Annotated in this window: 161 protein-coding genes and 1 tRNA gene (1 of these 162 cut by a window edge); 83 read left to right on the forward strand and 79 right to left on the reverse strand. The window is 44.5% G+C overall.

All coding sequences use genetic code 11. The annotated features are described in order from the left end of the window. Window positions 1-238, reverse strand: the beginning of a protein-coding gene (locus HQM11_04890; protein MBF0350342.1) for a tetratricopeptide repeat protein. The gene continues 1,487 nt to the left of window position 1, outside the view; only the first 238 of its 1,725 coding nucleotides appear in the window; it begins with the start codon at window positions 236-238; its stop codon lies off the left edge, out of view. Window positions 239-704: 466 nt separating this feature from the next. On the opposite strand from HQM11_04890, the gene HQM11_04895 reads away from it, so the two are divergent. The 5 genes from HQM11_04895 to HQM11_04915 all read left to right on the forward strand — a co-directional run bounded on the left by HQM11_04895 (window position 705) and on the right by HQM11_04915 (window position 9,179). Next, window positions 705-1,919: a DUF445 domain-containing protein gene (locus tag HQM11_04895; protein ID MBF0350343.1), complete on the forward strand. Its 1,215-nt coding sequence runs from the start codon at window positions 705-707 to the stop codon at window positions 1,917-1,919. Between the two features lie 67 nt (window positions 1,920-1,986). Beyond that, the gene (pta, locus tag HQM11_04900) at window positions 1,987-4,092 is read left to right on the forward strand and encodes a phosphate acetyltransferase (protein ID MBF0350344.1); all 2,106 of its coding nucleotides are present in this window, start codon (window positions 1,987-1,989) and stop codon (window positions 4,090-4,092) included. Next, window positions 4,089-5,300 carry an acetate kinase gene (locus tag HQM11_04905; GenBank protein ID MBF0350345.1) on the forward strand — a complete coding sequence of 404 codons (1,212 nt, stop codon included), beginning with the start codon at window positions 4,089-4,091 and terminating at the stop codon, window positions 5,298-5,300. The genes pta and HQM11_04905 overlap by 4 nt, the downstream gene beginning before the upstream one ends. Before the next feature lie 196 nt (window positions 5,301-5,496). Then, the gene (locus HQM11_04910) at window positions 5,497-6,729 is read left to right on the forward strand and encodes a hypothetical protein (protein ID MBF0350346.1); all 1,233 of its coding nucleotides are present in this window, start codon (window positions 5,497-5,499) and stop codon (window positions 6,727-6,729) included. Between the two features lie 89 nt (window positions 6,730-6,818). Further along, the gene (locus HQM11_04915) at window positions 6,819-9,179 is read left to right on the forward strand and encodes a hypothetical protein (GenBank protein MBF0350347.1); all 2,361 of its coding nucleotides are present in this window, start codon (window positions 6,819-6,821) and stop codon (window positions 9,177-9,179) included. 24 nt (window positions 9,180-9,203) lie between these two features. Here HQM11_04915 and HQM11_04920 read toward each other — a convergent pair whose 3' ends face one another. Then, on the reverse strand, window positions 9,204-11,222 hold the full coding sequence (locus tag HQM11_04920; protein ID MBF0350348.1) for a DUF1566 domain-containing protein: 2,019 nt from the start codon (window positions 11,220-11,222) through the stop codon (window positions 9,204-9,206). Window positions 11,223-11,487: 265 nt separating this feature from the next. Here HQM11_04920 and HQM11_04925 point away from each other — a divergent pair, with 265 nt between their 5' ends. The 4 genes from HQM11_04925 to HQM11_04940 all read left to right on the forward strand — a co-directional run bounded on the left by HQM11_04925 (window position 11,488) and on the right by HQM11_04940 (window position 15,088). Beyond that, window positions 11,488-11,925, forward strand: a complete 438-nt coding sequence (locus HQM11_04925; protein ID MBF0350349.1) for a hypothetical protein — start codon at window positions 11,488-11,490, stop codon at window positions 11,923-11,925. A 181-nt stretch (window positions 11,926-12,106) separates the two neighbouring features. After that, on the forward strand, window positions 12,107-13,027 hold the full coding sequence (locus HQM11_04930; protein MBF0350350.1) for a hypothetical protein: 921 nt from the start codon (window positions 12,107-12,109) through the stop codon (window positions 13,025-13,027). A gap of 37 nt (window positions 13,028-13,064) precedes the next feature. Continuing rightward, window positions 13,065-14,390, forward strand: a complete 1,326-nt coding sequence (locus HQM11_04935; protein ID MBF0350351.1) for a peptidylprolyl isomerase — start codon at window positions 13,065-13,067, stop codon at window positions 14,388-14,390. Further along, window positions 14,387-15,088 (forward strand): hypothetical protein, encoded by a 702-nt coding sequence (locus tag HQM11_04940; GenBank protein ID MBF0350352.1) that lies wholly within the window; start codon window positions 14,387-14,389, stop codon window positions 15,086-15,088. The genes HQM11_04935 and HQM11_04940 overlap by 4 nt, the downstream gene beginning before the upstream one ends. 18 nt (window positions 15,089-15,106) lie before the next feature. Here HQM11_04940 and HQM11_04945 read toward each other — a convergent pair whose 3' ends face one another. The 8 genes from HQM11_04945 to HQM11_04980 all read right to left on the reverse strand — a co-directional run bounded on the left by HQM11_04945 (window position 15,107) and on the right by HQM11_04980 (window position 22,062). Further along, window positions 15,107-15,652 carry a hypothetical protein gene (locus HQM11_04945; GenBank protein MBF0350353.1) on the reverse strand — a complete coding sequence of 182 codons (546 nt, stop codon included), beginning with the start codon at window positions 15,650-15,652 and terminating at the stop codon, window positions 15,107-15,109. Beyond that, window positions 15,619-16,020 (reverse strand): hypothetical protein, encoded by a 402-nt coding sequence (locus tag HQM11_04950; GenBank protein ID MBF0350354.1) that lies wholly within the window; start codon window positions 16,018-16,020, stop codon window positions 15,619-15,621. The genes HQM11_04945 and HQM11_04950 overlap by 34 nt, the downstream gene beginning before the upstream one ends. Continuing rightward, window positions 15,968-16,363: a hypothetical protein gene (locus HQM11_04955; protein ID MBF0350355.1), complete on the reverse strand. Its 396-nt coding sequence runs from the start codon at window positions 16,361-16,363 to the stop codon at window positions 15,968-15,970. Before HQM11_04955 ends, HQM11_04950 begins: the two co-directional genes overlap by 53 nt. 38 nt (window positions 16,364-16,401) lie before the next feature. After that, window positions 16,402-17,661 carry a DUF790 family protein gene (locus HQM11_04960; GenBank protein MBF0350356.1) on the reverse strand — a complete coding sequence of 420 codons (1,260 nt, stop codon included), beginning with the start codon at window positions 17,659-17,661 and terminating at the stop codon, window positions 16,402-16,404. Next, a complete protein-coding gene (locus tag HQM11_04965) occupies window positions 17,597-18,985 on the reverse strand; it encodes a DEAD/DEAH box helicase family protein (protein ID MBF0350357.1) in 1,389 nt (462 codons plus the stop codon). The genes HQM11_04960 and HQM11_04965 overlap by 65 nt, the downstream gene beginning before the upstream one ends. Window positions 18,986-19,008: 23 nt before the next feature. Continuing rightward, complete coding sequence (locus HQM11_04970) at window positions 19,009-20,220, reverse strand: alanine--glyoxylate aminotransferase family protein (GenBank protein ID MBF0350358.1); 1,212 nt, start codon at window positions 20,218-20,220, stop codon at window positions 19,009-19,011. A gap of 103 nt (window positions 20,221-20,323) precedes the next feature. Next, a complete protein-coding gene (locus HQM11_04975; GenBank protein MBF0350359.1) occupies window positions 20,324-21,271 on the reverse strand; it encodes a 2-dehydropantoate 2-reductase in 948 nt (315 codons plus the stop codon). An 11-nt stretch (window positions 21,272-21,282) separates the two neighbouring features. Next, window positions 21,283-22,062 (reverse strand): endo alpha-1,4 polygalactosaminidase, encoded by a 780-nt coding sequence (locus tag HQM11_04980; protein ID MBF0350360.1) that lies wholly within the window; start codon window positions 22,060-22,062, stop codon window positions 21,283-21,285. 189 nt (window positions 22,063-22,251) lie between these two features. Here HQM11_04980 and HQM11_04985 point away from each other — a divergent pair, with 189 nt between their 5' ends. Together HQM11_04985 and HQM11_04990 are read left to right on the forward strand one after the other, a co-directional pair. Next, window positions 22,252-22,488 (forward strand): zinc ribbon domain-containing protein, encoded by a 237-nt coding sequence (locus HQM11_04985; protein ID MBF0350361.1) that lies wholly within the window; start codon window positions 22,252-22,254, stop codon window positions 22,486-22,488. 7 nt (window positions 22,489-22,495) lie between these two features. Then, the gene (locus HQM11_04990) at window positions 22,496-23,485 is read left to right on the forward strand and encodes a ParB N-terminal domain-containing protein (protein MBF0350362.1); all 990 of its coding nucleotides are present in this window, start codon (window positions 22,496-22,498) and stop codon (window positions 23,483-23,485) included. An 11-nt stretch (window positions 23,486-23,496) separates the two neighbouring features. On the opposite strand, the gene HQM11_04995 is transcribed toward HQM11_04990, so the two are convergent. Together HQM11_04995 and HQM11_05000 are read right to left on the reverse strand one after the other, a co-directional pair. Further along, complete coding sequence (locus tag HQM11_04995) at window positions 23,497-24,558, reverse strand: aminopeptidase (GenBank protein MBF0350363.1); 1,062 nt, start codon at window positions 24,556-24,558, stop codon at window positions 23,497-23,499. A 12-nt stretch (window positions 24,559-24,570) separates the two neighbouring features. Continuing rightward, window positions 24,571-25,317 (reverse strand): hypothetical protein, encoded by a 747-nt coding sequence (locus tag HQM11_05000; GenBank protein ID MBF0350364.1) that lies wholly within the window; start codon window positions 25,315-25,317, stop codon window positions 24,571-24,573. Window positions 25,318-25,783: 466 nt separating this feature from the next. Between HQM11_05000 and HQM11_05005 the strand changes: the two genes are divergently transcribed. From HQM11_05005 to dapF, 5 genes are all read left to right on the forward strand, one after another. Beyond that, window positions 25,784-26,032, forward strand: coding sequence for a hypothetical protein (locus HQM11_05005; GenBank protein MBF0350365.1), 249 nt, complete (start codon window positions 25,784-25,786; stop codon window positions 26,030-26,032). Between the two features lie 339 nt (window positions 26,033-26,371). After that, a complete protein-coding gene (locus HQM11_05010) occupies window positions 26,372-28,114 on the forward strand; it encodes a DEAD/DEAH box helicase (GenBank protein MBF0350366.1) in 1,743 nt (580 codons plus the stop codon). Window positions 28,115-28,475: 361 nt separating this feature from the next. Beyond that, window positions 28,476-30,803 (forward strand): PAS domain S-box protein, encoded by a 2,328-nt coding sequence (locus HQM11_05015; protein ID MBF0350367.1) that lies wholly within the window; start codon window positions 28,476-28,478, stop codon window positions 30,801-30,803. A 205-nt stretch (window positions 30,804-31,008) separates the two neighbouring features. Next, complete coding sequence (locus HQM11_05020; protein ID MBF0350368.1) at window positions 31,009-31,203, forward strand: cold-shock protein; 195 nt, start codon at window positions 31,009-31,011, stop codon at window positions 31,201-31,203. Between the two features lie 314 nt (window positions 31,204-31,517). Beyond that, window positions 31,518-32,480, forward strand: coding sequence for a diaminopimelate epimerase (dapF, locus tag HQM11_05025; protein MBF0350369.1), 963 nt, complete (start codon window positions 31,518-31,520; stop codon window positions 32,478-32,480). Here dapF and HQM11_05030 read toward each other — a convergent pair. From HQM11_05030 to HQM11_05040, 3 genes are all read right to left on the reverse strand, one after another. Next, window positions 32,475-33,086 (reverse strand): hypothetical protein, encoded by a 612-nt coding sequence (locus HQM11_05030; protein MBF0350370.1) that lies wholly within the window; start codon window positions 33,084-33,086, stop codon window positions 32,475-32,477. The genes dapF and HQM11_05030 overlap by 6 nt on opposite strands. A 44-nt stretch (window positions 33,087-33,130) precedes the next feature. Further along, window positions 33,131-33,562: a hypothetical protein gene (locus HQM11_05035; GenBank protein ID MBF0350371.1), complete on the reverse strand. Its 432-nt coding sequence runs from the start codon at window positions 33,560-33,562 to the stop codon at window positions 33,131-33,133. Between the two features lie 147 nt (window positions 33,563-33,709). Continuing rightward, window positions 33,710-34,543, reverse strand: a complete 834-nt coding sequence (locus HQM11_05040) for a metallophosphoesterase (GenBank protein ID MBF0350372.1) — start codon at window positions 34,541-34,543, stop codon at window positions 33,710-33,712. A gap of 99 nt (window positions 34,544-34,642) precedes the next feature. Here HQM11_05040 and HQM11_05045 point away from each other — a divergent pair, with 99 nt between their 5' ends. The 5 genes from HQM11_05045 to HQM11_05065 all read left to right on the forward strand — a co-directional run bounded on the left by HQM11_05045 (window position 34,643) and on the right by HQM11_05065 (window position 40,452). Then, window positions 34,643-36,160 carry a putative Na+/H+ antiporter gene (locus tag HQM11_05045; protein MBF0350373.1) on the forward strand — a complete coding sequence of 506 codons (1,518 nt, stop codon included), beginning with the start codon at window positions 34,643-34,645 and terminating at the stop codon, window positions 36,158-36,160. Between the two features lie 13 nt (window positions 36,161-36,173). Beyond that, on the forward strand, window positions 36,174-36,470 hold the full coding sequence (locus HQM11_05050) for a hypothetical protein (protein MBF0350374.1): 297 nt from the start codon (window positions 36,174-36,176) through the stop codon (window positions 36,468-36,470). Between the two features lie 106 nt (window positions 36,471-36,576). Beyond that, window positions 36,577-36,768 carry a hypothetical protein gene (locus tag HQM11_05055; protein ID MBF0350375.1) on the forward strand — a complete coding sequence of 64 codons (192 nt, stop codon included), beginning with the start codon at window positions 36,577-36,579 and terminating at the stop codon, window positions 36,766-36,768. Then, complete coding sequence (locus tag HQM11_05060) at window positions 36,746-38,800, forward strand: protein phosphatase CheZ (protein ID MBF0350376.1); 2,055 nt, start codon at window positions 36,746-36,748, stop codon at window positions 38,798-38,800. Before HQM11_05055 ends, HQM11_05060 begins: the two co-directional genes overlap by 23 nt. A 5-nt stretch (window positions 38,801-38,805) precedes the next feature. After that, complete coding sequence (locus HQM11_05065; GenBank protein ID MBF0350377.1) at window positions 38,806-40,452, forward strand: B12-binding domain-containing radical SAM protein; 1,647 nt, start codon at window positions 38,806-38,808, stop codon at window positions 40,450-40,452. A 20-nt stretch (window positions 40,453-40,472) separates the two neighbouring features. On the opposite strand, the gene HQM11_05070 is transcribed toward HQM11_05065, so the two are convergent. After that, complete coding sequence (locus tag HQM11_05070; GenBank protein MBF0350378.1) at window positions 40,473-42,497, reverse strand: hypothetical protein; 2,025 nt, start codon at window positions 42,495-42,497, stop codon at window positions 40,473-40,475. Window positions 42,498-43,373: 876 nt separating this feature from the next. On the opposite strand from HQM11_05070, the gene HQM11_05075 reads away from it, so the two are divergent. After that, window positions 43,374-44,525: a hypothetical protein gene (locus HQM11_05075; protein ID MBF0350379.1), complete on the forward strand. Its 1,152-nt coding sequence runs from the start codon at window positions 43,374-43,376 to the stop codon at window positions 44,523-44,525. Between the two features lie 72 nt (window positions 44,526-44,597). On the opposite strand, the gene HQM11_05080 is transcribed toward HQM11_05075, so the two are convergent. Beyond that, window positions 44,598-45,458 carry a dienelactone hydrolase family protein gene (locus HQM11_05080; GenBank protein ID MBF0350380.1) on the reverse strand — a complete coding sequence of 287 codons (861 nt, stop codon included), beginning with the start codon at window positions 45,456-45,458 and terminating at the stop codon, window positions 44,598-44,600. Window positions 45,459-45,710: 252 nt separating this feature from the next. Further along, window positions 45,711-46,610 (reverse strand): DMT family transporter, encoded by a 900-nt coding sequence (locus HQM11_05085; protein MBF0350381.1) that lies wholly within the window; start codon window positions 46,608-46,610, stop codon window positions 45,711-45,713. Window positions 46,611-46,801: 191 nt separating this feature from the next. Here HQM11_05085 and HQM11_05090 point away from each other — a divergent pair, with 191 nt between their 5' ends. From HQM11_05090 to HQM11_05100, 3 genes are read left to right on the forward strand one after another with little or no spacing between them, the layout of a single operon-like run. Further along, window positions 46,802-47,587, forward strand: a complete 786-nt coding sequence (locus tag HQM11_05090; protein ID MBF0350382.1) for an outer membrane lipoprotein-sorting protein — start codon at window positions 46,802-46,804, stop codon at window positions 47,585-47,587. Window positions 47,588-47,593: 6 nt separating this feature from the next. Continuing rightward, on the forward strand, window positions 47,594-48,031 hold the full coding sequence (locus HQM11_05095) for a D-tyrosyl-tRNA(Tyr) deacylase (protein MBF0350383.1): 438 nt from the start codon (window positions 47,594-47,596) through the stop codon (window positions 48,029-48,031). A gap of 50 nt (window positions 48,032-48,081) precedes the next feature. After that, a complete protein-coding gene (locus HQM11_05100; GenBank protein ID MBF0350384.1) occupies window positions 48,082-48,579 on the forward strand; it encodes a low molecular weight phosphotyrosine protein phosphatase in 498 nt (165 codons plus the stop codon). A gap of 71 nt (window positions 48,580-48,650) precedes the next feature. Here HQM11_05100 and HQM11_05105 read toward each other — a convergent pair whose 3' ends face one another. After that, window positions 48,651-48,773, reverse strand: coding sequence for a transposase (locus tag HQM11_05105; protein ID MBF0350385.1), 123 nt, complete (start codon window positions 48,771-48,773; stop codon window positions 48,651-48,653). Window positions 48,774-49,008: 235 nt separating this feature from the next. On the opposite strand from HQM11_05105, the gene HQM11_05110 reads away from it, so the two are divergent. Both HQM11_05110 and HQM11_05115 read left to right on the forward strand, forming a co-directional pair. After that, entirely contained in the window at window positions 49,009-49,272 is a 264-nt protein-coding gene (locus HQM11_05110) for a hypothetical protein (GenBank protein ID MBF0350386.1), read from the forward strand. 62 nt (window positions 49,273-49,334) lie between these two features. Further along, complete coding sequence (locus HQM11_05115) at window positions 49,335-50,540, forward strand: anhydro-N-acetylmuramic acid kinase (GenBank protein MBF0350387.1); 1,206 nt, start codon at window positions 49,335-49,337, stop codon at window positions 50,538-50,540. Window positions 50,541-50,556: 16 nt separating this feature from the next. Here HQM11_05115 and HQM11_05120 read toward each other — a convergent pair whose 3' ends face one another. After that, complete coding sequence (locus tag HQM11_05120; GenBank protein ID MBF0350388.1) at window positions 50,557-51,468, reverse strand: acyltransferase; 912 nt, start codon at window positions 51,466-51,468, stop codon at window positions 50,557-50,559. Between the two features lie 261 nt (window positions 51,469-51,729). Here HQM11_05120 and HQM11_05125 point away from each other — a divergent pair, with 261 nt between their 5' ends. Beyond that, on the forward strand, window positions 51,730-53,277 hold the full coding sequence (locus tag HQM11_05125; GenBank protein ID MBF0350389.1) for an AarF/ABC1/UbiB kinase family protein: 1,548 nt from the start codon (window positions 51,730-51,732) through the stop codon (window positions 53,275-53,277). A 59-nt stretch (window positions 53,278-53,336) separates the two neighbouring features. Here the strand turns inward: HQM11_05125 and HQM11_05130 are convergent, their stop codons facing one another. From HQM11_05130 to HQM11_05140, 3 genes are all read right to left on the reverse strand, one after another. Beyond that, a complete protein-coding gene (locus HQM11_05130; GenBank protein ID MBF0350390.1) occupies window positions 53,337-54,272 on the reverse strand; it encodes a chemotaxis protein CheV in 936 nt (311 codons plus the stop codon). A gap of 63 nt (window positions 54,273-54,335) precedes the next feature. Further along, window positions 54,336-57,032: a PAS domain-containing protein gene (locus tag HQM11_05135; GenBank protein ID MBF0350391.1), complete on the reverse strand. Its 2,697-nt coding sequence runs from the start codon at window positions 57,030-57,032 to the stop codon at window positions 54,336-54,338. A gap of 29 nt (window positions 57,033-57,061) precedes the next feature. Then, complete coding sequence (locus HQM11_05140; protein ID MBF0350392.1) at window positions 57,062-57,541, reverse strand: purine-binding chemotaxis protein CheW; 480 nt, start codon at window positions 57,539-57,541, stop codon at window positions 57,062-57,064. A gap of 232 nt (window positions 57,542-57,773) precedes the next feature. Between HQM11_05140 and HQM11_05145 the strand changes: the two genes are divergently transcribed. The 7 genes from HQM11_05145 to HQM11_05175 all read left to right on the forward strand — a co-directional run bounded on the left by HQM11_05145 (window position 57,774) and on the right by HQM11_05175 (window position 63,446). Further along, the gene (locus tag HQM11_05145; protein ID MBF0350393.1) at window positions 57,774-58,637 is read left to right on the forward strand and encodes a protein-glutamate O-methyltransferase CheR; all 864 of its coding nucleotides are present in this window, start codon (window positions 57,774-57,776) and stop codon (window positions 58,635-58,637) included. A gap of 65 nt (window positions 58,638-58,702) precedes the next feature. Beyond that, window positions 58,703-59,206, forward strand: a complete 504-nt coding sequence (locus HQM11_05150) for a chemotaxis protein CheD (GenBank protein MBF0350394.1) — start codon at window positions 58,703-58,705, stop codon at window positions 59,204-59,206. Window positions 59,207-59,221: 15 nt separating this feature from the next. Then, window positions 59,222-59,707 (forward strand): hypothetical protein, encoded by a 486-nt coding sequence (locus HQM11_05155; GenBank protein MBF0350395.1) that lies wholly within the window; start codon window positions 59,222-59,224, stop codon window positions 59,705-59,707. Between the two features lie 15 nt (window positions 59,708-59,722). Then, complete coding sequence (locus tag HQM11_05160; protein ID MBF0350396.1) at window positions 59,723-60,715, forward strand: P-loop NTPase; 993 nt, start codon at window positions 59,723-59,725, stop codon at window positions 60,713-60,715. Window positions 60,716-60,727: 12 nt separating this feature from the next. Continuing rightward, the gene (locus tag HQM11_05165; GenBank protein MBF0350397.1) at window positions 60,728-61,783 is read left to right on the forward strand and encodes a chemotaxis response regulator protein-glutamate methylesterase; all 1,056 of its coding nucleotides are present in this window, start codon (window positions 60,728-60,730) and stop codon (window positions 61,781-61,783) included. Next, entirely contained in the window at window positions 61,780-62,673 is an 894-nt protein-coding gene (locus HQM11_05170; protein ID MBF0350398.1) for a response regulator, read from the forward strand. The genes HQM11_05165 and HQM11_05170 overlap by 4 nt, the downstream gene beginning before the upstream one ends. A gap of 125 nt (window positions 62,674-62,798) precedes the next feature. Next, window positions 62,799-63,446, forward strand: coding sequence for a hypothetical protein (locus tag HQM11_05175; GenBank protein MBF0350399.1), 648 nt, complete (start codon window positions 62,799-62,801; stop codon window positions 63,444-63,446). Between the two features lies 1 nt (window position 63,447). On the opposite strand, the gene HQM11_05180 is transcribed toward HQM11_05175, so the two are convergent. From HQM11_05180 to HQM11_05195, 4 genes are all read right to left on the reverse strand, one after another. Continuing rightward, a complete protein-coding gene (locus tag HQM11_05180) occupies window positions 63,448-64,200 on the reverse strand; it encodes a response regulator (GenBank protein ID MBF0350400.1) in 753 nt (250 codons plus the stop codon). A 71-nt stretch (window positions 64,201-64,271) separates the two neighbouring features. Beyond that, on the reverse strand, window positions 64,272-67,097 hold the full coding sequence (locus tag HQM11_05185; protein ID MBF0350401.1) for a HAMP domain-containing protein: 2,826 nt from the start codon (window positions 67,095-67,097) through the stop codon (window positions 64,272-64,274). Between the two features lie 258 nt (window positions 67,098-67,355). After that, window positions 67,356-67,856 carry a chemotaxis protein CheW gene (locus HQM11_05190; GenBank protein ID MBF0350402.1) on the reverse strand — a complete coding sequence of 167 codons (501 nt, stop codon included), beginning with the start codon at window positions 67,854-67,856 and terminating at the stop codon, window positions 67,356-67,358. Beyond that, window positions 67,857-71,381 carry a hybrid sensor histidine kinase/response regulator gene (locus HQM11_05195; GenBank protein MBF0350403.1) on the reverse strand — a complete coding sequence of 1,175 codons (3,525 nt, stop codon included), beginning with the start codon at window positions 71,379-71,381 and terminating at the stop codon, window positions 67,857-67,859. A 150-nt stretch (window positions 71,382-71,531) separates the two neighbouring features. Here HQM11_05195 and HQM11_05200 point away from each other — a divergent pair, with 150 nt between their 5' ends. After that, complete coding sequence (locus tag HQM11_05200; GenBank protein MBF0350404.1) at window positions 71,532-71,831, forward strand: hypothetical protein; 300 nt, start codon at window positions 71,532-71,534, stop codon at window positions 71,829-71,831. Between the two features lie 168 nt (window positions 71,832-71,999). Here HQM11_05200 and HQM11_05205 read toward each other — a convergent pair whose 3' ends face one another. Further along, window positions 72,000-72,317 carry a hypothetical protein gene (locus tag HQM11_05205; GenBank protein MBF0350405.1) on the reverse strand — a complete coding sequence of 106 codons (318 nt, stop codon included), beginning with the start codon at window positions 72,315-72,317 and terminating at the stop codon, window positions 72,000-72,002. A 279-nt stretch (window positions 72,318-72,596) separates the two neighbouring features. On the opposite strand from HQM11_05205, the gene HQM11_05210 reads away from it, so the two are divergent. After that, the gene (locus HQM11_05210; GenBank protein MBF0350406.1) at window positions 72,597-73,472 is read left to right on the forward strand and encodes a YicC family protein; all 876 of its coding nucleotides are present in this window, start codon (window positions 72,597-72,599) and stop codon (window positions 73,470-73,472) included. 32 nt (window positions 73,473-73,504) lie between these two features. Continuing rightward, window positions 73,505-74,050 (forward strand): AAA family ATPase, encoded by a 546-nt coding sequence (locus tag HQM11_05215; GenBank protein ID MBF0350407.1) that lies wholly within the window; start codon window positions 73,505-73,507, stop codon window positions 74,048-74,050. A gap of 278 nt (window positions 74,051-74,328) precedes the next feature. On the opposite strand, the gene HQM11_05220 is transcribed toward HQM11_05215, so the two are convergent. Both HQM11_05220 and HQM11_05225 read right to left on the reverse strand, forming a co-directional pair. Continuing rightward, a complete protein-coding gene (locus tag HQM11_05220; protein ID MBF0350408.1) occupies window positions 74,329-74,628 on the reverse strand; it encodes a hypothetical protein in 300 nt (99 codons plus the stop codon). A 620-nt stretch (window positions 74,629-75,248) separates the two neighbouring features. Further along, window positions 75,249-77,687 (reverse strand): PAS domain S-box protein, encoded by a 2,439-nt coding sequence (locus HQM11_05225; GenBank protein ID MBF0350409.1) that lies wholly within the window; start codon window positions 77,685-77,687, stop codon window positions 75,249-75,251. Between the two features lie 382 nt (window positions 77,688-78,069). Here HQM11_05225 and malQ point away from each other — a divergent pair, with 382 nt between their 5' ends. Continuing rightward, the gene (gene malQ / locus HQM11_05230; GenBank protein MBF0350410.1) at window positions 78,070-79,563 is read left to right on the forward strand and encodes a 4-alpha-glucanotransferase; all 1,494 of its coding nucleotides are present in this window, start codon (window positions 78,070-78,072) and stop codon (window positions 79,561-79,563) included. Between the two features lie 173 nt (window positions 79,564-79,736). Further along, entirely contained in the window at window positions 79,737-80,174 is a 438-nt protein-coding gene (locus tag HQM11_05235; protein MBF0350411.1) for a CBS domain-containing protein, read from the forward strand. A gap of 15 nt (window positions 80,175-80,189) precedes the next feature. Here HQM11_05235 and HQM11_05240 read toward each other — a convergent pair whose 3' ends face one another. The 4 genes from HQM11_05240 to HQM11_05255 all read right to left on the reverse strand — a co-directional run bounded on the left by HQM11_05240 (window position 80,190) and on the right by HQM11_05255 (window position 84,849). Further along, a complete protein-coding gene (locus HQM11_05240) occupies window positions 80,190-81,488 on the reverse strand; it encodes an ATP-dependent 6-phosphofructokinase (GenBank protein MBF0350412.1) in 1,299 nt (432 codons plus the stop codon). 365 nt (window positions 81,489-81,853) lie between these two features. Continuing rightward, complete coding sequence (locus HQM11_05245) at window positions 81,854-82,522, reverse strand: lysophospholipid acyltransferase family protein (protein MBF0350413.1); 669 nt, start codon at window positions 82,520-82,522, stop codon at window positions 81,854-81,856. Between the two features lie 7 nt (window positions 82,523-82,529). Continuing rightward, window positions 82,530-83,603, reverse strand: a complete 1,074-nt coding sequence (locus HQM11_05250) for an Mrp/NBP35 family ATP-binding protein (protein ID MBF0350414.1) — start codon at window positions 83,601-83,603, stop codon at window positions 82,530-82,532. A 76-nt stretch (window positions 83,604-83,679) separates the two neighbouring features. Beyond that, entirely contained in the window at window positions 83,680-84,849 is a 1,170-nt protein-coding gene (locus HQM11_05255; protein MBF0350415.1) for a hypothetical protein, read from the reverse strand. 110 nt (window positions 84,850-84,959) lie between these two features. Between HQM11_05255 and HQM11_05260 the strand changes: the two genes are divergently transcribed. From HQM11_05260 to HQM11_05270, 3 genes are all read left to right on the forward strand, one after another. Continuing rightward, complete coding sequence (locus tag HQM11_05260; GenBank protein MBF0350416.1) at window positions 84,960-85,160, forward strand: hypothetical protein; 201 nt, start codon at window positions 84,960-84,962, stop codon at window positions 85,158-85,160. 105 nt (window positions 85,161-85,265) lie between these two features. Then, window positions 85,266-85,553 carry an HPF/RaiA family ribosome-associated protein gene (locus tag HQM11_05265; protein ID MBF0350417.1) on the forward strand — a complete coding sequence of 96 codons (288 nt, stop codon included), beginning with the start codon at window positions 85,266-85,268 and terminating at the stop codon, window positions 85,551-85,553. Window positions 85,554-85,675: 122 nt separating this feature from the next. Further along, window positions 85,676-90,073, forward strand: coding sequence for a hypothetical protein (locus HQM11_05270; protein MBF0350418.1), 4,398 nt, complete (start codon window positions 85,676-85,678; stop codon window positions 90,071-90,073). A 1-nt stretch (window position 90,074) separates the two neighbouring features. Here the strand turns inward: HQM11_05270 and thiI are convergent, their stop codons facing one another. The 5 genes from thiI to HQM11_05295 all read right to left on the reverse strand — a co-directional run bounded on the left by thiI (window position 90,075) and on the right by HQM11_05295 (window position 96,253). Then, window positions 90,075-91,271: a tRNA 4-thiouridine(8) synthase ThiI gene (thiI, locus tag HQM11_05275; protein ID MBF0350419.1), complete on the reverse strand. Its 1,197-nt coding sequence runs from the start codon at window positions 91,269-91,271 to the stop codon at window positions 90,075-90,077. 61 nt (window positions 91,272-91,332) lie between these two features. Beyond that, window positions 91,333-91,485: a hypothetical protein gene (locus HQM11_05280; GenBank protein MBF0350420.1), complete on the reverse strand. Its 153-nt coding sequence runs from the start codon at window positions 91,483-91,485 to the stop codon at window positions 91,333-91,335. A gap of 350 nt (window positions 91,486-91,835) precedes the next feature. Next, window positions 91,836-93,578 (reverse strand): PQQ-dependent sugar dehydrogenase, encoded by a 1,743-nt coding sequence (locus HQM11_05285; protein MBF0350421.1) that lies wholly within the window; start codon window positions 93,576-93,578, stop codon window positions 91,836-91,838. Between the two features lie 150 nt (window positions 93,579-93,728). Then, the gene (locus tag HQM11_05290) at window positions 93,729-95,204 is read right to left on the reverse strand and encodes an SDR family oxidoreductase (GenBank protein MBF0350422.1); all 1,476 of its coding nucleotides are present in this window, start codon (window positions 95,202-95,204) and stop codon (window positions 93,729-93,731) included. Window positions 95,205-95,281: 77 nt separating this feature from the next. Beyond that, on the reverse strand, window positions 95,282-96,253 hold the full coding sequence (locus HQM11_05295) for an SDR family NAD(P)-dependent oxidoreductase (protein MBF0350423.1): 972 nt from the start codon (window positions 96,251-96,253) through the stop codon (window positions 95,282-95,284). 391 nt (window positions 96,254-96,644) lie between these two features. Between HQM11_05295 and HQM11_05300 the strand changes: the two genes are divergently transcribed. From HQM11_05300 to HQM11_05310, 3 genes are read left to right on the forward strand one after another with little or no spacing between them, the layout of a single operon-like run. Beyond that, complete coding sequence (locus HQM11_05300) at window positions 96,645-98,099, forward strand: circularly permuted type 2 ATP-grasp protein (protein ID MBF0350424.1); 1,455 nt, start codon at window positions 96,645-96,647, stop codon at window positions 98,097-98,099. Between the two features lie 7 nt (window positions 98,100-98,106). Beyond that, window positions 98,107-99,048: an alpha-E domain-containing protein gene (locus HQM11_05305; protein MBF0350425.1), complete on the forward strand. Its 942-nt coding sequence runs from the start codon at window positions 98,107-98,109 to the stop codon at window positions 99,046-99,048. A gap of 21 nt (window positions 99,049-99,069) precedes the next feature. Beyond that, window positions 99,070-102,354, forward strand: coding sequence for a transglutaminase family protein (locus HQM11_05310; GenBank protein ID MBF0350426.1), 3,285 nt, complete (start codon window positions 99,070-99,072; stop codon window positions 102,352-102,354). Window positions 102,355-102,361: 7 nt separating this feature from the next. Here HQM11_05310 and HQM11_05315 read toward each other — a convergent pair whose 3' ends face one another. After that, entirely contained in the window at window positions 102,362-102,622 is a 261-nt protein-coding gene (locus tag HQM11_05315) for a hypothetical protein (GenBank protein ID MBF0350427.1), read from the reverse strand. Window positions 102,623-102,846: 224 nt separating this feature from the next. Between HQM11_05315 and HQM11_05320 the strand changes: the two genes are divergently transcribed. Together HQM11_05320 and HQM11_05325 are read left to right on the forward strand one after the other, a co-directional pair. After that, window positions 102,847-105,378: a circularly permuted type 2 ATP-grasp protein gene (locus HQM11_05320; protein ID MBF0350428.1), complete on the forward strand. Its 2,532-nt coding sequence runs from the start codon at window positions 102,847-102,849 to the stop codon at window positions 105,376-105,378. Window positions 105,379-105,382: 4 nt separating this feature from the next. Then, a complete protein-coding gene (locus HQM11_05325; GenBank protein ID MBF0350429.1) occupies window positions 105,383-106,294 on the forward strand; it encodes a transglutaminase family protein in 912 nt (303 codons plus the stop codon). 20 nt (window positions 106,295-106,314) lie between these two features. Here the strand turns inward: HQM11_05325 and HQM11_05330 are convergent, their stop codons facing one another. Together HQM11_05330 and HQM11_05335 are read right to left on the reverse strand one after the other, a co-directional pair. Further along, window positions 106,315-107,193, reverse strand: a complete 879-nt coding sequence (locus HQM11_05330; GenBank protein ID MBF0350430.1) for a phosphate ABC transporter substrate-binding protein — start codon at window positions 107,191-107,193, stop codon at window positions 106,315-106,317. A 29-nt stretch (window positions 107,194-107,222) separates the two neighbouring features. Next, window positions 107,223-109,202 (reverse strand): methyl-accepting chemotaxis protein, encoded by a 1,980-nt coding sequence (locus tag HQM11_05335; protein ID MBF0350431.1) that lies wholly within the window; start codon window positions 109,200-109,202, stop codon window positions 107,223-107,225. Window positions 109,203-109,576: 374 nt separating this feature from the next. Between HQM11_05335 and HQM11_05340 the strand changes: the two genes are divergently transcribed. The 15 genes from HQM11_05340 to HQM11_05410 all read left to right on the forward strand — a co-directional run bounded on the left by HQM11_05340 (window position 109,577) and on the right by HQM11_05410 (window position 123,441). After that, on the forward strand, window positions 109,577-109,978 hold the full coding sequence (locus HQM11_05340; protein MBF0350432.1) for an Rrf2 family transcriptional regulator: 402 nt from the start codon (window positions 109,577-109,579) through the stop codon (window positions 109,976-109,978). A 20-nt stretch (window positions 109,979-109,998) separates the two neighbouring features. Beyond that, window positions 109,999-111,213: an IscS subfamily cysteine desulfurase gene (locus tag HQM11_05345; protein ID MBF0350433.1), complete on the forward strand. Its 1,215-nt coding sequence runs from the start codon at window positions 109,999-110,001 to the stop codon at window positions 111,211-111,213. A 171-nt stretch (window positions 111,214-111,384) separates the two neighbouring features. After that, complete coding sequence (gene iscU, locus HQM11_05350) at window positions 111,385-111,765, forward strand: Fe-S cluster assembly scaffold IscU (protein MBF0350434.1); 381 nt, start codon at window positions 111,385-111,387, stop codon at window positions 111,763-111,765. A gap of 116 nt (window positions 111,766-111,881) precedes the next feature. Next, on the forward strand, window positions 111,882-112,415 hold the full coding sequence (locus HQM11_05355) for a DnaJ domain-containing protein (protein MBF0350435.1): 534 nt from the start codon (window positions 111,882-111,884) through the stop codon (window positions 112,413-112,415). A gap of 31 nt (window positions 112,416-112,446) precedes the next feature. Further along, complete coding sequence (gene hscA, locus HQM11_05360) at window positions 112,447-114,285, forward strand: Fe-S protein assembly chaperone HscA (protein ID MBF0350436.1); 1,839 nt, start codon at window positions 112,447-112,449, stop codon at window positions 114,283-114,285. Window positions 114,286-114,750: 465 nt separating this feature from the next. Beyond that, the gene (locus tag HQM11_05365; protein MBF0350437.1) at window positions 114,751-115,173 is read left to right on the forward strand and encodes a response regulator; all 423 of its coding nucleotides are present in this window, start codon (window positions 114,751-114,753) and stop codon (window positions 115,171-115,173) included. A 202-nt stretch (window positions 115,174-115,375) separates the two neighbouring features. After that, window positions 115,376-116,059, forward strand: coding sequence for a hypothetical protein (locus HQM11_05370; GenBank protein ID MBF0350438.1), 684 nt, complete (start codon window positions 115,376-115,378; stop codon window positions 116,057-116,059). 140 nt (window positions 116,060-116,199) lie between these two features. Beyond that, window positions 116,200-116,838 carry an urease accessory protein UreG gene (gene ureG, locus HQM11_05375; GenBank protein MBF0350439.1) on the forward strand — a complete coding sequence of 213 codons (639 nt, stop codon included), beginning with the start codon at window positions 116,200-116,202 and terminating at the stop codon, window positions 116,836-116,838. Beyond that, window positions 116,835-117,674: an urease accessory protein UreD gene (locus HQM11_05380; GenBank protein MBF0350440.1), complete on the forward strand. Its 840-nt coding sequence runs from the start codon at window positions 116,835-116,837 to the stop codon at window positions 117,672-117,674. The genes ureG and HQM11_05380 overlap by 4 nt, the downstream gene beginning before the upstream one ends. Window positions 117,675-118,323: 649 nt before the next feature. Then, window positions 118,324-119,643 carry a DEAD/DEAH box helicase gene (locus HQM11_05385; protein ID MBF0350441.1) on the forward strand — a complete coding sequence of 440 codons (1,320 nt, stop codon included), beginning with the start codon at window positions 118,324-118,326 and terminating at the stop codon, window positions 119,641-119,643. A 294-nt stretch (window positions 119,644-119,937) separates the two neighbouring features. Then, window positions 119,938-121,005, forward strand: a complete 1,068-nt coding sequence (locus tag HQM11_05390) for a YceI family protein (protein MBF0350442.1) — start codon at window positions 119,938-119,940, stop codon at window positions 121,003-121,005. 126 nt (window positions 121,006-121,131) lie between these two features. Then, window positions 121,132-121,506 carry a DUF1801 domain-containing protein gene (locus tag HQM11_05395; GenBank protein ID MBF0350443.1) on the forward strand — a complete coding sequence of 125 codons (375 nt, stop codon included), beginning with the start codon at window positions 121,132-121,134 and terminating at the stop codon, window positions 121,504-121,506. Between the two features lie 79 nt (window positions 121,507-121,585). Beyond that, a complete protein-coding gene (locus tag HQM11_05400) occupies window positions 121,586-122,206 on the forward strand; it encodes a YdeI/OmpD-associated family protein (protein MBF0350444.1) in 621 nt (206 codons plus the stop codon). Between the two features lie 222 nt (window positions 122,207-122,428). After that, window positions 122,429-122,749: a hypothetical protein gene (locus HQM11_05405; GenBank protein MBF0350445.1), complete on the forward strand. Its 321-nt coding sequence runs from the start codon at window positions 122,429-122,431 to the stop codon at window positions 122,747-122,749. Between the two features lie 116 nt (window positions 122,750-122,865). Further along, complete coding sequence (locus HQM11_05410) at window positions 122,866-123,441, forward strand: DUF3365 domain-containing protein (GenBank protein MBF0350446.1); 576 nt, start codon at window positions 122,866-122,868, stop codon at window positions 123,439-123,441. A 155-nt stretch (window positions 123,442-123,596) separates the two neighbouring features. Here HQM11_05410 and HQM11_05415 read toward each other — a convergent pair whose 3' ends face one another. From HQM11_05415 to ahpC, 3 genes are all read right to left on the reverse strand, one after another. Further along, window positions 123,597-124,544 carry a hydrogen peroxide-inducible genes activator gene (locus HQM11_05415; GenBank protein MBF0350447.1) on the reverse strand — a complete coding sequence of 316 codons (948 nt, stop codon included), beginning with the start codon at window positions 124,542-124,544 and terminating at the stop codon, window positions 123,597-123,599. Between the two features lie 114 nt (window positions 124,545-124,658). Then, the gene (gene ahpF, locus HQM11_05420; GenBank protein ID MBF0350448.1) at window positions 124,659-126,209 is read right to left on the reverse strand and encodes an alkyl hydroperoxide reductase subunit F; all 1,551 of its coding nucleotides are present in this window, start codon (window positions 126,207-126,209) and stop codon (window positions 124,659-124,661) included. Between the two features lie 281 nt (window positions 126,210-126,490). Continuing rightward, entirely contained in the window at window positions 126,491-127,057 is a 567-nt protein-coding gene (ahpC, locus tag HQM11_05425; protein ID MBF0350449.1) for a peroxiredoxin, read from the reverse strand. A 1,118-nt stretch (window positions 127,058-128,175) separates the two neighbouring features. Between ahpC and HQM11_05430 the strand changes: the two genes are divergently transcribed. After that, on the forward strand, window positions 128,176-128,772 hold the full coding sequence (locus HQM11_05430) for a hypothetical protein (GenBank protein ID MBF0350450.1): 597 nt from the start codon (window positions 128,176-128,178) through the stop codon (window positions 128,770-128,772). A gap of 334 nt (window positions 128,773-129,106) precedes the next feature. Here the strand turns inward: HQM11_05430 and HQM11_05435 are convergent, their stop codons facing one another. From HQM11_05435 to HQM11_05465, 7 genes are all read right to left on the reverse strand, one after another. Next, complete coding sequence (locus tag HQM11_05435; protein ID MBF0350451.1) at window positions 129,107-131,338, reverse strand: hypothetical protein; 2,232 nt, start codon at window positions 131,336-131,338, stop codon at window positions 129,107-129,109. Between the two features lie 13 nt (window positions 131,339-131,351). Further along, window positions 131,352-132,365 carry a c-type cytochrome gene (locus HQM11_05440; protein MBF0350452.1) on the reverse strand — a complete coding sequence of 338 codons (1,014 nt, stop codon included), beginning with the start codon at window positions 132,363-132,365 and terminating at the stop codon, window positions 131,352-131,354. A 347-nt stretch (window positions 132,366-132,712) separates the two neighbouring features. After that, the gene (locus HQM11_05445; GenBank protein ID MBF0350453.1) at window positions 132,713-134,107 is read right to left on the reverse strand and encodes a sigma-54-dependent Fis family transcriptional regulator; all 1,395 of its coding nucleotides are present in this window, start codon (window positions 134,105-134,107) and stop codon (window positions 132,713-132,715) included. Next, window positions 134,100-136,865, reverse strand: coding sequence for a nitrate- and nitrite sensing domain-containing protein (locus HQM11_05450; protein MBF0350454.1), 2,766 nt, complete (start codon window positions 136,863-136,865; stop codon window positions 134,100-134,102). The genes HQM11_05445 and HQM11_05450 overlap by 8 nt, the downstream gene beginning before the upstream one ends. 214 nt (window positions 136,866-137,079) lie before the next feature. Next, window positions 137,080-139,251: a PilZ domain-containing protein gene (locus tag HQM11_05455; protein MBF0350455.1), complete on the reverse strand. Its 2,172-nt coding sequence runs from the start codon at window positions 139,249-139,251 to the stop codon at window positions 137,080-137,082. 250 nt (window positions 139,252-139,501) lie between these two features. Beyond that, window positions 139,502-140,758: a hypothetical protein gene (locus HQM11_05460; protein MBF0350456.1), complete on the reverse strand. Its 1,257-nt coding sequence runs from the start codon at window positions 140,756-140,758 to the stop codon at window positions 139,502-139,504. Between the two features lie 390 nt (window positions 140,759-141,148). Further along, complete coding sequence (locus HQM11_05465) at window positions 141,149-141,928, reverse strand: response regulator (GenBank protein MBF0350457.1); 780 nt, start codon at window positions 141,926-141,928, stop codon at window positions 141,149-141,151. 389 nt (window positions 141,929-142,317) lie between these two features. On the opposite strand from HQM11_05465, the gene HQM11_05470 reads away from it, so the two are divergent. The 6 genes from HQM11_05470 to HQM11_05495 all read left to right on the forward strand — a co-directional run bounded on the left by HQM11_05470 (window position 142,318) and on the right by HQM11_05495 (window position 152,222). After that, window positions 142,318-144,942, forward strand: coding sequence for a cyclic nucleotide-binding domain-containing protein (locus HQM11_05470; GenBank protein ID MBF0350458.1), 2,625 nt, complete (start codon window positions 142,318-142,320; stop codon window positions 144,940-144,942). A 103-nt stretch (window positions 144,943-145,045) separates the two neighbouring features. Continuing rightward, window positions 145,046-145,213 carry a hypothetical protein gene (locus HQM11_05475; GenBank protein ID MBF0350459.1) on the forward strand — a complete coding sequence of 56 codons (168 nt, stop codon included), beginning with the start codon at window positions 145,046-145,048 and terminating at the stop codon, window positions 145,211-145,213. Window positions 145,214-145,670: 457 nt separating this feature from the next. Continuing rightward, window positions 145,671-146,597: a cyclic nucleotide-binding domain-containing protein gene (locus tag HQM11_05480; protein ID MBF0350460.1), complete on the forward strand. Its 927-nt coding sequence runs from the start codon at window positions 145,671-145,673 to the stop codon at window positions 146,595-146,597. A 161-nt stretch (window positions 146,598-146,758) separates the two neighbouring features. Continuing rightward, on the forward strand, window positions 146,759-148,672 hold the full coding sequence (locus HQM11_05485) for a sensor domain-containing diguanylate cyclase (GenBank protein MBF0350461.1): 1,914 nt from the start codon (window positions 146,759-146,761) through the stop codon (window positions 148,670-148,672). A 37-nt stretch (window positions 148,673-148,709) separates the two neighbouring features. Beyond that, entirely contained in the window at window positions 148,710-150,956 is a 2,247-nt protein-coding gene (locus tag HQM11_05490; protein MBF0350462.1) for a diguanylate cyclase, read from the forward strand. A gap of 93 nt (window positions 150,957-151,049) precedes the next feature. Continuing rightward, on the forward strand, window positions 151,050-152,222 hold the full coding sequence (locus HQM11_05495) for a hypothetical protein (GenBank protein ID MBF0350463.1): 1,173 nt from the start codon (window positions 151,050-151,052) through the stop codon (window positions 152,220-152,222). Between the two features lie 78 nt (window positions 152,223-152,300). On the opposite strand, the gene HQM11_05500 is transcribed toward HQM11_05495, so the two are convergent. The 19 genes from HQM11_05500 to HQM11_05590 all read right to left on the reverse strand — a co-directional run bounded on the left by HQM11_05500 (window position 152,301) and on the right by HQM11_05590 (window position 178,080). Then, complete coding sequence (locus HQM11_05500; protein ID MBF0350464.1) at window positions 152,301-153,692, reverse strand: hypothetical protein; 1,392 nt, start codon at window positions 153,690-153,692, stop codon at window positions 152,301-152,303. Between the two features lie 587 nt (window positions 153,693-154,279). Next, on the reverse strand, window positions 154,280-154,639 hold the full coding sequence (locus tag HQM11_05505) for a hypothetical protein (GenBank protein MBF0350465.1): 360 nt from the start codon (window positions 154,637-154,639) through the stop codon (window positions 154,280-154,282). Between the two features lie 438 nt (window positions 154,640-155,077). Further along, the gene (locus HQM11_05510; GenBank protein MBF0350466.1) at window positions 155,078-158,449 is read right to left on the reverse strand and encodes a response regulator; all 3,372 of its coding nucleotides are present in this window, start codon (window positions 158,447-158,449) and stop codon (window positions 155,078-155,080) included. Between the two features lie 178 nt (window positions 158,450-158,627). After that, window positions 158,628-159,509, reverse strand: a complete 882-nt coding sequence (locus HQM11_05515) for a cache domain-containing protein (GenBank protein ID MBF0350467.1) — start codon at window positions 159,507-159,509, stop codon at window positions 158,628-158,630. A 64-nt stretch (window positions 159,510-159,573) separates the two neighbouring features. After that, window positions 159,574-161,850 carry a chemotaxis protein CheW gene (locus tag HQM11_05520; protein ID MBF0350468.1) on the reverse strand — a complete coding sequence of 759 codons (2,277 nt, stop codon included), beginning with the start codon at window positions 161,848-161,850 and terminating at the stop codon, window positions 159,574-159,576. A gap of 12 nt (window positions 161,851-161,862) precedes the next feature. Further along, the gene (locus HQM11_05525) at window positions 161,863-162,891 is read right to left on the reverse strand and encodes a chemotaxis response regulator protein-glutamate methylesterase (protein MBF0350469.1); all 1,029 of its coding nucleotides are present in this window, start codon (window positions 162,889-162,891) and stop codon (window positions 161,863-161,865) included. 37 nt (window positions 162,892-162,928) lie between these two features. After that, entirely contained in the window at window positions 162,929-163,753 is an 825-nt protein-coding gene (locus HQM11_05530; GenBank protein MBF0350470.1) for a chemotaxis protein CheR, read from the reverse strand. Between the two features lie 150 nt (window positions 163,754-163,903). Beyond that, window positions 163,904-165,751 (reverse strand): HAMP domain-containing protein, encoded by a 1,848-nt coding sequence (locus HQM11_05535; protein MBF0350471.1) that lies wholly within the window; start codon window positions 165,749-165,751, stop codon window positions 163,904-163,906. 70 nt (window positions 165,752-165,821) lie between these two features. Then, a complete protein-coding gene (locus HQM11_05540; protein MBF0350472.1) occupies window positions 165,822-166,349 on the reverse strand; it encodes a purine-binding chemotaxis protein CheW in 528 nt (175 codons plus the stop codon). Window positions 166,350-166,413: 64 nt separating this feature from the next. Further along, the gene (locus HQM11_05545) at window positions 166,414-168,972 is read right to left on the reverse strand and encodes a chemotaxis protein CheA (GenBank protein MBF0350473.1); all 2,559 of its coding nucleotides are present in this window, start codon (window positions 168,970-168,972) and stop codon (window positions 166,414-166,416) included. Beyond that, the gene (locus tag HQM11_05550; GenBank protein MBF0350474.1) at window positions 168,959-169,516 is read right to left on the reverse strand and encodes a hypothetical protein; all 558 of its coding nucleotides are present in this window, start codon (window positions 169,514-169,516) and stop codon (window positions 168,959-168,961) included. The genes HQM11_05545 and HQM11_05550 overlap by 14 nt, the downstream gene beginning before the upstream one ends. A gap of 3 nt (window positions 169,517-169,519) precedes the next feature. Beyond that, complete coding sequence (locus tag HQM11_05555) at window positions 169,520-171,643, reverse strand: HAMP domain-containing protein (protein MBF0350475.1); 2,124 nt, start codon at window positions 171,641-171,643, stop codon at window positions 169,520-169,522. A 317-nt stretch (window positions 171,644-171,960) separates the two neighbouring features. Next, a complete protein-coding gene (locus tag HQM11_05560; GenBank protein MBF0350476.1) occupies window positions 171,961-172,611 on the reverse strand; it encodes a hypothetical protein in 651 nt (216 codons plus the stop codon). A gap of 7 nt (window positions 172,612-172,618) precedes the next feature. Next, complete coding sequence (locus HQM11_05565; protein MBF0350477.1) at window positions 172,619-173,083, reverse strand: hypothetical protein; 465 nt, start codon at window positions 173,081-173,083, stop codon at window positions 172,619-172,621. 163 nt (window positions 173,084-173,246) lie between these two features. Then, a complete protein-coding gene (locus tag HQM11_05570; GenBank protein ID MBF0350478.1) occupies window positions 173,247-173,765 on the reverse strand; it encodes a biphenyl 2,3-dioxygenase in 519 nt (172 codons plus the stop codon). Window positions 173,766-173,889: 124 nt separating this feature from the next. Further along, window positions 173,890-174,126, reverse strand: coding sequence for a hypothetical protein (locus HQM11_05575; protein ID MBF0350479.1), 237 nt, complete (start codon window positions 174,124-174,126; stop codon window positions 173,890-173,892). 987 nt (window positions 174,127-175,113) lie between these two features. Next, window positions 175,114-175,743 carry a c-type cytochrome gene (locus HQM11_05580; protein ID MBF0350480.1) on the reverse strand — a complete coding sequence of 210 codons (630 nt, stop codon included), beginning with the start codon at window positions 175,741-175,743 and terminating at the stop codon, window positions 175,114-175,116. A gap of 190 nt (window positions 175,744-175,933) precedes the next feature. Continuing rightward, on the reverse strand, window positions 175,934-177,088 hold the full coding sequence (locus HQM11_05585; protein ID MBF0350481.1) for a hypothetical protein: 1,155 nt from the start codon (window positions 177,086-177,088) through the stop codon (window positions 175,934-175,936). Window positions 177,089-177,108: 20 nt separating this feature from the next. After that, entirely contained in the window at window positions 177,109-178,080 is a 972-nt protein-coding gene (locus HQM11_05590; protein MBF0350482.1) for a hypothetical protein, read from the reverse strand. Window positions 178,081-178,188: 108 nt separating this feature from the next. Between HQM11_05590 and HQM11_05595 the strand changes: the two genes are divergently transcribed. From HQM11_05595 to HQM11_05630, 8 genes are all read left to right on the forward strand, one after another. After that, complete coding sequence (locus HQM11_05595; protein MBF0350483.1) at window positions 178,189-178,380, forward strand: hypothetical protein; 192 nt, start codon at window positions 178,189-178,191, stop codon at window positions 178,378-178,380. Window positions 178,381-178,754: 374 nt separating this feature from the next. Then, window positions 178,755-179,513 carry an FKBP-type peptidyl-prolyl cis-trans isomerase gene (locus HQM11_05600; GenBank protein ID MBF0350484.1) on the forward strand — a complete coding sequence of 253 codons (759 nt, stop codon included), beginning with the start codon at window positions 178,755-178,757 and terminating at the stop codon, window positions 179,511-179,513. A 46-nt stretch (window positions 179,514-179,559) separates the two neighbouring features. After that, window positions 179,560-181,797: a PAS domain S-box protein gene (locus tag HQM11_05605; protein MBF0350485.1), complete on the forward strand. Its 2,238-nt coding sequence runs from the start codon at window positions 179,560-179,562 to the stop codon at window positions 181,795-181,797. Between the two features lie 176 nt (window positions 181,798-181,973). Beyond that, window positions 181,974-183,098 carry an anthranilate phosphoribosyltransferase gene (gene trpD / locus HQM11_05610; GenBank protein MBF0350486.1) on the forward strand — a complete coding sequence of 375 codons (1,125 nt, stop codon included), beginning with the start codon at window positions 181,974-181,976 and terminating at the stop codon, window positions 183,096-183,098. A 284-nt stretch (window positions 183,099-183,382) separates the two neighbouring features. Then, window positions 183,383-184,957 (forward strand): hypothetical protein, encoded by a 1,575-nt coding sequence (locus HQM11_05615; protein ID MBF0350487.1) that lies wholly within the window; start codon window positions 183,383-183,385, stop codon window positions 184,955-184,957. 597 nt (window positions 184,958-185,554) lie between these two features. Continuing rightward, window positions 185,555-187,417, forward strand: coding sequence for a PAS domain S-box protein (locus HQM11_05620; protein ID MBF0350488.1), 1,863 nt, complete (start codon window positions 185,555-185,557; stop codon window positions 187,415-187,417). A 511-nt stretch (window positions 187,418-187,928) separates the two neighbouring features. Then, window positions 187,929-189,719, forward strand: a complete 1,791-nt coding sequence (locus HQM11_05625; protein MBF0350489.1) for a hypothetical protein — start codon at window positions 187,929-187,931, stop codon at window positions 189,717-189,719. Between the two features lie 96 nt (window positions 189,720-189,815). Then, window positions 189,816-191,243 (forward strand): hypothetical protein, encoded by a 1,428-nt coding sequence (locus tag HQM11_05630; protein MBF0350490.1) that lies wholly within the window; start codon window positions 189,816-189,818, stop codon window positions 191,241-191,243. 6 nt (window positions 191,244-191,249) lie between these two features. On the opposite strand, the gene HQM11_05635 is transcribed toward HQM11_05630, so the two are convergent. The 5 genes from HQM11_05635 to HQM11_05655 form a co-directional block, all read right to left on the reverse strand. Next, the gene (locus tag HQM11_05635; protein MBF0350491.1) at window positions 191,250-193,190 is read right to left on the reverse strand and encodes a PAS domain S-box protein; all 1,941 of its coding nucleotides are present in this window, start codon (window positions 193,188-193,190) and stop codon (window positions 191,250-191,252) included. 257 nt (window positions 193,191-193,447) lie between these two features. Next, window positions 193,448-193,521: transfer RNA gene (locus HQM11_05640), tRNA-Cys, on the reverse strand. Between the two features lie 92 nt (window positions 193,522-193,613). After that, window positions 193,614-196,100, reverse strand: coding sequence for an MFS transporter (locus HQM11_05645; protein MBF0350492.1), 2,487 nt, complete (start codon window positions 196,098-196,100; stop codon window positions 193,614-193,616). Window positions 196,101-196,329: 229 nt separating this feature from the next. After that, on the reverse strand, window positions 196,330-197,535 hold the full coding sequence (locus HQM11_05650; GenBank protein ID MBF0350493.1) for a hypothetical protein: 1,206 nt from the start codon (window positions 197,533-197,535) through the stop codon (window positions 196,330-196,332). 349 nt (window positions 197,536-197,884) lie between these two features. Then, entirely contained in the window at window positions 197,885-198,901 is a 1,017-nt protein-coding gene (locus HQM11_05655) for a hypothetical protein (protein MBF0350494.1), read from the reverse strand. Window positions 198,902-199,221: 320 nt separating this feature from the next. Here HQM11_05655 and HQM11_05660 point away from each other — a divergent pair, with 320 nt between their 5' ends. The 4 genes from HQM11_05660 to HQM11_05675 all read left to right on the forward strand — a co-directional run bounded on the left by HQM11_05660 (window position 199,222) and on the right by HQM11_05675 (window position 204,318). Next, window positions 199,222-199,917, forward strand: a complete 696-nt coding sequence (locus HQM11_05660) for a hypothetical protein (GenBank protein MBF0350495.1) — start codon at window positions 199,222-199,224, stop codon at window positions 199,915-199,917. A 67-nt stretch (window positions 199,918-199,984) separates the two neighbouring features. Next, window positions 199,985-203,704: a DNA polymerase III subunit alpha gene (gene dnaE / locus HQM11_05665; GenBank protein MBF0350496.1), complete on the forward strand. Its 3,720-nt coding sequence runs from the start codon at window positions 199,985-199,987 to the stop codon at window positions 203,702-203,704. 139 nt (window positions 203,705-203,843) lie between these two features. Then, on the forward strand, window positions 203,844-204,056 hold the full coding sequence (locus HQM11_05670) for a hypothetical protein (GenBank protein ID MBF0350497.1): 213 nt from the start codon (window positions 203,844-203,846) through the stop codon (window positions 204,054-204,056). Then, a complete protein-coding gene (locus tag HQM11_05675; protein ID MBF0350498.1) occupies window positions 204,049-204,318 on the forward strand; it encodes a type II toxin-antitoxin system mRNA interferase toxin, RelE/StbE family in 270 nt (89 codons plus the stop codon). Before HQM11_05670 ends, HQM11_05675 begins: the two co-directional genes overlap by 8 nt. A gap of 47 nt (window positions 204,319-204,365) precedes the next feature. Here the strand turns inward: HQM11_05675 and HQM11_05680 are convergent, their stop codons facing one another. The 3 genes from HQM11_05680 to HQM11_05690 form a co-directional block, all read right to left on the reverse strand. Then, the gene (locus tag HQM11_05680) at window positions 204,366-204,845 is read right to left on the reverse strand and encodes a DUF1330 domain-containing protein (GenBank protein ID MBF0350499.1); all 480 of its coding nucleotides are present in this window, start codon (window positions 204,843-204,845) and stop codon (window positions 204,366-204,368) included. A gap of 104 nt (window positions 204,846-204,949) precedes the next feature. Beyond that, window positions 204,950-205,138, reverse strand: a complete 189-nt coding sequence (locus HQM11_05685; GenBank protein MBF0350500.1) for a hypothetical protein — start codon at window positions 205,136-205,138, stop codon at window positions 204,950-204,952. Between the two features lie 190 nt (window positions 205,139-205,328). After that, entirely contained in the window at window positions 205,329-206,573 is a 1,245-nt protein-coding gene (locus tag HQM11_05690) for a hypothetical protein (protein MBF0350501.1), read from the reverse strand. Window positions 206,574-207,121: 548 nt separating this feature from the next. Between HQM11_05690 and HQM11_05695 the strand changes: the two genes are divergently transcribed. Further along, complete coding sequence (locus tag HQM11_05695; protein MBF0350502.1) at window positions 207,122-208,156, forward strand: putative 2-aminoethylphosphonate ABC transporter substrate-binding protein; 1,035 nt, start codon at window positions 207,122-207,124, stop codon at window positions 208,154-208,156. The last annotated feature ends 145 nt before the right edge of the window (window positions 208,157-208,301 follow it).

Raw genomic sequence — 208,301 nt, forward strand, 5'->3', positions numbered from 1 at the left:
TCGGCGCTTTCATCATCAGATTGGATCCAATCGCGATCACCCCGTCATAATTGCCCGATGATTTGTATTGATCAAACAATTCCTTGAGTTTCGCCATGGTTTTCTCAGGGTTCAATTCCAACGCCTTGGAGAATTCCACCATGGCACGATCAAACAGTTTCCCCTGAATAAGGCCTTCGCCCCTCTTGATCAACTCATCTATCTGTGAATCATCGGCTTTTGTGGACTTATTGAACATTCCACCCCCTGAATACCTGGTTACTTATGATTAAGGCTGATCGCACAAATCACCCTCTGGTCTCGTTTCTACGGTTTACTCACTGGATTCATGGTCTTCGCCCTGAATGACCAACGTAGAGACAGGTTTCAAACCCGTCTCTACCGATTATTTCTTTGGCCCGTTCGCATCTGAAAACAGTAACACGATGCAAACGGAATTCTCCGTGTTCGGGTTTTCGCCTGAAATCGAATATTTTCAGCGTTGGATTGGTTTATAACATAAAAACCAACTTGATGTCATCTTTTGGACACATTTATCTGCCTATTTTAGATTCACCAAGTATGCCAGCCTAAAAAAACCTGAATTTACAGTTGCGTCTCTTATCCTGAATTTGTTAAGAACCCTCTATGTTGTCCGAACCGATTTCCGGAACAGGAAAACTACTGGGAAGAAACTTTTTTAACCTTTGAAAAAAGAGGGAACTATGTGGCAAACGTTTATTGAACATCCCCTGTTATATTTGAGTATGCCCTTTGTCAGTGCGTTCGTGGGATGGGGAACGAATGTGCTGGCGATAAAAATGGCCTTTGAACCCAAGGAATTCATTGGAAAACCGCCTATTCTCGGGTGGCAGGGAGTGATTCCCCGTATGGCTGAAAAATTCGCGACGATGACCGTCGATACCATGAGTGCCAAGTTGCTGGACATGCATGAACTGTTTTCGAAGTTCGACGCGGGCCGTGTGACGGAAATCATGGAACCATACATGCTTGATATCATTGAGGACATGTTGAATGATGTCATGATGGCTGAAATTCCAAACGTTTGGGAAGCCCTGCCTATCGCTATCAAAAAACAAATTTATAACGCCATCAAGGCCGAGGCACCGGACAGTATTCATGAAACCATGGAAGACATCAAAAACAACATTGAAGAAGTGTTTGATCTCCGCACCATGCTCATCACCAACCTGGTCAAGGATATTGATGTTCTGTGTAACATTTTTGAACGTTCAGCCAGTCAGGAAATGAAGTTCATCGCCAAATCTGGAGTTTATTTCGGGTTTCCATTGGGTATTTTGCAGATGTTTGTGTGGATGCACTGGCAGGATTGGTATCTGGTTCCACTGTTTGGCGCCTTGTGTGGCTATGTCACCAATGTTCTGGCGTTGCATATGATTTTTGAACCCAAAAAACCAGTGAAGATTGGTCCGTTCACCATGCATGGACTGTTCTTCCGCAGGCAGGATGAGATTGCCGCGGAGCAGGGCATGTTGATCGCCAAAGAAATCCTCAATCCTGAACGCGTCATTGAAGGCATTCTGAAAGGTCCCTCTTCGGATCGTCTGTTCAAGTTGATCCATAAAAATGTAAAAAAAGCGATTGATGAATATGCGGGTCTGGCAAAACCGCTGATGTTGGCGACGGTTGGAACAGAACGCTTTATCAAAATCAAAAATGGTGTGATTGAAAAAATATTTGAACGGGCACAGGACATTATGAAACCACTACATGCCTATACCTATGAGGCACTGGACGTGGAAAATCTGGTACGGGAGAAAGTAAAATTATTATCCCCTGAAGATTTTGAGAGCATGATACGCCCCATTTTCCAGGAAGATGAATGGATCATGACCGGTGGCGGAGCTGTTCTGGGAATCATCGTGGGATTTTTACAGTTGGGCATGTTTTTCTTTTAAATTTTCAAATTCCGGGATGTGGTTCTCATACCCCGGGAAAAAACAATTCGTAACATACAGAGGAGTTATGGCAAAAAATTTATATATCACTCCAACCGTCAATTTGAGTGGAAAATCTGTGATTGCGCTGGGAATCATGGAAATGTTGCGCAGGGATGTGCGCAAAGTTGGATTTTTCAGACCCATTGTAGATTTGCATGGCAATAACACGCTGGATCCTGATACCGAACTTCTGTTGAATTACTACAAATTGCCGTTTGAACATGAGGAAACCCATGCGTTCACATTTGATGAAGCACAAAAACTGGTTCAGGCAGGAAAACAGTCAGATCTGATGGAAGGCATCATGAACAAATATCAGGCCATGGCTGACAAATGTGATTTTGTGTTATGCGAGGGAACTGATTTTGAAGCAGGAACCTCCGCTTTTGAATTTGATATCAACGCGGAAATCGCTTCGAATCTGGGCGCGCCGGTGTTGGTGATCACCAGCGGCAATAGTAAAAATCTGGAAAAAATATTCTCCGAAGCTCAAATGGCGATTCAGTCGTTTCAGGCCAAAGGCATCAATCCGCTGGGCGCGCTCATCAACAGAGTTTCTGAGGTAGACATCAAAACCGTGCAGGCCGGACTGAACAATTTCTGCAAAGCCAATAATTGTCTGACCTATGCAGTCCCCGAAGATCCCACGCTGGCAAAGCCCACAATGGCTGAAATTGTCAAATGGTTCAATGCCGACATTTTATTTGGCGAGGAACATCTGGATCAGCCTGTGGACAACTTCATCATGGGGGCCATGCACATCCATAATTTTATCAACCGAATCAAGGATGGAAGTGTTGTGATCACTCCCGGAGACCGATCCGATCTGATTCTGACAGCGCTGTTGTCCAATGTTTCCAGCACCATTCCAAACATTGCGGGCATCATTCTCACTGGTGGATTACTGCCGGAACCCAGTGTGAAACGGCTGATTGAAGGCTGGACCAAATCACCGATTCCGATCATTTCCGTGAAGGAAAGCACCTTTACCACCACCCAGTTGTTGCCATCGATCCATTCCAAGATTCACTCCAGCAACAAACGCAAAATTGCCAGTGCCCTGAATCATTTTGAATCCAACGTCAATGTGGAAGAGTTGCGGGAAAAACTGAAAATGTCCAAATCAGAACGCATCACTCCTATCATGTTTGAACACGGACTCATTCAACGAGCCAAAGCCAACAAACAGCACATCGTCCTCCCGGAAGGCCTGGAAGACAGGATTCTGAAAGCCGCGGAAGTTCTGTTGCTCAGAAATGTGGTGGACATCACCTTGTTGGGCTATGAAGACAAAATTCAGGAACGTATCCGGAATCTGGGACTTAAACTGAATGGCGCGCAAATCATTCAACCTGATCAATCAAAATGGTATGAGGAATTCTGTCAGACCTATTATGATTTGCGCAAACACAAGGGCATTACCATGGAGAACGCAAAGGATGTGATGGATGATTTCAGTTATTTCGGCACCATGATGGTTCACAAAGGTTATGCGGATGGCATGGTTTCAGGTTCTGTGCACACCACCCAGCATACGATTCGTCCCGCCCTGGAATTTGTAAAAACCAAGCCGGGCTTTTCTATTGTGTCCAGTGTCTTTTTCATGTGTCTGCGTGATCGAACACTGGTGTATGGGGACTGTGCGGTGAATCCCAATCCAACCGCTGAACAACTGGCAGAAATCGCCGTCAGTTCAGCCCAGACCGCCAGCGCGTTCGGGATTGAACCACGAATCGCGATGCTGTCCTATTCTACAGGTGTTTCCGGGCAAGGAGCCGATGTAGAAAAAGTGAGACTGGCTACCGAAATCGCCAAGAAAAACGCGCCTCATCTGAAAATCGAAGGCCCCATCCAGTATGATGCCGCTATCGATCCTGAAGTGGCCAGAACCAAAATGCCCAACAGCGAAGTCGCTGGAAAAGCCACAGTGTTTATTTTCCCTGATCTCAATACTGGAAACAATACCTACAAAGCTGTTCAGCGGTCCGCTCAGGCGGTAGCGATTGGACCCGTCCTGCAGGGGCTCAACAAACCCGTCAATGACCTGAGCCGGGGCTGTACCATTCCGGATATTGTCAATACCATAGCCATTACGGCCATTCAGGCTCAGGCTGAGAAGGAGGCAAAATGAAAATTCTGGTTATCAACGCGGGCAGTTCCTCCGTCAAGTATCAACTGTTCAATATGGAAAATCATCAGGTCATGGCCACTGGCCTGGTGGAACGTATCGGAGAACCTCACAGTTCCCTGAAACATCAGAAATATCCAAAACAGCCGGGAGCGTCCGAGATCACCGTGGAACAAGCCATCAGTGACCACAAGGAAGCCATGGAACTCATTGGCAAACTCCTGACCGATCCGCATTCCGGTGTCATCAAGGATGCCTTGGAAATCGCGGGCATCGGGCATCGGGTGGTGCATGGCGGCGAAGCGTTTCATGACGCAATGGTCATGACCGATGAAGCACTTCAGGCCGTCAGGGATCACGTTCCACTGGCACCTTTGCATAATCCGGCAAATCTGACAGGCATTGAAGTCTCCATCTCTATTTTCCCCGGAGTGCCTCAGGTTGGAGTGTTTGATACCGCCTTCCATCAAAGCATTCCCGCCCATGCCTATCATTATGCTCTGCCGTATGAGTATTATACGAAACATCGAATCAGACGGTATGGTTTCCATGGCACGTCGCATTATTATGTGGCCAAGGAAGCCGCAAAATATCTCAATAAACCGCTGAATGACTGTAATTTTATTACGATCCACCTGGGGAATGGCGCAAGTATGGCGGCGGTGGAACGTGGTAAAAGCGTGGATACCACGATGGGAATGACTCCGCTGGAAGGTTTGATCATGGGAACACGTTGTGGCGATGTGGACCCGGCTCTGCATGTGTATATTGCGGAAAATGTAGGATTAACGATTCAGGCGATTGACAAACTCATGAACAAGGAAAGCGGACTCAAGGGAATTTGTGGCAGCAATGACATGCGTGATATTCTGGAGAAAGTCAGGAAAGGTGACAAATACGCCAAACTCGCGTTTGATATGTACACCTATCGCATCAAAAAATATGTGGGATCCTATTGCGCGGTTCTGGGCGATGTGGATGCCATCATTTTCACCGCCGGTATCGGGCAGAATTCTCCAGATGTCCGGGAAGCTGTTTGTTCCCGTTTGAACAACATCGGCATTATTATGGATACCGCCAAAAACAAACAGAGCTGTTCTTCAATTCTCGAACTGAACACGTCTGAAAGTCCGGTCAAGATTTTGGCTATTGCCACCAATGAAGAACTGGAAATCGCCCTGCAAACGCATCGGGTGATTGCGGAAGGTTAATTGCCAGATAATGTGACTCAGGCGTTGAAATCGTTCTCGTGAAGTCAACAGACTCCAGCCTAAATCGGGACACTTTGAGGGTAGGCCGGAACTACGTGTCCGGCAAACTCGACGCTCAGAAAAGCGGGGCTTGTGATCCCCGCCTACCAGGTGTCTCGCCTTAAGTGTGTAGCAAAAACAAACAAGGACTTTAACAATGCAAAAAGCTATTTGGACTGATGAACTCTGTTGTGGAGTGGAATCGATTGATTCGCAAAACAAGTTATTGATCGGTTTTTTTTCAGATTATTATACAGCGTTGGCGATAGACGACAATTTTGCCACCATCAAAGATATTCTGTCCTTTATCCGAAGTCATATTGTCAAGCAGTTTGCCCATGAAGAAGCACTGATGGAATTGAATAAAGATCCGTTTTATTTGATGCATCAGAGCGCTCATCAGGAGTTTATTGACGCCTACAAAAAAACTTTGGAGGATTACCGGATCAATCGTGATTTCGAAAAATTGAAGGCTGATCTGGATTATATGTTTGAGTGGTTTCTCCTCCATATTGAAATATGGGATAAACAACTGGGTGATTATCTGAAGGAATGCGACAATGATTCACGCAATTCAAAGTATCAATGGACGACATCGTTGAGTTGTTTTCTGACCAAAGGAGATGAACAACATCAGGAGTTATTCAATAAATTCGGTGACTATGCCGCAAACAGTCAGGCACAGGCTGATTCCACATCGACGTTTAAGATGCTTGAATTTCTTCATGGTTATCTGACCAATCATTTCAGTGATGAAGAAGTCGGCATGAAAAAATTTGGTTATCCGCATTACGAACAACATAGAAAGGAACACATCAACTATATTGATAAATACAAGGCCATGCTCCTGGAGTTTCAACAACAACAAGATCATACCAAACTGCATGAAAACGCGTTTGATATGTATGATACTCTGGTCAAACATATCAAACGTTCAGATTTGAACATGGGTTTTTATATCAAAATCAGAGTGATGCAACGTCATACCAAAAAACGTATTGTTATTGTTTGTCAGGAAGAAAACCTGTCGTCCAGCCTTGAAAATGAATTTTCCACCTTTGGTTTTTCTGAACTCATTGTGACTAAAGATGAAATCGATGCCTGGGAATGGGTGAAAACGGATACGGTTTCATTGTTGGTGATTGCCAGTGATCATGATGTTTTTCAAGGGGCAGATCTCTTGTTCAGAGTCAGAGGTGGTAAAGAGGATACCCCGGTCCTGCTTCTGCCAAATCAAAAAAACTGCAAGAATCTTGAATCAACACTGAAAGGTCAGAAATTGCGAACCGCTGATAATTTGATTGAGATACGACCTTACGACTTAGGGAAACTGTTACATAAAATCGACGAAAAAATATTTAAACATCGTAAAGGACCCATAACCATTTAACTTCAGCCCCATGAACTGAAGTGTTCAAAAAAATCACGTCCGCAACCTGATCACCTGATTTTCAAACCCCTCATCCCTTCAATGGAATTATGCCCAACACCCAGTCAAATCCTGTGTCGGATATTTTTGCTGTTTACAAGCATCCCAAAGAAAATTACATGACCACCCTGAATCTACTGTTGTCAACTTTGGATGAAACACAGATTCTTGCTTACATGGAAGAGGAAACCAAACTACAATCGCTCGTCTATCAGCAACAACAAACTGGCGATCCTGAAATAAAATCATTGCTTCAGCATGAGTTGGATCATCTCCGTGAAAAAAGTCTGTTTCTTCAGTTAAGGCAGGAAATCGAACTGCTGGATAAAAAGTTATATGAGAATCTTGCCGCGGCAGAAACAACAGCAACACAAACTGAACCTTCGCCGTTCTGGAAGGAATATGCGGTGGAATACACAGCCGTCAGTTACCTGATCAACCACATGGTATCCGCCTGGAACCATACACGGAAAGGTGGCTTGAAGGCCATGCAACTGGCAAAATATCCCACAATAGGACTGGTTTTCCTGTCGAAACTGGATCATCTCAAACAACTCCAGATCAATCGTCGTTCCGAGAAAGGGCTCACTCCCGCAGAAACACTTGGGGTTGAAAAATTCATGCGCTCGTTCTGGACGAGACAGGTTTCCAGACCAACCTTGTGGAAATATGAAAAACCCTCTGTCAAGCAGGGGAATCTTTCCGATTACACTTTGACAAACACCCCTCCAAAACTGGAAGAAGGCAAAAACTATTTCAGGGTAATGGATCCAGAGCAGGAAAAGACGCTTGGAGTCCGCATCATTGATCACAAATTAACCTCCGAATACGCTTCTTTTGTTCTGTCCTCAGGCATCCGTGCCAGTCAAGGCAACCTGACCTCAACGGAGGCTACTGAAGCACAACGCCAAATGCTGGCTAAAATGGCTTCGCTGAATGCCACCATGCTGTATTATGGCACCAGAAATCACAAAATTCTGTATCACGTGAAAACGCATTACACTTTCCTGTGGATTGAGCCGCATCTGGTTCCTGTCATCTGCACCGCATCATGGGCGGATTTAATGGATACGCATTCAGAAAAAATTTCTGACCAAAAACTATTGAAGATGGTTTGCGGACAGTCCACAGGCTTTGAATATTCGATCCGACAATTGAATCCCCAAATTTTCCAGCAACTTCAGGTGATGGGAAAGCAGGGCGGCTATGAGACAGGTCAGCCGTTGACAAGCAAGGACTTTCCAAAAGAGATTCGATCCCAGATCAATGAATTGCTGTTGAAAACCCTGAATGATCTGGATGATATCTATTCCATCACCGTCGTGGATAACAATCATCTGTCCTTGCCCAAACAGGATCCTGCCTTCTGTACATTCGGCAACATCACCCGCACGCATACCCGTTGTGAATTTGTTTATGAACAACCCTCCCATGACATTCTGCATCTGAACCTCCACCAGCGTTTTGCTCACTCCTGGATTGATGGCGCTGGCGCACTGGAGATTCAAACTCGATTGCTGAAACAATTCCTGGCTGATCAAAATTCGGTTGAGGCATCAGCTTCCATGTCCCCAAGCCCGTATCAGCGAGACCATGTTCTGCTTCAGAAAACGCTGAATCCTGCCAGTCATTCATTTTGTGTCAGGGTGACGCAGGGTACTCAATTGACAGCATGGGAAAAGCAGGTTGGAAAAATCTGGAATATCATGCAAACCAAAGGCATTGCCAAACAGGATATCAAGGGCGTCAATCTGGATATTGTCATCATGACGGCCCTGATGCGCGGACTAGGCCTGAATCATGGCCATTATCTGGAAGCGTATGACCTTGATCCTGTGAATCCTGCAGAAAAAGGGATTTGCCCGGTCATTGTTCCCAGACCTGAATATTATCCGGACCGACTGGATCAGAAACTGGAAATGAAAGAATATCGCCGAGCCGTGATCAATGCCTGCGCGTTTATTTCAGAAGGACGTTCCATTGCGAAGATGGGAATGGGGCCTGTCAGCGGTTTTTCACTGTTCACCCGGAGATATAACAAAATTCTGGAAAGCATTGCCATGTTCATTGGGAAAAATGAAACCTCCATGATCAGTAAACCCAAGCTGATGTATTCCCGACTGTCTCCTGATCACCCCAATCAATCCGCGTTCTATACTGCCATGTCCGATGTGTATGAAGAGGCTGTGATCATCGGTGCCATCTATGAAAACCAGAGAACTCACGCCACTGAGGACACACTGTTTATTTCGTTCGACATTGCGCCTGACGCTCCTGTTTCTTTGAGGGAAAAATTGATTCAACTGATGTCACACCCGGCGGGAAGCACCCATCCCGGTGAAAAAATCACACAGTTGATCACGGAAGAACTTCAGCAACTGGAGCAAGTAGGGATAGAGTCTGAAAATTAAAATTCTAAAAACTAAATCATCGAGTTACAGGGTGCGGACACAGCGTACATATTCAACAGTTCCATAGGTACCACCTGGAATTGCACTGAGAGAAGAAGTATTAATAACTAAAGGTTTACTACCAGCCCATGACATAGTGGATGATAAAAGGTTACTCGCACTTGAAAAGAACGTTGTATCAATAGCTGGAATTGCGTGAGTTCCTGAATTGGTGATGGTGAGAGAATATAGTTCAATAATATTAGGCATTCGCCAGTCTGAGAACCCCCCTAATGTCAAACCTTCACAATAATTAAGAGCGTTGTCAAAGTGTAAATTAGAAGTTCCGGACTCCCACATCAATCCCCGTGAAGAGTCTGTTACTGTTCCAGTTTCTGTGCCAGTTCCTGCTGTATAGACCCCATTACCGATGGGACCACCTGTAACACAGTGTACCCCATAGGAATTAGTTTTGGCTTGAAACTGAATTTCTGGATCGTTGCCTGCGCCAAGTTTAATATAATATGCAATGGTTGTAGGATTAGCTGAATCAGAAATAGAAGTCCAATAATATGTCCTACCTCCGGATATTCCCCCATTGTTTGAGTTAAAACTTGCTATAGTCCAAATTTCAATACTAGACGGTAGCCTCCATGTATATCCAGCCAAGGACAAGCTTGTGCAATAAGGACCTGCCGCAGACCATTGGTAATTGTTTCCATCATCTGTTTTTTGCCATATCAGCCCTGTTACGTTATCTGTAATCGTTCCATCTGAGTTATCAGTATATGAACGGGGATTGATGGAATAATCATGATCTTCTCCAAAAATAAGGGTCGCGGAAGCTGGGTGTCCTGTATCAGGCAATCCACCATAGTCTATGAATGCGACACTGGCAGCAGTTGTACTTTCTCCAGTCGCATTTTTGGTGAATACCAGCAGATAATTTGCGCTATTTGGTATGACTGTATTGGATGGAAATGTGTATGTATAAGTAGCACTCCCATTTGCGGTAATTGTGGTGATAGCTGTTGTACTTTGTTTGATGACGTTACTGCTCCCCCAATAAAGCACATATTGGTTGATCGTGCTTTCACTGCTGGCTTTGGTAATCGTGACCGGACCTCCTAGCTTTCCCAATAAAGAGTTTGTATCTTTAAACTCCACTTTGGTCGCTGTAACTGAAGGAGCGGCAATATCATTATCAGTGTTGGTTACACTCACATCACTGGGATTGAGTCCACTATAGTTAAGGTCACTGGAAGTGGCTGCTGCTAATATAATGGTGTAGGCAATATCACCATCCACCACAGCGTCATCAACACCTGTGACTGTGACAGTTTGGGCAATGCTGTAATTACTGGAAGTAAACGTCAATGTACTGATTGAGACAGTCCCTTCTGCTGTGTTGCTACTGCTGACTGGAATGGTCACATTCGCTTCAGGTTTGCTGTTGAGTTTTACGGTAAAGGTTGATGTCCCCCCTGCTTCAGTCGTGTTCCCACTAATGGAACTCACTGTAATGCCTGCAGTTCCAGTTGTAGTAGAAACTGTTGTGGTTGTTACAGTTCCAGTTGTAGTAGAATCAGTTGTAGTAGAATCAGTTGTAGTAGAATCAGTTGTAGTAGAATCAGTTGTAGTAGATGTTGTGTCAACAGGATTAATCACAATTTCCTGTGTCAATTCATCTTTTGTTTCTGATGGACTTGTTAAATCACCAAGTAACGGGATTGAACTTGGTTGATTAAATTTTACTTTGATTTTTATATTAGATGTTCCTTTGGTTTTTTGAAGTTGAAGATCCTCTCCCAGAACGAAACTAACAGCACATGCATCACTATCATCACATTCAGAAATTTTTGATCCATCCTTATACCATTCTATAAATTCATAGACAGAATCTGATGCATCAAAAACAACAGTTTCTCCTGAAATCACTTCACTTTTCTCTGATTTTAAAAGTGCTTTTGCTTTCTGATCCTCAGAACAACCTGCAACAGTCACCAGAATAAATATGATTCCACCTAAAAATAAATATTGATCGACTAATTTTATGAAGTTCATAGATTCTCCATTTGTTACAAGTTGTGATTTACTGGACTCTTGAAATTAACCGATCATGAAAATACTCGATTTTTCGAAAAATAAGATAGGTTCTGTTGACATTTCAAACGTCTGTTTGATGTATTACAAATATTTTGAATATTAGCAATTATATTGTGGAAAAGGGCTACCAACTTAACCCGATACAGATGTTCATAAAATTGTAGACAAAATTGTACGTCTCGCCTGACCTTGCGTGGGTTCTCTAATTCATTGAATTTACAAAGTGTATCGGCTTACGTTGATAGCCCAGCCTGTGGACAATCTTGGATACTACTGGTTCAAGGCCTTTGTAAAAAACCCGACTCTGCAATCTATCGGTTTTGTTGCTCATGCCGCCGCGGAGGTTGGTGCGGCTCAACATACCTGGAACACCATGGGCAACTATCATGTGGAATATGAAGAATGGGCGGAAGACCACCATTTCAGTGATAACCTTGGAGATTTTGACAGAGTCCATGAGATGTTAAAAAACTATAGCACCAGCAAAGGTTTTCGGGTGACACTGACTCAAACCGCCCAGGAATCCTATGCTCATGCAGAACCATTGTTCAACGCCTCCAATGCGGCGCGACTGAATGCCGCCCGTGATATGGCCCCCATGAGCATTGCCACCATCGTGACAGTATGGACCAAAGCCGTCAATAAACTGTACGGTGAGTGATTTTCAGGCAAACCGGAGAAGTCCCTTTCACTCCTCCTCAAACTATTCCGGTTTTCATCGGTTTCCTCTCTTTACAATTCCTGTTTTATTCTGCTATATCTCTCTTTAGATCACTGCAATAAGATTGTTTTTGTTGCATATAGCCGATCATTTTGAGATACCGACAACAATGGAGAGTTTTATGACAGAATACTCACCGGATCAGTATGAACAACTGGAAGGACGAATTAAGCAAATAGAACAGGAAAGCCGTAAAAAAAGATGGTTTCATCTTCCCTCCACAATTTTGGGAATTGTGATCTGCACCGTATTTTTGTCCATTCTGGGATACGCAAATACTCCGTCCAGTGTCAGTCGTACTGATTTTACAGCGGGGTCTGTCATCAGTTCTTCCAATATCAATTCCCAGTTCAACACCATTTACAGTGCGGTGAATGAACTACTGACAAAAATTCAAATCGTAGGCAGCAGCATTAATGTTACCGGAAATCCCGCAATTACGGGAAACACAGCCATCATGGGGAATCTTTCCGCAACAGGAGTCGTCACGCTGAGCGACACCACCCAATCTACGTCCAAAGACACAGGCAGTGTTATCATGGAGGGCGGACTGGGGGTTGAAAAAGATATCTTTGCGGGAGGCGTGATCTCAGGAAAACCAAGATATCTGGTTAAAGCCGTACTGACTAATAACTTTTCAGTTACCAGTTCCCTGACAAAAATCCCGTTCAACAAAGTGGATGGCTATGGTTTTGAAAGTGGCGGTTCTTATTGGGATATCGCGAACAGCCGGTTTGTAGCGCCTTTTGACGGATACTATCAGGTTTCAGCATTGATTACCCAAGGATTGCCAACAGGAACATCTGGTAATTCATGGTTTTTGCAGGTTAGGCAGAATGTCAGTGCCGACCTTGTCATTTATGCAGCGACACCAGCCAATGTTACCGGTAATTATCTGACGTTATCAGCGAACTCCATATTAAAGTTAGTCAAAGATGATTATCTGGAGTTTCATACATATCTAGCCAGCGGAACGCTTTCAACATTAAGTGCGAACAATTCCTTTCAAAGTGTGACAGTGGAATACCTGGGCGCCTATTGAACCACATCTTCCAACTCACAACACAAAAAAGAAACCTATGACAAACTGGAAATTGCTATGGATCGTATGTCTGCTGTGGATGATTCCCTGCTCAATGCTCATGGGACAGACTCTTCCGTCAACGTCGGAAAAAGTCGCGACGGTTAATGGGTTTGTGATCAGTTCCAAAGCGTTTCTGGTTTTGGAATCTTATCTTCAGAAAACACGTGAATTCACCAACCGGAAAGATCTGCTGGACAGTCTGATCATCAATCACCTGCTCGCTGAAAAAGCCGCTAAAGCCTTGCCCGCAGAACAGTTGTGGGATGACACGTCCAGACAGCGTTTTGAGCAGGATTATCAATCCGTGATGATTCATGCGCGTGACACACTTAAAATTCCATTCTCCAAACAGGAGGCCCTGGTGTTTCTGGCGGCACCACCCAAAATTCCGGAAACCCGGTTGATCGCGTTGATGGACAAACTAAAAAATCCGGAGGCACTAATCCAGCAAGACCTTAGGGATCAATTGCTCCATCAGCCGGAAACCCGTAAAATCAACTTATTGACTTATGCTTTTACTGCTCAACCCACACAACATATCACCCTGTATGATGTGATTCAGCATGAAAATCCGCATGGCATGGCTGAAATCCGGAATGGCAACATGGCCTATCTCCAGTCCCAGACACTGGATCTGTATTTTCAGCGACATCTGCGCTATTGGGCACAGTCAGCCAAAAATCCGGAACATGCGTTGTTTGCGGAACTGGAACCGTTGGTGAGTGACCGTTACATTGCGGAGCATTATCTCAACCATCTGGGCTTGAATCCCGGATTCAAGGAGGACAGGACGGTGATCAAAAAACGTGCTAAAGCCATTCCCGGGTCAGAAATAGAAACGCATTTCCGTAACAATGCTGAACGCTACACGCATGTGCAGGAAGTTCACGCCCGGCATATCCTCCTGGCTCAACAGGATACCGCCGATGACGTGTATCAGAAACTCATGGACGGTGCTGATTTTTCTGAGATGGTCCGACAGTATTCCCTTGCGCCAGACAAGAATAAACCTGTTCCCGGACAACTTGAACCCCTGTTCAATAAAGCTGATGGAAGTCTGCCGTTTTTGCACAAGATTTGTTTGATTCAGCCTGAAGGCGTCATTTCACGTTCCATCCGTTCACCCGAAGGCTATGAAATTGTGCTGGTGGATAAACGCATCGAAGGCCTCCGTCCGTTGGATGAAGCCCTGATTGGTGAAATTTCCAAAGAATTGGCCCTGGTGGCCTTGCGTCGTGACACTGAAAACCTCCGCAAAGACCTGTCCAGTCACTCTAAAATTGAGATCAATCAGTCTTTTCTGAAAGAATCCACCAAATGAACAAAAACCATCTCATGAAATATTTATTGTTTGCCGCCTTAACCGGATTGTTGTGTTTTCTGGGTTGGGAGTTCTGGCAAAGTGGCCAAGCTCCGGAATCCATGCAGGAAACTGCCAGACCGGTTGAAACAACAGCCAAACCGCAGTCTGACTTGTCCAGGCCCTCAGCGTTCCCCCGCTCGGAATCATCAACCGTATCTGCCGGAAAGGTTATTGATGATGAGACTGATTCCCCGCCGACAGCAACTTCATCTGCTGAGACAGAAACAGCACAGGAGGACTTGCTCTATGGCTGGGGTGGTGAAGAGGAGGACGAAGAGAACAATACCGACTCAGGTGAGGGGAAACAGAGCCGTGAAGAACAACTGGTACGGCAGATTCAGGCGAATCTGGAAGTGGGTGAAACCCGAATGCCCTCACTCTCGACACCTCCAGAACGCATCTTTGTTCCAGACGAAAAAGCAATGAAGGATAAAGATGAATATCTGCGGCAACAAACTTCAGCACACCAGAATGCCCTGAAAAAAATGCAGGCCGCGTTTGAAGAACGTATCAAAACCACCAAAGACAATATTGAACAGGCTGAAAAAGATGGATCCCGGACCTTCAATGAAATCGAAGAAGCCAAAGAATCGCTAACCATCATGGAAGCCGCACAGAAAAAAATCCAGCAGGCCAACCAACGATATCCTGATTGATCTTTCTGAACGGCTCTGTCAGAGCCACAATCCACACCATTCAAATTTTTCAGGTGATTCTTCGGGATAGATTCGGATCTGAATCAGGAGGCATCCGGGAACATTGCCTTCTACCTGAATTTTTTCAAAAGTAATCTCAGCGACATTTTCCAGAATGGTCTGAAAATTACCGGAACCTGCCCGTCGAAGTAGTTTTTGCTGTTCGGTATCAAAGCGATATTCCAGATGTTCCCGGGTATCCTGAAAATCTCCATCTTCGTTAAAATCAGCCTCGAAGACAAGTACGCCCGAAACTACGCTAAAACCTGAAGCAGGATGTTCCATGCCATAACCAGCTTGCAGAAGTTCTGCTTTCAAGACCATCATCATTCGGTCAATTTCCATGTTCCGGGAGCTTTGCTGTGTTTGATCAACCATGATTTCATGCAGGATGCCGGCAGGTTGCTGAAACATCCACAGCAGAAAAATACCAATCGTCATCGCAAACATCACTTCCAGCAGGCTCATGCCCGCAATCAGTCGATTCTGTTTCATGGAAGAGCATCGGGAAGAGTGAGTTGCCATTGATCCACCAGTTCTGGTCCAGATTGCAACGACATGGTCAGTCGTCTGGAATTCTGGCCGGAGTCCTCCGAAAGATTCCAACTCAATTCCGCGGGTTGTCCCTGCGGTGTCTCAAGCTTCATCTGACCGCTGAGCACCTCATTTCCCAGTTGTTCCATGATCTCCCTGTTCCAGTTTTCCCGCTGGCTCAGTACCCAATGCGCCTGATTCTCGATTTTTCGCTGATCTGCGGTATTGGCGACCAACGTTACAATTCCCAACAATCCCGTGACCAGAATCACCGACATGAACATCACTTCAATCAGCGTCATGCCTTTATTGTGGTAATATTTCAGTTTGGCGGATTTTTCCAATGGGGCTGACCACAATCTGAACCTCATAATTTGCGGATTGAAGCGTTAATGTGCCACCAGCGGCAAACCCAGATGGACTGAATGACGGCCAGCGAGTTGCCTGAATCCGGATGTCTTCAGGCAGGGATTCCCAAACCTGTCGGGTGTTGTCTGATGTTCCGAGTGCCTGAATGATGATTTGCTGATTATCCTCACGAACCTGGTGGGAACTCAACCGGGTCAAGGCCAAAAGCTGAGCATGGGCCAGGGCATCCCGAACCATGCGAATCTGCTGACTCAGATGCTGACGCTCCAACCAGGGATCCCAAACGCCGGTGGTCATACTCATCAGAACGCCGGAGATTGCCAGAACCAGCATGAGTTCCACCAAAGTGAAGCCTGAGAATTTCTGTGACATCATTTTTGCCCGAAAACATTGGACTGCCAGGTTTCCAGCACTGGCCGGAGTTTGTCAGGAGTCGGCATTTCCCGAAACAAAAATCCATATTTTTTGAAATAGTCCGAACGTTCCACTATTTCCGCAATTGCAGGTTCTTTCAGTAGTTTTTTTGCCACACCCAGAATGAGTGGCGCCGAAGCAGATAATTCCAGTTGTCTCAATCGCTGTGTCAATGGCGAGGCATGCCAGGCGTGGAATAACTCCAGGGCAACCTGTTGTTTTGTTGAATGCGTCAGCGTGTAGTCCGGAAAACAATAATGACTGCCACTGAGCGGAACAAAATTAACAGCAGGCTCGATTTTCCATTGAGGCAGAGATTTTTCCAGCGTTTGCTCCAGCAAGGCAATGTCTTCAGGGACATAAGACAGAAACTGGTGATAATGCGATTTGATTCCGCAGTTCTGGTCTAACGTGAGTTGAGCCGGTTTGCCTTTTTTGATGCTGATTTCCGCAGAGAGACTCCAGGCTTGTTGATGCAATACCGCAGGGAAAAACCAGGCCAGATTCTGTCCATATTTTTGGGTTTGCATGAACAGACTGAGCGGTCCATCAATTTCAATCACCCAGGTGTTTTCTTCCCGGGAAATGGTTGCCAGCAGTTGATGAAATCTCAGATATTTGAATAATTGGCGCATATCCGCGGTTCCGGAATCAGGCAGGGACAGTTTCAGTTTGTCGCAATAAAACAAGAGTCCCTGAACCTGCGCGCAATTGTAGCGATGCAGTAATCCTTCAGGTGAGATTTTTTTAAATTCGAGCATTTTTTGACAGGGGGGCAGATCCTGATACAGGGATTCAGCCAATTGTTCAGGGGTTTGATCGAAGGCCCGGGCGACTTGCTGTTGATATTCTTCCAGCGAAAATTCATCTTTCCGGGACAGCAACTGGCTGGTATGGCTAAACACTTTTTTACGCCATTCCAGGAGTTCAGTGTTGGTGCCTGTTTCAAATTCGGTGCGATCCATCAACAGTTTTTGCAGTCCGCGGGCCACCATGCCATGTCCCCTGAATTCACCGGCGATCATCTCCATGTCTGATTCCAGAGCTTCACGGGTTTCGCCGATATTTTGCGCAAACAATTCAAGGAGGCGTTCAGCCCAATCCAGCAGTTGTACATCACGGGGGTCCACAAATCGTGAAGTGATACGGTTTTTATAGATTCGGTAATTCAGGAGATCTTTGGTAAGCACTGTGTTGTCTTCGACGCTGGTTGACAAAATATTCCCCGGTTCCTTTGGAAACCAGTTCATACAAGGTGGCGACCTTTCCGGTTTGAGGTCTTAAAATACGGCCCAATCGCTGGACATGCTCCCGCACACTGCCACTGCCCGCAACCACAATAGCAACGTTGGCTTCAGGGACATCCACGCCTTCATTCAGCACCTTGGAAGTCACCAGCACGGGATAGTCACCCTTGCGGAACGCCTCCAGAAATTGAGCGCGTTCCTTGACTTTGGTGTGATGGGTCAGCACCGGCAGAAAGAATTTCTTGCCAATACGGTAGGCCGCGTCATTTTCCTGAGTGAACACCAGAATCCGTTCACCGGCATGTCGTCTGAGCAATTCCCAGATCCAGTCTTCTTTGGCCTGTGAGGCCTGGCTCAGACGACGTTGTTCCAGAAATGCCTTGAACGCCTGACGGCCCTTTGCGGATTGGGCCGTTTTACTGATAAAATTGCTCCACCCATGAGCGGAACTGAAGCTGATTTTTTCATCCTTGAGAAATTGAAGGTAGCAGGCGCGGGCCTGTTCATAGCGTTCCTGCTCTTCTGGTAGCATATCGACTTCAATGGTTTCAATTTCATAGGGCGCAAGTTCCCGGCCTTCGAGTTCGTGAATGTGAACCTGAAAACAGAGCGGGCCGCACAACTGATACAGCACTTGTTCCCGGCCATCACGTCGTTCGGGGGTGGCTGTCAGACCGAGCCTGAAGGGGGCGATGCTCGCAATGGCCAGATTCTGATATTGTTCTCCGGGAAGGTGGTGGCATTCATCAAAAATGATGAAGCCGAAACGATGCCCTTGATGAAACACATGAATCAATGCCGAATCATAAGTCGCGACCGTGATTTTTTGCAGATCATTTTCGCCTCCCCCGAGCATGCCAATGGGTTCGTCAAAAAAACCGGAAAGCACAGAGTGCCATTGATGCATGAGATCAATGGTTGGCACATGGATCAATGCCGGGCGGCGGGTTTCCGCGATCATGAGCACTGCCAGGATGGTTTTCCCCGCACCAGTCGGCAATACCACCACGCCTGATGACCCCTGATTTTTCCATGCGTGCAGGGCATCCAACTGATAATGTCGGGGCGTGACCTGACGTTTCAGGGACCATTCCTGGGGTTCAAATTTTCGGGCATTATCCTGATAGGGAATCTGAAGCTTGCGCAGGGTCAGGACAATCTCACGGTAACACCATGCCGGAGCACGATGCAGGCGGGTTCTGGAATCCCAGAGAATTCCGGGCAATGACTCCGCCTGTGATTCTGTGAGAGGATGCAGGGTGAGGGTACCTTTTTCAAATTCAAGAGACAGCACTTGTTACCACGATAGTCAGAAAATCAATCGACAAGGTGTTCCAGATCGCGCACCAGATTTTTTTCGAGGGCGGCCATACCCGCACCGACTTCCATTTTAACCCCTTCCGCCATAAAACTGACCCCCATCGCATACAGGGTTTTGAACAGATTATGGGATCGGCATTGTTCACCCATCTGACCAATACGGACAATGTTGAGTCCGAAAGATCCTGAAATTTCCACCAGAAACCGTTTTGCCATGTATTTTCTGACTTTGTTGCCATCCACACCGTCAGGAATTTTAATGGCAATGACCGAATTCAACCGGTATTCAGAGGGAACAAACAATTCCAGTCCCATGCCTTCAATGCCGGCCTGCAACGCCCGGGAACTCATGAAATGTCGTTCAAACCGTTTTTCCAGAGTTTCTTCACAAATCAACCGCAAGGCTTCATGCGTCGCCAGAATTCCGGGAACAGGTGCCGTGTAATGATATTGCTGGTGTCCCCAGAATTTCTGGGCACGCAAGGCGTCCAGGCACCAGTGTGGACGGACCGCTGTTCTTTTTTCCAGGACTTCCCAGGCTTCACTGGAAAACGCAATGAGCGAAACACCGGGAATGGAAGACAAACCTTTTTGTCCGCCGGTGATGGTCGCGTCAATGCCCCATTCATCCATGAACATGGGCATGGTGGTGAGGGTACACACCGCATCCACAATCACCAGCGCGCCATGTTTTTTAGCGAGTTTTGCGATCTCCGGGACATTGTTCAGCACACCGCAGGAAGTTTCTCCCTGAACCATGGTGACCACGTCATAATGCTGTCGCTTGAGTTCATCTTCTACCTTTTGTACATCCACAGGGGTTGCCGTCGGCATTTCAAGCACCGTCACATCCGCGCCAATTCCTGTTGCCATTTCCCCGAACCGGCCGCTGAAAATCCCGATTTTGAGTACCAGGACTTTCCGTCCCGGCCACAGCAGATTGCCAATTGCCATTTCCATGGCGGCTGAAGACGGGCCTGAAACGCCCAGAATTTTATCGCTTTGGGTCTGAAACGCATAACGAGCCATGGATTTAACCCGACGGATCACTTCGTCCATGGTTTCACCGAGATGATTGATCACCACGCCATTGGCCCGTGAGACTGCCGCTGGCAGTGGAACAGGGCCAGCCCCCATCAGTAGCAAAGGTTCAGAAGGTAGAATGTTGGCTAACGATTGCGTTTCGGGTGGTAACATAGGAATTGTCATAATACGTTCCAGTTTAAGAATTAAGGGCATCGTAGGGGCGACCCGCCGGTCGCCCTTACACAAATTTTATCAAAGCTGAAATTGATGGTTTTGTACAGGCATGTCAAGAAGGAATTTTCTGTTGCCGATTGTGAACATCTTTCAGTTGCAACAACGCATAGAGCGCCTGAATGTGAGGAATGGCCAGTTGATGCCTCCGTCCGATTTTGACCACATTGCCCAGAATCGCTTCTACTTCCATCGGCCGTCCGGCTTCATAATCCAGCAACATGCTGGTCCGGTAGGGAACCATGTTTCGGGTGTCAACCAGATTTTGCTCAATGACTGATTCCACCTGCGGGTGTCCTTCATGGCTTGCCAGCAAACACACTTCTTCCATGACATGTTTCACCAATAGAACCGCTTCCGTGGATTCCATAATCTGACTTGTGTCAAGACAACCGCCCAACACGGAAACAGGGTTATACGGAGCATTCCAGACCAGTTTCTTCCAGCGCGCGCTGATGATATTTTCCGAGGCCACACAGTTGATTCCTGCCTGTTTGAACCATTCGCTCAATTCCAGAACGGCCTGATGCGAACCTCCAGGATACGCGCCAATGATCAGACGTCCATAATCCTGATGATGAATATGGCCGGGGCCGATACGGTTGGAACAGACAAAGGCCAGACCGCTAATCAACAGATTTTCGGGAAAAGCCTGTGCCACTGGCGGTTCAATATCAATCCCGTTCTGCAGAAGGACAATCACGGTATCGGGGCCCACTACCGGTCGCAGAAGCGAAGAAACATCCGCGTCTGGCAGCACTTTAGTCGCGACAATCACATAGTCCGGAACACCGGAATAGTCTTCCGGTTTTCTGACCACCTGTGTTGGCTGGAAGTTGAAGTTTCCCAGACAACTGTCTATCTGAAAACCCTGTTGTTTGACATGTTCGTAATCAGAACGGCAGGTCACCGAGACATCAACCCCGGCTTTGTGTAAAAATCCGCCATACAGTGCTCCGACCGCTCCGGCGCCCAATACAAGAACTTTTTTTGAAGAAGACATGAACGCTCCCTTCAAGGGTAAACAATCTGATCCAGTTCAACAGTGGCCACATAGGGAATAAATCCATGTTTTTTCTGGATTTCATAAATCAATCGTATGTTTTTTTTATCATCGGGATACCAGTAATCCAGACCGAACAAGGCCACACCATGATCCTTCTTAACATTTGTGAGAATACCAACATATTCTTTGGCATCCTCGATGGGTCTTAATTCATAGGTTTTATCGGTAAAATTATAATCCGCGAAAAAAGACTCCGCGAGAATCGCATCGACATAGGGTCCGTATTGAGGCGCGGCCTCAACGCCACGGTTGACCATGATATAAATTTCCGGAAATTGCTGTTTGATACGTTGTACCAGACGGATACTGGCTTCCACCATCCCTTTGCGTTCAGGGTTGGTTTGTTCCATATAAATCACGCTGTCCATGGTATCGAGAAACAGACCATTGAAGCCACGTCTGAGAATGTGGGGAATCCGCACATTGAGGAGCCACTCCTGCCATTTTTCGGACCGGATGTCAACGATGCGGCTTTTGTCCCAATTGGGGTTATATTCCAGCAGAAAGGAGGTGTCAGGCAGTTCAGAAAAATATTCTCGTTCGGTATCCACTTCACCAATACTGAGATAGCCCAGCACATGTTCCACTGAACGCCTGATTTTTGGAACATCGACTTTTGTCTGGTCATCCAGCACCACCAGATTCACATTGCCCAAAGCTGTTGTTGTCAGTGCGTCATTTCCATAATAACAAATCCATTCCGGAGAGACTGTTTTGCATGAAATCATAAAACCACTCATTATTCCCAACAGGCTAATTGCCTTCCATGAATGTACTTTTTTGAAACGCATGCGTCCTTCATCAATCAATAGGGGTTCGTTGTTTGAATTTGACTTGTGATCAAGCTATTTTATGATCTGGTCACTTGCAACAGGTTATATTGAAATTGTGGTTCAATTTTTTTTCAGGAGCTGTCTATGCCTATTTATGAATATGAATGTAATCATTGTCAGGATCACTTTTCTGAGTTGCGATCTTCCAGCGAGATGGATGATCCGATTGCATGTCCTCAATGCGGAACATCAGAAGCAAGGCGACTTCTGAGTGGTTTTGCGGTTGGTGGAAAAAGCAAAGAAACCATGATGATGCCTTGTGGGGCCCCTAACGCGGCAGGATGCGGCGGCCATTGTGCGGCCATGCAGCATTCACACTGAGTTTGCAATGACTGAAATCTATTCCACCATTCAGTACACAGACATTGACAGTTTTGACACCTCCATGGATTGGGCTGATTCTAATCCTTCAGAGATGCTGCGCCAAGCCATCAGTCATTCCGGAATTCTGATGCCGCTGACGGTTCAGTCGCAATCCGGCAAACAGACATTCCGGATTATTGATGGCTTCCGCCGATACAAGGCCTTGAAACAGGTTTGCGGTGAAGAAAATCCACAAATTCCTGTCAAAATACTACCGGAATCATTATCCTTCAAAACGCTGGCAATGATGCGTCTGCATGGGTTTTCGGGAGAACGGGCTTTTTCAGGGATCCGGTTATGCAGAGTGATCCGTCAACTCTCTGAAAATGGCTTTTCAGGGGATGAGTTTACCTCACAGGTGTTGCCGTTATTAGGACTCTCACCTTCCAGAAAAACAGTCCAGATCCTGAAACAACTGGTCGAATTTCTTCCAGAAATGGAGGCTTATCCTTTTCTTCAGGAGTTGGGACATGAAGATCTGGCGGTGTTGCTTCGTTTTTCAGCAACGGAAATCCCTGTCATCCTCCAGGCGTTTCATTCGATGAATCCGGGAGGGAACAAGTGGAAGGCTTTGCTGGGATTGTTGCATGATATCTGCCGGATTCAGCAGAAAACTGTGAGTGAACTGCTGAGGGTTCCTCCCTTGCCGGAGATTCTTGAGGCCGCTCATCTGCAGGGACCTGTCAGATACCGGATGCTGAAGGAACAACTCGAGCAATGGCGTTTCCCGACACTTCAACGTCTGCGGCATGACCTCAACGAACTGCGCCATCAATTGAAGATCCCCACCAATACTCAACTTGAAACAGATCCATTTCTGGAACAGGAATCCATCACTCTGCGCCTCCAGGTGTCATCGGCCCCTGAACTACAGGACTCGTTACATTCATTGAATTCAGAACAGAATGAACCACTCTGGACGAAAATGTTTGAGCTTCTGAAGGGAAGGCAATGAGCCTCGCATGATTATTCAGGAAACCATTGCTGGAGCAATTCGTCAGAATCAGCGATGATTTTTACCCTTTCAAAAAATTTCTCCCAGTTTTTCTGCTCTTCCTCAAAAACTTTGGCAAAAACCTCAATATTCTTGTGATAACGCCGCACTCCCATGAGATGCGCGTTATTCAACTTTTGAGAGAACCAGCGGTCATAGGAAAGTCGTTTGAAGTCAGATTTTCTGTCAACCCATGTTTGCTTGAGGTCCGCGAATAGTTCCTGTTTTCGTGTGAGTTTTTCTCCCTCCGGTAAGGCTGTCTGATACAAGGTTTCAAGCGCCACATACGCCTGACTCACTATTTCCACGAACATGGCTTCTTCCTGACTTTCCTGCTCAAAATTCAGATATTCCGGTGAATTCGCACCCTTGTGATGTTCCAGATAGGACTTGAGGCCTTCCTGTTCTACAAACACCGCAAAAGATTCATTGAACGAGGTGTTGCCGGAAACATAAACAACCTGATGCGCCATTTCATGGATCAATGTGCTGATAATATCCCAGTCTGAGCGATCGGTGAATGTATTCAACACAGGATCCGAAAAATAATCCGGGATCCAGCGGTTGTTGAGCCATCCCAGCGTGGAATAGGCACCGGCGTGTCCCACCGATACATCCAGGCCTTCAAGAGCAAGTTGAGCGGCATATTTTATGGCCTCTTCTTCCGCAAAATAGCCACGATACTCCACACATCCCGCAAACAGAAAACACCAGCGTCTGGATTGAAAAGCCAGTGGTTGGGAGGCTGTTACAATTGCGGTCACATAGGACCGTTTCAGGTCAACATAGCTGGTGTAACCATAGGTTGCTGGAAGGGCGAGTTGCGTGGACGCATAGTCTCTGACACTGAGAATAAGACGTAATTTGGCTGTTAGCAAGGGTGGGGTTGCCGGGGCCTCCAGCAATTCGGAAATGCTCTGTTTTTGATTTAGAAGTTCCAGATGCCCTGAAACAGCCTGATAATAATATCCGATTTCAGAACAGCCACTCAAGAGCCCGCAGAACCCCAGAAACAAACATCTGGATAATTTCATTGGTTCCGCGTGTCAATTTGTGGCAACTTCTTTTTCTGTTTCCGGTTCAAAAAGATAATACAAAACACGGGCACAGTGGGGACAAATTTGATGTTTATCCGGATGAACTCTCATTTCATTGATAAGTTGAGGCTGAATTTTCATATTGCATCCCCCACAGGCATTTTCTTTTTCCAACACTCTGCAAACAGGATTGGTGATCCCATTTGCGATGCATCGCTCATAATAATTCCGTATTTTCGGTGTAAGCGCGGCCATGGATTCTTTCTTTTGGGCGATGAGGTTTTTGATGGAAGCTTCCAGCGATTTTTTCTCTTTAATTTCATCTTTCGTTTGTTTTTTAAAATCATTTTCCGCAACTTGCAGTTGTGATTGAGCTTCTTCCCGTTTTGCTGTCAATTCTTCAATTTGGATCTGATATTCCAACACTGAATTTTCCAAAACACCCCGGCGTTTTCGACCTTCTTCCATCTGACGTTTACTGGCAGCAAACTCTTTCTGATTCCTAATCATTGGAATCTGCGCTTCCATTTTTGCAATGCTGTCAGTCAAATGAAGCAGTTCCAGTTCGGCCTTTTTAGCATTTTCAACACAATCCTGATGTGCTTTTTCAATCTGTTGTGTTTTTTCTTCCTGAGTTTGTATGATTTGACGCGCCTGTGTTATGACTCGTTCCAGTTCCCGAACTCTGTTTCGGGATACGAGCAGTTCCACGTCAACAGATCCAAGTTGAGCTAGAGTCTCTATCGATTCGGACATATTTCCTTGTAGTGATGGTTTTCGATATGGAGAACCCTCATTTGTGAAATAGACAGGCCTTGAAAACAAAGACTCTGTTTGTTATACAAGCTGAAGGGGAGAAACTGAGAAGCCATCTTTGCAAAACGGAATTTAAATATCAATACAAAGTTCCCGATCAATTTTATCTTCAATTTATTGATTGTTGCATTTTGGGGCGTGAATTGCCTGTGTCGAATGAAACGGCATCATTACGAAGCAATTGAATACGACTTGCATCATCAATTGAGACGATCCGTCTCACAAATCAAGTAAATCCCACAAAACAGCCCTTCATCACAAACAGTAATCATTTGATAATAAAGGATAAAAATAAAATATGACATTGGCATAGTCATAGCAGTATAGTGTTCTACAAGTTTATATTTGCTTAATAATATTTTTCATGGTCAGCTAGTAACATAAACAAACCGTACATGGAGGGGATATGAGACGTGTTAAATTTTGGACGATTGATTGTAATAAGCTCCAGGATGATGAATTTGATGTATTCGTAGGGGATGTAGAGCGATTTATTGAATCAAGACCTGATCGTGGCAAACTCCCACAAAATGATAGTGAAGAATGGTTGGAACAATTTGCTATGGAATACACCAATTGGCCTGAACGTCGTTTTCAGACACAAGATCCGATTGATACATACCTGAAAATAGATTCCTTCAGTGCCATATCATAAGCTGTGATGTTCAATCGGTTAATTAAGAAGTCCTCGAATTTGGATGCTGTCGAAAGCTTCGATGGTACTCTGTATTTGTTAATCCATGCGAAACGTAAACACTGTCATTACCTCTATCGCATCTCAAACCGTTAGTACTGCTCCTTACTGATTTTCATGTGATCAAGCTGTATTCCATTAAAAATATATTGCGTACTTTTTGAAATTCCATCATAAAGAGTGCCGTTATTTACCCAGTATTCTGCTAACGGATATCCCTTCGCAATCTTGTCTTTCTCCTCCAGTCATCCTCCTTTTGGTCTGGAATTGCCTCAAGTTCTTCTTTTACAGGAACACCTCATGACTTCCACTTCGTCGTCCCTGCCGTCTTTTCGGGAAATGTTTGTGATTGAACCGGTTCTCAAAGCACTCAATGATGTGGGATATGAAACCCCATCGCCCATTCAGGCTCAAACCATACCGCTGGTTTTTGAATGCCGTGATGTGATCGGTCAGGCTCAAACCGGTACAGGAAAAACCGCGGCATTTGCCGTGCCACTGCTTTCCCGGATCAATCTTCAACTCAAGGAACCACAGGTTCTGGTTCTGGTTCCAACAAGGGAACTGGCAATTCAGGTTTCAGAAGCTTTTCAGCGCTATGCCCAGCATCTCAAGGGATTCCATGTCATGCCGATTTATGGTGGACAGGATTACGAGATCCAGCTCCGACAACTTAAACGCGGAGTGCATGTAGTGGTTGGAACTGCCGGTCGTCTCGTGGATCATCTGGAGCGCAAAACACTGAAACTTGACTCGATTCAATGTGTGGTTCTGGATGAAGCGGATGAAATGCTGAGAATGGGCTTCATTGAACAAGTGGAATGGATCATGGAGCAAATGCCTGAGAAACGTCAGGTGGTTCTGTTTTCCGCAACGATGCCCGTGCCTATCCGACGGATTGCCAAAAAATACATGAAGGATCCGGCTGAAATCACCATCAAGGTCCAGACCAGTACTGCGGATAACATCCGTCAACGCTACTGGATTGTCAGCGAATTTCATAAGCTCGATACCCTGACACGTATTTTGGAAGCAGAATCGTTTGACGGTATGATTATTTTTGTGCGCACCAAAACCGCTACTCTGGAATTGGCTGAAAAACTGGATGCCCGGGGGTATTCTGTTGTTGCGCTGAATGGAGATATTGTGCAGAAACAACGCGAACGTACCATTGATCAACTGAAAAAAGGCAAATTTGACATTCTGGTTGCCACTGATGTCGCGGCAAGAGGTCTGGATGTGGAACGAATTAGCCATGTGATCAATTATGATGTTCCCTATGACTCCGAGGCGTACATTCATCGTGTGGGCCGAACCGGACGTGCCGGACGTTCCGGTGAGGCGATTATGTTTGTCGCACCTCGGGAAAAACACCTCCTGCGAGACATTGAAAAAGCCGTCGGTCAGCCCATTGAACTGTTGAGTCTGCCTTCCACCGAAATGATCAACGACAAACGAATTTCCGCTTTCAAACAACGTATCACCGATACTATTGCCGAAGGTGATCTGGATTTATACACTGAAGTCATGGAACAGTATCAACGCGAACACAATGTTTCCGGTCTTGAAATCGCGGCGGCTCTGGCAAAAATCGCACAGGGAGACAAACCACTTTTACTGGAAGCAACGCCGGCACTCAAACAGGAATTTCGTGAAAACCGAAAAGGTGGTCAGGAATTCAGAGAAAACAGGAGAGGCGGCAGGGATAATACCGAATCCTCTGGAGGAAAATCAGGAAAAAAACGTCCGACTTCCGATGTACCAATGGTGACGTATCGCATGTCTATTGGCAGAAAAAACGGAATAAAACCCGGTAACATTGTCGGAGCTATTGCCAATGAAGCCAATCTTGAAAGCCGGTTTATCGGAGACATCAAAATCAATGAAACCTGGAGCACTGTGGAATTACCAGCAGATTTATCTTCTGATGTACTGCAAACACTAAAAAAAGTTCGGGTATCAGGATTACCCTTGAAACTCTCCAAAGAAGTCGCTGTACCACGCCGGATTAAAAAAAATCTTCCCGAATCTGATAAGGATTGAATCTTAAGGAACAACAAAAGACTAAGTTGTAAAAGTTTGCTCGTGCCCTACGTCCTGTAGGGCACGCTATCCATCAGGCGAAGATCTGCTTTGCACCCACCGGAGGTGGGTCATGAAACGGTTATGAACAGGAAATACGTAAACAGAGAGTTTTCCCTGTTATTTTTGGAACGTTCCTAAATCACGCCAATAATGGATTTTTACAAAATATCCACCTCCTCCTGCCACACATAAAAAATTCTCATATTTCTTCATCGGCTATTTCATGATGATTGAGCCTTTTTTTTTCACTCAATATGGTCTATCCACAATGGAATGCTTTTAAAAATGTTGCCGTTCAAAAACAATTCAAGAGAACACTATGACTGAATCCATCCAGGAGTTATTCTCACAAACCAGTTTTATGCCGCATGGGCATTGTTATCTATGGAACCCAATAGTACTGGGCTTGCACGTTATTTCCGATATGTTGATTTCCCTGTCCTATTTTGCGATCCCTATAGGATTGTTTTATTTTTTCAGAAAACGAAAGGATCTGCCCTATCGCACATTTATCCTGATGTTTGCGTTATTCATTGTGGCGTGTGGTATTACCCATGTGATCAACATCTGGACAATCTGGAATCCGGATTACTGGTTTGAAGGTATGGCGAAAGTCATCACAGCGATTATTTCTGTCTCCACTGCGGCGATGATGATTTATCTCATGCCTAAAATGGTGGAACAGCCCAACAGAGAACAATGGGAAAAAACTAAACTGGATATTATGTCGCTGTCAGCACTGAACCAGCAGATACTTCAGTCTTTGCCCGGAGTTTTCTATCTGTTTGACGAAACTGGAAAATTTATTCGTTGGAATAACAATCTGGAAAAACTAACGGGGCTCTCCAGAACAGAAATCCAGAATGCTCACCCACTGGAACTGATCGCACCGGAAGACCAACCCCAAATACAAAATGCGATTCAAGAGGTCTTCTCCAAGGGGGGAGCTGAAGTTGAAGCAAATTTGCAATCAAAAACCGGGCACAAAACACCTTTCCTGTTCAATGGCTTGCTCATCGAATTGGATGGCAAACCTGTGTTGATGGGGCATGGAATCGATATCAGCACAAACAAGGACTATGAAAAACAATTGAAAGAAATGAATAATGATTTTGTGGCCTTTCTGGAAAATACCAGTGATTTTGTGTATTTCAAGGATCGAGACAGTCGCTTCCGCTTTTGCAGTCAAACACTGGCAAACATCACCGGACACAAACACTGGCAAGACATGATTGGCAAACATGATCTGGAAGTATTTCCCCCGGATACCGCACGTATCTATTATGAAGAAGAATTGCCTGTCTTTGCTGAAGGCCGACCCTTAATGAACAAGGTGGATCCCTACTATGACGATCAGGGACAACAACGCTGGGTACTCACCAACAAATGGCCGGTATTTGATGACGATGGCAAAACTGTCGTTGGACTCTTTGGTATCAGCCGCGATATTACTGACCGTAAACAGGCGGAAGAGTTGCTACGTGAAGCAAAGTTACAGGCCGATGCGGCCAATCGTGCCAAATCAGAGTTTCTGGCCAACATGAGTCATGAAATCCGAACCCCACTCAATGCGATTCTGGGATTCAGTCAGCTTCTTTCCAGAAAAGCCAGTGCCCTTTCGCTTCCTGACAAGATGTATGCGTATTTACGAACGATTGAACAAAGTGGCGAAGCCTTGGCCGAGTTGATCAATAACATCCTGGATTTATCCAAGATTGAAGCCGGCAAGCTGAGTGTTTCGAACGAACCTGTGACGATCAAACTGCTTATTCAGACAATCTTTCACATCAACAGCGCGGCCGCGAAAAACAAGAAACTGGATTTCCAATATTTCATTTCCCCTCAGTTGCCTGAAAGAATTATTTCAGATCGCTCCAAATTGAATCAAATTCTGATCAATCTGGTCGCAAATGCCATTAAATTTACGCCTGATGGCAAGCAGATCATGCTCAGTGGATTCAGAAAGGGTTCCTGGCTTGTACTGGAAGTCAGGGATCAGGGGATTGGCATTCCAAGGGACCGGCATCAAGCTATTTTCGAGGCTTTTGAACAGGTTGATAAAAGCATCACCCGAAATTATGGAGGAACGGGCCTGGGATTGGCAATCACAAAAAAACTGGTGGAATTACTCCATGGCACCATTGAGGTTCAAAGCGAACCTGCTCAAGGCTCAGTCTTTACTGTGAAGATCCCGCTGGAAGAAGCCCAACAGGAAGAACCCGAAGCAGAAATAAAGAACCGGACGGAGTATCATTTTCTCCACGACAACAAAATTCTGGTTGTGGAAGATGAACCCACCAACCAGTACATGATCACGGAGTTGTTCAATGGACTTGGTTTGGAAATCACAATCGCAAATAATGGCAGAGAAGGGATTGAGCAAACACTGAAACTGAAACCTGATCTCGTTTTAATGGATATTCACATGCCGGAAATGAATGGGCTGGAAGCCATTGAAAACATCGTCAGTCATCCTGAAGGCAAACAAATTCCTATCGTGATTCTGTCGGCGGATGCCTTCAATGAACAAATCAACGATGCTATGAACAAGGGTGCCTCTGGATATCTGACCAAACCGATCCGGTTGAAACAATTGTTTGCCGTTCTGGATCGGTATTTACGAAAGGAACCCCCAATCATCGAGTAATGAACTCACTTGAGTGACGATTGATCCCTGATTTTATAAGGCATTGATCAACTTTGTGCAATAATTTTAACTATTCGCTTTACTAGGTTGTTATTTTCTGAGAATAATAAATTGTTCACATACCTGTTGTCAGGGGTTTTAATCTCCGACAACCACTTGCGACAGGGTGTTTTATGATAAAGTTGGAGATATTATTTAAAGGTTGATTATGCAAGGCACAGTAAAATGGTTTAATTCACAAAAAGGTTATGGCTTTATTCAACAAGATGCTGGCGGTGAGGATTTGTTTGTCCACCATACAGCGCTCAATGGCGGGCAGATTAAAGATGGTGATAAAGTCAGCTATGACGTAGGACAAGGAAAGAAAGGACCCTGTGCCGAAAATGTAAAGAGAAGTTGATTTTTTTCAGGTCGTACCCCGACGAGATGATCTCGACGGCTGTGCGACCGCCCAAAACTGAAGGGGGAATCCAAACACCCCTTCATATTTCCCCCTTGCTCTCCAGCACAGCCTTCTCCAGATATCCTAACCGGCAACCAGAACCCAATCGGTTTTACACTATCATGTGAATCCGGATTCACCTACTATAAGTAGGACAAGTGGCTGAAATAACAATTCATCTCATGATAAACCCTGGAAAAATATCAGGGCGTATTCAACTCCATAAACAGATCTCCAGATCATATTCATTCAGAAATTTTATAAGGATCCTTATGTCTTTTCAATTCATCAAATGTCATGGTTCAGGCAACGATTTCATCATGTTGGAAGAATCTCAACTGCCAGAAGCCTGGGGCCCTCAGGAAATCGCTCAATTCGCTCGTCTTGTTTCTGATCGTCAGGGACACCTCGGGAGCGATGGTGTGTTGATCGTTGCGCCTTCAACCCGGTTTGATGGAAAAATGGTCATGTATAATTCGGATGGTTCCCGATCAGAAATGTGCGGAAACGGTATGCGTTGTGTGGCTCGCTTTCTCTTTGAAAAAACTGGCAGAGATCAACTGATGGTGGAAAGCGGCCTGGGGGTTGTGCCATGCCGCAGGCAAGCTGACATTTTTCAGGGCGTTTATACGGTTTCAGTCATTATCAACCCTGTCAATCTACAAGCGGAGACTGTCCCTGTCCATTATCCAGTACCACAAATTTTGAACCACCCCATGCCCGAAATGGATCAGAACGCCACCTTCACAGCACTCAGCATTCCTAATCCACACCTGATCTCCATTCAGTCTGAAATTGATCGGGAACGTTTGCTTCAATGGGGTGAGACGGTCAAGGAACGGCAGGATATTTTCCCCAGGGGAATCAATGTGAGCATGGTAAAAGTCCTTGGGAAAAACCGGATTTTTGTCATGACCAATGAACGGGGATGTGGCATCACCCAGGCATGCGGAACGGCCATGTCTTCAAGTGCTTATGTAAGTTGTCTGCAAGGACTGTGTGACTATGCCAGTCCGGTTGAAGTTCAAAGTGAGGGGGGAATTACATTTTGTCAGGTGGAAAATCCTGAATCAGATCAGGTTTTATTGACAGGAAATGCGACCTATGTGTATCAAGGCCTGATTGAAATGGAATCTCTGGAAAAAGGACTCTGGCATGTGGCACAAAAAACCATGATCCCCCGGGAACAACAGCAGTATGAGGCGATGGTCAGACAATTCCGAAAGGCCTCATGAGGCAACCGTATCCCGGATTCGTCGTGTTTCAGCTCTTAATTTCTGCAGGAGAGGCGCATAGTTGGTCGACCCTTCGGTGCGATCTCTCAATAAATTACGGATAATTGCCAGAAACGCGTCAGCGGATTGCTGAATCAATTCAACCGGCACATCTGTCAATTCATGACGATGCATCTGAATCTGTTCAATCAGGCTTTCGGTTGATTCAGAAACCAGTCGCAATTTCTTGGAAGATATGATGTTGCAATGATATTTGATTTTGTGAAAGATGGAATAGAGCATATCAATCTGTTTGCTGTCTTCAGGATGATTGCGCAGTTTTTCCAGTTCCAGATCAATGGTGATCAGCGATCCGACCACTTCCTCCATAAACTGTTCAAGCACCAGCGTTTCCTGATCTGCCAAAGTTCCCCCCGTAGTTAGCGGAGCCTGTTGATCTTTGGGTTGGGGTTTGTCAGGTGCTTCAACGGTATCCTCTATAGCAATCAGTTTCAGCACAGGCTTGCTTTCCTTGGAAATCAGAATCTCGTTTCCCTTGAGAGCCAGAATCATGAGGTGTTGAAATTGTTCCTCAACTTTGTCGATCTCAACCATTTTAGTAGGCATAGCCAATAATATTCCTCTCAAAAACCGACGTATGTCGGCATGTGTTAATAGTTTTGAATAATATCGAGTTTTTCCTGAAGTTCGCGTTTTCGTTTAGCGACAAATTCTTCCAGATTTTCCAGTGTCAATCTTAATAACTCAAAAATATCATGAATCTGGGTTTCAGTCAGTGCCATAACCGCAGATTCCACAGGAAGGTTCTTTCCCTCTTCCAGTCCGAGTTCTGTGGGTGAAACCGCCACAAAATGCTGACGATCGGACAACTTGAGACCAAAGCCATCATTGTTGGGATGAAACGTCAGGTGAATCATGGTTCCGGGAATCACATAATCGGAAACAACGCCATCACTTTCAATCACTAATTCCACATTCAGCAGATGTAAAATTGCTTCCGTGTATTTCTGTATTTTTTCCTGCATCATGCTCAGCAGTTCATTTTCCATCCGTTTGACGGTCGTGGTGATATCATGGGTCATAGAAAATTGCCTTCAGAAAACAAGTGCCTTCAGAAAAGGGGGTGACGTTCATAATTTCCAGGCTACAAAATTATAGAGCGTAAATTGAATCAACTTGTCAACTCGTTTTTTCCCCTGCCGGATTTTTGATTCAAAACATGGTTCCCCTCACCCACAGGAAAATGTGACAGGATGGATCTGAACCTGGTTATCTTCGATCATAATTTCATGAAAAGAGGAATGAAACGGTTCCGGTATCGCAGTGGATGAAGCGGAATTGACCACTATCAGCGGTTCTGTTTCACGCGCCACACGATGAAACCAGTTTCTGTGAACATGACCATGAAGATAGAGTCGAACCTGTGGTTGCTTCAACAGCCACTGGCGTACAGGTTCCAGATTGTATAGCTCATGACGGTCATGAACATGATGGTCGTCTGGAAACCACACAGGATAATGATTCATGATAATATATCTGGAAGCAGCAGAATGCCGGTTTATGTATTGTTCTGTTGCTAGAATTGTTGACCTGCGAACCGTTCCCGCTGCTGTCAGGATGTCATTGGGGTGTGTGCTGTCCCAACCGACAAGATGCCACTGGTCATTCAGCGGGATGGCGCGGATGGTATTGACTGTGAAAAACTCTCCGAAATATTTCTGAAACAGATCCGTGTCCGTATTCTTTCCGATATAGCGATCATGATTTCCAGGAATGATCGTGACTTTTTCAGGAACATTGAGTAAGGACTCCAGAAGAGTGCGTGCCTGTTCAAATTCTCTTTCAAGTCCAAGCGAAGTCAAATCACCGGTAATCAACAGATGATCAAAATCCATGGTGCGGACCAGTGAGACGAGTTTCTGAAATCGGGCTACAGGAAATTTGCGAGCTCTCTGCAAAACAAGATTTCCGGAAGCCAGAAACCGTTTCATGGTCCATTCATGCCATTGAAGGGGATAATCATGGCAATGCAGATCGGACAAATGGATGAGTTTTAATTTCATGATTCTGCTATTGACTAGGAATGCTTTGATTTTGTAAGTGTATAGGGTATGCTCCGCACGCTTTGTAGTTTCCCTAACATTTCACCTCAGAAGGTCAAGATGAAAAAATACTTCAAATTCATACTGTTGCTGGCTGGAATCATTGTTTTAGGCAGTGTGCTCTATGCTTCAGGGACGGCTCAAGACGCCGCAGGCTCCGTATTTCCCAAACCGCTGGAAAGCTATCATGATCCGGATACCGGGGTGATGGACATCCTGGCGTCCCGAATATCCGCGGAACCCTTCAATCTGGTCGGCAGTCTGATTTTTTTATGTGCTATTCTGCATACCTTTGTTGCCAGCAAAATCACAGCTTATGCGCATCATCTTGCCCATGAACACAAACACCGCCTGAAAAAACAGGGAATGAGCAATGACGACGCACAGAAACATGTTCATTTTGGCGCTGAAATTCTTCATTTTTTTGGCGAAGTTGAGGCCATTTTCGGAATATGGGTGATTATGCTGGGATTTGCGATCACTGCGTTTCATGACTGGAATACCGTAGTGCATTACGTTGGCCGCACCGTGAATTATACGGAACCGATGTTTGTGGTGGTGATCATGACACTCGCCTCCACCCGTCCCATTATGAAATTTGCGGAAAGTAGCTTGCTCAAACTGGCACAGATCGGTGGCAGTAAAGTCTCAGCATGGTGGATCACCATTCTGATTGTCGCGCCAATTCTGGGTTCATTCATCACCGAACCGGGTGCCATGACGATTGGTTCATTGCTTCTCGCAAAACAGTTCTATTCCCATAAACCCTCACCCAAACTGGCCTATGCGACAATCGGACTATTATTTGTCAATGTCTCCGTCGGCGGAACCCTGACCCATTTTGCCGCGCCTCCGGTGTTGATGGTGGCAGGTCCCTGGGGTTGGGATATGGCATTCATGTTCGAACATTTCGGTTGGAAAGCCGCTGTGGGCATTATTATTTCCACAATTGTTTATTATTATTTATTCATCAAGGAATTCAAGAATCTTGAAGCGGCGGCCGTCAAAGCCCGACAAAACGAAAAGAAAGCTCATGATGATGCCGATGTTCCCGCCTGGGTTATCGCAGTGCATATCCTGTTCATGGTATGGACTGTAGTGAACAATCACTATCCCGCGCTGTTTATTGGTGGCTTTTTGTTTTTCCTCGGATTTGCCAAAGCCACGATGCCGCATCAAAATCAGGTGGATCTAAAACCCGCGTTGCTGGTGGGCTTTTTCCTGGCAGGACTCGTCACTCATGGCGGCGTTCAGGCATGGTGGATCGCTCCAGTGCTGGGAAGTCTGTCTGAAGTACCGTTGATGCTGGGGGCGACATTCCTGACTGCGTTCAATGACAATGCGGCCATCACCTACCTCAGCACTCTGGTTCCAAATTTCAGCGATGCCATGAAATACGCGGTTGTGGCAGGAGCGGTAACGGGAGGTGGTTTGACGGTAATCGCGAATGCGCCAAATCCCGCGGGACAAGCCATTCTTGGCAAATTTTTTGAAAACGGAGTTTCTCCGGCAAAACTCGCCATAGCCGCTATGTTCCCCACCATTGTGGTTGGTTTGTGTTTTATGTTGATCAGATAATAAGGGAGTTTTTATGCGATTCAAACAATTTATAGTTATGCTGTTGCTGGCCGGAAGCCTGGTTGGATGTACCGAGGAATCCAGGAATAAATTTTTCCGCTCAGCCGATACGATGTTGGGTAAGGATTTAAAGGTTTCCTATGTTTCAGAAGGAAAAATCGTCAAATCATGGACTGTCAGAGACAGCAAGGTCACTTCAGGTAAAGATGAGAACGGTGCGAATCTGGGCTATTATTATTTCTGGAGTGAAGAAACGGGCTATGTGCAAGTACCAATCATCGGGACTATTATCGAGGAATTGAGGGAATAGCTTTCAGGCTCAAGAGAGAGCCTCTCAATCTCGTTCCTTCAGTTCAATGGTCATCACAGGCAGTTCAAACAATTTCCTGCTGTAAATAATTGGGTGATGAAATCCTGTGGTTCGCCACAATGTCATCCCCGTGAAAACGGGGATCCAGGAGTGCACCGATGGATTCCGTGTCAAGCACGGAATGACACCGTTTGACAGCCTGAACCGGTTGCTGTCACCAGAAAATTTACAGCGGGAACAATTTGTCAACAGACAAAAATTTTCAGGTAAGCGTTATGGCGGGGATAATTCAGAATGACACTTTGGAACAACTGATTCCATTGCTGAAAAATGTGGATCAAGGTCTTGTTTCCTTGGAACGGGACCGGAGAAACACCCCTCTTCTGGAAGCGTTGATACTGAATTTTCACACTATGTCAGAACTGTCCCAACCCCTTTCCATGACCTCCGAACTCTCCCTGTCGATCTCGGAAATGCTGAAAAAAGTTCTTGAAAATCAGGATACCATTTCTTCAGCAGGCTTTGAAATTCTGTTCAACGTCATGCCTCTCCTGCAGGAACAACTGGAATGGTGTCAAGCCCATGATTCCGAGGTTAGAAACTCACAATGGGAACCACTAAGTCAGGCTCTTCAGCGTATCACTTCGCCTCAACCTGAAGCAATTCCCGCGGCCGTACACCACGTCACTGCGGAAACACCTGCGACCGCTTCTCCTGAAATGATGAGTGTCCTGCTGGCGCATAACAATAAAATATTGGAAATGATCCGGGAAGTGGAAGAGGTCACCTATGCGGGCGATCTGGACGCGATTCGCGAGCATGTCAATGAATGTATTCATTTTTGTGAATCGCTGGCGTTGGCTGAAATCTCAACGATTGAAAGCAGTCATGGCGAAAGCATCACATCGATCCTTGAAGAACTGAAAGTCATGGTTCGTCAGTGGGGCATTGTTCAGGGAAAAGATATTGAATTGGTTGTAGGAGAGCATTATCATGTTACTAATAAAAAACAGCTTTCTGTCCTGAGAAAAGCCTTGTTTCAATGTTCTGAATACCTGATCGAGAGCAGCCTGGAAACACCAAGCAATCGCCGCAAAAAAGAACCCAAAGGGCACATCTACATCGACATTACGGAAGAAAATGACAATTTACTGATCGGGATCACTGATGATGGCCGTGGCTTGCGAACAGATTTCCTGAAAAACAGGGCTCTGGAACGGGGTGTCACCAGCAACACCGAACTCAAGCAGATGGAAGAATATGAAATCTGGTATTTTCTGTTTCGTGAAGCCATGTTTTCACGTGAAGATGCCGAGGTTGGCGCCAATCTGCCCAAACTCAAAATACAGATTGAAGAACTTGGCGGCACCATTGGCTTGGAGTCTGTACCTGGAGAAATGTCCTCATTTCTGTTGGTTCTGCCTCAAAAAACAAACCTGATGGGAGAAATGTCAGGCTTCAACACCAAGGGCTTGCCGGAAGATGTTTCAAGAAATCTGGAAAACCTTCAGGATTCGGTGGATGATTTACAGTTCATTATCCATGGCGGGGCGATGAACTCCGATGGTGTGACGTCTTTGGAAAAACACCTGAGTTCGGTGTTTTCAACCATCAAACACCTCGTGGAAAAAATAAATCAGGGAGGCAGTTCCAAAGGTCTGGACCTCAAGGAAATTGCGATGGTGGATCTGTTTGGTGAGGTTGGAAACATTACCCGGGAGATGCATGACAAACTGAAAGATTTTGGAACCATGATGGATTCCCAGTTTCAAAATCTGACCATGGAGCGTATTCCTGATGCGGCTCACCGATTGGAGCACATCATTGAAATGACAGAAACCTCGGCCAATACCACACTCGATCTGGCAGAGAAGCTCACACTCGATTCGAATGAAACCTCCGAAGACATGGATGCCCTCAAAAAACTTCTGGGACAGAAAACCGTGGATGTCGAGGCTTGTCTCAAAATTGTTGAATCGGTCAAAGCCCGGGAAGTGAAAGTCAATGACAGTTTGCTGGATGTTATGACAGCACAGGATTATCAGGACCGGACCGGACAGGTCATTCGAAAGATCATTGAACTGGTCAATGACATGGAACAGAGACTGGTTTCCTTGATCACAAAATTTGGCACAATTCTGGGCGTAAATCCTGACGAATCGGCTTCCTCCAGGCATGAAACAGCCACGAATAAACAGGTGAACATTTCAAACATGATCGAGGAAATTACTCCGGAAAATGTGGAAATGTATGGTCCTCAACATTCGAAAGGAAAAGGGATGACGGATCAGGATGATGTTGATTCCCTGCTGGCACAGTTTGGTTTCTGACTTTCATGGCGTTCAAACTTCTGCTGTTTCAGCCTCCGGTTGAGGATTTCTATGACACGGATATTCGTCTTCAACCCATTGGTCTGGGATACCTCAAAGCCTCGGTCAAAAGATACCTCCCTGAAATTGAGGTCACGATCCGGGATTTCCATCATGGCCATGGACGCACCACCATTCCCATTCCCAAAACACTTTCTTACCTGAAACCCTATTATTCCTTTGCCGATAAAACCCCGTTTTCCACATTTTATCATTACTACCATTTTGGCCTGTCCTTTGAAAAAATCGCTGAAACCATTCTGGCTGAAAAACCGGATATGGTCGGCATTTCATCCCTGTTCTCACCCTATTACCGTGAAGTATTGAAATGCGTTGAAGCTCTCAAACAGGTCATGGATGTCCCAATCCTGCTTGGTGGTTCCCATGTGTCGGCCAGGCCTGACCTGATGCTGAAACATCCCGGTGTGGATTTTGTGATTCAGGGAGAAGGTGAATTGGCACTCGTTGAATTTCTCAAAGCCTGGTTGACTGGTTCCAGTTATCAGAACATCCCGGGTCTCGGATTTAAAAAAGACGGTGAAATGGTTCTCAATCCGCCTGTCATTCCTGATCTGCCTGAGGATTTCCCCTTTCCTGATTTTTCCGATTTTCAACCCCGGAACTATCTGTATGAAGGACAACCGCTGAGTTTTATTCTCACCTCCAGAGGGTGTCCCCACCAATGCACCTTCTGCTCGGTTCATACCACTTTTGGTTATCGCTATCGTAAACGCTCTGTGGCTTCGATCATGCGTGAACTACGGTGGCGGTATGCTGAAGGATATCGGGTCTTTGATTTTGAAGATGACAATCTGACCCTGAATCAGCGTGAAATGAAGCTATTGTGTGAACAGATCCTTACAGAATTTCCAGCGGGCAGCATCCGGCTTCTGGCCATGAACGGCATCTCTTTTCTCAGTCTGAATCCGGAATTGTTGTCCTTGATGCACCGGGCCGGATTCACCAATCTCAACCTGTCGCTGGTCAGTGCGGATGCGTTGACCCGGCAACAGACACGCCGTCCGCACTCCCTGGAAAAATATCTGGAAATCGCAAATCATTCAGCGTCGTTGGGATTTCAGATGGTGTCCTATCAGATTCTGGGATTACCTGGAGAATCGTTGGATTCAATGATCAACACCGTGCTGGTGAATGTCGGTCTGCCGGTATTGTTGGGAGCCTCCATGTTTTATCTCACCCCGGATTCACCGATTGCCGAAGGTTGGCCTGACCTGTCCGAAGATGATATTTTCAAAGCCAGACTCACGGCCATGGCAATTGAAACCGACCTGTTCAATCGGGATGAAATCTACACCCTGTTCATCACCATCCGGATGATCAATTTTCTGAAAGGACTGCGCTTTGGTTCCGGAACAATGACAATGGCCGCCTTACTGGATTGGGCGGAGAGGCAGGATGAACGTACAAAAAACGGAGCAAAAATGCTGAAAATATTTTTTGAATCCGGTCAACTGAATGGTGTCTCAGGCAATGGAATCGTCCCCGTTCAACGCTTTCAGCCCACCCTGTTTTATCGAATATGGAATCAGATCACCACCATTGTGACGCAAACGAATGAAATCATTCAACGGAGTGTGGACCAGATAACATGATTTTTCCAGAGTTGGCACCTTCAGTTCAGTTGCAGAAGCAGGGAATGATTCCGCCGGATCAATACTGTTTTTTCCTGAACCAGTTTATCCAACTCATGGATACATCCCCCCTGACGATCTGTTCCGATAAACAGATATTTGATATTGTGTTCCTTCAACCAGGCGTCATTCCATTGTTCACAGATGTTATTCTTATAATTTTCAAAGGTGTACAGTTCCCGGTTTCCCTGAAAATAATAAAATGCCAGCGGAAAGGTGTCATACAGGGGGAGCACCCGGGCGCCGCCAAGCGGGAACAACCATTTTTCATGTTCACGGGATTGTGCCATCGCGTTTTCCACAAGAATCAGGGGTTGTGGCATCTCAGGAAAATTCACGGTAAATTCTTTTTTCATAGTGACCATATACTTGATCACACGTTCATCCTCATTTCTCAGACACCCCATGGACCCGCAATAATTCTTGCGCAGTTCCTGATTGACTCTCAAACCCGGTTGTGTCATCGCCGAAAAACTCCCCACCAGGATCAATATCCCCAACACCCTGACTGGCCTCAACGAGTAATCCCACACAACCCGCATGAGTTCCCACAGCATGATCATGAGCCAGAACCATAAAATCTGCTTCTGACTATACGGCACATAATCCGCTAATAAGGAATAATCCCGAATATGTTGCAATTGCCTCAACACACTTTGCAAGGGCATGAAATATCCCACGAACAGTAACCCCGAAACCATAATCACCCGCAAACGCCACCTATCCTGTTTTTTGATCAACAGGAGCATGGAACCCGCAAACAGGGACAGTGATACCATCCAGCTCATGTCCTGATTCCATAGATGGGAACTGAAAATATTCCTGTAATTCTCAAGGTTTCTGAATTGATTCAATCCGGTCTCCAGCAATATGGATAAACCGGGAAAAATAACGGGGTCACCGGCCTCAAAATAATCATTGCTGAGCTGATTCCGTAGTAGCCTGTCCTGATAATAAGGATCCATGAAAATGACAGCTACCAGCACAGACATGCTCACTGCGGTTATGAGTGGAACCATGTTTCCGGTCCTGATGAGGCTCATTACAAGGATCATCCCGGTCAAACCCGCACAGGCAAACAGATTGGCGGGATTCAGCAGAAACAGGAATGCTCCGGTTAAAATCATACAGGCCGAATCAGAAATTTTGTTGCCCATGGATTTGCGCTCAAGGGGTGAGATTTGTGTGATGAGCATGCTGAACAACACGGCAAACAAGCTCATGGAACTGTTTCTGCTGGTACCCTCAAGATGATAATACTCCACATGATATGCCAGCGGCATGACGCTCCAGAAACACCATAACAAGCCTGACATCAATAACGGAAATCGCCAACTGGATGTGATTTTCTGAGGATTGTCTAGTGCTTCGATGAGGATCAACACACCGATCCATGACTGCAAAAGAGGCTGGATCGTTACCACATTCCGTATATCCAGTCCGGACAATGTTTGCCAGATCCAGTTCATTACCGCAAAGCCAGCCGGATAACCAAATCCGTTTGTCCCCCAATCCCAGTTTGAGCCTGGAAACACGATTCCTCCGGTCCGGGAGATTTGATGCGCCCAGAACACGTGCAGGTCAGGGTCTGAAGATAGCATGATCACACGTGGAAGTTCCCGATAGACCACGACCAGCGAAAATGTTCCGAAAACACAGAATTGGATAAACAGGGCCGTTTTGTTTTCAGAAAAATATTGATAGAGCAAGACCAGTCCGGTTCGTTTCCATAGAAGGGTTCCTGCTACCGAGAGTAACACGATATAATCCATGAAACTGAGCGGAATGAATAAAAGTTGATTTCCCCAGGAACGAAGATAGACCCAAAACATGAAGCACATGAGACCGATGATAGAATCATGGGCAAACCAGGAATGGTTTCCATTGTTATACCAGACCATTGAAAAATTCATGCGAAGCAACAGGCCCAGAACACTGAGCAGGCTAAACGCAATGAGTATTTGGAGCGTGTATTGAATTATCATATCGGAAGAGATGGTAGCCATAGTCATCGTTTCAGGCTCATCAACGACATCAGATCGAATCGAGTTCGTTGTCCTGTTGTTACTGATCGCCCGGATAGGGCTATAGTCATCGTTTCGCCATCCGGTGGTCTCTGCAAACTGGTGGAGGTAGAAAAAAGTCTCCCTTTTGATAGAAAATGGTGAGAACCCCCTCATCCATTTTCACCAAGAAGGAAGCCATGAGTTCATTAAATACCGAAGTGAAGCTGTTTTGTCCATCTCCGAGATGTTGGTCGTCCCTGCAAAATGGTGGAGATGAATGACCTCAGTGACTTAGAAAGACCAGTTTTGAATTCAAGTTCCAGCAAAATCAAGGACTGGCGAGGGGCAAAAGTACTTAATTTGAGCTACCTCCACCAGTTTTCAGAGACCACCGTCATAGCCAAATTATTTTACTTTGAGGCACCTTCCACGGAAGAGCTATACGAACTATTCATGAAATATGCTGGACCATCTTGGATGTCCTGTGTCATTCAAGATGAGGAGAGTCCAATATTGCAGCCAAACCACTATTTGACATATTTTAAATAGTATGTGAAAAAATAGTAACTTAGCGACATCTGAACACACACCAAAGGCTGTGTTGTAGTGCTGTACAGGTAATGCTTTTTGTAAAAAAATGATCTCTAAAGCATCACCTGTGCAGTACTGCCCATTCTTTGATCTGTACTTCCTCGTTCGTTTCCGTTAAATATCCCACTGAAGGACCCTTGAATTTCTTTGGGAAATTGCTGCCATTAAAACGGTTTGGTTCAACAGGAAATTTAATGCAGTCTGCGTTGTAATAAACTTCTTATACGTTATGATTATTCTGGCCTGAAACCATCAGTTTATAACTATTATCTTAGAGGAAACGTCATGGCCCTCAAATCTGCTATTGAAACCCATTATGAAAAAGAAGACTCCGGGAAAGTTGTGTTTGAAGAGCGCAAAGACGCTTTGGCAGAAATTTCCAAATATCTGGAATTGCTGGTGGAATTGAAAAAATCCAAAGATCTGGATAAAGCATTGATTCCGGCTCTGGATGAAATTCATTTCAAACTGGAAAGCCTAAAGTTCACAGACATCCCCGAAAAAGAGCTTCATGCCAAAATAAAAAAATACACAAGGGTACCTTTGGGAGAAGGCAAATTCATGCATCTGAGTGCTTTCCTCAGCGGCACTGGGGAGGCCAAGGTGGTCAAATCCCAACAGGAATATCTCGATCAGGTTCAGAAAATGATCAAAAACACGATGGGCAATCTGACCAATCTACTCATTTTCAAAAAGGAGGATGAACACCTTCAGGCTTTTTTTGATGATCTGCAATCCATGAACAACAATACCAACTATGAAGATGTTAAAACCCGCATGGACCACCTGACCATGAGCGGAATCATTAAGCATTACAATCAGATCAAACTGGATTTCCTGAAAAACTGGCTGGCGCCATTTCAAGCTCAATTGAACAAGCCCATTGAGCAAATGACGGCAGAAGACATGCAGGGTGCGTTGCACAAAGTGGACGGTTTAAAAAAGAAAGAACTGGAGGAACTTGGCGTCAGAGTCACCAATGAAGCCTATAAAGAGTTCAGACCCTACAACCGGGTCATGCATGAACTCATGAATGGAAAATCCGCTGATTTCTGGGGGTCGATTGAATGCCGTGATGAATTTGTGGATTTGATGCAGAAAATCATCAATCGTTTTTCCTTCAAACTGGAAAATCATTTTCTGGTGTTTGAAATGGCGGATAAAAGCATTGCCTATATGATCGGGTTTCCTGACGATGCGTTCAAAACCGCAAAAAAACTCAAGGATGGACGCACCGGCATGACGCCACACATGAAAGTGTTTTTTCAGACACCGGATAAAAAATACAAGGAAATGTGCAAGGAAAACGCGGAAAACACCACCCAGTTTTATAAAACACTGAGAACCGCGGTTGTTCCATTCCTCAGTTCAATGGCCATGATTCTCGGTGTTGAACTGAGTCAGGAACTCAAGGATGTGTTTGAAATCTGGATCTGAAAAATCCCAATGGAATGGCAAAAGAATAAGTTGAAAATGAGACAGGTGCCCCTATCAACGCTACCGCACCGGTCATGACAGGTTGGCTTTAAGAAACGTGATAGTCCGGGACCATGCGAGTTTTGCCGCCTGCGCATTGTACCGTGCTTCATTGGTGTCATTGTTGAACGCATGCTGAACCCCTTCATACTGGTGAAGTTCATACCGGATTTTTGCGGCATCAAGAGCTTTGACATATTCTGGTATTCCCTGATTGATACGGTCATCAATTCCAGCGTAATGCAACATTATCGGAACTTTTATGGATGGAACATCCGCACTGGCAGGTTGTTTGCCATAAAAAGCGACAGACGCGTTCAAATCGCTGGAATGTATTGCCAGTTGATTGGCCAGACCGCCACCCCAGCAAAAACCGACACAACCTGTTTTCCCTGAAGATCGCGGCAATTTTTTCAGGAAAGATACGGCACGAACATAATTGTTGAGCGTTTCATTCATGTCCAGTTCCTGGATCATATTTCTGGCCTGATCCATGTCTGGAGGTGTTCCGCCTTTAGGGGCCAGGGCATCAGGGGCCAGGGCAATGAAGCCTTCCAGGGCCAGTCGTCGGGTGATATCCGCGATGTGAGGATGCAAACCCCGGTTTTCATGAATCACCACCACACCAGGCAGTGATCCGGTAATTTTTGAAGGTTGGGCCAGATACCCTTTGAGGGGGCCGTTCTCTCCTGCATATTCCACCATTTTGGTTTCCAATCGTTCATCGTTGGCTGAAATGGTTTCAGCTTTAGCATAATTGCTTTCAAGAATGGGCAACAGCGACAGGGCCATCATGCTTCCACCGGCAAGCCTGGCTAAACGGTCCAGAAAATCCCGGCGGTTCATGGTGGAATGAATGTATTCATCGTAAAGATTGATGTATTTTTGTTCCATAATTATCCTCTTGAAAAGTTATTTAACGGAAGTCCTCATTCCTGGTAAGCGTTCAGCTTTCAGTATTCAGCTTTCAGTGTTTATGCGCCTCAGAAGCATTATGATTCAATAGCAGAAAATATCGTTAGGCTTCCAGTCTTTGATAATTTCTGAAAACTGATAGCTGACGGCTGAACGTGTACCATTTCTGAGTTAGGCTTTAGCCGAAAAGTATTTTTCCATGCCGGAAACTTGCCCAAGGGAAGTTCACTTTTAAGCTTTAACCTTTATAGCTGATGGAAACAACGCAAACAGGATTCCGGACAGAATCAGAACACCTCCCAAGCCCTCATACCATGAAAGCCAGTGTCCGAGTACCAGAAACTCTGTGATCAGGGTCGAAACAGGAGTGAAGGTGCTGATGAGCACTGTTTTGGAAACAGACAGATAACGCAAGGAATAAATGTAGGCCAGTCGGGCACCAAACGGACCAAGCAATCCCAGCAGAATCAACAGACGCCACTCGAATGCGCCAATCTGTTGAACTTCGGAAATAAGTTGTGCATCCATAGACATGAAAAAAACTGAAAACCCCAGTCTCCAGAAATTGATCACTTGCGGATCAACCCGATGAATGATCTTTTTTGAAACCACCTGCGTGGCGGCAAAGGCCGCCGCTGAACAAACAGCCCATAAGACAGGAGTCCAGCCAGCCAGATCAAAGGTGAGTGAATCGATTTTGGTGACAACCACGCCTCCAAGGGAAACAAGCATTCCGCCCCATAGCCGGAGTCCGGTTTGTTCTTTCAGAAACAGCCAGCTCATCAGCATGGCAAGCATCACTTCTCCCCGTTGAATGATCATACCCAAGGTAGGAGCCATGCCCATGAAGGCCTTGCCAATGGCATAATTTCCCAGAGTTGCCAGTCCTGCCACACCGAGCAGCACCAGAAACAGGGGAATTGGTACTATCACTTTGGGCCGTTTCCACAGGATTCCCGGTACAGACATCAGGAACGCACAGCCAAACATGCCATAAACCACACCCATGGGGGAAACGGTTTTCAGAGCGATAGCATAGGGAATCGCTGTCAGGCCTGCACCCGTCATGCCGGCGACGGCCAGCAGATATCCGGTATAGGTCTGTTTCCAGGAAAGATCATGTGGAGTCATTGGTGCCATACCGAAGAATTTGGTGCATGAATTTCAGGTAACGCAAAGAAAGGTCTTCCCCTTTTCAAAATGATTATGCTAAGAAGATAAGCAGTCGGGCAAACCTTTTTCACTATTGATTTTTCAGACCTGAGCCTTAACAGACTGTTCGGGAATAAAAATTCATGCGCATTGGATGACAGGAGGAGAAAATGTACAAATGGTTTATAATAATTGTTGCTGGATTTATAACAACGCAGGCGTATGGGCAAACCGCTCACGAAATTATCAGCAAGGTCCGGGACAGGGAAATTGGCAATGCCACCAAGACTCGCATGACCATGGTTTTGATTGAAAAAGATAAAACGCAACGTGTCCGGGAGTTGATTTCCTTCAGCAAAAGTGATGAATCGCAAAGTAAGGATCTGCTTTATTTTGAATCGCCTCCTGATATGAAAGGGACAGGCTTTCTCAACATTCGTGTTCGTGAAAAAAATGGTGAAAAAGATCAATGGCTGTATCTGCCCGCCTTAAAAAAAGTAAAACGGATCGCGTCCAGCGAAAGCGGTGGTGATTTTCTGGGTTCAGACTTCAGCTACAGTGATATGGGTGGAACAGACATTGACAACTACAATTACGCTCTGAAAGGAGAAGAAACGGTCAATGGTTACGAGACCTACCAGATTATTTCCCAACCTAAAACGGATGCGATCGCCAAGCAGTTTGGCTATCGTAAAAGTATCCTCTGGGTTGCCAAAGATATCTGGCTGGTGGTCAAAGCCATCAATTACACCACCAAACCCGGTGAAATAAAATTGATGGAAGCGTCCGACATCAAGGAAGTGAATGGAATCTGGACCGCCTACAAAATCCAGATGAGCCGTCTTCAGGAAAAAGCATTTCAGCATGCCACGATCATGGTTCTCAATGAGGTGGAATACAATGCGGATATTGATGATGGCATTTTCACCGAACGCCAGCTCATGAAAGGATTCTGAACCTTCATGCGTGTGGTGTTACAAAGAGTCCGTGAAGCCAGGGTTACCGTTGATGAACAGACGCTTGGTCAAATTGGACCCGGATTATTGCTGTTCACAGGCATTACCCATGATGACAGGCAGAGCAATGCGGAATTCCTGGCTGAAAAATGTATCAATCTCCGTGTCTTTGAAGATGAACATGGAAAAATGAACCGTTCCTGTCTGGAATGTCAGGGTGAGATTCTGGTTGTGTCTCAATTCACCTTGTATGGTAACTGTCAGAAAGGTCGTCGACCGGGCTTTGATCAGGCCGCCCCGCCATCCCTGGCTCAGGAACTGTATGACTATTTTGTCCAGATTTTGCAAAAATCCTCCTTAAATATCCAGACAGGCCGATTTCAGGCCACAATGCAGGTTCATCTGATCAATGATGGACCCGTCACTTTGATTCTGGAAAAATAACCTGATGCGTCCGCATCACCTGCTTACATCCTCTTATTCCTGAAAGACTTATGAACTCACCTCAAAGCGTAAAAATCCTGTTTGTCTGCATGGGCAATATCTGTCGTTCACCCGCCGCTGAGGGAATCATGCAAACCCTGGTGCGTCAAGCTGGACTCAACGACCGGATTGTCTGTGATTCTGCCGGAACCATTGGCTATCATACCGGGGAAAAAGCAGACGCCAGAATGCGAAGTCATTCCCAAAAGCGAGGCTATGAGTTATTGAGTTTATCCCGCCAGTTTGATCCCGGACGTGATTTTGAAAAATTTGATCTGATCATCACCATGGATAATCACAACTATAAGGATGTTATCGCCATGTCTCTGGACAATGTCTCGAGGAAAAAAGTGTTTCGCATGACCGATTTCTGCCAGAGGATAAAAGACATCCATGAAGTGCCAGATCCTTATTATGATGGGGATCAAGGATTTGAAATGGTGCTGGACCTTCTTGAAGATGCTTGCACCGGCCTGTTGGAATATGTCAGAAAAACATGGAATCTGTAATCATGCAATGTGATGTAACTGTGATCATCCATGGCTGTTCACTTCTCTGGTAGGACGGGACTACGTGCCCGTCAAAAATCGGTGCCTCCTCTCTGCGAGATTTTCAAAATATCTCGAATCAGGTGCGCCCAGCACAACTGACGTTTCATGGCATCGACCCAATTGTCAGTCGAATAACGATCTGAAACGAGAATTCCTTAGGTGAAACCCTATTGCCTCTGCACAAAAAATGACTTTCCATTAAAAATCAGCTTTTAAATTACAAAAAAACATTCATACTCTCCGCAATTCATTGATGGACATGAGGATTAATGCCTCCTGATTCTGTATTGCCATTCCTTTTGGGTGCTCAGTTCATTCAGGCGTAGTTTGTGCATAACTCCTGTATCTTTTCCCCCTGATTGTTCAAATCATACCTGTGAGGTGTTCATGGAGAACGACGTTTTAAGTTTTACCAGTGAGGTCATCAATGTTTTGTCAAAAGCTGAGTCCATCAAAGAACCTGGTCAAAGCGGATGGGATCGATTGAATCGGTTGCGTTCCATGAAAAAAGAATCCCACGATATGGCATTGCATCGACTGAACAGTTTGACAGCAAGATCGACCCACAGGGAAACAACACATGATGAACTGATCGACTCTCTGGTAGATGCCATTGATGGCATGGCCGGATACATTGCGTCGCATGGTTGAACCAAACCTCTCATATATATTGCCGGGGCGAAAATTGCTCCGGAGTGCCTGTTTAAATTCCCATGAAATCAGATTCCAGCTTGCCCAAATTGCTGAACATTGCCCAAAAACATGAACACCGCATTATTGGCGTAATGTCTGGAACTTCCCTGGATGGTGTGGATCTGGCGTTGGTTAAATTTGCAACCCACGGCAAAAAATTCAGTTTTGACGTGGAATTTTTTACCACTGTTCCTTATCCCTCTCCCCTTAAAAAACTGTTGCACGAACAAATGCTGGAACACACGGCCAACGTAAGGTCTATCTGTTCGGTCCATCAGGATCTCGGGCTGTTTCTGGGGGAAGTGATTGCCGCGCAACTCCAGCAGTGGGATGTTTCACCTCATGAGGTGGACTGTATTGCCAGTCACGGACAAACGATTTATCATTTGCCACACGGTACAAGATGGGATGGTGCACCCCTGAAAGCAACCCTGCAAATTGGCGATGGCGATCAGATTGCGGTCAAAACCGGCATCATCACCATTTCTGATTTCAGAGTGAAAGATATTGCCTATGGTGGGGATGGTGCGCCCTTGATTCCCTATGCGGATTATTTATTATTTGGACAGCGGGAAGAATCGTTGGTTCTGCACAATCTGGGCGGTATCAGCAATCTGACTTTTCTGCCGGGGCAAGGTAAAACTGAGGGAATTCTGGCCTTTGATACTGGTCCGGCCAATGTTCTGATCAATCTGGCGGTAGAACATTGTGTGGATCCAACCCTGGCGTTTGACCCGGAAGGAAAATTAGCCGCAGAAGGTAAGACATCAACTCCGTTGTTGAAGCGAATGCTGGAGCATCCTTTTTTTCAGCAACATCCGCCCAAATCCACAGGTCGGGAAGCCTTTGGGTATGCCTATCTTCAGGAAGTCCTGCAATGGTCTGAAGCCAGAAACCTGGACACTCGTGACTTGCTGGCCACGCTCACCATGCTGACCGCCCGATCCATTCAAATCGCCTATGATACTTTTTTGCCGTCCAGGAACTTAACGGCCTATTTTAGCGGAGGTGGGGCACACAATCTCACCTTGATGCAAAATATTCAGCAATGTCTGCCAACCTGTAAAATTTTGCCCTTTGAAAACCTCGGGCTTTCCACAGATTCGAGAGAAGCTGTGAGTTTTGCGTTGTTTGCTCATGAATTACTCACAGGCCGAACGGTCACATTTCCCGGAATCACCGGCAACTCAAGCTTCACCACCCTCGGAAAAATTTCAATTCCATAAGCGCGGATCCATGAATTCAGTCGTTTGATCCGGTTTGCTGAACGCCTTTCATTCGTGTGATATTCTGATCCTTGCTGATCCATAATTGATTGACCCATTCCTGAAAATTCTGCCGAAATGCGTCATCTTCTTCATAATTGCCATGAATCAGTTCCGGGGGAACACGCATTTCTTCAATATGGACTTTTACAGCAGGAATGTTTCCTGAAAGCAGATCCCAGAATTTGGGGGGATTGTGATTTCCCGGATAAACGATGGTGATGTTGAGAATATTGTTGATGTAGTCGCCCATGGATGACATGACCAGCGCAATTCCACCAGCCTTGGGATTTAGAAGATATTGAAATCTTGAATTACGGTTCTTGTGTTTTTCATGAGTAAAGCGTGTTCCTTCCAGAAAATTAATCACTGAAACATGGAGTTCCTTGAATTTCTCACAGGCTTTACGGGTGGTTTCATAATCTTTGCCTTTCATTTCAGGATGTTTTTTCAGATATTCCTTGGAATACCGTTTCATGAAGGGAAAATCCAAAGCCCACCAGGCGAATCCCAGAAGTGGCACCCAGATCAGCTCTCGCTTGAGGAAAAACCGTAAAAATGGAATTTTCCGATTGAATAAATACTGAAGAATCACAATATCTGCCCAGGACTGATGATTGGAAATCACCAGATATGATTTTTCCAGAGACAGATTTTCCACGTCACCGGAAATTTCAATTTGAGTTTTCTGTCGGGTCAGCACCTTGCTGTTGTTATCAATCCATTGGTTTGAAATTATCACCATGGCTTTGTTACAGAAAAGTCGAATCCCTTTGACGGGAAACATAATTTTAAGCAGGGTGAAGGGAATGAGCAGTAACACCAGCAGTGTGTTGGCGGTGACTAACAGAGAGTTGAAACAGCCAAGAATGAATGAGCCCTTTGTCATGACGACCTTATACTGGAAAGTTTTCAATATGAATTGGTTGATCAATGTTTGGCCTACGATGCAACAGGTTTCTCCAAAAACTCAAGTTTACCGCTCAATACTTTGATCCTGAAATTCTCCGGTATCAGCGATTGATACTCCTGTACCAAACAAAAGAGCGTTTAGCATTGAAGCTTGCCTGTAATTTGCTTTCTAATGGTTTGACCGCATAATGGTCAAGCATTATCCATGGATTTGTTCCTGCTCGAGAAGGTTGAACGAATGAAAAAAAAATTGCTCACAAGAGGAATGGCAATTGCCCGTCTGGGAATGAAAGCGCACTCCTTCAAAAAAAATGAAGATGAAACTGTTCGTGACGCCGCAAGAAGTTATCTGGTTCAACAGATGGGACAGTTGAAAGGTTTGCCTCAAAAAGTGGGACAAATTATTTCCATGTCGGCCTCAGAAAAGGAAAACCCGCAGTTCATGAAGCTGGTAAATCAGGGGGAAGCCCTGCCCTTGTCGGTGATTCTGGAGTTGCTGGAAACATCGTGGCGCTGTTCCCCGTTTGATGTGCTGGAATCAATTGAGGAAACCGGGATGGCCGCATCGCTTGGTCAGGTGCACCGCGCGTTTTTGAAAGATGGCCGGGAGGTCGCGGTTAAAATACGTTATCCGGGGATCAGGGATGCGGTACACAACGATTTGAAAATGCTGGGATGGTTATCCGCGCCTTTTGGCGGTATGAAAAAATTTGATATGGAAGAATACCAACGGGTTTTTTCTGAAACCCTGAATCAGGAGATGGACTATCTCCGGGAATGCCAACAACAGAAACAGTTTTATCAGTTGTCGAAAAACAGTCGAATTTACTCCTGGATCGTTCCTGAAGTGATTGACGCCTGGTGTACCGATCAGGTGTTGATGACTTCATGGGAGCAAGGCGAGGATATTCATGCGGTCTGTCAAAACTGGTCAAGGGAGGAAAAAAAACAACTTCAAACCATCATTGCGGATATTTTTTTCAAATGCGTGTTTGACGCAGGTGTCTTTCATGCGGATCCTCATCCCGGAAACTACGCTTTTCGCAAACGCGATGGCCGGATTGAAGTGGTGATGTATGATTTTGGCTGTGTCGCGAATCTTTCAACAGAAGCCAGGATGGCCATTCTTAAACTTTATGAAGGGGTTTGCGGTCAGGGAAAATATTCGCCCTATCCCTGGTATGTTTATCTCGGGTTCAATGAAACTTATCTGGAACCGATCGCTCCTAAAATTCCCTGGTTCACGGAAGTTCTGATGGAACCGTTTGCCTGTGAAATCAAATTTGATCTGAGTCGCTGGAACCGCACTGCCAGAATTGCCGAAATGATGGCCGATGATCGCTGGAATATCCGCATTGCCGCACCTCCCTCCATTTTGTTGTTGATGCGGGGATTTGCGGGATTGTTTTATTATCTGGAACGATTGGGGCCTGAAATGTGGCTTTATCTCTACATGCAGGATCTTCTGAAACAATTTGAAAAAGAACTGCTGGATACAATTCCGCCAGTGGTCAGACTACAACCTGTGTATGACGACATGGCACGATGGCTTAAAATCAAGGTCACAGAATATGGTGCCACCAAAGTTCAGATCACCATGAAACGCTCGGCTGTGGAAGATCTGGAAGAACTGTTACCTCAGGATATTGCACAGAAAGTCAGGGATCAAAATATTGATTTGTCTCATCTTGTCGCTGAGGCGCGTGCCAATATTTTCCGTCCCGGAGATATTTTTATTATGGAAATACCAGAGCGGCACAAATTGATACGAGTTTGGCTGGAGTAAAAAAGAACGTGGTAGAGACGTGACATGTACGTCTCTACAGCATCCGATGCGGCAAGGCGTTAGTTTTTGAGGCAGAAACGATCTACGGCTTCAAGGAGTCCCGCAAAGTTGTTTTTCGCGATATGCGCGTCCGCGTAAACACTTTGGGATTTCTGGATCATTTGTTCATCAAACATCGAGGACAGAATGATGACCGGAATTTCAGGGATGTCTTCCTTGATTTTACGACACAGGGTAATGCCATCCATCTTGGGCATTTCAATGTCTGTGATGATCACACTGACATAATCCGTAATATGATTATGTTCATGAACAGCCTTGATTTTCAGGGCATGGACTGTATTGAACAGGTCAAGTCCGTTGCTGAACAGGGTGATATCTTTATATTCCGCGATTCTAAGATTTTCCCTGACACCCTCCTTGAACGTGACTGAATCATCGGCCAGCATGATTTTTGATGCGTTCCTTCTGCTTTTTTTATCTTCAATTGAAAGTTTCTGGCTTTCATTCTGGACAAATTTCCGGCTTTCAGGGTTGATATCAAAAATAATCCCTTCAAAATCAAGAACCAGAAGTTCCCGTTCATCAATGGTGGTGGTGCCGACGATGCGTGAAGTGTACTGAGACAGGGTATGGGGCACTGGATGCAGATTTTCCCACGAAATCCGATGAATACGGTTCACCCCGTTTGTCAGAAATCCGTTGAGCGCACCGTTGAATTCACAGACCAGCGCAATGGGAATGTGTGGTTCGGTGAAGGGTTTTCGTTTCAGATGCAGATTCAGATCAATCAGTGGAATCGCCTGTCCATGATACAGAACGGTTCCAAGGACAGAGGGATAGGTGTTGGGCAATTTGGTGACGCTGGCAAAATCGAATTTTACAATCTGTCGGATTTTGGCCACATTGATGCCGAAGCTCTGATGTCCCAGATAAAATTCCAGGAATTCCACTTCATTGGTTCCTGATTCCAGGAGAATGTTGTGCTCTGTCATAAGGCCTTGTGGAAATGGGAACGGATGGTTTCCGTTCCCAGGTGTTGAGGAACCCTAAAGGGGTCAATATTTTCCAAATTCATCATCATCCAATTGGATTACCTGACTGGGATGAATCTTTTTGCCTTTGGAAGCTGGCGGCAGATTGGCCGGTTTTGGTGTCGGGTTGGGCCTTGGTGCCGCTGGAGCCGGTATGACTGGTTTGGGTGCTGCCGCAGGGGGCCGACCACCTCCCGTCTGTGCCAGATATTGCTGGAAAGCCTGCATCATTTCAGGTGGAATATTCATGGGCAGATCGTAGTTCACTTTCTTTTCTTTCAAACGGAACCGTGACAGTTGTTCTTTCAACTGAATGGATTGTCCGGAAAGTTCTTCAGCGGCCGCCGCACTTTGTTCGGAACTGGCTGAATTCTGCTGGGTCACCTGTTCAATCTGATTGAGTCCCTGGTTGATTTGTGAAATGCCTGAAGCCTGTTCCCGGCTGGCGGCAGTGATTTCGCTGACCAGATCTCGCACCTTGGTGATACTGTTTACAATTTCTGTCAAAGCGTCTGCTGTTTTATCCGCAATTTCAATTCCTCTGCGAACTTTTTTGATGGAATCACCGATCATTTCAGTGGTTTCCTTGGCGGCTTGAGCACTGCGTGCCGCAAGATTGCGTACTTCATTGGCGACAACCGCAAAGCCTTTGCCATGGGTTCCCGCACGGGCGGCTTCCACAGCGGCATTGAGTGCCAACAGGTTTGTTTGAAAGGCGATTTCGTCAATCACCTTGATGATTTTTGAAATGTTTTGACTGGAATCATCAATGGCCGCCATGGCCACTGTCATTTCTTTCATCTGCTGGTCACCAACTTCGGCGCTTTCACGTGCGACCTTGGCGAGTTTGTTTGCCTGATCGGCATTTTGAGCGTTTTGTTCAGTTTGAGAGGACATTTCCGCAATGGACGCGCTGATTTGTTCCACCGATGCGGCCTGCTCCGTAGCACCCTGGGCCAAAGCCTGGCTGGAATCCGCGATTTGCCGGCTACCTTCCGCAATTTCAATGGATGCCTGCTGGATTTGACCCAGCATATCGTTCAAGCCATCCACAATTTTCAAAATGGCATTCCCCATTGCGTCAACATCTGATTTGGGGATAATATTTACTGTCAGATCCCCTTCGGATATCGTTTCAGCCGAAGTTGATAATTCGCGGAGTGAGTCCAGTGTTGTGTTCAATGCGTTTTTAAGCATGGCGTGATCACCCTTGTATTCACCTGTGACATAGGCATTCACATCACCCCGGGCAATATGCGCCAGTTTCTCACGAATTTCCCCGATGGGTTCGACAATGGCTTCAATGATTTGGTTGATATTGGTGATCATGGGTTTGTAAGCTTCTGGCATTTCTGCGACATTGCCCCGGTCATGGAGTTGTCCTTGTGTAACGGCATTGAGCAACCGGTTAATTTCTTTTTTATAAATAGCCCGTTCATTGTAATCCACCCATTCGACACCATTACCGATATGGTTGCCATCTTTATCCCGGAGTGCCATGGCGTTCAATCCGAAAGCCAGGCCGCCAACAGAAATTTCTGTTTTATAGGGCAGGTTTCGAGGATTTCCAAGAATGCTCCGCTGATGTGCCGGGTTTTTATGAAACTCATCCAGATTGCGGCCAATGAGTTTGTCCACGTCAAATCCGGGAAACAGGCTTTTGAAAATGTGGGTATATTGCCGCATCATTTTCAGAACGGAAGGATTGCAATAGGTGATCTTGAAGTCAGTATCGCATACCATGAAATTGGTGGTTGATTCTTCTATCATGCAGGATAGTCGGGCCGCTTCCTGTTCTTTGGAACGCTCCTTGGAGATATCTTTCCATTCCAGTGTGGCTCCGATGTAATTTCCCTGACCATCAATAATGGCATTCACACTGAGTCTGAATATCAGGTGCATGACATCAATTTCTGTGCTGTAGGGTAAATTGGACGGATTGCCCAGAAGTGAACGTTGACGTGAGGGATCCTGATGGAAATCATCAATGCTTCGGCCAATCAGTTTGTCTGGATGGAAATCCCTGAATCGTGTCTGAAACGCTTTCAAATGGGTTTTGAACATACTCCTGGCGGTTTTGCTCACATAGGTAATCCGAAGGTCTCGATCACACATCATGATGTTGACGCTTGAATTGTCAACAGCCGCGCGGAGGGCATTCAGATCATTTGCCATGTCAATTGTTTCAGTCATAGAGGACTCCTTTGGGTTCAATAAATTAGAAACCGGATGATGTTCATGACGGGCATCCGGCGTTTCAACAATCTTAAATTTATTTGAATGTTCTTTCGGCGATGGTTCCAGTTGATAGGTTTTCAACAGGGTGTGAAAAATCACATTGAGAAATTCAAGCCATGAATTCCGGATTTCCAGGCTCCATTCCGTGCCATAGTCTTCACGGAGCAAGGCCAGTAAGCGCGTTCTGATTCTCCCGACAAATTCAGGTAAAAATCCGTATTTCTGAGCAGATTGCCCAAGTTGGATCCATTGTGGGATCCATAATTCAGGGTTTTCTGTGTTTGCCAATAGTTCCCGGCACCAATACCTGACAACGGATTCCAGTTCAGCAGGAGCGATATTCTGAAAATACTGCCATTCGGTCAAAAACGGTTTAAGTGACAAGACCCATGAGATCACTTGAGCTGGATTGTTTAATCCCTGGATAAACTTTTCGAGAATTTCAACCTTAAATCCAAGCGGGTTCTGTATCAGGGCATGCATTCTTTCCGTATTCTGATGGATTGAAGTTGTCAGTGTGTTGAAGGCTGACGTTCCACCACGCGTTCAATATTCATGAGCACAATCACTTTTTCCTGAATTTTCCCCAAACCTTCCATGAATTTCTGGGTGGAAGGGTGGTTGGTTGATGGCGGTGGTTGAATGAGAGAGTCAGGAATGTTCATCACTTCGGAAACCCGATCCACAATCAAACCGACAAAGGCATCTTTCAACTGAACAACAATAATGCAGGTCCGGTCATCATACTCCCGTTCCAGCATGTTAAAACGCAGACGCACATCCATCACAGGAATCACCTGTCCTCTTAAATTAATGACACCTTTGATATAAGGTTCTACATCAGGAACATCGGTGACTTTCTGAATTCCGATAATTTCGAGAACATAGCGAATGGCGATGCCATAGGTCTGTTCAGCCAGGGTAAAAGTGAGGTACATGCCTGACATTGCATCTTCATCCTCTGTTGCCCCGTTGACTTGGTTATTGTTCATAATCATCTCCGATTTCACATAATACTGGAATAAATCACATTTAGTATCTACTTATCAAAGTATTTCCAACTAGTTCAAGCCCAATTTAAAACTTTATCCCCGGAATTTAACTTAATTTATTCCATGCCTGAGAAACTCTGAATTTTTTACTATCACTTTGCGAGTGTAATTGCTATAGAGGGGAAAAAACTTACAATAAGTTGGCTTTCCATCATTTTTCAGCACAGCGGACATGACTCAAACCAGCACCAGCGCACCTTTTGAATCTATTGGTATCTCAGCGGAAGAATTCAAGTTGTTTCAACAATTCATCTATGAGCGTGTCGGAATCAATCTTTCTGAACAAAAACAGGGATTACTGGTCACACGACTGAACAAACATATTAAAAAACTGGGATTACGAAGTTTCAGGGACTACTATGACTATCTGACAAGAGATACCACAGGGCATGAACTGAGTGAACTGATCAATCAGGTATCCACCAATCATACCTTTTTCTTCAGGGAAAAAGCCCATTTTGATTTTATGACAGAAGCAGTATTGCCGCAAATCACGCAGACCCTGAGCAGTCGTGGCGAACTTGATTTGAGGGTCTGGTGTGCGGCCTCTTCAACGGGTGAAGAACCCTATGGACTGGGGATGACTCTGATGGAGTTTCTGGGCGACAGATATTCTTCATGGAGTGCTGGTTTGCTCGCCACGGATGTTTCCAGCCAGGCTCTTGAAACAGCGCAGAACGGCTTTTATTCCGATGACCGGGTGGCTTCAGTGCCAGCGCATTTGAAAGCCAAATACTTTATCAGAGTTGATGAAACCACATGGCAGGTCAAACCACATCTACGGAAAGAGATCACCTACCGCCGGTTCAATCTGATGAATAAAACCTTCCCGTTCAGAAAACCGTTCCATATCATTTTTTGTCGCAATGTGTTGATTTATTTTGATCAGCAGACGGTGGAGGAACTGATCCACAGAATGTATACCTGGACTGCTCCGGGTGGTTATTTGTTTGTGGGGCATTCCGAATCACTGGGACGAATCAATAATCCATACCGTTACATCAAACCTTCTGTTTATCGAAAGGATGGTTTATGAGTGGAGCGACATGTCTGCTGAAAAATTGAGTTTTTTGTTTCATTCAACATGCGGGGGAAAAACTGATGTTTGCCACTGATTTGAAAAACATGAATGAGGTGGTGATAGGTCTGGGAGATATGGCCGTTGTGTCCGGGCCTGGAAAATCGATCAAAACGTTCGCGCTGGGGTCGTGTGTCGCCGTGATCCTGACAGCTCCACAGCAACAGATTGCGGGAATGGTTCATATTGTGCTTCCTGATTCAAGGATTGATGCCGCCAAAGCAAAAATCAAACCCGGATATTATGCGGATACAGCGATTCCGCTGTTGATTCAGAAGATGCGACAGGCAGGTGCCCGTGACGCTATGGTATGTAAAATCGCCGGTGGCGGGAAAATGGTTCAGTCGGTAGAAACGTTCAATATCGGAGAAAAAAACTACCTGGCCGCAGAAGAACTGTTGCGTAATTCAGGACTTTCCCTGGCCGCCAGGGACGTGGGAGGTGTATTGAGCAGAACGGTTTCTGTGTCATCCACAAGCGGGCAAATACTGCTTTCTTGTCCGGGTTATCAGGAGTGGCATTTATAATTACGGAGTTGCTTTGTGAAGTCATTGATTGATAAGGCTTTTTCATTAAAAATCGCATATTTTTTCCAGAATATTGCCAACGAGGAATTGCGAAATTATTTCTATCAGGAACTGCACCGTCAACTGACGGATCTGGAAAAAATCTGGTCTTCCATTGAATATTTTGATGATCAGCAATTAAATTCTCAGGAACTGGAGGATTATCAGTATAAAATTGAACGACTGCTGTTCAGACTCGAAGAAATTCAATATTTTATCGAGACCACTACGGGTCCTGCGATTGTCAAATTTATCTGTTCTGAAATTGGTAATCTTGTTTCGGAAAAACGTTTTCTTGGAACAAAATGGACTGCTGAAGAAAAAGAAAGCATCGGGGTCGTGTTTACGGTGATGAATACGTTTTACCTGCCTGAAGTCATGGACCTGACTGTACACACAGTGGATGATGTTTCCAAAGCCCTGCGCACGGCGATGCAGCCCTTGTTGACAGACATCCTGTAATTTTTGAGGAACCCATTGGAAAACGCTTCTGGAATCATTATTCCCGTCGCAAGTGGAAAAGGCGGTGTGGGAAAAAGTGTTCTGACCGCTAATCTTGCCATCAGTCTGGCTGAAGCCGGATACTCCACCATTGCCATCGATCTGGATCTGGGCGGTTCCAATCTGCATTCCTATCTTGGACTGTCCAACGATTTTGCGGGAATTGGCGATTATGTACGTGCCAGAACCGCCTCCCTAGAGGATTTGCTGATTCCAACAGGAACAACCAACCTCCGGATCATTCCAGGGGATGTCCGTACACCGATGATGGCAAATTTTCATCATGCCCAGAAAATAAAATTGATCAACGACATCAAAAAACTGGAGGCTCATTACATTTTACTCGATCTCGGTGCCGGCAGTTCGTTCAATACCCTGGATATGTTTGGAATGTCCTCAAGGAGTCTACTGATCACGACTCCGGAATATCCGGCAATCATGAATATGCAGATGTTTCTGAAAAATTTTATTTTCAGAAGAATTGAGGGCCTGGTCAAATCCAGGAGTATTCTGTTGAATCTGGTCCATCACCTGTTTGCGTTACCTCACACGGAGGTAGTTTCGGTGGAACGAATTTGCCGCGAAATTGAAACTCGGGACAGGGACATCGCACAAAAAATCAGAACGCTGTGTGCGACCTATCGCCCACGAATTATCTACAACATGGGGCAACATTATGAGGACGTGAACGTCGCTCAAAAAATTGACAAAAGCCTGTACCAGATGTTATCCATGGAAATTGATCATTTTGGTTTTGTTTTTTCTGACTCGGAGGTCACGTCCTCAACACGTGGAAAAACGCCATTGTTGCGCTATCACCGAGACAGTGTGGTGGCTCAAAATATTATTGAAATCGCGGATAGAATTATTCGGTTGTGGCCCAAAAAACTTTCAGCATCCTCGGAACGGCTATACCAGAATGCTCAAAAAAATTATGAACAGTGGTTTCACGGTGACTCATTCCAGTAATAAAAGGACCTCATGGCAAAAAAAATTCGAGTTCTGGTCGTTGATGATTCAGCCTTGGTGCGTCAGATTCTGACGCAGGGGCTGAACAATGATCCTGATATAGAAGTGGTGGGAAGCGCTCCTGATCCTTATGTCGCCCGGGATAAAATTGTAGAATTGACCCCGGATGTGCTCACGCTGGACGTGGAAATGCCACGGATGGATGGTGTGGAGTTCTTACGAAAACTGATGCCGCAATTTCCTATGCCTGTTGTCATTGTGAGTTCGCTCGCGGAGCGTGGTTGCAAAATCACACTGGATGCCCTCGATGCCGGTGCCGTGGATTTTGTGACCAAGCCCAGTTCGAACGTGATGGGCGGACTGAGCGCTATGATGGGTGAATTGTGTGCTAAAGTGAAGGTTGCGGCTAAAGTGGATGTCAGCCACTGGAAAGGTCGGACCGTTGTCGCCCCGAAAGCCAGAATCGCAAGTCATGCGCTGTCAGTTTCTACCGACAAAGTCATTGCTATTGGCGCGTCTACCGGAGGCACAGAGGCTTTGCGTAAAGTGCTGGAACGTCTTCCTGCAGATATCCCCGGGATTGTGATAGTACAGCACATGCCTCCCAAATTCACCAAAATGTTTGCTGACCGGTTGAATGATGTTTGCGCGATTGATGTCAAAGAAGCACAGAATGGGGACCGGATCATCAAAGGTCTGGCTCTGGTGGCCCCGGGGGATGCCCACATGACGGTTATTCGTTCTGGCGGAACCTATGTCGTTGATTGTACTCCCGGAGAAAAAGTTTGTGGCCACTGCCCCTCTGTTGAAGTAATGTTCAATTCTGTTGCCAAATATGTGGGCGCTAACGCTGTTGGCGTGATGCTTACAGGAATGGGCCGTGACGGAGCTGACGCGATGCTCAACATGAGAAAAGCCGGTGCCAGAACAATGGCACAGGATGAAAAAAGTAGTGTTGTATTCGGGATGCCCAAAGAAGCGTATGAACGCGGTGGTGCTGAAAAACTGGTTTCTCTGGATAATATTCCCGAAGCCCTCATTCAACTGCTTAACCAAAAAACGCCATGAATATTTTATTGCAGGATGATGAAGCTCTGTTGCTCGAACAACTGGGACAGTACCTTAAAATGTTGGGGCATCATGTCACTTTGGCCTCAAATGGACAGGAGGGCTGGAATGTTTATTCGGCTCAACCAAATGCGTTTGATGTTATTATCAGTGATATCAAGATGCCTCGTCTTTCAGGTCTCGATTTTCTGCAAAAACTCCGTCGTGAAAATTTCAAAACTCCCATTATTTTCATGACAGGTCATGCGGATCTCAACGCGGCGGTTACTGCCATAAAACTGGGTGCGTTTGATTTTATTCTCAAACCTTTCAAACTGAACTTCCTCAGAGAAAGTCTGGATAAACTTCAAATCTATAAAATTCCAGTGAATGATTTGAAGGAAATCATGAAAAAGCCTGAAATTGATATTCAGTTAACAATCGACAGCAACACCAGGCTTATTTCGGCAGTGTCACAATATTTCCAGAACATGATTGAACCGTTATGCAGAGTTTATGATATCAGCATTTACCAGATCAATCTTTGTCTGGTCGAATCGTTATCCAATGCGATTATTCATGGGAATTTAATGGTGCCTTCGACGTATCGGGAGAATTCCTATGAAATCTACATGGAGGAAATCAAAAAACGTGAACAGGCTCCGGAATATTTATCCAGGCAGGTGATTCTGGGGTGTCGGGTGCGAGATCATGTCCTCACTCTGAAAATTCAGGATCATGGCACTGGCTTTAATTGGAGCAAACTGCCTCTGTATGATCCCTTGAGTCTGGCTGTGCATGGCAGAGGAATCCTGATCATGAAAACGACTATGGATGCCATCGAATGGAATGAAACCGGCAATTGTGTGACGATGACCAAAAATCTGAAACCTGCTGAGCAATCCTCTTAATTCTCAAGTAAACCACTGTATCATTGAAAAACCATCAAATTCATAATTTTTGATTCTGGAAAGGCCATTTTTTGCATGGCTTGTTTCAGACTGTTTTGCTTGTCAATTTTTTCCTGATGATGTCAATGAAATATTTTTTCCTCATTTCGGGAATGTTGTGTTTTGGTATGTCTCTGGTTTCGGGAGCTGAACCCCCCCGGAAAATGGCAAGCGCCGAGTATTATGTTGTCGGGGTATCTCCACTGATTAGACGTTATGAAGGTTTGTCCGCGACACCATTGCGGTTTGGAATGTTCGTCAATCAGCATGATATGATGGGCCTGGAAACTGGCAGCGGATCTTTCAGAGCAAAATCAGAGGGGGAGACCAAGAATCTTGATTACAGCACTCTTGGTGTTTATTACCGTTTTTTCCTGGGGGATGCCCTCAATGCGATGGCTGGCTTTTTTCAGAGAGTGGTCTCCGGGAATATGACGTTCAAAGGGGATGATGTCACGTCTTCCGCACAGACCGCCTTGAGCGTTGAGACCAATCTGATTGGCTGGAGTGTCGGTCATCAGTGGTTGTTTGAAGGGGGCGCTGTACTCGGTGTGGACTGGGTTTATGGCTCAGCACTGATTTACCATAACAGTTCTGTTTCCATTCAGACGTCTTCTCTTACCGTAGAACGCAAGGCCACTATCCATAAAAGACTCCAATCAATTGCTGACAATGCCATTGATGAAACAATTCCTGCCGGTGTCTTGATGATGACCTTCGGACTTTCCTTTTGATTCAAACATTCGGCATATATTGCTGAATAAGCGCCGCAATGCCCTGTGAACGAAGAATTTTAGTGGTATATTCTATTTTGGCCACAGTTCCATCAGCATGTCTTCCGGCGGATGAAACCATTCCCTTGACTGGATCAAACCATCCCGCATTCTGGTCATTCGCGAGTTGAAACTGTACCCGACTTCCAATTCCCAACTCCAATTCAGAAACAATCTGACATTCCTTGAGCGATAATTCCAGACAGAGTCCATTGGTCGTTTTATGTCCAGAGGTGATCTGAACAGCAATCTCCACTTTGACCTTGGCGTTTTCCATTTCAAGTTTGCGTCGTTTGATTTTTGAGGCCTCTTCAATCGCGGGTTTGAGAGAGTCCCAGGCAAAGGGTTTGCACAGGTTGAGATCAGCCCCCAATTGAAGGGAATTTTGCTGATATTCCTCATTTTGATCGGGCAACAGCATGATAATGACAGTTTCATGAAATTTCTTTTCCTGGGTAATTTGATGCAGTAATTTCAGGCCATGCACGTCAGGCAATTCAAAATTACAGAAAATCACCCCCATCTCTCTGTTTGCTTTCAGGATCATCAGGGCGTCTTTGGCACTTTCGGCCTCAACGATCTGGGTAATTCCTGCATTTTTGAGTGTACGAATCATGGCTCGACGCAAGGCACCATTCTGCTCAATGATTAAATAACTTTTTTTACGAAGTTCCGGTTCAAGCAATGATTCATTATTTGAGTTTTCAACAGGCATAACTCCTTTCAAATTGGCTAACAGCTCTTTTCAGTAGAGACGCACGATCGTTCGTCTCTACAATTTCTATTTTATAATCGAACTTCTTCTTCCAGCGAATTGACCAAGGTGCTGAGTTGTTCCACAACGACCTTCAACACATTGGCGGCTTCCTCACCACTGAGAATGTTGGTGCGGGTATCTTCGATGGTTTTGGCAACCACCTGAATGTTATTCACGACTTCTTCCACGGAATGCGCGGCATCCGACATGGCACGAGCAATGTCGTTGGTGGTTGAAGACTGCTCTTCTGTGGCACTGCTGACACTTTCCGAAATTTCGTTCATTTCTGAAATCACTTCACTGACGCTGGCAATGGATGAAATCGCATGGGTTACATCACGCTGAATGGTAAGAATACTGGAGGTGATGTCCTCTGTCGCCTGGGCCGTTTGTTGTGCCAGAAGTTTCACTTCTCTGGCAACCACCGCAAACCCTTTTCCGGCGTCGCCCGCAGAAGCGGCTTCAATGGTCGCGTTGAGCGCGAGCAGGTTTGTCTGTTGGGCAATCCGATGGATAACGCCTGTGACGTTGCCAATCTGTTCCGAGTTTTTGCCAAGATCTGTCACAATGTCTCGAGCCTCACGACTGGCCTGAACGGCCTTCTTGGAAATTTCAGCGCTATCCGCAACACTGTTGGCAATTTCTTTGGTCGTGACAGACATTTCTTCAACAGCGGTGGCGATACCACTTACATTGGAATTGATTTCCTGAATGGCGGTTAGAACACTATTGGTCTGATTGTTGGTGACACCAGAGAAATGTACCATTTTTTCCACGGTATCCGTCATATCCCGGGAAGATTTTTCTACAAGTTGGGCAATTTCCTTGAGTTCAACACTGATGTCCTTGAGTCGATGAATTTGTCGGGATTCTTCGTCGCGGGCATGTTGCAGACTGTTGATCATGTTTTTGAGTCCATGAGACAATTCTTCGAGCGAACTGTCTTCAAAATCAGGTATTTTGACCGAATAATTCCCCTGTCCAACCGCCTGAACAAACTTTTTAAGATTTTCCACCCGTTCAGCCTGTTTGGAGGCCTGTTTTTGTTGCTGTATCTGGATTTCTTTCTGATTCCGTTCGTTGTGCCGCAAATCTGTCACTACATTCCATGAAAACATGGGTCCCTGATATTCCACATTTTTATCGTAAACTGGTGACGTGGTGATGGCAAAAATGTCTTTGTCAATCTGGACTTCTGTGGTCAATGATTTGCCACGGGATTTCTGGAGTTCTGAAATAATATGCGTGTCCTGAACAATATCCTGCCAGAGATGACCAATGACTTCTGACGGTGGAAAGGGCAGAGTATGAGCAAGGCGTTCCATCAACTGCATTCCCGTCCGGTTGATAAAGCGGATGATGTCTTTTCTGTCAGCGATCATCATGGCCAGGGGGACATTTTCCACCATGGAATTGATTTGAACCATATGTCGCTGGAGTTCTTCCTGTTCTTCCTGATCGGATTTCCATTGCAACAGCATTTCATTCAATCCATCTGACAGTTTTGCCAGAATAGGATCATCAAAATATGGAATCTGCGCTTCAAAATCTTTTTTCTTGATCCGTTCAATCTGCAATAACATGGCATCCATTTCATCATACAGATCACGCGATTTCTGATGTTCAAAAACGTAGGCGTTTTCCAGTTTGGCAACCATTTCACTCAGGGACAGGGCCAAGGCGCCGAGTTCATCTTTCTGATTGAAATAGATTCTGAGATTTTTTTCGCCATCGCCCACTCGTTGAGTGAAATCATAAAGTTGGGTGATCGGTTTGATGATTATGAGGTAAATGGTAATCAGGGAAATGATGAGTGCGCCCAAAACGGAAAGGGCATAAATCAGATGCAGGAAATTCAACTGCCCGAGTCCGGATTTCAAAATCCGTTGATGTTTGGCCATTGAGGCCATCTGGAACTGGATAACATTCTCAAATTCTTTAAGCCAGTTGGATGTTTTTTCTTCGATGGTCGCAAGATTGTGTTCCTGGTAATTGCCATCAAAAAACGCAAACAGGGGTTCCAGATTCGTCAGGTTCTGTTTGATGGAGTTGAACTGATTATAACGCTTTCGGCCTTCCAGCGGTTGATAGCGTTGATCCAGTTCATTGACCAGCATGTTGAGTTGCTTGCCTGATTCTTTCAGTTTCTGATATTCGTTACTGGAAAAGCTCCATTTTTGCAGCATGGTGATCTGGAAATGGAGGATATTCTGCATTTCCAGAAGTTGTGCCATGATATTTTCAGGAACAGCAACCGAGGCTTCTGTCTGTATCAGTTCCTGAATGCCAACAAACAGGTTCTCCATTTTTTTAACGATGCCTGTCCCCGGAAAATCCTGCTGGATTTTGAAATACAAACCGTTGATGGCTTCCAGTTGTGCCAGCAATTGAACAATTCGCACATTGAAATCGGTGTCATCCGCTGTTTTCGCCTGCTCTTTCAAATGGCCTGAAAGCCGTTCGATGTTGTTCCAGGTCAGTGACTGCTGTGCCTGAAAAGTGGAATCACCGGTCTGAATCCATTGCCGCAGGGTGGTCATGGCATACAGCAGTTCACGTTGCAGGGCCTGCGCTTCAATGATCGCGGGAACCAGTTTTTCATGCAGAGTTACATTGTTCTCAGAGACTTGTGACAACTGAACATTGGTATAAAAAATCAGTACACCAAGAATCAGTGAAAAAGTGCCACCAAGTCCAATGAGTTTCCACCAGAGACTGGTGCGGGCCTGGTATTTTTTAATAACAGGCGATTGACTGAACTCATTCTGCCGTGCATGTGTGTCGAGTGAATGCAGAGACGGTTTTTCCTGCACTGCCTTCGATGAGTTGGTAGAAGGCAAGTTTTCAGTGACCATGATTTCCTCCATCAAGGTGCGGATTTCTGCTGATAATGCGAATTAGGCGTTGAAATAGCATGTTATTCCGGGTTTGTTACGGAATCCAGTGGCCTGCTGAGATTTTCGGGATGCCGGATCAAGTCCGGCATGACACATTTATCAATAAATCCTTGCAAAATCACAGGGTGCTATACATTTTATCAATTAAGCCATAAGGCTTTGTTTATTCTGAATTTTGCCCCATGCATGAAAACATGAAGTGCGTGCGGAGCTGTGTCATTCAAATTGCAACAAGGTCATCGGATTCAGGATAATCATGATTTCTTTTTGAAACTGGAATACGCCCTGAACCAGATTTTGTCCGATTTCCGCGTCTTTTACCCGCAACATTTCCAATCCTTCCATCTGAACTTCAGGATTATAGGTCTCAATCAGATTGCTCTGAACTCTAATGACATCCTGAAGAGAATCGACAAGAATGCCGGAAAATTCCATTTCATCGCTTTTGAATAAAATAATCCGATGGTGTTCATCAATCATAATGGGTGGAAAGCCGAAACAGTTTCTTAAATCAAAAATGAGATAAACCTCGCCCCTGATGTTCACAAGTCCTTTCACATTGGCCGGTGAATGTGGCACAGGACTGATATGCAATTCCTGATTGATTTCCTTGACATACCGAATGTTCACTCCATAGAGATATCCGGCAATCCTGAAGGTACAGATTTGCTGAATATCTTCGCCTTTTGTATCTGATTCCTGTTCAGAAATTAACATTTAAACCGTTTCTATTTGATGTTCCAAAATTTTATTCATGCAATCTTTTAGCCCCGTCCGGTTGAGTTTGGTCAAAACCTCATTGAAGCCCGCCTGTAGAATCTGCTCAGGTGGCGCTTTTTCTGAAATTGCAATCAGGAAACTGTTTTGGGATGCCAGACTGTCATGCAGGAGTTGAGTGATTTCTCTGGTAGTCTGATGTTCCATCTGGTTGTCCAGTTGAACAATGATCGCATGAAAGCGGGCGCCCGCATCCAGAATTCTCAAGCCCTCCTTCAAGGTGTTCACGCCGACAACTTTATGCCGATCATTCCTCAAATAGCTTTTGATGACCGTGTGATACATGGGGGATGGTTCGATCAGCAAAATTTCCAGATGTTTCTGATAAACCGGTCGCGACTGAAACCATTCAGCATCCATCAGTTCCATGAGTGCATAAAAATCAAGAAAAATGCTGAGACGTTCCTCAAAAATAAAACTGCCCAATGTGCCGGGTTCCAGACAGGCTTCAAGATTGAGATCAGCCGAGACTGCGGCAATATCAATCAAGGATTGTGCCAGTATGCCGCAAGGGCGCGGAGCATTTTTGGCAACAATCAGAAAGGCTTCGTTATTGATGGGGGTGACAGGAGATACATTCATGAGATGGTCCAGTCGCAAAACGCGATAAACCACCTCATTGATGGTCAGAAGTTCACGATTACCGATGTATTCAATCCGTTCTATCTGGACTTGCTCAACCCGTGAAATCAAGGGCAGAGCCACTGCGAATTGTTCTGTTTCTCCGGTGCGGAAGAACAGCAGATTCTGAATTTCTTCCTCTTCACCCAGTACCTTCTGTTCCCTGACCAGATTGTGGAACTGCAAACCTGAGTGTTTGATAATGCCCGCAATGTCCAGAATCAGTGCCACCTGTCCGTCTCCCATGATGGTCGCGCCAGAAAAGCAACGGCAATTTTTCAGACGGGAATGCAGGGGTTTGACCACGATTTCCTCAGTATCGAGAACGCTGTCCACGATCAACCCGAACTGATGGATTCCGTTTCTCAGGACAATGATCATTTTTTCATCCTGCATGGACATGTCATAGGTTTGAGATAATTGCTGGTTGGTGCGATAGAGTGTCTGCTGGTTGCGAAAGTCATCCACAATTTTACGGTGTTCGAAGCGTTTGAGCGGTTCTTGATGGTTTAAAATATGCGTCAGATGGATCAGGGGTAACAGTTCATCCCTTAAACGGTAAAATTGAGTGTCCTGAATGACTTCAATCTTTTCAAAGACTTCCTCATTGTGCAGACAGACCACTTCCACCAGTTCTGTTTGTGGAATGGCAAAACGTTGATTATTGTTCATGGTGATCAGTGTCGGCATGATGGCCATGGTCAGAGGCAACGAGATTTCAATACGTGTTCCGATATTTTCCCGTGAGCGCAGATGGATGAAGCCGCCAAGTTGTTCAATGTTTCTCCGCACCACATCCATTCCGACGCCACGTCCTGAAACATTGGTGACTCGTTCTGCCGTAGAAAATCCCGGATGAAATACAAGATTCAGCAAATCCCGTTCGGACATGACATCGAGTTGTGCGGTCGTGAACAATCCTTTTTCAACAGCCTTTGCCTTGATTTTATGGAGCGACATCCCTTTGCCGTCATCACTGATCTCAAGCAAAACCATTCCTTCTTCATGGGATGCTTTTAACAGAATTTTTCCAACATCAGGTTTTTTCGCCCTTCGGCGCTCTTCGGGCAACTCAATCCCGTGATCTGCCGCATTGCGAATCAGATGGGTCAACGGATCAGACAAAGATTCCAATATAGTCCGGTCCAGTTCGACATCCTGTCCCTCCAGTTGAAGTTCAATCTTTTTATTGAGATTTCGGGAAAGATCCCTGACGATTCTGGGAAATTTACTGAATACATTGTTAATGGACTGCATACGGGTGCGGGTGATATTTTCCTGGAGTTCACTGGTCACCAGATTCAACCGCTGGGTAATGACCTTCATTTTTTCCAGGCTCATGTTTTCTATCACCTGCAACTGTTGATTGCGAATCAGAACAAGTTCTCCTGCCAACCCCATCAGACGATTTAACAGCGTGGTTGAAACACGAATGCTGTTTCCGGCGGTTGATGCTGCTGGAACGTTTGTTTCATCACGCACAGGGGCGCGTGATGCTGTGGGCTTGACTTCCTGCGGATGGGGTGTTGAGGGTTCACCGGATTCAACAACTGCTGTCGGAAGAGCCGGCATGTTCTGGCCTTCCAGGTAGGGGGTCACATCAATGGCTTCATCATGTTCCACATGTTCCAGCAAAACCCGGAGCAGATCCACACCACTCAGAAGTTTGGAGGTGATGTCAGGCGTGCATGGTTGGGAACCCGTTCTCAAGCGATCGAGAATATTTTCCATGATATCAGAAACCCTGGTCACTTTTACCATTCCAAAAAAACCTGCTCCACCTTTGATGGAATGCACCGATCGGAACAATTCATCAATGATGGCCTGGGGGGGTTCTCCTCCCATATTTTCTACATAAAGCAGACGTTCTTCCAGAATGGAAATGTGTTCGAAGGCCTCTGTGATGAACTCTTTGACAATTTCAGCGACTTCAATTTTTTTAGTGGGGGCTGAAGTGGTTTTGGACGGTTTCGATTTTTCAGGCTGAATTTCTACATGTTTTTCCGGGATTCTGACGCTCTTTGACGGTTGTGGTGCTTTGGGAACCAGCGCATCCATTTTTCCGGTGAGTTCCTTGATATCCTGAAGATATTTTGCGGGGTCTGAAGTCTGAAGCAGTGTCATGACACGATATTTGCTGTCGATCAGCAAATGACGAATGCTGGGATGGAACTCAATGGTTTTATGCTCAATGCCGTGAATGAGGTTTTGCAGAGCATCCCCCATGATTCTCAGATCTGGCATATTCCATAGATCTGATTTGATATTTAGAATCCTGATCAACTGTGCGAAGGCTTCATGTGCCGTGGGTTCCAGGCCTTGCTCAGGAGGATTCAGCACATTGGCATCCTTGATCTGATTGAGCAGTTTCAGTGCCTTGTCGATCAATTCTTCCACATTCTGGTTTGCGGAGGCACTGATTTGCTGGCCCATGCTCGCATGTGAGAGGTCCGGATTAAAATCCTGCCGTGCAAAATTGGCGAGGACCTCATTGATTTCCTGAGTCAGTTCTTTTTCACCTTTGTTGAAAATCTTTTCCAGCATGTTTCTGCTTTGTTCCAGCAGTCCGGTATGCATTTCAGTAGGGGGGTCTTTGGAAATCTGGATTGTTTGCAAAATCTGCTGAAATCCGCCGCACAGTCTGATCACCGCAGGCATTTTGAAGAACCCTGCCCCACCCTGAATGGCATAAATAATATCCCGAATACTTTCAAGAATGTCTCCACGTTTGGACGATGGCACTGAACCAAGTTGTTGGATCAGCGTTTTGAGACGATCCTGGTATCCAAGGCATTCCTGAATATACTGTTGTGCCAGATGTTCATTATTTCCAGATGAACTCATGCTTGACCTTCCTGATAATCAACAAACTAAAGCGCTAAACTCATGCCGCAAGTTTTTGAACTTGCAAATCCGATTGCCGGGGTACTATTTATACAGTTCAAATCGCACTGATAAAAGCAATACGAAAGAACAATTTAAGCAGGAAGCGCTATGTCAAAAAATAAATTTCCGGGAAGTTTTATAACTTTGAGCGCGGAACGTGTCGCTGAATATTTTTCAAAAGAGTGGCACAAATTCCAAAATGGACTCTCCCGAATCTATCGTGAAGACTTAGATCCGCTTCATCCTCAGGGAAATGAGGCGTTGCCCTTCTACCTGTCACATCCCAAAGTACAGGGTACTGTTAAGATGTTTAACAAAACATTGAAGAAGGCACAACAAAGATTATCAAAAGGAAATCCTCATATCCGCGATCATACGTCAACAACATCCAAAAAACATCAGGATTGATTTCTATTGTCACAGAATTATGCGCAGAAAATCATTTAGGAACGACAAAAGAATATTCAACCAACCTCTATTCTCAAGTCTGTAGAGACGTGCGAATCGCGCGTCTCTACGTGTGCCCGGCAGAAGAAATTGTTTAAAAAGGATTCTGTTTTATTTTTCGAATGTTCCTTAGTTGCAAAGGGATCTGGCGGCGAGGGATTCTTCCATTTCGATGAGACGGTCTTCAAATTCTTTCAAAGCGGTCTCAATCTGTTCTGAATATTTTCTCAACTCCTGGAGCTGTGTCATCAGAATTTTCATGGTTTGTTCTTGCTGGGGAATGCTTTCGGACTGTCCTTTTCCGCGAGAAAGCAAGGACTCACACTCCTCGGTGATATGATGCAGTTCGTCGCGGATCGCGAAAAATGAAAAACTGTTCAGTTGTTCAATTTCTTCAGGGCTTTGCTTTTGCCCGAAGGTGTTGATGATATGACGGTTGTTCCGCATATACTCAGATATTTCCTGCAAAAGATTTTCATACTTCTGGATCAATCCTTCGCAATCATTTTTGTATTTGGAAATTTCTGAGTCAGAAATTGATCCGAAATAATTTTTTACATTTTTTATCCAGTTTTTCATAACAGCATAGGGCAACTTGTGATTGGCAAAGGTCTGATATTCTGTGCCTCAGGCAGATGGTGACCGTTTCTTTAAATAAAATGCTTTAGACTGTTTGTCAATTCCTGGTTTATTAATCGATCATTGTTCACATTATAAAAAGGTATTATGGCTTATTCAATGACAGGTTTTGGAAGCGCTCAACTCAGCCGGGATGGCTGGCAATGTCAGATCGAAATCAGGTCTGTCAATTCCCGGTTTCTTGATTCCAGAATCAAACTTCCCACAGGCTTCCAGAATCTTGAACAATCGCTGAATCAAACCATCAAGGAGCATTGTTCCAGAGGAAAAGTGGACTGCACCATCAATCTGCAAAACACTGAAAATGCTGAAAACGCCTTGTGCCTCAACAAAACATTGGCCCGCCATTATGGCCAACTGGTTCGTGATTTTGAACAGACGACGGGACTTCCTGTTCAGCTTTCTCTCAGAGATCTGTTGGCGATCAAGGATCTGATTCAACTTCCCACGGTGGATGCGGAATCGCCGTTTTTTAATCAGTTGATCCAGGAATGTCTGACAGATGCAGTGCTTCAACTCAAACAGATGCGGCAAGTTGAAGGGGGAAAACTCACCGGGGATATTCAGACACGACTTAAATCCTGTGGTGGCTATCTGGATCAGATCGAACAATATGCCAAAGAATTGCCCAACTTATATTTTCAGAAAATCGCGGCACTCATTCAAACACTGGAAACCAAAGTCAATGTTGATCAGGGAAGACTGGAACAGGAAATTGCCATCCTGACCGACCGGAGCGACATCACCGAGGAAATTGTCAGATTTCGGAGTCATCTGGCCCATGTGGATGAGGTCTTTCTACAGAATGAATGTGGCAAAAAACTGGATTTTCTGCTGCAGGAATTGAATCGTGAAACCAATACCATTGGTTCCAAGGCCGGACATCAGGGAATCAGTCAATTGGTGATTCTAATCAAAAGTGAACTTGAAAAAATCAGGGAGCAAATACAAAATCTGGAATAGTAAAACCTTAACCCTTTAGATGGAGTACCCCCATGAAAATTACACTTTCAGGTGTTCCCGGTTCCGGAAAATCCACTGTCAGGGCCGCACTTGCCGCAAGATATCATCTAAGCATCCGTGGAACGGGAGATTTTGTGCGGACAATCTGTGTCCGATATGGTTATCAGGATATCACAAAATTCATTGTGGAATACGTGTCTCATCATCCGGAAGTCGATCTGGAAATTGATCAGGAACAAAAAAAATTCGGTGAGGAAAATGACGCGTTTGTGCTGGATGCGCATGTCGGTTTTTTATTCATACCCGACGCCATCAAAATTTTTCTGCAATGTGATCCCGAAGTGGCCGCACAGCGTATTCTTGACGCAAAACGAGCCACTGAAGACGCAAAAAGTATTCAGGATGCGGTTCAGGCTAACCAGAACCGAGCCCAGGCCATGCGCCAGAATTTTCAGAAGTTGTATAAGGTGGATATGTATGATGAGAAAAATTTTGATCTGGTGGTGGACACCTCATCGTTGACACCGGATCAGGTCGTTCAGCGGATTTGTGATTACATTGACGGTCGGGGGGAATGATAAAAAGGCCTAGTCGTTGTTTCGTCAGATTCAGACGGTGGCCAGTAAAAAATGCGGGAATCATCGAGGGTAAATACCCTTTCGAAGAGGGTTGCATTGTGTTACGTCCCGATGAAATTCCACGGTTTGTCACCTTCCCCGAGACGTAACCCGGGACTACTGTTCCCGGTATCGTCCTGCCCGGTTTGAGCCACTCACTGGCGAAACGATGACTAAAGCCTTTACGATTTATAGTGTGATAGCAGTTTTGGCAGTTCAGCATATTTTCAATGATTGCTTCACTTATCCAGTTTCTCTTCGATTTTCTTAATTCTATTTTCCAGATTATCAATACGATCTGCTGACACCAGCGATCTCACGCTTTTTGCTTTTTCGACCACGTCATTTTTTATTTGTTCAAATACGTTTTTTATCTCTTCAAGGTCAATTTGCTGAATTGTGCTGACAATCTCGGTTTTAATTTGTTCAAAGGCGACTTTCACATCATCAGGATTCATGTTTTTTACTTTCTCAACCGAGTCTGTTACCAGTTGCTGTAAAATGGTTTGCAGATCGTCCACTTTAATTTCTTTTCCCATTGTTTCTCCTTTGTATATGGTTTCATTGATGTTCTTGATAATCCCATGACAGGCACTTATTGGGGTCCATATCATTTTCATGATGGGTCTGTCTATCTATATTTTGAAAGATTCAATAATTGATTTTACAATATTCACGATCTCTCCCGTTGGTCGAAGTGACACCACTTCCAAATACCCGACCATAAATCCATCGGTTTGAATTTTGTCCCTTAGTAGCAACAAAAAAATAAGTTGAAAAAAAGTTTGCTCGTGCCCTACGTCCCGTTCGTAACCAGAAAGTTTTCCATGTTATTTTTTGAACGTTCCTTTGAGCCAGACCTGTGTGTCTGCCCGGGATCAGTGCGAACACAAAGGTTTACCCCGACAATTTGTGGCCGAAAACAGGAGCAATCGCCAGATGGCGAAGCTATTATAGTGTTCACCATATGACTTGATATTTTTCAAAAATTCATGTGACAAAATCATGTCTGATACCGTCTTAAATTTCCTCTAACAGAGCATCTTCTTCCCAAAATTTATCTTCAATAGACTGAATTTTCTTTACTACCCCATCACAAGGTTTAGGTGTCACCGCTTCGTTTGAAACCCGTCTCTACCGGTTATTTCTTTATGTTCCCTTACTGAACCTGTTGTGGGAGCGAAAAATAAAAAGTCGCCCCCTGTCCCACCTGGCTTTCGGCCCAAACCTGACCGCCATGTTTCAGTATAATGCGTTGAACCGTGGCGAGACCAATGCCTGTTCCCGGAAAGTCTTCATTGGTGTGTAACCGTTGAAAGGCGCCAAACAGTTTACCGGCATAAAGCATGTCAAATCCCGCCCCATTGTCTTTCACATAAAAAACGGACGCACCGGAATCCTGAGTGCCCTGAAAATTGTTGGATTGTCCACACTCAATCCGGGTTTGAGGCTGTTTGCCGGTGAACTTCCATGCATTATGAATCAAATTGGTGAGCATGATTCGCAGTAACTCGGGATCAGCCTGGATTTCCATGTCTGGAGCAATAAGGATTTGAGCATCACGTTCAGGCTCACTTTCTTTCAATTCCATGCTGATTTCCTGAATCATGCCTGTCACATTGACTTTTTGTTTATCCAGGGTTCGTTGTGTCAGACGTGACAACATGAGTAAACTCTCTATCAGGCGTCCCATCCGCTGACTGCTTTTTTGGATGCGTTGCAGATAATCCTGCCCTGTTTCATCCAACTGTTGCAGATAATCTTCCAGCAGGGCCTGACTGAAGCCATTGAGACTCCTGAGTGGCGCGCGCAAGTCATGCGAGACGGAATAACAGAAGGCTTCCAGTTCTTTATTGGCGGCTTCCAGCAGGATGGTACGCTCCACCACCCGACGTTCGAGTTCCGTGTTCAGTTGCCGGATTTCTTCTTCCATCTGCTTGCGTGCGGTGATATCAAAACTCAACACAACTACGGCCTCAGCAATGCCCTGTTCATTGATATCCGGAACATAATTGACTTCAACCCACCTTTCAGTTCCGGCAGTGACAAAACGGTTTACATAGGATGTCGCCTGGCCTGTACGGACAATATCGAGATATTTTAAGGAAAATTCGTAGTTGGCTTGTCCAATGATGTCCTTGATGTGGGAACCAACGATCTGCTCACGGGGGATCTTGAAGGCATCTTCAAATTTTTTATTCACAAACCGATATCGCAGATCGTCTAGCCCGACATAGCTCACAAAAGCTGGTAAATTATCGGTAATGAGCGCCATTTGACGTTCGCTTTTAACAAGTGCGGCTTCTGCGCGTTTTCGCTCTGTAATATTGCTGATGAACGCGATGATCAGATTTTGAGGCGCAAGATAAATGGTGCTTATCAGCACATCAAGAATGGTTCCATCGGCATGACGGTGCTGGCTTTCATAACGGTCCCACCCCTGAAGTTCAAGGAGCGTTACGCGTTCACGCAAAGTTGTCGCGGAAGCGCTGACGTCCAGATCAGAGATGCTCATGGTGAGCAGTGCTTCCCGTGAATAGCCTATCATGTCGCAATAGGTTTTGTTGACCTCAAGGATTTTTCCCTCCAGATCGACCGTCCAGAAACCATCTGGAGAGGTCTGTACAATGGCCTGATACCGATCATCACTCTTTTCAAGTCGTTCTTCGACACGTTTACGTTCCTCAATTTCCAGTTCAAGGGTTTTTGTGCGGGAAGCAACCAGCTTCCTGAGTGAGAACGAGAACAGGATCAGTCCAAACCCCATCAGCACTCCGATCAGGATGATTCCTCCCAGAACCGTCACCGTTGTCCGGAACCATCTTAGTTTGCCGGCGTCAGACTGGGCTAACCCCATCCAGTGTCGGTAGCGTTGATGATAATAGGATTCAGGATCAGCCTTGAGGCTGGAAAAATAGTGATCGAGCGTTTGACGAAGTTCCTGGTGCTGGTCTTTTTTTACAGCAAAACCAATTTTTACTGGAGAAAACAGGATTTGGGTACGCGTGATATTATAATGACTTTCCATGCGGAAACCTGAGACATTGGCATTGATTCCGGCCTCCACCTCATGGTTTTCAAGAGCGTCAAACACTTGTGAGTATTCATCTTTTTCCACAGGTTTCCACTGGATGCCAAATTGATCCAGCAGTTGTTTGAAGTGGGTGGTGTAGATACTGCTTTTGAGCACGCCAATGGTTTTATTTTCCAGATCAAAAATGGTTTTAATGGTTGAGTGCTCTGGCACATAAACCAAGCCCCAATCCAGAAAAAGAAACACCTTGATGAAATCGAATTTACGGGTTCTTTCCTCGGAATAGCCAATGCTTGCCAGCAGATCAATTTCACCATTCTCGAGACGTTGCAGACACTCACTCCAGGAGCCTGAAATGTATTCCAGTTTCCAATTTTCATTCGTGGCCACATGATTCAGCACATCCACAAACAACCCTTCGGCCTGCCCCCGCGGATCTATGAACACCAGCGGTTCAAAATTATAAACCCCCACACGGATGGTTGTTTGAGCATTGGCAACAGGAATCGCCAAACACCAACAGAGGCATAAGAATCCCAATATTTTCCAAACAATTTGCTTCATAGATTGTCTCCTCAACAAAACACTGGGGTTTCAGAAATGGTAAGCGTTCAGCTTTCAGTATTCAGCTTTCAGTATTTATGCGTTTCAGAAGCATAATGACTCAATAGCAGAAAATATCGTTTGGCTTCCTGGCCTTGAGAATTCTTGAAAACTGATAGCTGACGACTGAACGCTTACCAGAAATGAGTACCCGGTCCTAGGGGGTGATCCTGTTTTCGGCCACCAATTGTGCGAATCTGTGTGTTCGCACTGTGAACAAAACTGCTTGCATGATCCAGCCTTTTTGATATGGTCCGGCATGATTCGGACAATATGGCTTCAAACGTAGTGCTTAAGCCATCAGGAATGTTATTTTCAGGGGAATTTTAGTCAAAAGGAAACTATGACACAGCGCGCATCAGGGATATTGGTTCATCCAACGTCTTTTCCGGGAAAATTCGGAATTGGCGATCTGGGATCCGGAGCATACCGGTTTATGGATTTTCTGGCACGGGCAAAACAGTCCCTGTGGCAGATTCTTCCAATTGTTCCCACTTCCTATGGAGATTCACCCTATTCCGGATTGTCAGCCTTTGCTGGAAATCCCCTGCTGATCAGTGTCGAAATTCTGGAAAAAGAAGGCTATATCGCCGCAAAAAGTCTGGAAGATACAAGGGATTTTCCCGAAGATTATGTGGACTATCCCAGAGCCCGTGCCTGGAAGATGGAGTTGCTGGAAGAAGCTTTCGCTAATTTTTCAAAACATGCCAAACCACAGGAAAAACAGGATTTTGAATCATTTTGCAAACTACACCAGGAGTGGTTGGAGGACTTTGCCTGTTATGTACCCTTGAAAGCGGAGCATCATGATCAGCCCTGGAACGCCTGGACTACCGCGTTGTCTTTACGCGAACCGGCCGCACTGAATAAATGGAAAACAAAAAACGAAGCAAAAATTGAATTTCAAAAATTCTTGCAGTATCAATTTTTCAGACAATGGAAAAACCTGAAAACCTATGCCAATGAACGTGGAATCCGGATTATCGGCGATATCCCGATCTTTGTGGCTTATGACAGTGCCGATGTGTGGGCAAAATCGAATCTGTTCACTCTCGATTCCAAAGGGAATTCCACCGTCGTGGCCGGAGTTCCACCTGATTATTTCAGCAGTACCGGGCAACGTTGGGGGAACCCGCTGTATCGCTGGGATGTCATGGAAAAAAACGGCTATCAATGGTGGAAAGACCGCATCAAATGTTTGCTGGATCTGGTGGATATCATCCGGATTGATCATTTCCGTGGCTTTGAAGCCTTCTGGGAAATTCCGGCGACCGAGCCCACCGCCATGAATGGTAAATGGGTTAAAGGACCGGGGATCCGTTTGTTTGATGCTCTGAAAAACAGTATGGGAAAATTGCCCATCATCGCTGAAGATCTGGGCGTGATCACTCCGGAAGTCGAAGCACTGCGTGATGAAAGCGGATTTCCCGGAATGAAAATTCTTCATTTCGCGTTTTTCAATGGCAAAAATAATCCCTATCTTCCCTTCCAATATGACAAGAACACCGTCGTTTATACAGGAACCCATGACAACAACACGACCCGGGGATGGTTCAGGGAAATTGGTGATGAAGACCGACAACGCCTCAACCAGTATGCCGGTTATGAGATCAATGAATATAATGTGTGTGAAGCACTGATCCGCATGGCCAGCGCGTCCACCTCACTTACCGCTATCATTCCACTTCAGGATGTCATGAATCTGGGAGAACAAGCCCGCATGAATTACCCGGGCAAAGCAGAAGGCAACTGGAAATGGCGATACTGTGATGACATGCTGACCGATTCTCTGGCTGACTGGCTGGCACACATTACCGATATTTATCAAAGAGGCTGAACCCGGAGGCGATCCGCCGGTCGCCCCTACAACACCAAATATTCGGAAAAACCAATTGTAGGGGCGACCCGCCGGTCGCCCTATCACACACGGAAAAACCAATTGTAGGGGTGACCAGCCGGTCGCCCTATGACACGAAGAATTTAATAAAAACAGATGAGGAGTTTAGTCTTATGTTATATGTGAAAGACCTGATGAGCAGAAATGTTGTGACCATTGATCCGGAAGATTATTCTGGAAAGGCACTGGAACTGCTGAAGAAATATAAAATTCATCATCTGGTGGTGAAAAATACTGAGGGAAAAGTTGTGGGAATGCTTTCGGACAAGGACTTGAGAACTGTTATCAATGTGCTGGCGTCTTCCGGCGAAAGAAAAACAGATGCCGAGGGCACCGATTTGTCCAGTTTGAGGGTGTATAACGTGCGGGTGCGCACCATTATGAACCCCAATCCGGTGATGATTGAAGCCGCCGCATCGTTGCAGGATGCGGCAAAAATCATGATTGAGAATCAATTTCATTGCCTCCCGGCACATGAAGGTGGGGTACTCCGGGGAATTGTCACCCACCAGGATATTCTGAAAGCTGTTGCCGAGGGCCAATTGACATAACAGTCATCTTCCTGATCATTTCATCACAGACGGCTGTCCAGTCGAGAGGAGAACCTGACGCCAGAGTTCTCCTGCCGGTTCGATTTTTTTCCGGCCTTTGATCACTTCTTCAAGCGGCACATGCGTGAAGCGACCATTCCAGTAGCCAATCATCATGTCCGTTTTTCCCGACATTCCCGCATGCACCGCGTTTTCTGCCAGGTGATGGCAAAAAATGGAATCATGGGCGTTTGCCGGAACAGACCGGATCATGTAGCTCGGTTCAATATACTTGATGTTGATGGGCAAACGATCCTGAAAATATTTCTGGATTTTTGTTTTTAACAAGATCCCGATATCTCCATAACGAATGTTTCCTGAAGCATCTGTGGTATCCAGGTTAAAAAATTTCTGCCCAGCCCCTTCTGCCACGACAATCACCGAATGAGGATGTTTCCCTTCACTGACTTTCTGGAGCAAGGCCTTTTCCAGCGTTGCCAGCATTCCATGATCACCATCAAATTCAAAATCCACTTCCGGCACCAGAACAAAATTCACATCCGGTGATGCCAGCACTGTATTGGCCGCGATGAATCCTGAGTCCCGCCCCATCAATTTTACGATCACCACGCCATAGGGAATTCCCTGAGCTTCCACATGCGCCGCCTGGATCGCTTGGGCCGCAATGGAAAACGCTGTCTCAAACCCGAAAGTCTTCACACAATACAGAATGTCATTATCAATTGTTTTGGGAATACCGACCACACCGATTTTCAAGCCGCGTTTCTTGATTTCCTGGGCAATGGCATGAGCCCCTTTCAGTGTTCCATCGCCACCAATACAGAACAGGATGTTGACATTGTTGACCACGAGACAATCCACAATTTCACCGGTATCCTGTTTTCCACGGGATGAAGAAAGAGCACTGCCGCCCATATGATGATAATCCTTGACCACTTCCGGTGTCAGTTTGACAATGTCATGTTTGTACTTGGCAATGAACCCTTCATAACCATAACGGAAGCCGATGATGTGTTTGACGGAATAATGATACCACAACTGCATGACCAGCGTTCGGATCACATTGTTGATACCGGGACACAAGCCACCGCAGGTGACTACGCCCACCCGTGTTTTGGCAGGATCAAAATAGATTTTTTCACGTGGCCCCGCGGCCTCAAAGGATCTGGATTTACTTGGAACATGCTTGATCCCGACATCCTCCAGCACATAGGCATTGTCGTCCATATAGAACGAGGATTCCTGCATGTCAGAAAATGGCAGGGGCGATTGTAGTTTGCGGGGACCTAACGAATCAATTTTAAAATTGGACATACAGACTCTCCTTAATTACATTTTTCAAAACACGTCTATTTTGAGTGATGATAATGGCAACAACAGCGCCTACATTTTAGTCATTTTCAAATTCATATAAAAAAATCAACAACTAAAATAGGGTATTTGGAGGGTGATCCTATTTTCGTCCACAAATAGTAGAATCGAACCTGTTTATTGGGCCTGATCCCGGGCAGACACACGGGTCTGCCCCTACGGGACAAAACCTAACCCGGTATAGTCGGAACCGATTTTTGCCACAGAGACACAAAGACACAGAGAATTTTTTAAAACATACTCTGTGACACTGTGACTCTGTGGCTAAATTCTTTTGCCATTTTGCGCAGAATTTAACTTCTAAGAAACTAAGGCTTCACTGCGAGTTGTTGCCGAATCATTTGCCTGTGATCATTCATATGCTGTTCCAGTGCTTCGGCGTATTCAGGGATCTGTTCTGAGGTGAGTTTGGAAGGAACATAAAACGGTTGCCCATAGCCTGCGACAATCCGACTGAAGGGCTTGGGAAATTTATGACGGTCCCAACTGCGGGCTTCCCATTGACGGGAAGCTTCGGCATGCCAGGGGATGATCGGAAGACCTGTCATTTTGGCAATCATGAGGATTCCAGGCTGGACCTTGTAAATGGGACCACGGGGACCATCCGGTGTGACGGCCGCCGGTGTTCCCTGTTTCAAAGACCTGCTCATTTCCAACAGGGCCTTGGCACCACCCCGTGAAGAAGAACCCCGGATGGCGGTAAACCCAAAACGATTCACCACCGAATAAATCCCTTCTCCATCCTTGCTTTGACTGATCAGTGCGGCATACCCCTGAAACCGCAACAGCCAGGCACTGATAAAAATATTGTTGTGCCAGGTGGCTAGGATGTAGTTGCCATGGGATTCACGCATTTGTTGAGGAATGTCGCTCCTGATGATTTCAGCTCTGGCGAGCTTGCCCAGACCACGAACAAGCAGGACAATCAACTGAATGCTCAACCAGCGTTTCAAGGCTTTCCATTTTTCGGATTGCATAACAGAATTACAGCGCTTCCAGTGATTTGATCACATTCAACGCAATATTCTTAAAACTTTCCGTTGCGACATGACTGACATCCGTGGCCATGACCGGTTTGCCTTCATCCCCACCCTGACGGATCGCAAGATCAATCGGAATGCCGCCCAGGAAGGGAACATTCATTTTTTTACTGGTGGCCTCAGCTCCATGGGTGCTGAAAATCGGCGTTTCTTTTTGGCAATGCGGACACACAAACATGCTCATGTTTTCCACAATTCCCAAAATACTGATATCCACTTTGGTAAACATGTGGACTGCCTTGACAGCGTCCAGCAAAGCGACATCCTGCGGAGTGGAAACGATAACGGCACCTGAGACTTCACACAGTTGGGAAATGGTCAGTTGGGCATCACCTGTTCCCGGAGGAAGATCCAGAATCATGAAATCTCCGCCGGGCCATTCGGTATCCCGCAACAATTGTTCAATGGCCTGATGCACCATGGGCCCTCGCCAGATCATGGAGGCGTCTTCTTCCACCAGATTGCCGATAGACATGGTATGCAGACCATACGCTTCAATGGGTATAAGGCGATTGTTCTCAATCAGGGGTCGTTCGCCTCGGAGTCCCGTCATGATTGGCAGACTTGGACCATAGATATCCGCATCGAACAATGAAACCTTGTAGCCCATTTTGGAAAGGGCAATGGCAAGATTCACAGAAACCGTGGATTTTCCCACACCCCCCTTGCCACTGGCAACCGCGATCACGGCATCGTAATTCTGAAGATACGCGGTACGTTTGGGCTGTTGAACGGGACGACTGGTTTGGCTGGGTGGTCCCTGTTCCTCTGCCGGTGGTTCACTGAGAATCTCCACAGCGACACGGTTGATTTCGTCCAGTGCCTTGAGGCCTGATTCAATTTGACCGGGCAGGGTCTTTCGCAAGGAGGATGATTCAGGCAGAATCAGGGTTATTTTGGTGAAATCCTCATTCACCAGACAACTGTAAATCAGATCCGAAGCAAGCAGGGTTTTTCCGGCATCATCCAGTTTGATTGAGTTAAACACCTGCTCAAATTTTTGTTGTAAAGAATCCATAGAAACATTCCAATTAAAGGGTTCAGGGTTGACTAAAGCGGGTTACCTTCGGATGAACGTTCTGAAAAATCAAGCCTCAGTTTTCTTCCAGTAATTCAACCCTCATAAAATAAAAAGTGCTGTCGGAAAGGTTGGTTTTAGCAAAGGTTTTCCCTGATTCATCAAGCCATTTGATGGAATGCTCCGCAAGCTGTCCCATTCCCCAGTGGATCACCAACGGCATCCAGGCGTGCCATGCCAGGGATAGGGTGGATTTGATCTGGGTATCACGGAGTACCGCGCTGTTCCAGGGTTCCTCTTCAGACAAACGGTAGTAGGTGGTGGGTTTCCAGGACATGAGCATCAAAGAAAAATAATCTGAAACCGGAATGCCCATCGTGAAAAAATAAGGAATTCTGGTTTCAATCAGCACATCCCCCCATGTTCCCATGTAACCAGCAGACCAGGATTCACCTTCGGCTTCAACAAACCAGAAATTTTCGCCGAGATACAACTCATAGCGCAGCAGTCCTTCAAGTGTGGATTCACTGCCAAGCACCGACCTTTGGATCGCGCCCGCATACCAGACGCTGTCCGACGATTCCCAACCGAAGGTGATTCCATACTGCTGGTTATAATCCTCTTCTGAAATATCTTTCTGGTCTGTCGTGATGGAATGCCCCCCCAGCAAAGAGATGGAACCATGCTCAAAGGCAATGGGGAGTGTGGCATAAATCCCGCTGGCATAGAGTTTAACCGGTAGATCCGCTGACTCAACCTGGTGAGACTCCTGGTAAAGATTTTCCGCAAAAAGAGTTTCATTGGTAATGTCGAGGGTGGTTTGCCCCTGAAACAGGTAGATGTTCCATAATCTGAAAAATCCGTATTGATTACTGATTGAAATGGATGCTGGTTCCTCTGAAATTACAGCAGATGACTCTATGGTGTTATCCTCAATATTTTCCTGTTGCAACAAAACCCATGGATCCTTGTAAAACAGTGGAACTGGTGCCATATCCATGGAAACCTGAGCCTGAGTTGTCTGATTAAAACAGAACCACAGAAATCCAGCCAACACCAACCGGCTAATAAAACAGAAGGAGGCCCACCCGTGAATATCCCCCCGGATAATAGGTATCTGCTTTGAATGATGCACAATTCTCTGTTTCATGAAGTCAGGGTCCATGATGAATTTGGATATCAATGCCTGTTTAAGGTCTAGAATAACCACAGCATCAGTGAAATACAAGCCTGCGTTCAAATGCATGATGTTCCATTGATGAATCCGCTTGACCCAACTGATTCAGATGGTTAATATCCATACAGTAACAGTTGACTCGTGTTGGAGTCATCAGGATGTTCATTGGGGAGATTGGTATGGTTCGTATTATAATTTTGGCTGTGATTGGAATTGTCTCCTTTTTGGCAGTATTTATTCCGGGATATTTTCTGGTAGTGCCCCGACCGCCTGAAGTTTCTCAGCAGCAAGGGATGGTACCGGATATGGATGTGGTCAATCCCGAAATTCCTGAGGCTCCCGGTGCTGAGCCTGTCAGTGCTTCCGCGGGGAACAAATAAACTTTTTGTCACGAAGACCACGAACATCGGTTCTTCTAAACAGTCTTAAATCTTAGTGTCCGTCAATGGACAAATTAATTCACTTCTTTGTCAATGAGGCTTGATATGTCAATACATCTTACCTTTACACACATTAAACAATCTGAAGCTGTTGAAGAGCATATAACTGATATTATGGCGGAGTTACTGAAAATTACCGACAATAAATTTCCCTTTCATATCAATCTTACCAAAGAAAATGAAGAACACAGTGTCACTATCAACTGTAATTATAAAAACAAGCCACTGGTCAGTAAAGCCAATCATGAGAATCTGTATAAAGCAATTGCCAAAAGTGTGGATACCATGAAAACCCAGGTGATCAAAAAAACCGACAAACTTAAGCATGTCTAAATCATCAGATTCAGTTGACGGAATATTATTTCGTCAACTGTTTCCTCTTCAAATCAAGTAATCCTGTCCTTCCCTATGCGCTCATGTCTTTTGCTCCCTTGATCAGGATATTGAAGTGGTTAATGCTGTTTACAGGGTTGATCTTACTTTTTATCATGGGTGCAGGAACATGGATCTATCTCAACTCACATCGTATTCCATCCTGGATTCATCAATATACCGGACTGCAACTTGAAACTCGCTCTATAGAACTCACATCACCGGACAGGTTTCAGTTCACCCTGACCGCCAACCATATCAATCTTTTTGAAAATTCTCCTGAGGAACCTGTTCTGACGCTGGAAAACTTTAAACTCAGTATTGATGCAAGCCATCTGCTGAAACGCAAATTGATCATTCAGGAACTCCTGATTGCCAAACTTCAGGCAGAACTCTATATTTCAGCAGAAAACGATCTACGGTTGGGAACATTTGCTCTCAAAAAAAGCTCTTCGGAATCCTCTTCTTCAGGATTTTCATGGATCGAAATCCTGTTTAAAAAACTGAATATCCATGATTCGCATCTCACCATCCAATATCCGGAGTCCTATCAAATCCCACCCTTGAGAATCACAGGAATCGAAAGTCAGATTGACTGGGAAAACGCTCTCAAACAGGCGGCGTTTCAAACAGAAGTGTTTCTGGGCAACTACCACGGACAAGTTCAACTGAAAGTCGAGGGAACTGGTGAATCATGGGACGGAACCTGTAACATTATCGATGTTCCTCTTGATTTCCTCCAGATTCCTGCGGTTGATGGTGTATTTTCAGCAATCCCTGTCTCTGGAATTCTAAACGTAACAGGAAAAATCCATTCCCAAAATCTGGCTGAGTGGAATGCCCAAATCAACTGGGATGTGAAAGACTTGCGGCTAACAAATCCGGCTTTTCCAGATGAGGTCCTCAATCTATCGACCATCAGTGGTCAAGGCAGTGTTAACTCAAATCATGACAGCCTGGTAGCACGAATGGATATTCCCTCGGTGCAGTTGCCCTTTGGCCACATCCGTTTCAATGGCTCATGGATCAAAACCAATGAGATCGCTGGACGACTGAATGTGCAGGGAATCACGGATTCATGGAAAATTGAGGAAGTCAAACCCTGGCTGACCGTGTTTCTCCCGCAAGGTGCCGGACAATGGATCCAAACATCTCTGCACCGGGGAATGCTTGATCAACTTCAGCTTTCAATCGCTTATGATCAACAAAATGAAACTTCTCCACTGGATCTGAAACTGACCGGTCAATTTTCTGAAGTTAAAATGTCTCCCTTTGAAAACATTCCAGATATTGAGCAAGGCAAAGGAACCCTGCAACTTGATCTGAAAAAACTGCTGCTTTCATTTGATTCCGGCGTTTTACCCGGGATCCGGATTTCCGGGGGGAGCCTGCAACTGGAATATGGCATGCCTGACCGGGTACCGCTCCATATTGATGCGGTTGCGAGTGCTGATAGCAATCAGGCATGGCAAGCCTTTCGTCCTTTGTGGAGTCCCGGACTGCCCTTGCTGAATCATGTGGAACTCGCAGGTGGCGTTGAGGGGAAATTTAATCTGGATATTCCTGATCTTTCTCATGACTTGACTGTCGCTATGACCATTGCCTTGAGTCCCCAGGGGATAGAAGCGTCCTTGAAAGAAGCGGGCAATATTTATCAGATAAAACATCTCACCGGCTTAATGTCTGTCACGCTGGAGGCCCTCAAATTTGAAAATATCAGATTTGAGCATGAGCAACAGCAAGGCGAACTGAATGGGCAATTTGCTCTGGCAGCCGCACAGGATACCACCTTGACCCTGGCTCTCAGCAATCTTGGGCCATACCTGCCTGTTTATGCTGAACCTGACCATTTTATGGCACAATGGTTACCCAAAAATATGGATGCGACTCTAAAGATCAAAAAATCCTCTGAAAAATCCCAACCAACACCATGGTTGTTTGAAATTGAAACAGTGGATGATCAGAAACAGAGCCTTGAAATTGAATCAAAACTTGAGCAGGAACAGTTTTCCATCACCAACATGACCGGCAAACTGGGACAAATTTTCATGTCAGGCAATCTGGATTTTTCGAAGAGCAACAGCTCTCTGAAAACAAGAATTGGCCGGGAGAATCCTTTCCTGAACATGGATTGGCAATGGAATAATCATGCGGGAATCATTAAACTTGAAATCAACCGATTGGACATTGAGGAATGGAAAAAATGGGAACTTTCCCCCGCTTTAAAACAACTCCTGCCCCGGGAAAATAATACGGATGAAACTAAAGTTGAATCGGTGCCATCCAGGCGACCGGATCTGATGATCAATCAATGGACTGTTGACGCAAAACTCAAGGAACTGATTCTGCCCGATGGCACCATCATTCCTGTTGAGGTGTCAGGAAATCTGAAAATTGATGAGCAATATCATTTGAATCTGTCAAAACTGGCATCAGGGGATGAACATGGACATTTGAATTATAACGGAACCTTGAATGAAGGAAAACTGGTTTTATTCTGGAATAAACTCGATGTACCTTATTGGATGAAAACGTTTGCTCATTCCTCAAGTCCGCAACACACAACAACCGCTCCGCAAATACCACTACAGCAGAAAACCGGGGACTCCAATACCGAGCAACCTGAGCAGAATGACAACAATCTCCAGTTCTTCCGGAATTATGAGATGTCACTGGAAATTCCAGAATTGATTCTTCCGGGTAATGCTCCGGCCCCTCTGAAAGGAAATATTGCATTTCATCAGGGAAACAACACTCTGAAAATCGATTTTCCAGAGATCCAATATGGCCCGCAATCAGCAACAGGTTCTGTCACCTACCAGAACAAAAAAGTGGAAGTTTTTCTGGAAGACGCGAAAATTGAGGCTCTTCCTTGGGTCAATCTGGCACGGACAATGCCAAGGAGTGAATCAACTTCAGACAATACAATTCTGGAAGAAGAAGCACCCCTGGATTATATCAGGCTCAAAGCCATTGTGAGCTCCTTTCGAATCAGTCCCGATTTTGAATTCCCGGTACATTTTGAAGTCCAGATCGTACCAGGTCTGGGCCTGACCAGAGTTTTTGTGGATGAATGCAGAACGCCCTATTTTCTGGCAAAATCCTCAATCACCTTGTGGCCGAACGCACAGGATTTGATTTTGAATTTCAAAACACTGGAAGTTGCCGAACTGATGAAAGTTATCCAAAGAGAAGACTGGCCTCAATGGATGAATTCCACATTGGTCGGTCAACCGATAGAAACACCCCCATCCTCCGGGCAAGTGACTTTTAATTTTAAGTCTGAAGAAAGTTTTATTGACGCTCTTGATCCTGTGCCATTGTCCTTGAAAGGAAAATTTCAATGGGACGCCGTTGGAAACTGGAATGGCGACTTGTATGAAATCGCCTGGGCACGCCAGGCAGGCAACCTGACAATGAGCAACAATAACCGGCAGTTTAAAATCGGAGGAGATTTCGAATATCTGGATTTCGCGTTGTGGCGACAACTGGCAGACGCATGGTCTGAGGGCACCCCCCATGAAGAAAAAAAAGAAACACCACAACCATCCGTGGAAAATACTAATAAGGAAACTCCACCATGGTACGAATTGACCATTCCTGCCATCAATGCAGAGTTCAACATCAAAGCCCAGAGAATGAAATTTCTGGAATCTGTTTTCAGTAATTTTCAAATCAAGGGCCAGTTCACTCCTGATAAGCTCAAGATCTCACGACTTTTCTGGGAAAAACGCGCTGATCCGGCATTCAGTCTGATGGGCTATCTAAAGAGAAATCCTCAGGATAATTACTGGCGAGGCAACATTGTGACTGAAGTTTATGATCTGGGGGATTTGCTCACTCTGCTTCAAACAGATTCCAGCGAAGAACCGCTTGAGATCCGTCAGGGCAATACCCAGGTTCAAGCGGATATTGTGCTTTCGCCTTTAGCGGATCGACGTTGGACGTTCAATGCGGATCTTCGGGGAGAATCGTTTGAAGGAATCATTCCACGGGGAAATTCAATTGTTTTTATTGTTGCCGCCTTGTCAATCCAGAGTTATGTCAAGGCGGCTGAAGGCAAATTGAGTGGCCTTGAAGGCAAAGGTCTTGTCTACAACCATCTGTCCGCGGACATGCAGATTCGTGGAGGACAATTGCAGATCAGGGATTTCACGATCAATAGTCCTACGATAAAAATTGTTTCACTGGGGAAAATGGATCTGGCTCAGGATTCTCAATTGTTGCTGGTCTGCCTCCAGCCATTTGAGTCTGTGGATAAGGTTTTCAGCAACATTCCACTGGCCAGTTGGATTCTGACCAATAAACGAGGTGCCTTCATTGAATTTTGTTATGAGGTTTCAGGAAATACAGAAGACCCGACTATCATCGCGTTGCCACAATCTGTCTTACCGGGCCGTATCAGCGATTTTTTCATGTATGATGTGAACAAGGGAAAGGGGCAAACCGATACCCCGATTTTTAAATTGATCAAACCCTGAGTCAACTGACAGGCTTGATGCTGTCAGGGTAAAAATCATACATTTCAGCCCCGTCCAAAGCTTCCTTGACCAGTTTATCAGGATCGGCAATCATGGCTTCAGCCCTGTGGATTGAACGGAGCGAAGCGCGTGTCGCTGGTTTTTGCGGTTGAAATACGGTGCAGCAATCAGGAAAATCCAGAATACTGAGAGGATACGTTCCTATTTTACGGGCTACAGCAATAATTTCATGTTTATCCATGCCGATCAGAGGGCGCAAAACGGGATAAGCCGCATTTTCAGTCGTACAAACCAGATTGTCCAGCGTCTGGCTGGCGACCTGAGAGAGCGAATCACCAGTGATGATGGCCAAGCCTTTTTCCCGGAGTGCCAGATCATTGGCAATTCTGTTCATAAACCGTCGGTAAAGCAGGGTTCTGAGTGAGTCAGGGCAGTCATTTTTTATGGTTTTCTGAATTTCAGCAAAGGGTACCACATACAGTCGTGTATGCGGTTGGGTCGCGGCAAGATGCCGAACAAGATCAATTACTTTTTCCTTACTTTGTTCGCCTATGTAGGGAAAACTGTGAAAATGTAGAAACACCACCCGGCAACCACGTTTCATCAACATCCAGCTTGAGACAGGACTGTCAATACCGCCACTGATCAAGCCAATCACAACTTGCCTCGGATCCACGGGCATTCCACTGATCCCTTGTTTTTTACTCACAAAAATCACACTGTTTTCGGCCCAGATTTCAATGCCGACTTCCATTTCAAAGTGGTTGAGATCCACCTTGAGTTGCGGAAATTTCTGTACCAGACAACCCCCGATATCACGTTCAATAGCGGTGGAATATAAATGGAAATTTTTATTGGCACGTCTGGCAGAAACTCGAAATGTGATTGTTTTTCCCGGGTTGGCGTCAATCATGGCCTGCACAGAGGTTTCGCATTGCTGCTGGATGTCTGTCATTTCATGGGTTGAGAAATGAACCGGACTCACACTGGAAATTCCCGGAATTTTGCATAACTGATCCAAAAATGTTTCTTCATCATAATCAAACCAGACGACCAGACGTCCTCTTCTCAATTCGACCTTGTGGATCCCATAAGTCTTGAGATGAGTACGGATGTTGCGCTTGAGCAATTCTTCAAACGTACGACGATTCTTTCCCTTGACGCCTATTTCAGCGTAACGGATGATGGCACAATTCATGGGGTTTCAATGCCGGAGGAGAATAGAAAGTAGAGGGGAAAAGGGGCAACTGCCCCCTGACTCATGATTTTGTTTTATCTTTTTCAGATGGGAGATAATTGAGAATCTGGGCACCGAGTCCGGCAAACAGCATCGTCATCACAATTCCCGGAACATTGGCAATCAGGATAATCCAGGGAATCACAAACAAATAAAACACATATTCTGATATCATAAGGAGGCTCCGTCAATCAGTGGGCAAATAAAAAAACGTGCTATATTTCCTGTAAATACGTTGATCCTGCAAGCTTATTTTTAAAAGAAATTGCTGTCGACAGATTTCAAATAGTAAATTATCATAACGTCGCTCTCCGTCCTTTAACAGGGACAAATCTCCAGTTTTAATAACCAGAAAAAAATACGTAAGCGTTCAGCTTTCAGTATTCAGCTTTCAGTGTTTATGCGCCTCAGAAGCCTTATGACTCAATAGCAGAAAATATCGTTTGGCTTCCAGGCCTTGAGAATTCCTGAAAACTGATAGCTGACGGCTGAACGCTTACAAAAATACGTTACATCCGCTTGCGATCAGACGGCTTTTTTCCGGAATAACCTCAGTATTCGTCTAAACAGAGAACGAACCCCAAAAGTGAGGCCTACCCCAATCACAAAGGCAATGGCTGGACGAGCCGTTACACTGGTATCCCACCAGACTTTGAATCGGCGATGCAGGTCTTCAGAAGGACTGAACATCGAGGTTTGTGTATTCTGAAGTGCCATCAGGTAATTGCTCAGGGTTTCAATATCCGCATCCGATAAATTCAATTGCGGCATCTGTGATTGTTCCACATCAAATCTTGGCTCTTTCAAACGATGCTGAATCCAGAACCGCACTCCTTCTTCCCCATGGAGTTGACGCAATTTATCACGAGCTTCCTGATACAGCGTATGAGGCTCTGTCGTGATTTTATCAATTTGATTGAGTTGTGTCAGATACTCCGGTGACTCTATCCGTTGTCGAATGCGGTCAACAAGGCCATCGAGGGCAGGTCCCATGCTGCCGCCCACCCCATTGATCTTGTGGCATCCCTCACAGCCTTTATCCTGAAACAGACTCATGCCTGAGATCTGAAAACTTCGGGAAAGATCACTTTTTCCCGGAACAATTTTCAGCACCTGGTTTTCACCATGCCTGTCTGGAAAAAATACCGTGAAATAAATACCGTCGCGGCCTTGTGCGATGGACGTGAGCAACTGTGGCATTTCCCCTTGATACCACAGCAGTCTTTCTGGTGCGGTTTGTAAACCTCGTCCCTGTTTCAACAGAAAACTTTTAATGGTTCTGGCTCCACGCTGATTGGATTCATCAATTCCAAGAATTCCCGAATAGGCAATCAACAGCCTGTTTGCCAGGGGAAGAATCGCGGGATCTTTGTTGGTGTAGGTCAGTGATGACACTCCAAGATAGCCGGGATCGACCCAAATGCCATTGATTTTAAGGGTTTCCGCATCGCCATCCCAATAATAGTTTTGACCGGGTATGATTTCGATAAGACGGCTATGAGCTCCAAGGTCTACCACATACACCGTTCCCTGAGGATCTATCGCAAAATCAACCGGATTCATAAAACCATAGGCAAACACATAACTGGCAGGACTCTGAGGATTGCTTTCCTCATACAGCGGATTATCCTGTGGCGCGGTAAAATCGAGGTTCATCCGCAAAATTTTCCCATGCCAGGACGCCATGTTTTGCGCGTTTGCAGAATTTCCACCATCACCGATTCCAACATACAATTTCTGGTCGGGTCCGATTTCACAATGAGTGATCGATCTTGAAAGGACTGTAGATTCCTGTTGAAAAGTTCCGTCAAATTCAGTCCATTTCACCGGTTTCATTGCAAAACCTGTCACGCCATGCTCAAACCTGACGATCCGGTTCACCCAGCGTCCACCGTTGAAGCCGATAGCGACAGCATAGAGCCAGCCCTGTTCCGGAGCCACGCACAATCCTGATAATTGAAGCGGTGTGGACGCGTCAGGCATAGCCAGTGGTCTTGCCAGCAAATCGGAATAGAGGGTACGTTGTTTCTGCCGGTTGACCGCATAGATATTTCCATCATATTCCAGCACAAAATATTCAGGGGCTTCCACGTTTTCAGACGAGGGCACAAACACCAGATCAACAGGATTTTTCCAACCGCTGGAATCCTGTTTGACCATGAAATTCGTGATGGTCGTCCACTCCTGAACTTCTTCCCCATGGATGTTGGCGCCGAGGAACATCACACAGGTCATGAACCCGATAATAGAAATAAAAATACGTGTCATAAACTTCTCATAAAAAGGTACGAATAATCAGGCTGGAACTTAGATTCATGACATTTCAGATGCAAGGCAATTACAAGAAAGGCATTGGACAAACAGGATCAGAACCACCTGAATTCTCTAAACTTTAAATCCTGTGGGGATTCAGTCTCTTCAATCAGCCTTATTCAGAACAATCGAATTCGCAATACCTCTAAGCATACCGGGAAAAATGAATATGTGAAAGGGGGCTGTTGCATACCAGTACAACAGTCCGAACGTTCCCTTTGGAAAAAAACGTGCCCGTTGGTGAAGTACCGTTTTTCCATCCTCCTGTGCTTGAAGACGGAATTCCAGAACGGCCTTTCCCGGTAGCTTCATTTCAGCAATCAATGCCAGGTGTTCCCGGGGCTTCACCACACTCACCCGCCAAAAATCGACAACATCCCCCAACATTAGTTTTTCAGAATCCCGACGGCCTCTTCGCAAGCCAACGCCCCCAACAAGTTTATCGATCATGCCGCGGAGTTTCCATAGCCAATTCCCATAATACCAACCTGTCTGCCCCCCAATTCTCACGACAGGAAGCCACACCTGCTGTACGGGAGCATCAATCGTGATCTGACGATAATCTTCGAAAACAGTGCCTCCGGCCCAGTCCGGATCACCTGGAACAGGCCATTCCACTGGAAGCAATCCCGAATCCGTCCAATGTGTCTCTACGTGTTGTTCGTAAGTTCGTTCCAGTGCTTTCGTAATAGCCTCAGCACAGCTCAACAATTTCTGTGGAATGAGTTTTTGGATGGAATCATCTTTACAGACAACCGGATTCTTCAATCCTTCTGCCAAAGGACGGGCAATGTAGGCGGGTAATGGCGTTACCAAATGGATCCAATAGGAACTGAGACGGGGTGTCAGTACTGGTACAGGGATTACTTTTCTTTCAGGAATCCCGGTTGCCCGTGCATAGATATGCATCAACTCCAGATAAGTAACTACATCGGTCCCTCCAATATCAAACGTTTGTCCTGCTGTCGTTTCAACTTTCAGGCAAGAAATCAGATATTGCAGAACATTCGACACCGCAATCGGCTGGACTGGAGTGTTGACCCACTTTGGAGTAATCATCACGGGCAGACGATCCACCAAATAGCGCAATATTTCGAAGGAGGCACTGCCGGAACCAATGATCATAGCGGCATTCAAAATGGTGACAGGCACTGTTCCCTGCCGCAAAATGTCTGCTACTTCATGCCTAGACCGCAGGTGTTTGCTCAGAGACGCATCATTCAGCCCCAACCCCCCTAAATAAATAATTCTCTGCACTCCATGCTGTGCACAGGCACTGACCAAATTTTGGGCCGATGTACGGTCTGCTTCTTCAAAATTGCTTTGTCCCGCCACCATGGAATGCACGAGATAATACACCACATCACACCCTTCGACAGCCTTTTGAAGATCCTCCGAGTGAAGCACATCACCCGCCGCCAGTTCGAGATTGGGATAATGGTGCCAGGGACGAGCCTGCAGTTTTTTCAGGGAACGGCTCATCGCCCGGACTTGATATCCGGCCTCCAGCAGACGTGGAACCAGTCGTCCTCCAATGTATCCTGTCGCGCCTGTAACTAGTATTTTAGGTTTCATCTTCATGGTTTATCTATAATGAAAAATGTGGATGGTCAACGGTGACACATGTCATTGGTGCAAGCACTCATAGGTCCTCTCTGTTATGATTCTTTCCATTTTCCAAGCTGAGCACAAAGTTCCCACAAACGCTTCGTGTCTGCGGGAGTATGGTGGGTTTTGTCCGAACGATGAATGGAACGGGCTTTGCGGTCAAACCAGAATTTCCCACTTTCCTGAGCCGTCAGATGCGGCGCAACTGCCAGCCAGATGATGGTATCCGCACCCTGTTCTGAAGTCCGTAAAACCCATTTGGTTATTTTCCTGAAGGTGGGCAAGGAATTTTGCACACCTTTCGTATCGGCCCACCCAGGATGCATCGCACTGACAATCACATTCCTATCCTTCAGTCGCTCTGCCCACAGTTCGGTTAAAATCACTTCAGCTCTTTTACTTTCTGCATAGGCCATGACCCCATTATAAGGGCGATTCTGGTATTGTGGATCGTCCAACTGTAGAGGAGTCGCATACATTCCACCTGAAGATACATTAATGATCCTGGCTTCTTTGGCCTGCAAGAGCTGAGGCAACAGCAAATTTGTCATTAAAAAATATCCCAGTGTATTGGTAGCAAAGGTTTTCTCCAGCCCTTCCGAATTTTCTTCGCGTTGATTCAACAAAACCCCTGCGTTATTGATCAATATATCGAGGTGCGGTTCTTTGAAACGAAATTGTTCTGCAAATTCCCGAATCTGCGAGGGTTCGCTCATATCTACGATTTCCAAAAATATGTTGGAATGGTCACTGGCGTTCATGATTTCATGTTGGGCCTTTTTTCCTGACTCCGCATTGCGACAAATGAGGTAAAGCCTGGCTCCCAGTTTGGCAAGATGCAAACTTGTGGCTTTGCCCAAACCCGAATTAGCACCAGTGACCAGCACCGTTTTTCCTTTCATGGATACCTGGGTGTCGGCATCGTTCCAAAGTTTTTTTCGAACAGAGTACCCCACTCGGTCATACCCGAAGATTACTGTCTTATTCAGCACATCATCCATCGTTTTACGTAAACCTGCCATGTTCAAACTCCTATTCAGTCAGAGAAACACTGTCATTTGCCATCTTCAGCAATACCAGCGACACAATACTATACAAAACCCCACCGCAATCAACCAGCCACAAACTCATCATAAACCAATTGCGGGAACCGTCAATGAGGATTCCAACTCCCCGGCGTGTGGCCAGTCCTTAGTTTTTACCGGATATTCGAGCTGTATTTCTGAAAACGACAATCTGCTCATTTTTCAGACGGATTATCCGGAAATGATGAATCTTTATGCAAAGTTTCCCTGGATAAGGCTGATACGTTCCAATAAGTCATTGTTTTTATTTTTAAAATTAAAATGGCATATTCCATGAAGTATCTGCTATGACTGATCAGTTCATCCCGCAGATTTGAAAGGAGGCCTTATGTTTCTAAATTATCAGACAAATTCCATGTATGATGAAATGTTTACTGAACCACCCCATGCCAGAGATGGAGCCGATCTTCTGGTTCAAAAAATCAGCTCACTTTCTGATGGCGAATTGCTCATTCGCCAGTCGGCCGCTGAAAAAAGCATGCTCAGAATGGGGATCACGTTCAATGTGTATGGCGATCAATCTGGCAAAGAACGTATTTTCCCCTTTGATATCATTCCCAGAATCTTTTCCGCTAAAGAATGGAAGTTGATTGAAAAAGCGCTCAAACAACGTATTTCCGCACTCAATCTGTTTATCCATGACATTTACCATGAACAGAAAATTCTCAAGGACAAGGTCATTCCCGAGTATGTCATCTATTCTGCCAGCACCTTCAGAAAACAATGCGTGGGCCTCAATCCGCCACGGGGTGTCTGGGCACATATATCCGGCATTGATATGGTGCGGGAAAAAAACGGGCAGATGTATGTGCTGGAAGATAACCTGCGCTGTCCTTCCGGAGTGTCCTATGTGCTGAAGAACAGACAGGTGATGAAGCAGGTTTTTCCACAAGTGTTTGAGGCGTCTCATGTCGCCCCGGTCGATCTTTATCCAAATCTGCTTTACAAAACCCTCCGCTCCATTGCTCCTGAAGGGGTGGATGATCCGACCATCGTGGTGCTCAGTCCGGGAATGTATAATTCAGCGTACTTTGAACACTCCTTCCTGGCCCAGCAGATGGGCGTTCCGTTGGTGGAAGGGAGTGATCTGGTGGTCAAGAATGGCTTTGTGCAAATGTCCACAACCCGTGGACTGCAACGGGTGGATGTGATCTATCGCAGAATTGATGATGATTTTATTGATCCGTTGGTGTTTAACAAGGATTCCATGCTCGGAGTTCCGGGACTCATGGATGTTTATATGAAAGGCCGTCTGGGGATGGCCAACGCGCCGGGAACCGGAATTGCGGACGATAAGGTCGTGTATGCCTATGTGCCTCAGATGATCAAATATTATTTGGGAGAGGAAATTCTGATTCCAAACGTGCCAACCTATCTGTGCTGGGAAGAAAAAGACATGACTTATGTGCTGGAACATATTGACCAACTGGTGGTGAAAGCCGCTAACGAAGCCGGTGGTTACGGCATGCTTGTCGGACCGCATTCCACAAAGGAACAGCAGGATGAATTCCGGTTGAAAGTCAAAGCGAATCCCCGAAACTATATCGCACAACCAACACTGACCCTGTCAAGAGTCCCGACCATTATCGGTGATCATCTGGAAGGACGACATGTCGATTTTCGTCCGTTTGTGCTGTATGGCGAAAAGATTGAGGTATTGTCAGGCGGGTTGACCCGGGTTGCGTTGAAAAAAGGCTCGCTGGTGGTCAATTCCTCTCAGGGCGGAGGCAGCAAGGATACCTGGGTGATACAACGCGAGGAAGGAGAAATCTATGCCGATTAAAGACATTATGCTGAGTCGGACAGCCAACCAGATTTACTGGCTGAGTCGCTATCTGGAACGTGCCGAAAATGTCGCACGTTTCATTGATGTGAATTTACAGTTGATGATTGATCTGCCCCAGGTCACATACCGGCATTGGGAAGCTGTGGTGATGACCTCCGGAGATATTCAGCTTTTCAGTGAGCTCTTCACAGACGTTACCCAGAAAAACGTCATTAAGTTTCTGACCTTTGAAACCGAAAATCCCAATTCCATTTTGTCCACGGTCCGGTTTGCCAGGGAAAATGCCCGCAGTGTGAGAGAGATCATTTCTTCGGAAATGTGGGAACAGATCAACAGTCTGTATCTGTTACTCCAGGATGCGAAAAACGACAGCAAGGTTCTGGAATCTCCGCATGATTTTTTTGATGCGGTAAAACGTGAATGTCATTTGTTTGAAGGGATCACTCAAAACACCTTGTCCCGGAGTGAAGCCTGGTATTTTCTGCGTCTGGGGCATTTTATCGAACGGGCCGATAAAACCGCCAGAATTCTGGACATGCACCATTACATGCCCGGACAACAGGAAGGCAACCCGACCTATGAACTGCTCCGCTGGCATGCTGTGCTTAAATCCATCAGCGCACTGGAAATGTACCGTCAGAATTATCGGGAAGTGAATCAGATGGATGTTTATAATTTTCTGTTGCTGGATAAAAATTTTCCCCGTTCGATTTACTGGTGCCTGATCCGGGCTGAAGAATCATTGCGAATGATTTCCGGCTCCCGGGAAGGGCGTTACGCCAACAAGGCTGAACGCTTTCTGGGCAAGTTGAAATCGGAGGTGGATTACTGCGATCTGCAGGAATTGATTGAAGAGGGCATCACCCGGTTTCTGGATAACATTCAATTCAAAATCAATGAGATCGACGATATGATTTATGAAACTTTTTTCAAAAGTTCTGTTTGATCTCTTTCCGGAGAATTCCTTATGAGCATTCGTGTAGCGCTTCGACATGAAACCAGTTATTCCTATGATCGTCTGGTGAAACTTTCGCCACAGGTCATCCGGTTGCGTCCGGCTCCACACTGCCGAACACCTGTGACCGCGTATTCGCTGAAAATTGATCCCAAACCCGAATTTATCAACTGGCAACAGGATCCCTTCGGCAATTTTCTGGCGCGTATCACCTTTGAAGAAAAGCAGACCGCGTGGAGGGTGGTCGTTGATCTTGTGACAGAAATGACAGTGATCAATCCTTTTGATTTTTTTCTGGAAGATTCTGTTGAACAATATCCTTTTCACTATGCGCCGAATGTTGCCAAGGAGCTTTCACCATACCTCGAAATTCAGGAGGATGGACCGTTGATCAAGGAGTTCCTCTCAACCATCAAAGTTGAAAAAGGACGAACCATTGATTTTCTGGTGGCTGTGAATATGAAACTCCATCAGGCAATCCGCTATGTCATTCGTCTGGAACCGGGAATCCAGTCCTGTGAGGAAACACTCGGTCTCCGTTCCGGATCGTGCCGAGACAGCGCGTGGTTGATGGTTCAGGTACTGCGACATTTTGGTCTGGCGGCACGTTTTACGTCAGGCTACCTCATTCAACTCACCCCGGATGTCAAATCCCTGGATGGGCCCTCAGGCACCGATCATGATTTCACAGATCTGCACGCCTGGACTGAGGTTTATCTTCCGGGGGCCGGTTGGGTTGGTCTTGACCCCACTTCCGGATTGTTTGCGGGTGAAGGTCATCTTCCCCTGGCCAGCACCCCGCATCCGGTAGATGCGGCCCCCATCACCGGACTGGTGGATGAATGTGAATCAGACATTCATTTTGAAATGCATGTGGATCGAATCCATGAAGATCCCCGTGTCACCAAACCTTACACTGACGAACAGTGGACTGATATTCTTAATCTTGGCTGGTCCGTTGATCAAAAACTGGAAGCTGATGATGTCCGCCTCACCATGGGTGGCGAACCCACCTTTGTTTCCATTGATGATCAGGATGGTCCTGAATGGAATTATACCGCTCTGAGTGAAAAAAAATTTCAGTTGGCCAACAATCTGCTCCAACGCCTGAAACAGCGTTTTGCGCCTAAAAGTCTGCTGTTTTACGGGCAGGGGAAATGGTATCCCGGAGAAATCCTGCCCCGCTGGTCGCTGGGATGTTACTGGAGAAAAGATGGTGTTCCGGTCTGGCAGAACGAAAAGTTGATTGCGCAGACTCCTGTTTCTGACAAAACCGCAATGGAAATCAAGGCCAGGGAATTCATGGAAAAACTGGCCGAAAATCTGGGCGTTTCGACCGAATTCATTCTTCCCGGCTATGAGGACGCGTTTTATTATCTGTGGAAAGAAGGAACTCTGCCGGTTAATTTTGATCCCCTGCAAAAACAACTGGAAGACAAAGTGGAACGGAGCCGTCTGGTAAAGCTTCTGGAAAAAGGATTGGGAAGTTTGACAGGCTATGTTTTGCCGCTGGCTGAGGATCATTCAGGCGAGCGTTTTTCATGGAAAAGTCGCAGTTGGGTGTTTCGTCGTGATCGCATGTATCTCATTCCCGGTGATTCTGTGATGGGTTTCCGCTTACCCTTGAATTCACTGGTCTGGGAAGCCGCTGATCAGCGACATCAGATTTATGAACAGGACACCATGCACCCCAGAAAACCGCTGCCGGATCTGGAAAAATTTCGACAACAGATTGAAGAACGTCATGAGTCCCCACAACCACAGCAGGATATGTCACTCAATCCTTCTGTCTTGAGAACAGCGATTTGTATTGAGCCCAGAAATGGAATTCTCTATGTGTTTCTCCCGCCGGTCTATGCGCTGGAATCCTGGCTGGATCTGATTTCCACGCTTGAAAAAACGGCCGGTGAACTGAATACTCCGATCAGGCTTGAAGGCTATCCACCTCCTAAAGACTGGCGTTTGGGTTCCTTTCAGATCACTCCTGATCCAGGTGTGATTGAAGTGAATATTCATCCTTCCTCTCATTGGGAAGAACTGGTTTGGAACACCGAAATTCTCTATGAAGAAGCGCGCTTGTCACGTCTGGCCACAGAAAAATTCATGCTCGATGGCAGGCATACAGGAACTGGTGGCGGAAACCATGTCACCATCGGCGGATCAACGCCTGCGGACAGTCCGTTTTTACGCAGACCAAACCTGCTGAAAAGTCTGGTGAATTTCTGGCAGAATCATCCCGGTTTGTCCTATCTGTTTTCAGGTCTGTTCATTGGACCAACAAGTCAGGCGCCAAGGGTGGATGAAGCCCGTGATGGTGCATTGTATGAACTGGAAATCGCGTTTCAGCAATTAGCCGGTTTTACAAATCCATCTCCATGGATTGTCGATCGTGTTCTACGGAACATGCTGGTTGATCTTACCGGAAATGGACATCGTGCTGAATTCAGCATCGACAAACTGTATTCTCCCGACAGTTTGAGCGGAAGACAAGGACTGGTTGAACTGCGTGCTTTTGAAATGCCGCCGCACTCAAGGATGAGTGTGGTTCAACTGTTGTTGATCAGGGCCCTTGTCTCCGCCTTTTGGAAACAACCTTATTCCCAGGCACTGGTCCCCTGGAATACAGAGTTGCACGATCGGTTCATGCTGCCTCATTTTGTAAGACAAGACCTGCTGGATGTTCTGAAATATCTGGAATTATCGGGTTTTTCTTTTGATCCGGAGTGGTTTGCTCCATTTATGGAATTCAGATTTCCACATTACGGCACCATCAACGCGGATGACATCAAACTCGAACTTCGCATGGCACTCGAACCATGGAATGTGCTGGGCGAAGAAATGGTGACCGGTCTCACGTCAAGGTTTGTGGATGCTTCTGTCGAACGGCTTCAGGTGGAAATCACCGGTTTGACACCAACCCGACATCTGGTTTTGTGCAATGGCCGGAGAATTCCCTTGACCAATACGGGCACACAGGGGCATTACGTCGCAGGTGTTCGGTATCAGGCCTGGAAAGCGCCATCTTCTCTGCATCCGACCATTCCTGTGCATAATCCACTGGTGTTTGATATTTATGACAAGTGGAATCAACGGTCTATTGCCGGTTGTACTTATCATGTCTCCCATCCTGGAGGCTTGTCTTACGAAACACGCCCGGTGAATGCCTATGAAGCCGAAACCCGCAGAATCTCCCGGTTTATACCGTTCGGTCACACACCGGGAAATATACCCTGCCCTCCAGAAGAAACCAATCCCTGGTATCCCTACACGCTTGATCTACGCAAACAACCTGTGTAAATAGTGCCTACATATTTTCAGGATTTGATTGGGCGATGGCATTCAAACAGGGCGACCGCCGGTCGCCCCTACACATGGTGATGGCATTCAAACAGGGCGACCCGCCGGTCGCCCCTACACATGGTGGGATGGCATTCAAACAGGGCGACCCGCCGGTCACCCCCACACATGGTGTGATGGCATTCAAACAGGGCGACCCGCCGGTCACCCCCACACATGGTGTGATGGCATTCAAACAGGGCGACCCACTGGTCGTCCAATAGGGCATTAATAATTGTTTTTCATGATTTGATGTAGGGGCGACCCGCCGGTCGCCCATTAATGCGCCGGGATAAAATAGAACAATGGCATTAATAATTGTTTTTCATGATTTGATGTAGGGGCGACCCGCTGGTCGTCCAATAGGGCATTAATAATTGTTTTTCATGATTTGATGTAGGGGCGACCCGCCGGTCGCCCATTAATGCGCCGGGATAAAATAGAACAGGGGATATGCAACAATTTCAGCAGAATAGTTCAGTTTCGTTCCAGAGCATGGAAAGCCAACAGGGTCTGTTCAGTGAATGGGGAAGTTACGCGCCTTTGCTGGAGATGGATGAAATCCTTTCACCCGAAGGCGACGTGCGCGCTCACTGGAAATTTCTGGTGGATTCCATGCAGAAACTGGGACCCGAGGAAGTTTGGCGCCGACAGCAGGTGATTGAAGACTGGCTCAGGCAGGATGGTGCCAGCTATAACATTTATGATGGTCAGAAAACAGAAAATCACCCGTGGAAACTGGATCCCTTGCCGGTGTTGTTCAGCAGTCAGGAGTGGACAGTCATTGAACAGGGACTTTCTCAACGGGCTGAACTGCTCAACCGTGTGTTTGTGGATCTTTACAGCGAACGGAGAATCATCAGGCACGGACTGGTTCCACCTGATATTATTTTCAGGCATCCCGCCTTTTTACGACCATGCCAACACACCTTGCCCCAAAATCATAAGGCACTGATGTTTTACAGTGCCGATTTGATTCGGGGAATGGATGGTGCTTTGAGGGTGATGGGTGACCGGACCCAGAATCCTTCCGGTCTGGGATATGCCCTCGAAAACCGCCAGACCCTCATGAAAGTCATGCCCAGCCTGTTCAGGGATTCCCATGTCCATCGTCTGGTGCATTTTTTCCGCAGCATGACCCAATCTCTCAGGCGACTGGTTCCGGGAGAAGAACTGCCGTTGATCATTGTCCTGACTCCAGGCAAGGAAAGTGAAACCTACTATGAACACGAATTCCTCGCCAACTATTTGGGTTACACGCTGGTGCAGGCGGAAGATCTGGTGGTACAGCGCCAAGTGGTTTATTTCAGATCCATGGAAGGACTCCGCAAGGTCGATGTGATTCTTCGAAGAGTCGATGAGGATTATTGTGATCCCCTTGAACTCAGAGGCGATTCTCTGCTGGGAATTCCCGGACTGCTTCAGGTGGTCAGAGCTGGCAACGTTAAAGTTGTCAATCCCCTGGGCAGTGGAATTCTGGAAAGCCCCATCCTGATGGCATTTCTCCCTGCCCTGTCAGAATATTTTCTGGGTGAAAAACTGTTGTTGCCCTCGGTGAAAACGTTGTGGTGCGGCAATTCATCTCATCTGGAAGCCGTGATGGACCAGATGGAAAATTATGTCATCAAACCCATCCATCCATCAGTTTCTACAGAGATTGTCTTCGGGAAAACACTGATTCCAGAAGAGTTGGAAAAATTAAGAAAGAAAATTCTCGGCAATCCGGAGTTGTTTGTCGCGGAGGAATACATCGGGTTGTCTACCGTTCCTGTTGTGCATGAACATCATATTGAACCATGCCGTGTCGGATTCCGGGGGTTTGTGTTCGCGCATCAGGATGAATATCAGGTGCTTTCCGGTGGTCTTGCCCGTGTTGCGCCGAACCCTGACGCACTGGTCATTTCCAATCAGTATGGTGGACGCAACAAAGATATCTGGGTGCTTGCGTCTGAACCTGAAGAAACCGTGGAGACCTTCAAGATCCCCCGATCAACACTACAGTTTAGAGTGGAAAAAAGTGTTTCCGGAAGAATCGCGGAAAATTATTTCTGGATGGGACGATATGTGCAACGCACGGAAAATCTTCTGAGAATCCTGCGACAGATTATGCAGATGGCTCAGCCTGAAGCCGAAGAACAGGGTTATCTCCGATTGTTGATGCGGATGCTGACCCATTTCACAGCCAATTATCCCGGATATGCTGGAATTTCTTCAGATTGGATAGAAAATCCTGTGCCAATGCTTGAAAAAAACATGCTGGATCCCCGGCATTTCAGCAGTCTGGCTTTTAATATTGAGCAGATCAACCGCAACTCACAAAATCTTCATGATCAGATGTCAGAAGAATTGCGAGGTTACGTCAACCAACTTTCTGAGGTGATTCAGGAGGATGCGCCCCGGGATTTTCAGAAAATGGTACAAACCCTGTCCATGAATCTGTGCGCCATCCGTGGTGCACTGCATGATTCCATCGACGACAGCATGGCCTGGATGTTCTGGAATTCGGGACGCCGTTTGGAATGGTCCATTAATGTCGTGATCATGATGTGGAGTGTTGCGATCAATCCTGAAGCCCTGCCACGGGATGTATGGAAATCCATGCTGTCTCTGACAGATAGCTGGACCATGTTCCGTAACCGTTTTTCGATCATTCCCGATTTTCAAAGTTTGCAGGAAATTCTTTTGACCGATGTGAGCAGTCCGCATTCGGTAACGACCCAGGTGATGATCCTCAAGGAGCATCTTGAAAAAATAAAACGTGACTCTCAACGATATACGACAGAGGATGAGGAAGAACTCCTGCATGAATTGCTGGCTCGTCTGAAAGTCGCTAATTTCAATTTTGTCAGTCCTGAACAGGATCAGATTTCACCACGTAGTTCCTTCGGGCGATTCATGCTTGAAGTGAATACGCTGTTAAGAAATTTGTCCGACACCATTCAGACAGATTTTATTCTGCCCAAAGAATTACCCCGACAGATTTAAACCTATGCCTGTTTACAATATCACGCATAAAACACATTATCGCTATGAAGAACCGGTCAGCTTATGCCACAATGAAATACGCATGCTTTCCCGGGAATTTCCTCATCAGCGCAGCCTCAAAACAGAAGTACACATCAACCCCCAGGCCAGCATTTATTCAGAACGTGAGGATTTTTTCGGAAACCGGGTCGCCTATTTTTCTGTGGAACGTCCCCATGCGTTACTGGAAATTGTTGTCAATAACATCGTTGAAACGGTATCGCAACCCCCGGTAAATTTTAAGGATAGCCCTGCCTGGGATGACATGTGTCATTGGCTTGAAACAGGCGGAAACGCCGAATGTTTTGAACTGCGCGAATTCTGTCATCCCTCCCCCAAAGTCCCCCTTCTACCGGGGATGAAAGATTATGCGCTGATTTCATTTTTACCGGGAAGGCCCGTTCTTGAAGCCGCCATGGATCTCACCTCAAGAATTTTTAAGGACTTTATATTTGATCCCAAAGCCACCGATGTTTCCACACCTTTGTCAAAAGTATGGCAACAAAAACGGGGAGTGTGTCAGGATTTCGCGCATGTCGGGATTGCTTGTCTGAGGTCTTTGGGATTGCCGGCCCGCTACATGAGTGGTTATCTGGAAACGTTGCCGCCTCCCGGGAAACCCAAGCTGATCGGGGTGGATATGTCTCATGCCTGGTTTTCAGTCGGCGTCCCGCAACTGGGATGGTTCGATTTTGACCCCACCAATAACCAGATGCCCTCTTCCCGGCATATCAGCATCGCCTGGGGGCGTGACTACAGTGATGTCACTCCGCTGAAAGGCATCATTTTCGGGGGCGGCGACAAACAGGAACTCAAAGTATCTGTTGATGTTTCCCGCCGACCTGACCGCACATCGGGCTTACTGCTTAGGCCGTAGAGACGTGCGCATCTCTACGATTATTCAAACACACCTTTACTCTGGCCTGTCACATTTTTCATATTCTCACGGTATGGCCCCCACAAGGCACTTCCTTCTTTCAGGGTAACGGTTCCCTGTGACTGAATGACAGCCTGACCTTCCGGCGATTTGATATAGTCGATAAATTTAGCGACATCCGGAGTCATTTTTACGGCCGTTACGATATACAGCGGGCGAAAGAGTTTATAGGTTCCATTGGAAATATTCTGAACAGAAGGATCGACACCATTGAGGTTCAAAATCTTGACCTTGCTTTTTTTAGCGGAAGACACCCCGTCGAGTCCAATCGAGTATTTGGATTTTTCGACAGCTTTTTCCAGCGGACCTGTACTTTCAAATTCCTGGGTCACCTTGAAATCAGCGTCGGCATTACCAAAAATCAGTTCCCTGGCCATCATGCCAACTCCTGAAATTTTACCTTCCCGGGCAAACACATCAATTTTATGATCGTCGCCGCCCAGTTGTTTCCAGTTGGTGATTTCGCCGGAAAACACTTTTCGCAAATCACCATGGCTGATATCACTCACCGGGTTGTCCGGATTGACGATAGCGACAAGCGCGTCCCAGGCGATAGCATGCAGTTTCACACCTTTTTCTGAATCTTCGAGCATCAAATGCCGACAGGATCCTCCCAGATCAGCCACACCTGCTGCTGTTTCCCGGATCCCTTTGGTCGCGCCGCCGCCATCAATGGTAATGTGAATCCCTTCTTTTTTTTCAAAGGCTTTGGCGATTTCACTCATGTAGGCTTTTTTGGAAATTCCACACCCCACCCATGCCAGCTCAGCCTGGACAGCGGGAACATGGATCAGACTGGCGAACATCAGTCCGGTAATCATCGCTTTGATATGTTTCATAAAACTCCTCAGATTCAAGGTTGAAAAAATCACGTGATTTGCTCACGTGGATCCATCAAAACGCCAACAGGCGCATGAAGGTTGGTAAATTGGGAAGAATCCTCAATTTCAAATGAAGCGATGGATTGTTTCAGGTTGTTTGCCAGCACCAGCAACTCATCAGCTTTCTGCCGGGTGAGGGTGACTCTTTGGGTAAAATCGCTGGAAACTTGCTGGATGTGTTTTATTTTTTCATCCACCTGTCGCACTTCAACAGACACCATGGACGCGTTTTTAGCGACCTGGTTCAAACCCGTTGTTTCTTCATTGATGCTCCGCACCGCTTCACGGGCCGATACAGAAATTTGCTGGGTATGACTGGAAATTTCCCTCAGTCCGGTAGTGGCTTCCTGAACGTTCATCAGCGATTCCCTGCTGAACTGGGCCATCTGGCTCACCGTCTTGACCATTTGAGTGGAATGACTGGTTTGTGATTCTACGGCCTCATCAATTTTCTGATTGATCTCCATCACTTTTTCGATGATCTCGCTCACATGCTGTGCATGAGAATAAACAGATTCCGTCCTTTTCTGAATTTCCTGTACATGATTGCCGATTTCATTGTTCACATCCGCGGTCTGGTTGGCCAGGGCTTTGACTTCCGCGGCGACTACCGCAAAGCCTTTGCCTGCTTCTCCCGCGCTGGCGGCCTCAATCGTGGCGTTCAGGGCCAGCATGTTGGTTTGTGAGGCAATCGAATCAATTTGACGGACGGCCCTGACGATATTGTTGGTCAGTTCATTCAATTGTCCAACCACCACCAGTGTTTCACCGGAGCTTTTGTTGGCGGATGTTGAAATTTCAGAGGCGTTTTCTGTCAATTTTTCAATGCCGGATAAGGCGGAGGCCATACTGTTTACAACCTGAAGAATAGAATTTATGTCTGACGAAACTTGATTGATATTGCTTTGAATGCCGCTCATGTTGGCTGATGATTCTTCCGTTGCGGCCGCCACCATCGTCAGGTTTTCCTGCAAGTTCCCGACAGAAGAACTGGTGGCCGTGGCACTGGAGGATACCTGTTCGGTGGAAGACGCGACAGTCTGGATGTTGGCGGCAATATGCCCTGAGGAAGACGCGATGATATTGGCTTCTTTTTGAAGATCTTTGGAATGTTGAGCCATCAGTGCTTCATTTTCCATGATTTCGTGGGCTGCATGGTCGAGAACAGTGGCATTTTGAGCGATATGCTGGATCATGCCCGAAAGATTTTGGGCCATGTCATTGACATGACTCGCCATTGTCCCGATTTCATCTTTCTGGGTCAAGATGACACGATGTCCCAGATTGCCATTACCCAGGCTATGAATGACCTCTGCGATGGAGGATAAGGGCTTGATGATCAGTTTCCGGAGAATCAGCGAAATACTCACCAGCAGTAGCATGCCTGAAACCAGAGCCATGACGAATAACTCCTTGCGTAAGGTTGCGGCACTGCTTTTTTTATAATCCCCGAGTTCCTGCAACACGGTTTCCATGTTGTGTTCGGAACGCTTGATTTTTTTGTTATTGAATTCACTGGTCACCAGCATGACCACTTCGCCCAGATTTTCTGTGCCCTGTTTTATGGGTTTGCGCAGTTCCCTGACGTTGGGGGTGTTGTCCAACGCTGTTTTGGTCGTCATGGCGTTTCCGCCGGAATCCACAAAATAGATTCCAAGAAATTCCCGGTCTTTGCTGACTTCGTCCACCAGGGATTCCAGCATGGAAAAATCATAAGTGGAATAAGCCTCAGGCGCAATGGACGCTAAAAACGTGAGCATCATCTCAGCTTTGTTGTTCAAGGCAATATCCAGTTCCTCTTTAATCTGGGCATTGGCATCTTTCAACGCTGATGCGCTCTTGTCCATGTACCGATCAAACATCTGGTTCTGATCATTGTCTATCAACCAAAACAAAATAATAAAAATCAGAGACAGAATTCCCAACAAAAATATATTTAATTTTTTGGATAACGAAATGTATGGCATGATTTCCTGATGACTCAAAGGTTTTATTCGTTTCAATTGTAATAGCTCGCGCAAATTTCATGCACCCGGTTTCATGGTAGCAAAATTTGTATTTTCGATACTTGGATAATTTTGATAAATCCAGTTATTTTCCCATAACAAATTTAAGTCTCTTTGGTCAATACTCAAAGAACTTTGTCATGGCTGTGTGCCTGCCCCGGATCAGAGATAACCCACAGGCCCCTACAATTTGTGGCCAAAAACAGGATCAACCCCGAACTTTGAAATGGGCCCGATTATACAACAGAAATCATTGTTGCAAAAAAGTCTTTCTTTTCATTATTTATTAAAGTAGTACTGTAACGGTACTATTAAATCATGACAAAGGAGGGGATGTGCTGAAACTATCAAAAAAAGTGGATTATGCCATTATTTTACTCATTCACCTGGGGAAATCAGGCAATCCGGTGAGTGCTCAGGAAATTGCGGGGATGTATCAACTTCCCGGGCCCATGATTGCCAACATTCTGAAACAACTGGCATCCAATCAGATGATCCAGTCCAGAAGGGGACAACAGGGAGGATACCTTCTGAATAAACTACCTGAGGAAATCACACTGGTTGATGTCATTCAATCCATTGATGGCAATTTCAATCTGGTGGAATGCGCGGATGATGGCGGATGCAGAATTTCCGGAAATTGTCCGACCAAAGGTCCTCTGGCGGCGTTGCATAACCAGTTGAAGCAGTTTATGGAAACCATTACACTGGCTTCAATGATTCAACAACAATATTAGAACCCAATGGAGAATTACTCATGAAATTTCCGATTTATCTTGATTACCAGGCCACCACTCCCGTTGATCCCCGGGTGCTTGAGGCCATGCTCCCGTATTTCACTGAAGTTTATGGCAATGCGGCCAGTAGAAATCATGCTTATGGCTGGAAGGCTGAAAAGATAGTTGAGGATGCGCGGGACAGCATTGGAACCGCGATTGGAGCAACCGGGAAAGAAATGGTATTCACCAGCGGAGCCACAGAGTCGAACAATCTGGCAATTCTCGGCGTGGCCGATTTTTACAAAGACAAGGGCAGGCACATCATCACGGCTCCCACTGAACACAAGGCAGTGATTGATCCCTGCCAGTATCTGGAACAACAGGGTTATGAAATCACGTTTCTGAAAGTAGACAAACAAGGTTGTATTGACCTCGATGAATTGCGTCAATCCATTCGTCCAGATACAATTCTGGTGTCCTTGATGGCGGCGAATAATGAAATTGGAACCATTCACCCGCTTGAAGAGATCGGTGCCATTACCCGTGAAAAAGGCACGCTGTTCCATTGTGACGCGACTCAGGGTGTGGGGAAAATCCCGATGGATGTGAACCGTATGAATATTGATCTTCTGTCCATGTCCGGCCACAAGATTTATGGCCCCAAAGGTATTGGTGCCTTGTATGTCCGCCGAAAAAAACCGCGCGTAAGAATTTCACCCCTCATGTTTGGTGGTGGACATGAACGTGGAATGCGTTCAGGAACCTTGAATGTACCGGGAATCGTTGGACTGGCAAAGGCACTGGAATTATGTGTTCAGGAAATGGATTCTGAAACGGAACGACTCATCAGCTTGCGACAACGATTATATGACAAACTGGCCGCTGAACTGGATTATCTGTTCATCAATGGACATCCAGTGGATCGTTTGCCGGGCAATCTCAACATCAGTTTTGCCTTTGTGGAAGGCGAAAGTCTGATCATGGGTATGAGTGACATTTGTGTTTCCTCTGGTTCAGCCTGCACCTCTGCCAGCCTGGAACCATCTTATGTCCTGAGGGCACTGGGGGTTGGCGATGATCTGGCGCATTCTTCCATTCGGTTTGGTATGGGACGGTTCACTACCATGGAAGAAATTGATTACACCGCGACCAGGGTGATTGACGCGGTCAAACGTTTGCGGGAAATGTCCCCGTTGTACGAAATGGTTCTGGAAGGTGTTGATTTATCCACCGTTCAATGGAGTTCACATTAACGTAGGGGCGACCCGCCGGTCGCCCTAAAACAGGCACAACAAAATGACCACATCAACGTAGGGGCGACCCGCCGGTCGCCCTGAAATTGGCACAACAAAATGACCGCATTAACGTAGGGGCGACCCGCCGGTCGCCCTGAAATTGGCACAACAACATTTAAAGAGGTACCTATGGCATACAGTGAAAAAGTAATTGATCATTATAACACACCCCAGAATGTTGGCTCCTTCGCCAAAACGGAAGAAGGGATCGGCACCGGACTTGTCGGGGCACCTGAATGTGGGGATGTCATGAAACTTCAGATCAAGGTGGAAAACAATGTGATCGTGGACGCAAAATTCAAAACATTTGGCTGCGGGTCCGCAATCGCCAGTTCCAGTCTTGCAACTGAATGGGTAAAAGGTAAAACACTGGACGAGGCCGCGGCTATTAAAAACACAGAAATTGTTGAGGAATTGTCGTTGCCACCTGTAAAAATCCACTGTTCGGTGCTGGCGGAAGATGCTATTAAGGCCGCAATTTCCGATTTTCGCAAACGAAGTGAATCCTGATAACCATCTGTCTTGGCCGTGCGATGATTCATTCCGCTGAACCTGTCGTTTGTACAGGGTGCAAAAATACTTTGCTGTCGCCCCTGTACTGTTTTTCATGTTCGGTATTCCAGCATTTGAGCTCGCGTCCCAACTATTACGCAATTTTTGGAATTCCTTACACCTATAATATCCGGCCCAAACAGTTGGAACTCATGTTCCATAAACTGGCGACAGAATTGCATCCGGATTTTTATCTCACCGCGACTCCAGATGTTAAAAAACAGAGCGAAGAAGCCTCCGCCCTGCTGAATCGTGCCTATGAAACCCTGCGATCTCCCGGAACAAGAGCCGCCTATCTGATGGGCTTGCTGGCACAGGATCAACATCTTGATGAAAAACAACTTCCAGAGGGCTTCCTAGAACACATGTTTGAACTTCAGGAAAATCTGGATGAACAAATCGACAATGACAACAAACAAGCCATTGCTGAAATGAAAACTGACATAGAAACACAATGGCAAAATCTGCTTAGCGAATATCCAACACTGTTCAGTGAACTTGAGCGGGAAAACCCCCTGGATCCCAAACAACTTCAAACCATTCAGACCCATTTAAACGCGGAACGCTATCTCAAACGATTGCTGGAGCGTATCGCTCTTTACCTCTAACCTCAGATTCACCTCTCAACGGTATCGTTTCATGGAAGAACGGATTATAGGCATTGATTTAGGCACCACCAACAGTTTATCTGCCACCGTGTTTGAAGATGGCCCTGAAGTGATTTGTCTGGATCAGGAAAATCCCATCACGCCGTCCTTGTTATGTCATGATGGTGAAAAATGGATTGTGGGTGAAGAGGCCAAGCCTTATCGGTTCTCCAATCCTGAGTCTACGGTTTACTCGGTAAAACGCCTTATGGGCCGTGATATTTCAGAGGTTGAAGCAGAATTGGAACAACTCCCGTATCAGGTGGTTGCCGCACAACGGAAACTGGTCAAGGTACGCTTGGGTCAGCGGGAATTCACGCCGCAGGAAGTGTCTGCCGAGATTCTTAAAAAAGTAAAACAGCGTGCAGAACAAGCCTTGGGCCAAACGGTGACCAAAGCAGTCATCACGGTTCCGGCCTATTTTGATGACGCTCAACGCCAGGCAACCCGGGATGCCGCAAAAATTGCCGGACTGGATGCTGTTCGAATCATCAATGAACCCACTGCCGCGGCCATCGCTTATGGGCTGGATGAAAAAAAAGAAGGCATTGTCGTGGTTTATGACCTGGGAGGGGGCACATTTGATGTTTCTGTACTCAGTCTGACCGGGAAACTGTTTAAAGTCGTATCCACGCATGGTGATACTCGCTTGGGCGGTGATGATTTTGACCAGGCCCTGACAGGTTATTTTCATAAAAAAATTCTTGAGAAATATCCTGACATATCCCTGGTGGATTCTTTTGCCCGCCAGACACTCAAGGATGCTGCTGAAACCATAAAATTCCGACTGAGCACCCAACCTGAAACCACGTATCACATTGACTTGGCTGACCGGAAAATTCATTTGGATGGCACCATCACTGTCGAAGAATTCAATGCGATGATTGACCCCTGGATTCAAAAAACCATCCTGAGTTGCGGACACGCCCTTCGAAACGCGGGTATTTCCGTGGCGGAAGTGGATGATATCGTCATGGTCGGTGGCTCAACCGTGATTCCGTATGTGCGCAAAAAAGTCACCGAATTTTTTGGTAAAAAACTGCATGTCGCCATTGATCCGTACAAGGTGGTCGCCATTGGGGCCGGCATCCAGGGACATCTTCTGGCTGGCGGACGACGTGATTTTCTGCTGCTGGATGTCATTCCCCTGTCTCTCGGAATTGAAACCCTCGGTGGTACCTTCAGCAAACTCATCATGCAGAACACCACGATCCCCACACAAGCCAGTGAAATGTTCACGACCCATGTGGACAACCAAACCGCGATCGACATCAATATCTATCAGGGCGAGCGGGAGCTGGTGAGTGATTGTCGCTATCTGGGGCAATTCAAATTGAGGGGAATTCCACCGATGCCGGGCGGATTGCCGTTGATGGAAGTGACCTTCAAGGTAGATGCCAATGGAATTCTGACTGTTTCAGCCCTGGAAAAACGCAGTGGCCAACAGACTGAAATTGAAATCATTCCGTTTCATGGTCTCACACGCCGGGAAATTGACAAAATCATGGAGGATTCCTTTGAGCATGCCATGGAGGACTTTAAAAACCGGCAGTTGATTGAATTTCGTCAAACGGTAGACCGGGTTCTTGGTGGAATCCGGAAATTCTGGGACCTGGCCGAAAAAACCTTGTCACCTGAGAGACTGGAAGCCATTCGCCAACAGATGGATGTGGTTCTAACTGCCGCCAAAGGTGAGGATCCACAATATCTCAAACAGGAAATGGATCGATTGGGTGAATACACACGGGTTCTGGCAGACACAGCCATTGGACAGCAGGTTCTGAGAGAATTGAAAAAAGCTGACGAATTGCCATCCCCCGCAAATGAGTGATCCTTCCTGACAGAATTCCACAGTTTTCCATCAAACCTCTTCGATCCCTCAGGGACGGCAAAAGAATAAGTTGTAAAAGTTTGCTCCTACGTCCCGTGGGGCACGCTATCCCTCAGGCGAAGCTCTGCTTCGCACCCACCTCCGGTGGGTCATGGAACGGTTACGAACGGGACGTTCGTAACCAGAAAGTTTTCTCTGTTATTTTTTGAACGTTCCTAAGGGAAGTAGGGCGAGCAAACTTTTACAACTTATGTTATTTCGTTCCTAAATATTTGAAAATTTGGTGAATTTTAAAATTGTTGTTTAAGATTCAATTTTTTATTTGACCAAATGAAAGGGGAACTGTTATTGCCCATAGTGATTGCGTTTCTTTTTCTGCAATTAATCCTGAAAATGAATCGTAACAACAGATGTGCCATTTTCCAAAATAATTAAATGATTAATACTTGTGCTTAATGGGGTTGAATGACTAATGTCGCTACAGAATTCAATTCTGGATACTGGCAAAACATTCTGGGGAGTCAGCTTATGCGTGTGCTCGTGATAGACGATGAGCAGATCATTAGAAACATGTTGAGTGCCTATTTGACGAAACAGGGGTATGAAGTTCAAACCGCTGAAAACGGTGAAGAAGGCACCACCATTTTTTATCAGGATCCGAATCTGTTCAACCTGATCATCACAGATCTTCAAATGCCTAAAATGAACGGAATAGAATTTTTAACCAAAATCCGGGGTGATGGCTATAACACTCCGGCCGTAGTTGTCACAGGTCATTTGCATCTGGCGGAATCCGAAGAAATCAATGCTTTGCAGGTGATGCAACTCGTGAATAAACCATTCAAACTGTCGCTTATCAAAAGCCTGATTGATAAACTCCCGCATTGAATCTTTATCGGGCCAATCTTCTGTATTAGGCCTGTTTCATTCCACATGGCAGTTATACCTTCCACGGGTGAATACTTTATTTTTGTCGTTCTGAACAAAATGGAGGATCTCTTGCCACTGTATAAGATTCTATGTGTTGCTCAGAATGACAAAATCCCGGAGTCTAACCGTTTTCTCAGCCTCTCCATCAACTATCAGTGATATGCGTGCTTACAAGCATTTGCCCTGTGTCGGTGTTGTTTTGTTGTGGTGTCTGACAGCGGGATGCACCATTCGTCCGGATTTTCCGGTGAATCTCCGTCAATCCGTCCCTGTTAGCGCTGTGCATGTCCAGTCTGAAGATCTTTATCTGGAAGAGGTTCTGTGTCAGCAACTCAAAACGTCATGGTCCGAAGCGACAATAACCTGTGGAAAAATCAATGTTACCGATGTGACAACAACGCTACAGGTATCCGCAACCCTGCATGAGTCTTCAATAGATTTTTGGCGCAATACGCAGTTCTCGCTTCTGTCCCTGTGTTCCGTGCTACTGGTGACAAGCAGTGCTGGAGTGGACTATCAATGGACGATCAAACAGCCTGAAAAAACGCCGGAAACATGGCAATCAGAAAGTTTTGGGCGAATCGGCATCTGGGGCATGCAGATCCCTGTCATGGGCGTTCTGGGCACGATGATAGGCAGTGTCCTGAATTATGATAAACTCCCTGAAAGCCTTCAGGAACAATGCCGTATAGACAATCAAATTCCCTCCAGTGCCAACTATTCCTGCGAGGCCTACCGTCGTTTTTTTGAGGACAGCCTTAGCCGGAGTTGGCCCGAAATGCTTCTGCAACTCCAATCCCATGTTTCAGGGATGAGGCAACGCACTGTTGCGGTGACAGAATAGAAAATCACCACTTGAAGGACACTCCCGTTGTCCACAGAAGGATGGATTCACTGCGAATAAACTTTCAAAATGTCTATAAATCTTTATGAATATCCCACAAATTTTTACTCTTTTCCCCCGTTGATGACCATGAGGACTATATGCGAAAACCTGTCAAAATAGGAATTGGAGGTCCGGTAGGATCTGGAAAAACAGCGTTGCTGGATCGCTTGTGCAAGGCCATGAGGAATCACTATGATCTGGGAGTGATCACCAATGATATTTTTACCCGGGAAGACATGGAATTTCTGATTCGAAGTCAGGCCCTCACACCCGATCGGATTTTGGGCGTGGAAACCGGCGGATGCCCGCATACCGCTATCCGGGAAGACGCATCCCTCAATTTTGACGCAATCGAGAATTTGCTGGAACGGTTCCCGGATGTGGAAATCGTTTTTGTGGAAAGTGGTGGTGACAATCTGGCCGCAAGTTTCAGTCCTGAACTGGTCGATGCCTCCATTTATGTGATTGATGTCGCTGGTGGCGACAAGGTTCCACGGAAAGGTGGACCGGGAGTGACCCGTTCTGATTTGTTGATTATCAATAAAATTGATCTGGCACCCTATGTCGGTGCGGATCTGGGGGTGATGGATCGGGACGCAAAAAAAATGAGAGGCGACAAACCCTTTATTTTTACCAATCTGAAAACCAGACAGGGGTTGGCTCAGGTCATTGAATGGATTCAGCGGGAACTGCTGTTTGAAACGTCACCACGAAAAGTGGATCTGGATTTTTCATGACAATCGGGTCCATGAAAGCTTCATCAGAGGACCGACAGTTGGATCTGGTGTTTGGGATAAGTTCCGGAAAAACAGTTCTCAAACATGCGTTTTGCGCGATTCCCTACAAAATCACCCGGATCTATCATGAGCCGCTATCGAATTTGGCACAGTTGATTCTGATGAGTCCAACGCCGGGAATTTTCGGGGGCGATATCACCCGACTCAGGATTCATGTGGAATCAGGCGCCGCGGTTCAGATACTGACGCAAGGCGCGACCAAACTTCACGCCAAAGACAACATGAAAGCCTTTCAGCATATTGAAATCACGGTGGAGGCAGATGCTGAATTCCATTGGTGCGGAGAACCGTTGATTCCCTTCAGGAATGCGGATTTGACACAAACATGGGATATTCATGTGGCTTCAACAGGCCGTTATTTTCATTGGGACAGTTTCACGTCCGGTAGAATTCAGCATGGTGAAACCTGGCAATTCAAGCATTTCACAAATGAACTAAAACTCTTCAGAAACAACGAACTGATCTATCTGGATCGATACCGGATTCAACCTCTCGAACAGACCCTGGTTGATTCATTTTTCAGCAAAAACTATCATTATTTTGGTTCCCTGCTGATCCAGCATCCGGGAATCCATGAAATTCTCAAAACCCTGCATGAGGAAATTCCACAACTGACGGATATCACAACAGGCATTGATTCGCCTGAAAAAAATCTTCTCACAGGAAGGTGTGTTGCCCGGGGTGGGACCAATTTCAAGAAATTGCAGAAATTTCTTTTGAGTCAGTCATGGACTCTCCTGAACAACACCCCCTATCCATCATCCCGTATTTTGTAAATAAGGCGAATCAGCGAAAGAGAGACCTTCTATGAACTCCTAACCCAACATAGCAGGAACCAAAAAGGTAAATAAACACTCGAGTTAAATCGCTAAAGAGTAGAACGAGTGCTTTCAGCCTCAAGAACGATCATATCATTGTCATCACCCGGGGTGAAATTATTATTTTCATGATCGGTAATGTGACACCGTCATCTTTTTTAAATTACATGGTTGTATAATCAAATTCTTGTGTTATGCTCCACCCACTTCAGTAAGCAGAAGTCTTCTGGATAGAGACTGATCATTCAGCAAATCAAACAGTATTTCGATTTGCAAGAGTTTAGCAAAGCTTCCTTCGAGGGAATTGGAGAAGTAAATCAAACTTAAGACAAGATAGTCATTTTTCGGTACTCCCACCACCTGTTGTAATCAACAGTTAGCTTTCTGCATCTAAATGCCACTTTATCTCAGCCACCGTTTCTAAAATGAACCGGCAGGGTTGAGCGACCACTCGCTTGCAATCAAAATTCCCCTTGCGATCGGCAGTCTGTCATGTCTGACCCGTACTATGCGTTCATTGCGCAAGGACTGGAAGTCAGCAATTGACACAGACTAAAGGTCACTTTCCTAAATTGCCGCATTATGCGGTTTCAATGAGACCATTACTATGACTTTTTCTTCTCTTGGTTTGTCTGAATCCATTTTACGTGCTGTTACCGATCAAGGCTACAACACACCAACTCCAATCCAGTCCAAAGCGATTCCTGTCGTGCTGGAAGGCCGCGATATCGTAGCCGCTGCCCAGACAGGCACTGGAAAAACAGCCGGGTTCACTTTACCCATTTTGCACCTTTTGTCTCAGACTCCTGCCACCAAGGGCAAACGTCCTGTCAGGACTCTGGTATTAACCCCCACCCGCGAACTTGCCGCCCAGGTTTCAGAAAGTTTTGTGAATTATGGACGCTACCTGAATCTGCGTACTACCGTGGTATTCGGCGGAGTGAAAATCAACCCTCAAATTTCAAAACTTCAACATGGCGTGGATGTGCTGGTGGCAACTCCAGGACGACTCCTGGATCTGCACAATCAACGCGCGGTGGATTTGTCACAGATTCAATATCTGGTGTTGGATGAAGCAGACCGTATGCTGGATATGGGATTTATTGTGGACATCCGCAAATTGATGAACCTGATGCCCGCAAAACGTCAGACCCTGTTGTTTTCCGCAACGTTTTCAAATGATATTCGTCAACTGGCTGACAAGATCATGCACAATCCTGTCAGAATTGATGTAGCACCTCAAAACACCGTGGTGCAAACTGTGAAACAAAAAGTGTATTCCGTGGAAAAATCACAGAAAGCCGAAATTGTCAGCCAGATGATTCAAAGCGGTGGATGGGAACAGGTTCTGGTATTCACACGGACCAAACATGGTGCGGATCGTCTGACACGCAAACTTGAAAATGATGGCATCCGGGTTGCCGCCATTCATGGCAACAAAAGCCAGAATATGCGAACTCGCGCCCTTGCCGCCTTCAAAAACCAATCCATTGAAGTGCTGGTTGCGACAGATATCGCTTCACGGGGACTGGATATCAACCAGTTGCCCAAAGTGATTAATTATGAATTGCCCGATAGTCCGTCTGATTATATCCACCGGATTGGTCGAACAGGCCGTGCGGGTTCTATCGGGGAAGCCATATCCCTGGTTTGCTCAGAAGAAAGAGGCAATCTGGCGGATATTGAGCGATTGATTCAGCAAAAAATAATCAGGGAAACCCTGCCTGAATTCAAGGGCATTGTGATTAAACCTGAAAAACCTGCTGTCAAAATGAGTCAGCCTCACGCAACGGAGACCAGAACCTTCAAAGGCAAACCGGATCAAGCCAAACGACCTTCAAGGGGACGTAACGATTCAGGCCGAAAGCCTTCATCCTCCGATAAGCGCCCAGGACGCCCAGCGCCCAGAGTAGCGTCAGTCCGATAACAAGATAACACAGAGTTCCCCGTTCAATCGGGGGACTTTGCTATTCGGGCAACAGATTCCCCCTTTTGAACCGGATGCCGTCACCAGAAATTTCCAGTAGGAATTTTTCCGCTCCAGGCTCCTTCTTTGAACTGTACTTCCTCTCCTGTTTCCGCTAAATACCCCACTAAATTTCCCTTGGATTTAGTTGCCAATAAAACAGTTTAGTTCAACAGGAAATTTAGTGCAGGCTGCATTGCGCTAAACGTCTTTTGCGTTAAACCACCTGAATAAAACATTCCTTACGAGGTGAATATGTTAAAAACAAAGGTACACGGTATTGCTGGAAGTATTGCCTGTTTGATTATAGCGACTTTCTGGACTTCCACTGTGCTGGTGGAATTAACAGGTTCTGCGGAATCAGTCGCTTTGGTTAAACGCTGCATAATTTGGGGAATGGGAATTCTTATTCCGTCACTTATTCTCACTGGTGTGAGTGGAAGGATTTTGGGGCGATCCAGTGAAGGAAACCTGGTTACCAAAAAGAAAAAACGTATGCCCATCATTGCTTTCAATGGACTATTTGTCCTCCTTCCCTCTGCTATTTTTCTGGATCGATGGGCTTCCAGCGGGCAATTTGATAGTGCTTTTTATACGTTGCAGGCAATCGAATTGCTGGCAGGAGCCATGAACCTATTTTTGATAGGGAGCAATATCCGTGATGGGTTACGCCTCACAGGCAAATTAGCCGTATTTCCTGTATCCAGAATATCAGCCATTGTCTTTATGATAAGTATGTTATCCGTCACTTCAGGAAAGGCTGAGTCGATTTTTCAGGAAAACGACCATTGCGTAGCGTATCGCACGGAAAAGGAAATGTTTTTTATGGCGAATGTCGAGGTTATCGGCAAAAACTGTCAGGTGGATTTCAAGAGTCAATGGTCGGATCAAAAGGATCAGGTAACTTTTGAAGTCACTGTACCGATTCATAGCTTCGATTCAGACAACAGCAAACGGGATACAGAAGTGTCCGAGATTCTCAACGCCGACAAATATCCTCATCTTCGTTTTACCAGTGCTTCCCTTTCAGTCGATGAATTGAAGACTATTGGGGAGACAGGAAAAGGAGAGGTCGCGGGTATTTTAGAGTTTGCGGGAAGCTCATTTCCCATCAAATTTCCACTGACAATTTCCACAACGGCTAACATATCCCTGATTGAAGGGAAATTGGTCACCTCATTTTCTACCTTCAAAATTTCACCACCCAGAGTGGGAATTGGTGGAATGATCGCGGATACAAAAGATTATTTGGAAATTTTGCTGCATTTGCGTTTGGATCGGCTAGGTAATCTCCAGGAGATCATAAAATCCGGGATTCAATAAAAGGGAGCTTAACGGGTCGTTCGAGACGGCTTTTTTATGGGAGTCACTTTGCTCTGTTCCAATAAATCGTTTCAATCATCGTTGGGCATCAAAAATTTAGACTGAAATATACATTTGGAGGTTTTAATGAGTGAACATGGAATGAAATCAACGGAGGTGGACGAGTACATCTCACAATTTCCTCCTCCAACCCGAAAGGCGCTTGAAGATTTGCGGCACTGCATTACGGATGCTGCGCCCAACGTTTCAGAACTCATGAACTACAAAATACCAGCCTTTGCGTTAGTAAAGGGTGGGAAGCGAGACCAGCAAATCATGATTGCCGGTTTTTCCAGGCATGTTGGTTTTTACCCCTCACCATCTGTAATTGAAGCGTTTTCGGATCGGCTTAACGAGTACAAGTTTGCCAAAGGGTCGATTCAATTCCCATTGAACAAGCCGATCCCCAAGGAACTTGTCAGTGAGATGGTCAAATATCGGTTGACACTTTTGCCTTCGTAGATGACGGCCACAGAACGCAGGGAATCACGATGACTGAACTAAAAACCGCACGGGACGACAAGTGCCAAGGGAGAATGCAATGATCACAGAAATTGAAGATTATTTCAAAAAAGGGTGCGGGCGTTGCGAACGTTTTGACACGCCTGATTGTTCTATTCGGCAATGGACTGGCGGACTGCTCGCACTTCGCCACATTTGTCGCGATGTTGGCCTCATGGAGACTGTCAAGTGGGCACATCCCTGTTATATGCATGCAGATCGCAATATAGCTCTTATTGGTGCCTTTCGCTGTGATTTTCGACTCAGTTTCTTCAACGCATCGTTGATGAAAGACCCCCATTTGGTACTTGAAAAGCAGGGCCCGAATACACCCTACCCTGATATGATCCGCTTCACTGACAATTCACAGGTTGCGTCGATGGAGACAATCATTGTTTTCTACTTGAAGGAAGCGATGAGTTACGCTGATGCTGGAATTAAGCCACCCAAAGACGAAAGCGTTATCGAACTGCCTTACGAATTGGTTGAGGCGCTGGACTCAGACTCTGAACTTGCAGAGGCCTTTCACAGTATGACACCGGGACGGCAAAAGAGTTATGTCATCCACTTGAAATCGGTCAAAAAGTCAGAAACACGGATTTCACGCATTGCAAAATTTCGAAACCAAATCCTGGCCGGAAAGGGAGCCTTGGAGCGATGACATGAACCTTTGAATTATGTGGACACCTCCTATGTTTACTGGTTTCGAAATGGGGTGTCTAAGAACGCTCCCCTATTGCCTGTAAATGTTACCGGTCATGTAAACTGACCCAGTAGCGGACAATAAAATTGACCCACCTTTATTGATAAAAAAGCCATAGCTTGTATGGCACTCCCGTTAAAATGATGAATCATTTTTTTGGGAGGACTAAGGATTTCTTTTATGGGGACAGTTTTGCTCAAATGGAAGACCTCCGGCGCTGATTTCCTGGCAGTCCAACAAATATTCGGTTCCAGGCCAATATCAGTCATCCTCCGTGTTTGTCAGGCAGGAAGAGGGTTGGTTGTTGATTCACGCGCCGGATTCCAATCAACCGATCGCAAGACACCGGATATCCGCCCGCAAGGGAGTAGTGATCAAGAATCTGAATCATTATCGTTCCCGGCAGGATCAAATACCAAAAAACAGATCGCGTCGTTGATGGACTTTTCTTTCCTTGAGCATCGACACAATGTCATCTTTATTGGTCCGCCGGGCGAATGAAAGGTGCCAATAATTTGATTGATTTTTATCACAATATTCATGTATTTGAATATTCAGTTAAAAATTGTCAATCAATCACGATTGGCTGATTATTCAACTTCAGTTGGAGTATCTCTATGAAATTTTTATTGCCCTTGCTGGGTCTGGTCCTGCTATCTGTGATCGCTTCTGGAACGCTGGCTGCGGAGGATGAAGCGCTGGTTCTGAAATCCAAAGAAATCATTATGAAAATGGGAGGTCAATTAAAAGAACAGTTACAGCAGCAAATGAAGCTCAATGGTCCCAAGGCGGCCATCCAGGTTTGTGCGGAGTTGGCTCCAAGCCTGTCATCGTCACTGTCAAGAGAAACAGGTCAGGTCATCAGGCGAGTCAGTCTGAAAGCCAGAAATCCTCTTGATATTCCGGATGTATGGGAACAACAGGTCTTGATGAATTTTGATCAACAGCAAAAACAGGGAAAAGATCCTGCAAGCCTTGTGTATTCAGAAAAGGTAACAGAAGGAAATCAGGAATATTTTCGTTTCATGAAAGCCATTCCTACAGAAAAGGTATGTCTGAATTGTCATGGCGATGACAAAACAATAAATGCTCCAGTAAAAGACGTTCTGGAAATCCTGTATCCTCATGATCAGGCAACAGGCTATCAGGAAGGAATGATCAGAGGCGCTTTTTCAATCAAAAAACCTTTGTAAACCCGGGGCTGTTCATTTCTCCTTATTTTGAGCGTCAACCGGAGGGGTCGGTGAGGATTACAGGCCCCGCAAACGCCCCAAATCGTATGTTTGACTGGCACGTAGTCCCGTCCTATCAACTTTGAATGCTTGAGTTCCATTGGAATTTGATACCATTAAATATCGACCACTTCGATATTCTGGATTTTGAGGGACTTGATTTGATTGGGAAGATTGGAAAGGATGCTTTCTTCCAGAGCAGTGATGATCGTTTCCTTTAAAAAACTTCTGCTGTAAACAAGGCTCACTTCTCTTGTCGGAACAGGGCTTTTGAATTTTTTGATGTGCTCAGCGATCTCTGTGGGAGAAAGTCCGTTGACCGCTAATTGAGGCAGCAAAGTGAAGCCCGAATTGGATTTCACCAGTTTGATCAGTGTTTCGAGGTTTCCGCTTTCGAATTTGATATTGGGGAGCACGCTTTTGTTTCGATCCATTGAGCAGACTTTCAATACCTGATCTCTGAAACAGTGCCCTTCTGACAACAACCAAAGGTCGCCACTATCCAGATCGTCGCCTGAAATCAATTTCTTTTTGGCCAGGGGGTGATTTTTATTCAGATAGCAATAAAAGGGTTCATAAAACAGGTGTCTCTCGATCAGTCTGTCATCCTCAAGCGGTGTCACCAGAAGTCCGGCGTCAATCTCATCATTGGTGACCAACTTGATAATATCTTCTGTTTTGTACTCATTGATTCGCAGATCAATCTGAGGATACTTTCTGGAAAAATCGCCTATAAACAGAGGAATCAAATAGGCCGCGACGGTGGGAATGACAGCCAGTTCAAACTTCCCACTGGGCTCGAGGGCTTTCTGATCAACAATTGTTTGCAATTTTCTGTGTTCTTGAATGATGATTCTTGCCTGTTTGAGGATTGCTTTACCGACTTCCGTGGTCAATATGGGTTTTTTGGAGCGGTCAAAAATGACAACCTCCAGTTCTTCCTCGAGTTTCTGTATCTGTGCGGAAAGGGAAGGCTGAGAGACGTGGCACTCCTGAGCAGCCTTCCCGAAATGCCGTTCTTTTTCAACAGCCAGTAAATATTCAAGTTGCGTGATGGTCAGCATCTTCGTGACTTCTCATGTTCTAATGGGTTTGCAGTAGAGACGCGCGATCGCACGTCTCTACAAGTATTTGGCAGGATTTATTTGGAAAATTTAAAGGTTATCTTTTTTACATTCCTAAGAAACGAGAAGTTGTTCTTCAAAGGCGGTTAAAGCCGCTTTGGCACCTTCTCCCATGCTGATGATGATCTGCTTGAAGGGGACCGTGCTCACATCACCAGCCGCATAAATCCCTTTGACATTGGTCCGGCACTTGTTATCAATGATTATTTCTCCAAAACGGTTTGTTTCAACGATGTCTTTGACAACAGCGCTGTTGGGCAAAAGACCGATCTGAACAAAAACTCCATCCAGGTCTTTTTGGTGCACTTCATTGGTTGCCCTGTCTTTATAGGCCAAACCCACCACCTTTTCGCCATTCCCCACAACTTCGGTTGTCTGCGCGTTCTTAATGATCGACACATTCTTCATGGACTCCAGCTTGTCGACCAGGACCCGATCAGCCTTCAATTCAGGTAAAAACTCAAACAGCGTGACGGATTTGACCATGCCCGCCAGGTCGATGGCCGCCTCTACTCCGGAGTTACCACCGCCAATGACCGCAATGTCTTTTCCTTTATAGTAGGGACCATCGCAGTGTGGACAAAAGGCAACGCCGCGTCCAATATATTGTTTTTCTCCTGGAATATTCAACTCTCGCCACTTTGCTCCTGTTGCCACAATGATTGCTTTGGTCGTTAAGAATTCACCACTGTTCAATTCCAGATGTTTCACAGAATCATTTTTGATATGATCCACCCGCCGGTGTTCTAATACCTTGATGTCATATTCCGCAATATGTTTAGCGAGTTTGTCAGACAATTCAGGGCCCTCGGTGTAGGGCACAGAAATGAGATTTTCAATGCCCTTGGTGTCTTTCACCTGCCCGCCGATTCTTTCCGCCACAATCACGGTTTTCAATCCTTTTCTGGCCGAATAGATCGCGGCCGAAGCTCCAGCCGGACCGCCCCCGAGAATGGCCACATCGAACAGTCCCAAATCCACAGGTTCCTGTTTGATCGATTCATCACGGCCGAAATGTTCCTCCAGTTTGCTCAACAACTGAGGCAGATCAGATTTTCCAGAGTGAACCAACGAATCACCATCCATCACACAGGGAACCCCCTGAATGCCCAGCGATTCAATTTCGTCCTGAAAAAACGCCCCATCCACCATCTCATGGGTGAAATCCTGGTGGAAGATCGCCATGATATTCAAGGATTGAACGACTTCAGGACAATTTTCACAGGAAAGCGAGATGTAAGTCTTTAGCTTGATCGGGCCTTTCAGGCTTTGAATGCGTTTGACAATGCCATCATCGGGAAGTTTCCCTTTTTTATCCACATTCAGTATGGACAATATCAGGGACGTAAACTCATGCCCACCGGGAATTCCACTGAACTTGATTCCAGAACTTTTATTTTCATGAACGATTTCAAAAAATGGCGTTTTGGATTCCACACTGGAAGAAACAGCATGAATGTGTTCCGAGGTTGAAGCGACCTGTTCCAGCATTTCAATGAGTTCTGTTTGCTTCGCATGATTACTCCTGGCATAAACCAGTTCTACACGACCATTGAGTTTATCAAAAACAGATTTCAATTGTTCGATGATATCATTTTCCAGCATAGTACCTCCAATCTGGAGTGTTAAAACTTGAATAAAGTTAAACGGACAAACAGGGCTGTTCACTTCTTCTGATGTTGAGCGTCAACCGGGGTAGGCGGGAATTACAGACCTCGCCAATTCAAAAAATCGTATGTTTGACGGGCACGTAGTCCCGTCCTACCGGAGAACTGAACAGCCCTGAAAGGACAAAGGAAAAAGGACAAGACATCCTTTCACCTTTCACCTTTCACCTTTCACCTTTCGAAAAAAGTGGGGGCAGTGCCCCCGAAAAATATTTAAACTTAAATTTTGCCGACCAAGTTGAGTCCGGGTTTTAAAGTCGCGCCGCCTTCTTGCCACTTGGCTGGACATACTTCATTGGGATGGGCGGCAATATATTGAGCAGCTTTCACTTTTCTCAACAATTCCTCAGCATTTCTGCCGATTCCGTTGTCGTTGACTTCTGCCAGTTTGATCTGACCTTCAGGATTGACCAAAAAGGTTCCTCGATAAGCTAACCCAGCTTCTTCGATATACACGCCAAAAGCTCTGGAGAGATGTCCGGTCGGGTCCGCCAGCATAGGATAATTGATTTTTTTGATCGTTTCGGAAGCGTCATGCCACGCTTTGTGGGTGAAGTGAGTGTCAGTGCTGACAGAATAAACTTCAACGCCCATTTTTTTGAATTCACCATATTTGTCGGCCATGTCGCCCAGTTCGGTGGGGCATACAAAGGTGAAATCGGCAGGATAGAAGAAAAAAATCGACCACTTGCCTTTCAGGTCGTTGCCTGTGACTTCTTTGAAGGCATCGTTGTGATATGCCTGAACCTTAAAATCCACAACTTTTGAATTGATGATCGTTTCCATAGTGTCTCCTTATTGAGATTGTCTGAATTAATAAATGAGTTTCTAAAAACCTTAAAACCCTCACAACGCAACAACAGCCAAACAGGCTTTAAGCGTAAGCAGTTTTAATGTCTGGGTATATCCTCTCAAATTTCCTGATAGAAGTACAATATTAAAAATCTATCTACCGATAGTTTATTTCTATTATGGAATAAAAAAGTCACCCCAAGGAGCGGCAGTTGATGATGAATCGCTTCGCATTGTCTATCATATGTTGCTCTATGGTTTTTTCCGTGATTTTGGTAAAAACACAGTAAACGCAGTCCTTTCGCTTATTTTTGAGACTGTTTTTGAATTAAACACAATTTCCGATTTTGATTGCAACATCAGAAAATTAGTTTCAGGCTTCTTCTTTTACCCTTCATTGGAACAAAGGAGCAAGCGATGGAATCCCGACGTATTGAAAGAGTAGATGAAATTCCCTTAGGGCTCGTGCAAGAATAAGATTTACACTATGGTGTCGTCAGGAGGGATCTCGTCCCATATCCCCTGTGGACATGATCAGGACTGAATCTCTCAAACTATAAAGGTTATTTACGCACGAGCCCTTAACTGGATTCAGGAAAAAACAGGGATTCAGTTCGCTTCCAAAGTTCGTTCTTCACAAGGGTTGATTGTGCATGTTTTTGGAAAAATCGCTGCTGCGATGCTCCTGTTAGCAAATATTTGCAACCCCTAATTCGCATTACAAATCTCACAGGACGTTTACCTGGTTCATAACGAACCAAAGACCGCTCCTTCTTGACGATTCAAAATCAAATTCATAATGGGTCCTAAAAATAAGCGAAAGGACTGGTTCAGCCGTCTGCTATCAGTTTTCAGGAATTCTCAAGACCTGGAAGCCAAACGATATTTTCTGATATTGAGTCATAATGCTTCTGAGGCGCATAAACACTGAAAGCTGAATACTGAACGCTGAACGCTTACATAAACACTTTAATCAATACAAACCTATGGTTGAACCCACTGAAACACAACCTGTCATAAATTGTCCCGTCTGCCATTCTGCTGATATACAAATCATTGTACTCAAAGGGGAACAAGAGACCTGCTTTGTCCAATTGCAATGTGTCCAATGTTTGACTTCCGACTTTATACAGGTTGATCGCCCGGAAAAAGACCATGATTGGCTTTTAAGGGAATTGCCCTCACTGCAAAAAGAATGGGACGAATGGGAAAAAATCAAAAAGCTGTATCTTTATCAACAGGAACTAAAAAAACGTGGCTTGGATTATAAAATGATTTTGCTGGCGGGGAGTCTTTTTCTTGTTCTGACTTTTTACCTCAGTGATTCCGCTCATTTGTTGGGCGTTTGGAAAAACCCGATGGAGTTTCGCCAACAAATTGTTAATGAGTATGTGATCAAACTCAGAACCCTTCCTTGTTTTGATCAAGGTATGAAAAACGTCATGTTGAGAGTTCCAGCGTTATACACCGGGGAGGACGTGATGCACCATCAATCAATTCAGTATGGTGAAGCCGGAATTTATCTGGGGCAGGAAATCATAAAAATATATCGCTCCAATTTCTGGTTTTATGGTTCTCCCAAAAAATCAATGCTCATTGAGACCTTGATTCATGAATTTTTGCATCGTGCAAAACCCTATTGGGGCCATCAACCTGTTTTTTATGAGAAACTCAATAAAATGTTATATTGCGCTCTAAAACATTGGTGAATTGTCCGGCATCTTTTATTTCGACGAAAGAGAGATTCTGCGGACGCCCTGTATGGCCAATGTCGTCAACTTAAGGCGTTCCTCGCCGAGAAATCCCCCTTTTCAAAGGGGGCATGGGGGATTTAACGCTCAGAATTACATCCCCCGAACCCACTTGAACCAAGGGGGAATTAATACTCAGCACCATTCAGAATGCTTAAGTTGATGACATTGCCTGTATGGCCCATGCCAAATCTTTGACATCGGCAGACAGAATCCTCACGGTTCTGACTGCCGGATAGGGTTGAAATAATTAGATGGAAACAATTGGAACACATGTATCATGCGCAAAAGCCTACTTGGGTGCGCCAGCATCAATCCATGCGGCTACCCTGGCTAGTTTAGCATCATCCAGATATGGTCCACCTAATGGCATTTGAGGTGTCGCTTTTCCAGTAATTCTTTTATACATATAACTATCTGCGCTTTTTCCCGGAGCAATGATTTTATCGCCAGTAGTACTGGTTTTTCCATTGGTCACAATGGTATCATATTGATCCGCTTCCCATGACAAACCAGCCGCTGGTGAAGTTTTTCCATGACAGCTTGTACAGACCTTAAGGATTTCACTCTGGATTGTGGTCCAGGTGTCTTTGGCAGTGCTTGTTGATGTACTGCCGGAACTGGTACTGGTTGAAGTGCTGCTTGAACTGGTACTGGTTGCGGTTTTTGGCGCACCAGCATCAATCCATGATTTGATTTTATCAATGGTTGTTTGTTCCAGATAAGGTCCACCAAGCGGCATTCTACTTCCGCTTATGGTGGGTTCTCCTGTTAATTTCTGATACAAATAACTGTTGGCACTGTCACTGGGCTTAATCAGGAGAACACCGGATGAACCTTTTTTACCATTGGTCACAATGGCGTCATATTGATCTTTCTGCCATGACAAACCTGCGGCAGGTGATGCGCCACCGTGACAGGTCACACATTTAGTTTGCAACACATCCGCCTGAATAGAATCCCAGGAAGCTGATGGCGCACTGGTGCTGCCACCCTTACTGCTGCCGACTCCAGCACCATCATCAATCCATTGTCCGATCAGGGATATAAATGTTTCGTCCAGTACAACTCCAAGTCCTGGCATACGGCTACCCTTGATTTGAGCATTTCCGGTAATTTTCAGATATAAATAACTTTTTTCCTTGCTTCCGGGTTCCACCAGTTTGAGGGAGGTCACTTCTGAACTTAATTTTCCACTGGTAACAATGGCGTCATATTGATCCGCCTCCCAGGATAATCCGGCATAGGAGAACACGCTGTTGTGACAGATCACACAGTAGTTTTCAAAAACAGCACTTTGAATGAAATCCCAGTTGGGTTCCATCGGCCCCGGAGCGCCCACATCAATCCATTGTTTAATCAGAGCGATATCATTGTCACTCAATGGACCGCCCATCGCAGGCATTTGTACGCCCTTGATATTGGCGTCTCCTGTAATTTTCATATAGATGTAACTTCCATCACTGTTTCCAGGATTTACAATTGGAATTCTGGTGGAACTCAGTCGTTTGTTCACAACAACGTTTGTGTACTGATCCGCTTCCAGAGACATGCCACCCATCGGAAATTCACCACTATGGCAAATCACGCAATATTTCGCGAAAATATTGGCCTGAACATATTCCCAGGTAGCTTCCCTGGATGAATCAGAACCGGATGTTGATGTTCCAGAATCAGAGCTTGAAGAGTCATCAGCCGTCTTGTTGGTCGTAGATTTTTCCAGAGCGCCATCATCAATCCATTTGGCAACCATCTTCAGTGTCTCATCATCGAGAATTTCTCCTGTGGCAGGCATCCTGCTTCCAGAAATGCGTGAGTCACCGGAAATCTTCATATAAAAATAACTGTCTTTGCTGTTTTTGGGATCAATGATTTTAAATGTATTTTCTGAGTTCATTTTCCCATTTGTTACAATCGTCGCATATTCACTATCAGCCCATGAAAGACCTGCTGTCGCATTGGCTTCATTGTGACACTGAACGCATTTTTTCTGCAAAAGATTTTCCTGAAGATACGCCCAGTCGACCTCAACTTCCCCGCTTTCTGTTTCTGATTCCACAGCGGTTTCACCTTCGGCGACTTCTAAGGCACCAGCATCAATCCAGGCACCGATAATATCAATGCTGCCTTGAGCCAGTTGACCACCTAACGGCATTTGAGCGCCAACGATATTGGCATTGTTGGTTATTTTCATGTATGCGTAGCTTTTGCTTTTATCGCCCGGTTCAATGATTTTGAATTCAGGATTGCCCTGGCTCATTTTCCCATCGGTTACAATTTCCTTATATTTACCAGCCTCCCATGACAACCCCGCCGCAGGAGATCCGCCAGAATGGCATGTTGTACATTTCTGGGAAAGAATATCAGCCTGGATTGATTTCCAGCTTGGTCCAGAACTGCTTTTTTTCTTACCCTCAGTTTCGGCGCAACCATAAAGACTCAGAATGACGGTTGCCATAACAAACAACGCGAACAAGGAATTCAATGTTTGATTTTTTACGGAATGGAAACTTATAGTAGTCATATCAGCCATCCTTTTATTTATAGTATTGATCATAAACTTTCCCGGTAGGTTCTTCCTGAAAAACCGTATAGTTGAAACCTTTACGGTTATCACCTAAAGAAAGAACATAGTCTACCAGATGCCATCGTTCTTCTTCAGTGGTCTGGTCAATGAATGTTGGCATGAAGGTTCCATTTAATCCTGTTGTGATTGAGCGGTATAGGTCTCTGGGGGTTGAACCGCTTTTGTAATAACCTTTGGTGAAATCCCAAGGTTTGGTTTCCATATAATAAGCAGCGATACCATCGCCTTCCCCAGTTTCACCGTGACACAAATAACAGCCCTTTTCGTTGTAAAGAATTTTCCCTAATCCAGGATTTTTACCTCTGCCTGAAGAAGGCCTTGTTTTGGGAATAGTCACGAGATTTGTTCCTTCAGGTTTTAATTCAGGATCGTTAAACTTGTGTGAAAATGATTTGATATACTGAATCACCGCCATTCTTTTTTGTTTGGAAATGATATTCCCAAATGGAACCATTTCAGATCCGGAAACTCCGTCTCTGATCGTACGGTCCAGATCTTCATCAGTCGGCATGGTGCCATGAAGAGTGGATCTCCAGCGAAACTCACCTTTGGTAAAATCACGTGGCGCCGGATCAAGCCTTTTTCCGCCATGTCCCTTACCATCGCCATTAATTCCGTGACAGCTTTTGCAGGCTGACAAATATATTTGTCGACCAAGGATCAGTTGTGCATCAGAACTTGAACTCATCACTGATTGGGAATTCTGTTTGTTTTGAATTTGTGTCAGGTCCTCCTTCAAAGACTGAATTTCCTGTTTCAATTCCTCAATCTCAGCGATATTCGATTGATTCACCTTCTGAGATTGAGCCATTTGCTGTAACTCAACAATCTGCTGTTTCAGAATCAATAGTTCATTGTCCAGAGAATCTGAAGGCATCACGGACGGTTCTTGTGCTAATGCCGGAAACATAAAAACTCCCAGACACAAGTTAACACTGATCAATAATTTCAAACAATTTTTCATGTCTACTCCTGATCATTAAAGGTTATACCCCCGCTTTCTGCACTGTTTGTGCCAGTGACTGAATCTGATTTTTGTCAAAAAGGTTTTCTCAGGCAGGAGGATGGCAAAATACTATTTTGCCGGAATATCATTGGAAAATAATGGATTGAGTGAAGTCATCCATGAAAAACAGGAGGATTGAAAATGGGGGAACGCTGCCAAAAAACAGGAAAGATGAATGTGATTGCCGATAAACAGTCATGTCCATGGATGCTTGCTATTGAAATGACCCACAATTCAACAGTCTGCGACTATGACGATATTTCGGCGTGCATGACGAAAGTACGGCAATTGAAATTGAAGTGGATTTAGTCTTTTTTGTTACGTCCGATTATTTTGCTTTGAAACGTCGTTCTGGGCAAATTGAGTAAATCAGCGGCTTGAGACTGGACACCACCAGCTTTTGTCAATCCCCAGTCAATGAGAGTATCCTCAAATTGCTGGATCATTTCCTTGAAGACGATTTCCTCGCAGTTTTCCAGATGTAATGTAAACAAGGATGCGCCCACATGATTCTCCTTATGAATATCATGCAGATACTCGGGAAGATGATCGGGGAGAATTTCAGGTCCATTGCTGAGAACAAAGGCTGTTTCCATAGCCCTTCGCAGTTCCCGGACATTCCCAGGCCATGCGTATTTTTTCATAATATCACAGGTTTCAGGGGGCATCGTCTTGGTGGGCAGTTTGTCACGACTGGCCAGAACATGGAGAAAGTTCTGCGCCAGAATCAGCACATCATTTCCTCTGTCTTTGAGAGGCGGGAGTCTAATTTCAAGACCTCTGAGGCGATAGAAAACATCTTCACGGAAAACTCCTTCTTTTACCGCTTCCCCCAAATCACGTTTTGTCGTGGCAATCACCCGGACATCAACCGGAATTTCCTCAACGCCTCCCACGCGTTGGATATAGCCTTCCTGCAGGACTCGCAGGAGTTTGACCTGAATATCCATAGGCAGATCATCCACATCATCCAGCAGGATTGTTCCCCCGCTGGCTCTTTCAAAACTGCCCTTTCTTTTTTGGAGTGCTCCTGTGAAAGAACCTTTTTCATGACCGAATAACTCGCTTTCCGCCAATTCTTTGGGAATGGCACCGCAGGCGACCGCGACAAAAGGATGGTCGCCTCGGCCACTTTTCTGATGAAGCGCTCGTGAGACCATTTCCTTGCCAGTTCCTGTTCTTCCAGTGATCAAGACAGGAACCATGTTGTGGGCGAAGGTCTGGATACGTTCATAAACATTTTTCATCTGGGGAGAATCCCCAATCAAGCCGCAAAATGTTTGTGATTCCTTGAGTACGGCTCTTAATTCGGTAACTTCACGACGTGTACTCCGGATCTCCTGCAATTTTTTGATACGGATGGACAATTCTTCATAACGGAAGGGCTTGGTCAAAAAATCAGCGGCTCCATCCTGCATGGCTTTTACCGCTGTTCCAACGGTACCAAACGCGGTGATCAGTATAACATCCACTTCAGGATATCCTTCTTTTATTTTTTGCAGGAGTTCCAGACCATCGATATTGGGCATCCGGATATCGCTCACGACAATGTCCCAAGGGTCTTTTTCCAGCAGTTCCAGCACTTTAAAACCATTATCCACGGCCTCACTGATGAAACCTTCATCACGAAGTTGCTGCATGGTGGCAATCCGACTGATTTTTTCGTCATCAACCACAATAATTTTCATTGGTTCAACCATTTTGAAACACCTCCTCATAAGTGTTGTCAAACCGGGCCGGGAGAAACATACGAATGGTAACGCCCTTCCCTTGAATACTTTCCAGAGTCATTTCTCCGCCATGATCTTCAACAATCCGCTTTGTGATTGCCAGTCCCAGACCTGTTCCCTCACCCACGGGTTTGGTTGTAAAAAATGGATCAAGAACTTTTGACAGGTATTCTGTGGGAATACCTACTCCCGTGTCTGTGATTTTAATAACAATGCCATCTGAAGGGGTACTGATTGACAGAACCTCGATGTTAATTTCCCCCCCCCGAGAACAGGCATCAATAGAATTGTTGACCAGATTGATGATCGCTTCCGCCAAATGATCCGCATCCAGCATCATATCCGGGACAGGATCAAGTCTGGTATGTATTTTGACCTTAAAATCTCTTGCCCTGACTTCCACAAATTTAAGAACATCCTTAATCAGCAAGTCCAGATTTGTCAGGGTTTTATTGAGAGGGGCATTCCTGGCTAATCTCAGCAACCTTCCGGCAATACGTCCAATCCGTTCCAGTGCTTCAATAATAAGATCCATCATTTCATAATAGCCGGAATCCAGGGTGGTCTTCTTTTTTAATAATTCGGCGCAGTTGATTGCCCCATGAACCGGGTTTCTGATACTATGGGCCACTCCGGCGGAAATTTCACCAACACGAGCCAGTTGTTCCCTTGAAACCGATATTCGCTCCTGTTCAAGTCGGACAATGGCCATTGCCAAAACGTTACTGACAGATTGAAGAAAAAAACCATCACTGTCACTGAAACGGCAAAATCGTTGAGTATGAATGACCAGGACACCAAAATGACCATGGGATTTTTGCAGGGAAACACTCATTCCGCAGTTAAATCCGTGCTCATAAAATATGGGCGGAATTTTGAATTTGGGTTCCTGATACTCTGCGTCAATAATGACAGGTTCAATCGCATTACAAGTCACATCCAGCAACCCTCCGGGAGTGTTATCTAATTTTATCAGATCGGTAACCCCATCATTCTGCCACCCTCTAACCGCCTTAAAAATATAGGCGTTGTCTGAAGGTTGAAATTCCAGAAACGAACAATATTCCGTGTTGAGTGTTTTTGAAACAATATTCATGGCATCATCCAACAACGTCATGAAATTTCTGGTCGTGAGAGCTTTCTGACTCAGTTCCATCAACGCGCTCTGTTGTTTTACCCGGATATTGCGCTCGTCTTCAGCCTGTTTTCTCTCGGTGATATCCCGGTAAATCCCTGTAAAAAACGACTTTTGTTCCCGGACATATTCACCGAATGATATTTCCATTGGAAACGGAATTCCATCTTTGCGCAATCCGTCAAATTCCCAGACGCTCCAGACAGGGTTACTCTTACCGGAATGAATATAACGTTTAATGGTTTCCAGATGAAATGAACGCATGTTTTCAGGCACAAGCATTTCAATGTTTTTGCCTATCATTTCAAAAATATGGTATCCGAAAATTTTTTCTGAGGCCCTGTTTGCATAAAATATTTTGCCATATTCATCAATAGTGATCAGGCCATCACTCGCGCCTTCCGCGACAAGACGATACCTTGACTCACTTTCTTTGAGGGCACGTTCTGTTTTTACAATAGATTCCAGCATTTGCTTCATGGCGATTAGAAGTATTCCGGTTTCATCCCTTGACGCTTCTGGAAATACCACGTTTCTTTGTCCGCTGGAAATTTCATTGGCGATATCAACCAACGCGTTAAGAGGTTGTGTAATGCCCGTGACAGAAAGATAAAAGAAGATCAATGTCAGTGTAATACCGGAAACAACAATGGTCGCGTATGTGAAAAACACAACCTGATTCTGGTTGTTCAGATTGTGAGTTTTTTCCTGCAAATCCTCAACGATCACATTCTCAACATTTTTCAAAAGATCAATTTTTCTGGACGCTACAACCCACCATTTCAAAGGATCGATCGTGATATTTTCGAATCTTTTTTCAAATGAAAATTTTCTCATATTCTCAAGGTCATCCACATAAGAACCTTTGAGAGTTGAATGATAAACACTGATCATGGATGGGGGAACCAATGACAGAAAATTATTGATAAAAATATTTTGCGCGACAATCGATGAAATGAACTGTTCATACATTCCTTTTCCAAAACTTTTCTGGCTGAAGGTATTGCTGAGAGTTGCCCGTTCAATTCCAGCGTTTTCCTTGGCTTGCATAAAATTCACATAGGCGATGAGCATGTTTGACAGTTCTGAATTATTAATGAGTCGAGGTAAATATCCAACAATAACAAAAATAGAGTGATTGAGCTGGGTATAATACTGGATTTCCTCCATCGCGGAAATATTGAGTTTGAGAACATCATCTCTGATCGAATCCCTTTTTTTCAAAACATCAGAAAATTCATCCAGTTTGGATTGAATTGTGCCTTCAATGAAATTTGTATCCAGAGTGTCTAAATATTTTTCCAATCTAGTGATTTCATCATCAGTAACCGGTCGTTGCTGTTGTAATTGCTTCAGAAAATCTTTACCGGAACTGCCGATATACCCGGCAGACATACCACGCTCTTTCTGAATTTCATGAACTACGGCACTTAATCTGATGGCAAGGCCAATCAACTTTTCAAGACGGTTCATATTTCTCGCAAGTTGAACTTGTTCAATAGTTTCGTTTACTGTGAAATAGATCAATCCCAACAAAGGGATTAATACCATTAGCACCAGTTTTGAACCGATCTTGAGATCTTTGATTGACATGGTCTATCCAGATAAATAATCGACAGGAGTTGTCACTCAGATTGATAATGAATGCCACAAAGTCAGGAAGGTTTGAAATAGCTTTACCTGCAATAGGGATACCAATAAGCTGGGGGAAACTGGATTATCCATTTGCATGGCGGTGTTCAGGTTGGTTATCCTGGCGGGAGTGAATGGTATCGTTTAATTGAAACATGACTGGGACTTTCATGTTTCAATTTGTGATAATGCTACCATATGAAGACGGTTTCATAGTATGGCTCATGCCGCTGGATAGTCTCCATAGTTCCTGCTGAAGTTGTTTTTCCTGATCGGATGTGAGCATGATAAATTCTACCCCGATCTGATAATGAACAGGTTCATCTATCGTTGTGATTCGTCTTGTCCAGGTCACCTGTCCCGTCAGGTTGATTGCATGAACATTCTCATCATCGCCAACGGTATGTTGAGAAAAATCGATAACAAGATCAATGATGCTTCCTACCTGAAAATCATAACAGGAACTCATTTTAATACCCACAGGTGAAATATCCAGTGATTCCTCCTGAATTGTTTCCTGAAGGGAATACAAGGACACGGAAAGCGGTAACTGCAAATCAAATCTGGGTGCTCTTCTCCGTTTGATCTGTGAGAGGTGATAGTGTGTGTTCTGAATAACACCGTCCCATGTGTTTGTATGGGGCGGGTACTTGATAAAATAATTACACCGCTGAATATATTCTGATGTCAGATAATCTTCCACATAGATGGACTGACATTTCTGAAAAATTTCCTTGGCTTCCTGAAAATTTCTTTCACGATATAAAATGATACCAGTGTGAAGATCCGCCAATGTTTTAATTTTCTTTTCTACGATTTCCGGAGAATTCGAATCAAAAACCTCATAAATTGTTACGGGTGTTTCACGGCCATGAACTTTCACACGATCCACTTCCCGGATAAGGTATGCTTCCTGATTGATTTCCTGATATGTTGATTCACTGATCAGGATATCCGCTTTATAGGTTTTTGTGAGTGATTCCAGTCTGGCCGCCAGATTGACAGGGTCGCCGATGACTGTGGAATCCATGCGGTTTCGTGTTCCAACCAAACCCACTTTGACAACACCTGTATTGATACCAATGCCAACACGAATGTTTTGAGCGAAAGGAACACGCTGGTTAAAACTGTTCAATTCGCGCTGCATCTTGATCGCTGCCTGAAGCGCATATTCAGCGGAACTTGTTCCATCAAACAATGCCAATATTCCATCACCAATGAATTTATCAATGAATCCACGATTCTCTGTGATGACAGGTTCCATCACAGAAAGATATTCATTCAAAAAACGAAAATTTTCTTCAACATTCATTTTTTCAGAAATGCTGGTGTAAGAACGTATATCGGAAAAAATCAGTGTCATTTTTTCTTCAACAGATTTTACTTCTAACGCGTTATCCAGGCTTGATCCAATTTTTTGCAGGAATTGCTGAGGCACAAATCGTTGAAAGGTTTGTGTCATTTCCGCGATTTTTTCTGTTTCAGCCAACTGAATTTTTGTTACTTTCAATTGTTCATAAGCCTCTTGCAGTTGTGAACGGGATCGTTCCAGCATCTGAAACAATCTCACTTTGGACAGCGTAAATCTGAGCAATACACTAATCAACACAAATACCACAGGAAAAGTAATAAAAATCAAAGTGTTTCTTAAATTAATGGCGGGAATCTCAAATTCCCTGTCTTGCATTAAAAATGTCAGATGCCAGTCAACCTCAGGCAACGATAACACAAACGCGTATCCTTTTTTGAGGATTAAACCTTGTTCCTCTCCGGAATAATGATGAATTTTTCCTTTTTCCAGATTCAACAATTCATCGACAATCAATTGTCCCGTGGACTGATTGATTAACCATTGAAGTGATTTTCCTTTCAATGCCCCCATCGAATCAAATACAATCGTGCGTTGGTTATTGTTTTTGCTGGCATCATCACCAGTAAAAATAAAAAAAGACATATCATGTTCTGTTTTATCAAAATACATTTTTTCCAGACTGGACAAAATCTGGGTGGTGTCCGTTTTATAAATGAACTTACTGTTTTTTCCCAAAAAGAACTGTTCTTCCTGAAAACTGATAATTTTATCCTGGATCATGATCTGAATCATTTGGGCATGAGACATTGCGGCTTTTAAACTTGTCTCCCTGAAATGATCGGTAACAGTCAGCATTCCATACCAAAATGTGCAACCCAGAATGAATATTGAAATCAGGAACACGAACAGTGTTTTGTTCAACATGTTCATTGCTGGAATCAAGTGCGTGAAATATGAAATCCCGTGACGAATCATTGTCAGCGGTTCCTGGGAAAATTTGTGGACTGGATGATGAGGCAGCATTTTCAATTCCATAGGACTCTTGATGCAAGTAGTTTATACAGAGACTTCTATTCATGGTCCCAATCTCATGATTGCTAATCTACTTTCTGCAATGTGTGTACCGTTTATTTCTGATCTGTTTATCTGTTGATTTCTGAACTCGATAGCCCAGAAACAGCTTGTGCGGAGATTTTGTTTAAGTGCTTTTTTTAGGATTAAAGCAATTTTCTGAGAGTGCGGTTACCTTAAACTCGGCATTAAAGCCGAGTTTTCGTCTTTGCGGTTACCAGATTTTGTAATAGAGCATCCATTGATCAATTTTTTCGATCAATTCACGAATTTTGGGGAGATTTGATGGGGAGTTGAAAAGAATGCTGTAGCAGTAATTGAGATTACCGGCCAACCAGGGTCGTGGTAATTTAATCGCAAGTAATCTGGTACTTGACTCAATGAAATAAAGCAGGGATGACACATATTCAATCATCATCAGCGGTTGAACCGAAGTTTTTAATCCCTGGGTTTCTGAAATTTTCAAGGCCATTCCATAATTGTGATTAGCTAACTTGAATTGATCCTTGATGCTGTTTCTCCAGTTATCGTTTGCATTCCCCAACCTGAACTGCTGAATCATGAAAGTCATCTCACAAGTATGAACTTTACCCAGCAGATAATAGCCCATAGGATTGTCCGTATCCATTTTAATAGCTGTTTCAAGCAACTCAATAGCGGTATTTTTCAAAAACAACTGATATCTCAGTAATGAACTGATTATATGGATGTGATTACAGAATTGAGCTTGCCCGGTGTCCTTGCCCATACTTTTCTCAAAACTTCTGACATCGGTGACATTGAACTCACCCTTGAATCTGCATTTAGGCGAAATGACAGCCCTGTTGGTATGTTCCAGAAAAATTTTAATCAATCGGAGATTTTCTGTGATCTGGTTGAAGTCTCTTGGCGACAAGACATTCGCTTTCTGGCCAAATTCCAATGGATCATACCTTGAAAATATTTTGCGCCAGCGTTCCTGTAATTTAAGCAGATAAAGTTTCTGGCACCATATCGTGAGGTCAATACCCTCCATGGAAAAAATTCCAAATGAGTGTGCCACTGAAATATGAACAAGAAGACTTCTGGCGGCTTCCAGAGTAAGGTTTTTTTCACTTTGATACAGGGTTGCAACCAGGTCCACTCTGGCTTTGTAATCCATGGGGTTCAGTTTTAGTGCTTCAATCAGGGCCATTACCTTTTTAGAAGGATGGAACTTCAGAATATCTTCTCCGATCACACGATCACGAATGGTTTTTTTTGTAAATATGGACATTGCCTTGTCCAGAACTGATCGTTGACTCCACTCTATAATTTCTTTCCGCAACGATTCAATGTCTTCGGCAACACCTTTAATCATGGTGAGCAGGCTGTAAGATTCACCCTGAACAACGTGAAATTTTAATTTATCCTTACTGGTGTTGAAACTTTTTTGGAGGTGAGATGCGTTCAAAAGTGTTTTTGTCGCATGGACTGGTAATGGCTTCGACATAATCCCTCCAATGTATTTGTAAGCAATTCCTTTTCAATTATGACCGCTACCAACAGATTGGTGTCCCGTTGTTAGGGTCGTCAATGTGACGCATGATACCATCTGCAAAAAAAAGGCCACAAAAAATACAAAAACAAGTATCTGAAATTACTTAATTTTTTATATAAATGGAGTATCACGCCCGAATTCGCTGTCGAGATTTCGGTGTATGAGTTTTTGTAAGGCATACCCGTAATTTTGATTTCGAGTCGTATGCGCAGCAGGAGTTAGGTACTGTATCGTGGTTTAGAGGAGGGTCGTCAAAACCGGAAAATCCTGAACAATATCGTGAATTTCCCTGAAAGGGGAACTACAGGAACTCTTCAGGAATGCTATTTTCCGGGAGATATTTCAGGATTCTTCCTGTAAGAGCGTTTTTTTAACAGTAGATAGCAACGTACTGATTTCAATTGGTTTGCTGAGAACTTGATCCGCGCCAATTACTTTGGCGGCCTCCATAACACCGGCCGCATAGGATTTCCCGGATGTCGCTATAATTCTGGTCTCAGGAGAAATCTTTATGATTTCAGGAATAACCGTTAATCCACCGCCTTCCGGCATGACCATATCAATAATAATTAAGTCGTATGTTTTTTCTTGAATCATATCTAAGGCCATCTCACAATCCAGTGTGACATCGACGCCATACCCTTCTCCTGTCAACACATTCTGAAACAGATTTACAATAGCCTTTTCATCATCAACTATCAGGATTTGCGCAGGTTGAGAGGTTTTCTCCTCATCCACAATTATAGGTGTTTGATTTTGTTCAATGCTTGGGAATAGTTGGTTAATCGCGGATAACAGTCTTGGTATTTCCACTGGTTTGGTGAGTGTCAGATCAGCGCCTCTGACGATCGCGGCTTCCAGCACCCCTCCGCTGTAGGCTTTCCCGGACATGGCCAACACCTTGATAGTTGGATCAAGCTTTTTGATTTCCGGGATAGTCACCAGGCCGCCTTGCCCAGGCATGACCATGTCCATAATGATCAGATCATAATGTTGCTTACAGGCCAGTTTGAATCCCTCTTCACCATTAACCGCAGTATCAACTGTGTAGCCCTCTTCTTCAAGCGCAACCTTAAATAACAGTCGAATAGCCCGTTCATCGTCCATTAACAATATTTTCATGTCACCTCTTGTTTGTTAAATTCAGGATTTTTCTAATCTGCATAACATATGCGGAAAACAGCCGTCATTGTAAAATAAAAAATCAATCATCAGAAAAGTGATGGTCGTCCATCATTCAGCGATGCCGATTATTCGGCCTGACAGCCCGAATGTCGGCAGCTTGTTATGATGACACGGACTCAATCAGGATGTCTCTTGCCCTGCCTGGAACACCACAAAATACTGCCAGCGTTGGAATCCTTTTTGCGCATTACACAAACACCAGTTAGGTATAGGTGTTGCAGAAAAGACTCAACGTCTTTGAGGAGGGTTTAACATGACAAAATTTTTATTACCCGGATTGAGGTAATAAATAATGTCTGAAATGATCTCACTAATAGGGAGTCACCATGTATGCTGAATCAGTTTTGGAAAAAGATATGAATTCGTTATCCATGCCACTGATGCAAAACCGGAAAAATCATTTCTTCACCCTGTCGACTCTTGACAGTGAATTGGAATCATCTGTGGTGACATTACTCTATTCATTTCCGTTGTCCCGAACCTGTCTGGAAAATCTCGACTCCGACATGATCAAACATCTGGAAGTTGGTTTTTTCACTCCCGGTTACACCATTCTACATCAGGGAGATTCGGGGAAAGACTTGTTTCTGTTATGTCAGGGAAAAGTGGATGTGATCGTGGATGATCAACGGGTGGTTCAGATGGAAGGGCCTGTGTTTCTGGGAGAAAAGGCTCTTGTTATGCGAGATTCAACCAGGCAGGCAACCATTGAGGTCATTGAGGAACAAGCCTTACTCATTAAAATACCGATGGGGAAATATCTGAAAGATGTAAAATCCAAAGATGCCGCTGACAGTGATTACTTGCGTGAGTTTGTATTTTTCAAAAAACTTTTTATTGAAATCCAGCAACGATTGTTTGAACATAGTGCTATTCAGAAAAAACTTTGGGATGAAGTCAATATCAATCTGTCCCTTTCAAACAGTTTGGTTATTGCCAACTGTCTGGATCAAAAAAAGGAACTTAACTGGAATAAAGATCTTTGGAACTCCATTTTTCGCTACGTCAACAAAGAATTGAAAATCACATGGCCTGAAAGAATCCCATTCAACAAAGACACCCTGAGAGATATCCTGTGGTTGGTTCTTGAAAAAAAAATCACTCAAACAGATAAAGAATCCACGGCTAACTTTATCACAAGAAAGAATGGTGTCTGGAAAACATGGATGACACAGATCAGTCATCATGTAATCCAGCAGTTACCCATGTCGGAATGGCCCGTTCATTTGAACGATTTTGAATTGTTCAATCCTGAAAATTACCACAAGGACATACTCAAAATTCTGCAACAAGTTGAATCCAAATTTGCGAACAACACATTTTCTGAAGAACAATATCAAATGGATCATTTTTTTAGAAAAGGAGAACACACCCATGAATTTGATATTGAAGAATATCTGAAATATTTTGAAACTTCTTTTCAGACGAAACATCCATTCAGAACCAAAGCCTGCATTTCACGTCATCTGGCAATTGTCGCGGCTGAATGTGAAAATATGTTCAATCATTCTCTGGTTGAAATGAGACAATTTCTGAGTTCTGTAAAAAAACAGTTTTCCATTTCAGCCAGTACAAGAGACAGGGAAAACTATGCGAAAATCCAACTTCAAAAAGATATAGAAGTCCTCTTGAACGCATTCACGGGGGTTGAAAAACGGTTTATGAGAACAGCAGATCACAATTTTAAGATTCGGGTAAGCTCAGGCACCGCACCAACGTTGAATTCCTTGATGCATTCCCTCGCTCTCAAACAGGGGCGGGAAAAAGTGCTGAAATGCTTTTATCAGATTCTGGATATTCTGCACATGGTGCGACCCAATATCCCGACTTCATTCTATGCGGATAATATTTTTCTCTGCAAAGGTGAGACAAATGAATATGTCCCCTTTAGCGAATTGACCCGATATTACTGGATTCCCTTGTCTGAAGGAATGTGTCTGGATAGCGGTGATTTCCAATTGAATAACATCCCTACAGGAACCGTGCTGGGTGGGCCGGTCTGGGGACGGCTTGCAGCCAATGAAAGTACGATATCCTTAAAAATGCCCGAATCAGAGGATATGACAAATAGAGGAAAGGCATATCTGTCACTTGTGATTCCTGTTACAGCATTCCCCTGGGAACAGGAATTGTTGCCATCCACGGATCAGTTCAATAGTCAGTGTGTGCCGTTGATGCAATGGATGCTGACTCTTCAGATAGACTCAATCGCCTATCTGGCACAAAACAGAAACAGCATTTATGAAAATCTGACAGAAATTCAACATCATGAAAAAATGGAAAAACAAATTCGTATTTTTGAATCCACATCGACGATGTTGACTCCCGATGAAAAGAAACGCATAGAAGGCTATTTACTCAATACCCTGGGAATTTCCATGAATTCCGGAATTTCATGGTATTCCAACCAATTATCAAAAACTATTTACAAAAGCATCCTCAGACAGATTCAAAAAGCAAATCCGTCACTGTCACCGGAACTCCAAAACAACAAGGCATATACTCATTGGCGAGTCGTGTTGAGTGATATTGTCAATGAATTGTCTCAAATAAAAACTCATGCGGAGTCTCCGTCCGGACCTGCGCCAGTATGGGATATTATTACAGGAGAATTCCATTCCGTATTAGAAACCTATGTGGGGTCCGTTCCTGAAGTTATTGAAATGGTTCATGACAAAATCACCATTGATCTTACCTCCATCCTGAGGGTACAAAAAGACCATGAGATTAAAACAAAAATTATGCTGTTCAAACTGCTGAGTTCTATTTTAGAAACTCATAATGTTAAAACATTGGAAGAACTAAAATCATACACCCAGGCGATCAATAAGGGACATTCACAAAAAAACTTTTCCTCCATTGAGGATATCCGTCATGCTTTCATTAATGAAAACATCAATAACTTTAGTATTTTATTGGATAGGAACTTGACCAGACACATGGTTTCCTGAATTCGTTTTTCAAAATACATGAGACTTGATACCACATGAATTATGGTATGACTTTTGAAGAGTTATAAGCATGAGGAGATTCTTTTTATTATCAGGAGGTCTCATGCCACAAAATATTCAACAACAGTTTTTATTGGATCAAGTTTCTGAAATTAATCGCTATCTGGCATTCTTTCACTTTGAAGACAGAGAAAAAGCGGTTCTGCGATGGATTGAACTCTATGCGCCGAGTTTTCGTAAATTCTGGATGAACACACATCTTGCCTGCTAGATCCGGATCTCCGGAATCCCACATATACAATTTATGTCCGGTTAGAGAACCGGACACCCTTTTGTCACGCATTCCTTCCACAATTGGCTCTTCCAAAGCTTGTTCCCGTTTATCAAAACGAAAAGGGGTCGAATGTTCCTTAGGGACTTTCTAAACGGGACGTAGGGCACGAGCTAACTTTTACAACTTATTATTTTGTTGTCCGTTAGACAGAATAGTGTTGCTACGAAAAATGGGCATTCAGCCGATTTTTCGTCAACCCATCTGGTCATAATTATTTGGTTTTTAAGGTAACGTGAGTTCGTAGTGAAGAATTTATCGTAGCCTTTTCTTACTGAATTCACGTTTTACAAGTTCAAAAATAAACGACAGGTCTGCGGTATTGCAAGGTGGCATCCTCATTGCAGAAGGGTATGGAAAGAAGTTTATGATTCAACTCCATACGACAGGAGAGGTTATGCAGAGTCCATTGCCCTTAAAAGTTTTGCTGGTTACTAACAATAAGGATTCACGCAGCATGGTTCAGGACACGTTGACAAAATTGAACGTGTGTAATGTCCATCATGCCGAAACCCCGCAAAAAGGTATTGATCTCCTGAATCAGCATTCAATTTATGATTTATCCATTGTTGATGAATTCAATCTTGGTGGCAACGCTCTGATCAAAGCCTGGGTTCATCGCCCACATCTGCGAAATATTCCCATGATTTTGATGACGGAGGAAGTTTCTTTGTTCAAGTTGCAGATGTACCGTCGCAATTACATTCGTCATGTGCTGATCAAACCCTTTGATTCTTCCACTTTTTTTCAGAAATTTGAAAATGTCCTTCGTCTTGGTGAACATTTTTCACCGGAATATATCAATAAAATCAGGAAAATCGATTTTTTCAGCCACTTCAAGTTATGTGATCTATACCAGATTCTTGAAACAGGATTTATCAAGGAGTTTCAGGCGGGCAGCACCTTGATTCATGAATCAGGCAAAGTGAACAAATTTGGTGTAATCCTGAAAGGTGAAGCCGGGATTTACAGAACGGACAAAGAGGGGAATTCCACTGAAGTGAGTACCCTTAAAAAAGGGGATTTTCTGGGTGAAACGAATCTGTTGTCTTCAGAACATTCATCAACACGGATTGTTGCTCATACCAATTCGATTGTATTCATGATGCCTAATTACGCGTTTCAATTGTTTCCTGAAAAACTTCGAGATCAATTTTATCAGCTCATAATCTTGAATTTGACGAAAAAACTGCGTTATATGACAGATGTCGCATGTGAAGAAAAAAATAAGGTCTTTCAAAATTACAGATCTCAACCAACCCCTCCACCATTTAGTGATACATGGGGTGCCCACACTACAGGGTTTGTTCCCTCCTATTTTTGAATAAACCGGAGTTAATGACTTTATCTCCATTCATACATGAGAGACATCGCTATTATTAAACTTTGTCATTTCTGCCTGTTTTTGCACTCATTGTGCATACGATTCCGGCAATGTTTAATATTCTTGATTCAAGCGTTTCTGACATTGAAAATGGAGATCTCATGCCCGTTAAAATTTCCTGGTTAACCCGATTTATTAATTTTGTAACGTTTATAAATCAGCCCATCAAACAACGCTTCATATCTTTTTTCTTTGCTATCATCTTCTGGTTTATTGTCATTTCCGTGATCAGTATTTTCTCCCTGGTACATGTCAAAGGGTTGGTCGACGAAGTGATTGTTGACACCATTCCTCATGAAATGGTCGCACAGAAAATCATTCGAAAACTTCAGGCGGTTAACATCAATGTCATTGAATTGATTGGAACTGATGAACTGGAGATTGCCAACAAAGCCATCAGTCTGGCTGATATTCGATTGAGTGATATCAATACTTATGTGATGACGTTGAGGAATGGCGGGTTTCTGAATGATTATACCCGTGACACCGGAGAGTTGGTTGAAACACTGTTTATTAAAGTGGTGTCAACTGATCAGAAAGACCAGCAGTTTATACAGGATTTCTCTCACCTGTTTAGTAGTATTGAAGACAATTATCAACAACTTGTTTCTCTTAAAACAGACGCGATAGAAACTCATAACCCCGGTCTGATAGAACCGCTGAAACGTTTAAGTCGGGAATTATCGGAACAGTTGACAAAAGCCATCTCCCTTTCCAACCAGTATTCGGCTGAACATTCAACAATTTATGGTATGAACGGTGAGAAAATTAACGAATTCACATTTCTGGCGTTATTTGTGCTGGGGGTTGCGTTGACAGTCACCACCATGCTGCTCATATTTTTAATTTCTTCCACTTCCCGAGCCATCGTAAATCCACTCAATGCCATCGTAGATCAGATCAAATTGTTGAATGAGGGGGTCGTTGATCTCAGTCGAAGTCAGCAACTGGATATTTATCTTAAAGATGAAATTGGTATGCTGGCCCATGAACTGAATGGACTCATCACTTCAATACACGGAATGAACAGTTTCAAGAAAGTGATTGAAGCTGATGAAAGCCTGACAGATGTCTACTCCCGACTTGGGAAATCCTTTGAAGAACTGGGTTTACCTGATTATATCATATATGAAGTCCTTGATAGTAAATTAATCCCTGTCGGTCAGGAGTTTACCGGAAAAGTGGAAATTAATTGTAATGAAGATATTTTGAGCAACTGTGATTTATGCAGAGCCAAACGCACCAGTAATGTCATTTCATCCTTTGATTATCCCCAGATCTGTAAACAATTCAGAATGGAAGTCAAAATGGAACATATCTGCGTTCCTATGATTATTGGAAGCAGCACTGGTGGCGTCATCCAGTTTTTACTCCCTCAAAATCAGGAATATAATCGTTCGGAAGTGGATCGGAAAATTTTCAGAGCCAAAAATTACATCACTGAATCCATTCATGTGATTGAGGCCAAGCGGTTGATGAATACCCTGAAAGATTCGGCGATCAAGGATACCTTGACGGGATTGTACAATCGGAGGCTTCTTCAGGAATCAGGAGATTCCATCGTTTCAGGTGTACTGAGACGCAAGAAAACACTGGGATTGCTGATGGTCGATCTGGATTATTTCAAACAGGTGAATGATACCTATGGGCACGATGTAGGGGATCAGGTTTTGTCCACGCTGGCAGTTGTCCTTAAATCAAGTGTGCGCACTTCAGATATTGTCATCCGGTTTGGCGGAGAGGAATTTCTGATCATTTTGATGGATGTTGAAGATGGTGAATCTCTAAAAATCGCTGAAAAAATCCGGTCAAACATTGAAAAAATGGAAGTCAAGGTACATGACGGTGTTCTGAAAAAAACTGGAAGTATCGGTTTGAGTGAGTTTCCTAAAGATACGGATGGATTCTGGCAAGCCATCAAATATGCTGATATTTCCCTGTATTTTGCCAAGGAAAGTGGGCGGAACAGGGTGATACGATTCGATCAAAGCATGTGGAAAGGGCAAGAGTTTTGAGCAGTCTTGATTAATTCTGTCCGGAGATGACACGACAATGAACCTCAGAATCAAACTGCTACTCAGTATAACCCTGGTTATTTCCATTATCATCAGTGGTCTCATTTATATCGCGGTTCACTATGCCCAGGAATCCGTATTAAACCAGATTACGGAACAGTTTCGAACCACGCATGAATTGATTCAGGAATTACAGACGAGAGAGTTTGAAAAACTGATCAATATCCTGAGAATTGTCGCGACCTCCCCCAGAATTAAAATTGTGGCCTCAACTCAGGGGATGGACCATGCCACCATTCTTTATTCTCTTGAAGAAATGCTGGAGGTGGTGGAGTCTGATTTGCTGATGTTGCTTGATACCTCAGGAAGGGTGTTGGCAAACACCATCGAACCGGAATCCTTCGGCGAGGATTTATCCAAAGTTCATTTGATCCATCAAGTGCTTCAGGGTGATGATGATATATGGGATCTGTGGATCATTCATGATGAACTTTATCTCATGGCTTCACAGCATATTCACCTTAATAGTGGCGAAACGACTGCCATTATTCTATCCGGCAAAAAAATTAATAACAGTTTTGCAATTTCTCTCTCCAAACTTCTGAAAACCAAAGTTGCCTTTATTTTGGCACCGTCTTCCATTATCGCGTCCTCCACCATCAAGCCTGATCTTTTTGACAGTGCTACCACGGCATGGGTGATTGATGAGCAGATTCGAACAAAACAGGAACTTTCTCACCTCATTTCTATCAACGATATTGATCTGGACAATGTTTCATCCACAAAGAAAGTGTACTTTGATGGTGAAAATCATTTGTATGCGGTGTCTCTATTGGCAAATAACTCTGGAGAACGTCTGGGAAGTATTGTTGTTCTGCAAAACCTGGATAAAAAATTACAAGGTTATTATCAAATTCGTAAGACTCTTGCGTTGGTTGGGTTGATAGCCATTGCCTGTGCGGGATTTGTGTTATGGCTTATCACCCGACCCATTTTAAAAATGATTGGAAGCGTGGTTGGGAAAATGAAGGAGATCGCCAAAGGTGAAGCCATCCTGACCAAACGAATTGATATCGAGAGTAATGATGAAATCGGGCATATGGTGTTCTGGTTTAATGAAATCATCCACAATATCCAGTCTCTCTCCTTTTTTAAGAGAACTATTGAAGAAGATGAAACTCTTCTCGATATCTATTTTCGTTTGGGAAAAATTTTCAAAAAGATGGAAATCGAGGACTTCACCATCTATGACACTACCAAGTTTCTGATACCGGTATATCCATTCAGGTTTCCGGATGAACCATTGTATTGCAAGAAGGAAATTTTGAATCAGTCGTCTTTATGCTGGGCCAAACGAACAGGACGGAGGATGAACTCCGTGGATTTTCCAGGAATCTGTACGCAATTCTGTGCTGACCGTGGAAAAGAAGCGGTTTGTGTTCCCCTGAATATGAGCGGTAACATCAGAACTGTGATTCAGTTTCTCTTTGATGCCTCAGACAAAAAAGCAAAATCGGTGTTGGAAGACAAAATCAACAAGATCAGCCAGTTTATTCGTGAGGCTATTCCAGCCATGGATTCCAGACAGCATCTTGACAAGGATATTGAACACGGACTCCGAGACCAGATCACCGATCTGTATAACATGGCGTTTTTGCAGGAACATTTTGATACAATCATGGCAGGGGTTGCCAAAAGAAATATCAATCTCGGGATTATTGTCGGGGAGATTGATAATTTGAATTTAATTCTAAGAGTTTGTGGGAAATATGACAGGGATGCCCTCCTCTTTGAATATTCCAAAATTCTGAAGGCTAATATTAAGCAGTCCGATCTGCCGATTCGAATCGGTGACAAGGAATTCTTTCTGGTTCTATTCAATATCAAAGATGAAGAGCAGTTGTATCAAATCGCCGAACGTATCCGGGTTAGAATCAAAGGTTACAAGGGAAATATCCCTCTGGAGGAAGTTTCTCCTGTCACCATCAGCCTTGGATTGAGCATGTTCCCCGCGGATAATCCTGATTTCTGGCAAGTCAAAAATCAGGCGAACAAAGCTTTTAATCGTGCGAGTGAATTTATGGACAAGGTTATCTGCTTTTCACAAATGTCCTTAAAAGACACCGCACCTTTAAGTGAGCCGTCCAATGAACATCTGACACACAAGGAAATCACGGACGATTCTGAGAACGAGGCTTTAACCCAGGAATCAACGGCCCTCATCGTGGTTGATTCGCCTGTCGAGGAAGTTTCTGTTTCAGACAAAAAAGACTCAGAAACTTAGAATCTTCAGACAGCAATTCGCTCACGTCCCTTTCTAAAACCCACATCATAATTCCTACGACCTGTTGCATAAGAATGAACCATGAAGAGATACATGAAATTGTTGATAGGTGCTGGTTTTGGAGTTTTGTTTTTAGTGGTAGCGGGAATTTTCTATTTGTTGGACACACCCGTTGAAAACAGCATGGAATTGAATTCAGTCAAAACAACGATTCGGAAAACACAGGAAACAGTCTCTCCCAACAAAGAATACACTCCGCTCTTGGAGGAAGAGGATACACAGAGAGAACCTGACAGGGCAACTCCTCAAAAAAATGATTTTGTGGTTCAGGCAATAAAGGAACTCAATTCGGATCAGCCCGATTCTGAAGCAAAAGACACCTTGAAAAAAATCAGTGAAAATTATAGCCAGATGGCAAGATTCCCTTCCTATTCTCAACCCATCTCGTCAGACCAACTGGACTTAATGGAACCGAACCGGTTTCAGTCCGCCAGTCGCCAAATCGGTTCCCATTATAGAGTACAGGTAAAATTAAGTTCCTATAAATTGATTCAGGGTGATTCTGTGACACCTGTGATTGACATATACTCCAAAGGTTATCCAATCCCGGCGGTAACAGTTTCTGTAAAAATCATGACGAACCAGCAACAGGAACTTAAAGAGATTCCTGTTGAATTGGCAGAAGAAGTGCCTGATGAACGAAAAATTTATCATGGTAGATTCACTCCCACTGAAGCCGAATATTTAAACTGGCCCAACGAACTCATTCTTTCGGTTCTTGTGAACATAGACGGAGAAAAACCTTATCCCCTGATAGAAATGTTTGAGTATGTCAATCCAGTGGCCACCCTTTCTCCCGGAATAAAAAAAATTCAGGTGGAAGGTTCCCATCTGGTGATTCCTGTTCAGGTACATCCCAAAGAAGCAGGGTTTTATCATCTTTCAGGTGTTTTATATGCCGAAGATGGCCAACCGCTTCTCCACTTGACTGGTAAACATGAAGTTAATACCGCTGGAGGCGATGTTGAGTTCAAGGCGCATATCAGCGCACTCAAGGCATCAGGAACCGAAGGACCTTATTATTTGCAGGTGACAGGATTGCAAAAATTGAGAAATACCATGGAGGAGGATAATAAAGAGGGTTCTCCCAGAATGGAAAAAATTTTGATTCCAAAAATAGAATTTTATCAATATACGGAGGAGCCGTTTGAGGGCGATCCGATCATGCTGAAGAAGGCTCAGATGTTACAGACTCTATCTCAATAATCGGAAAGACTGTCACTGTTTGTATAAAACCGGTTCCCACTAATTGAAGGGGAACCGGAAGTCTAGTCTCAGGTAACTTTAGAAAGACAGATGTTTCTTGACCAGTTCCAGAACAGTTAACTGATCATCTGAAATTTCTCTGAAATCATTCCCCACCCAATCAGACCATGCGGTGTCATCAATAGTTAAAGAATATCGTTGAGCCGTGGTGTAGTTATCATTGCTATGACCATAATAAAGCAGGACTTCCTTTGCTGAAGCATTCTCGGAATGAACCAGATTAAAATGGGTACCTTCAGACATGATCCATGGATAATGGTAGGCATAAACACCCGTAGGACCCGTAGCGACATCATCATAATAGTAACTGCTATAGGTTTTACAGGTTCCCAGCCAATTTCGCTCAAGACAATCGCGTTTATAATTGTAGCGACCGCCTTTTGTCAGATTCGCGGAAAGCTTCAGAACAATTTTGGAAGAGCAGCTTTCAATCCCCTCAATGGTCACGTCTCCACATGATGAATGCAGAGGAACCACAGAATCATTGGTTCCAGGCAGGAATTGCGCGGATAGTTTTTCAGACAGACTGTTAGCACCTGTCCCTGCAACCATTAATGTCGGCGTATATGTTAAACTGGCTTGATTGAGCGAACGGGCCACATTAGGGACCAGATCATTCAGGATTCCAAGAGATCCTCCACGGGCACCACATTCAACCCCTTTAAATAACCAGTTCATCACCTCACCAGGTAATGCGGCACAGGCACCAAAAGCAAAATCCTTGGCCAGACTTGCCAACTCGGAACCACCTGTGGCAGAAGCCAGATTCACATTGAGGATTGTGTTATAATAGATTTCTGAAAAGTCCGTGGGTGTCCCGTATGATTTTTTAGACTCTGCAAGAAGATAATCCATCACCAGTCCGCCTGTAGAGTGAGAAACCGCGATACAGGGACGACTCACACAGACATCCTGCGCTCTCAACTGGTCAATCATGGATTTGAGAACACCATTCCTCAGACGGTCCGCGGAACTCCACACAATGGAAACAATTTTTTTACCACCACTGGACGTGGTACTCTGAACTCTTGGATTTCCACCTAAAAGTGTTTTGATATCCGCAAAGGATTGATAATCTCGATCGGTATCCAGATAGGAACCTGTCTGTCCATACCAATAACGTTTATAATTCAGTTCGCCCCATTGGGGCATGCTTCCATCAAAAAACACGGATTGATCCATGCCCGGCACCAGAATCACATCGATGGTGGTCAGCAGGCGTCCCTGAAAAGTTCCTGAATAACGTGACTGATTTTCAGTGGAATTGGTATTCTGTTCAATACTTTTTTCGCTGATGATTTCATTGGGATTATCTCTTTCGGAGATGTTTCCATCTTCGAAAGGAGCACAAGAGATCAGGCCAAATCCCAATAGGAGGGCGGCAAGACCTGAATAAAAATTTGATTTCATAAAATCCTGTTAAAAAGGTTATGGTTTGTAAAAAACATGGCTCATTCGCTCTCATCACACTGATCTATGTCCATGAATAGATCATGTGTGCTGGTTACAAAATAGCATGTTCTTTTACAATCCGTACTGCGTCACAACAAACTTGACGAAATTAAATACTGCAATAGAAGCGCCATTTTGAAATTCAATGAATTTCAATTGGTTACAATCAATATCCGCTTCAGATGTTAACGATGATAGCCGAAAAATCGTCTGGTTTTTATGGAATAAGGTCTGAGTTTTGAGTTCAGGTGATGTCGGAAATCTCAATTTTTCAAGGGATTCATGGCGTGCCGTGAATTCGGCTATATAAAATTGAAAATGCTGATTTTTCGGCGGGATTTATATTCCACAAGGTCATATTCGAGCATTATGGGGGGATTTAGGATGGTTTAACCACTACCGGTGGCATGCCTCTGGTACTTGAATGAGCACCAGCGGTCGGTATCAATCTGAAAACTTTAGTTCGTAAAGATCCCTCACGTTGTTCTGGATGACAGCGGGCTGACCGTTCTAACTTGGGTTGGTTTATTGAATTGGAAATTAGTCTAGTCATCGGAGGGTTCCTCGTCTCCTTTTCTGTATTTAGGGGCTGTTTTTGGATAATAATTTATGTCCCAGATTTGCTCCCCTTTCTCGAAATTAGATTGCTCTCTGGAAACCTTTTTAAAAAAATCACACTTTTGGCAGTTATCGATTTTTTGGGCGTAGCTTCCTCTTACTTTGCCGCCACAAAGGGTGCCAACAACTGACCAGCAGATCCTCCCACCATTTTTTCCGTCATTTATGCCATGCCCAAGATAAATGGTTGATGCGGGACATTCTCCAAGTTCATCAACCTTTTTTCCGCCTCTTTCTCTGCCACATTGAAAGTGTTGCCAGCAGTTGATCTTGTAAGATTCTTCCATTTTTCCTTTGATTTTTTGCTAATGATTTCATTGGTTATCGGGAACAGGGCTTCTTCACAATCATCACACTGAGCTTTGTCACCGGAGACAAAGCATGTGTGCCGTTCACAAAACAGCCTGATTTCTCATAATCCGTACTACACCACAATAAATTTGACGACTAAATCTGCAATATAAGAGCCATTTTTAAAACACACTAAATTTCATATAGTTACAGTTAGCAGCCCATTTAACGGTTAGCGCGATCTGCCGAAAAATCAGCCATTTATCATGGGATAACGCCTCTTTTTTGAATTCCGGTAACGTCGGAAGGCTCAATTCCTCAAGGCCGTTCTGGCATGCCGTGACTTTGGCTATTTAAAATTGAAAGGGATGATTTTTCGGCAGAATTTCACATTGATTTTTCGGATGTTCTTTTTTTCGACAAGATAACTGTCATCATTTTTCTGTCAGCCGTTCAGAGCCATTCCAGCTTTCATCAGGAGGTTCCTGTTGATATTTAACGCAACGTGCCAAATAGTTCTGAGAAACAATGTCTTCAGGAAACACGTTCAAACATTCCTCAAACAGCCGCCGGGCTTCGTTCCATTTCCTGGAAAGATAGAGCTTTAGTCCTTCCCGGTATGGTTTCAGGATTCTTGTTTTCTTCTCCCGAAGGGTGTTTTCATTGGCATTGAATATCTCATAAATGGTAATGGATTGTTCTTTTCCAAGAACCTTTACAAGGTCGAGTTCCCGCCAAAGAAGCCCTTCCTCATGTTGAACAAAATTCCACGTCTGGTCAGAAATAATGATTTGTGCGTGATACTTTTTAGTCAATCCTTCCAGTCGGGATGCTAAATTCACGGTATCCCCCAAGACAGTAGAATCCATGCGATCCTGAGCACCTACAGTTCCAATAATGACCGGGCCGCTATGAATTCCAATTCCCGTCGCGACGGGCGGAATTCCCAGTATTTGGCGTTGCTGATTGTAGGCCGTCAATACGTCCTGCATGCCGATGGCCGCCTTTACGGCTGAAATAGCTTCCACGGCGTCATTCTGACCGGGAAAATCAAACAAGGCCATGATGGCGTCGCCAATGAACTTATCAATGAATCCATTATTTTCGTGGATGGGGATCGTCATTTTTTTGAAATAGTCATTGAGAAAATTCAGCAATTCCTGTGGCGACATCATTTCAGAGAGAGACGTGAAACCCCGGATATCTGAAAACAGAATGGTAATGGTTTCATGCTCCGCTTTGCCCAATTCAATATTTTCAATCCCCTCGCTTGCGATTCTTCGAAGAAACTGATTGGGGACGAATTTTTTAAAGGTAACAAGGAATGCTTCTTCTTTTTTAAGGAGTTCCTTCAGACTTTCGATGGAGTTCTGAAGTTGCAGGTGAAGATTGATCCGACTCAACAATTCAGCTTTATGAAAAGGTTTGGTCAGATAGTCGTTGGCACCACTGTCGAACCCTTTGACCAGATCACTGACCTGATTTTTGGCGGTGAGCATCAGAATGGGGAGTTGAGCGGGCGGGTGGTTCTGACGGAGTTTGAGCGCCACTTCATACCCATTCATACGTGGCATCATCAAATCAAGCAGAACAAGATCCGGATGTTCACTATGAAAAAGTTCGAGGGCTTCAAAACCATCCTGTGCAGTCAAAACCCGATAATTGTTTAATTGCAGATGATTTTGCAAAACCTTGATATTGATTGGTTCATCATCCACGACCAGAATGGTTTTCGCTTTGAGTTTATTGTCCTGTTGATTTTCCAGAGGCATTAATTCATTCAACGAGAGTGAATGATCATCCTGCTCCCACGAATTAAAACGGATGTGTGCCTGTTTTGCATGAAGACTCTGTTGATCTGCGGCTTTTGCCGGAAGGGAGAGATCTTCCGCATAAACGGGTAAATCAAACCAAAAGATTGAGCCTTGACCGGGCGTACTATCCACCAGGATTTTCCCGCCATGCGCTTCCACCAGTTTTCGCGTGATGCTAAGTCCCAGACCTGTCCCGCCATATTCTCTGGAGGTCGAACCATCGGCCTGTTCAAATACCTCAAAGATGCGTTCCTGTTGGTCTGACTGTATTCCGATTCCAGTATCAGAAACCGAGAGCCAAATGCGTGATTCCTGCTGTTCAGCCTTGAGCAGAATTTCTCCCTGATGCGTAAATTTGATGGCATTCCCGATCAGATTCATAAAAATTTGCTGTAGCCGATTTTCATCCGCATAAACAAAGGGCAGTGTGTCAGGAATCTCCGTGCGCAGGATAATCTGTTTTTTACCTAGCAACGTAGAGGCGATTTTCAAAACCACTTCCGTAATACTTTTCAGATCCACAGGACGGAATTGCAGTTGCAGTTCATGATTTTTCATTTTGGAAAAATCCAGAATGTCATTGACCAGGTTGGCCAGACGTTTCCCGCTCTGAATAATGAGTTCCAGATTCTCGGAAGTGGCTTTGGAAAGTTTTCCAGTGGCGCCATCCACCAGCGATTCCGCCAACCCGATAATTCCGTTGAGGGGCGTTCTCAATTCATGAGACGTATTGGCCAAAAACTCATCTTTAAGCTTGTCCACCCGTTTCAGATTTTCCACGGACTGATGTTCGGCTTTCAGCACTTCCTGCTGGGCTTCCAACAGTTTTTGCTGGGCGACAAAACGTTCCTTTTTCATCGTATTAACGCGATCGGCCAATCCAAAGGAGAGAAATATCACCTCAAGGGCTGAGCCAATATGGGGTCCATAATTGGTTATGAACATCATGGGGAGTATACCGAAACTCCTCAGAGCGGAGGCTAAACCGCCCAACAGGAACAGTGAAAAGGAGAGAAGAAAAAAACGTGCGGGACGACTTCCCTTGAGAACGGCCAGGAATGAAACCCAAAGGATGATCACATAGGAGTTCATTGCGCTTAATACCACCAGACTACCACTGGTGACTGTATTGACAAAGAGGGAAAGAGGCATCAGTCCTGCTAAAATAACGGATAAAAAAATCAGTAGCTTATCCCATCCGTGTAATATTTTTGCCGAGTCCACAAAGCTACGGAAAAAACTGATTCCCCAAAAACCCGTAAAAGCCAGAAAGAAGGGCAGACTCTTGTTGGTCCAGGAAGGAGAGTCCGGCCATAAATAGCGATAGGCCAGACCATTATAAACCATTTGATAAAGAAGCAATCCGGCAGTATGGAGCACATAATACAAATAACTCCGATCACGAATTACTGTAAAAAGAAACAGATTATAAATCAGCATGACCAGGATCATTCCATAATAAAGTCCCAATCCGGAATGTTCCTCAGTGGAATTTTCCAGAAAGGTTTCTGGATTCCACAACTTGAAACTCATTTGCATGGAACTCTCCGATTTGACCCGGATATAGAGTGTTTGAACATGCTGAGAAGGCAAAGACAACGGGAAGATAATATTTCGATGTTTAACATCGCGTTGCTCAAAAGGATACTGATCGCCAGCGGTATATTTCAGAAATGTTCCATCTACCTGCTGAATAAAAAGACTGACATGATCAATAATCGGGAAGGCCTGTTCAAGATACCACATGGTGCTTGATGGCAGAGGATTCAAAACCTGAAGGTATGCCCAATACACGGAATGTGTATTCCCGAAATTTGGAGCATCCAGGGAACCACTTTGAAAACTTGATGAAAATTCGGAACTGGAAACCTGTTCAATAGTCAGTTGTCCATCCACATCTTCCAGAAATTCCATATGTTTTCCCAGTGGATATACTCCCTGGGACGGGTTGAGTAACAGGGGGGTCGCGGCATAAATCAGGATAGGGTTCATGAGGATCAAGACACAAAAAAACGAGATCATCCTCCTTATTTCTTGAAACCTGTTCAACAGGGTATTCCTGATATAAATGTAACGACGAAGCATATTCAGAGGATAAACGAAGGAGTCAAAAATGACAGGATTCCATAAAACCAGATCTGATAAAGTTGTTTGAATGGGACTGGATGTACTAAGGACATGAGACCAGGATGATTGAAATTTTTAATTGATGATGGGGAGCTGAAACAAACAGACATTGTTTGTTATCAAGGGGGATTTGTTCCTTCAATTTTTTTCCGGCCAGAATAGCGGATTTCCATTTTATAAATTCCGAATAAATGGGGGAGAAGTATTGTTTGGGGTCCTCTTGTGCTGATTCGGAAAGATCATGTTTCAGTTGGAGCGATATTGTTTTGACTGAATCAGCGAGTACCAGACCTGTATCATCCATTACAATCAATCTTTTGTTTTCGAGAAATGTGAGCAACTGATCGATGTATTCTCCCAGATATCTTTCATAGTGCAGGAATGCGGGGATGCTGCCATTTGAAAGAACCACAGGTGTCGAATAGGCGACAACCCAACGGTGAGAGTCGTGAGATATATAGGCACTCTGAATACGTACTTCCTGATCCTTGAGTTTGAATGATGGTTCATAAAAAGGATTATCGCCTTCCTCCAGGGATAATTCGTCATTGGTCGCGATTTTATTTCCTGAAATTCTCATAATTTCGGGAGTAATGACTTTCCCATCAGGCAGTGTGACTGGTCTGCTTATCAGACACATTTCATCCATGTTGAATCTGGAATGAGTGTATAAACTTAGTTTTTGAATGCTCGCCAACGCCTGTTTTCTTTTCGGGGGATCGTTTTCATATTCAAAATATTCTTCAAAACCGGAATCATTGCGTACGGTAAGTAACTCATTCGCATAACGCAGGTGAATTCGGTCAAGAGTGCGCATCTTTTTATCGAGCATTGTTTCAAGCGCTTCATATGAATTAGCAAAAGCATAAGCCGGGAATAGACAGAATCCTGCCAATACATATTTTATGAAGCGTTTCTTAAACATTATACACCATTGGGTTAAAGGTTTCTGCAGCTTAAAGAGAAGGGATCACAACTTGGGTTAAATGCTAGTCCTGCAAATATCGCGTCAGTTCGGCCACATCCAAAACAAGCGATACACCGCCATGTCCCATGATCGCGCCTCCGGCAATGCCCCGGTGTTTCAAGTGGTCTCCCATTTTGTCAATTTGCAGGTCTTTCACGACTACCTGTGCTTTTCCCAGCAAACAATCAACCATCAACGCAAATTGATGGTGTCGGTATTCCACCACAATCAAAATCGATTCTTCCGGTTTTATACATTGAGAAGATGTGTCAAAAATTTCATAAAGACGTACAACTCGTAACATGTGATTGTTGTAGCGTATGACTTCTTTGTGATTTGCTGTAAACACCTGCCCTGATTTCGGCTGAAAGGCTGTTTTCATAAATTCCATTGGCAGAATGTATTCCTCATTCCCCACTTTGGTATTGATGCCTTCAATAATCAGGAAACTACTGGACGCCGGCATCCTGATATGAAAGGTGGTGCCCTTTTCAGGGGTTGTCTCTACGAAAAAATAGCCATTGGCCGATTCAATCAGTTGTTTTATCTGACTCAACCCCATGTCGGGCAAAGAGTCTGTCAATGTTGAGGACTCCGTAAAAAATCCTGATAATAAAAGACAGTTTTGCAGTTCTTCTTCAGTGTAGCGATCCAGTTCCGCAGAGGGAACCAGTTCCGTTTCCAGAACACGGTGTTTAATCTCAGCCATTGAGATTCCGTTTCCATCATCTGAAATCCGGAAATGCACCCAGTCATCTTCATCAGAAAAAGCTTCAATCTGCACACTTCCTTTGAGCAACTTGCCTTTGCTTCTGCGTTCCATCGGTGATTCAATGCCATATTCCACCGCATGGGCTACAAGATAGAACAGGGGTCGTTCCAACAAATCATGAATACTCTTGTCAATTCTGATTTGACCTCCACGAATCGCCACATCGATCTGTTTTCCCAATTTATCAGCAACACTGCGCGCGAATCCGGGCAACTTGATAAAAAGGCCTTCCATCGGAATCAGTCTGATTTTCAGCAGACTAGAGATCATTTTCTGGGAAAGGAGATTGAAAGTCTGGTTTGCCTGTTTGAACCGTTCATGAAGTTCTCTTTCCACGTCAGTCTTGCTCATGGCATTACTGACATATTGAAACATGTCTGAAACAACAACCAGTTCACCCACAAAATGCATAAACCCATCGATTTCTTCTTCCGCGACACGCATCGTTTTATGTTCTGTCTGAGTGCCGGTGATGGAATGCCCCTTCAAAACGCCTGATTGGGATGAAACATTAGAAAAATGAGCCAGTGCCGGCTGGAAAATATTCTTCAATTCCGTCCTGAACTCAGGGACAAATTTTTGAACACCTGACACCACCTGATCCAGTTTGAGTTCCAGAATCCGAATGATATTCAGTGCTTCACCTGAAATTTTCGGTTTTACGCACACAACCGCGTCTTTCATTCGTTGCGCGGTACTGACAGGTAAAAATTCTTCTGAGGGACGAAACAGAATATCACGGATCGTGCTGATTTCACCTGAAACATCGATATCCTTAAAGAAAAAATCAGCGGATTTTCGAAAATTGGATGTTCTGGATGCGGATTGCGAAACAATATTCAATCGAATGATATTATTATGCAGAATTTTGAAATCCCGATGATTCTTTGTGCTTTCTGGAATCCCTGACTCAAACTCATGAAAAGATTGGATGAAGTTTGGCGCTGTTTTTTCCAGGCTATCGGTCACCAGAATTCCCAGATGCCGTGCCTGTGCCTCAAGTTTTTGAAACGCGTTAGAACCTTTGACAGATTCAGGCAAGTGGGCGGTCAGAGCATTGAACGCATTGAAAGAAATGAAGGCTTCCTCTCTCAATCCTCGTTTCTGTTGGCTGAGTTGATCAATCTTGAGCAAAAGTTGATTGAATGATTCCGTATCACGAACTTCGATACGTTCATGTTTGAATGTTTCCGCGATATGTTTGAGTCCATTCAATCCACTGATGAGCGTTGAAATCACCATGGAAGACGCTGGAATTTCCTGCTTTGAAATCATTTGCAGAATAGTGCCCGTTGAGTGAGCCAACTTCTGAAAAAAAACGAGTTGAAAAAATCCGGCCGCATCTCTCATTGAAAAAAAGGAATCAAGAATTTTCCCCAATATTTCTATGTCTGAATCATACTTTTCAAATTCCAGAAGAAGATTTCCCAACTGATTCAGATTTTCAGCGGAATCCTCCAGAAATTCAAGCAGACTTTGAAGATCTATAGTGATGTCGGTTGAGGATGTCGGTTGTTCAGATATCAAATTGTCCTCATTTCATAAAAATGAAACCAGTTTATGAGGAATGTTATCCAGCGAAATCAGAAATTCAGCCCCCCCTGATTTGTAAGCTTCACAAGGCATGCCAAAAACCACGCAGGATTTTTCATCCTGAGCCATGGTGCGAGCACCCGCACGACGCATGGACAGCATTCCCGCCGCACCATCATTGCCCATTCCGGTCAGGATAATACCAATCGCATTGGCTCCGGCAAAACGGGCCACAGAATCAAAAAGTACATCCACAGAAGGGCAATGACCACTCACTTTCTCTCCAGGTTCACAATGGACCAGATAGACCCCTCCTGAGCGTTTTACAGTCATCTGCAAATTACCTGGCGCAAGCAAAGCCTGTCCCGGCATGATCCTGTCTCCATGTTTGGCTTCCTTGACTTTAATCGCGCATTGTTCATTGAGACGTTCCGCATAGGTTTGTGTGAATCCCGGGGGCATATGCTGCACAATCACGATTCCGGGCAAGGTGGCTGGCAACTGGGTCAGAATCCTGGAAATTGCCTGCACCCCGCCTGTGGAAGCGCCAATGGCAATCACTTTATCAGTGGAAGTACTCAGGGCTGTGTCCATGCGTACTTTGGCAGGTGTCGGAGTGCGCTGCTTCCAGTGACTGACATCTGTCATTGAGGCCTGTTTTACTTTTTGGCGAATGTCCTCCAGCATGATTTCCAACCCACGAGCCACATCAGAGCTGGGTTTTGTCACAAAATCCACCGCACCGGCTTCCAAAGCCTCCATGGTGATGCGTTTCCCTTTTTCGGTCAAGGCACTGACCACCACCACCGGCAGAGGATACTGAGGCATCATATACCGCAAAAACTGCACGCCATCCATGCGTGGCATTTCAATATCCAGTGTGAGCACATCCGGACGAAGTTTTGCGATTTTTTCTCTGGCGACATAAGGATCAGGAGCAGACCCCACCACCTGAATTTCCGGATCACGCGCAAGTCCTTCACTTAAAATATCACGCACCAGCGCTGAATCATCAATGACAAGTACCTTGATCATAATACTTTCCCTGGTTTTTGTTTAATTTGAGAAAAAATTATCGTGGAATTTTCTGATAAATCGCGGGGGCAACATACCGATAGGGGCATTTGTCCTTGTCCAGATTTTCTGTTTGTCCGATGAACAGAAAACCATAGTCCTCTGTAACCTCATAAAAACGCTGTACCAATGCTGTGATTGTCGCACGATCGAAGTAAATCATGACATTCCGGCAAAAAATGGCATAAAATTTAGATTTAAACACAAATTTGGGGCGGATCAGATTATAGTTGCTGAAGTGAATCAGTTGTTTCAGTTGAGGACGAACTTGCCATTTTGTTTTATCCAATGCCTGAAAATAGTTTGTTTTATATATCGGGGGAACATTTTTCATCCGGTCGCCGGTATAGATCCCCTTATGCGCTTCCTGGAGTTTTTCACTATCAATGTCTGTTGCCAGAATACCAATGTCCCATCTTGGTGTGGTTTTTGCCAAAAATTCTTTCAACAACATTGCCAGCGTATAGGCTTCTTCTCCTGAAGAACAGGCGGCGGACCATATATGCAGATCATTGGTGTCTTCAGTAATATCCCGTGATTTTTTTTGAGGCAGAACATGATTCATCAGATAATCAAAATGCTCGTGTTCTCTGAAAAAATAACTGTAATTGGTTGTGATCTGGTTGATGAATTGTTGTAAGCGCTTTCCCTCAGTGTCAGCACGCAGCCAGGCGTGATATTCACCAAAATCCTTGAGTCCCAATGATTGCACCAGGAATTGAAGACGATTGGATAAAAGTGATTTTTTATCCTCAGTCAGATAAATTCCACACTTTTCATAAGCCAATTGGGCGATTTGCTGGAAATGCTGGTCATTCATCATAGAGTAAATCAGGTGTAACTGTTTCAGTTAAAAGAAGAGGCCAGGTGTAGCGTTCAGGCTCTATGGTCATGCCCCTGTTGTTGATGAATTCACCGCGTTATTATTTTTAGAGCATTTGTGATTCATAGAGCCTGTCAACCGTACAGAAAATTAGAATTTCCCAGTGTCCTCATCCCCGAACGAAATAAGATCTTCGCCACTCACTTCATCAGAATGTTTGTGTTTGTGTTCCACGTGAGGGGTGGAATAAACTGCTTTTTTGATATGCGGAGCATGGGTGATCTGATGACTTTTGCGCATCGGCAGGGTTTTGGTCTGTGCGGGAGGAGGATTCATGACACTGTTTTTCAGTTGAAAACGGAAGACCAGCTCTTTGAGATGCTGGGATTGGCCTGTTAATTCCTCACTGGCCGCCGCTGTTTGTTCTGCGACCTGAGCGTTTTGCTGAACCACCTGGTTCAGTTGGTTCAGGCCCGTATTGATTTCACGAACGCCACGTGCCTGTTCATTGCTGGCGGTTGCGATTTCATTCACCAGATCTGTCACTTTGGTGGAGGAGTTGACAATCTCTTTCAGGGAAGAGGCGGTTTCATCCGCCATTTTCGCGCCGGATTCAACTTTTTTTACTGAATCATTGATCATGACAGTGGTTTCCTTAGCCGCCTGAGCACTGCGTTGAGCCAGATTTCGGACTTCTTCCGCGACAACAGCGAAACCCTTTCCATGCACACCGGCACGTGCGGCTTCGACCGCCGCGTTGATTGCCAACACATTGGTCTGAAACGCGATTTCGTCAATGGTTTTGATGATGTGGGCAATGTTGGTGGAGGAATTATTGATTTCTTTCATGGCTTCCAGCATTTTTTGCATCTGACGATCACCCTGTTCCGCGCGACGTCTGGCGTCTATCGCGATCTGATTTGCCTGATTCGCGTTTTCAGCGTTGGATTTGGTTTGGGAGTTCATTTCTTCCATGGAAGAAGAAATCTGTTCCAGTGACGCGGATTGTTCAGTGGCTCCCTGAGAAATAATCTGACTGGATTCTGAGACCTGATGGGCTCCAATGGATAATTGATCCGCAGAGGTGATCACCTGGTGGAGTGTTTCATTAAGGCTTGTAGTCATTTCCTGAATAGCGATCCCCAGAACATCCTTATCTGAAGCCAATTGTGTTTCAGCGCTCAAATCCCCTTTGGCAATGCGTTGAGCCACTTTGGTTTTGGCGCTGATGGCATCGACCATGTGCTGGAAGGATCGTCCCAAATCGCCAAATTCATCTTTGCGGACAGTATCCACCTCAATCTGTAATTCACCATTTGAGAGGGTTTCTGAACCTTTTTTGATGGCGGAAATCGCTCCAAGAATCGTGCGTGATAAAAAAAACATGATAACCACACCTAGCGCAAAAGCAAAAACGCCAGCACTGAGCAAAGTAATTTTAATGGTGTGGATCGAACTTGAAATCAGTTCCATGTTGAGCGTGGCTTCGTCAGACTGTTCTGTTTTTAACTGAACCACTTTTTGTTTGATCGAGGCGGCATCCGCATCAAATGTTTCCATAATGTGGTTCCCCGCGTCTAAGCCCTGATTGATATAGGCCGCTGTCATTTTTTTCCCGCTTTCATAGAACTGGTCAAAGGCCTGTGCCATGGCTTCCATGTTCTTTAACTGTGGCAGATTATTTTCTTTGGAATACATTTCACGAAATTGGGAGAGCCTTCGTTTGAAATTCTGGGCCGCAACCTCAGCATCTCTCAGTCCATCTTTATTATGACTGGCTGATACGTCTGTAAGCCACTGCTGGACGTTTGTTACATTAGTGTCCATCTCTCCGGCGAGTAGTGCAAAGGGCACACTTTCATGCTTGACCCTGGAGGATAATTGTTCAACTTCATTAAGCATCCACAGACCACCCAGACCCGCAATTCCGAACAGCGCGACAATCGCAAAAAAACTCACACTCAATTGTAAAGAAATTTTCATATTTTTGAATGACATTGGAACCTCCGAATATAAGTTAAAAGAACAGGCGAGTTTGAAAGGGAGACGTTGGCTTACCATTTGTTGATCACGCCACGGAACCCATTTTTTCCAGGATCTGGATTTCTTCAGGAATCAGAAGATTATCCACATTGATCAGGATATAGACCTGATCTTTGGTTTTCCCCATACCGGCAATAAAACGGCTTTGCCCTGAATTCTCCAGATCAGGAGCCGGGTCAATTTCGGTTTTTGGAATACTCACAACACCCGACACAGTATCCGTAATCAGTCCGGTCATAACGCCCCTGATACTGACGACCACAAAGCAGGTCCGGTCATTGTATTCAATTTCATCCATCCGAAAGCGTAACCGCAGATCAATGACCGGAATCACTTTTCCCCGGAGATTGATCACACCTTTGGTATAAGCGGGCATATGTGGAACTTTGGTAATGCGTGTGTTGGTATTCCGGATGACAACTTCAAGCACATGATGAATATCAATGCCATACAAACTTTCTCCCAGTGGGAAACTAAGGTATTTACTGTCGGTTTCATCTACGTCATCGTTTTCCTGATTCAGCAATGAATCATCCATCTGTCCTTCGTCCATATTCCTCCATTATTGTTTTATAATTCCAAGACGCCTCAGAAAATCGTGGTTTTTTCTCCAGCCATCAGTTGCTGGAATGACTTCCCATGCTTGACATATCCAGAATCAACCCTACCTGCCCATCACCAAGAATCGTACAACCCGCAAGATAGGGAATTTCTGTCATTGATGGTGGTAAGGTTTTTACTACAATTTGCTGCTGTCCGACAATGGCGTCCACAAACAAACAAAACGCGCGTTCAGATGATTCAATCACGAGCAACATTCCTCCGGTCAAATCCTGAATCCCGGTTTCTATCTGATACAAACGATGCAGTCGGATAACAGGCAATAACCGGTTTCGGATTCTAAGCATCTCTGATCCGTCTGGTGTAAGAAAGATATTCGCAGCCTTGGGTTGCAGGGATTCCTTGATGGAAATGGTGGGTAACACATAGGACACCTCGCCCACATTCACCAGCAAGCCGTCAATAATACTCAGTGTCAGTGGCACTTTTAAGGTGAAGAGGGTGCCCTTGCCTTGCTGGGTCGCGATATGAATACTGCCACGTAATTTTTCAATGTTCTTCTTGACAACATCCATTCCCACACCACGTCCTGAAAACGCGGTAACTTCTGTGTTTGTGGAAAAACCGGGTTCCAGAATCATCTTCCATAGTTCATGATCAGGCAGATTGGCATCCGGCCCAATCAGATTCTGTTCACGGGCTTTTGCCAGGATTTTTTCCCGGTTCAGTCCCTTCCCATCATCCTGAATGGTGATCCAAAGTTCATTTCCCACATAGCGAGCTTCCAGAACAATGATGCCCTTATCCGGTTTTTTGGCTGTTTTCCGGCCTTCCTTGTCTTCAATACCATGATCAATGGCATTACGAATGAGATGCAACAACGGATCGCTTACCTGTTCAATCAGGCTTTTATCAACTTCAGTTTCTTCTCCCTTCAATACCAGTTCTACCTGTTTATTGAGTTTTTTGGACGCGTCATGCACAACCCGAATCATTTTGCGGAACACGCTGGCCACAGGGATCATTCTCAGTGACATGGCTATTTCCTGAAGTTCACGCATATTGCGATGCATCTGGCCTGATACGGATTTCAGTTCTTGTGTGTCGATATAATCCTTATCAAGACGTTGCGCCATCATGGAGTCTGATATGACCAACTCCCCCACCAGATCAATCAGATGATCCAGTTTATCCAGACTCACCCGAATATCAGAAAGTTGTGGGGTGCCTGCCGGAACATCCGTTTTAGCGGCTGGCGTTGAGGTCGCGGATTTTGCCTTTTCTATTGCGGGAGTCGCGGGTATCTGGGGCTGAGGAACTGGTTTGGATGCATTCTGAGAAGAAGCCGGTGTCGTGACAGAAACTGCTGTTGGTGATGCGGGAATTTGAACAGACGGGATCTCCTTGGCTTTTTTATTGGCGGGAATCAGCTTATCCAGAAGATTCATGCATTGTTCAAACTTGTTTGTATCTATTTCCTGTCCTGAGGCAATTGCTCCGGATCCATCACGCAAAACATCAATTGTTTCCAATACAGGATTCATCACATCACTGTTGATGGACAGCGTTCCATCCTGTAACATCTCCAGCACACTTTCAGCCTTGTGGCTGAGACGTTCAACATGCGCCATCCCCAGAAATCCGGCATTGCCTTTGATGGTGTGAAAACTGCGTTTTGCGGAATTCAGGAATTCCCCTTTATCGACATCCTCTCCCAGTTTATCCAGAACCAGAAACACACCTTCGATGGTTTCCAGATGTTCAAGAATATCACTGATGAACAGTTGTATCCGCTCAGGATTTTGTACGGAGCCTGTTGAAAGTGTTGCCGGTTTTGTTATTTCAGTCGGAGACTGTACATCGGCCTTTTTCGGATCTGGTTTTATATCTGGTGACGCTGTGGATTTTGCGGGTGGAAGTGAATCCTGAGGTGGCAGATCAAACAGGGACAAGGGATCCAATTCAACATACAAATTTTCAGACGCGACATGAGGCTCCGAAGCCGGTTCCATTTTTAAAGTCGCATAGCGTTTCAGTTCATAGAGAATCAGGGTTGCTTCTTCTACGATATTTTCACTTTCAAACAGTGGTAGATATTTACTCATCAAACTTTCCAGCAGACTGCCCCCTTGGGAAAGAACTTCCTGGATGGAGAGAGTCGGTTTCCATTCTTCATGCTTTACAGGTTGAGTGATTTCGCCCTTCTGGGAAAGCTCAATCATGATATCCAGAGCGTCCAGATGCTGGCTGATCTCAGGTTCAAAAGCCCGGTCATTTCCTGTTGATTCTACATGATTGAGCAGGTTGTTGACCAGGTCACAGCTTTTTACCAGAATTTCTGAAAACCCATATTGCCATTTGTCAGGATTCACCCTGACTTCCTGCAACAGGGTTTCTGTTCGATGGGTGAGTTTTTCAATGTTGTGAAATCCCAGGAAGCCGGCACTTCCCTTCAGACTGTGGAACGGACGGAAAATCAGATTGATGATGTCCTGAAGCTCGTGAGCATCTGAAATTCCTTCCATATGAATCAATGCGGGTTCCACCGTTTCAATGGTTTCCTGACTTTCGGTGACAAAGTCTATGATCAGTTGCTGATCTTCATTGAATGTCATTCCTTGTCCTCGCAATAAGGTTAGACAAGGCTTTCAGGCTTTCTTCCCTGTTTTTCCCGGCATATCGTGTTAAAAATTTTTCCATGAGGTGTTTCAGGCTGTTGATCACATCGTTCAGATTGATCAGATCAAGCGCGTTCAACTCAGGGCGCAAATAGCAGTTGGCGATGATCAGCATGCCTTCAACCTGGTGCATGGCGTCCAATGTCAAGGGGTTGTCCTTCCAACCGGGTTCAGTGATAAAATCACGAATTTCCGTACAGAGGAAACTCACGATGGTGGGGCCTTTCCATGCGCCAATAAAACGTAAAAGTTCATCCAGACGGTAACTTATTTTCGTGACATGTTGCTGAACCTTTATTTTCTGTGCCCAGTCCGCTCCTGATTCCCGCATGCTATGGCACAGATACATCCAGGAATGTTCCAGGTCATTCATGTGATAGGTGAGTTCCTGCAGCAAAACGGTTTCAGCGTTAAGGCCGCGCTCTATTTCAAATCGATAACCTGCCTTGTTGCTCAGAATGACATCAGAAAAACTCGGCATATTTTACACTCCCTTGATCAACGCATGAGACGATTGTTTGAGTCTGAATCGAGTTAAAATCTGCTTGAGTTGATGCACCGATTCATCAAGATCGGCTGCTGCTGCGGCACTTTCTTCAACGATCACAGAATTGTTGCTGGTCGTGTGTTCAATCTGATTGAGACCAAGGTTAATCTGCTTCACTCCCGCGGCTTGCTCCTTACTTGCCACAGAAACTTCCGCCATCAGATCACTCATTTTTGAAACCCCCTGAACAATCTCTTCCAGAGATTTTGCTGTTTCCTGAACAATTTCAATCCCCTGACGCACTTTTTTATTTGAATCATCAATCAGATTTGTGGACTCTCGCGCAGCTTGAGCACTACGTCCCGCCAGATCACGAACTTCATCGGCTACGACAGCAAAACCTTTGCCAAAACGTCCGGCACGCGCGGCTTCCACCGCCGCATTCAACGCCAGAATGTTGGTATGGAAGGAGATTTCATCAATCACTCTGATAATCTGGGAGATGTTGGAACTTGCCTGGTCAATTTCATCCATGGAGTGAATCATGGTTCGCATGCTGGCATCACCCCTGTCTGCTGCTTTTCTGACTGAAACACCCAACTGGTTGGCCCAATTCAGATTCTCGGAATTCTGTTGAATCTGATGCAGGATGGTCGTGCTTGACGCACCAATTTCCTTGACCGCGCTGGCTTGTTCCGTGGCCCCCATTGACAACCGTTGACTGTCTTCAGCAACGGTCCGGGATAATTCCGCGATGGTCTCGGCAATATCAATCACCTCATGCATGGTACTGTTCAGATTCACATTCATGGTCTGCAACGCTTTTCCTAAAACATCCTGTGGTGATGAAAGCAACGCCTCTGAAGAAAAATCGCCATGACTGATTGTTTCAGCCAATTTTACTTTTATTTTCAGGGACTCCAGCATTTTTTTTGTCGCGCCTAACAATTGTCCCACTTCATCCTTAGGAAATTCTGCTGGCAGAACAACATCCAGTTTTCCGGTCGAGACTTGTTCCAGTACGGTTGTAAGCTGAACCAGTGGTTGCGTGATTTTTTGAGAAATCCACAAAATAACCAGTGTCGCGACCACCAGCATTCCCAGCAACATTAGCAGGATGGCAATTTTAAGTTCACTCAGCGAAACACTTCCTTCGAGTAACATCTCATACGGTTTGATCTGCGCGACACTCCAGCCAAACGTAGGCAGAGGTTGATATACCACATAATAGGTGATTCCATTTTCTGAATAGGTCCCTTTCCCGATTTTTCCGGATTTCATATCAACAAGAATATTCCTGAAGTCAGAATTTTTGCTGATCGAATCCACCGAAGGAAAATAATCTTCGATTTTATGTTCATCATCAACAGTTGTTCCAGGATTCAGATCAATGGAAATATCTTGATGGCTGTCGGCGATGATCCTGTTTTCAGGGTCCAGTACAAAAGTTCTTTCGGGTGTGTCGTGTCCAATAATTTCCTGAAAAAAGGCCACAGGAATTTCAAAATGAAAAAAGGCGGGTTTGGAGCCATCATCCAGGATAATAGGGGTGGTATAAGCAAACACCCATTTTTTATAGTCCGCGGACATATACGGATAGGCGATATGAACTTCTTCATTTTTTAAATTAAAACTCGGTTCAAAAAAAGGTGCCTCATTTTCTTCACTGGAAAAATCATCATCCGGGGCGATTTCACGGAGAGTCAGACGTGAATGCTCCTGACCAGTCCGGTCAATCAAACAGGTTTCAACGACTGGAAAACGACTCTGGATATACATAATCCATGCGTCCAGTTTGTTTTTTAAAGCACGTTGAGCTTCAGTGAACTGAATCACCTGATTACCATCCTGTTCCTCATACCTGTTTCCAGCCCTGGTTTCAGGAAGATCAAAATACTCCTTGAATACAGGATATTGCACTGTCAGCACCAGGTCACTCTTCGCTTTATCGTGGAACACCTTGAGTTGGGATTCTTTCTGACGCAAATCATTCTCCATTGTGCGTAACGCATTGGCAATGATGGCGTTCTCTGTGATTTTGAATTCAATAAGGACACTGCCTCCCAATGTGAGACAGAGCAATCCAAGAAACGCGGTCAAAAATTTATATTTGATCTTCATTTTTCCTCATAAAATGTTACTTGAAGAGAAAACAGGAATCCCTAAAAAAACAATCAACTATTATTCCTGCATGTCCAGATTTTTTCAGAGAGGGGGATTTACTTTTAAAAATTGCTTAACAATTTTTTATCAGGGCGTGTCTCTCCTGTAGCACACCAACTCCGTTTGCTCAATGATTTTTCCTGATTGGCCTGTTTAACTTTGGTAATCATGCAACAGAACCGGAGAGAGGGGGATCCTGGGTGTTCATTAATCTCTCCGAAGAAAGGAAAAGAGGGTAACGTAATAGAAATAATTGAGGAGTAGTTACAAAGACCTTAATAATTCAGTTTATCCTTTTTTTCACGTCCTTTGCGGGTGGGAATTTTGCTTGACGGGGTGTCTTTACTGAATTGAAATTCACGGGGACCGGTAATGGTATTTCCCTGAATGTTGATTTTATCAATTTGAGGAGGGGTTGTTGTCAAATTATGGCGAACCTCGACCTGATAAACACCATCCGGAACATTCTTGATGCTGAAATTATATTGTTCATCCAGATAGGTGTAAAATGGGGTGTTGACGACCCAGACAGCCATATACATGTTTTGGTGGATGTTGCAAAATACCTCCACAACACCCACTTCATTGAATTTTACAATCGGTTCATCACCTTCATCCAGCAATCCCAGATCAAATCGCCTGATTTTGCTCATGGACCAGGCATTATGTTTTACCTCATCGTCATTTGAAAAATTGACGGAACTGCCCTGGGGGACAATCAGTAATGGCGGACGAAATATTTTCCCTTTCTGGGATATGGCAATGGATTGCGGTGTGACAGATGTATTTTTTTCTGGAACTAAAACAATGCCAAAATCCTGATAGGCATATTCTGTTATGATCTTTCCAGTGTAATCCGCGGCATACAAAGATGTGAATATTCCGGCCTGTAATAACGCAATTGTCAGAAATATTTTAATATTCATCCGCATATCATTTTATTGTATTGGGGTTAATGACAATCTGAACCTTTCCTCTCATTTCTTCATGTCCGGGAAGGTAACATGTGATATCAAAATTAGATCCGGGTTTTTTTGGTGTGAAATACCATTCAATATGGTTATCAGGAAATATAATGAACTTGCAAACTGAACCTTCAAACATTTCCGCAACAGGGTATTTCTCAAAGTCAAGAACGACAATTTTGTGAGTTGTTACAGAATCCTCCATATATTTTGAACAAAAAACATGCTTCAGTCTGCCGGAATTTTTCATGACAAGTTTATAAAGTTTTTCTGTTTCAAAAACGAGAAGATCAGGACTGTACACAAATTCATTATCCGTCGTGCTGACACTGAGATCAACAGGGATAGCATTCATATAATCGATTTTTTCAGAGGCTTCGATTCCGGGATGTATCAAAAATATTAAAACAATTAATCCAAAAATATATTTCATCTCATCCTCTTCAAGAATACGATTGTATGAATAGACTGAATTGTTGTTACATCAATCTGCAAAAACTTATGGATTAATATGCGAGAGCGAATCTCCTGCCGGTTGAAGTATTCCAGGTCATAGGAATAACAGGCAGGAGACGCGGGAGGAGTTTTTAAATTTTTTAATACACTTCGTATGACATGGTCATACCAAGATCCGCATGAGATTTGCCGACATTTTTCCCATCACTTTCCGTAATGTGGCAGTGGACATCGTTTCCTTTGCCGGTTTTAACCGGAACAAAATACCAATCCGTTTTGGTCATAGGTGCGATTTCTATTTCAGTGACATTTCCTTTTACCTCGGCGGCCCATCCATCCATGACCTCCAACCCTTTGAACACGTGAACTTTCCGGGTAAAAACCAACCGGGCAAGACTGTAGGATGTGAAATAATGTTTTTGTTTACTTTTATTCAATAAAACCAGTTTATAGGCTTTACCTGTTTCAAACTTCAAAAGTTTGGGGTTCTCACAATCAATACAGTTGAAAACATAATCACCCTTCTCATTGCTGATTTCAACCGTGATTTTATTGATATCTGTTTCAGTCAAATCGCCTTTTGCCCACAGGTTCTGCCCCAGAATGATCAGAAAAAACATTGCTAAAGATATTTTGAAATAAATATTCAGGGCCTTCATAGATTCTCACTTGTTAAGGTTAATGTTATTTAAAAATTAATGGAAAAACTGCATTTTTATCTGCAAAAATCTGTCCAAATATTTTTCGCATATAATAATTATTGAAGATCACGAGAAACAGGCATCATTGGAGAGTGCTTTGTTCTGTCTCAGGTTCTTCAAAAAAAAGATCTTCGCATTCAATCTCCTGACTACAACGGTTCTCAACCTGATATTTGAAATGTTCATAGTCTTCGAGTACCAGATCAGGATGTTCACCGTTGAACAGTCGAAGTTGCAAATTACCACAATTAACAGCTTCATTCGTATCATTCCTCAAGGTACTCCAGCATTGTTCATCCATGTCATTGTGAATTTTCATAAAAACTCTCTTTGCTTCAGATGAGAGCGAATTAGTACTTTGGGAGGGGGCCAGATATTCAGGTGAGTATAATCTTGAAAAAACCTCGCGCGTATTCCGATAATTGTGGCCTTCTTCATTCATCACCTGCTGATAGACTTTGCAGCGGATACAATGAGCTATTTTTTCAGAAAAAGGGTCAATGTTACGTCCACGACATCTGGAGTCAGCAATTGCCCAGCATGCCCGCCCCCCGTTTTTACCTCCATTTATGCCATTCGTTGTTGTGGTCAGCGGGATAGGGCAGGGTTCCCTGTGAGACAGTCGTCCCCCCGGTTCTCGACCACATTGTTTGATTTCCCAACAATTCATTTTTATGGAAGACATAAGAGCTCCATTTTATGGGGTGATGGTTGATTTGAATTTCATTTGATGGGCTTGATCACGTTTTAGAACAATGACCTGTTTGTCATGTATCAGGACTAACGTTTATCACATGAATAACGTAAAGATGATAACCTGAATGAGAATTCTTTTTTTATGTTGGTTGATGATACTCCATTTAAAAAATTTTTATAAACAACACCCTTACTTCTGCAAACACGATACCAATTCAGTGCCAATTTCGTAACCAGGCATGTGTTTGGGGAATATTAGAAAATAACCAGGAGCAATTTGCCTGTGCGTTACCTTCCTTGATTCACCTGCTCTTTCAGGCTCACCTCTGGTACGCACACGCGATGTCATCAGCTTCTGGATTTTGAATGTTACTGTATTTCCTTCCACTTTGGTTCAAGGAGGTTCGGAGGAATGTAATTCTGATCGTTGGATTCCCCATACCGACTTTGTAAAAGGGACTTCTTGGGGAAGAATTCATTGAGTTGAGATATTGTGGAACACAGGAGAGATACGAACAGGTTGTTAGTATTATTTCGCTTAACCCGAATTAAAAAAGGAAGGGAATGCCGGGAATGGATAATCCAGATTCCCGGTAAAGGAGACATGTAATTATTTCAGTGTATTGACATAGCTTGCGACATTGATGAGTTCCTGTTCACTGGCAAGTGCCTGTGACATTGGACGCATTTGCGCTCCAGTGGAATCCTGTGGATGAGCACCTCGAATTCCTGCTCTGAAATTCTGAAGCTGGCGAACGACATACCAGTCATGCTGTCCTGTCAGTCGTGGGGCGTTTACTGCCTGATTTCCTTCACCATTCGGTCCGTGGCAACCTGCGCACAGCGCGAATTTGGCTTTACCGCCAGCAATATCACCTTTCACTGTTGCTGGAGAATCAGCGGGAACCAGCGAAGAAATATAAGCGGCGACATCATTGACAGCCTGATCATTGGCCAATGTCATTGCCATGGGGCGCATTTGAGCACCATAAGTGTCCTGAGCATGAGCGCCTCGAATGCCAGCCTTGAAATTGTTCAATTGCCGAACGACATACCATTCTTCCTGTCCAGCAAGAGCGGGTGCATTTAACGCTGTATTTCCAGCCGCTTTATCGCCATGACAGCCAACGCATACCGCATAAAGAGTTTTTCCCGCATTGGGGTTGCCCGCGGCCATAACACTGGTTCCAACAGAAATGACTGACAAAAGTGTCAATCCTGTGATGATGATTTTTTTCATTGAGAATTCTCCTAAAAAAATGATTGCAGTTTAACAATAATATCCTGATTACTCAGGATTACACAGCGGGAAGATGAAAACTGTTCTATTGGAAAAACAGATGTTCAGGTTCCCTATAAACTTTTCCAGGCCTTTTTAGCCGGAAAAAGTCTAATTTCTAAAAAATGGAATTCAAAGGAATAAAATATTGTCAGAAAATTAGATGCAGTTCTGTGAACAATAGTTTGAGATTAGCCGCGGTGTTTTCAGAAGGCCCGCTATAGTTGCGATATCCCGTGCGTATCTGGAAGAATTGGGTCAGAAATGGTTCATAAGCAATGCTCATTCGGGCTTCAGTGTCGTCTTCTTCATTAATATTCGGATCATGAAAATCATAAGTCAGCTTTAGATTCGCGCCTTTATACAGCATCACATTCAATTCCAGAAAACCTACCTGTTTTTCCAGTTTTGGAGAGCCATCCTGATCTTCCTCAATTTTGTCAACTTGTGCCAGACCCGTCAACCGGCCCGCATTGAATCCGGCGAAAATGTTCATGACATGTTTGGAAGATTCAGATTTTTTAACAGATTGTGAAAATCCGATCATTCCGGGTTCTCCAATCATATATCCATAAAAACTGGTTTGCTTGTCAATTTCCGTTCCACCATTGGTTACGGCGAGACTGAAAGAAAAGGGTCCCGGTTCCACACCAACTTCAAAACCTTCATCCGATAACCCGTAAGTGAATCCTGAAACGGCGCGAACATAGGCGTCATCATCCTGTAACCTGAAACCGGAAGGTAAAAACATACGTCCGACTTTCAGATACGCGTCATATTCTGTTCCACGAAACATCGCGAAGTTTTCACGGATGTTGGCAACATCCGACTGATCAACATAGAGAAACGCCTGATCAGGAATAAAATCTATCCGGTAATACAGTAATGTTTTGCTTAATTTAAAACCGTGAGTCTTATCCTGCCCAGGTTCTTCAAGATATCTAAGTTCTGCACGGATATCACCCCCGATAGAGAAAAAATCATTCACATTCCCGTTATACAAGTTTTGTTGGGGCGGTATTTCTTCAGGTTGCTCTTCTTTCTTCTTTTTCTGAGCGGAACTTAATTCTTCCTCAACAGGCTCGGTCTGATCTCCGGGAGAAGCCCATTGAACAAAATATTGAGGCAATCGGGTCTGAACATAAATATTGCCGAAATCGGTTCTTTTGCCGCCACCGGTGATGTTGACATGGCATTTGGAACATTTATAACCTTCTCTGATGGCGATATAGGGTTCAGCCCACAAGATGCTACAAAAATAGATGTTAACAGCACTGATAATCAGGAGAGAGACCTTCAGTTTCATTCTTTACCTCATAAAAATAGTTATCTCAGTTCCATGGTATTCCATGCACTCATTTCCTTATTTTCAAGACTCTGATACTGGATCATCAATCTGGAAATGAAATCATCCAGAATTTGCAATGGAAGACGGTCAAGTATTTGGCGCTCCGCATCAATAACGCCCCTGGAATCAAACGTTCGAAGATCGCGCAGATCTGCGCTGAGGCCCGTGGATATGTGTGTCAAAGGCCTGTATTCTTCATAAAGATCTGCTTTGAGACTGCTCATAACGGGGATTGACGATTTGTTCAACCGGTCTTTAGTGCGTGTCACATCTCTAAGCCAATATTTAAAATATTCATTTCGATAGGCCAGATACAAAGGCAGTCCCTGGTGCCCCAGCATCACATGAATTAAATCCGAATATTGATTCATGATTTGATGATAGGGTTTGCTATTATCATGAAACAACAAATCTGTTTTGTGAAAACTCAGCATTGACAGATTCCTGGGGGAAAGCTTTCGATTGGAATACTGTGGGAGGTTGGGTGGAATTAATTGAATTATCAGATGATTTAACGCATCCAACATGGATTTTAACGCATTTCCAACTTGTTGATGCATCTGTTCTGAAACAAAAATGTGCGGAGTTTGTGTCAGTTGTTCAACCGCAAGATTGGTAGAACTGATTTTTTTCAATAATTTACGAAACGTTTGCTCCTTATGTTGTGTTCCTCCTTTAAACAATTTTTTGATAAAATCCAGAAAACCCGTTACTGTTGAAAAAAACGAATATTGATGCGCGACGACTCTTCTGGCATCGTCTGACATGGATTGAAAAGATTCATCCAATTTTCTGCAAAGCTGGATTGAAGCGTTACTGCTTTCTGTATCCAGTCCTATCCCTGTTTTCTGGATAGACTGAATCACTTCATGAATCTTCCCGGAAGATGGAAGGTCACGTGTTTTGGAAACAGGATGGCTTTCAGTGGTAAATCTAAGATTTTGAAGCATATCACGCACTCAGCTTATTAAATACTAATTCAATATAATCATGATTTTATGTATGGATGGCATTAATCTGCAACAAAAATGCCATGATTTTTTTAATGACATCATGCCATGTTTGAGAATTATGAGGGAAACATAAACGCCGAAAAATCGGCTTTAACCATTACAGGCGGATGTCCTGAAGATTGGCGGGCGGGGTTTCAATATGAAAAACCGGATGTCAGCCGAAAAACCGGCACAATAGACGACTTGTCGGCGATAATGAAGAATTATGCTCTGAAAGTGCCTGTTCCGCAGGCATAAAAGTAAATATTTGTCCTCAAGCTATCTCATGCGAGAGATAAATATCTCAATATTTCTACAAGTTAAAAACAGACTCCATTTTTAAGGTCAGGTAATTGCAGTAAAAATAGTAGTTGTTTCATAACTCGACAGTGGTAAGTTCTCAGCTTTCAGTTCTCAGTTTTTTAACCGATTGAAATTATTTTTATTTTTATATAAGCATAAAACTTTCTTTGAAAGTTAGATATTTATAAAACTTTTAATTTCAATGATTTACTAAAAGCTGATAGCTGATAACTTACAACTCTTGAGTTTCATAAGACAACTACTATTTTTCTAAAAAGCAGCGATTGATGATATTCTGTAAAGTGCCTTATCCTTATTGGAGCGTGATTATGAATACAAAATTGAATATTTTAGTTTTAACGCTATTGGGTAGTCTAATAATTGGTTGTGAACAAAAAAATGGCGAAACAGCATTGACACTGTCAGATTTACAATCAGATAAAGATAAATTGAGCTACAGTTTGGGCTATACCATTGGTGACAGTTATAACCGTCAAAAAATGGATGTTTCCTTGAATATCGTCATTCAAGGCATCAAAGATGGACAGAACGGTGCCTCCCTGATGCCACCGCGAGAAATTCAGCAAACTATCCAGAATTACTATTTGAATAAGTCAAAAGATTCGGCTCAAACTGCCCTCGCTCCCCAAAACGCCTTCAATACTAAAGATCTTCGTGAAAAAAATCTGAAGGAAGGTCAGGCTTATCTCGAAAGCAACAAAACAAAAGAAGGGGTTGTCGTATTGCCCAATGGTCTGCAATATCTGGAATTGAGACAGGGAACAGGAGAATCACCCTCCGCGACAGATCAGATCACAGTTCATTATCAGGGACAATTGCTCAATGGAAAAATAATTGACTCCTCCTATCAAAGAGGAACACCATTGAAAATGAGACTGGATCAGGGCATTGAAGGTTGGCAAGCAGGACTCAAGTTGATGAAAGCCGGAGCCAAATGGAGATTATTTATTCCTTCTGCTCTGGCCTATGGTGAAAAAGGTATTGGGCATGGGAATATGATTGAACCCAATTCCACACTGATCTTCGATATTGAATTGATCTCGGTTGATAAAAATGAAAACCATTAAAACAATATCGTCTACCTGAAATAAATTTTGGTATAAAGCAGGACTTATGAAAAATCTGACTGTTATTCAGAAATTTTCACTGTTATTTTTGGTGACCCTGATTCTGTTTGGGATTCTGTCGATCGGGGTGCTCAACTATGTGGTTGAAACCAATATGGTCAGACATGCTCAATTTGCTTTGGCCAGGTCCATTTCCCTGCACATCAAGACAGAATTTCGCAAGGAAGAGTTGTTTCTGAATGGTGGTTCTACTTCAGAAAAAATCTCGATAAAGATGAAACATTTCATGCTTGATCATAATGTGGATCGAGTGAAAGTCTGGAGTCGTGACAGTGTCATTCTCTGGTCAGATCAGTCTGATTTGATCGGACAGGCTTTTCCGGATAACGATGAACTTGAGGAAGCACTGGCGGGAGAGATTGTTGCTGAAATGAAGCATCCGGAAAAAACTGAACATGTCCATGAAACAGAATATGTGAAAATCATCGAATTGTATGTCCCGATACAATTTGACTCAATAAATGTCGATTTTGTTTTTGAAGTCTATCAGGATGTCGGTTATTTGTTTGATGAAATCGCGTTGACTCAAAAAATTATATGGTCCTCAATCATTGTCGGTTTTTCAATCATTTATATGATTTTTTTCCCATTGATGTGGCAAACTTCAAAACGACTCCGTCAACAAACGGAGCAGATTGTCAAATCAGAACAAAAATACCGTAGTCTGTTTGAACTTGGAGGTGATGCGGTCATTATCAGCCAGCTTTCCGGCAAAATCATCGAAACCAATCAAGTGTGTTCCCAACTGTTGGGATACTCTCATGAAGAGCTTTCCGTCATGAATATTTTCGATTTAATCGACGAAAAAAAACGTGCTGAGTATCAAAATAAAATTAAAGATATCGTCGCAAACCAACCGTTGATCCAGGAACACCGTTTTTCAGGAAAAGCCGGAGAAATACTGGATGTGGAAATCAGCAGTCACCTGATTGAGCATGAGGAACAGAAGGTATTACAGAGCTTTATTCGAGATATCCGGGAACGTAAAAACGCTGAAAACACCGCAAAAATGTATATGCGCCAGCAATCGCTGATCGCGACACTTGGCGGGGAAGCTCTTTCTGGCACAAAACCTGATGACCTTATTTCAATGGCGACCAAATATGTTTTAACTGGACTTGATGTGGATTGTTGCTGGGTTCTAAGGCCACATCCCGTGGATAATGAAACTTTTCGGATGTCTGTCGGTGCTGGTTTCGTCTGCTCAAAAAATGAGTTGATACATGTGCAGAACTCCATGGCGCAATACACGCTGAAAGAAAAAACTGTCGTTATTTCAGACAATATCCAGACAGACCCCCGCTTTAATACAAATTCCACGTTGTGTCATAAAATGATTGGGGGCATCAGTGTTCCTATTTATGGAAGGGAGAATAATCCTTATGGGGTGTTGTGTGTATGCACAGGAAACCCCAATCGAAAATTCACCGAATTTGATACATTTTTCGTGTTTTCGGTCGCAAACCTTCTGGCTACGGCTATCGCCAGAAAACAGGCTGAAAATGATAGTCTCATGAATGAAAGAATCGCATCCTACCATGAGCGACAGTCAAGAATCGGTGTGATTGTGGCAGGGGTGGCTCATACCATGCGCAATCCCGTGCATGGAGCGATCAATTGTCTCGATATTCTGAAGCGGAGACTGAATGGCGAGGATCAGGATTCACAGGAAATTTTTGAAATGGTCATTGAAGCTCTGGATCGTATAGAAAGAATCACTCAGCGTCTGCTACTGTTCTCTCGAGAATCAGTTACAGAGAAATCCATGATAAACATTGTCGATAATGTAGAAGATGTTCTGGCTTCAGGCCTCCAGAAAGACGCTACACAAAAACAGATCCTCATTCATATTGAGTCTCCAGAAGTGCCCTCAGTGTACCTTGACCCCAAATATTTCAAGGAGATTCTCCATCATTTGCTGGAAAACGCGGTCGAAGCCTGCCTGGAAGGTGACAAAATTCATATCCGGTTTGCGTTGGATCTAAACAAAAATCTCTTCACTATTTTTGTAGAAGACACGGGAAAAGGTATCTCACCAGAGGATCTATCCAAGGTCACGGAACCTTTCTATACTACAAAATCCATTGCGGATGGTAGTGGTTTGGGGTTGGCCATTGTTCAGCAAATAGTTGAAGAACAGGGAGGCACACTGAATATTCAGAGTATTTTAGGTGAAGGGACAACCGTGATAGTGGTTATTCCTGTTTCTTTTGATAAAAATTAAAGTAAGCGTTCAGTCGTCAGCTATCAGTTTTCAATAATTCTCAAGGCATGGCAACCAAACGATATTTTCTGCTATGGAGTCATAATGCTTCTGAAGCGCATAAACACTGAACGCTTACAAATTAAATGTTGGTTCCATAAAGTGTCAATTCCGCTCCACAACTTGAAAAAGGGATTATGTATCAGGAAGAACAACTCAGAAGTTTTGGTGATATCGTCATGAGATTGATCCGTCGGGAAAATCTTTCTCGTCAAGAAGCCCGTGAAGGTTGGATGCATATCATCCAGAACACACAACCTGACCTGCAACAGGGAGCTTTCATGGCGGCTCTTGTTGCCAAAGGGGAGACGTTTGAGGAAGTTGCGGGAAGTTGGGATGCCATTTATGAATTTGATACCAACAAAGTCGATCTGAGTCATATTGATCCATTGGTTGAAAATTGCGGAACCGGAATGGATACACTGAAAACGTTCAATATCAGCACAGGGGCTTCTATCATTGCGGCGGCTAATGGTGTTTCCATGGCAAAGCATGGAGCCAGATCCATTACATCCAAATGCGGCACGGTTGATGTTCTGGAACATCTGGGCGTTGATGTTGAATGTGATCTCAATTGTGTCAAACACAGCATTGAACAGGCCGGGATAGGCATTTTCAACGGTATGAGCGCCAAAGTCCACCCCTCGGCATTAGGACGGATTCTGTCCCAGATCCGTTTTGGTTCGACGCTTAATATCTCTGGTTCTCTCGCTCATCCTGCCAACCCCCGTTATGCGCTTCGCGGAGTGTTTTCTCCTACAATTCTGAATCATACCATTGAAACCATGAGAGAGATCGGATACAGAAAAGCCATGGTCGTTTACGGATGGAATGACAAAAAAACCAAGGGTATAGACGAAATCTCGACTTTTGGAATCACAGAAGTTCGTGAACTTCATGAAAATGGAGCCATAGAATCCTATGAAATCACTCCGGAAGATTTTGGTATCAAACGACCTTCGTTTGACAAGATCGCATCCACCGGAACAGTGATCGGGGATGCGCAGGAATTATTAAAAACACTGCTGGGGCGAGCCAGTAACGCAAAACGCAATATTATGTGCCTGAACGCGGCTCCAATCATATATATCGCTGGAAAAGCCAAAGATCTCAAACAGGGGTATCAAATGGCACAGGAAACTCTGGCAAGAGGACTTGCTGTTGAAAAACTTCAGGAATGGGTATTGACCCAGACCAGAAATCGCATGAAAAGCGAAGAACAATTCCATGCAACCCTGGGTGAGATTCAGATCCCGATGTAAAGCATATCTCGCCACGATTCCATCAAAATGGGATATTGCGCTGATCAATATCCCGATGGATCAATCCTCATTTTATCCTGTATTTCTGACGAAATCCCGGTGACAACTGACGAAATCTCGTCATCCCCCAAGGAGTACAACCGCAAGATTTACTAACATAGTGAATAATTAAACACTTGTTTTTGTTGTGTAATAATTTTTGTTTCAGTGTAGCACGGATAAGGCATGAGGCGTGAAGGAGGAATATCAGACTTTGTAACCAATTAAACATTCGAGAGGTGATCATGAAAACAGATATCAAACTATTCCTGGTTATTCTGATAATGATTATTTCAGTGGTTTCATGTTCTGATATCGAAGGAACAGGCATGAAGAAAAACTCAAAAAGTGCCACAACAGGGATGGAAACCACTACGACAGAAACCAATATTGAGACAACAAAGGATAAGGAACCTATCAGCGGAATATCATGGGAAAAAATATATGCGGCGTTTCTTTCAAAAAACTGTGTGAGTTGTCACAATGACGCATCACCAGCATCAGGTCTTTCATGGACTCTGGAAAGTTATGACGCGATCGTGACTGCTCAGCGGAAAAGCTCAACCACGGAAGACCTGATTGTAAAACCTTTTGATCCGGAAAACAGTTTTGTCATTAAAAAACTCAAAGGTCTGGATGGTGTTTCAAGGATGCCTCTTGGTGGTCCTTATCTGGAAGAGGTGGCAATTCAATACTTTGAAATGTGGATTGCTGACGGCGCCTTGAGAGAATCAGCGCTTCCCACGGAATTACAGGCAGAGGATACACCATTGAGTGATGAAACCGCCGCTGGCGTAGTGGCTCCATCCATAGCCGCGGAACCTACTTGGGATTACATTACAAAATATGTGTTGGGACCGGGTTGTCAGATGTGTCATTCTAACAGTTTCAATTACAAAAACCTATCCTGGTCTGCTGATCGATATGATGACATTGTGGCCAGAGGAAGAAGAAGCTCGGAAGTCTCAGAATTAAAAATTGTCGAGCCTTTCAATAAAGATAAAAGTTATTTGTATCTCAAGCTGATCGGCAGCGACATCAAGGGTAGTAAAATGCCCGGATTGGGAATTGCGCTGCCCGGCAGTGAAATCGAAAACATCGGCAAATGGATTGATAACGGCGCTTTGCCTTCTGTGGAATATGTTTCATGGGATGCCATTGAACAATCCATTCTACGCAATAACTGCTCTGGATGCCATAATAAGAATCTGAAAAATGGAGACCTGAATCTCGACTTTAACAGTTATAAAGAAATTGTGACCAATGGAAAGAAAAGTTCTTCAGGAATAAAAATTGTTGAAGTTGGAAACAAGGAACAGAGTATGTTGTATAAAAAAATTAAAGGTGAAGCAGGGAAACGCATGCCTTTGGGGTCGGCCTTGTCAGATGAAAGCATCAATCTGATAGGTACATGGATTGATAATGGCGCGAAAAAACTGAAAGTAACGGATTCATCCGGATCGCTTTCTGGTATTGAAATCCCGAAAGATGTGGAAGCAACAATAGAAATCAATTCTCAATTGTTCGTATGGAGTGATATTCAAAAAGAAATATTTCAAAAACGTTGTGTTGTTTGTCATAACGCGACAACACCTGCCTCAAAGCTGAGTTGGACGGCAGATCAATATGAAACAGTGCTTTATAAACAAAGTGCTACGGGCGAACTTTTGATCAAGCGTGGAGATGGTATCTCGAGTTACCTTGTTAAAAAACTCAAAGGCATGGGGTCTGGAAACCGGATGCCATTAGGAGGACCCTATTTAACTGAAGACGAACTCAATAAGATCGTTCTTTGGATTGATAGCGGTGCCAACGAATAAACATGAATTCATCTTCAGGGATGATTCTATTATCATCCCTGTTTCTCACATATCGTCAATACCTGACATGCCTTTATTTCCCCTAAATTCCCCAAAAAATACCAGGATCGAATTATCTATAGTTCTCCAGAAAAATATCCAGCAAGTATTCCCCCTTTTTCTAAAGTGATTCAGGTGGATGTTGCCGAATAATTTTTATGGAATACGATAAAACCCTGTCTGAACAAACTCTGAAAGAGCCCTTGACTCATCCAAAGGTAATTTATCGTGTCGAGATCTTGGAATCAGTCGAAACCCATGGATTTCTTGTTTTCGATTCAAAATGACACATTTGCTTTTTTGATAAACTGACCAAAATTTTGATTTATCCTCACGAAGCAAAATATATCCTTGATTATCCATATCCATTTTTTTTAACTATCAGGATAACCATCTCAATGAATTCAAAGGCTACCCACTTAACCGGGACAATATTTATTTAATTTGGGATTTTCGATAAGTCAGTTGTTGATTTTGAGGAAAGCATGGTTTTACCAGATTGCAATCAAGTTGAGTATGATATTTAAAAAATTAAACTTTATAAGTGCTAAGGAATTTGTGACACCCAGGTATTCATTCCTGGTGATTGTCGGAACCACCTTTCTGGCTGAGGCTCTGGTCATGATCATGTTCAGATTCTGGCCGCCAGCACCCTGGATGGAAGTCTTCATTGACGCATGTATTCTATCAATAGTAATGTGGGGGTGTCTTCATTATTTCCTTATCAGACCTCTTGATAATCATCTCATCCATTATAAAAATCTGGTTGAACAACTGAGCAAGCGTGACGCATTGGCCAGATCCCTGGATTATACCGGTGACGGGTTGATGATCACAGATCTGAATGAAATAATTATTTACGCGAATCCATCCCTTGAATCCATGACCGGTTACAGCGCACAGGAATTACTTGGAAAAACATCCCGCATGCTCAACAGTGATCGGCAAAATACTGAAATCTATCAGGATCTCCTGAAAACGGTTTCAGGTGGCCAATGCTGGAGGAATGAAACGATATCCCAACGGAAAAATGGTTCTCGATTTTATGCGGATGTCACTGTTTCACCTGTGTTCAATCAGTCGGGGGATATCACACATTTTTCCACCATCATGCGGGATGTTACGGAAAAACATGAAATGGAAGCCCGTCTGCTTGCAGCTCAGAAGTTGGAAGTTATTGGTATCCTTTCTGCTGGAGTGGCTCATAATTTCAACAATCTGCTGAATATCATTGCCGGTGCCATTGCTATCATGTCAGAGGAACCCAACCATTCCGAACGTGATGTAAAAATGCTGGATCTCGTCCAGAAAACGGTGACACGTGGATCCAGACTGGTTAAACAGATCATGGTATTAGGCGGTACAACAAAAAATTTGATGGTGATCAACCTGTCAGAATACCTGCGACAGGAAGCTGACAGGCTCAGCATGATCATTCCAAAATCAGTTCAATTGAAAGTCAATATCCAGACCGAAAACATTTTTATCAAAATGGATTCCGGGCAAATTTCTGAAATTCTGCTGAATCTTTGCCTTAACGCTGTTCATGCCATGGACACAACAGGAGGAACGCTTGAAATTATTCTCCAGGGCATGCCGCAAACCAGTCAGGATTTTGGTGATAACGATCCTGCCTGGAAATACGGTCAACTCCAATGCGCGCGTTTGAGTTTGAGTGATACCGGATGCGGAATACCTCCTGAAACGCTAAATAGAATTTTTGAGCCTTTTTTTACCACAAAAGAAACCGGGAATGGCTCTGGTCTGGGGCTTTCGGTCGTTCAGGGACTGATCGAGGCTAATAAAGGACAAATCTCTGTCAGCAGCGAGGTTGGTAAGGGAACCACGTTTGACCTTTATTTTCCTACGACCAGTGAACTTCCTTTGAAAAATATGGAGCGTTCAGAAGACATGGTAAGATCGCCTATCCTTACAGCCATACAGGCCCAGTCATTGTTTGAGAATAAAACTGTGGCTCCTTCAGATGTTTTATCAATGGAATCTTCACATCAATCCCCTGAAACGGTGTTGGGAATTGAGCAGATCCATCCTGAAAAACGCTACGTACTGATAGCGGAGGATGAACCCGTTCTCATCGAAATATATAAAGCTATGCTGAAAAAAAAAGGAGTTCCTGTGATCGTGTGTGGAGACGGAGAGAAAGCGTTTCAAACCTGGAAGGATAATCCCGAGAAATTTTCCCTGGTTATTACGGATTATGCCATGCCCAACATGAATGGTGCCCAACTGGCAATAAACCTTCATCAACATGCGCCGGATCTGCCTATTCTCATGGTTACAGGCTATGGTGACGCATTCAGTCAAAAAGAACTGGATGCTTGGGGAATCCGTGAATGTTTGTCCAAACCCGTCAATTTTAAAATGCTCATTGATCTGATTCGTCAATATCAGGAGCAATAAGGTCCATCGACACAGTGTTCCATAAATCTGGGTTCATAAATCAATTATATGAACCATACGATCCTTCAAACAATACACTTGAATCAATTTTTAGATTTTCCTCGCCGAAATTTCGTCCAGATCTGCCGGTTAATAGGCAGCCTCCAGTTTCATCATTCCCCTTATTTATTGTCATCTGAAAACATAAAAAGTACGACTTGTTTCTCAAGCAGGCTTTTGCCTGTTTGAGCCATGATCCATGCAGTTTGCAGAGACTCAAAGACAACGGCATTAAGGATCGTTGATGAGTGTTTTTAACCCTGTGATGCAAGCTCATAAATCACAATAAATCTATTGAAAAATTATCTGGAATTATCTGGAATTTTTATAAAAATTAAAATTAATTACTGATTAATATCAGCATGTTATTCATGTGTTTTTTTTAATTTAAAAAAGTGGCCAGCTAGTTGCAGAAAGGTATCCGAAACCAAAATCATGGTGATTTAGGAATAAACCTAACTTTAGGAGGAATATGAGAGTGATAACCTTTATGAAATGGCTATCAATGATTGTCATGGCAAGTATGCTGTTTGCGGCTTGCAGTGAGTTGAATCCAACAGATAAAAATTCAGCACAAAGTGAAAATAAAATAACAGCGGCTGTCGAAAAATCCGCTGAAGAAGCCACTGAAGTTGATGTTACGATTCAATTAACCATGCCAGGTTCGGCAGTATCTAAATTGGCACGAGCTGGGTTCGCTGATGTGACCTCTGTCAAAGTCAGTGTAAAACAGGGTTCTACCTTTAGAGTGGAAAATCAGGAATTCACTAAAAATGGTAACACTTGGGAAGGTACCCTAGCCAAAATGCCAGTGGGAATCGAACTGAGTTTTATCGCCAAAGCCTATAACGGAACAACAGAAGTATTCAACGGCATGACCGTGACTACTTTGGCTGCGAGCGTGACATCTGTTTCAATCACCCTGGCCACCTCTGAAGGAACCAAGACGGTCAAGTTCCCCAAAGTTGAACAAATCAGTCGTACGGCTGCTGGTGTCGAATCCGGAAATACCAGTCAGATCAACTTCTTTCTTTCCGGTTCATTTGGAGAAGCACTGCAATGGGACATCCTGGGAACAGCCGGAAGTTTTACCCCGAGTTCAGGGACTGTAACACTTGAAGGCACCAGCGCCAAACTGGTTGTTGATTTTACAGCGCCTACCACAGCCGGTGTTTATACCCATTCATTCCGTTTGACCAACACTCAGGGAAATTCAATCAAAGTTGTGTTTAACACTACCATTATTGGTTTAGGTGACGCGAATGTTTCCTTGTACTTCAATCCTTCAATTGAAAATCTGGCATCCCAGCGAGTTGGTGACAATATCATCCTGGAAGCGACTGTGACTGATGACAAAGCGTTGAGCAACCTGAATTACAGTTGGACTTTCAGTGGCGACGCAACCCGCTTTGCCAATCCAACCGTGAATCCCGCTCAACTGACTGGTTATACCACCAATGATGCCGGAATGATTGAACTGGTTGTGACAGATGCCGATGGTGGAAGCTCCACTCTGCAATATAACCTGTCCAAAGAACAATTCCCCAATGATGATGTGCTGGTTGTGGATATTGGCAAGGAAACCATTGGCAAAGGCGGCGGACCTTACACCAACGAATCATGGGCCTCCATGCAGACAAAAATCTTCTCCACATGTACCGGATGTCATGGTGGCGGAAGCCCAACCATGGGACTTTCATGGGAAGCGACCAAGTATGACGAAGTTGTAACCGCTGGTAAAATGTCGACTGCCGGAATTCCGTATATCGCTCCCGGAAATCCTGATGGAAGTTACGCTGTACAAAAAATTGAAGGTGCCGGTGCGAATTACGGTGGTTCCAGAATGCCATTGGGCGGCCCAAACGTATCTGATGCTAATGTCGCTCTGCTGAGAGAGTGGATCCTGGCCGGTGCCAATTTTGAAGCAAAACCAGAACCTGCTGGACCAACCACTTCAGAAACCTGGACAACCATGCAAACCGATGTGTTTTCAAAATGTACCGGATGTCATGGTGGCGGAAGCCCAACCATGGGACTTTCATGGGAAGCCAGCAAATATGATGAAGTTGTTACCAACGCAAAGGTTTCTACAGCCGGAATTCCATACATCGCAGTGGGTGATGTCGCTTCTTCCTACCTGATTCAGAAACTTGAAGGTGCTGGTCCAAATTTCAGCGGTTCAAAAATGCCTCTAGGTGGCTCAATTGATCAAGCGACCATTGATCGTGTCAAAGAATGGATTGCCGCAGGCGCTCCTCAATAATTGATCAACAAGAGAGATACCCTCGGGTATCTCTCCTTTTTACCTTTAGTGTCAAATATTCAATCAACAGGTTTGTTACTTCAGCCAAGAGGACTTATGAAAATGGGACTTATAGGAATTGTACTCATGTCATTCATGATGATTTCTTGTGCGGATATTTATGAGCCGAATGAACTTACGCGTACTTTGGACGTGATTCCAAATACAGAAGATTCCGGCACAGTTCAGAAAAAAGAATTTGTAGACATCAGTGTTAAAATTAATTTGATTCAGGGCATGAATCGAAATGCTCGAAGTTTTTCAGATGTGACAAATGTCAAAGTGAGTGTCAAGGATGGTTCCACTTTCAGAATTGAAAACCAGGCTTTCACAAAAAATAACAATGTCTGGGAAGGAACTCTGGCACAGATTCCAGTTCTCAAAGAACTGACTTTTATAACCAGCGCGACAGATGCTTCAGGAAATGAATTGTTCAATAGTTCAACCAATTACACTCTACAATCAGAATCAAGCAGCATCAGTCTCTCGCTTAAAATGAGTAATGACGGCGATACCTACAAGTTGCCCAAAATTGAGCAAATCAGCCGTCCAACCACAATTCCTGCTGGTACAACCAAACCCGTCAATTTTTATGTATCAGGCACTTTCAATGAAACCCTGACATGGACAATTGAAAGTCAAACAGGCACGTTTTCATCAACGACTGGAACGATCACACTGGAAGGAACGCTGGGACTTGTATCCCTGCAATTTCAATCACCAGAAACGATTGGGGCGTTTCAGCACAGTATCCGTGTTGTTAACAGTGACGGCAACGCGATCAAAGCGATGTTTGATACGTCGATCGTTGACACCTGGAAAACAATCCAGTCTAGTATCTTTGGTACCTGTGTGAGTTGCCATAACAACACCACAGACGCATCGGGGAATGGTCTCAGTTTTGCGCTGGATCGCTATACAACACTGGTCAATAATCGGCAGATTTCATCAAGAGCGTTGCCATACATTGATTCCAGAAAGAGCAAAAATTCTTACGTCATTCAAAAATTACAGGGAAGCGGAAGTTTATACACAGGCGCTCGAATGCCGAAAAATGGGCCATACCTTTCAGCCGCTCAGATTACACGATTGACAGACTGGATTAATGCAGGAGCGATTGATGTAAATGGCGATGCGGCGGCTCCTAACAATTACCCAGTGGGTTCCTGGATGTATGTTCAATCAAAAGTATTTCAAATATGTACTGCGTGCCATACCGATAATGCTATTTTCCCGGTTGCCAATCCAGTGGATGGCGGTTTTTTTAACAGCAAACCCAAAGGTATTTCCTTTGACCCTGACAAGTATTTCAGTGTCGTGAATGACTCAACAGTCAGGCCTTATGAACCCAATAACAGTAAGGCATGGACACGTGTTATTGAGACCGATGTGGACAAAAGAATGCCCTATGGGATGCCCGCATTAAGTGCTGAACAGAAACAGATCATGAAAGACTGGATCAACGCTGGCGCAAAGAAAAAATAACAGGGGTCACATAACGCCGGAAGACATGGTCAGGATTTCATGAATTTCTCTGGCCAGTTTTTCAAAATTAACAGGTTTCATAAAAAATTTCCGGATTCCTGTTTTGAGGATGGCTGTTTCATCAATCATGTCGCTGTATCCGGTCAACAAAATTATCGGGATATTCTGTCTTATTTTGAGTAGTTGTATGCTGAGCCGGATTCCATCTGTCATCGGCATGGTTTGATCGGTAAGAACCAGATCAAATTTTTCTGGAAATTGACGAAAATGAGCCAGAGCTTTGTCCGCGTCTGACATGGCTGTTACTTCATAGCCGTAAGCTTCCAGCGACACTTTAAACATTCTGGCGATAGATTCTTCATCATCAATCATTAATAATCTTCCATCCCCGTGAGGATGCTCTGATTCGGACGATTCATAAGTCAGGACGGGAACCTCGCAGGCTGGAAAATACATGCTGATGGTTGTACCGGAGCCGGGCACGCTGTCCACCTTGATTGCTCCACCATGGCGTTTGATAATCCCGTGAACAATGGATAACCCCAGGCCACTGCCTTTGCCAACTTCTTTGGTGGTGAAAAAAGGCTCAAAAATGTGTTCCATAACATCCGGTACTATCCCGGATCCGGTATCCCCCACTTTTAACACTACGAATTCCCCCACACCCAGTCCGGCATGATCCTGTGAATCGTGAGAAATCGTGATTTTTTGGAGTGTCACAATAATCACACCAATATTCCCGGCAATGGCATGTGCGGAATTGTTGAGCAAATTCAACATGACTTGATGAATCTGGGTGGCATCGCCCATGATATTTCCGCAATCCTCATCAATTGTTTGCAGAATATCGATGGTTTTGGGAAGAGTCGCGCGCATCATCCTGATGGATTCTCTGATGATCGGAGTGATTGGCAACGATTTATGCTCGGTTGAGGCGGGTCTACTGAATGTCAGCAATTGTTCTACCAGATCACGGGCCCGATTTCCCGCCACCCGTATTTCATCCAGACAATCATGAATGAAGTCATCTGAAACCTTTTTCAGTGCGACATGGGTATAACCTGAAATAATCTGGATAATATTGTTGAATTCATGAGCAATTCCTCCAGCCAGTGTTCCAACAGCTTCCAGTTTTTGTGATTGCATCAATTGCTGTTCCAGTGCGAGTTCTTTGGTAATGTCATATTGAACACCTACATAATTGGTGATTTGCCCGATTGAATTTCTGATCGGTGATATCGTCATCACACCTTCGTACAAGGTGCCGTCTTTTCTCTTGTTGGTCAACCGTCGACTCCAGATTTCGCCCTGGCTGATGCTATTCCACATTTCCGCGTAAAAAGAATCATCCTGTTTATGACTTCGGAGAATTCGGGGAGTGCATCCAATCGCTTCATTCGAGGAATACCCCGTCATGCGTTCAAAGGCTGAATTCACATATTCGATGGTTCCTGATGAGTTAGTGATAATTATGGTTTCCGCCGATTGTTGAACTACGGTGCTGAGCAGTGTTTTCTCATGCTCCACCTGTTTTTGAGTGGTGATATTGCGTACCATTACTAAAAGTCTGGAAAATTGATTGGAGGCATCAGTTTCAGGTATCAGATGCAACTCAAAAAACTGTTTTTCAGCGGAAATACAGGGGAACAAAAGTTGAATGATTCGGGGTTTTCCGGAGTCAATGACATCACGGCTATTTTGCTCCCAATACTCGAGTTCAGGACCATCCAATCCGAGTTCTCGATTTGTTTTGCCAATCATCATGTCAGGGGTGAAATGACTGATTGTTTTCACCCTGTCATTGATGTAAATATATCTCATATCTCTGTCAAACCAGGCTATAATATCCGGAAGACTGTTCATCAGTTCCTTAAAACCTGACTCATCCCTGAATTCTTGAGTTTCTATGGATTCTTGTGAACTGAGCGTATTCCGATTTGGATTCATTGTTTTACCTTTCATAATATGTTGGCTATCACTCCATTTCATAGCGGATTTGCGTTTGCCATGCCATAGAATTCAACGACCCACCTCCGGTGGGTGCGAAGCAGAGCTTCTCCTGGTGGATAACCTACCCCACGGGACGTAGGGCACGAGCAAACTTTTACAACTTATTCTTTTGCAATTCCTTTGGGTCAAGAGGACACGGAACTGAGTGGGGGTCTGGTCTAAGACAAATCGAGGAAAACTTTTTTCGGGGAAATTGGAGGCGACGACCGGATTTGAACCGGTGTACGAGGTTTTGCAGACCTCTGCCTGACCGCTCGGCCACATCGCCTTAAGGTAAGTCGGGGAAGATACCCAACCATTTGTATATATTCAAGCAGAAAATCAGATTTTTTAAAACCAGTCCACTTGATACAATTAGGCTTACTTCACCCTGGACCAAAACAGAAAGCCCAAGCCCAGAACGATGCTGAGAAGAGCGAAGAAAGAAATAGCAATTGGGCTGTTAGAACTCAATGCCAGCAGAAAATTGATCAGACTGGGGCCAACAACATGGCCACCGCGTTCCAGAAAAACATAGGTGGCAGAAATTGTTTTTTCACCATAGGTCACGGCTGATGGTGTTTTGGAAATATGTGTCATGACAGGCGCAGCCAGAAGACCATTGGAAATGCCTGCCAGCAACAAGCACAGGATGATCGTGTAGGTGTTGATGTTTGCAATTTCGGTAGAGGCAAGAAAGCCGTTGAACTCAAGCGCCATATTTGAAAGTGAACTGATTCCAGGCAGAATACTGGTGACCGTGTGATCCACACCAATAAAACCCAGAATAAACATTCCAACCCCGCCAATCAAAGCACTTAGAAACAGTACCATTTTAGTATTACCAAGGGCATCAACGGCCTTTGACGCAAAATGGGTCACAATCATTGAAAAAATATAATATAACATGAGAAACTGACCGATGTCTTCAGTGGCAATGCCTTGCTGAGACAGCAAAAGTGGCACCCCGAACATCACCACACCGGCAATAGCAATTTTACCGATCGAACCTACCAGAGCCAACGTTTTTAGAAATTCCATGTCTTTCAAAACTATGATGATGCTTTGGCTGAGCGGAAGAGGTTGTTTTTTTGGAGCTTTTTTAACCTGTGGTTTGTTGCTCATGATTTCTTCAACGTTCGGGACCAAGACCCATAGATAGCCCATAGCCACGAGACTGATCAATGACGAAATCATGAACAGATAATGATAATTCATGTAGGCATACAGCAAAGCTCCGATGGAGGTACCGGCAATGAGTCCCGCGTTACGTCCTGTCACCTTGACAGCGGCTCCCTGAGTTCGTTTATCTGGAGGTGTAACCGCCAGAGTATACGATTGCAAACCAATGAGAAAAAATCCCTGCCCCAGCCCAGAGGCTGCCCGACCAATAGTGAGTACCCAATAATCGCTGGTAGCGGCCACACAGCCCAGACCAATGACTTCAGCCGCGAATCCCCACGCCATGAGTTTTTTGAGATCGCCATTTTCCGCATAATGTCCGGCGGGTATAAGAACCGCAGCAAATATGAGATAAAATATTGTAAAAGGGAGTGAGGCTGAGGCAATGGACGAACCCGAATCAACCGCCATGGATTTTACTAATTGAGGCAGAAAAGAAATGGAAAGGGCATTCACCAGCACAATTAGAAAATACGCGGGTTTAATCAGGGTCAAACCAATTTCAAAATCTGAAAGTGTCTGACTGTTACTTGTATTTGACGATTCCCGGGAAGATTTGGATTTTTCTGCCATGAAGACCAGTGTGGTTCCGGCATCCAGGAATATCAGTGAAAAAAGTCCACAGGCGATCAGTAACACAATGAATGTTTTGGCACTGTCAAGAATCGCGTCTCGCACCACATCTGTCGGAATGGTCACTGCAACCCTGAATTCCTGAGCTGTAGTTCCTTTATCCAAGGCGACATCATAACTGATGGTTCCTTCCGGAGATTGGTATTGGGAGCCAACCTTATCAGGATCCGTATGAAACATGGAGATTCCATCTTTGGTCAGTGCGATGGAACTGATATCAGGGTTATTGGATTTGTAATCGACCATTGATTTATTGATGCCGCCAATATCAGCGATGTCAATCCCCAGTTCAACAATAGCGGATAAACGTTTACCCATGGATGAAGACAAGGCTTGTGTCTTGGAAAGAGCGCCATGTTCATAGACCTGAACAATCACCAGGGCGATGATACCGGACATCAGCATAAAACTTGAAAAATAGGCCCATTTCAACACCGATTTACGATTTCTTTTGACTCCGGGCAACAGTTCATAAACAACCACAAATCCGATAAAAGCCAAAGAGATTAGAATAAAGAAGAGAAACACGGTTTTATATTTTTCACTCAGATATGAGGAAACATCTTCCTTGCGCTCTTCCAGCACCACATAACCAGCCAAACCAAATTTACTTTCGAGATTCTGTACCACCCTGTAAGTGGTTGCGGATTCTTCCACAATCAAGGTTTCATGCCCTAACGCAATACTGCTGGGATAATAAACTCTGGTGGACAATTCCTGTTTCAGTTCAGCATCAGATATGTGACTCTGAGGATTCAAAAAAACTTCTTCTTTTCGAGAATCCCAAATTTTGATGTGTTCAATGTGCGGATCTGATGACAGCAGGGCATCACTCAGGCTGGAAAATCCACTGAATTGCTTTAAGGGCAAACCTGCCTGTAAATAACTGTCAAAACTGTTTTTTATAATTTCGCCCTGAGTGGCCAGTTTTCCAATTTCAAAATAAGGATATTTTCTGTTTGCTTCACCATAGCCAATATAAGTCAACAGTAACATTGTCAGGATCATTATGATTATAATAGGACCACTGAAAATCAAATTTCGGAATTTCATTAAACCTCTTTTCTGATTGAATTCATTGAGCACTTAGGAACGTTCAAAAAATAACAGGGAAAATTTTTGGTTACGAACGTCCCGTTCGTAACCGTTCCATAACCCACCGCATGTGGGTGCGAAGCAGAGCTTCGCCTGAGGGATAACGTGCCCCACGGAACGGAGGGCAAGAACAAACTTATACAACTTGTTCATTTGTTGTTCCTTAGGGTGAGTGGGTGTTCAACAATCATTTGGAATAAACCACTTTTTCTCCAAAATCCCTGACCACCCGTCCTTCATAGTCATAAATAAATGCGGCATTTTCAAAAAAGCTGAAGGGAATTTTTAATCCAATTTTCTGGGCAACCCTGAAATTGATTGCGACATCAGGTGGAGTAACGACCCCAACTTTCAAGTCACCGGGTTTCACTTCTCCTCGCAAAATTCTGATGGCATAGATACTGGCCAGATGGGCATTATTTCTCCGATCGATTCCAATGGCGATCACAGCACTTTTTTCACCATTTTTTACAGCGTTAGGAATGGTTGCCAAAACAGGAACTTTTCCTGAATACTCGGCGATAGTGTCCAGTTCATCAAACACCGCGGTACTGCTGGTAATCCAGAAAATGCTGTTGTTCAACTCAGGATCATTGACTTGCATGGTTCGGATGGCTTCAGGAATGGCTTGTTGTAGCGTTTCCCTGGAGGTGGCCGCATTCTGTACGGTCACATCAATCACATTCAACCCTGCATCCTTCATGACTTTTATAGCTGGCACAACCTCTGTGGCCATAACCTGAACATGATTCTGATCATACATGAGACCAATATTTTTCAAGTCAGGTTTTAGTTCAAACAAATAACTCATCTGAATTTTCAAGGGAACATTGAGAGATGTCATGGCAATGTTGGTGCCACTCCCATTTTCATAATCAGCCATTTGTCCGAGTGGTACCGGATCTTTATTGGTGGAGGTCACCACGGGTAGTTTTCCGCCCTTGTAAAATTCATGGACAAAGTCGGCTGATTCAGAACCCATGGAAAAAATCAGATCGAAGCCTTCCTTTTCAGCAATCGCCAAGGCCTGTTTTCCATGAATCTCTTCTTTCCCCCAATACATGATGGTCACCTGGGCATGAATTCCCTCAATTTTGAGCAATTCGAGCAACTTGGTGGATGCCAGACTGTAACTGCTCGAGTCTTTGGGAACAAGTCCCAGAATTTTTTTGGAAAGTTCTTTATCAGATTTTTTCCATTTCGGATAAATGTTCATTCGGGAAACATCTTCAGGAGGAATTTCGATCTCGTAATTTTCACCAACGCCCGGGGAAATCTTAAGCCATGAAACATCATACACTTTTTCTATTTCTTCCGCATGCGGGAACGATCCTGGCAGAATAAAAAGGAGGAGGAACACACCTAAAGTTTTCAATATGGAAACATTTCTCATAATAGTCACCTGTTCAATGAAGATAGAAGCTGAAAGATATTTCTTTTCCATATACAAAAGCTGGAAACACTAGCAAGTATAAATCTTTGAAAAACTGTGTCGCAAAAGGCATGCCAATATTGATGAAGCTGTACTATAGACTTCAAAAAGTGCGTTACAAAGTTGCAAGAGGGTCTGTGACTTCTCTGAAAATCAATAATTTTTTCAGGAAAACATCCAGGAAAGGCGGAACTTCAAAAAATGAGGACCTTGTTTGAAAACCTGTCAGGTATTCCGTTGATCAAGGTACGCTGACAGGTGCATATAAATGTGTATTTTTCAGTCAAAGCGTGAATACAACGCTGAAATTTCATTCAAATTTTATGGTTCTTGCGAATTGTACAGCCAAATTAAAATAGGAGGTCGCAAGACGATTCAGTTCTACATGAGCCGCCTCCGATTCTGCCGGAGTTTCATGCAGATCAAGCCCTCTTCTCAAGGCGATCAGGGATTGATAGGCCGGCAACATTTTCAGCAATTCTCGATCTTTGGCTTGAGCGATATATCGTTTTATCAGAATCTCTGAGAGCGCTGATTCTCCTTTTTGAACCAGTTCTACTGACAGTGACGCCACATCATTAGCCGCATCCAGCGAACAGACTTTACGATTGATTTCCTGGGGACTGAGAAAATGTATGTCTTGACCACGAATATAAATATGCTCCGGGATGAACGCGCCATGTCCATGAAGGATTCGCCCTTTTTTAATGCGTTTCATGAATAATTTTCGATTTTCTGTAATAAATTTTTCCACAGGATGACGCAGCATATCCAGCAAGGGTTGTGAAACGGAGCTTCCCATATAGCGTTTTAACTGATACAGGGTTTCTTCAAAAAGATTGTAAAAATTTTCGGGTCGGCCAACATCCGCTTCTTTTTCACTAACGGCGCATTGTTCATGAGCGATGGCCAGTTTTTTTGCGATTCTACTGATATAGGTGGGTGTGATTTTTTTCTTTTCGAGAAGAACACTCATCAGATAACGTTCATTCAATTCCATCGTTTTTAGCGCATACTCTACAACTTGTCCCGAGGTCCCATAAGCGTAGTCTTCTCCGTTCTGACAAATTGGAATAACATCAAGATACAGCTCAGGATCAAAAATTTTTCCCAGTCTGAATTCCTCACGGCAATAAGCTTCCTTGACAGCCGTGTTGGCATATTCTGGAGAAGTTTTTTTAATCTTGTAGATCGTTTCACCTGTCTTATACAACCAGGATGAACGTGTTTCAGTGAACTGGATCTTGTGCTTGGCTTCAGGATACAGTTCCTTGGTCATAAGACTTTTGTGAAACACAGGATACCTGGACATGGATTTGGTGGACATACATCCCCTTCTCAAACAATAAATTATTAAATAATTAATGGAAAACGGAAAAATGAAAGACTTAAGAGTTTACTTTGCACAACCTGATGGTTGTCAAACCAGGGGGAACATCATAATTTGCGGCGGATCATGAATTGGGGGTGTTAACACAGTTCCTCATTGTTGAGAAACCCGAAATCAATAATTCTTTGATTCAGGTAAAAAGTCTCTTAAAACCTGGGGGACTATCTCAATAAATTTTCAAAATTGCAAATGTTTTATTGAGACAATACATTGTACTCAATTGGATAAACTATTCTGAAATTCAAGGAGTTTTCGTTATGGTGTTCGTAGAAAAACTATCACTTGTGATTAATTCCTTGGATCCCTTGTCCGTTAAATCAGATTTTTCCCGGGTTTATGTTCCAGATTGTGTCATTGAGGGCAAAACCAGAGTTATTCTTGTTCTTGAATCACCTCACACCCAGGAAGTCAAGCAGGGATTTCCCCTGGCAGGGAACAGCGGTAAGGAAGTGTCAAAATTACTGGATAAACTGATATTTCAGCAGGATAGTCCACTCAACCGACCTGTGGGTGCTTATATTTCTGAAAAATATCCCCTGTTTCAGGGCATTGGCTTGTTGAACATTTGCCCCATTCCCATGCAGACTGTGTGTTATGATCCTGTCTTGCAGGAACGTTATGGTTCATGGCTTCGCTGTTTGGCAATCTTGCGCGGAGCCCCCTCAAGCAAAAAAAGAAAAGATCCTCAGCTTCAAACCCTTGAAACCATGATTCTGGCTGATTTGAAGGAAAGAATTGAACAAGCAGGATCAGAAACGTTATTGATTCCATGTGGAAATGTTGCACGTGCCTTTCTCGATAAAGCTGGTATCCAGACTGAAATGAACCTTGTTCCGCATCCCTCCTTCGGACAATGGTCCCGGGCTGGTAATCTTAAAATTTTACAGAACATGACCGACCAGATTGTGAAGGCGCTCAACTCGCCAGTGAGTGGCGCACACGGGGCAGGATGATACCTACATTTTCTTTACCGGCCAGACTATATGGCCCTTTATTTCACTTCCAGAATGAGATTCAATCATGTTCAATCACCTTCATGTCCATTCGCAGTATTCCCTCATGGAGGGTGCCATCCGTATCAAGGCCTTAGCCAAAGTTTTGAAAGAAAAAGAATTCTCAGCCTGTGCCATCACAGATCATGGCAATATGTTCGGCGTTGTTGAGTTTTATCAGGCTCTGAAAAAAGAAAAAATCAAACCCATCATTGGACTGGGAACCTTTGTCACTGAAGGTCTCATCACAGATCCCCGTGAAAACGGGAAAGATACCAATGTGTATCAAACATTGCTGCTTTGCGCCGATCGACAGGGTTACCAAAACCTGACTTATATCGCGAGTCGGGCATTCACGGAAGGCAAGCATTGGGGCGTTCCCAGAACGGATCATGCCATGCTCGAAGAATATCGTCATGGATTGATCGCCTTGAGCGGAGGCATGGATGGCGAACTGTCAAAAAGACTTCTGGCTGGAAAAAATGAGGAAGCTTTGCAGATTGCCGGCTGGTATCGAGATGTCTTCGAAGGAAGATATTATATTGAAATTCAGAATACCGGCATCCCTGAGCAAAATGAAATCAATGTTCAGTTGATGGAAATTGCCCGAAAACTGGGAATTCCGCTGGTTGGAACCAATGATTGTTATTATTTGAAACAATCAGAGTCAGACGCACAGTATATTCTGGAACTGATGCGACTCCAGAAACGAGTGACGGATCGGGATATCCCCCCTAAATATCCTGATCAACGATATTTGAAATCAAAAGAAGAAATGCTGGAAACACTGGCTGGCTTTCCTGAAGAGGTCCTGAGCAATACCGTGCTGATTGCTGAACAGTGTGAACTATCCCTGGATAACAAACAGTATTTTCTGCCAAAATTTGAAATTCCCCAAGACTACACCCCAGATGAATGGTTTATCAAAGCTTCCTGGGAAGGACTCGAATTCCGGTTGAAACATTTGTATGATTTGTATCATCCAAAAGAGCCGTTTGAGGAATTCCGCAAACCGTATGATGCGCGTTTGAAATTTGAACTGGATGTGATCATCTCCATGAAGTTTCCGGGATATTTCCTGATTGTGGCGGATTTTATCAACTGGTCCAAGGATAACGGCGTGCCGGTTGGTCCCGGACGAGGTTCCGGTGCAGGTTCGGTGGTCGCCTATGCGTTGAGAATCACCGATGTTGACCCACTCAAATATGGACTTCTGTTTGAGCGATTCCTCAATCCGGACCGGGTCAGCATGCCAGACTTTGACGTCGATTTCGAAGTCAAGGGTCGGGAGAAAGTGATTGATTATGTCAAACACAAATATGGGGAAAACAATGTCTGCCAGATTGCGACCTTTCAATCGCTCAAAGCCAAGGCTGTGGTCAGGAATGTGGCACGCGTTTTAGATTTTCCCTATTCTGAAGCAGACAAAATCGCCAAGCTTGTTCCGAACGATCTCAACATCACTCTGGAGGAAGCCCTTCAAAAAGAACCGGAACTGGCAAAACTCGAACAGGAGGGAACAGACAACGAAAAACAGCTCATCGCCTATTGCAGAGTGCTGGAGGGGTTGAACACTCACCTTGGAACACATGCGGCCGGTGTGATCATCATGGACCAGGATATCCGGAAAGTGATGCCGGTTTGTACCAGCAAGGAAGACGCTCTGCAATCCATGTACACCATGAAATATGCCGAAGATCAAGGGGCGGTCAAATTTGATTTTCTGGGACTGCTCAACCTGTCGATCATTGATGAAACCATCAAACTCATCAACGCCCAGTTTCCTGAGGAAGATCGGGTCGATATTGAAAAAATAAATATGGAAGACCCACTCACCTTTGATCTGTTCTGCAACGGCGAAACTACTGGTATTTTCCAGCTTGAATCTTCCGGGATGAAACGGTTGCTGGCAGACATGCAACCAACCCTGTTTGAGGACATTGTCGCCATTCTGGCCCTATATCGTCCTGGTCCTCTGGGATCTGGAATGGTCGAGGATTTTGTCCAGTGCAAACATGGCAAAAAGGAAGTGATCTACCCGCATCCGTTGCTGAAAAACATCCTCAAGGAAACCTATGGTGTGATGGTTTATCAGGAGCAGATCATGCAGGCCGTACAGGTACTTGCCGGTTTTTCCCTGGGCCAGGCGGATTTGTTGCGACGGGCGATCGGGAAAAAAATCCCGGAAATTCTGCGAGAGCAACGTGAAAAATTTGTGGAAGGGTGTCTGAAAAATCCGGAATACATGACTCAGTGCCCGCCTCATGTAGGCCCTGCCGACAAGGCCAATGAAATTTTTGATTTGATTGATTATTTTTCGGGCTACGGGTTCAACAAGTCTCACACAGTGGCGTATGGTCTGATTTCTTATCAGACAGCTTATCTCAAGGCCCATTTTCCTGTGCAGTTCATGGCGGCTCTGTTGAATTGCTCCATCAACAATCCTGATAAAATTGTTACGTTCATCAGTGATTGCAAGGAAATGGGGATTCAAGTTCTACCACCGGATGTGAATTCCAGCCTCAAGGAGTTCACGGTTTCCCCGCTGGGCTATAAAGTAACAGACCGAACACTGCAATATCTTAAGGACTACGAGTTTCCCTCCGCCTTGAGGGAACATGTCCGCAATTTGAAGGGAATTCTTTATGAGACAGAAAAATCGTTCATAGAATCATTGTCCCCTCTGGAAAAATTCGGGCCGAAGCCGGAACATTATCTCAGAACATTGCTCCGGGAGGCTCGCTGGGAAGCCGTCAGGTTTGGGTTGAATGCGGTTAAAAACGTGGGTGCCAATGCGGTGGACGCTATCATTGATGTACGCGAATCACGATCTGACAAACGCTTGAACGATTTCATGGAATTCATCCGGGCCGTTGATTTCAAGCGAATCAATCGCCGGATGCTTGAAACGCTCATTAAATGCGGTGCCTTTGATTCACTCCATTCCAACCGGGCCCAGTTGTTTGAATCGCTGGAGGAAGCAGTTCATCTGGGACAGGAATTCCAGCGTGAAGCCGATCCGTATCAAAATTCCCTGTTTGATCTACTCAGTGCTGAAGATGTCAAAAATACAGAGACACCCCTGGTGTTCAAGGACATCCGGGATTGGCCCAACAAGGAACGGTTGCGTCTGGAAAAAGAAGCCCTGGGTTTTTATGTTTCAGGACATCCTTTGGATAATTACATGTCAGAAGTTCAACAACTCACCCGAACCACACAGGATCTCAGGGAAAAAGAAGTTAAGGAAGGCGAACAGATTGCGCTGGCAGGGGTTGTGGTTTCCAAAACGATCAGGCTCAACAAACAATTGCAGAAATTCGCGATTGTTAAAATTGAAGATTTGAAAGGAAGTCTGGAGTTTCCGGTTTATTATCAACTTTTCGAAAATTCAGGCCAGTTGCTGGATTCCGATGAGCCTCTGCTGATTACAGGCCGGGTCGTTTATCGGGGGGAGGATGAAGTAAGCATTATGTCAGAGAGCCTGCAATTGTTGAGTGATTACCGTCTGGAAAAAGCAAAATCAATGACCATTGAAACTGGCAGAACGCTCATTCCTGAACAAAACCTGAAATATGTCAGAGGAGAGTTTATGAAATTTCCGGGAACCCACCCCATCTATTTCAAGTTCCGAAGCCCTGATGATGTGGATGTCACCATTCAGATTCAGGAAAAAGTCAATTACACTCCGATGCTGGTCGAACGACTGGCTGAAATGCTCAAGGATCAGAATATTTATTTCAGATACTAGGTTTTGATGGATTGATCCTTATGTTCAATAGTGACACAACTCAAATATCTGAGAACTCACGATCAACTATGTGTTTCGTTGAATGTAACCATTAAATTTTACAGTTCTTACTGAACCTGATTTTGAATAAAGAGGAATCATGCATATATCCATCAATGAAGTACTGCAACAGATTGACAGTTTTTCTTTGGAAGATCAGGAATTTCTTTTGGATACTCTAAATCACAGGATTCATGAAGCCAAACGATTACAATTACTGAAAAGAGCCAAGGTGGCTGAAACCAATTTCAATACAGGAAATTATTTTTCTGGTTCTGCCAAAGATTTGATGAATATGGTTGAGAATGATTGAACTGGTTTGGGATGAGTCACTGTTAAGAACTCTGAAAAAATGGAGAAAGAAACACCCTGATTTGTTACTGCGTTTTGCGGACCGTATTGAACTATTCAGCAATGAACCTTTTCACCCATTCCTGAAAACGCATACATTGAGTGGTAATCTTGAAGGATACCATGCTTTCAGTATCACTTATGAGTATCGGATGGTTTTCAAATTCATTTCTGATACAAAAGTACTGCTTGTTGATATCGGTACTCATGATGAAGTTTATTGAAGTAACATACATGCCATTTTAAGAAATTTTTCTGGTGCGCTGTAACTTCAGATTCTGGGTGAAACCAAGGCTTTCATTCGGGTGAGTTTGCTTAAAAATTTCAAAGCGATGTCAGGCAATTTAATCAAATGTGTTTCAATCAGTCTTGAATCCTTCAAGGCGGCCGTTCGATGATGCATGATTTTCTTGTAGGCGTCGGAGGTCACCATTTTTTTGAATGCGTCACGATTGGGGTAGTAAATCAACATGAATTGATCCCAGGATTCCTCATCAGGAGCTATCAATTGAGATCTGACTTTACCCATCAATAAAATCTGCCCGCCAATTTCCCAAAGCAAATTAATCACAGCTTTACTGTAACGATCATAGGCTTTTTTCCCGGAACAGGGACTCGAATCCAAAGCTCCTGATTCATAATTCGCCTGCTCATTGAAACTCAGCAAATTCAGCATGACAATGGGTTTATTATCCACTGGTTCATTCAACCAGGCATTCATTTTTTCTTCTGACGGTTCCACAGTTCTCATTGCTCCCTCCAAGTTCAGAATCGGTGTAAATCACTACAATATTTATTTTTTCCTGTAAAGGTAGACTCGTGTGTCTGCCCGGGATCACGGCCAATGTCGTCAACTTAAGAATCGTACAAAAACAACTTACCCAATGGAATAGCTCTGTAATTCCAATTGGGTAGATAGTCATCAAACAGAAGTGTCATGCTCTCTTTGAAGTCATCTGCTACTTTTCTTCCTGTCAGAAATACGTGGTCGATAATATCGACAACAACGCTCAAACCTGTTTTTGTTTGAGTTCGTTCCATCATGTGAGACACTTCTAAACTTCCACAAACACGTTGCTGAAGGCTGATAACTGAAAACTTACAACTCTTGAGTTAAATAAAACTCAGAAAATTTAACAAATGACGGGTCATTTACCAAGCTATACTTGGTACAGGTAATACATTCAGTTTTTGTCCCTCAATGAAATGAAAGAAATGAGGGTTTCTGATGGATTTATAATTGTCTGAAGAATGGAATTTTCTCTGATTTAGGTTCAGGAGACCAGTTGCGTTTGCGGGGAGAACCAAATTTCAGATCCATGGAGATGGTTGGATAGGTGACTTCTGATAGAACGGTCGCATCTGCGCCAAGCACTGTAACCGTTTGAAGCCCCAAACTTACGACTCCGAGATCCCATACCGGAAACGTGAGATTGGAGGTGATTTTTGTGACTTTGTATTCTCCCACATCCTTGGTTTGAGTGCCATAATACAAATCAACCAATGGCGGCATCAGAATCCTGATGAGTCCACCGTCCATGCCATCCCCTTTGCGTATTCCCTGAAAACTGTTTTCTGTGTCACTGAATACACCAAAATCGCGCATCAACTGGACTACGCCCCAATTACCCAGATCAAAGGTATAGGCAAATCCCAGAATGGTGAGTGAGGGTTCCTTGATTTCCAGTGTGTCATTTTCGGGTTTTGAAAAATTCAATCCTCCTGATTCATTGTACTGGTGAAAGGTGTCAATTTGATTCAAATCAGCCTTGATTTCCACAATCGGTCGATAAAACAACCCCATGCCAAACGTTGAGAACAGATAGGGAAACAAAACTCCATATTCATCAAAGGTATAATCTGCTGTGATGGAATATTCTCTGGTTCCTCCAATATTTTCTTCAGAGGCATAGTTATTCCACTGAATACTGGTGTTGGAATATTTCAATTGATATTTCATGTCCACCAGGCGCCGGTTGAGTTTCACACCCACATACATTTTGTCCAGAAAAGGGTATCCCAGAACTGCTGATGTGGTGAAGGTGCTGATATCCGTGTTAAAATCCAGATCACTTTGAGACTGAGATGAATATACCACCTCGCCATTATTGAAATAATCATAGACTGATCCAGATTGTTTCGACTGATAAGTATATTGTTCCAGGGTAACTGTCTGCTCAAAGCCGATGGATCCACCTGTACCTGGAATAATCACAGATCCTTCAGCATGATTAAACTGTCCTGTGTTATAGACTGTTTCAGCAAGTGGTGTGGTTTTTTGCAAATTGTCAGTGTTAAAACTAATCACTTCATATTGGGTATGGACCTGATCGACGGCACTCACGGAGGCCGGATTGATGGTCATGGTATTGTTGCTCACTCCTCCCGTAAACTCTTTCAGACCTGCGCCTATCACTGGATGCACCATCCCTGTGATGATTAAAACAGTCAGAATTTTTGATACAAATGGTTTTCGCATGACGCGAACCTTCCACAATTTAGTGAAAAAACAGAAATAGTGCTCTTCTTTGGTATCGGGAAAAATGCGGGAATCTTGAACATAAACGATAAATATAGTACTCAGAATCAGGTTTTTCCTGGCATGTTCCTTGCGACATAAAAAATTGAGAAAATTGATAGGCTTTAATTTTTATGCCAGGAGGCTGTCCGAAAATAGACTTCTGTTGGCAAAGAGCCAGTAACCGGGGTTGGTTTTTTTTCACCTGAATCAAATACACTCCCTGGTATTGATGAATCTGGGCGGTCGTTTCAGGATTACAATACAAGGCATCCAACGTTATTTTTTTGTCCCTTCAAGACTGAAGATTCCAGAAGAAAACGCACTATCAGTATTTCACTGTTCTTGATCCCTTGCATTATAGTCGGGTACTTAATGGTTTAGTTTTTATTTTTTTTTTGATATGGCCTTGAAGTACAGGTCAAATCCATGCTGTTTTTCAATTCTTAAACGCAAAGGCTCCCATGAAATCCAGAATTATGATTGTTTCAGGTTTTTTAGTTTTAACCATGGCGATTGTGTATCTTCTCACAGGACTACAACCGGGGGAGGACGCTCCTGTTACTGAATCGGAAAAAGTCGAACCCTATACTGAAACCGAACTCATCGTTTATACTGCCGTCGAACAGGATGATCTGAAACGCTATTCCGAAGCGTTCAATGAAGACCATCCGGAAATACAGGTTCGCTGGATTCAGGATTCGACCGGGATCATCACAAATCGTCTGATCGCTGAAAAAAAGCATCCACAGGCGGATGTTGTCTGGGGCTTATCCGCCATCAGTCTGATGGTGTTGAAAGAACAGGATTTGTTACAACCCTATGCGCCCAGAGGCGTTGAAAAACTGGATAAAAAATTTGTTGACCCAAGTGCGGAAATCGCCTGGACAGGCATGGATGCCTGGGTGGCAACCATTTGTTATCATCCTGAAACACTGACCGGCAAAGGCCTCACCCCACCTCACTCATGGCAGGATCTGGCTGATGCCCGCTTTGAAGGTTTGATCACCATGCCCAATCCGGTGAGTTCCGGAACAGGCTTCATGAATGTTTCTGCCTGGTTACAAATATTTGGCGAGGAAAAAGGCTGGGAATTCATGGATGCCCTGCACCGGAACATCGGCTGGTACACACGTTCCGGTTCAATGCCCTGCCAGTTGGTCGCGTCGGGTGCGATCGCCATCGGAGTTTCCTTTGCCTATCGTGGCGCACAATTGAAAGCGACCGGCGTTCCGATTGAATTGATCACGCCCACCGAAGGCGTTGGCTGGGATATGGAGGCTTCGGCCATTATCAGGGGAACCTCCAAACTGGAAGCCGCCAAAGTTTTGATGGATTGGTCCGTTTCTGAAAAAGCCAATGCGTTGTATAATCAAAATTATGCCGTCATCGCGATGCCCGGGTTGGCAAAACCTGTTCCGGGCTATCCGGAAAATATTCAGGCCGCTATGATCAAAAACGATTTTCAATATGCAGCCCAAAACAGAAAATCCATTTTGGAAGAATGGCAACGACGTTATGGCGCCAAAACACAAGTAGAGTAGGAACCGCACTTAAAAAGTGTAAGCGTTCAGTCGTCAGCTATCAGTTTTCAGGAATTCTCAAGGCCTGGAAGCCAAACGATATTTTCTGCTATTGAGTCATAATGCTTCTGAAGCGCATAAACACTGAAAGCTGAATACTGAAAGC

It is taken from the genome of SAR324 cluster bacterium (assembly GCA_015232315.1).
Lineage (GTDB): Bacteria > SAR324 > SAR324 > SAR324 > NAC60-12 > JADFZZ01.

What these genes read in the sequence shown, in the direction of transcription:
- HQM11_04895 (MBF0350343.1), top strand. Translation starts at nt 705, where the DNA reads ATGTGGCAAACGTTTATTGAACATCCCCTGTTATATTTGAGTATGCCC.
- pta (MBF0350344.1), top strand. Translation starts at nt 1,987, where the DNA reads ATGGCAAAAAATTTATATATCACTCCAACCGTCAATTTGAGTGGAAAA.
- HQM11_04905 (MBF0350345.1), top strand. Translation starts at nt 4,089, where the DNA reads ATGAAAATTCTGGTTATCAACGCGGGCAGTTCCTCCGTCAAGTATCAA.
- HQM11_04910 (MBF0350346.1), top strand. Translation starts at nt 5,497, where the DNA reads ATGCAAAAAGCTATTTGGACTGATGAACTCTGTTGTGGAGTGGAATCG.
- HQM11_04915 (MBF0350347.1), top strand. Translation starts at nt 6,819, where the DNA reads ATGCCCAACACCCAGTCAAATCCTGTGTCGGATATTTTTGCTGTTTAC.
- HQM11_04920 (MBF0350348.1), bottom strand. Translation starts at nt 11,222, where the DNA reads ATGAACTTCATAAAATTAGTCGATCAATATTTATTTTTAGGTGGAATC.
- HQM11_04930 (MBF0350350.1), top strand. Translation starts at nt 12,107, where the DNA reads ATGACAGAATACTCACCGGATCAGTATGAACAACTGGAAGGACGAATT.
- HQM11_04935 (MBF0350351.1), top strand. Translation starts at nt 13,065, where the DNA reads ATGACAAACTGGAAATTGCTATGGATCGTATGTCTGCTGTGGATGATT.
- HQM11_04940 (MBF0350352.1), top strand. Translation starts at nt 14,387, where the DNA reads ATGAACAAAAACCATCTCATGAAATATTTATTGTTTGCCGCCTTAACC.
- HQM11_04945 (MBF0350353.1), bottom strand. Translation starts at nt 15,652, where the DNA reads ATGGCAACTCACTCTTCCCGATGCTCTTCCATGAAACAGAATCGACTG.
- HQM11_04955 (MBF0350355.1), bottom strand. Translation starts at nt 16,363, where the DNA reads ATGCTGGTTCTGGCAATCTCCGGCGTTCTGATGAGTATGACCACCGGC.
- HQM11_04970 (MBF0350358.1), bottom strand. Translation starts at nt 20,220, where the DNA reads ATGACAATTCCTATGTTACCACCCGAAACGCAATCGTTAGCCAACATT.
- HQM11_04975 (MBF0350359.1), bottom strand. Translation starts at nt 21,271, where the DNA reads ATGTCTTCTTCAAAAAAAGTTCTTGTATTGGGCGCCGGAGCGGTCGGA.
- HQM11_04980 (MBF0350360.1), bottom strand. Translation starts at nt 22,062, where the DNA reads ATGATTTCATGCAAAACAGTCTCTCCGGAATGGATTTGTTATTATGGA.
- HQM11_04985 (MBF0350361.1), top strand. Translation starts at nt 22,252, where the DNA reads ATGCCTATTTATGAATATGAATGTAATCATTGTCAGGATCACTTTTCT.
- HQM11_04990 (MBF0350362.1), top strand. Translation starts at nt 22,496, where the DNA reads ATGACTGAAATCTATTCCACCATTCAGTACACAGACATTGACAGTTTT.
- HQM11_04995 (MBF0350363.1), bottom strand. Translation starts at nt 24,558, where the DNA reads ATGAAATTATCCAGATGTTTGTTTCTGGGGTTCTGCGGGCTCTTGAGT.
- HQM11_05000 (MBF0350364.1), bottom strand. Translation starts at nt 25,317, where the DNA reads ATGTCCGAATCGATAGAGACTCTAGCTCAACTTGGATCTGTTGACGTG.
- HQM11_05005 (MBF0350365.1), top strand. Translation starts at nt 25,784, where the DNA reads ATGAGACGTGTTAAATTTTGGACGATTGATTGTAATAAGCTCCAGGAT.
- HQM11_05010 (MBF0350366.1), top strand. Translation starts at nt 26,372, where the DNA reads ATGACTTCCACTTCGTCGTCCCTGCCGTCTTTTCGGGAAATGTTTGTG.
- HQM11_05015 (MBF0350367.1), top strand. Translation starts at nt 28,476, where the DNA reads ATGACTGAATCCATCCAGGAGTTATTCTCACAAACCAGTTTTATGCCG.
- dapF (MBF0350369.1), top strand. Translation starts at nt 31,518, where the DNA reads ATGTCTTTTCAATTCATCAAATGTCATGGTTCAGGCAACGATTTCATC.
- HQM11_05030 (MBF0350370.1), bottom strand. Translation starts at nt 33,086, where the DNA reads ATGCCTACTAAAATGGTTGAGATCGACAAAGTTGAGGAACAATTTCAA.
- HQM11_05035 (MBF0350371.1), bottom strand. Translation starts at nt 33,562, where the DNA reads ATGACCCATGATATCACCACGACCGTCAAACGGATGGAAAATGAACTG.
- HQM11_05040 (MBF0350372.1), bottom strand. Translation starts at nt 34,543, where the DNA reads ATGAAATTAAAACTCATCCATTTGTCCGATCTGCATTGCCATGATTAT.
- HQM11_05045 (MBF0350373.1), top strand. Translation starts at nt 34,643, where the DNA reads ATGAAAAAATACTTCAAATTCATACTGTTGCTGGCTGGAATCATTGTT.
- HQM11_05050 (MBF0350374.1), top strand. Translation starts at nt 36,174, where the DNA reads ATGCGATTCAAACAATTTATAGTTATGCTGTTGCTGGCCGGAAGCCTG.
- HQM11_05060 (MBF0350376.1), top strand. Translation starts at nt 36,746, where the DNA reads ATGGCGGGGATAATTCAGAATGACACTTTGGAACAACTGATTCCATTG.
- HQM11_05065 (MBF0350377.1), top strand. Translation starts at nt 38,806, where the DNA reads ATGGCGTTCAAACTTCTGCTGTTTCAGCCTCCGGTTGAGGATTTCTAT.
- HQM11_05070 (MBF0350378.1), bottom strand. Translation starts at nt 42,497, where the DNA reads ATGGCTACCATCTCTTCCGATATGATAATTCAATACACGCTCCAAATA.
- HQM11_05075 (MBF0350379.1), top strand. Translation starts at nt 43,374, where the DNA reads ATGGCCCTCAAATCTGCTATTGAAACCCATTATGAAAAAGAAGACTCC.
- HQM11_05080 (MBF0350380.1), bottom strand. Translation starts at nt 45,458, where the DNA reads ATGGAACAAAAATACATCAATCTTTACGATGAATACATTCATTCCACC.
- HQM11_05085 (MBF0350381.1), bottom strand. Translation starts at nt 46,610, where the DNA reads ATGACTCCACATGATCTTTCCTGGAAACAGACCTATACCGGATATCTG.
- HQM11_05090 (MBF0350382.1), top strand. Translation starts at nt 46,802, where the DNA reads ATGTACAAATGGTTTATAATAATTGTTGCTGGATTTATAACAACGCAG.
- HQM11_05095 (MBF0350383.1), top strand. Translation starts at nt 47,594, where the DNA reads ATGCGTGTGGTGTTACAAAGAGTCCGTGAAGCCAGGGTTACCGTTGAT.
- HQM11_05100 (MBF0350384.1), top strand. Translation starts at nt 48,082, where the DNA reads ATGAACTCACCTCAAAGCGTAAAAATCCTGTTTGTCTGCATGGGCAAT.
- HQM11_05110 (MBF0350386.1), top strand. Translation starts at nt 49,009, where the DNA reads ATGGAGAACGACGTTTTAAGTTTTACCAGTGAGGTCATCAATGTTTTG.
- HQM11_05115 (MBF0350387.1), top strand. Translation starts at nt 49,335, where the DNA reads ATGAAATCAGATTCCAGCTTGCCCAAATTGCTGAACATTGCCCAAAAA.
- HQM11_05120 (MBF0350388.1), bottom strand. Translation starts at nt 51,468, where the DNA reads ATGACAAAGGGCTCATTCATTCTTGGCTGTTTCAACTCTCTGTTAGTC.
- HQM11_05125 (MBF0350389.1), top strand. Translation starts at nt 51,730, where the DNA reads ATGAAAAAAAAATTGCTCACAAGAGGAATGGCAATTGCCCGTCTGGGA.
- HQM11_05130 (MBF0350390.1), bottom strand. Translation starts at nt 54,272, where the DNA reads ATGACAGAGCACAACATTCTCCTGGAATCAGGAACCAATGAAGTGGAA.
- HQM11_05135 (MBF0350391.1), bottom strand. Translation starts at nt 57,032, where the DNA reads ATGCATGCCCTGATACAGAACCCGCTTGGATTTAAGGTTGAAATTCTC.
- HQM11_05140 (MBF0350392.1), bottom strand. Translation starts at nt 57,541, where the DNA reads ATGAACAATAACCAAGTCAACGGGGCAACAGAGGATGAAGATGCAATG.
- HQM11_05145 (MBF0350393.1), top strand. Translation starts at nt 57,774, where the DNA reads ATGACTCAAACCAGCACCAGCGCACCTTTTGAATCTATTGGTATCTCA.
- HQM11_05150 (MBF0350394.1), top strand. Translation starts at nt 58,703, where the DNA reads ATGTTTGCCACTGATTTGAAAAACATGAATGAGGTGGTGATAGGTCTG.
- HQM11_05165 (MBF0350397.1), top strand. Translation starts at nt 60,728, where the DNA reads ATGGCAAAAAAAATTCGAGTTCTGGTCGTTGATGATTCAGCCTTGGTG.
- HQM11_05170 (MBF0350398.1), top strand. Translation starts at nt 61,780, where the DNA reads ATGAATATTTTATTGCAGGATGATGAAGCTCTGTTGCTCGAACAACTG.
- HQM11_05175 (MBF0350399.1), top strand. Translation starts at nt 62,799, where the DNA reads ATGAAATATTTTTTCCTCATTTCGGGAATGTTGTGTTTTGGTATGTCT.
- HQM11_05180 (MBF0350400.1), bottom strand. Translation starts at nt 64,200, where the DNA reads ATGCCTGTTGAAAACTCAAATAATGAATCATTGCTTGAACCGGAACTT.
- HQM11_05185 (MBF0350401.1), bottom strand. Translation starts at nt 67,097, where the DNA reads ATGGTCACTGAAAACTTGCCTTCTACCAACTCATCGAAGGCAGTGCAG.
- HQM11_05190 (MBF0350402.1), bottom strand. Translation starts at nt 67,856, where the DNA reads ATGTTAATTTCTGAACAGGAATCAGATACAAAAGGCGAAGATATTCAG.
- HQM11_05195 (MBF0350403.1), bottom strand. Translation starts at nt 71,381, where the DNA reads ATGAGTTCATCTGGAAATAATGAACATCTGGCACAACAGTATATTCAG.
- HQM11_05200 (MBF0350404.1), top strand. Translation starts at nt 71,532, where the DNA reads ATGTCAAAAAATAAATTTCCGGGAAGTTTTATAACTTTGAGCGCGGAA.
- HQM11_05205 (MBF0350405.1), bottom strand. Translation starts at nt 72,317, where the DNA reads ATGCGGAACAACCGTCATATCATCAACACCTTCGGGCAAAAGCAAAGC.
- HQM11_05210 (MBF0350406.1), top strand. Translation starts at nt 72,597, where the DNA reads ATGGCTTATTCAATGACAGGTTTTGGAAGCGCTCAACTCAGCCGGGAT.
- HQM11_05215 (MBF0350407.1), top strand. Translation starts at nt 73,505, where the DNA reads ATGAAAATTACACTTTCAGGTGTTCCCGGTTCCGGAAAATCCACTGTC.
- HQM11_05220 (MBF0350408.1), bottom strand. Translation starts at nt 74,628, where the DNA reads ATGGGAAAAGAAATTAAAGTGGACGATCTGCAAACCATTTTACAGCAA.
- HQM11_05225 (MBF0350409.1), bottom strand. Translation starts at nt 77,687, where the DNA reads ATGAAGCAAATTGTTTGGAAAATATTGGGATTCTTATGCCTCTGTTGG.
- malQ (MBF0350410.1), top strand. Translation starts at nt 78,070, where the DNA reads ATGACACAGCGCGCATCAGGGATATTGGTTCATCCAACGTCTTTTCCG.
- HQM11_05235 (MBF0350411.1), top strand. Translation starts at nt 79,737, where the DNA reads ATGTTATATGTGAAAGACCTGATGAGCAGAAATGTTGTGACCATTGAT.
- HQM11_05240 (MBF0350412.1), bottom strand. Translation starts at nt 81,488, where the DNA reads ATGTCCAATTTTAAAATTGATTCGTTAGGTCCCCGCAAACTACAATCG.
- HQM11_05245 (MBF0350413.1), bottom strand. Translation starts at nt 82,522, where the DNA reads ATGCAATCCGAAAAATGGAAAGCCTTGAAACGCTGGTTGAGCATTCAG.
- HQM11_05250 (MBF0350414.1), bottom strand. Translation starts at nt 83,603, where the DNA reads ATGGATTCTTTACAACAAAAATTTGAGCAGGTGTTTAACTCAATCAAA.
- HQM11_05255 (MBF0350415.1), bottom strand. Translation starts at nt 84,849, where the DNA reads ATGCATTTGAACGCAGGCTTGTATTTCACTGATGCTGTGGTTATTCTA.
- HQM11_05260 (MBF0350416.1), top strand. Translation starts at nt 84,960, where the DNA reads ATGGTTCGTATTATAATTTTGGCTGTGATTGGAATTGTCTCCTTTTTG.
- HQM11_05265 (MBF0350417.1), top strand. Translation starts at nt 85,266, where the DNA reads ATGTCAATACATCTTACCTTTACACACATTAAACAATCTGAAGCTGTT.
- HQM11_05270 (MBF0350418.1), top strand. Translation starts at nt 85,676, where the DNA reads ATGCTGTTTACAGGGTTGATCTTACTTTTTATCATGGGTGCAGGAACA.
- thiI (MBF0350419.1), bottom strand. Translation starts at nt 91,271, where the DNA reads ATGAATTGTGCCATCATCCGTTACGCTGAAATAGGCGTCAAGGGAAAG.
- HQM11_05280 (MBF0350420.1), bottom strand. Translation starts at nt 91,485, where the DNA reads ATGATATCAGAATATGTGTTTTATTTGTTTGTGATTCCCTGGATTATC.
- HQM11_05285 (MBF0350421.1), bottom strand. Translation starts at nt 93,578, where the DNA reads ATGACACGTATTTTTATTTCTATTATCGGGTTCATGACCTGTGTGATG.
- HQM11_05290 (MBF0350422.1), bottom strand. Translation starts at nt 95,204, where the DNA reads ATGAAGATGAAACCTAAAATACTAGTTACAGGCGCGACAGGATACATT.
- HQM11_05295 (MBF0350423.1), bottom strand. Translation starts at nt 96,253, where the DNA reads ATGGCAGGTTTACGTAAAACGATGGATGATGTGCTGAATAAGACAGTA.
- HQM11_05300 (MBF0350424.1), top strand. Translation starts at nt 96,645, where the DNA reads ATGTTTCTAAATTATCAGACAAATTCCATGTATGATGAAATGTTTACT.
- HQM11_05305 (MBF0350425.1), top strand. Translation starts at nt 98,107, where the DNA reads ATGCTGAGTCGGACAGCCAACCAGATTTACTGGCTGAGTCGCTATCTG.
- HQM11_05310 (MBF0350426.1), top strand. Translation starts at nt 99,070, where the DNA reads ATGAGCATTCGTGTAGCGCTTCGACATGAAACCAGTTATTCCTATGAT.
- HQM11_05315 (MBF0350427.1), bottom strand. Translation starts at nt 102,622, where the DNA reads ATGCCCTATTGGACGACCAGTGGGTCGCCCTGTTTGAATGCCATCACA.
- HQM11_05320 (MBF0350428.1), top strand. Translation starts at nt 102,847, where the DNA reads ATGCAACAATTTCAGCAGAATAGTTCAGTTTCGTTCCAGAGCATGGAA.
- HQM11_05325 (MBF0350429.1), top strand. Translation starts at nt 105,383, where the DNA reads ATGCCTGTTTACAATATCACGCATAAAACACATTATCGCTATGAAGAA.
- HQM11_05330 (MBF0350430.1), bottom strand. Translation starts at nt 107,193, where the DNA reads ATGAAACATATCAAAGCGATGATTACCGGACTGATGTTCGCCAGTCTG.
- HQM11_05335 (MBF0350431.1), bottom strand. Translation starts at nt 109,202, where the DNA reads ATGCCATACATTTCGTTATCCAAAAAATTAAATATATTTTTGTTGGGA.
- HQM11_05345 (MBF0350433.1), top strand. Translation starts at nt 109,999, where the DNA reads ATGAAATTTCCGATTTATCTTGATTACCAGGCCACCACTCCCGTTGAT.
- iscU (MBF0350434.1), top strand. Translation starts at nt 111,385, where the DNA reads ATGGCATACAGTGAAAAAGTAATTGATCATTATAACACACCCCAGAAT.
- hscA (MBF0350436.1), top strand. Translation starts at nt 112,447, where the DNA reads ATGGAAGAACGGATTATAGGCATTGATTTAGGCACCACCAACAGTTTA.
- HQM11_05365 (MBF0350437.1), top strand. Translation starts at nt 114,751, where the DNA reads ATGACTAATGTCGCTACAGAATTCAATTCTGGATACTGGCAAAACATT.
- HQM11_05370 (MBF0350438.1), top strand. Translation starts at nt 115,376, where the DNA reads ATGCGTGCTTACAAGCATTTGCCCTGTGTCGGTGTTGTTTTGTTGTGG.
- ureG (MBF0350439.1), top strand. Translation starts at nt 116,200, where the DNA reads ATGCGAAAACCTGTCAAAATAGGAATTGGAGGTCCGGTAGGATCTGGA.
- HQM11_05380 (MBF0350440.1), top strand. Translation starts at nt 116,835, where the DNA reads ATGACAATCGGGTCCATGAAAGCTTCATCAGAGGACCGACAGTTGGAT.
- HQM11_05385 (MBF0350441.1), top strand. Translation starts at nt 118,324, where the DNA reads ATGACTTTTTCTTCTCTTGGTTTGTCTGAATCCATTTTACGTGCTGTT.
- HQM11_05390 (MBF0350442.1), top strand. Translation starts at nt 119,938, where the DNA reads ATGTTAAAAACAAAGGTACACGGTATTGCTGGAAGTATTGCCTGTTTG.
- HQM11_05395 (MBF0350443.1), top strand. Translation starts at nt 121,132, where the DNA reads ATGAGTGAACATGGAATGAAATCAACGGAGGTGGACGAGTACATCTCA.
- HQM11_05400 (MBF0350444.1), top strand. Translation starts at nt 121,586, where the DNA reads ATGATCACAGAAATTGAAGATTATTTCAAAAAAGGGTGCGGGCGTTGC.
- HQM11_05405 (MBF0350445.1), top strand. Translation starts at nt 122,429, where the DNA reads ATGGGGACAGTTTTGCTCAAATGGAAGACCTCCGGCGCTGATTTCCTG.
- HQM11_05410 (MBF0350446.1), top strand. Translation starts at nt 122,866, where the DNA reads ATGAAATTTTTATTGCCCTTGCTGGGTCTGGTCCTGCTATCTGTGATC.
- HQM11_05415 (MBF0350447.1), bottom strand. Translation starts at nt 124,544, where the DNA reads ATGCTGACCATCACGCAACTTGAATATTTACTGGCTGTTGAAAAAGAA.
- ahpF (MBF0350448.1), bottom strand. Translation starts at nt 126,209, where the DNA reads ATGCTGGAAAATGATATCATCGAACAATTGAAATCTGTTTTTGATAAA.
- ahpC (MBF0350449.1), bottom strand. Translation starts at nt 127,057, where the DNA reads ATGGAAACGATCATCAATTCAAAAGTTGTGGATTTTAAGGTTCAGGCA.
- HQM11_05435 (MBF0350451.1), bottom strand. Translation starts at nt 131,338, where the DNA reads ATGACTACTATAAGTTTCCATTCCGTAAAAAATCAAACATTGAATTCC.
- HQM11_05440 (MBF0350452.1), bottom strand. Translation starts at nt 132,365, where the DNA reads ATGAAAAATTGTTTGAAATTATTGATCAGTGTTAACTTGTGTCTGGGA.
- HQM11_05445 (MBF0350453.1), bottom strand. Translation starts at nt 134,107, where the DNA reads ATGGTTGAACCAATGAAAATTATTGTGGTTGATGACGAAAAAATCAGT.
- HQM11_05450 (MBF0350454.1), bottom strand. Translation starts at nt 136,865, where the DNA reads ATGTCAATCAAAGATCTCAAGATCGGTTCAAAACTGGTGCTAATGGTA.
- HQM11_05455 (MBF0350455.1), bottom strand. Translation starts at nt 139,251, where the DNA reads ATGGAATTGAAAATGCTGCCTCATCATCCAGTCCACAAATTTTCCCAG.
- HQM11_05460 (MBF0350456.1), bottom strand. Translation starts at nt 140,758, where the DNA reads ATGTCGAAGCCATTACCAGTCCATGCGACAAAAACACTTTTGAACGCA.
- HQM11_05465 (MBF0350457.1), bottom strand. Translation starts at nt 141,928, where the DNA reads ATGAAAATATTGTTAATGGACGATGAACGGGCTATTCGACTGTTATTT.
- HQM11_05470 (MBF0350458.1), top strand. Translation starts at nt 142,318, where the DNA reads ATGTATGCTGAATCAGTTTTGGAAAAAGATATGAATTCGTTATCCATG.
- HQM11_05475 (MBF0350459.1), top strand. Translation starts at nt 145,046, where the DNA reads ATGCCACAAAATATTCAACAACAGTTTTTATTGGATCAAGTTTCTGAA.
- HQM11_05480 (MBF0350460.1), top strand. Translation starts at nt 145,671, where the DNA reads ATGCAGAGTCCATTGCCCTTAAAAGTTTTGCTGGTTACTAACAATAAG.
- HQM11_05485 (MBF0350461.1), top strand. Translation starts at nt 146,759, where the DNA reads ATGCCCGTTAAAATTTCCTGGTTAACCCGATTTATTAATTTTGTAACG.
- HQM11_05490 (MBF0350462.1), top strand. Translation starts at nt 148,710, where the DNA reads ATGAACCTCAGAATCAAACTGCTACTCAGTATAACCCTGGTTATTTCC.
- HQM11_05495 (MBF0350463.1), top strand. Translation starts at nt 151,050, where the DNA reads ATGAAATTGTTGATAGGTGCTGGTTTTGGAGTTTTGTTTTTAGTGGTA.
- HQM11_05500 (MBF0350464.1), bottom strand. Translation starts at nt 153,692, where the DNA reads ATGAAATCAAATTTTTATTCAGGTCTTGCCGCCCTCCTATTGGGATTT.
- HQM11_05505 (MBF0350465.1), bottom strand. Translation starts at nt 154,639, where the DNA reads ATGGAAGAATCTTACAAGATCAACTGCTGGCAACACTTTCAATGTGGC.
- HQM11_05510 (MBF0350466.1), bottom strand. Translation starts at nt 158,449, where the DNA reads ATGAACCCTATCCTGATTTATGCCGCGACCCCCCTGTTACTCAACCCG.
- HQM11_05515 (MBF0350467.1), bottom strand. Translation starts at nt 159,509, where the DNA reads ATGTTTAAGAAACGCTTCATAAAATATGTATTGGCAGGATTCTGTCTA.
- HQM11_05525 (MBF0350469.1), bottom strand. Translation starts at nt 162,891, where the DNA reads ATGATCAAGGTACTTGTCATTGATGATTCAGCGCTGGTGCGTGATATT.
- HQM11_05530 (MBF0350470.1), bottom strand. Translation starts at nt 163,753, where the DNA reads ATGATGAATGACCAGCATTTCCAGCAAATCGCCCAATTGGCTTATGAA.
- HQM11_05535 (MBF0350471.1), bottom strand. Translation starts at nt 165,751, where the DNA reads ATGTCATTCAAAAATATGAAAATTTCTTTACAATTGAGTGTGAGTTTT.
- HQM11_05540 (MBF0350472.1), bottom strand. Translation starts at nt 166,349, where the DNA reads ATGGACGAAGGACAGATGGATGATTCATTGCTGAATCAGGAAAACGAT.
- HQM11_05545 (MBF0350473.1), bottom strand. Translation starts at nt 168,972, where the DNA reads ATGACATTCAATGAAGATCAGCAACTGATCATAGACTTTGTCACCGAA.
- HQM11_05550 (MBF0350474.1), bottom strand. Translation starts at nt 169,516, where the DNA reads ATGCCGAGTTTTTCTGATGTCATTCTGAGCAACAAGGCAGGTTATCGA.
- HQM11_05555 (MBF0350475.1), bottom strand. Translation starts at nt 171,643, where the DNA reads ATGAAGATCAAATATAAATTTTTGACCGCGTTTCTTGGATTGCTCTGT.
- HQM11_05560 (MBF0350476.1), bottom strand. Translation starts at nt 172,611, where the DNA reads ATGAATATTAAAATATTTCTGACAATTGCGTTATTACAGGCCGGAATA.
- HQM11_05565 (MBF0350477.1), bottom strand. Translation starts at nt 173,083, where the DNA reads ATGAAATATATTTTTGGATTAATTGTTTTAATATTTTTGATACATCCC.
- HQM11_05570 (MBF0350478.1), bottom strand. Translation starts at nt 173,765, where the DNA reads ATGAAGGCCCTGAATATTTATTTCAAAATATCTTTAGCAATGTTTTTT.
- HQM11_05575 (MBF0350479.1), bottom strand. Translation starts at nt 174,126, where the DNA reads ATGAAAATTCACAATGACATGGATGAACAATGCTGGAGTACCTTGAGG.
- HQM11_05580 (MBF0350480.1), bottom strand. Translation starts at nt 175,743, where the DNA reads ATGAAAAAAATCATCATCACAGGATTGACACTTTTGTCAGTCATTTCT.
- HQM11_05585 (MBF0350481.1), bottom strand. Translation starts at nt 177,088, where the DNA reads ATGAAACTGAAGGTCTCTCTCCTGATTATCAGTGCTGTTAACATCTAT.
- HQM11_05590 (MBF0350482.1), bottom strand. Translation starts at nt 178,080, where the DNA reads ATGCTTCAAAATCTTAGATTTACCACTGAAAGCCATCCTGTTTCCAAA.
- HQM11_05595 (MBF0350483.1), top strand. Translation starts at nt 178,189, where the DNA reads ATGTTTGAGAATTATGAGGGAAACATAAACGCCGAAAAATCGGCTTTA.
- HQM11_05600 (MBF0350484.1), top strand. Translation starts at nt 178,755, where the DNA reads ATGAATACAAAATTGAATATTTTAGTTTTAACGCTATTGGGTAGTCTA.
- HQM11_05605 (MBF0350485.1), top strand. Translation starts at nt 179,560, where the DNA reads ATGAAAAATCTGACTGTTATTCAGAAATTTTCACTGTTATTTTTGGTG.
- trpD (MBF0350486.1), top strand. Translation starts at nt 181,974, where the DNA reads ATGTATCAGGAAGAACAACTCAGAAGTTTTGGTGATATCGTCATGAGA.
- HQM11_05615 (MBF0350487.1), top strand. Translation starts at nt 183,383, where the DNA reads ATGAAAACAGATATCAAACTATTCCTGGTTATTCTGATAATGATTATT.
- HQM11_05625 (MBF0350489.1), top strand. Translation starts at nt 187,929, where the DNA reads ATGAGAGTGATAACCTTTATGAAATGGCTATCAATGATTGTCATGGCA.
- HQM11_05630 (MBF0350490.1), top strand. Translation starts at nt 189,816, where the DNA reads ATGAAAATGGGACTTATAGGAATTGTACTCATGTCATTCATGATGATT.
- HQM11_05635 (MBF0350491.1), bottom strand. Translation starts at nt 193,190, where the DNA reads ATGAATCCAAATCGGAATACGCTCAGTTCACAAGAATCCATAGAAACT.
- HQM11_05645 (MBF0350492.1), bottom strand. Translation starts at nt 196,100, where the DNA reads ATGAAATTCCGAAATTTGATTTTCAGTGGTCCTATTATAATCATAATG.
- HQM11_05650 (MBF0350493.1), bottom strand. Translation starts at nt 197,535, where the DNA reads ATGAGAAATGTTTCCATATTGAAAACTTTAGGTGTGTTCCTCCTCCTT.
- HQM11_05655 (MBF0350494.1), bottom strand. Translation starts at nt 198,901, where the DNA reads ATGTCCACCAAATCCATGTCCAGGTATCCTGTGTTTCACAAAAGTCTT.
- HQM11_05660 (MBF0350495.1), top strand. Translation starts at nt 199,222, where the DNA reads ATGGTGTTCGTAGAAAAACTATCACTTGTGATTAATTCCTTGGATCCC.
- dnaE (MBF0350496.1), top strand. Translation starts at nt 199,985, where the DNA reads ATGTTCAATCACCTTCATGTCCATTCGCAGTATTCCCTCATGGAGGGT.
- HQM11_05670 (MBF0350497.1), top strand. Translation starts at nt 203,844, where the DNA reads ATGCATATATCCATCAATGAAGTACTGCAACAGATTGACAGTTTTTCT.
- HQM11_05675 (MBF0350498.1), top strand. Translation starts at nt 204,049, where the DNA reads ATGATTGAACTGGTTTGGGATGAGTCACTGTTAAGAACTCTGAAAAAA.
- HQM11_05680 (MBF0350499.1), bottom strand. Translation starts at nt 204,845, where the DNA reads ATGAGAACTGTGGAACCGTCAGAAGAAAAAATGAATGCCTGGTTGAAT.
- HQM11_05685 (MBF0350500.1), bottom strand. Translation starts at nt 205,138, where the DNA reads ATGATGGAACGAACTCAAACAAAAACAGGTTTGAGCGTTGTTGTCGAT.
- HQM11_05690 (MBF0350501.1), bottom strand. Translation starts at nt 206,573, where the DNA reads ATGCGAAAACCATTTGTATCAAAAATTCTGACTGTTTTAATCATCACA.
- HQM11_05695 (MBF0350502.1), top strand. Translation starts at nt 207,122, where the DNA reads ATGGCGATTGTGTATCTTCTCACAGGACTACAACCGGGGGAGGACGCT.